We start from the raw sequence: 195,212 nt of genomic DNA, 5'->3' as shown, positions 1-195,212 counted from the left end.
CCTCGTGCTGGACGTCGCCCTCCGTCGTGCACACCAGGCACAGATGGCCGAGCCGGCGGGCCTCCCGCTCCACCCCGTGCGCCATGTGCGCGAACGACGGCCCGGTGATGTCCTCCAGCACGAACGCCAGCGTCGGTGTGCCGACCCCGGCGACCGCCTTGGCACGCGCGTCGGCGACGTAGTCCAGGTCACGGACCGCCCGCATCACGCGCGTCCGCGTCGCCGAACTCACCGGATACACCCCGCCGAGCACGCGCGAGACGGTCGACGCGGACACCCCCGCGCGGGCCGCCACATCCCGGATCGTGCTGCGTCCCGCGTCCTCGCTCTTCCTGGTCATCCCTGCCTCGTCCCTCTCCCGGGCACCCTCGCCCACCCCCTGGGGAACCCACCCGGCAACACGATGGCAACCGGTTCCCGACCCGGAGGCTAGCAGCGGGTGAAGGGCGGGGACGAGTCCTGTGCGAGCGGCTCTCCGGCAGGTGTCCCACCGCGCGACGTGCCGCGACGACCTGATCCGTGATCCGGGAACCCGGCAACTCGCTCAACTATGGTGCAGGCATGGTTCTTTGTAATCCGACTCATGCCCTGTCACTGCTGACACGAGGGCATCGGCCAGTCGACCGTGTCTCCCGGGCGGCGGGACGAATACCGGTCGCCGGAGGTACGGCCGCGTGAACAAGCCACTGAGACGCATAGCCATCTTCTGCGGGATCCTGATGCTTGCGCTGCTGATTCGGGCCAACTGGCTCCAGTACCTGGAGGCGGACGAGCTCGCCACCGACGACAACAATCGACGCGTACTGATCAACCAGTACTCGGTACCGCGCGGCGACATCATCGTGGGCGCGAGATCGATCACGGGCTCGGTGGAGGTCGAGGGGTCGGACCTGAAGTTCGAGCGCACGTACAAGAACGGGCCCATGTACGCGCCGGTCACCGGATACGCCTCCCAGGCCATGGGCATGACCTTCCTGGAGAGCACGTACGACAGCGTGCTCAGCGGCCAGGACGACCGGCTGGCGTTCGAGCGCTTCACGGACGTCGTCACCGGAAAGGAACGGCGCGGCGGGGACGTCATCACGACGATCGACCCCAAGGCGCAGGAGGCCGGGTACAAGGGCCTGACGGACCTCGACGCCCGCGGCTCGGTGGTGGCCCTGGACCCGAGGACGGGGAAGGTGCTCGCCCTCGTCTCGACACCGTCCTACGACCCCGCGTCGTTCACCGGCAACTCCCTCAAGGAGAGCGACAGGTTCCGGGCGCTCGGCGCCGAGAAGGCCAAGCCGCTGGCCAATCGCGCGCTGCGCGAGACGTTCCCGCCCGGTTCGACCTTCAAGATCCTCACCGCCGCCGCGGCGCTCGAGCACGGCGTGGTGACGGACGTCGACGCCGCCTCGGACGCGGCCTCGCCGTACCTCCTGCCGCAGTCGACCAACAGGATCGGCAGCCAGGCCGGCGACGCCGTCTGCAACAAGGCATCGATGAAGACCGCCATGCAGTACTCCTGCAACAACGTCTTCCTCGACGCGGCCGTGAAGGTGGGCTCGGACAAGATGCGCGAGACAGCGGAGAAGTTCGGGTTCAACGAAGACGTCTACGCGGCCGATTTCGGCGACCTGCGGGCCACCAAGAGCCTCTACCCCGAGGACCTGGACAAGCCCGGCACCGCACTGACCGGCATGGGCCAGGGCAGCCTCACCAGCACCCCGATGCAGATGGCCATGGTGACGGCGGCGCTGGTCAACGACGGCAAGGTGATGCAGCCCTACGTCGTCGACGAGTTGCGCTCCCCCGATCTGAACCCCCTGGAGAAGAGCGAGCCCCAGGTCATGAGCCAGGCCGTCTCCGAATCCACGGCCGAGAAGGTCCGGGAGATGATGGAGCACACCGCCAAGGAGGGAAGCGCCAAGAGGGCCCTCATCGACGGCATCACGGTGGGCGGCAAGACCGGAACGGCCCAGCGCGGTGTGAACGTACGCGACCAGGTTCCCTACGGCTGGTTCGTCTCGTACGGCATGAAGCCCGACGGCGAGTCCGTCGCGGTGGCCGTCTTCATCGACCCGACCGACATGGACATCTCGCGTGAGGACATCTCCGGCGGCAGCCTGGCCGGACCCATCGCGCGGGACGTGATGGAGGCCGTCCTGCTGAAGTGAGCAGCCGGTGCCCGATGCCACGACGGCCCCTGCCCGCGAGGGGAAAGGGAGCCGTCACCACCCCCCTTCGGGCACCGGCCGTGCCGGCCGCGGCAGGGTACGCCTCGGTTCTCGAAAGCAGGTACCACCGCATGACCCCAGAGCACTCCGGCCCGTCCCGCCGTGCCCTCCTCACCGCGGCGGTCCTGCTGAACGCAAGCATGACGCCCGGCTCGGCGTGTACGCCCTGCATACCGGTACGGGCACGACGGTCGCCCACCGGGCGGACGAACGCTTCGCGTTCTGCTCCACGTTCAAGGCCCTCGCCGTCGCCGCCGTCCTCGACGGCAACCCGCTCAGCCACCTGGACACGCGCGTCACCTACGGCTGGAACGACATCAACTCCATCTCGCCCGTCACCCGGAAGAACGTCGACCGGGGCATGACGATCCGTCAGCTGTGCGACGCCGCCGTCCGGCACAGCGACGGAACGGCCGCCAACCTGCTGCTGCGCGACCTCGGCGGCCCGCGGCGGCTGACCGCCTACCTGCGCGAACTCGGCGACACCGTCAGCCGCCTCGACCACTACGAGCCCGAACTCCACCGGGCTCGCCCCGGGGACCCGAACGACACCACCACGCCCCGCGCGATCGCCGCCGACTACCGCGGAATCGTTCTCGGCGACGCGCTCGCCACCGACAGGCGCGCCCTGCTCACCGACCTTCTCGTCCGCAACACCACCGGCGGCAACCGCATCCGGGCCGGCCTGCCCAAGGGCTGGCGGGTCGCCGACAAGACCGGAACCGGCACCTACGGCCGGGCCAACGACACCGCCGTCGTGTGGCCGCCCCGCTCCGCGCCCCTCGTGCTGGCCTTCATGTCCGAGCGCTCGGAACGTGAGGCCCCGCCTAGTGAGGCCGTGATCGCCGAGGCCACGGAACATGTCGCCGCCGCGCTGACTTGACTGCGGGCGGCCGGGGCGGCCGGGTCTGCGGGGCCGCGGGTGCCGTGGGCTCCGCCGGTTCCGAGGGTCCCGCCGGTTCCGTAGGTCCCGCCGGTTCCGCCGTGGGCGCATCCGTCCCCGCGGAACCGGCGTCCGACGGCACCCGCTCCGCTCACCCGAGGCGAGTCAGCTTCGCCCCGACAGACGGCTCCTGAAGCTCCGACCGCAGCGCCACGGGCACGCGTTGTGCCCCCGCACCGCCGCCCACCGCCAGCTCGCCGACCACGGTCCCGGCCTTCGTCCCGCCGGTGAGGTCCTTGCCCCCGTCGCGGAGGGTGAGCGTCAGCTTCTGCCCCGGTGTCCCGACCACCTTCAGGTCCTTCGTGGCCACCAACGGCGTACGGCCTCCGAGACCGTCGTCGACATACCCGACGACCTGGCCCTTCTTCACCGCCGTCGCCGAGGTGAGCGCCTCCCGGACCGCCTTGATGATCTTCTCGCTGTTGTCCTGCACCAACTTCAGGCTGGTCGTACCGCTGGGGTCCGGCGGCGGGGCGTGCTGGTCCATCAACGAGCCCAGGATCAGCCGGTCCTCGCCGTCCACGGTCCGGTACGCCGCCCAGGACAGCGTGCCGCCCGCTGCGGTGTTGGAGCCGGTCTTGATGCCCCTGACGCTCAGCCCGGACATGAGCAGGTCGTTGTTGTTGTAGATGCGCCCGACCTCGGGGATGTCGGCGTTGGGCATCGCGACGACCGCGCGGAAGGACTCGAACCTCATGACCGCCTCGGCCAGCTTGAGCTGGTCGACGGCCGTGCTGACGGTGCCCTTGTCCAGGCCGCTGGGGTCGGTGTACGTCGTGTTCGTCATGCCGAGCGACTTGGCCGCGGCGTTCATCTTCCGGACGAACGCGGTCTCGTCCTCGCTCTCCGTGTTCCACCGGGCCAGCAGCCGGGCCACGTTGTTGCCCGACGGGATCATCAGCATCTTCAGCATGTCCTGGAGGCTGTACGTCCGGCCGGCCCGCAGCCCCTCGATGCGCGACTCGTCCTTCGACTTGCCCTCCTCCACGGTCCGGGCGTCGACGGTGACGTCCGGACCGGGCTCGTCCTTCTTGAGGGGGTGCTCGCGCAGCAGCACGTACGCCGTCATGATCTTGGCGACACTCGCCGTCGGGACGGGCTTCTGCTCCCCGAACGTCCCGATGGTGCCCGACCCCACGACCATGACCGCTGCCTGCCCCTCCTCGGGCCACGGCATGGTGAACGCGTCCCCGCCGATGGTGAAGGAGGAGGCGCTCCGGTCGAGGGCGAGGGTCGGGTCGGGGAGCGGGCGCAGCAGCTGGACGACGAGGAAGACCAGCGCGAGCAGCGCCACGAGAGGCGACCAGATCTTGACCCTGCGGAGGGTCGTGCGCAGGGGAGTGGCCGGGGGCGGCGGGGTGTTGGTGAGCTGCGCGAGCAGGTCGATCGGGGTGGGGGCGGGCTGCGGCTGCGCGTCCTGCGGCTCGGCGCTCGGCAGGTCGGCGACGCTGATCGCCATCGTCCTGTCGACTTCGGCCGCGGAGGCCTCCGGGGGCCGCAACGCCAGGGTGCGGGTGCTCTCGGAGCCCTCGGGGACGGCGGGTTCCTCGGGCGACTTCGCTCCCGGGGCTTCCTCGGGCTCCGCCGCGTCGGAGGCTTCCTCGGGTTCGTCCTCGGTGGGTGCGTCGGTGTTCGGGGCCGGTGCGGTGTCGTCGCCCTCGCCGGTCACGTCGATCGTCGCGTCGGCGCCCGTGTCGGAGGCCGTGTCCGATGCGTCGCCGTCGTCCCCGGCAGCCGCGTCGGTGCCCTCGTCCGGTGCGGTGTCGTCGTCCGCGGTCGTCGCGTCGGCGGGCGTCTCGGTGTTCTCGTCCGATGCCGTGCCGTCGTCCTCGGCGTCCGAGGCCTCCTCGGGGAGGGACCCGGCGTCCTGAGCCGGGACGTCGGCGGGCGCGTCGCCCTCATCGGCTTCCTCAGCCGGTTCGGCGACGGCGTCCTTCGGTTCGGCCGGTTCCTGTCCTGATGTGTCGGCGGTGTCCTTGGGCTCGGCGGGTTCCTCTGCCGGTGCGTCAGCAGCGTCCTCCGGCTGGTCCGGCTTCTGCGTCCCCTCGGGCGTCTCCAGCCCCTCTGCGCCCTCCGATCCCTCCAACGCCTTGGGCGCGTTGGGCTCTTCCGGCGTGTCGGCGATGTCCTCGGCCTCGGCCGGTTCCTCTGCCGGTGCGTCGGTGGCGTCCTCCGGTTCATCCGGCTTCCGCGCCTCGTCCGGCGTCTCCGTCTCTCCCGGAGTCTCCGTCTCCTCCACCGCCGTCGGCGTCTCCGGCCCCTCCACCGCCGTCGGCGTTTCGGGCTCCGCCTCCGACCCCGGCTCCTCTACCGGTTCCGTCGATTTCGCCGCTTCCGCCGACCCCGGTGCCGCCGTCTCCTCCCCGGACGGCCGCACGTTGTCCTGCTCGGCCGAATCCGGGCCCGAACCGTGATCGTCGCCGGAGCGTTCCGCCGACGGGTCGTCCTGGTCAAGGACGTCGGTGTCGGGTGTTCGGTCCCCCATCGCTGTCTCCTTCGTGCGCTCGCGACACATGCGTCCTACGAGACGGGCGGACGGGCACGTCGCGTTGCCTGAGGCAGGTGCCGGTGATTCTCGCCGGGCGATCCGGGGCCCAGGGGCCGGCCGGTGATCGCCTCGCGGCGGCGCGGCCAGCGTAACCGATCACTGTTCGAGGACGGCGGCGACGGCGGCCCGCGGTGACCGGAAACCGACGTGGCTCGGGCGGTTCTCGCCGACGCCCGGCAGGTCGTGCACGACGGGGATACCGAGCGCCTCGGCCTTGGGGCCGATGTTGGAGGGCAGCAGCGGGCGGGGCGAGTCGACGGCGCCCGCACGCAGGACGACCTCGCGCCGGGCGCGGACCAGGATTTCGGCGCCGTCCTTGGTGCCCACGCACGCCCTCGGCGTGCGGGCCGACGGCGAGCGGCGCGTGCCCCGCCGGGCTACCGCGCCTCCGCCAACGTACGCGCGATGGAACCGATCGCCTCCGGCCCCACCCGGCAGCACCCCCCGATCAGCCGTGCCCCGGACTCCCGCCACCCCCGCACCTGCTCGGCGGCGAAGCTGGAGCGTCCGTCCCAGGCGCGGGCCTCGGCGTTCCAGGCCTCGCCGCTGTTGGGGTAGACGACGACCGGCTTGCCCGTGACGCGGGCGGCGGTCTCGACGGCGGCCTCGACGTCCTCGGGCGCGCAGCAGTTCACGCCGACCGCGATCACCTCGTCGGCCTCGGCGGCCAGGGCGAAGGCCTCCTCCAACGGCTGCCCGGCGCGGGTACGGTCACCGGCGACGGAGTACGACAGCCAGGCCGGGACGCCCAGCCCGCGCACCGCCCGCAGCAGCGCCCGGGCCTCGTCGGCGTCGGGGACCGTCTCCAGCGCCAGCACGTCGGGACGGGCGCCGGCGAGCACCTCCAGGCGGGGCCGGTGGAAGCGCTCCAGCTCGTCCACGCTCAGCCCGTACCGCCCCCGGTACTCGGAGCCGTCCGCCAGCATCGCCCCGTACGGCCCGACCGACGCGGCCACCCACAGCGGCCGCGTGACGCCCCCGGCCTGTGCCTGCCGCACTGCCTCACGCGCCAACTCCACGCTCAGCACGAGCAGTTCGGCCGCCCGCTCGGCCTCGATGCCCCGCTTCGCGAACCCCTCGAACGTGGCCTGGTAGCTGGACGTGATCGCCACGTCCGCCCCTGCCTCGAAGTACGCGAGATGCGCCTGCGTGATCGCCTCGGGCCGCTCCGCGAGCAGCCGCGCCGACCACAGCTCGTCGCTCAGGTCGTGCCCGGCGGACTCGAGCTGGTTGGACATCCCGCCGTCGAGCACGACGGTCCCGGCGGCGAGGGCTTCGGTGAGGGTGATGGTGCTGGTCATGTCGTTGACGGTAGCCCCTCCGGAGCCGGAAGCCACGCGGATTGTGTCCACTCCATGAACAGGCCGACCACTATGTGGGACACCGGGATACGATCACGCTCTCCCCAGCTCACCCCCATCCCCCGGGAACCGCCATGACCGCCCCCAGCACGCCCGAGGCGACCGAGCCCGACGCGAACCCGGCCGCCCCACGCCGCCGTTCCTTCGGCCTGGCCGCCGCCACCGCCCTCGTCATGGGCAACATCATCGGCGGCGGCATCTTCGCCCTGCCCGCCGCCGTCGCCCCGTACGGCACGGTCAGCCTGCTCGCCTTCGTCATCCTGTCCATGGCCGCCGTACTGCTCGCGCTGCTCTTCGGCCGGCTGGCCCGGCGCAGCCCGGTCACCGGCGGCCTGTACGTGTACCCGCGCGACGCGTTCGGTGAGTTCGCGGGCTTCCTGTCGGCCTGGTCGTACTGGACGATGTGCTGGGTCAGCATCGCCGCCCTCGCCACCGCCGTCGTGGGGTACGTCGACGTCCTGATCCCCCTGCACGACAGTCACGCCCTCCAGGCGGCCGTCGCCCTCGCCGCGCTGTGGCTGCCGGCCGTCGCGAACTTCGCCGGGACCCGCTGGGTCGGCACGGTCCAAGTGGTCTCCACCGTCCTGAAGTTCGTCCCCCTCCTCCTGGTCGCCACCATCGGCCTGTTCTTCGTCGACGCCGACAACTTCGGCCCGTTCAACGCCTCCGGCGACAGCACGACCGGTGCGGTCGCCGCCGCGGCCGCCCTGCTCCTCTACAGCTTCCTCGGCGTCGAGTCGGCCGCGGTCAGCGCGGGCGAGGTCGAGAACCCCGAGCGCAACGTCGGCCGCGCGAGCGTGCTCGGCACCCTCGCCTCCGCCCTCGTCTACATCCTCGGCACGGTCGCCGTCTTCGGCCTCGTCCCGCACGACAGGCTGGTCGACTCCGGCGCTCCCTTCGCCGACGCCGTGAACGCGATCACGGGCGGCACCTGGGGCGGCACCGCCATCGCCCTGGTCGCCGTCGCCTCGATCACCGGCTGCCTCAACGGCTGGATCCTGCTGGCCGCGCAGATGCCGTACGCCGCCGCCCGCGACGGCCTCTTCCCGGCGCCGTTCGCGAAGGTCGGCAAGGGCGGGGTGCCCGGCTTCGGCGTCTGGGCGGTGGCCGTCCTCGGCACGATCCTCATCGCCCTCAACTACACGGCGGGCCCGGACACCACCTTCCGTGTCCTCGTCCTCATCACGACGTTCACCGGCTGCGTCCCGTACCTCCTGTCGGCCGCCGCCCAGCTGTACTGGCTGGCCCGGGGCACCCGTGAACGCGTCCGCCCGGCCGGCCTCGTCCGCGACCTGATCGTCGCCGCCCTCTCCTTCGCCTTCTCCTTCTGGCTGATCGCGGGCGCCGGTTACGCGGCCGTCTACCAGGGCGTGCTGTTCCTCTTCGCCGGCATCCCGGTGTACGTGTGGCTGCGCGGACGGCGGGAGACGGCCGAGGCGCCCGTCGAGACGTCCGTCAAGCCGTCCGTGTAGGAGGGCACGGGGTCGGGCCGCCGGGCCGGGCGAGGCGCCGGTGTCACGTCGGCGGCGCGACCCCATCGGCAGCCCCGCGCGCCCCGCGCGTCCGGTGTGCCCGGCGGCGGGCGTCACGGATGTGCAGCGCGCACGCGCCGAGGACGAGCGCAGCTCCGACGAGCACACAGGCGCCGCCGACGAGCCACGTCCCGCTGCCCGGCGGCTCGGAGAGCGCCGGGATCCCGAAGGCGACCACCGGCACCCCGATGCCGACGGCCGCACGACGCGCCTCGCTGCCCGGTCTCCTGCCCATGACCCCGTCTCCCCGCTGCCGAAGAGGTCCTGCCCAGGGCCGACCCTATGCCGAGTGCCGCCCAGCCCGGCGTCGCCCGCGCCCCCGCCCGAGCCGCGTCGCCGGCACCGCGAGCCCGACGAGCAGCCCAGAGGCCAGGACGTACGGCCACCAGCCGAGGCCGCCGCTCGCGGCGCTCGCGGTGGGGGCGCCCGGGGAGGCGACCGGGTCGGCCGCCGAGCGGAGGCTGTCGGAGCTGGGGGAGGGGGTCGCGGTGACGGCGGTGAGGACGACGTCGTTGCCGTCGCCGCCCCGGTAGCTGATCCGGTAGGCGGTGTCGCCCAACTCCAGCTTCTTGCCCTCCTTGAGGCCGGTGAAGGCGCCGGTGGTCCTCGCCCGCCCCTGATGGTCGAGGACGGTGATCCGCCGGGCGGGCTCGGTCGCCGTGGCCGCGGACGCGAGGTCCAGGTCGCCGGCCAGCCGGACCGCGCCCGTCACCTTCAACGGCCCGTCACGCAGGACCAGTTCACCCTTCGCGGACTGCGTGTAGCCGCCGGAGACGGTGAGGCCGGTCGCGACCACACCCTCGTTGGTCACCGCTCCCTTGACCGTGCCCTTGCCGCTCAGCGACTTCCCCGCGCCCACGCGCAGCCCCGAAGCGCCCACGTCCAGCCGCGACTTCGCCGACGTGAGCCGGATCGCCCGGCTGCGGGCGAGCGTCGCGCCGTCGCGCAGCGCGAGGGTGCCCTTCTTGACCGTCGTCGGTCCGGTGTACGTCATGGCGCCGCCCGTCAGGGTCGTCGTCGCGGCCCCCGACTGGGTGAGCGACCCGCTGCCGCCGATCCGGGACAGGGACAGGGCCTTGCGCGTGTTGTTCAGCACCAGGGAGCCGTTGTTGACGACCTTGTAGAGGCCGCCCCCGGTGTAGAGGCCGCCGTCGCCGCCCGACCTGCCGCTGCCCAGCCGCAGCACGGCGCCCTTCTCGACGGTCGTCGAGCCGTCGTAGTACTGGACGGCGGCGAAGGTGACGTCGTTGCCCTTCGTGCCCTTGATGACGATGTCCCCGGCGCCGGGCGCGGAGAGCGTGTCGTGGAACCGGCCGCCGCCGATGGGGGCACCCAGGGTCACCGGCCCGTTGTAGTCGAAGGTCAGCAGCGAACGGGAGCGGGCCGCCAACAGGTTGATGTAGACGGTCTCGGCGGTCCCGGGCATGAAGATCTTGTTCGTCGTCCCGTCGCCCCACTGGACGTTCGCGCCCTTGATGTTGGTGCCGCGCTTGTTGACGTTCTTGCGCGCGGGCGTCCAGTTCAGGGAAGGGTCGCTGAGCGAGGGGTCGGTGTCGCCGCCCTGGTTCGACCAGCTGTACTGCCCGGTGAGGATCACCTTGCTGCCGGGCCGGGACTGGACGTTGATGTCGCTGCCGTACTCGCGCTGGTAGAAGTCCATGCCCATGGTGACGGTCTGCCCCAGCGGGGTGTCCACGGTGTACGTGCCCTGGTTGAGGATCTTGCGCATGTTCGGCAGCGACGTCGCGAACTCCGGGCGTCCGGCGTTCACCTGCGTGCCGTTGTCGATCACCCCGGAGAAGGAGTGGGTGCCCGACAGGTCCCAGGTGCCCCAGAGGAACCGCGGCTGGGTGATCAGCCCGGAGCCGCTGATGGTGCCCAGGTTGTAGTCGACGTTCCTCAGGGACAGACGCAGGGTGCCGTCGACCTTGATGTTGTCCTGGTTGAGCCGGAACGCCGGGGTGTTGTACGGGAAGCGGCCGATCAGCCCGGTACTGCCGCCGTTGCCGTACTGCAGGGTCGCCCCGCGCTCGACCGTGATCGCCGGGGGATCGGGGTCGGTCGTGGTGACGTACGGGTGGTTGCCGCCCTGGATCCGAACGTTCTGCCGCTGCCGGGACCTCGGCAGCGCGAAGTCGCTGTCCTTGGTCAGGATCAGGGTCCCGGTGCCGCGCACGGTGAGTGTGCCCTCGCCGCGGAAGACACCGTCGTACGTCGTCGTCCCCGATGGCACTGTGATCACCGTGTCGCCGCTGAGCGTCACGTCCCGGCCCGCGAGCACGTCGGCGGTGACCTCTCGCGGGCCGGCGGCCACCGCGGGGGGAGCGGTGACGGTGAGGGCGGCGACCGCCGCGAGGGCGCCGGCGACGGCTGCTGTCGTGTGGGTGAGGCTGCGCACATCATCGGGGACGGGCGGAGGGGGCAGCCGATAACAGAAATTTTCCGTTCCACTCTGTCTCGCCCGACCCGTTGACCTCCTGGTAACTCACCCTTACCTTTCAGCCGTTCGTAATGTCAGATCTTGTTCGTCATCCCGAACAATCTCGAACATTCCCACACCTCGGACCCTCGCACCTCGCACCCCCACACCCCACACCCCGAGAGGCAGGCCGCATGAGCCGCGATCACGATCTGCCCGAAGTCCCCGGTCGCAGACTGCTGTTGAAAGGCGCGGTAGCCGCCGGCGCCCTGACCGCCGCCTCGGCCGTCCCCGGCGTCGCCCACGCCGCTGCCCCCGCCGCGCCCAGGAAGGCGGCCGCCTACGTGAACCCCCTCGTCCAGCAGCGCGCCGACCCGCACATCCACCGGCACACCGACGGCTTCTACTACTTCACGGCCACCGCCCCCGAGTACGACCGCATCATCCTGCGCCGCTCCCGCACCCTGAACGGCCTGTCCACGGCCGACGAGTCGGTCATCTGGCGGGCGCACGCGACCGGCGACATGGGCGCGCACATCTGGGCTCCGGAGCTCCACCGCATCGGCGGCAAGTGGTACATCTACTTCGCCGCCGCGCCCGCCGAGGACGTCTGGCGAATCCGCATCTGGGTGCTGGAGAACTCCCACCCCAACCCCTTCAAGGGCACCTGGGTGGAGAAGGGCCAGGTCAAGACGGCCTGGGAGACCTTCTCCCTCGACGCCACCACCTTCACCCACCGCGGCACCCGCTACCTGTGCTGGGCGCAGCACGAGCCGGGGATGGACAACAACACCGGACTGTTCCTGTCCGAGATGGCGAACCCGTGGACGCTGGCCGGGCCTCAAGTGCGCCTGTCCACACCGGAGTACGACTGGGAGTGCATCGGCTACAAGGTCAACGAGGGCCCCTACGTCCTCAAGCGCAACGGCCGGATCTTCCTCACGTACTCGGCCTCCGCGACCGACCACCACTACTGCGTCGGCATGCTCACCGCCGACGCCGACAGCGACCTCATGGACCCGGCCGCCTGGTCCAAGTCCCCGACCCCGGTCTTCACCACCAACGACACCACCAAGCAGTACGGCCCCGGCCACAACTGCTTCACCGTCGCCGAGGACGGCCGCACCGACGTCCTCGTCTACCACGCCCGCCAGTACAAGGACATCGTCGGCGACCCCCTGAACGACCCCAACCGCCACACCCGGATCCAGAAGCTGGGCTGGAACCCGGACGGCACCCCGAACCTCGGCATACCCGTGGCGGACACGGCGGCGACCACGAACGCCGCGACCGTGAAGGAGAGTGCGTGAGATGAGACGTGCGTACGCGGTTCTGCTCGCCCTCTGTCTGGCCCTGGCCGCCGCCCTGGCCACCGCAGGCCCCGCCCAGGCGGCACCCCAGACCGTCACCACCGGCACGCAGTTCACCGACACCTCGGGCAACCCGGTGCACGCCCACGGCGGCGGTGTCCTCAAGGTCGGTTCCTACTACTACTGGTTCGGCGAGAACCGCAACGCCGACAACACCTTCCGGTACGTGGACGCCTACCGCTCCACCGACCTGAAGAACTGGGAGTTCCGGAACCACGTCCTGACCCAGTCGAGCGCCGCTGAGCTCGCCACCGCCAACATCGAGCGCCCGAAGGTCATGTACAACGCCTCCACCGGCAAGTTCGTCATGTGGATGCACAAGGAGAACGGCACCGACTACAGCGAGGCCCGCGCCGCCGTCGCCGTCTCCGACACGGTCGACGGCAACTACACCTGGCAGGGCAGCTTCCGCCCGCTCGGCCAGCACATGTCCCGGGACATCACGGTCTTCGTCGACACCGACGGCACCGGCTACATGATCTCCGCCGCCCGCGAGAACTACGACCTCCAGATCTACCGCCTGACCAGCGACTACACCGGCATCGCCGCCCTGGTCGCGGACCCCTGGCACGGCGGCCACCGGGAAGCCCCGGCGTTGTTCAAGCGCAACGGCGTGTACTTCATGCTGACGTCGGGCGCCACCGGCTGGAGCCCCAACCAGCAGCAGTACGCCACCGCCACCAACATCGCCGGCCCGTGGACCGCGATGACGAACGTCGGCGACTCCACGACCTACGGCTCGCAGACCGCGTACGTCCTCCCCGTGCAGGGCACGTCGACCACCTCGTACCTCTACCTGGGCGACCGCTGGGGCAACTCCTTCGGCGGCACCGTCAACGACTCCCGCTACGTCTGGCTGCCGCTGACCTTCCCCTCCTCGACCTCGATGTCCATGTCCTGGTCCCCGGAGGTCACCATCGACACGGCGTCCGGATCGATCAGCGGGACGAGCGCCACGTACAACACGCTCGTCGCGCGGCACAGCGGCAGGTGCGCCGACGTCACCGGCCAGTCGCAGTTCGCGGGCGCCCAGATCAAGCAGTACGACTGCAACAGCGGCACCAACCAGAAGTACTGGTTCAAGTCCGTCGGCAGCGGCTACTACCAGTTGAAGACCCGGCACAGCTCCCTGTGCGTCCAGGAGAACGCCAGCACGGTCACCCAGGAGAACTGCAACGCCTCCTCGACCAGCCAGCAGTGGTCGCTCACCACCACCGGCTCCTACGTGAACGTCGTCTCCCGCGCCACCGGCGAGTGTCTGGACGTGAACGGCGCGTCCACCGCCAACTCCGCCGCGATCATCACCTACACCTGCAACGGAGGAACCAACCAGCAGTGGACGCGCGGAACCTGAGGCTACGTCAGCCGCTGGCTCAGGCGAGCAGGTCGATCGCGTCGATCGCCGTGCCCGCGCTGAGATAGCCGGTCGACCCCGAACCGCTCACCACGTTGATCTTCAGCACGTTGTACTGACTGGTGTCCGTGCGCCAAGCACTCGCCGGGACGCTGTAGGTGAACGTGTGGTTGTTGCCCCGGTAGGACCCGTTGGTCAGGGACCGGGTGCTCGGCTGGGTGGGCGGGGAGGGGATCGCCGACGTCCAGGTGTCGTTGACGACGACCTGCGGCCGGCCGTTGGCGTAGGCCGTCGTCACGCCGATGCGCAGGGTGTGCGCGGCGGCGGCCTGGGCGGCTGTCAGCCTGAAGTACACCAGCAGACCGCTGTTGACGTCCTTCCATATGTAGCAGGGGAAGGCCGAGGTCTCGCTGCCGCTGCCGATCACCACGTTGCCGGTCCAGGCGGCGGCCCGGACGTCCGACGGGTGGGCGTACGTCATCAGGTCGGCGTTCTTGAAGCCGCTCGGCGTGCCCGTCCAGTCGTTGATCCGCCAGATCGCGCTCGCGCCCGACGGGTCGTTCGTGGACGGGATCGCGATCGAGTTGAGGGTCGTCGTGCCACCCGCGGTGACGGTCACCGAGGTGGTGTACACGGCGAGTTCGCTCTTGAAGACGGTGAGCGTGTACGTCCCCGGCAGAATCCCCGTGATGGAGAAGTAGCCGTCCGAGGAGCGGGCCGAACCCCAGTACTGCGCCGCCGAGTTGGCGAGCCCGACGGTGTACGGGTACGCCGTGTTCCGCCCGGTGATGCCGACGCCCGCGACCCGGCCCCGGCCGCTCGCCGGGACGTAGCCCGCGATGCCGAGCGAGTCCGCCCAGGAGGTGGTGAGCGTCCCCGGGAACAGCGACGAGGAGGGGGCGCCGCCGTCCGTGAGGGCGATGACGTAGGGGCCCTGGAGTCCGAAGCGCTCGTTCTCGGTCTGGTTCTGCGCGTAGTGCAGGATCTCGTACAGACCGCCGCCGTCCGCGCTCTGGTGGCGCAGCAGCGAGCGGTAGAAGGGGCCGCCGGAGGCCTTCTCGTGGTTGGAGCGGACGATCCACAGGCCGACGCCGCTCGCGCTCCAGCCGACGTAGTTGTAGTCGCTGACCCGCAGCTTCGAGTAGTGCTTGGAGCGGGTCTGGCCGTCGGACTTCGCGAACACGTCCGAGGCCTCGACGGTGGTGGGCGCGTAGGTGTAGGAGTCGGGCTCGTCGTTGAGGAACAGGCCCGCCTTGACGCGCAGGATGAAGCGGGTCGACGCGACCGACGTGTCGGCCCGGTTGGTCCACAGGTAGATGTTGTTCTCGCCGCTGCGGGCCGCGTAGTAGTGCCGCAGCGTGCCGTACGCGACCGAGACCAGGATCGTCGAGCCCGACTGGCTGATCCTCACGGTCGAGGTTCCGAGACCGGACTCGATGTGCGAGTTCTTGCCGCCGTAGCCCTGGTACTCCGTGCCGCGGTAGACCAGCGAGGTCAGGTCGCCGTTGGTCTTGCTGACCTTGAAGACGAGGTTGGCGCCGGTGTCGACGACGTAGTTCGAGCCGTCGTCGCTCCAGCCGAAGGCCGCGGCGGACGCGGAGCCGGCGAGGGGTCCGGCCACGGCTGCCGCCCCGGCGGCGGCCGCGGTGCCGAGCACGAAGGTGCGGCGTCGGACCGGTCTGTTCGCGGATCCGGACATGGGGGTGCCTCCTTCGAGAGGTGTGGGGGTGGTGCGGGTGAGAGTGAGGGTGACAGTTGAATCGATTTCGCGAAAGGGCTTTCGGTGGCAGGGGGTTGGCAATCTTGTGAAATGAGTCCGGGCCCTAGAAAGCGCTTGCACTTCGCGGTACGGTCCACCGCCAGGCCTTGTTCGTCCGTGGAGGAATCGACGCATGAGACGCATGAGACGCATGAGACGTTTCAATCTCGCCGTCCTGACGGCGGTGACAGTGAGCACCGGCCTGCCGGTCCTGTCGGCCGTACCGGCCCACGCGTACGGCGGACAGCGCCCCCTCGGCATCGACAACTGCACCGCCACCGCCTGCCACTTCGACGTCCCGCCCGGCACCTACGACGTGCGGGTCCTCCTCGGCGGCGAGACCGCGTCGAGTACGAGCGTCACCGGCGAGACCCGCCGCGCCCTGCTCCCCGAGACGGCCGCCCCGGCAGGTGAGCGCGTCGCCCGCAGCTTCACCGTGAACGTCCGCACCCCCGAGGGCGAACCCACCGGCCCCGACGGCACCCCCGGCCTGGACCTCCAGCTCGGCGGCGCGGCCCCCGCCCTGGCCGACATCTCGGTCACCCCGGCCCGGCACGCCCGCCAGATCTTCCTCGTCGGCGACTCCACGGTCTGCGACCAGCCTGGCGACCCGTACTCCGGCTGGGGCCAGCAGCTCCCGCAGTACCTCCGCAAGGGCGTGTCCGTCGCCAACTACGCGGATTCCGGGGAGAGTACGGTCACCTATCTGGGGAACCCGCGACTGTGGGCCACCGTGCAGCCGCAGATCCGCCCCGGCGATCTGGTCCTGATCCAACTTGCCCACAACGACAAGACGACCGACGAGGCGACGTACCGGGCGAACCTCGAAACGCTGGTGGCCGGCGTCCGGGAGAAGGGCGGCCGGCCGGTCCTCGTCACCCCGATCGTGCGCCGCTGGTTCAACGCCGACGGCACGCTGAACAACGACACGGCCCTGCTCGTGAACGGCCTGGGCGTGAACCACCCCGCGGTGATCCGCTCCGTCGCCGCAGCCCAGGACGTCCCCCTGATCGACCTCACGGCGAAGACGAAGGCGCTGGTGGAGTCCCTGGGCGTCGAGGCCTCCAAGGCGCTGTACCTCTACAACGAGAAACGGGACAACACCCACACCTCGGTGCACGGCGCCACGGTGTACGCGGGCCTCGTCCGCGACGAACTCGCCGCGCGGCATCTGGTGCCGCGGGGCTTGGTGCGGGTGGGATGAACCGTTCCTAGGGACTGAGCGGAAGTGAATCCTGTTGCCAGAACCCATGCTCGGCCGAACGCCCCGAACGGTGTTGGGCGTTCTGGTTGCCCGCGTTCGCTCCGCGTCCGGGCCGGACGGATCGTGTCCGCGGTCCGGGGATGCGGGGGCGGGTTTCCTCACGCTCGGGAACACGCTGATCGGCCTGGACGGTCCGATGCCCCACAGCATCACTCCGGTGCTGTGGGGGCGGTGTCGTCCGTCGCCGGATCGAGTGTCCGTGGGCGCGCCTTCCGATCGCCACGGCGGCTGCGTCGTGGCGAGTGATCTTACGAGTCGTGGTGGTGAGGGGTTTCTGCCAGTGCTGGGCACCCCACTTCGACGTGTAGGCCGGGTCGACGGCGATGACCACGATGCCCATGGCGTCGGCCATCGAGGCCAGCCGGGCGCGGAGCTTCCCGGTGGGCATGCCGGAGATCAGCTGCCTGAAGCGCTTCCTGCGACCGTGTTTCTCCCGGGTCTTCTCGGCGGTGAAGTCCAGGTCCTCGACCGCGATCGCCTTGACGCCGCACGTGTGGGCCCAGTGCAGCAGGCGGGTCAGGGCGTGGCGGATCTGGGCGTCGCGGTGCTGCGCGGTGCCGGTCAGGTCGTAGAAGAAGCGGCGCGGGCTGCCGGTGGGGTTGCCGTGGGCGTCCAGGCGCCAGGCGGAGAGGTGGTCGGCGTTCATGTCGACACCGAGCACGCCGTGGGCGAGCGCGGCCTCGATGGGGAGGGAGGGGGTGGGCGGGGTCTGCCAGGACGCGGTCAGATACCAGCGGTCCCGGCCGGTATCCAGGTGGATGCGGTACGCGATCGCCCGGTTGGCTGCGACGCGGTCGGCCCACTCGGTGCCCCGGTGCGCGAACGTGACCCGACAGGCCAAGACGTACCGTCCGTGCGAGGTGTTGGCCAGGTGCGCGAGCGGTCTGGGGAGTTTGATGCTGACCTTGCCGTCCGGGCTGATGCGGATCGTTTCGTTGCCGTACCGCTTGCTGGACTCCCCGTCCGCCTGGCAGAACCAGCGCTCGGCCTCCCAGCCCCGGCGCCACTCCGACTCCGTGAGCCCGGCCTCGGCCAGGTGGTGCCGGGTGCGGGCCAGTTGCTTGCCGCCGCGCACGACGTGTGTGAGTCCGGCCTCGCGGTCGGCCTGTGCGGTGGCCAGCCGGTCCTGAAGCACCCGCAGTCGCCGGGACTTCGCATGCCACTCCCGCCGCGACCGGTAACCGCCCGGCGCCTGCTTGGTTCCCTTCTGCCCGACCGGCTGGGACAGCCGGTGCTCGATGGTGCGGATGCCCGCTTCAAGGTTCTGGATCTGGGTCAGCTGGCAGCGGCGGGCCAGCGCCCACTGGTCGTGCGACGCCTTGGTGATCGCCCCGGCCCAGCGCGACGACGAGAGCGGCGTCAGCTCCCGCTTGCGTCCCGCCCACGTCTCAGTGGAGTGCTCCAGGCCATCCCGGCAGCGCGCCCTGAGATCCTTCGAGGCCAGCGACCCCAGATGGGCGCCGACCAGACGCAGTACCTTCTCATCGTCCGGTGCCAGGTGCTTGAGGCGGGTACGGATGGCCACACCACTCGGACCGGACGCGACGAACGACGCCGCCATACTCCTCAGCCCACCCACACCGTCACCCCGCCCCCACCCGAAGAACCCGTCACCGCACCCAACGAGCAGTTCCCGCTGAAGGTCACACATTCGATGTGGGTACGTCAGTTCCCCACTGAAAGCCGACACCACGGCCGAGGCGCGCGATACGACACCGACCACCGGCACTCACTCCCGCTCGCCAGGAGACCCTTGAAGGCACTCCAGCGGCAGCAGCTCCAAACTCCTGGGGCGTCCCGACCGGAACCGGGGCGCCTCAGGCCTGACCTTCACAGAGCAGAGCAGGAAGAGAACCCATGCAGTTGCCTCCCGCCGACCGCACCCTGAGCCCGCACACCGGCAACACCCGCGCCCACTGGGAGACGGCGGCCGACGCCCTGCTCGCGGCGGTGGAGCCGTACGCGACGGAGGACCGCGCCCTCTACCACTTCCCGGGCGACCACCAGAGCTGGTCGGGCCGCCTCTCCGACGGCCTGGAGGGCTACGCCCGTACGCTCCTCCTGGCCGCCTTCCGCCGGGACGAGACGGCGTTGGAGCGGTACGCGGACGGCCTGGCGGCCGGCGTCACCGGCGTCTGGCCCCGCATCGAGGACCGCGGCCAGCCCCTGGTCGAGGCGGCGTCGATCGCGCTCGCGCTGCGACTGACCCGGCCCCTGCTGTGGGACCGGCTGGACGACGGGGTACGGCAGCGCGCGGCGGCCTGGCTCGGCGACGCGCTGACCGCCGAGGCCTGGCCCTGCAACTGGGAGCTGTTCCCGGTGACGGTGGGCGGCTTCCTCCAGGAGATCGGGTACGAGGCGGAGGAGTCCCGCAAGGCGATCGACCGGGGCCTGGAGCGCATCGAGGACTGGTACGTCGGCGGCGGCTGGTACACGGACGGCGACGGCCGGAAGTACGACTACTACAACGGCTGGGCGATGCACCTCTACCCGGTGCTGCACGCCTGGCTGGCACAGGACGAACGCCTCCTCGACCTGTACGGCGGCCGACTCTCCCGCCACCTGGAGGACTACGCCCGCCTGTTCGGCGGCGACGGCGCCCCCATGCATCAGGGCCGCTCCCTGACCTACCGTTTCGCGACGACGGCCCCCTTGTGGCTGGGCGCCCTGACGGGCCGTACGCCGCTCACGCCGGGGGAGACGAGGCGGCTGGCCTCCGGCGCCCTGAAGTACTTCCTGGAGCGGGGCGCGGTGGACGCGAACGGCCTGCTCACCCTCGGCTGGCACGGCCCCGACGAGACGGTCCTGCAAGGCTATTCGGGCCCGGCGTCCCCGTACTGGGCCAGCAAGGGCTTCCTCGGCCTGCTCCTCCCGGCGGAGCACGAGGTCTGGACGGCGGTGGAGGAGTCGGGACCGGCCGAGCGGGCCGACGCCCTCACGCCGATCACCGCCCCCAACTGGCTTTTGCAGTCCACGAGTTCGGACGGCCTGGTGCGCCTCCACAACCACGGCAGCGAGGACGTCCGCTACGACCCGTACTACACACGCCTCGCCTACTCGACGCTGACGCGGCCTTCACCGTCGTACGACAACAGCGTGATCGTCGGCCACGACCCGAGCCGTACGGACATCGTGCCGCTGGGCGTGGGGGAGGGCTGGGTGGCGTCCCGGCATTCGGCGGGCGGGGGAGCCCGGGTGACCAGCCTCGTGCTGGCACAGGGGGCCGTGGAGGTGCGGGCCCATCTGGTGGCCGGGGTGGAGGCGGGGACGCCGGTGCGGGTCACAGGCTGGGCCTGCCGGGACGGCGTGCGTGCGGAGATCCGACCGGTCGCCGGTCTGGGCAACGACCTCTCCGGCGCCACCGGCGAGGGAGACACGCTGTTTGTCGCCCTCGCCCGGCTCACCGCCGAACGGGACCCCGCACCGCTGGACGAACTGGTGACCGTACGCGTGGACGACGAAGGCACGATCCACGTCCGCTGGAGCGACGGGCGGGAGATCCGGGCACGCCTGGCGGACGGCGACGACGTCAGCGTGCGAGCCTGAGCAGCCGCGGGAGTCCGCTGCCGATCCGGCGCTGCCCGTCGAGGTCGTGCGCCGGATGGTCGAGCGGATCAGCGTTCCCGCGACGGAAGGCGGGTGATCGCGGTGAAGGTCGCCAGGGCCGCCAGGGTCCAGGCCACGTAGACGCCGTACTCGCCCCACAGCGAGTCGGAGGCGGCGGGTACGACGGCGTAGGCGAGCCGGTCGACGACCCAGCCGACCGCCAGCGCCGCCGCGAAGGCCGGCCAGCGATGCCGTACGCCCTTGATGACGTCGTCGAGCATGGCGTACACCGTCCCCAACCACATGACGAAGGTGCCCTCCCACTCCAGGCCGAGGGCGGCCCCACCGGCTCCCAGAGCCAGCAGGGCAAGCCAGACGCGGAGCAGGGGCACCGGCTGTGCCGGGTGACGTGGCGTCCCCCGGGGCAGCCAGAAGAACCGCCGCACGCTCTGCGCGCCGTCGTGCAGCCGCCTGCCTTTGCCGGACATCGCACCGACCTCCCCCGTCCGCGCGTATTTCGCACCTGTGAGACGCGTCGGACGGGGTCGGTGGTTGTACGTCCGGTCCGGCCTCAGGGCTTCAGGCGGGCGATCTTCAGGGTCGTCGTGCTCGGGGACGCGCCGCTGAGCGGGCTCGCGTACGACGGGGTGACGGGCACGGACGCCCAGGTCAGGGTGCCGTCCTTCTGGACCGCGATGTCGCCGGTGATCCGCGTGCTGACGACCTTCGTGGCGCTCTGGAACTTGCCGTTCCAGTCGATGAGCCGGAAGTTCGTGCCCGTGAAGGTGCCGGTGCAGGTGCCGTCCTTGCACTTGGCGTTCTTCAGCGACTCCCAGGACAGGAGCAGCCGGTCCTTGCCGTACGGGGCCAGGCGGACGTTGACGTGCTCGACGCCGTTGTTGTTCGAGAGGTGAATCGCCTTGCCGGGGCCGGAGTTGCGGTTCTTCAGGAAGGCGACGGCCACCTGGTGGGTGCTGGTCTTCGGGGTGACCGTCCAGCCGCGGCCGCTGGAGTCCTCGGGGTTCTTCTTCGCGGACGCGGCACCGCGGGAGGCGAAGGCGGTGGCGTAACGGCCGGTGGAGGACTTCACGAGATCGCCGGTACGGCTGGGATACGTGCCCCCGCAGTAGCCCGCCCAGCACTGCTCGCGCTGCACGACCGGAGCGTTGTCGGGCGCGCCGATCCCCGTCGACACGAACAGGCCCGAGCGCCAGTCGTCGAAGCAGAGGGAGGTGAAGGCGCCGGTCTTCTCGGCGTGCAGGGCGATGCCCTCGTTGTGGCTGCAGCCCCAGCCCCAACCGCCGCTGAGCTTGGCGCCCTTGGCGCCGACGTACGACAGCTTGTCGCCGAAGTGCCCGTCGGCGAAGCCGCCCGCGCCGTGCACGACGAAGTAGGCGCCGTACTTGGTGCCGTTCCAGGTGAGCCGGCCGTCGAGGGTCGGGGACGTGTCGTTCGAGGCGGTGCCGGTGAGCTTGGTGCGGAAGGTCTGCTTGCCGTTGGTGTAGCGGACGATCGCGGCAGCCGTCTCCTTCCACTTGTTCGTGTCGGCCACCCGGGTCAGCAGCGCGAAGCCGTCGTTGTGCGCCACGAGGCCGCCGACCTCCTTCGTGCCCTTGACGACGGTGTCCGCGCCCGAGCGCTTGCCGGCGGAGGTCAGCGGCGTGACATGGATGCCGTCCGAGGCGGGCCACGCCACCCGGAGGGTGCCGTTCGGGGCCGCGGCCGTCGCCGTGCGCGTCCACTCACGGGTGTTGTTGTAACCGGCGGACAAGTAGGGGAACTTGGCCGGCAGGGTCACCGTGGTGGTCGTCGGGGTGAGGTTCGGCGCGGTGGACGTGGCCGCGCCCGCGGAGGCGTACCAGGCCCCGACCAGGGCGGCGGTGGCGGCGAGGCCGGCGATGACGGGCTTGCGAGCGACACGGGCCCGGCGGTGACCGGTGGTGGGTCTTGCGGATGTCATGCTCCCCGGTCGCCGCCGACGGCCCGGAGGTTGCCCCGTTTTCCAGGTGGTGACCGGCATCACATCAAGAACTCTTTCGTCCCTGATGCCCCTCCCCTACCGACCTTTTCCAAAAGGCTTGTTGGCCCAATATCAAGGGAGCACACTGCTGCCCATCGAATTCCGGGCAGCGGCTGGTCGGGCGTGACAGTCGCTGTTCAGTGAACGGGGGAACATCATGCTGCCCAACAACCACGCCGTCGCGCGCATGGGAATGTGAGTGCGACATGGCGAAGGAGCGGGTCGGCCACATAGTCATCAGCAAGAGAGTCGTCCAGATCGGACACGAGGTCTATCCGCTGGCCAATATCTCCCGGGTGCAGACGCTGCAGGTCTATTGGGGCGGCAAGTACGCCACGCTCTATCCGCTGCGGCAGATCGCCGCCATCGTGCTCGTCGTCGGGGCTGTCGTCGGTGCGGCCGTGCTGGTTCCGCCACGGCTCCCGCCGAGCGTCGATTCGGATATCGGGCAAATGGCGCGTCAGTTCGCCGCAGTCCTTTCCGCTGTGGCGGGAGTGGTGGTGGCCTACTGGCTCGTCATACTCCTCTACCGGATTTTCTTCAGGCGACGCCGCTACGCCCTCGTCATCGAGACGGCGGGCACGCAATACACCGCGTTGTCCGGCACGGATTACCCGGAGATCCACCGGATCCGAAACGTCATCGTCGGAGCCATCGAGAACCCACCCGCCCAGGCGACCTCCGTACAAGTGCACGGGGACGTCGTGATGGGCGACAAGGTCGGCCGGGACCAGCACAAGCAGACCGGAAGCGGAAATCGTATGTACACCTGACACGGCCGGGAGGTTGCTGCAATGTCGGATTTCGTATACGGGGACAAGGTCGGCGGGAACCAGTACAAGCAGGTCGGCGACCACAACCAGCAGACGGTGACGCACTCGAACGGGCCGACCCGTGCCGAGCTGGACGCCGCCGTCGCCGAACTGCGCTCTTTCGTGGCCGAGTTGGCGCGCGACGGCATGGTCGCCTCGGACGGCACTGTGACCGACCCGGGCGCGGTCGTGGCCGCCGTCAACTCCCAGCCGGGTCGCTTCCAGGCGCTCACCAGGGCCCTCGCCGGCGGCGCCAGGGACGCCGTTCTGTCCGCGGTGCAGGGCGGAGTCGCCGCCCTGGTCACGGCCCTGGTCCGGCCGATGTGACCGATGTGCTGATCCGGCCGTTCGGGCCGATGTGACCGAGTCGCGCACTTCGGCGAGCACCGAAGAGACCCGGCTCTAGCGTGCCGGTATGACCGACAACCCCTTCACCTCCCTGCATCGCACAGGCCGACCCCTCCTCCTCCCCACCGCCTGGGACCACGCCTCCGCGACCGCCCTCGCCGCCCAGGGCTTCCCGGCGATCGGCACGACGAGCCTCGGCGTCGCCGCGGCCGCCGGTCTGCCCGACGGGACGTCGGCCACCCGTGACGAGACGCTCCGCCTGGCCCTCACCCTCGGCTCGGAGCCGTACCTGCTCTCCGTCGACGCCGAGGACGGGTACAGCGAGGATCCCGCCGAAGTGAGGGAGTTCGCCCGGGAGCTCGCGGCTGTCGGCGCCGTCGGCATCAATCTCGAGGACCGGATGGGTTCCGCCGCCCTGCACGCCGCGAAGATCGCGGCCGTCAAGTCGGCCGTACCGGACCTCTTCGTCAACGCCCGCACCGACACCTACTGGCTGGGCGACGGCGACCGTGCGCAGACCACGGCCCGGCTCGACGCCTACCGACGGGCCGGGGCCGACGGAGTGTTCGTCCCCGGACTGACCGACCCCGGGGACATCGCCGCCCTGGTCAAGAGCCTCGACGTGCCCCTCAACGTCCTCTACTCGCCGGCCGGCCCCACCGTCCCCCACCTCGCCGACCTCGGCGTGCGCCGCGTCAGCCTCGGATCGCTGCCGTACCGGCGGGCACTCGGCGCGGCCCTGGAAGCGGTCGCGGAGATCCGGGCGGGCCGCACACCGCGCGGCGCCACACCGTCGTACCAGGAGGTCGACGCGCTCAGCCGCCGGGGGACCGCCGACGGCGCGACCTGACTCACAGCGGCGGATCGCGCGTTCCTGTTACCGTTGACACTTTCCCGGGTATCAGACCCTTTGGACTCATCACCGGCGAGGGACCGAGGAACCATGACCATGGACATCCCCGGCGACAGGCGCCTGGCGGCCGCCGTCGTGATGGACGACGAGCAGCGGGTGCTTCTGGTCCGCCGCAGTGAGAAGGAGCGGTTCCTGCCGCGGGTGTGGGGCGTTCCCTGCGGGAAGCTGGAGCCCGATGAGAGTCCCGAGGACGGCGCGCTGCGGGAGTTGAAGGAAGAGACCGGGCTGCTCGGCGAGGTCGTCCGCAAGGTCGGCGAGTCCTCCTTCCTCAGTGACTACCGAGGGCACGAGATCAAGAACTGGCAGGAGAACTTCCTGGTCCGGCCCTTGTCCACGGCGATCACCCTGCCCGAGCCCGACCAGGACTCCGTCTGGCTGGCCCCGGCCGAGCTGACCACGGTCGACATCGACGACTACAACCTCGACATCGTCCGGCAGGCCTTCACCCAGCCCTGAGCCGCTCCGCCAGTTCACGCAACGCGTCGAGATAGTCCGGCACCTCCAGCGGGACCTTCGCCACCGCACCCGGATGCGGTCCCGCCGCCGTGAACACATCGGTGTGCGGCCGCCGTTCGGCGCCGGTCTCCAGGAAGAGCGTGACCGTCGGCGCGTCCGTGTCGCACCAGGCCCGGTGCAGGGTGTGCGCGGGCAGCGCGTACGAACTTCCCGCCGCGTACTGCCCCACATGCGTCAGCCGCAGCCGCGCCCCACCGGCCGGCCTCAGCACCCAGTCCGCGGACCGCTCCGCCAGCGACTCCTCGTAGCGGGCCGCCGCGATACCGCCGGCCTCGTCGCCGACCTCGTACAACTCCATCGCCAGCCGGCCCTGGACGACGTAGGACGCCAGCGGTGAACGGTGGTTGTGGATGTCCTCCTCGCCGATCGCGCCCGTGCCCGGATGCCACACGTGCGCGCGCAGCATGTGGCGCGGGCCGCCGTCGATCAGCAGCAGCTTGTCGAAGCCGAGGACATGACGGTACGACAGCCGCGCGCAGCCCTCCGGATCGCCCTCACCGGACGCGAGTTCGGCGACCAGTTCCCGCAGCCGGTCGGGGGAGCCGAGTTCGGTGACGACCGAGCGTGCGGCGGCCGCCAGCTCGTGCTCGGGCAGTTCAGCGTCCAGCACCCCGGCCAGCCGCCGTCGCGCCGCCAGGACCTGCCGACCGCCCATGCACTCATCCTCCAACAGCCGCTCTTCACCCGTGAGTTCAGCCACCCGGCTGATACATCCATACGGCATGCGCGCGCAGCGCCGACAGCCCCTGGTAGGTCATCCACATGGGCCGCCGCAGCTCGATGCCGGCGCCCGGCCCCCAGTACCAGATGCCGTCCGACTGCCCCGCCCACACCGCGGCGAGGGCTCCGTCCAGCCGTACCCGCCACTCGTCCTCCAGCCCGTCGGTGCGGGCGATCTCCAGGGCGCCTGGGGAGAGCAGGGCGCGGACCAGCCAGGAGGCGGTGAAGTGCCGTACGTTCAGCACCTCGTGGCGGGAGGGGTCGTCGGTGCGGGGCCGGCGTACCTCCTCGTGCAGGTTCTCCAGGTCCGGGCAGGTGTCGTGCGGTGCGTCCGGGCAGGACAGCAGCCAGCGGACGCCGTCCTCGCGGGCGGTCCGGGCGCGCGCGGCGCGGGCGTCGCCGTCCTCGCCCAGGACCCGGGCGGCCCGGTCGAGGGCGACGACGGCCTGCGCGGTGTGCAGCGGGGACGGTCTGCCGTACGGCGGCTGCAGCCGGTAGCCCCAGCAGCGCAGGTGCTCGCGGCGCGGGTCGCTGATCGAGCCGTCCGCGAGGGCCTCGCGCAGCAGGGGCAGGGCGTCGGAGCGGGGCGCGGCGCGCAGCAGACCGCGCAGCACCGTCGTCACCACATGGGTCGACTCCATTCCGGCGCGGTCGAGTTGGCGCGTGAAGCCGCCCGTGCAGCGGTCCACCTCCGCGGCCAGCCGCTCGGCGGACGTGCCCGCCCGGGCCAGCGCGCCCAGCACCAGAGCGGTGACCTCCGGACGCGCCTCGGAACCTTGCGACCGCGCCGACCAGCCACCGTCCGGGAGCCGCAGCCGCCACAGCGTGTCCACGAGGTCGCCGGTGCTCAGCCGTCCGTCCGGCACACCCAGGTCGAGCATGATGTGCAGGCCGTACGCGGTGCCGACGGGGGTGGGTCGGGAGGGCGAGTCCTCACCGAGGGAGTGCGGCCAGCCGGTGAGCCGCCCGTGCTCGGGGTCGTCGACCACGGACACCTGGTCGACGAGGGTTTCGTAGGCGGAGGCGAAGACCTTCGGGAGCGGGCCCGGTGCCCCCGGTGCCATCGCGGCGGTCCCCACGGCGGTGGCCCGCGCGGGATCGGCCGCTGCTGACGTCCTGGCCCGCAGCAGCGCCGCCGCCAGCCACGCCGCGACGGAGGTGCCGAGTCCGCTGATCCCGGCGATCACATACCGGGCGGCCGAACCCTCGATGGAGCCGGGCAGCACACTGAACAGGAACTGGAACACGCCGTACCCGGCGGCCAGACAGCCGAGGCCGCCGAGCCATCCCACGAAACGCGCCGGGGGCGAGTCGTCCGCGGGTTCCTCGTCGGGAGCGGGAGGGGTGGGACCGGGCTGACGGGACCTCAAGGGGCCGCGTCCGAGCTGCTGTTGGGACAAGACACGCTCCCTCCCCCGTGGCGGCGGCGTGTGACCTCCGCGAAGCCTCCAGTCTAAGTGGTCAGGGTGACAACTGGGGCGGTCACCGGTCGTGCCCGTACCGCGGCCAGTTCACAAGTGCCACGTGCAGGGCGTCGACCGCGCGGTCCCAGGACTCCCGTACGTCCCGTGGCGCGCCGAAGGCGCCGGTGGACTCCAGGGCGCAGTAGCCGTGGAAGGTGCTGCGCAGCAGGCGGACGGCGTCGGTCAGGTCGGGTTCCTCCAGGTCGTAGGCGCGGAGCATGCCGTAGGTGATCTCGGCGGTGCGGCGCATCGCGGGGGAGTCGGCGACCAGGGCCTGGTCGACCCGGATCTGGGTCGCCGCGTAGCGGCCCGGGTGTCGCAGGGCGTACTCCCGGTACGCGTCCGCGAAGGCGGCGAGCGCGTCCTTGCCGGCGCGTCCGGCGACGGCGGCGGCGATCCGGTCGATCATCTCGCCACCGGCCAGCAGGGCGACCCGTGTCCGCAGGTCCTGCAGATTCCTGACGTGCGAGTACAGGCTCGCGTCCTTCACCCCGAAGTGCCGGGCCAGCGCGGACAGGCTGACGTTCTCGAACCCCACCTCGTCGGCGAGCTCGGCGGCGGCCGTGGTGAGACGGTCGGCGGTGAGTCCTGCGCGGGCCATGGGGTTGGCTGACCTCCGGATACGAACGTGGCCTAAGAGCTCTAGGGATCATCCTAGGTAGGTCAGCAGCCCGCGCGGAACGTCTCAATTGGCCGGACTGGTCGACTGGTCGAACAGCCGGTAGTCGGTCGGTCGGCCGACTACCGTAGCCCCGCATGACCCACACCGAGATCGAGATCACCGCGGAGCTGGTCCGTGGCCTGCTGCACGACCAGCACCCCGACCTCGCCGAACGCCCCGTCCAACTCGGCGCGCGGGGCTGGGACAACCAGTTGTGGCGGCTCGGCGACGACCTCGCCGTCCGGATGCCCTGGGCGACGCAGAGCGCCGACGAGCTATTGCGCAAGGAACACGCATGGCTGCCCGGCCTCGCCCCGAACCTGCCGTTGCCGGTCCCGGTCCCGCAGCGCCTCGGCGAGCCCTCCGAGCTGTTTCCGCGGCCCTGGATCGTCACCACCTGGGTACCGGGCTCGCCCGCCGACCGCGACCCCGTCACGCGCGGCGCCGAGGCGGCCGACACCCTGGCCGCCTTCCTGACGGCTCTGCACCGGCCCGCCCCGGACGGAGCGCCCGCAGGCCGCGACCGCGGCGGGGCCCTGGCCGACCGCACCGAGGGGTTCGCCAGGCAGCTCGCCTCGGCCGTCGAGATGGGGCTGGTCCCCGACCCGGATGCCGTCCGCGCGGTCTGGGAGGACGCCGTCGCCGCGCCCCGCTGGTCGGGCCCGCCCGTATGGCTCCACGCCGACCTGCACCCTGCCAACGTCCTCACCGCGGAGGGCACCATCTGCGGGGTGATCGACTTCGGCGACCTGTGCGCGGGTGATCCCGCCTGCGATCTCGCCGCCGCCTGGATCCTGCTGCCGGACGGCGCCGAGGACCGCTTCCACGCCGCCTACCGGCCGACCCCCGACGCCGCGACGCTGCGCCGCGCCCGCGGCTGGGCGGTGGGGCGCGCTCTCAGCGGCCTGCTCATCGGAGAGGCGGGTGTCCGGGGCCGCCCCGGAGGCAAGCCCAGCTGGGGCCCGCCGGCCCGGGAGTCGCTGCGGCGCCTCACCGGAGCGTCCCGCTAGGAGGTCGGCTGCACGTAGGTGATGCGGGTCAGCTTCACCTCGGCCGCCGGCTGCTGCCGCCCGTCCGTCAACCGCCAGCCGAACTCACTCGCGCGCTCTGCCACATAGCCCGCGCCCACGGCACGGTACCCGCGCAGGGGGATCTCCGTATGCGGGTACTTCCAGTTGTCCGACCACCGGGCAAGCTTCGCCTCGACGCGTGCCTGGTAGAAGGCGACGTCTCCTTCGTGGCGGAGTTCGGGCAGCGACACGAACCAGCGGGGCCACCACGGGAGGATCCTGCCGTACACCAGGTCGGCCAGCTTCATGTATCCCGACTCGACGCCAGGTATCCAGCTGATCAATTCGAGCACGTAGCCGAAGGCCAGGTACACGAGCGTGAACGCGGTGCACAGCACCCAGTGCACCGGCGCGTACACCGTGGTGAGCAGGAACTGGCACGTCAGCTGAGCTGTGCCACGAACGGGCAGGGGATCCCAGGACGAGTCGCGATGCATGAGCTTCTCTCGGGCGTGGGGGGAGGACAGGGGGACACGGGCCTTGTGGATCACGGCGGCCGGTCACATTGTGCAATGCGCCGCGGACCGGACCGCACTCAGCAGTGCCTGCCCTCCGCCTGCACCAGCGCCACGTCCTCCGCCCGTACGCGCAGGGCGTGGCGGGTGGTGTCCTCGCCGCGGGAGGGGGCCGGGTCCCAGAGCCATACGGTGTCGCCGCTCGCCTGGAAGGAGAGCACCGGATGCCCGGTCGGGACGGGGCCGTTGATGACAGGTGTCCTGTCGCCCACGGGCTCCACGCAGACGAGTTCGGGCCGGATGCCGAAGTAGGCCGGGGGACGCCGGCCCTCGGCGGCCGCGTTCATCGCCCGGTCGGCGGCCTTGTCCAGGTCGTCCAACGAGATCTGCACGACCGTCAGGACCGCGACGATCCCCGCCAGCACCAGCATCAGCCGGAAGAACCCGCTGACGGGCGCCTGCACATTGAAGTGCCGCGCCCAGCCGGCCAGCGCCACGAGCACCAGGACGAACGCCACGGCCACGGCCAGCGGCCGGAACGCCACGGCGTACTGCCAGTAGAAGCCCACGTGCACGGCACCGGCCGGAATCCCGAACAGCTCCTCCAGGTACACGGCGTGCAGGAACGCCCCGACCCACGGCATGACGAACGGCAGCGGCGCGGCCAGCACGGGCAGGAACCACTGCACGTTGCGGCTGAACCAGGAGGCGCTCAGCGCGTACCACAGCCCGAACAGCGTCAGCCCGATGCCCAGGACCATGCCCAGCCCGGTCAGCAACCCGGACAGGTCCGTGTCCGCGGAGCGCCCCCACATCCAGCCGACGAACGTCATGGCGCCCGTCAGGATCACGCCGCAGCCCAGCCGGACGAGCTTCGGAGGCGGCGCGTTCGAGGTCATCCACGCGCCCACCGGCCAGCAGATGGCGGTGGGGATCAGCGCTGCGGCCAGCCGCCACGGGGAGGTGAGGGCGCCGAGGACGACGCCGCTCGCGACGCAGACCAGGACGGTCGCGCAGACCACCGCGATCAACCCCGCATCGCGATGCGGTGCGGCCGACCCGGTCCCGGTCCGGGGCCCCATCGCCCGGCGTATGTCGTGCGTGTCGGGGTCGAACGGCGGCCCGCCGATGTTGCGTGTCGCCAACTCCGCGAGCGCCCGGTCCCGTTGCTCGTCGGAGTGCTCCCCGCGCAGATGCAGGGTGTGCCGTACGTCCAGCCCGCCGATGGCGATCCAGTGCTCGGCCAGCCGCCGCAGGACCGGGCCCGCGTCCTGCGGCGCCTTGCGGTGCACGTGGTAAGTGGTCTGCCACTCGGTCGGCTTGGGCGGGATGAGCTTGCTCTCGCGCACCCACAGGTCGAGCTTGCGCCGCCCGGCGAGCGACGTGAGCCGTTCGACGGCCGTCGGCCGCGCGGTCCAGCGGGAGCCGTGCACGGGGATCTCGACGACGAGCGCGGCGTACCCGTCTTCGGTGGTCACCGAGTCACCGCTGCGTGCGGGCCGTACACCCCACCCCTGGGCGGCGAACACTCCGGTGGCCAGTTCCAGTTCGTCCTGGTCGTCACGGACCTCGACGACCAGGCGCACCCTGCGGTTGTACGGTCCCTGTGGCTCCGGTGTCACCGGGGAAGTCTCGCACCGTCAGCCGATCGGCGCGTACAGCACCCCCAGCTTGTCGATCTCGTCGCCCGACCGCCCCGTGAAGCCGACGATCTGCCAACCGGACGGCGCCGTGAAGGTCTTCGTGTTCGACGTCGCCGTGCCGGAGGACAGCGTTCGGCCCTTGTCTGTCGTGAACGACGCCGAGAAGATCCGCGTGCGGCCGTCCTTCTGGCCCTGTGTCAGTTTTACGGCGGTGAGGTGCTCGCCGGAGGCCAGGGTCAGGGAAGCGGCCGTGCCGCCCGTGCCGCCGTGGGTGAGGGCGGTGCCGCCGTCGTGGGTCAGCGAGACCGCGTCCAGGCGGGAGCCGCCGCGCAGGGTCAGGGTGCGGGGGGCGGGTGTGGCCGGCAGGTCGTCGGCGTCGTTGAAGGCGGTGCCGTGCGGGCCGCCGAAGAAGTCGCTCGCCCGCAGGGACGAGTCGAGGGTGTAGGAGAAGTCGACCGTGTGCGGGAAGTGGTCGGAGAGGTGCTTGCCGTCCTCGCGGAGGAACTTGGCCCAGTCGTTGTTGTACCGGGTGGCGTTGAGGGAGACCAGGTCGCTGCCGCGGTACAGGACCTTGTCCACGACCTCGCAGTCGTTGGTCGGGGCCGCCGCGTCGCAGAGCAGCGCGTCGCTGCCCGCCGCCGGGGGCGTACCGCCCTTGACCAGCTGTACCCAGGCGTCCGTCAGGCCGTTCTCGGCGACCAGCGTGCGGATGTTGTCGCCGGTGCGCGTGTAGCGGGTGTTGGTGTCGCCCATGACGATCACCGCGTTGCCGGCCGAGTTGGCCTGGATGAAGTCCGACAGCTGCTCGACGTTGGCGCGGCGGGCGGCGAGCGCGGCGTCGTCGGAGTCGGCGTTGGTGTGGACGTTGTACAGGTCCACGAACACGCCCTCGGCGAGGCGCACCCGGGCGAGCGTGAAGCCCTTCGGGGTCAGGCAGTTGGTGCCGGTGCAGTTGTTCCACTTCACCCGCTCGAAGTCCTCGAAGGAGCGGTCCGAGAGGGTGTTGAGGCCGTCGCCGATGCCCGCTCCGCCGCTGGTCGCCGTGCGGTACGGGTGGGTGTCGTTGGCGTACAGCGACGCGTGGTAGTTGAAGTCCTCCTGGACGTTCACGATGTCGTACGGGGCCAGGCGCTGCCCGATGAGCGGCGTGTTCGTCTCGGGGTCGCTGTCGCCGAGCCCGAGGGGGAGGCCGGCGACGTTGTACGTCAGGACGTCGAAGGTGCCGGAGGTGGCGGCCGTCGCGGGCGTGGCCGCGGTGGTGGTGAGGCCGGTGAGGGCCAGTGCGGCTGCCGCGAGGGTGCCTGTCAGTCTTCTCATGGTGGGGGTGTCTCCGGTGGGGTGGGGAACGGCAAGAAGGTGAGCGCTGCTCAGGTTCGGTGTCAACCAGGGTGACGTACAAGGGCGGTTGGGGAAACAGTGAGGGACGCGGCGTTCCGCCGTGTCCGGGGCGCCGGGCGGTCACCCGCCGCTCGTTCAACGTTCATGTTTCGCCTTGATCCTCCACAGGTGGCGCAGAAGCGCCGGGGGAGGCGGCTGCGGACGGCAGTCGAAGAAGGCAGCGGCATGGGGAGGCGTTCATGGGGCACGGGCACGCGCACGGTCATCACCACCACGGACACGGGCACGGACACGGACACCACGATTCGCACGACGGGGCAGCGTCGTCCGACGCCCTGCCCGCCGCCTTCGACACCTCCGTCCCCGACGAGGCCCTGACCCCCGAACAGCAGTCGCGCCGCGGGCTGCTGCGCCGGGCGGGTCTGCTGGGCGCCGGGCTGGCCGCCGGCAGCGTCGTCACCCCGACCGCGGCCGCCGCCGCCCCGTCCGACGCGTTGCCCGCGTCCCCCGCATCGGGCGGCCGCAGGACGAACGGCTTCCTGTGGCTGGCCGGTGACCACCACATCCACACCCAGTACAGCAGCGACGGCAAGTACCGCGTCGTCGACCAGGTCCGCCAGGGTGCCAGGCACGGCATGGACTGGCTGGTCATCACCGACCACGGCAGCACGACCCACGCCAGGATCGGCGTCGAGAAGGTCAACCCGGACATCCGGGCCGCCCGGGACGCCTACGAGGACACGCTCGTCTTCCAGGGCCTGGAGTGGAACATCCCGGCCGCCGAGCACGGCACCGTCTTCGTGCATCCCGGCAAGAACGAGGTTTCCGTCCTCAAGCAGTTCGAGACCGACTACGACGGCAGCGTCAAGGGCGCCGGTGACTCGACGCCCGCGAACGAGGCGCTCGCCGTCGCGGGGCTGAACTTCCTCGCCGAGCAGGTGCGGCGGCGCAAGGTCAAGGACGCGCTGATGCTCGCCAACCACCCGGCGCGGCGCGGTGTCGACTCCCCGCACGAGATCCGCGGCTGGCGCGACGCGAGCCCGACGCGGCAGATCGCCGTCGGCTTCGAGGGCGCCCCGGGCCACCAGGCGGCCGGCCTGCCCGCGCCCCTCGGCATGGCCCGCGCCCGTGGCATCTACGACAACAACCCCAGCGCCAACTCCTTCGCCGGCTACCCGCTGGAGAGCTACCGCACCTGGGGCGGCTTCGACTGGATGACCGCCACCGTCGGCGGCCTGTGGGACAGCCTCCTCGCCGAGGGCAAGCCGTGGTGGATCACCGCCAACTCCGACTCCCACCAGGTCTACGCCGACACGGCCGTGCGCGGCACCGGCGGCGACTTCAACACCGACGGCCGCCACCCCGACCCGGTCTACGGCGGCCAGATCGACATCACCCAGGGCGACTACTGGCCCGGCCAGTACAGCCGTACGCACGTCGGTGCCGACGGCTTCTCCTACGCCGCCGTCATGGACGGCATTCGCGCGGGCCGCGTCTGGGTGGACCACGGCCGGCTCATCAGCGGCCTCGACGTCCGCGTGACCGGTGGCCGCCGGTGGGCCACGCTGGGCGGCGCCCTGCACGTCCGCAAGGGCACGAACGTCACGCTGACGGTGGACGTGGAGATGGCCGGAGGGCCCAACTGGGCCGGTTTCATACCGAAGTTGGCGCGCGTGGACGTCATCCAGGGTGATGTGACCGGCCCGGTCGCCGACAAGGACACGTTCACCGCGCCGACGGCGAAGGTGGTCAAGTCGTACGAGGTGAACAAATCGACCGGCACGGTCCGCCTCACGTACGACCTCGGCAAGGTCGACCACCCCGTCTACGTACGTCTGCGCGGCACGGACGGCAACCGGAGCGCCCCCGGCCCGATGGGCGCCGCCGTCGACCCGGCAGGCCCGGCCATCGACGTCGTCGGCGACGCCGACCCGTGGCGCGACCTGTGGTTCTACTCCAACCCGGTGTGGGTCCTGCCCTCGTGACGCCGCACGTCCTGACGGTGGACACGGAGGCCCGGGACCTCCGTACGGCCGACCACCTGCTCCACACCCTGACGGCCGAACTCGCCCTCCCCGAGGGCACGTTCGGCTGCACCCACCTGGTGCGCGGAGAGCGCCCGCGCGTGGCCCTCTCCCTCACCCTCCCGTCCGAGCCGCTCCTGCGTACCGCCCAGGAGCGGCTCACCGCCCAGGGCCACGAGGTGTCCCCAGGCTCGCCGGACACGGTGGGCCGGGCGGTGATCTACCCGGGCGTCTCGTCACTGACCGGCACCCTGACGATCGCCGACGTGCTCACCCACTCGGCGATCGACCGCGTCACGGTCCTGGGCACCCCCGTCCGACCGGACCCGGACACCCGACTGACGACCGGCAATCACGTACGCCCGCAATGGCAGACGGGCGAACTCGTCCTGACCGCCATGCCCGCCGTCGGCGGCACACTCGTACCGTTCGAGGTGCCGGATCCTACGCCGTGTTGTGGGGATCACTGAGGCCCCGCTCAGGCCGCCGGATTGAGCCCGTTCGACAACCCGGTGTAGGCACCCACGAGTACTTGTCGGTCAGGCCCCAGACGGTGACGCCCGCGCACCGGGGCACGCCCAGGCAGTTCTCGCTCGCCGTCTTGTAGTCGGTGGACTGCTGGGCGAGTTCGGCGGAGGAGGCGGGCAGGGGGATGCGGACGTCGAGTTCGGTGACCGAGACCTCCAGGCCGAGGTCGGAGAAGCGCTTGAGGTTCGCCTTCATGGAGGACGGCAGCCGGCCGACGACGAAGTGAGACTGGAAGCCGATGCCGTGCAACGGGACGCCCTGGGCGAGGAGTTGCTTGGCCAGGTTGTACAGGGCATCGCTCTTGGCGTTGTCCGCCTCGATGTTGTAGTCGTTGATGTAGAGCTTCGCGCTCGGGTCCGCCGCATGGGCCCAGCGCAGGGCGTTCGCGATGTGGCCGGTGCCGAGTCTGTCCTGCCACAGCGAGCTGCGCATCGAGCCGTCCTCGTTGAACGCCTCGTTGACGACGTCCCAGGCGTAAATCTTCCCCTTGTAGCGGCCGACGGTCGTGTCGATGTGCTTCTTCAGCAGCGTGTTCAGCTCGGACGCCGAGAAATTGCCGTTCTTCAGCCAGGACGGCAACTGCGCGTACCAGACGAGCGTGTGCCCGCGCACCCCCTGGTTGTGCGCGGCGGCATGGCTGACCAGCCGGTCGGCGGCCGCCCAGTTGTAGCTGTTCCGGCTCGGCTCCAGCGCGTCCCACTTCATCGCGTTCTCCGCCGTCACCGAGTTGAACTCCCGGTCCAGGACCGCGGTGTACGCCGACTCGCTCTGCGACGGCCCGTCGGCGACCGCCGCGCCGATCCGCACGCCGCGCCCGTCGGCGTACCCGCGCAGGGTCGTCGCGGCCGAGGCGTCCGGGGTGAACTGGGGGACCGCGACGGCAGCGGTGGCGATGAGGGCGCCCACGGCGGCGAGGGGGAGGGGGCGGCGGAAGAGGTGCCGGCGGCGGTCGGGTGCGAGGGGTGGGGGACACGGCCACTCCTGGGAGGTGGGGATGCGGGGTGCGTTCTCCTTCGGTTGCCGCCAACGCCCTTGAGGTTGCCGGGGATCCGCGTCGAGTTCGTGGTCTCGAATCGACGGGGCGATGGAATACGTACGAGGCGCACTGGGGGAGGGCTACGGCAGGAACGCCCTCCGAGGAGCCGCCGACCAGCCCCGGCCGTCGGCCGGGCCCGGGACGTACCCGTCGTCGCGGTGCTGCGCGCGCACGGCCGAGCAGCACGGTGAGCGGGACGATCGCCACCGGATCGCCCCGCCGTCGAACTGCTCAGCGGCCCCACTCGGCCGTGTCCACCCGTCAGCCGTTCACCCCCGTGTAATGCCGCAACGCCCACCGCCACACCAGCCGCGACGCCAGGTACAGGGCGACGCCGAGCAGCGGAGAGGCCGCCGCCAGCCAGTAGGGCACGCCGATGTCGTGGTCGTGGCCGGTCAGTACGGCGCTGGGGAGGTAGGCGACGAAGGCGAGCGGGAGGGCGTACGTCAGGAAACCGCCCACCGCCCGGGGGAGGACGTTCAGCGGGTAGCTGCCGAACGTGCCGAGCAGTTCCTCCAGCCAGCGGCTCCAGTAGTCGGCGGCCGGGAAGCGCAGGCAGGCTCCGGCCACCGCGGTGAACAGGGCCGCCTCCAGCAGCATCCCGCCGATGATCGCGGCGATCAGATACGAGACCCGGCCCGCCGTCCATTCCAGCTGACTGCGGCTGAGCGCGCCCACCATCAGGCCGGCCGCGACCGTGAGGTCGCCGATCGCGTTGGTCGGGAAGTAGGCGAGCTGGACCTGGCGGTGCACCGGCATGGGGCGCAGGAGATAGACGTCGATGCTGCCCTCCTGGACCTGCCGGCCGATGAAGTGCATCCGGCCCAGGAAGAGCACGAACAGCCCGTGCGCGAGCATCCGGATCGCCGGGATGAGCAGCACGTCCGAGCTGTCCCAGCCGCCCATCCCGGTGAACCGCGCCAGCAGCACCGTCGCGAACACGATCACCGACACCTGCCAGATCGCGCCGATCGCGATGTTCAGCAGGAACTCCGTGCGGTACTCCATCGCGGCCCGGATGTTGAGCAGCGAGACGCGCCACACGATGCGCAGGGACTTCACGGTCTTCACCGACATCTCAGCCTCCCTGCGAGATCACTCGCCGCGCGGCCCGCCGCCACACCCACCGGGTGAACAGCGCCAGCACGACGACCCACGCGGCCTGAATCGCCAACTGGGCGCCCGCGTCGGACAGTTCGATGCGGCCGACGTAGATCGACAACGGCACGCTGAGCGTCGCCTGGAACGGCAGGAAGCCGCTCAGTGTGATGAACCAGTCCGGGAAGAACCACAGCGGCGCGTACACCCCGGACAGCAGGTTCTGCGCGAAGATCAGGATCAGCATCGCGGAGTTGTTGCGGAGGGTGAAGAAGCACAGCTGGTCGAGGGTGAGCATGACGTAGTACAGGACCCACTGGCCGAGCAGCATGCTCAGCACGAACACCCCGGCCATGGCAGCCGACTCGGGGGGCTCCACGACTCCGGCCGCGAGGCACACGGCGTATCCGCCGAGCGCCCACGCCAGCCCGTACAGCTGCTCGCCGAGGGCGCGCAGGGCGTAGTAGCGCTGGGGCGGCAGCGGGCGCAGATACCAGTAGACGATCGTGCCGAAGTGCATGTGCTGAAGGACCGTGTCCCGCCCGGCGTACTGGTCCAACTCCCGTAGCCGGGAGGCGAGTACGGCCATGACGGCGTACGTGACCGCCTGGTCGCGGCTGAGTCCGGCGGTGGTGCCCGTCTGGGCGTACAGGCCGCGCCACAGCGACGCCACCAGGACCACCTGGACGGTCAGCCGCAGCAGGACGGCCGTCATGCGGGGCGGCGTGTGCAGCTCGCCGAGCGGCGTGACGCGGGCGGCGCGCCAGCCGTGCAGTACGGCGGCCATCTCAGGCACCCTCCGGCGCCGGCCCGGCCTGCACGTACGCGGCGCGCATCACGTCCTCCAGGTCCGCCTCGTCGAGGGCGAGGTCCGTCACCTCGTACCGCTCGATGACCTGCTTGAGCGCCTGGTGCACGGTCGGCGCGTCGGGACCGTCCGGCCCGAAGACCGCCTGCGGGCCCTCGCGCCGCAGCAGCGCGATGCCCGGCAGGGCGCCGACCTCGGTGTGCGGGTCGGCGAGCGTCACCCGCACCTGCCAGGTCGAGCCGAACTTGCGGCGGATCTCGTCGAGGGTGCCGTCCAGGACGAGCCGCCCGTGGTTGATCAGCACGACCCGCTCGGCGAGGCGCTCGACCTCCGTCATGTCGTGGGTGGTGAGCAGGACCGTACGGCCGCGCTCTTCCACCTGGTGCCGCAGGAACTCCCGCACCTGCTCCTTCACCACCACGTCCATGCCGATGGTCGGCTCGTCGAGGAAGACGACCGGCGGGTCGTGCAGCAGGGCGGCGGCCAGATCGGAGCGGACGCGCTGACCGAGGGAGAGGTGACGGACCCGGGTGTCCCAGAAGGAGGAGAGGTCGAGGAGGTCGTCGAACTCCTTCAGCCGCGTGGCGTGTTCGGGCTTCGGCACCTCGTAGATGTCGCGCAGGATCGCGAACGACTCGCGCACCGGGAGGTCCCACCACAGCTGGGTGCGCTGTCCGAACACCGTGCCGATGTTGCGGGCGTTGCGCTCGCGCTCCTCGTACGGCACCACACCCGCGACCCGGGCCTCGCCGGACGTGGGGGTGAGGATGCCCGTCAGCATCTTGATGGTGGTGGACTTGCCGGCGCCGTTCGGGCCGAGCAGGGCGAGGAGTTCGCCCGGGGCGACGGAGAAGGTCACGTCGGAGACGGCGTGCTTGGCGACGCGCTCCGGGTTGACGAGTGAGCGGAGTGCTCCCGCGAAGCCGGGGCGGCGGGTCGTGGTGTGGAAGGTTCGGGACAGACCGCGAACCTCGATACTGCCAATCAAGTGACATCAACTCCCTTGTGCAGAACGCAAGTTGCGGCCGGTCGGCAGGAGTGCCGACCGGCCGCTGGTGGCCTTCCGACGGTGTCGGAAAGTCGATCAATCGGTCAATCGATTTACAGCTTCCACACGGAGGTTTCTCACTCGTGGTTCGAGAACACGAACGAGAACTCCGCAGGCTTGGCCTTCAGGAAGTACTGCGGCAGCGGGCCAGGGCCGCACGACTGCGAACCGATGCCGTGCTGGCCGTGGTCGAGGTTGATCCAGAGGGTGTCCCCCGGCGTGAGATCGGTCAGGTGTCGGGCGGCGTCCAGTTGCTCGTTGGTCCAGGGCCGGGCGCTGAACCAGAACTCCGGGACGCCCTCGATCCGCAGGCCGCCGAGCTCCGCCCAGCGGACGTCGGCGACGGCGCCGTTCTCCTGCGGGCGGACGTACGGGGTCTGCATGGTGTCGATGTCCGGCATCCACTGGCCGAGCCTGGAGGCGGCTCGGGTGTCCGGGTACGCCTCGCCACTGCCGCCGAAGTACAGGACTTCCCGCGCGGAGTCGGCCGCGATCCCGAAGCGGATGCCGAGCCGCGGCAGCGGCACCGTCCAGTCGCCCTCGGGCGTCACGGACACGGTCAGCTTCAGCAGGGTGCCGTCGGACGTCCAGCGGTACTCCGTGCGCAGGCCCACCTCGGCGGCGGCGGGCGCCACCCGGGTACGCACGGTCAACCCGTCGTCGCCAAGCTCCACGGCGTCCAGCCGGTGCTGCATACGGTGCAGGCCGAGCTTGCGCCACAGCACGCCGTAGCGCGTGTCGTCCTGCCAGGACGCGCCCTCGTCGTTGTCCGTCGTCGCCCGCCACACGTCCAGGCGCAGCCCGGTCACGTCGAGGCCGCAGATCGTCCTCGGCGCACCCGAGCGGGCGTCGAAGGTCGCCGGGCCGAGCGTGATCAGCCGCTCGTCGCGCGCGGGCCGCTGCGAGGCGGTGACGGTCACCGGTGTGCGGGGAGCGACGGTGCCCTGGCCCCACGCCACCTCATGCCCCTTGGGCCCCCAGGATGTGTCCGCGGCGAGCAGCGCGCGGACCGTCCACAGGACCTCCTCGCCCTGGCCGTCCGGTGCCGCCGTCGGCAGCTTGACCTCCGCCGACTCACCCGGCGCGAGCGGCGGCACGGCGAGCGTGTGAGCGCCCGTGGGGAAGCCGTCCACCGAGTAGAAGAACTCGTACTCCAGGTGCGAGAGATCGCCGAAGTCGTACGCGTTGGTCACCCGTACGGCGCCGCCCGTGCCGTCTCCCTCGATCCGGACCGGCTCGATCACCTTCTTGTACTCGACGAGCCCCGGCGACGGCGTCCGGTCCGGGAAGATCAGCCCGTCGCAGACGAAGTTGCCGTCGTGCAGCTCCTCGCCGAAGTCGCCGCCGTAGGCGTAGCCCAGCTCGGGGTGCTTGATGCCGTGGTCGATCCACTCCCAGATGAAGCCGCCCTGGAGCCGCTCGTACCGCTCGAAGATCTGCTGGTAGTCCGCGATGCCGCCCGGGCCGTTGCCCATCGCGTGCCCGTACTCGCACTGGATGAAGGGCAACCCACGCCTCTTGTGCGTGCCGCCGTCCAGGTGCTGCCCGATGCGCTCGACCTCCTCGTGGGAGGCGTACATCCGCGAGTACACGTCGGTGTCCCGGCAGTCCCAGTCGCCCTCGTAGTGCACGAGCCGCGAGGAGTCCCGGCCGTGGATCCACTCGGCCATCGCGGTCAGCCCGCGTCCGGTGCCGGCCTCGTTGCCGAGGGACCAGAAGACGACCGACGGGTGGTTCTTGTCGCGCTCGACCATGCGGGCCGCGCGGTCCAGCAGGGCGGGGGTCCAGCGGTCGTCGTCGACAGGGTTGTCGCGCCAGGCCTGCTCGGTGAAGCCGTGGGTCTCCAGGTCGCACTCGTCGATGACCCACAGGCCGTACTCGTCGCACAGGTCGAGGAAGGCCGGGTGCGGCGGGTAGTGCGAGGTGCGCACCGCGTTCAGGTTGTGCCGCTTCATCAGCAGCACGTCCTCGCGCATCGTCTCCAGGTCCAGCGCGCGGCCCTTCTCGGGGTGCCACTCGTGCCGGTTGACGCCCTTGAAGAGGACCGCCTTGCCGTTGACCTTGATCAGGCCGTCCTCCAGGACGACCGTACGGAAGCCGATGCGCAGCGGCACGCGCTCGCCGGCCGTGACCAGCTCGCCGTCGTACAGCTTCGGCGTCTCCGCCGACCACGGCTCGACCGCGACGGTCACCGGCTCGCCGGTCGCGACATCGATGTCGAGGGCGGGCACGGACACCCGCCCGTCGACGTCGGAGTCGACGCGCAGGGTGCCCTCGCCCGTGGTGTGGTCGTAGGAAGCGTGCACGAAGAAGTCGCCCGCGCCGCCCGTCGGGCGGTGCAGCAGGGTGACGTCACGGAAGATGCCGGGCAGCCACCACTGGTCCTGGTCCTCCAGGTAGGAGCCCGCCGACCACTGGTGCACGCGGACGGCGAGCACATTGCCGGCCGGCTTCAGCAGCTGCCCGACCGCGAACTCGTGCGGCAGCCGCGAGCCCTTGAACTCGCCGATGTCCGTGCCGTTCAGCCAGACACGGGCGCAGGACTCGACGCCGTCGAAGCGGATGACCGCCCCGCCGTCCGCCGGCCAGTCCGCCGGCAGGTCGAAGACCCGCACATGGTCGCCGGTCGGGTTCTCGGTCGGGACGTGCGGCGGATCGACCGGGAAGGGGTAGAGGTGGTTGGTGTAGATGGGCGAACCGAACGCGCCGTCGCCCTGCAGGACCCAGTGGCCGGGGACCGTGACCTCGGCCCAGCCCTCGGCGTCGTATCCCTGCTCGGCGAAGGAGTCGTCCTCGGCGTCGGCCGTGGCCGACAGACGGAAGCGCCAGCTGCCGTTCAGGGACAGGGACTTCGCGTCCGAGGAGGCGTACCAGGCGCGGGGCGGGAGGGCTCCGCGGCCCGGGGAGACGTCCTCTACGTAGTCGACGGAGGGGGTGGTGCGGAAAGACATCGGTCTCCAGCTCTTGAGAAGAGGGCGTCAGCCCTTGATACCGGTCTGCGCGATCCCCTGCACCAGCCAGCGCTGGAGGAAGAGGAACACGAACACCAGGGGCAGGATGGAAACGGCCGTGGCCATGAAGATCAGATGGAAGACCACGGTCTGGTTGGTCATGTAGCTGGAGAGAGCGACCTGGACGGTCCACGAGCTCGGGTCCTGCCCGATGACCAGCGGCCACAGGAAGGCGTTCCAGCCGTTGATGAAGGTGATGGTCGCCATCGCCGCGAAGAAGTTCAGCGAGTTGGGTACGACGACCCGCCAGTACGCGCCCCAGTAGCCCAGGCCGTCCATGCGTGCCGCCTCCTCCAGTTCCTTGGGGAACCCCAGGAAGTACTGCCGAAAGAGGAAGCAGGTGAAACCACTGAACAGGCCCGGGATGATGAGACCCCGGTAGGTGTCCACCCAGCCGAGCGAGGAGACCAGCACGAAGCTCGGCACGAAGGTGACCGCGGTCGGGACCATCAGGGTTCCCAGGACGGCGTAGAACACCTTGTTGGCGTGCTTGTACGGGATGCGGGCCAGACCGTAGCCCACGAGGGAGCACACCAGCAGGACGCCGACGGTGTGCAGGGTGGCCACGACCGCCGAGTTCCACAGGGACTGGGCGAAGGGGACCGTCTCGTCGGTGAAGAGCTCGCCGATGTTGCCCCACTGGATGTCCGTGGGGAAGATCTTCCAGTTCTCTCCGGTGATCTCGGCGTCGGTGGAGAGGGCGTTGCGGACGAGGATGTAGAACGGGATCAGGAAGAGGAAGGCGGCGACGCCCGTGGCGACGTAGAGGCCGGTGGAGCTCATCACGCCGCCACCGCGCCTGACCCGGCTGGGTGTGTCCGACGTCGGCGCGGACTTCCGCATCTTGTCCATGGTGGTGGTCACTTGGACTCGTCCCCCCTTCCGAAGCCCATGATCTTGCCCTGGAGCAGGGTCACGGCACAGATCAGCACGGTCAGGATGAGTGCGCCCGCGCTGCCGGCGCCGTAGTCCTGGCTCTCGCCCAGGGCCTTGTAGTACAGCTCGACGAGGGGCGGGCGGCCCCAGGTGGTCTTCGACAGCAGGTTGAAGAACTCGTCGAAGGCCTGGTAGGCGGCGATGAGCAGCAGCAGGATCACCGCGGTGGACGTGGCGCGCAGCTGGGGCAGGGTGATGTACCGGAAGGTCTGCCAGCCCGACTTGGCGCCGTCGATGGCGGCGGCCTCGTACAGCTCGTCCGGGATGTTCTGCAGGGCCGCGATGAACAGGATCATGTAGAAGCCGGACTGCAGCCAGAGCCGGGCGGTCACGATGACCAGCCAGTACCAGGGCGGGTTGGGGTCGATCAGCCAGGCGATGTTCTCGACCCCGAACCAGCTGAGGACCGTGTTCATCAGGCCGAAGCGGACCCCGCTGAAGATGGACATCTTCCAGATGAGCGCCGCGGCGACATAGCTGACCGCGGTCGGCAGGAAGAAGACCGAGCGGAAGAACGCCCGCATGAACCGGAGCCGGTTCACCAGCAGGGCGAGGCCCAGTGACAGTGCCCAGGTGGTGGGCACGATGAACGCGGCGAAGACGGTGAAGGTGCCGAGCGAGCCGACGAAGTCCTCGTTCGTCAGCATGTACGTGTAGTTGTCGAAGCCGATGAACTTGTCCGGCGTGACGGTGAAGCGGGCCTCGAAGAAGCTGAGCCAGAGGCTCCAGAGGATCGGCGTGTAGACGAAGATCGCCAGACCGATCAGGAACGGCCCGGTGAAGAGCCAGAAGGCGAGGGTGGGGCTGCCCCGCAGACCCCGCCGCGGCTTGGCCGAGGAGGCCTTCGCCGGGGCGGGGCTCGCGAGGTCGAGCTTGGTGGTCGTCGACATGTCGTGGTCCGTCCCGCGGCCTATCCGAACAGCTTCTTGAGCTCGCGGTTGACGGCCGTGTCGGCCTTGTCGAGCGCCTTCTCCGGGTCCATGTCCTTGCGGACGGAGTTGGCGAAGACGTCTTCCAGGGCGGTGATCATCGCCTGGGTCCAGCCGATGTTGTCGAAGTGACCGAATTCGTTGAAGAGCCTGACGCCCTCAGCGGCGTTGCCCGTCTTGAGCTTGTCGGCCTCCTTGGCGAGCGACGTGCGCGGCGGGATGTGGAAGCCGTAGGAGGTGGCCCAGTCCTCCTGGTACTCCTTCTGGTCGATCCACAGCCACTTCACGAACTCCTTGGCCGCGTCGACGTTCTTGCTCTTGGCGTTGACGAACATCGACCAGCCGCCGTTGTAGACCGACTGCTTGCCGGAGTCGACGGTCTTCGGGAAGGGGAAGACACCCCAGTCGTCGCCGAGCGCGTCCTGGATCTGCGGCATCGCCCACATGCCGCAGAACTGGATGGCACACAGGCCCTGGTTGAGCGAGGAGGGGTCCCAGGACTCGGTCGGGGCGCCGAGGAGAAGGTCGCCGCTGGTGAACAGCCGGCGCATCTTCTTGATGCCCTCGATGACGCCGTCCGTGTGGTAGGCGATCTCGTTCTTCTCGTCGAGGGTGTCGGCGCCCGCGGACCAGATCATCGGGTTGATGACGTTGTGCAGGTCGTTGCCCAGGTACAGGCCCTTGACCTTGCTGGTGGTCAGCTTGGCGGCGGCCTCCATCAGCTCGTCGAGTGTGGTCGGCACCTCGACCTTGGCCTTCTCCAGCATCGACTTGCGGTAGAAGAAGAACTGCGGGTCGTCGATCATCCGGACGCCGTATATCTTCCCGTCGACCGTGTGCGACTTGATGTCGGCCGGGTTGAAGTCGTCCTTGACCGGCTCGACGATGTCGGTCAGGTCCGCCACCTGACCGCTCCTGACCATCTGGATCTGCGGGTGGAACTCGAAGAGGTCCGGCGCGTTGTCGGTGAGCAGGGCCGAGAAGAGCTTGCTCTCGAAGTCCGAGCTGGTGATCCACTGCGTGGTCACGTTGGCGTCCTTGTACGCCTTCGCGTACCGCTTGATGGCCTGCTCGGTGCCCGCCTCGCCGTACGCGTGGAACATCTGCACGAGGTTCGTGCCCGAACCGGACCCGCCACCGCGGCCGTTGTTGCTGCCGCACGCGGCCAGTCCGCCGGCGGCGGCCAGACCCAGCGCGGCCCGCAGTGCGGTGCGGCGGTCGAAGTTCCTGTTGCTCAATGCCGACATGCTGACGTCCTTGTCTCGAGTACGGCTTGCGGCTCTGCGCCCGTGCCTGTGGCTGGAGCGGCTCAGCGCCAGGTGGCTCAAATGGGGTTGCGGTGCGGGACGTTAACCTTCGACTAAGGCTTCGGCAAGGGGTTGGACGAAGTCTGTTCGAAGCGTTGCGTCGCGTTCGGAATGCCGGACGTGGTGGGGTGTGGGCCGCCGCAATCCTTCGTTACGAAAGGGGTGCGGTACGGCTCTTCGCGGGGGTGGTGCGTTTCGTCGCGGTCCTCTGCCCCGCAGACTGCAGCGCCCCCTCCAGCGCGAACGTCGCCGCGCCCAGGCACACCGGGTCGGTGGGGATGGGGGAGAGGACGATCCGGGTGGCGGCCAGGGGCCGCCTGAGCGCGTGCCGGGCGACGGCCTCGCGCACCTCGTGCAGCAGCGGTTCGCCGAGGGTGGCGGCGACCCAGCTGCTGAGCACGACGACCTCCGGGTTGAACAGGTTCACCAGGTCGGCGATGCCGGCGCCCAGGTACCGGGCGGTGTCCCGGACCACCTTGGCCGCCACCGGATCGTGCGCGGCGACCCCACGGGCCAGCGCGTCGATCGTGGCCGTCTGGTCCTCGGGGTGCAGCAGGGTGCTGTCGGCGGCCAGCTCCCGCAGGTTCACCATGATCCCGGGCGCGCCGACATACGTCTCCACGCAGCCGTGGTTGCCGCAGTGGCACAGCCGCCCGTCCAGCACGAGCGTCGTATGACCCCACTCACCGGCGCTGTTGCTCACGCCCCGGTGCAGCCCGCCGCCGAGCACTAGCCCGGCGCCCACGCCGGTGCCGAGGTTGACCACCACGGCGTCCCCGCTGCCGCGCGCGGCACCGAACCACAGCTCGGCGACCGCGCAGGCGCGCAGCGGATTGTCCATGTACAGGGGGTAGGCGATGTGCTCGGCGAGCAGGTCGAGCAGCGGCACGTCGTGCCAGTCCCAGTTGGGCGCGTACTCGGAGACGCCGGTGTCCCGGTCCACCTGCCCCGGCACGCTCACCCCGACGCCGAGCACCCGGGCGCCCTCCACGCCGGCCTGCGCGACCACCGCTCCGACGGCGGCGGCGACATGGCCGACGACCTGCTCGGGGCGGTTCTCGCCGGGGCGCATGTCCTCGTCGGCGCGGGCCAGGACGTTCAGGGCGAGATCGAAGAGCTCGACCCGGACGTACGTCTCCGCGATGTCGACGCCGATCAGCGCGCCGCCGGACGCGTTGACGGCCACCAGCCCCCGGGGGCGGCCGCCGGCCGAGTCCTCGAACCCGACCTCGGTGATCATCCGGAGGTCGAGCAGCTCGCCCACGAGGGTGGCGACCGTGGCGAGGCTGAGACCGGTGGCGGCCGCCAGCTCCTGCCGGGAGGTGGGCGACGAGGCGATGATCTGGCGCAGCACCTCGTAGCGGTTCGCGGTGCGGATGTCGCGTGATGTGCCGCGCTTCATCGAACTCCCCTCACTGACAAGCGCCGTCGCTGTCGGATCGGCCGGGGGTCCGGGGGTTGTCCCCCGGGAAAGCACAGCACCGGGCGTGCCCCCGTCCCTTCACGTCGTGCCGGGTCGTCCTCGGCACCGGCGCGGCGCAAGGCTATGGCGTGCGCCGACTTTCGACAAGGGGTTAGGAAAGGGGCTGTAGAAAGTCTTTCCGCTGGAAGCGCCCGGTGCGGCGGTACTGGCGAGTATCAGCCGTCGAGTACGTCCCGCACAAATACGTTGGCGAACTTACCCGCCGGGTCCAGCTCCCGCGCCAGTGCCCGGAAGTCCGCCAGCCTCGGATACCGCTCGCGTACGGCCCGGGCCGGCACCGTGAACACCTTCCCCCAGTGCGGCCGCGGCTCGAAGGCGTCCAGCGCGTCCTCCAGCCGCCGCACCACCGGCAGGACGGCCGCCGTGTCCGCGATCCAGGTGAAGTGCAGGGCCACGGTGTCCCGGCCGTAGGAGGGGCTGAGCCACTGCTCGTCGGCGGCGACCGTGCGCACCTCGCAGGTCTGGAGTACGGGGGCGACCGTCTCCCGTATCCCGTCGACGGCCCGCAGCGCGTCGACGGCGTACCGGCGCGGCAACAGATACTCCGACTGCAGCTCGGCCCCGCTGCTCGGGGTGAACTCCGCCCGGAAGTGCGGCAGCCGCTGGTGCCACGGCCCCGGCACCCCGAACTGCTCCGTGCAGTTGACCGCGGGCATCCCCGGCACCGGGTGCAGCTTCTCGGTGGCGGGCAGGGCCCACGGGAAGTCCGCCGGCGGCTGGTCGGTGCGCCGCTTGAGCCACACCTGCCGGAAGCCGGGCTCGCGCCAGTCGGTGAACAGGCTGACGCTGTACGCGGCCGCCATCACCGTCTCGAACTCCGTCAGGTCCAGCCCGTCCAGCGGCAGTTCGGTGAAGAGGTGCTGCTCGACCTCGAAGGACGGCTCCAGGTCGAGGGTGAGCGCTGTGACGACACCCAGGGCGCCCAGCGAGGTGACGGCACCGCCGAACCGCTGCTCGTCGCGCCCGACGGTCACCACCGAACCGTCCGCCGTCACCAGCTCCACCTCCCGCACGGACGTGGCCAGCGAACCGTTGCCGACGCCCGATCCATGAGTGCCGGTGGCGACCGAGCCGGCCACCGAAATGTGCGGCAGGGAAGCCATGTTGGGCAGCGCGAGGCCGTGCGCGTACACCGCGCGGGCGAGTTCGGCGTACCGTACGCCGCCCGAGACCCGTACCGTACGGGCCGCACGGTCCACGTCGATCGCCGGCGGCAGACCGGCGATCGACAGCAGGACGCCCTCGGGGCCCGGCTCGGCGATCTCGTTGAAGGAGTGCCCGCTGCCCAGCACCCGCACCCGCTCGCTCCCGGCGACCAGGGCGCTGATCGCGTCGAGCGAGTACGGCCGGTGCAACTCCTTGGCGGAGAAGGTGATGTTGCCCGCCCAGTTGGTGATCGTCTCGGTCATCCTTGCCGTCCTTCAAGGTGAGTGCCTGCGCGTTGACCCTCTCATCCGCGCCTGCTTACGGTAGAGAACGCTTTCCAACAGCGCTGCACCGCACCGCGGCGCTCCTCGCCGCACCCCACCTCACCCTGCCGAGCCGGAGGCCACGCCTTGACCCAGCGGGCGCACGCCATGTTCGCCATGTCCTCCCAGAACCTGCCGCTGGTCTTCCCGCCGCAGGTGCTGGCGCGGCTGCGGGAGTCGGTCGACATCGACCCCGGCCTGGTGGCCGAGGACTTCACGGACCCCCGCCTCGCGGACGCCCTCGCCCGCACCGAGATCCTCGTCACCGGCTGGGGATGCCCCCGCCTCGACGCGGCGGCCCTCGACGCCGCACCGAAACTGCGCGCGGTGCTGCACTCGGCCGGCTCGGTCAAGAGCCTCGCCACGCCCGAGCTGTGGCGGCGCGGCATCGCGGTGAGTTCGGCCGCCGTCGCCAACGCCGTGCCGGTCGCCGAGTACACGCTCGCCATGATCCTGCTCGCCGGGAAGGACCTCTTCGCCGCCCGCGACCGCCTGCGCGGCGAGCGGGCCTTCCCCGGCTGGGGACTCGTCCCCGGCATCGGCAACCACGGCCGTCGGGTCGGAGTCATCGGCGCCTCCCGCATCGGCCGCAAGGTGCTGGAACTCCTGCGCCCCTTCGACCTGGTCCCCAGCCTGACCGACCCGTACGTCGACGAGGCGGGCGCCGCCGCGCTCGGCGTCCCCCTCCTCCGGCTCGACGACCTCCTGCGCACCTCGGAGATCGTGACGATCCACGCCCCCGAGACCCCGCAGACCCGCCGTCTCATCGGCGCCCGCGAGCTGGCCCTGATGCCCGACGGGGCGGTTCTGATCAACACCGCGCGGGGCGGCCTGCTCGACCACGATGCCCTGATCGCCGAGCTCCGCACCGGCCGCCTCTCCGCGATCCTCGATGTCACCGACCCCGAGCCCCTGCCCGCCGACTCCCCCCTGTACGACCTGCCGGGCGCCTTCATCACCCCGCACCTCGCGGGCTCCCAGGGCAACGAGGCGGCCCGCCTGGGGCTCGCGGTCGTGCGGGAGGCGGAACGGCTCGCGGCGGGTGGGGAGGTGGCGTACGCGGTCGACCCGGCGGTGCTGGGGCGGGAGGCATGAGCCACGGCGGGCACCGGCGTCGGCGCGCCGCGCGCTGACGGGCGGCCGCGGTGCGCGGCGCCCGTCAGCGGGCGGCCGCGGTGCGCGGCGCCGCGAGGCTCGCGATCCGGGTGTGCGGTGCTGGGTGCTGCAACAGGCTCGCGCGAGGACGCCTCACCCACGTTCCGGCTGCGCGCCCTGCCCGGGCCGGTGCAGGACGCCGTGCCGGCCGGCACGCCCGCCTGCCCATGCGGGCCTGTCACGCGCGGGAACGCGGTCGGCAGCGACCCGGGGGACACAGGCCGAAGCGTCCCCGCGGCCACCTGGTACTCCCCCCATCGCCTCGCCGAGACCGCCCCGAGGGGGCCCCGGCGCCGCTCACGCCCGGCCGGGGGCATACCGTGAGGAGTCGTACGCCAGAGAGCCTGTGTCATGTCCCCGGCCGGGCGCGCGACCGGCCGGGGACATGACACAGGCTCTGAGCCGGGAGGAGATTACGGATGGGCAGCCGCACCGCACTGGTCGAGGATCTGATGGAGCGATTCCCGCACGTACCGCGGGAAGCCGTTTTCAAGGAGGATCTGCTCCGGGGCGGGGTGGCCTTCGATCCATCTGCCCTCAGCGACAACGAGGACGGCGAGGTCAAGCCGAAGTCGTACTTCATCTTCTCCTTCGACCACGGCACCCTGCCCGAGCTGGGCGAGGCCGCGCTGCGGCGGCCGCCGGAGGAGATCATCCTGACCGGCGGGCCGTACGACCTGCGGCGCACCGTCGTCTCGGTGCGTGTGAACCCGTCGTCGCCCTATCGCGTCGCCGCCGATGACGACGGCGTCCTCGGCCTCTACCTCGACGGCAAGCGGATCGCCGACGTCGGTGTGCCGCCGATGCCGGAGTACTACCGGCACACCCTCGCCAACGGGAAGTCGGTGATGGAGGTCGCCCCGACCATCCAGTGGGGCTACCTGATCTACCTCACCGTCTTCCGGGTCTGCCAGTACTTCGGCGCCAAGGAGGAGTGCCAGTACTGCGACATCAACCACAACTGGCGCCAGCACAAGGCGGCCGGGCGCCCGTACACCGGGGTGAAGGACGTCGAGGAGGTCCTGGAGGCCCTGGAGATCATCGACCGGTACGACACGGCGAAGGCCTCCACCGCCTACACCCTCACCGGCGGTGCCATCACCAAGACGGTCTCCGGGCGCGACGAGGCCGACTTCTACGGCCACTACGCCAAGGCCATCGAGGAGCGCTTCCCGGGCCGCTGGATCGGCAAGGTCGTCGCCCAGGCGCTGCCGCGCGACGACGTGCAGCGCTTCAAGGACTACGGCGTCCAGATCTACCACCCCAACTACGAGGTGTGGGACGAGTACCTCTTCAAGATGTACTGCCCGGGCAAGGAGCGCTACGTCGGCCGCGACGAGTGGCACAAGCGCATCCTCGACTCGGCCGAGGTCTTCGGCGCGCGCAACGTCATCCCCAACTTCGTGGCCGGCGTGGAGATGGCGGAGCCCTTCGGCTTCACGACCGTCGACGAGGCCATCGCGTCCACCACCGAGGGCCTGCGCTTCTTCATGTCCCACGGCATCACGCCCCGTTTCACCACCTGGTGCCCCGAGCCGACGACCCCGCTCGGCAAGGCCAACCCGCAGGGCGCGCCGCTGGAGTACCACATCCGCCTGCTCGAGGCCTACCGCGCCACGATGGACGAATTCGGCCTGTCCTCGCCTCCCGGCTACGGCGAGCCCGGCCCCGGCCGCGCGGTGTTCTCGGTGAGCTCCTTCATGGACAGCCTTCCCGCGGGGGAGTCCACGGCGGTATAGGTGAGTTGGCGGTACCGGTGAGACACACGGGGCTCGCATCCGTATGAGTGGCTGGAGTTGCGGGGGCGCGACGGTCTGTCATGACATCTGAACACAGCGCTTGTCAGTTGTGTTGAATACGTGAAAGGCTCATGCCCTGCCGCGAGGTTCCCCCCAACTCCATTGCCAATATGGCGAGTTGACCTCGCATGTGGATGCAGGAGACTCATGCCCGACCTGCCGACTCCCCAGGACGCCACCGAGGCCGCGCTGTTCTCCGAGTGCTGGGACGCCGTGCTGTCGTACGCCGACCTGTGCACGGCCGGCTCCTCGGCGGCCAACCAACTGGCCGCGGAGGCGTTCTCGACCGGCATACGCGAGGCCCGCGAGGCCGAGGCCGGGAGCTTCAGAAGCGCGGGCCGCCGCTCGGCCCGCCTGCCCCGGATCCCCCTCCTCCTGACCGCCGTACGCTCCACGGCGGCCGCCTGGGAGGAGACCGGCCAGGGCCACAAGCTCGACCCCGACCTGCGCCTGTGGCTCAACTCCGACAAGGCCGCCCGCTACACCGGACCCCCGCTGCAGCGCCCGATCGCGCTGCGCGGACTGCGCGACATGCAGGAACCGGACGCCGCGCTGCTGTGGCTGGCCGAGGTGGAGGCGCTGCCGCTGCCCGCCGTGGCCCGCCGGCTCGGCCTCGACCCGGACACCGTCTCCGAGGAACTCACCCAGGTCCGGGGCCTGTTCAGGGACCGCTGCCAGCGCAACCACCTCGACACGCCGATGGACGCGCACTGCCGCAGCTACGCCCGCCTCCTCGACGCCGTCACCCGCTCGGCCGGCTCCGACACCCCGGACGACCTCTCCCGCCACCTCGCCACCTGTGTGCAGTGCGCCGAGGCCGCCGCCTGTCTGCGGCTGCACGGCGGCGGGCTGCCCGGGGCCCTCGCCGGCGGTGTGATCGGCTGGGGCGGCCTTGCCTACCTGGAGCGCCGCCGCCGGGCCGCAGAGGTGCGCCTCGGCGCCCGACGTCCCGACCCGGCGGACGCGGACGGCCCGCCGAACCCCGGCGCGCACAAGGCGCGCGTCGTGCGCAACGGCCTCCTCGTCGCCGCCGTCCTCGTCTCGGCGCTCGCCCTCGCGGTGTCGGTGATGCCCGCCGGCTCCACCGGCGACGGCACCACGGCGGGCGGCGACCCCTCCGACCGCCAGCCGGTCGCCGGCCCCGGCTTCTCCGCGCCGGTGACGTCCGCCACGCAGTCCGCGTCGGACTCGCCGGAACCGTCGCGGACCACCCCGCGCGCCGACTCGCCCGAGCCGAAGAACCCCGACCCGGAGCCCCAGGGCACCACGTCGTCCGCGGCCGACGAGGACGACCCGGACCCTTCCCCGTCCACGAGCGAACCGGCGACCTGCGGCGTCGAGTACGACCTCGTCAACGAATGGCCCGACGGCTTCCAGGCCACCGTCACCGTCACCACCGAACACGCCCTCGACGACTGGCGCGTCGCCTGGTCCTTCCGCGACGGTCAGGAGGTCGGCCAGATGTGGGACGCGAGCTTCGCCCAGAACGGCTCCCGGGTCACGGCCAAGGCCGCCGACTACAACCGGACGGTCCCCGCGGACGGCGCGCTCTCCTTCGGGTTCATCGCCTCCTGGGAGGGCGAGAACTCGGCGGCGTACGACTTCTCGTTGAACGGGCACGACTGCGCGAAAACCAGTTGACGGGTGTTCGTGGGGCCGGGCTACAGTGACGGCGGTTCAGAGCGGTGGCCGGTGGCCGCCGCCGTCGAGCGGACGTATCTGACGTAGGTGAGGAGGTGTCGACCGATGGCTGTCATTGCGATGGGCGCTGCCCGCATCCAGTTCATCAAGTCCACCTCCGTGGCCGCCGGCTGAACTCACCCAATCCCTCCGCGTCATGCGTACGCGGCTGCCGGGGCCGCCCTTTGTGAAGGGTCACCCGTTGACTTCCACCTCTGTTTTCTCCGCGTTGGCTCCCTACGGCTGGGACTCGGCCTGGGCCGACGCGTTCACCCCGTACGCCGCCGAGGGGCTGCTGCCCGGGCGGGTCGTGCGGGTCGACCGCGGGCAGTGCGACGTCGTCACCGCCGACGGGGTCGTACGGGCCGACACGGCCTTCGTCACCCCGCACGATCCGATGCGGGTCGTGTGCACGGGCGACTGGGTCGTCGTCGAACCCGCCGGGAGCCCGCAGTACGTACGCGCATATCTGCCGCGCCGTACCGCCTTCGTGCGCTCCACCTCCTCCAAGCGGTCCGAGGGGCAGATCCTCGCGGCCAACGTCGACCACGCGATCGTCGCCGTGTCGCTGGCCGTCGAACTCGACCTCGGGCGGATCGAGCGGTTCCTCGCGCTGGCCTGGGAGTCGGGCGCGCAGCCCGTCATGGCCCTCACCAAGGCCGACCTCGTGCCGGACGCGGTGACGCTGTCGCATCTCGTCCAGGACGTCGAGACGACGGCTCCCGGGGTGCCCGTGCTGCCCGTCAGCGCCGTGGACGGGGACGGGCTCGACGTGCTCGTCGCGCTCGTCTCCGGCGGTACGTCCGTGCTGCTCGGCCAGTCCGGCGCGGGCAAGTCCACGCTGGCGAACGCGCTGCTCGGCGAGGACGTCATGGAGGTCCAGGCCGCACGCGAGGTCGACGGCAAGGGGCGTCATACGACGACCACACGGAACCTGCTCGCCCTGCCGGGCGGCGGGGTCCTGATCGACACCCCGGGGCTGCGCGGCGTCGGGCTCTGGGATGCCGAGACCGGCGTCGGCCAGGTCTTCTCGGAGATCGAGAAGCTGGGCGAGCGGTGCCGTTTCCACGACTGCGCGCACGAGGCCGAGCCGGGGTGCGCCGTGCTGGCCGCGATCGAGGCCGGTGAGCTGCCCGAGCGGCGGCTGGAGAGCTACCGGAAGCTGATGCGGGAGAACCAGCGGATCGTGGCCAAGACCGACGCGCGGCTTCGGGCCGAGATCAGGCGGGACTGGAAGCGGAAGGGGGCGGAGGGGCGCGCGGCGATGGAGGCGAAGCGGGGGCGTTGGCGCTGACGGTTCCGGTGTCTGCGCGGCCGTGTCTGAGGGCTGCCGCCCCCAGACCCCCGCTTCGGCCCTGAACGGGCCTCGTCCTCAAACGCCGGACGGGCGGAAGTGTGGCTGAGCTGATGGGTCAGCTTCATGTCCGATTTCCGCTAGCCCAGGCCTCGGCCACGGTCGAGACTGGATGGCGTGATGGACGAAGAAACCAGGTACGAGGCGGTCCGCGGCCGGGACGCCCGTTTCGACGGCGAGTTCTTCTTCGCCGTCGAAACGACCGGCATCTACTGCCGCCCCAGCTGCCCGGCCGTCACGCCGAAGCGGCATAACGTGCGGTTCTTCGCGACGGCCGCCGCCGCGCAGGGCTCGGGTTTCCGGGCCTGCCGGCGGTGTCGGCCGGACGCCGTGCCGGGGTCCGCCGAGTGGAATGTGCGGGCCGACGCCGTGGGGCGCGCGATGCGGCTGATCGGCGACGGGGTCGTCGACCGGGAAGGGGTCGCCGGGCTCGCCGCGCGGCTCGGCTACAGCGCCCGGCAGGTGCAGCGGCAGCTCACCGCCGAGCTCGGCGCCGGGCCGGTGGCGCTCGCGCGGGCCCAGCGGGCGCACACCGCGCGTGTGCTCCTGCAGACCACCGAGCTGCCGATCACCGAGATCGCGTTCGCCGCCGGGTTCGCCAGCGTGCGGCAGTTCAACGACACGATCCGGGAGGTGTACGCGTCGACGCCGAGCGACCTGCGGGCCGCCGCAGCGCCGAGCGGGGGACGTGGCGCCCGGAGTGCCGGCACACCGTCGGCGGGGATACCGCTGCGGCTGGCGTACCGGGGTCCGTACCGGAGCGGTGCCGTCTTCGATCTGCTGGAGCGCGAGACCGTGCCCGGCGTCGAGGTCGTGACCGGGCCGCCCGGGCGTCGGACGTACCGGCGCACGCTCCGCCTTCCCCACGGCACCGGAATCGTCGCCGTCGACGAGCGGACCGGTGCCTCCAGGGGGCGGGGCGGCGCCCACCCGGGGGGCTGGCTCGACGCCCGTCTCCACCTCACCGACCCCCGCGACCTGACCACCGCCGTCCACCGGCTGCGGCGGCTGTTCGACCTCGACGCCGATCCGTACGCCGTCGACGAGCGGCTCGGCGCCGACCCCCGGCTCGGGCCGATGGTCGCCGCCCGGCCGGGGCTGCGCTCGCCCGGTGCCGCCGACGCGGAGGAGCTGGCGGTCAGGTCACTGGTCGGTCCGGCGGAGGCCGAGCGGCTGGTGGCGCGGTACGGCAAGGCGCTCGACTCGCCCTGCGGCAGCCTCACCCATCTGTTCCCCGAGGCGGCGGTCCTCGCCGAGGCCGAGCCCGACGGTCCCCTGGGCGCGCTCACCGCCGCCCTCGCCGACGGTGCCGTACGGCTGGACCCCGGCGCCGACCGGGACGAGGCGCAGCGTGCGCTGCTCGGTCTGCCCGGCCTGGACGCCCGTACCGTCGCCGTCATCCATGCCCGTGCCCTCGGCGACCCGGACGTCGCACCGCCCGGCGTCGACGTCCCCGACAGCTGGCGCCCCTGGCGCACCTATGCCTGGCAACACCTGCGCGCAGCAGGGGAGTTGGAGTAAGCATGACCGCCCTGAACGCCATCCACTGGACCGAGCTCGACAGCCCGCTCGGCCGCATCCTCCTCACCGCCGACCCGACGACCGGCGTCCTGACCTCGCTCTCCGTGCCCGGGCAGAAAGGCGGCCGCACCGTCCAGGAGGGGTGGCGGCACGATCCCGCGCTCTTCCGTACGGCCGAGGAACAGCTCGCCGCCTACTTCGCCGGTGAACTCAAGGAGTTCCAGCTGGAGTTGCGCAGCGAGGGGAGCGAGTTCCGGGAGCGGGTCTGGGCCGCCCTCGGCACCGTTCCGTACGGGGCCACGACCACGTACGGCGAGATCGCCGCCCGGATCGGTGCGTCCCGCGCCGCGGTTCGGGCCGTCGGTGGCGCGATCGGCGCCAACCCGCTGCTGATCCTCCGCCCGTGCCACCGCGTGATCGGCGCCGACGGGTCACTGACCGGGTACGCGGGCGGCCTCGACCGCAAGGTCCGGCTGCTGACGCTGGAGGGCGCGATCCAGGGAACCGCGTGACGGACCACCGCATCGGTTCCTCGGCTTACCGCCGTCGGCCTACTCAGTGCGCGGCAGTCCCCACCGCGGCGCCTCCTCGTTCGGCCGCACCGGTGCGATCGTCAGGTCCGGGCGATGGCCCCGTGCCGTGATCAGGGCCGACCCACCCTTCGGCAGGGCGATGCGGATCGTCCCCTCCCCGGCGTCGGAGTACCGCAGCGGCCTGCCGCGTTCGTCCCGCACCTCGACCGGCTCCGCGATGCCGTGCCGTACGACGCAGGGGGCGCCCGCCTCGCTGGTCAGCCGTACCCAGCGGGTGGCCCCGCCCGCGCGGACCGCCGACAGCAGGAAGGCGCCCTGCGTGCGGAAGTCGTGCAGCGTCAGGTCGGCCCAGGCGGCAGGGAGGGCCGGGAAGACGCGGATCGCACCGCCCCAGGACTGGCAGACTTGTCGTGCAGGGACTGGGCCGCCGACAGCGGGGTCTCGATGACCGGGCCCGACTCCTTGTACATGGTGTTGGGCCGGACGAAGCGGGACATCAGCTCGCCGAGGTACTTCAGCGCGTCCTCGCCCTTGCCGAGCAGCGCGGACATCGACGCCGCGCCGGTGAAGGTGTAGCCCTGCAGGGCGCCCTCGAAGCCCACCCAGTGGGCCAACGAGCGTTCGATCAGGGCGCGTTCCTCGGGCGTGCGGCCGGTCAGCTCGTACAGCGGGTACACCGCGAGCAGGTGCGAGTAGTGGCGGTGCGACTTCGCGAAGGGGATGTCCGCACCGATCATGAAGCCGTTCTCGTCGGTCGGGTACGGCGCTCGCCGGGCCAGCACCTCGCGCCGGCGCGGCGCCGACTCGTCGTCGATGCCCAGGAGTTCGGCCGATTCGAGGAGCGTGCGGCAGCCCCAGGTCAGCAGCATCAGGTCGTAGGCGCAGTCCCGTGAGTTGCCGCCGTACTCCGGGGAGAACGTGGCCGGCAGGTGCAGCCGGCCGTCCGGGCCGGGCTCCAGGAAGTGCAGGTAGTAGGCGATGGCCTTGCGGAGCAGCGGGAAGAGGACGTCCCTGAGGATCGACTCGTCCATCGTGTGGCGGTAGCTGAGCCAGACGTTGTGCAGTGCCCAGGTGAGGTTGCCGACCTCGGGGGTCGGCGGGTCCTGGCCGGGGATGCCGACGCCGTAGCCGGTGAGGGTGCCGGCGGCGCCGTTGACCAGGTGGGGGTCCGTGGTGCGCGGGATGCCGAGGGAGTCGGCGCGGTACGGGGCCGCCGTCTCCTTGGCCAGGTTGTCCCGGAACTCGCTCAACGACCATGTGATCGCGTCGAGTTCGAGGTGGTTGGAGCCGTGGATCAGCCAGTACTCCAGCTGGGCGTTGAGGTTCCACCAGGTGTTGGGCCAGGGCGTGGACTCCAGCCAGGGGCCGCACGTCGCCATCACGGGTGCGTCGCGGCGGGCGGCGGAGGCGGTCTTGTAGAGCTGGATCCAGTAGAAGCGCTGGAGGCGGGCGTCGGGGAGGGAGAGGAAGCTCTTGCGGTAGTAGGCGTGCCACCAGGCGCGGTGCGTCAGTGCCAGGGCGGAGTAGGCGAGCGGGCTCGCGGCGCGTACGGCCCTGAGCGCGCGGTCCAGCGCCGTCGTCCCCGGGTACGAGTGCGCGACATGGACGTACAGCGTCCGTGCCGCGCCCCTGCGGCGCTCCCGCCACGCCGTCACGTGCCGCCCACCCGCGAGCAGGGGCTGTACGGCGGCGAGGACGCCGTCGTGCTCGGCGACCTCGGCGGGCGGGTTGCCCCGGTAGCCGTCGGGGAGGGGGCGGAAGGCCGCCCGGGGACTGATCGCGTCCGCCGGGTGGAAGACCCACCTGAAGTCGCGCTCACCCGCGCTCGGGGTGACCTCGACGGCCAGGACCGAGCGGTCGTTGTGGACCAGGGCGCGCAGGGCGAGCGTGCCCCGGTCCGTGGTGAGCGTGCCGGTGAGTTCGGCGTCGCGCAGGCCCAGCCGCCAGTCCACGCCGGTGATCGTGCCCACCGGCTCCAGCGTGAAGTGGCCGATCGGGAGGCGGGCCAGCCCGAAGAGCGAGCCGAACTCGGGACGGTGGTCCTGCACCTCGGAGTGCTGCACGTTGAAGCGGACGGCGCTCGTCCCGGCGCCCGGCTCGGCGTAGATCCCCGAACCCAGGAAGCCGTTGCCGAGGAACGGGCCCTCGTGCCAGGTCGCCGGCATGCGCTGCCAGACGAGGTCGGCGTCCGCGAGGACGGTGCGCCAGGGGTCGGGGCGGGCCTCCCCGTCGGCGGCGCTCGCCTGTGCGGGCAGCCCGCCGGCGAGGAGGGTCCCGCCGAGAGCGGATCCGGTGGCGAGCACGGTACGTCTGGACGGGCTGGGCATCGCGCCTCCATCTGCACGGCCTGCACGGCAATTCATCGGAGCTATCCCGCGATGCAACGTAGAGAAGGGGTGTCGATTGGTCAATACGGCGGGAGAGACCCGATGTATCAGCCCCAGATCACCGCTCCCAGCCACGCCCCCGCGATCAGCTCGCAGGTGAACAGCTCCGTCAGCACACTCGACCCGCCGGACCGCATCGCCGTCCGCAGCGCGGCCACCGCCTCGCCATGGCGGCCGAGCCGGAGGCGTTCCTCGATGTAGATGCCGGCCACGAAGCCGGGGATGGCGCCCAGTACGGGAATCAGGAAGAAGCCGAAAAAGGATCCCGCTCCGGCGTATGCCGCCATACGGCGGCTCGCCCAGCTCGGGCGCAGTCGGCGGGGCGGCAGCGCCCAGCGCACCACCTGCGAGAGGAACAGCGCGACGGTGGCCCCCACGAGCACCCACCACGCGACCGGCTGGGGGTCCTTCAGCGCCCACCACATGACCGCGGCCCACACCAGCCAGGACCCCGGCACCCCGGGGACCAGCACTCCGCACAGTCCGAGCAGAAGGACCAGGCCGACCAGCACGAGGTCCCACATTCCCATCTGTCCAGAGTGCCGGAGCCCGTGAGAACCCGCAGATCAGCCGTGTCGGCTCGGGGGTGTCCGGGCACCCCTACCGGCCCCGCGCCACCCACCCCCGCTCATACGCGTGCCACCCCAGCTGCAGCCGCGTCGTCACCCCGGTCAGCTCCATCAGCCGCTTCACCCGGCGCTGCACGGTCCTCAGGCCCAGGTCCAGCTGCTTGGCCACGCTCGCGTCGGTCAGTCCGGCCAGCAGCAGCGAGAGCACCTCGAGGTCGGTCTCGTCGGGCCCGTCCGGCTGCTGCTCGGTGATGCCGGCCGTGCCGAGGCGTATCGGCAGCGCCTCCCGCCACACCGACTCGAACAGCCCGGAGAGCAGCTCCAGGAGGCCACTCGCGTGGACGACCAGGGCGGCCGGCTCCGAGGTGTGCGAGGTGAGCGGTACGAGGGCGAGCGTGCGGTCGGCGATCACCAGCTTGGTCGGGACCCGGTCCACGACCCGCACCTGCTCCTCGCGGCCGAGCGCGGCGGACAGCTCGGTGATGCCGTGCGGCTGGTCGAGGACCGAGCGCTCCAGGACCACCCGGTAGCGGACGCCGCGATCGGCGGCCTGCTCCTCCGCGTCGTTCTCCATGCCGGTGACGGCGACAGGGCTGCCGGTGACCAGCGCGCACACCTCCTCGCTCGCCCCGAGCTGGAGCTGCAGGAAGCGCTGCGACACCGCGGCCGCCCCGATCACCACCTCGACCAGATCGTGCACGGCGGGCTCGGCGGCCGCCGCCCGGTACTCCTCGGCGAGCATCGCGGCCGCCAGTTCCGCCCGCTCCAGCTCGTGCCGCTGCTGGGTGAGCAGCGCGCCCAGCGCCACCCCGGGCGGTGCGGCGACCCAGCGGCCGGGGCGGGCCGAGGACTGGGCCGCGAGACCGTGCCGCTCCAGACGGCGCAGGGCGCGTTCGGTGTCGTACTCGCCGAGGGTCAGCCGTCGCGCGAGATCCGGTACGTCGGCGGCGCCCACGGACACCAGGGCCCGGTACGCCGACTCGTGCGTCTCGTCGAGACCAATCGCTCCCAGCATCGGGCCGCGCCCCTCCCCAAGTCGAACACCGGTGTCCGGTCCGTGGCGGAAAACGGCCACGGCGTAAAACCGCCTCCGCACATCATCGCCGCACCACCTGTGACTCTGCCAAGGTGTCGCCACCGCAGCATCAACCACCGCCCGCTTTGCCCAACTTGGGTCATCTTGGCCTGCGCTTTCGCGCCCGTGGGCAGGCGGCAGCACGGGAAGAGGCGATCTTGGGGAGAGCGATACCGCGTACGGCCCTGGGCGCGGCGACCGCCGTGATCCTGGCCGTGACGACAGCCGTACCCACGCACGCGGCCGACGCCGCACCGACGTATGCGGCAACCGCCGTACCCGCACCCGCGGCCACCGACGTACCCACCGACGGGCCGGGATCGCTGACCGGCGCCGGCTCCCGGGGCACCCCCGGCACCGGCGGCGGCTCCGTCGTCACCCTCGTCACCGGCGACCGCGTACTCGTCACCCGGGACGGGGCCGTCGCCCTGCCCCGCGCGGACGGCGCGACCCCCTTCACCCAGACCCGCCGGTCCGGCGACGACCTGTACGTCTACCCCGAGGGCGCGATCACGGCGATCGCCGACGGCCGTGTCGACGAGGAGCTCTTCAACGTCACCGGCCTGGTCCGCCAGGGCTACGACGACGCGCACCGCGCGACGCTCCCGCTGATCGCCACGTACGACCGCCCCGTCGCCCGATCCGTCCCGCCCGCCCCGCGCGGCGCCGAACGCGGCCTCGTCCTCGACCCGATCGACGGTGTCGCCCTGGAGGCCGACAAGAAGAAGGCCGCCGACTTCTGGGCCGACGTCACCAACCCCCGCTCCCGCGCCTCCGGTGACCTGACGAAGCTGTGGCTCGACGCCAAGGTCGAGGCCACCCTCGACCGCTCGACCCGTCAGGTGCACGCCCCCGAGGCCTGGGCCGCCGGCTACGACGGCAAGGGCACCGAGGTCGCCGTGCTCGACACCGGCGTCGACGCCGACCACCCCGACCTCAAGGGCCGTATCACCGCGTCGAAGAACTTCACCGACTCGTCGGACGCCGACGACCACGACGGCCACGGCACCCACACCACCTCCACCGTCGGCGGCACGGGCGCCGCGAGCGACGGCAGGAAGAAGGGCGTCGCCCCGGCCGCCGACCTCCTCAACGGCAAGGTCCTCAACGACAACGGCTACGGCGAGACCTCGTGGATCATCGCCGGCATGCAGTGGGCCGTCGACCAGGGCGCCGACGTCGTCTCGATGAGCCTCGGCAACCCGGCCCGCACGGACTGCACCGACCCGATGGCCCAGGCCACGGAGGAGCTGGCCCGTTCGAACGAGGACACCCTCTTCGTCGTCGCCGCGGGCAACACCGGACCCGGCAACAACACGGTCTCGTCGCCGGGTTGCGCCCCGAGTGTCCTCACCGTCGGCGCCGTCGACCGCGACGACTCCACGGCCTCCTTCTCCAGCCGCGGCCCGGCGTACGGCTCGCACACCCTCAAGCCGGAGATCGCCGCACCGGGCGTCGGCATCTCCGCCGCACAGGCGGGCGGACGCGGCGTGTACGCCTACCGGTCCATGAGCGGTACGTCGATGGCGACTCCGCATGTCGCGGGCGCGGCGGCCATCGTCAAGCAACGCCACCCCGACTGGAGCGCCCGGCGGATCAAGGCGGCCCTCGTCTCCTCCGCCGACCCGGACATCCGCGGCGACGCGCGCGAGACGGGCGCCGGACGCCTCGACGTGCGCGCCGCGATCGACCAGAAGGTGCTGGGCGCACCCGCGCTCCAGGCCGGCACCTTCACCTGGCCCCAGGACGCGAGCGACCGGACGACGATCGCCGTGCCCTACACCAACAGCACGGACAGGGCAGTGGAGTTGAGGCTGACGGTGCCCGCCGTCACCGGCAACGACGGCTCCACCGTCCGCTCGACCGTCGCCCGGCTCGGCACCCGCTCGGTCACCGTCCCGGCGGGGGCGACGGTCGAGGTCCCGCTGCGCATCGACCCGACGGCCACGCTCCGGCGGGCCCAGTACGGCGACCTCACCGGACGCGTCCTCGCCACGGCCGTCGGCGGCGTCACCGTCTCCACGCCCTTCGCGCTGTACATCCAGCCGGAAACCGTCACCCTCCGCGTGAAGCTGATCGACCGCCTCGGCCGTCCCGCCGGCGGCGCCTCCTCCGTCGACCTGATCGGCACCGACGACGCGACCGGCGAGCGCCGCTTCAACGAGGGCGCCACGGACCAGACGTACGCGGTCCGCCCCGGCGCCTACTTCCTCTCCAGCTTCGTCACGACCCCCGAGGCCGAGGGCACGCTCCTCGACTCCCTCACCTACCTCGGCCGCCCGCAGCTGGAGGTCCGCGACGACACGACCGTCGTCCTCGACGCCCGCGAGGCCCACCGCCTGACCATCGACACGGACCGTCCGGCCGAACTCCGGGGCGCCACCCTCGGGTTCGTCCGCAGCTGGGACGACACCTGGCTGCACGCGGGCACCGCGGCCGGCGGTCGCGAACTGCGCGGCCACTACGCCTCCGTCACCGGCAGGGCGACCGACGGGGACTTCGAGTTCGACAGCTTCTGGCGCGCGGCGGCCCCGCAGATCACCGAACTCGCCGTGGCCGGCGGCCGCTCACTGCACCCGACCACGGCGTCCTTCAGCTCGGCCAACCTCGACGGCACGGGACGGGCGCCGCTCTTCGACGCCAAGTCCGGTACGCAGGAGGAACTATCGGGGGCGGCCGGAAAGATCGCGCTCGTCGGGATCCCGGACGGCGGGAGCGCGTACGAGGTCGCGAACCGTGCGAAGGCCGCAGGCGCCGTGGCGGTCCTCGTCCACCGCGACGCCCCGGGCCGCTGGTACCCCTCGGCCGGCTTCACCGGCGGCCCGCTGCCGGTCCTCGCCGTCCCGGCGGACGAGGCGGCGGCGCTGCTCGCGGCGGGGGACGTGACCCTGCGCTGGAAGGCCACCGCCAAGAGCCCGTACGTCTACAACCTCGCCTTCCCGGAGAAGGGCCCGATCGGCGGCGACCGCACCTACCGCGTCCGGGACCGGGACCTGGCGGCGACGACGGCCACGTACCACTCGATGGCGTCCGCCGCCACCGACCACATCGATCTGACGGCCATGACCCGCCCGAACGGACTGACCGGCTACTTCAGCACGCTGGAGACGGTCCCCGCGCCCTTCCGGCGCACCGAGTACCACTCGCCGGGCAGCACCGGCTGGGAGCACGAGGTGTCCAGCAGCTTCCCGTGGGGCGAGTTCATGATCGACCCGAGGCGGACGTACGCGAAGGGGGAGCGGCGGACCGAGGAGTGGTACGGCGGCGTCCTCGCGCCGACGACCCCGCTCGACGACAGCGGCCGGCCGGCCCTCGCCGCCGAACGCCAGGGCGACCTGATCGGCGTGGCGCCCGGCTTCTGGGGCGACGGCCAACACCGGGGCGTGCAGGGGAGCTTCGGCGACATCGGCGGCATGACGCTGCGCCGGGCCGGCGAGACGATCGGCGAAAGCCCTTACCCCTTCGGCGTGTTCACGGTGCCTGCCGAGGAGTCGACGTACGAACTCACCCTGGACACCGCGAAGATCGGCCCTCCGGCCCGGGCGTGGAAGCGCTCGACGAGCACGAGGACGACCTGGTCCTTCCGCTCGGCACTGGACGAGAACGTGTACTCGCAAGGCATACCGATGCTGTTCCCGAGGTACACGCTGCCCGAGGACGGCCTCAAGACACTCCCCGCCGAGGACGGTCAGGCGATCACCCTCACGGCGACGGGCCACGCGGGCTACGAGCCCGGGGAGCTGACCGAGGTCGCGCTCGCCTACTCGTACGACGACGGCGGGACCTGGACCGACGCACGGACAGAACGGCAGGACGACGGGAGCTGGAAGGCGCTGGTGAACCACAGCGGAACGACAGGGAAGCCGGTCACACTCAGGGCCGTCCTGACCGACGCGAACGGCACCTCGGTCACCCAGATCGTGACCCGGGCCTACGACGTGCGCTGACGCGCGCGAAGGGGATCCGGGCCCGGGTCACCCAACAGTCGCCGGGCGGCTCTCCCGTGGGGGGTGGGGCTGCCCGGCGACCTGTGTCGCCCCTTGGGGTCGGATTTTCCGGATGCCCCGTTTTCATCCGGCCCGTGCGGTGGACAATTGGGGGCATGAGCCAGCAGGGGGGAAGGCCCACCGGTCACGAGGACGACTGGTGGGGGCAGCTGTACGGCGACTCCGCCGAGGACACGGGCGCCACGGCCGCGCCGGACTCGCTCGACGACCGGTTCGCCTCGGCTGCGGGGGTGTCGGGCAAGGGCGCTGCGGTTCCGGCGCCACGGGCGGGCGCGGATGCAGTGGACGTTCCGTCGACCTTCCCGCCCGGTCTGCCGAAGCCGCCGGGATTCGAGGTGGAGGCGCCGCTCCCGGAGCGCGCGACGCCGCCGCGTGAGGACGACGAGCCCCGCACGGCGACCCACGTGGACGTCCCCACCCTCCCACCGGCCCCCCTCGACTACGTGGGCAGCGGCCCACCCACCTACGCCCCCGAACCCACCGCTCTCCCGCCCGCGGACCCCGACGACCTCGACGACCTGGTCGCCGACACCGTCCTGGACGGCGCGCACTACGGCGCCTGCACCCTGCGAGCCGTCTCCCTGCGCGGAGACTCCGCCCGCTACCGGGGCGAACCCCGCCGCGACTCCCTGCTCACCGCCCGCTTCGGCACCGGCGAACACGCCCTGATCCTCGTGGCGATGGCGACCGGCGCCCGGGCCACCCCGAACGCGCACCGCGCCGCCGCCGAGGCCTGTCACTGGATCGGCCGGGCCGTCGGCCGCAGCCATCCGCAGCTCGCGGAGGACATAAGGGCCGCCCGGCGCGGCGACCTGAAGTCCGGCCTGCACCGCCTCACCGACCGCAGCCTCGGCAAACTCCGCGCCAGCGCCGCGGAACAGGGCATCGAACCGGAGGAGTACGCGGCGACCCTGCGGTGCCTGCTCCTTCCCGCCGACCCCGACTGCCGTACACGCGTCTTCTTCGGCGTCGGAGCGGGCGGACTGTTCCGCCTGCGGGACGGCGAGTGGCAGGACATCGAGCCCCGCGTCACAGACGCCACCGGCGAACCCGTCGTCGGCTTCGGCTCGTTGCCCCCCGAGACCCCCGAGGGCGACCGCCTCACCATGGACCTCGGCATCACCACACCCCCGAGCCCCTACGACCCGGCCCCCGAGCCGCCCCGCGAACCCTTCCGCTTCCGCGCCTCCGTCGCCCGCCCCGGCGACACCCTCCTGATGTGCACCGGCGGCCTCGCCGACCCCCTGCGCGGCGAACCCGAACTCGCCGCCCACCTGACCGGACGCTGGTCCAGCCCCGAACCGCCAGGGCTCGCCGAGTTCCTCGCCGACACCCAGGTCAGGGTGAAGGGGTACGCCGACGACCGTACGGCCGCCGGCGTGTGGGAGGCGTGAGGCGCGGACGCGCCCGGGACGGTACGGCTCAGCCGTACGTCACCCACTTGCGCGCCGAGGTGTCGTACTCGTATGCCGGCAGTCCTTCGGTGCTCGTCGTGCGGAACGGGCGGCCGTGGTCGTCGATGCGGACCGTGCCGGTGCGGCCCTGGGAGGACCAGTCCAGTTCGAGGTACCAGCTGCAGTCGCAGCCGTCCGTCCGCGCGTCGATCAGCAGCACCTCCGGGTCCTCCGCGGACACGCGGTACGGCAGCCGCATCGCCGGGATCGTCACGCCGGTGTCGTTGCCGTCGACCGGGCGGGCGATGGGCCGGTCCTTGTCGAGGTCGACGTCGAAGTAGCGGGGCGTCAGCGCTCCGCCGCAGCCGTTGTTCATGGCGTACGCGTTGCCCTCGGCGGGTGCCGAGCGGCCCACGACGCGTACCCGGAGCGCCTTCAGGACGACGGCCGTCGACGTCCGCCCCTGCACCCCGATCTCCACCAACGTCTGCCGTCCGTGCACCGCGCTCTGCGTGGCCGCCCACGCCGCGGCGTCCTGCGGGGCCGGCGGCGGGGGTACCTGCTGCGGGGACTTGGTGATGACGTAGTTGTGGCCGCAGCCCGCCTGCCAGACATGGGAGTCGACGCTCCAGGTGAGGGGGACACCGGTCGGGGGCGGCTCCTGGCCGGCTTCCTTCGAGGGCTTGCCGGAGCTCTCGGTGGGCTTCGCCGAGGGCTCCTTCGACGTGCCGACCGAGGGCGAGGGGCTGGTGGGGGAGGGGCTGGGGGACTTGGCCGACTTCGGGCGGGTGGTGGCCGCCTCCGTCGTACGGGGCGGATCGGTCGCCTGGACGGAATCGCTCGCCCGGGGGCGGTCGTCGTCCGGCAGGGCGGAGAGGCTGCCGAGCGTGGCGAGAAGGGCCGTCGCCACTGCTGCGGAGACCAGGAGGCGTCGGCGCCGGTACCAGGGGCGGCGGGGTGGCTCGGTCGATGCCGGTTCGTCGGGCATCGCGGAGGGGGAGGCGTCCGCGGATGAAAGGGCGTTGTCCGAGGGGGCGTTGTCCGCGGTAGGAGAGGCGGGCGCCGCCGCGGGAGGGCTCGCCGTCCGTGCCCGTTGGCGCGCCGCCACCGCCAGGATCCACAGCCGGTGCAGCTCCAGCCGCTCCTCCGGTGTCGCCTGGCACAGCGCGGCGAAGCGTTCCACGGGTGCGAAGTCGAGGGGGACCGCGTCACCGGCGCAGTAGCGGTGCAGCGTGGAGGTGTTCATGTTCAGGCGGCGGGCCAACTGGCCGTAGCTGCGGTCGGTGCGTTCCTTCAGGCGTCTGAGTAACGCCGCGAACTCCTGGACGTCGTCGTCCTGTACTTCCGACACAGTTCCCCCGTGTCCTCCCCGTCCCGGGACGGCATCCCAGGCACTCCATATACCTGCACGTCAGAAGGGCTGGGATGGTTCCACCGTCGCGGATCCGGCGGCAGAGCTTGCGGCCGCCCGCTGTGACGGCTGATGCTCTTGGTGTCGCACCGACCGGGCCGACGAGGCCTGGCGGGCCGGACGGACCATCCGGCGCCGGTGACGACCCTCTTTCCGATCTTTCACGCTCTCATCTCACTCACGGGGGACATCCATGCCCAAGCGCACCCGAGCCGGCATGCTCGCCGCACTCGCCGTCGCGGGCCTCGCCGCAGGCGCCGCACTCTCCGCCGCACCGGCCGGCGCCGCTACCAAGGCGCCCGCGCCGAAGTTCCTGTCGGCGTCCCAACTCCCGCCGCACCCCTCCTCCGCCTGGACCGCCGGGAAGGTCACCGACGGCGTCCCGGAGGAGATGCAGTACTGCTTCGGCGACGCGCTGCTCGCCTACGACTCCCGCCACCGCACCTTCCGCACCGACCTCGAGACCAATGCCCAGCAGCTCAACGTCGTCGTCGGCGACAACGCCAAGGCCAAGGCCCTCGCCACGCGCCTCAACAAGGAGATCCGGTCCTGCGCCGAACGCAGCGACGCCGACCCGGAGATCGAGGCCGAGTACCGGAGCTACGGCAGCCTGCCGGTCGAGGAGGGCGCCCGCGTCCACGGCGTGCACACCCGCGCCTCCTGGGGCGCCATGGACATCGCCCTCCTCTCCGTCGGCCGGGACGGCGGCACCGTCACCGTCGTGCAGTGGGGGCAGATGGGCGACTTCACGAGCGCGCCGGTGAAGGCCTTCAAGAAGACGACCACCACCGCGGTCAACAAGCTCTACTGACCACCACACCAGCGGGGCCGCCTCCCGGACGGGGGTCGGGCGGGCGGCCCCGCACCATCGAACAACCGATTTCCGGCCAGATTCGCCGCCCTCGGGCTCCCGCGCCGAGAGCGCCTCGGCGTCGAGCCCCAACCGCCACACCTCCGCGTCGGGTACGGCGATGGCGGCAGGCCGGAATCGGCGAACGGACCGATCCTCCCCCGCCAGGACCACTCCAGGCCCGTCGGCATCTGACCGTGCGTGACTGCCCTGGTCGGCCGCCCCTCCACAAGCAGATGAACCGCCTCGCCTCCCTTCGCCGGAATCCCGCCCCCGGCCCGGCGGCAGCGTGCGTCGCCGGTGGCCGACACGGTTCGGTCATCGCGTACGGCGACTCCCGGACGTCCGGTGGGTGACGTTCCAGGATTCATCCACCGGGCCCGGACTGCCGCAACCGTGGCCGAACACCCGGTCGTTGACGATTCGACATGACTGTCGGGGGTCCGACTGGGAAATGGTTCCCGTGAACGTGTTCGAGCAGGAGGGGAACCGACATCGGCACGCGGGCGGGGGTCATGAAAAGGCAGGCACGGGGAGGCGGTCCCATAGCGTTCGGGGCCTCTTCGGTGGAGACGGTGGAGGACAGGGCCGCGAGCGCCGGGGAACACACGCAGACGCCTCAACTCAGGCGCAGACTCGGGCGGGCGGACCTGCGGGCCGTACCGGAGGCACGCAGGGCACTGCGCGAACTGTTACGGACCTGGGGGAGGCCCGGACGATCGGACATCGCCGAACTGCTCACCAGCGAGCTCGTCACCAACGCGATCGTGCACACCGACCGTGAAGCGGTCCTGACGGCCACCGTCGGACCGGGCGGACTCCGGGTGGAGGTGCGGGACTTCGTGGCCCGCCGGCCCAGACTGCGCGTACCGAACGCCGACGACGGTACGAACGGCAGAGGCCTGTTCCTGGTCCAGTCCCTCGCGGACGCCTGGGGTGTGCAGCCGCACGGCGTGGGGAAGGCGGTGTGGTTCGAGCTCGACGCGGGTGCGGCGTGACACGGACGCGGGTTCGGCGTGGCGACGTAACGACAACGGGAAGGGGCGCGACCCAGATCTCGGGTCGCGCCCCTTCCCGTCGACGAGAGGCGTGCGGCGTTCTCAGCCGAACTGCTGCTCGAGATCCTTGAGCTTGCGCTCCAGGGAGTCGAGTCGCGGCAGCGCCATTGTGTCGTCCTCCGCGGTGAGATCGACGGTCACCGGATCAGAACCGGTGCGTACGGGCTGCAGTGAGGGACGTGACCGTACGGGCAACTGTTCCGGCGTGGATATGGCAGGCTCCGCGGAGACTTGGGCCGAGGCGCGCTCCAGGGCCGCCTGCGGCTCGACGTGCCGTCCGCCGCCGCGGCCGACGAAGCCGCGGTGGCCCCGGCTGATGGCCTTCAGCTGGGCACGCTCCATGCGCTGCTGCTCGCGCCGGCGCAGGCGGGCCGTCTCCTTCTGCCGCATGTCCTCGCGGACCTCGTCGACCGCCTCGTCCAGGCTGCGCACGTTCTCCAGCAGCATCAGCGACCAGGCCTTGTAGGTCTCGCGGGGCGCCCGCAGCCAGCGGACGATCCGGATCTGCGGGAGGGGCCTCGGCACCAGACCCTGCTCGCGCAGGGCGGCCCGGCGGGTCTGCTTGAGCGCCCGGTCGAACAGCACCGCCGCGGACAGGGACATGCCGGCGAAGAAGTGCGGGGCGCCGTCGTGGCCGATGCCCCTGGGTGCGTGCACCCAGTTGAACCAGGCCGCGGCGAACGCGAACGTCCACACGAGTATGCGGGAGCCGAGTGCCGCGTCACCGTGGCTGGCCTCCCGGACGGCGAGTACGGAGCAGAACATGGCCGCGCCGTCGAGGCCGAAGGGCACGAGGTACTGCCAGCCACCGGTGAGGCCGAGGTTCTGCTCACCGAAGCCGACCAGGCCGTGGAAGGAGAGCGCCGCGGCAACGGCCGCACAGCAGAACAGCAGGACGTAGGAGACGGTGCCGTACAGGGCTTCCTTGCGCCGACGGCGCTCCTCGCTGCGCTCCCACGAGTCGTCCGCGCTCGTGTCCTTCCCCGCGGCCTTCCCGCGCCGGAGCACCGCTATCGCCGCCAGCAGGCCCAGGAGCAGGACGGCGCCCGGAAGCAGCCAGTTCAGCGATATGTCGGTCAATCTCATCTGGGGTCCCTTGCATTGGGATAGGGCGTAACGCCCGCCATATTGGCCCAATCCCACCGGCCCTCAGAGGGTTTCGGGGCAAGAGGCCGCCAAGGAAGTGCAAGGGGATGCCCAGGGCGGCGTTCTGCTCGAACTGCCGCTTGAGGGGCGGGAGTTGAGTTCGAGCAACACTACCCGTACGGGTGGTTCCAGGAAAAGTTCCTGCGCGGAGTGAGGAATTTGTGAAACGCCTGTAACCGTAACGGGTGTCGCGCTCTCGGGTGATCTTACGGCACGGCGGGTTACGGCCATGCCTGAGGGGGGCTCAGCAGATAGTGACGGGGCCTCAACCGGCAGCGGCCAGAAGCTTGGTGACCCGGTCCGCGTCGCAGGTGCGCGGGCAGGTGGCGCAGGTGTCCTCGGGGCGCACCGTGTAGAACATGCAGCAGCTCGCCCGGTCCCGGGTGGGCAGTGACTCGCCGTTGGGGCCGGTGAGTTCGCGGAAGGCGGCCGAACCGACGTACGGTTTCGTCGCGCCCGGCAGCAGCAGCTCCAGCTCGCGCCGTGCGCGGTCCTGCTCGCCGTCGCCGAACAGGTGGGCGACGTACCACAGGCCCTCCACGACCTCGTCGGTCGCCATGCCCCACAGGGCGCGTCCGCGTCGCCGCATGCGGGGTCCGAAGCCGCCGAGAACGGGTTCGAGGTGCTCGGCGATGGCCGTACGCACCTCCGCGCGCAGCGCCTCCTCGTCCGGTACGACCCTGGCGCCGGGCAGCGTCGCCGCCGGGTCGCCGGGGAGGCAGGCGAAGGTGGTGGGGCGGGCGGCGAGGCGGCCTATGGGGAGGCCGGGGGCCGTGCGGTCGTAGGAGACCTGCGTCACGGGGAAGCGGGGGACGCGGCGGAGCAGGAACCAGGGCACGGTGATCAGCAGGCAGGCGGGCCAGGCGTAGCGGTGCAGGCCGAAGCTGGCGACGACGTCCGGGCGTGCGGGCTGTCCGTAGTCGCGCAGTACCTGCGCGTCGTCCCAGGCCAGGAACGCGTCGAGGCCGGTGCCGCCCTCCGCGAGGGCTGTGGCGGGGATCCAGCCGCCGTGTTCGGGGAGGTGCTCGTCGCCGGTCGGCTGAGTGATGTCGAGCCCCGGGAAGGCCTCGGTGAGACGGGTGTACGCGTCCGCGAGGGCTATGGGGGGCACGGGCATGGGGCCGCCGATTCGCTCGACTTTAAAGGTAAGGCTTACCTTACCCAAGATCGCTGCGGTTTGAACTGTCGAGTTCTGCGCCTAAGGTGCTTGACGGGTGAGTAACAACCCGCCGTAATGACCTCAAGTACCGACACGTCCGGAGGAGGACCCGTGAAGCAGGGCGCGCAGGGCTCCGCGGAAACGGGGAATCCACAGCTCTCGCAGAGCCCGCGTGTTTCGCGGGTCTCGGATGCCTCGGGGGCGTCGGCTGCCGTGGAGGCGTCGGGTGTGCCGAGGGTGCCGCCGCAGGGTGGGGCCGGGGGCGTGGACCGGGGGCTGGGGTCGGGCCCGGGTTCGGGCGCGGGGCTGGGGTCGGGTCCTGCTTTGGGTTCGGTGTCGGCTCCTGTCCCGGGGCAGACACGGTCCCGGGGAACCTCGGGGACGTCGGGGGCGCCGACGGCTCGTGGTGAGCACACCCACAGTGAGCAGCCCATTCCGCGGCCGCGGCCGGTCCTTCAGCGGGCCTCGGTGCGGGGGCAGATCCTCGACGCGCTGCGCACGGCGCTCGTCACCGGTGACCTGGCTCCCGGGGAGGTCTACTCGGCTCCCGCGCTCGGCGAACGCTTCGGGGTCTCCGCGACGCCGGTTCGCGAGGCCATGCAGCAGCTCGCGCTGGAGGGGGCCGTGGAGGTCGTTCCCAACCGAGGGTTCCGGGTGGTCGAACGCGGGGCGCGGGAGCTGGCCGAGCTGGCCGAGGTCCGTGCGCTGATCGAGGTCCCGGTGATGCTCCGGCTTGCGCGCACCGTCCCCGCCGAACGCTGGGCGGAACTGCGGCCGTTGGCCGAGGCGACGGTTCGTGCGGCGTCGACGGGGTGCCGGGCGACGTACGCGGAGTCGGACCGCACCTTCCATCGCGCCGTGCTCTCCCTCTGCGGCAACGACCAACTCGTCCAGATCGCCGACGACCTCCACCGCCGCGCCCAGTGGCCCCTGGTGAGCCCCGCCCGCCCGACCGGCCGCGGCCACGCCGATCTCATCGCCGACGCGGCGGAACACACGGCGCTGCTGGACGCGTTGGTGGCCGGGGAGTTGGAGGTTGTGCGGGCGTTGGTGGGGGAGCACTTCGCGGGGGCGGGCTGAGGTTGTCGCGTGCCTTTCGGTGGGTGCGCGTCTGTGCCTGCGGCGCCTGTGCGGCCTTGGTGGGGGTGTGCGTAGCGCCTGCGGGTGGGTTGTGGGTCGGGGCCGTGCCGGGGGGGGTGTCCGTCCTCGGACCGGCGGTCACCTTAGGCCGGGAGGTGCTGCGTGTTGACGCCGGCCACTGCGGGCGGACACCCCCCGGCACGTCCCCTTGCCGCCGTACGCGGGTGCCGCGCCGTGGGGGTACGCGGCCGCCTCTCGACGCCGGCCCAGGCATTTCAGCCCGTCCGGCGTTCGAGGACAAGGGATCGCCGTCCCGATCCCCCACCCACCCCAGCGAGCCGTCACCTCTGGACGCCGCCCCAGGCAATTTCAGCCCGTCCGGCGTTTGAGGACGAGGCCCTTCGGGCCGAAGCGGGGGGCTGGGGGCGGCAGCCCCCAGGGACGGGACGGGTAGGGGCGGCGGGGGCGAGGAAGGGGCCTGGTCGGCTCACGCCGTCGCTGCCGCCCCCGGCGCCGGCGGAGCCAGCTGGTGGGCCAGCCATGTGGGGACGCCGCCCAGGAGGCGGAACAGGCGGCGGGCCTCCTCGCGCAGGCGCGACGCCTCGGGTTCGGCCTCCGCGTCGGCGAGGGAGGCCAGGGCGGGCGCCGTGCCCACCAAATAGCCCAGCTCCTCGCGGATGCGGAGGGACTCGGCGAAGCCGTGGCGGGCCTCCGCCAACTCGCCGTCCCGCAGGGCGAGTCCGGCCAGGTGACGCCAGGTGAAGGAGAGGAGGAGCGGGTCGGCGTGGGCCGTCGCGCCCGCGTGGGCCCGGCGATATGCCGCACGGGCCGCCTGGGGGGAACGCGCGAGGTTCTCCGCCAGCAGCCCCCGCCGGAAGTCCAGCACCGCCCGCCCCGCCGCCCCCGGAGGGATCAGCGCCGCCGCCCGCCCCAGCGCCGCCCGCGCCTCGTCGGCCCGGTCGCGCACTGAGTGCAGGGTCGCCGCGTAGGCAAGTTGCCCGCGTTCACAAGCGGCCGCCCCCCGCTCGTCGTCGCTGTGGGCCAGCGCCTCGGCCGTGCGCAGCGCGTCCTCGGCCTCCTCCCAGCCCTGCTCGGTGTAGAGACACCGCTCCACCAGCAGCGCGGCCCGCTGCAGCGCGGCCTGGGCGGTGACCGGCTGGAGCAGGGCCGCCGCGTCCGCCCAGCAGGCGCGTGAGCGCAGCCGCCATACCGCGGTCTGGAGTGGATCGTCACCGGCGGTCGTTCCGTTACCAGACATGGCGGTATGCGCCACCTCGCCCTCCCCAAGCTTCTGTCCTGCGGATCAGCTCGGGGTCGCGGGGCGCGGCACGCACAGCCGTGGCGGCGGCGTCGTCGGTTCGCCGCGGTAACGGCTGGTCGACACGGCTCCTCCGCCTCGCAACTGCACGCACCACGCCCTGCTCACCGGCGTCGCCGGGCACTGTCCCTCCAGCGCGCCATCGAGCTGTTGAGTGGTGGCGGCATCTCAGCACGAATCTCCGGGCCCGGCCAAGAGGGTGGGTGAAGGATTTCACAAAGTCGTGGGACAGGGACGGCACTTGGTGCCATCCCTGTGCCGTCCGTGCGAGGGGTTCCGCGAGGTCAACTCATCCGCAATGCCAAGAAGAAATCCAGCTTGTCCTCCAGGCGCGAGAGGTCCCGGCTCGTCAACTGCTCGATCCTCCCCACTCGGTAGCGCAACGTGTTGACGTGCAGGTGAAGGCGGGTCGCGCAGCGGGTCCAGGAGCCGTCGCACTCCAGGAACGCCTCCAGGGTGGGGATCAGTTCGGCGCGGTGGCGGCGGTCGTAGTCCCGGAGCGGGTCGAGCAGTCGTGCCGTGAAGGCCCGGCGGACGTCGTCCGGTACGAACGGCAGGAGCAGGACGTGCGAGGCGAGTTCCTGGTGGCCTGCCGCGCAGACCCGGCCCGTGCGGGCCGCCGCCACCCGGCGGGCGTGGCGGGCCTCCTCCAGGGCGCCGCGCAGGCCCTCCGCCGAGTGCACCGCCGCGCTGACGCCCAGGGTGACCCGGCCGTCGTCGTCCAGGCCCGCCGACAGCGGGTCCCGGATCGAGTCGAGGAGCGCGTCGGCGAGGATCCCGGCCTCCGAGCCGTCGTGCTCGGTGGAGACGGCCGGCAGGGGGACCAGCGCGATGGCCTCGTCGCCCATGTGGGCCACGGCGATGCGGTCGGAGGGTTCCGGGCCGGTTGCCAGGGGGTCCACCAGGATTTCCTCCAGGAGGGACTGGGCGATCGGGCCCGCCTCGATCTCGCCGCCGTCCCATTCGACGCGGGCCACGACCACCTGCCAGTGCGGGGCCGCGCCGAGGCCCGGCAGCAGCACCGGGGCCGCCACCCGCAGGCGCGCGGCGATCTCCGCGGGGGCCGCGCCCGTCTGGACCAGTTCCAGGACCTCCTGTGCGAGGCGGCGGCGGACCGTGCGCGCCGCGTCCCTGCGGTCCCGCTCCACCGAGATCAGCTGCGTGACGCCCTGGAGGAGGTCGAGCCGCTCCTCGGGCCAGTCGCTCGCGTCCGCCTCCACGGCCAGCAGCCAGTCCGACAGCACCGTCTCGCGCACGTCCCGTGCGGCCTGCGGGGAGCGGCCGCTGCTGCGGATCGGGAACAGGGAGTACGTCGTCGTGCCGAGGGTCATCCGGTGCGGGCCGCGGCGGCCCGTGCGGGCGGCCGACAGATGCTCCGCCGCCAGCCTCGCGCACACCTCGGCGGGCAGCGCCGGGGCCGCGACCTTCGGGTCCGCGATCAGCCGTCCGGTCGGCGACAGCACCCACGCCCGCAGGTCCAGGTCCGAGCCGAGGAGGTCGAGGACGACGTCCGGGCCGCCGCCCGCCGGGCCCGACGTCATCATCCGGCGGTGCCGGTCGACGACGGCCGCGAGGTCCCCGGCCCGCTCGCCGCTCACCTGCCGTACGACGTGCTCGGTGATCGTCGCGAACGCCACCGACTCGTGCACGGCGAACAGGGGGAGCCGGTGGCGGGCGCAGGCCAGGACCAGGTCGTCGGGTACGTCCCCGAGCTCGGCCTCGCCGGCCGCCAGCGCCACCACGCCGTTCTGCACCAGGAGGCGCACGAAAGGGTCGGAGTCCGCGGCGTTCCGCCGCCAGGCCAGCCCCGTGAGCACCAGCTCACCGCCCGAGAGATAGCGGCTGGGGTCCCTGAGGTCGGTGGTCATCACACCGCGCACGGTGCGGTCCAGCTCGTCCTCGCCGCCGAGCAGCTTGAGGCCCAGCGCGTCGGTGTCCAGCAGTGCGCGCAGCCGCATTCTCGTCGCCGCCGTTCTTTGTCTCGAAATCTACGATGGATCTATGAGGGTCGTGATGTGAGCGGCCCGTTCGAGGACCTGTGGGTGGTGACCGGCGTCTGCCGGGCTGTGTTCCGGCTGTGTCCCTGGTCACAAGGGCTGTGACGCACGTTTCCACGGAAAAACGAGGAGGTTACTGGTGGCCTCTGTTCATACGAATCTACAAGATGCCCGCCCTGGCCAGCCAACTCCTTCATGGTTTCCGTGACTGACCGGGTCGGAGTACGGCGCTGTGTACTGACGTCAGTCCTCGTTAACAACACATGAACGAGCCGGGCCCGGCGCACCTGATCTGGCTCAAACCGTACGACCCTCGAGACGAAGGAGAGAGTCGGTCATGGACTTCCTTCGCCCCGCCAGCTGGGGGGAGGCGCTCGCCGCCAAGGCCGAGCACCCCACCGCTGTGCCGATTGCGGGTGGCACCGATGTGATGGTCGAGATCAACTTCGACCACCGCCGGCCCGAGTACCTCCTCGACCTGAACCGCATCGGCGACCTCGAGGAGTGGGAGGTCGGCGAGGACAGTGTGCGGCTCGGGGCCTCGGTCCCCTACACGAGGATCATGGAGAACCTGCGCGGCGAACTGCCGGGTCTCGCTCTCGCCTCGCACACGGTCGCCTCCCCGCAGATCCGCAACCGCGGCGGCGTCGGCGGCAACCTCGGCACCGCCTCCCCGGCCGGCGACGCCCACCCCGCCCTGCTGGCGGCCGGGGCCGAGGTCGAGGTCGAGTCGGCCGAGCGTGGCACCCGGCTGATCCCGATCGACGCGTTCTACACCGGCGTGAAGCGCAACGCGCTCGCCGCCGACGAGCTCATCCGGGCCGTGCACATCAAGAAGGCCGACGGGCCGCAGCAGTTCTCCAAGGTGGGGACCAGGAACGCCATGGTCATCGCCGTGTGCGCCTTCGGTCTCGCGCTGCACCCCGAGACGCGCACCGTACGGACCGGGATCGGCTCGGCCGCGCCCACCCCCGTGCGGGCCAAGGCCGCCGAGGAGTTCCTGAACGCGGCGCTCGAAGAGGGCGGCTTCTGGGACAACGGCAAGATCATCACCCCGTCGGTCGCCAAGCAGTTCGCGGACCTGTGCTCCGCCGCCTGCAACCCGATCGACGACGTCCGGGGCACGGCGAGCTACCGCCGCCACGCGGTCGGCATCATGGCCCGCCGCACGCTGACCTGGACCTGGGAGTCGTACCGCGGCACCGCCGCTCACACGGAGGGGGTCGCCTGATGCGCGTCAACTTCACTGTCAACGGACGTCCGCAGGAAGCCGACGACGTCTGGGAGGGCGAGTCCCTGCTGTACGTGCTCCGCGAGCGGATGGGGCTTCCGGGCTCGAAGAACGCCTGTGAGCAGGGCGAGTGCGGGTCCTGCACGGTCCGCCTCGACGGCGTGCCGGTGTGTTCCTGCCTGGTCGCCGCCGGTCAGGTCGAGGGCCGTGAGGTCGTCACCGTCGAGGGGCTCGCGGACTACGCCAAGCAGCGTGCCGAGGGCGGCTGCGCGACCGGTGCGTGCGGTACGTCGCTTCAGGCCGCCCAGCAATGGGCGGCCGAGGGGCAGGACTCGCAGACCGGCGAGGGCACCGAACTCTCCACGATCCAGCAGGCGTTCATCGACGCCGGTGCCGTCCAGTGCGGCTTCTGCACCCCGGGTCTGCTGGTCGCCGCCGACGAGATGCTGGAGCGCAACCCCAGCCCGAGCGACGCGGACATCCGCGAGGCCCTCTCGGGCAACCTGTGCCGCTGCACCGGCTACGAGAAGATCATGGACGCGGTCCGCCTCGCGGCTGCCCGGCAGGGAGAGGCGGTCTGAGCCACATGCCCACCAACGGCGCTCCCACCAAGATCACCCAGGGGTCCAGGACCAAGGGCGGCATCGGTGAGTCGACCCTCCGCCCGGACGGCACCCTCAAGGTCACCGGCGAGTTCGCGTACTCGTCCGACATGTGGCACGAGGACATGCTCTGGGGCCAGATCCTCCGGTCGCCCGTCGCGCACGCCGAGATCGTGTCCATCGACACCAGCGAGGCCCTCGCCACGGCGGGCGTCTACGCCGTCATGACGTACGACGACCTGCCGACCGACGTGCGGAACTACGGCCTGGAGATCCGGGACACCCCGGTCCTCGCGCACGGCAAGGTACGCCACCACGGCGAGCCGGTCGCCATCGTCGCCGCCGACCACCCGGAGACGGCCCGCCGGGCCGCCGCCAAGATCAAGGTCGAGTACCGCGAGCTGCCTGTCATCACCGACGAGGCCTCCGCGACCGCCCCGGACGCGATCCTGGTCCACGAGGGCCGCGACGACCACCACGCCGGCCATGTCCCGCACCCGAACATCGTGCACCGCCAGCCGATCTTCCGCGGCGACGCGGCGGAGGCCGCGAAGCGGGCCGACTTCGTCGTCAAGGGCGAGTACACCTTCGGCATGCAGGACCAGGCCTTCCTCGGCCCGGAGTCCGGCCTCGCCGTGCCGGACGAGGACGGCGGCGTCCACCTCTACATCGCCACCCAGTGGCTGCACAGCGACCTGCGCCAGATCGCGCCCGTCCTCGGCCTGCCCGAGAGCAAGGTCCGGATGACGCTGTCCGGCGTCGGCGGAGCCTTCGGCGGCCGCGAGGACCTGTCGATGCAGATCCACGCCTGCCTGCTGGCGATGCGCACGGGCAAGCCCGTCAAGATCGTCTACAACCGGTTCGAGTCCTTCTTCGGGCATGTCCACCGCCACCCGGCCAAGCTCTCCTACGAGCACGGCGCCACGAAGGACGGCAAGCTCACCCACGTCAAGTGCCGGATCGTGCTGGACGGCGGCGCGTACGCCTCCGCCTCCCCGGCGGTCGTCGGCAACGCCTCCTCGCTCAGCATCGGCCCGTACGCGGTCGACGACGTCGACATCGAGGCCCTCGCCCTCTACACCAACAACCCGCCCTGCGGTGCCATGCGCGGCTTCGGCGCGGTCCAGGCGTGCTTCGCCTACGAGGCGCAGATGGACAAGCTGGCCGACGCCGTGGGCATGGACCGGGTGGAGTTCCGGCAGCTCAACGCCATGGAGCAGGGGACCGTCATGCCGACCGGGCAGCCGGTCGACTCCCCGGCCCCGGTCGCCGAACTCCTGCGCCGCGTCAAGGCGATGCCGCTCCCGCCGGAGCGCCAGTGGGAGAGCAGCGAGGGCGCGGACGTACGGCAGCTGCCCGGCGGCCTCTCCAACACCACGCACGGCGAAGGTGTCGTACGCGGCGTCGGCTACGCGGTCGGCATCAAGAACGTCGGCTTCTCCGAGGGCTTCGACGACTACTCCACCGCCAAGGTGCGCATGGAGGTCGTCGGCGGTGAGCCCGTCGCCACCGTCCACACCGCGATGGCGGAGGTCGGCCAGGGGGGTGTCACCGTCCACGCGCAGATCGCCCGCACCGAGCTGGGCGTCGCCCAGGTGACGATCCACCCGGCGGACACGCAGGTGGGCTCGGCGGGTTCGACCTCGGCCTCCCGGCAGACGTACGTCACCGGTGGCGCGGTCAAGAACTCCTGCGAGCTGGTCCGGGAGAAGGTCCTGGAGATCGGCCGCCGCAAGTTCGGCTCCTACCACCCCGCCTGGGCCACCGCCGAGCTGCTCCTGGAGGGCGGCAAGGTCGTCACCGACGGCGGCGAGGTCCTCGCCGACCTGGTCGACGTACTCGAAGGCGAGGCGGTCGAGATCGAGGCCGAATGGCGGCACCGTCCGACCGAGGCCTTCGACCTGCGCACCGGCCAGGGCTTCGGCCACGTCCAGTACTCCTTCGCCGCGCACCGCGCCGTCGTCGAGGTCGACACCGAGCTCGGCCTGGTGAAGGTGATCGAGCTGGCCTGCGCCCAGGACGTCGGCAAGGCCCTCAACCCGCAGTCCGTCGTCGGCCAGATCCAGGGCGGTACGACCCAGGGTCTCGGCGTGGCGGTCATGGAGGAGATCGTCGTCGACCCCAAGACGGCGAAGGTGAAGAACCCCTCCTTCACGGACTACCTCATCCCCACGATCCTCGACACGCCGACCATCCCCGTCGACGTGCTCGAACTCGCCGACGACCACGCCCCGTACGGGCTGCGGGGCGTCGGCGAGGCCCCCACCCTGTCGTCGACCCCGGCCGTCCTCGCGGCGATCCGGAGCGCGACCGGGCTGGAGCTAGACCGGACGCCCGTACGACCGGAACACCTCACCGGCACGGCGTAAGGAAACCCAGCAGGAACTCTCCGGGCGGCGCCGGGAACGTCACACTTCGCCGCGCCGCCCGGAGTACCCAGTTCGTTCGTCTCGGGCCGTCCCCCGGGTCGTGCGGCCGCAGCACCTTCCCAAATCCCGCAATCTTCCACGCAACACGCGGGTGCCCCTTTGAACCTTGGGAGTAGGCCCACATGACCCAGCAGTCACTTGAGCCGGCGACCACAGCCGAAGACGCGGGAGAAGGCACCCGCGTCCCGGCCGGCAGGTCCTGGCTCGACCGGTACTTTCACATAACGAAGAGAGAATCCACGGTCGCGCGCGAGGTGCGCGGCGGCGTCACCACCTTCATGGCGATGGCGTACATCCTCCTGCTCAACCCCCTCATCCTGTCCGGCAAGGACGCGGCGGGGGACACCCTCGCGCAGAAGGCCCTGATCACCGCGACCGCGTTCGCGGCGGCCTTCACCACGCTGCTGATGGGCTTCTTCGGCAAGGTGCCGCTCGCCCTCGCCGCCGGCCTCTCCGTCTCCGGCGTGCTCGCCTCGCAGGTCGCCCCGCAGATGACATGGCCGCAGGCCATGGGCATGTGCGTGATGTACGGCGTGGTCATCATGCTGCTGGTCGTCACCGGCCTGCGCGAGATGATCATGAACGCGATCCCGCTCGCGCTCAAGCACGCGATCACCATGGGCATCGGCCTGTTCGTCGCGCTGATCGGCCTGGTGAAGGCCGGCTTCGTACACCAGGGCGAGGCGGCCCTGCTGAGCCTCGGCCCGGCCGGTGAACTGGCCGGCTGGCCGGTCCTGCTCTTCGCGGTCACCCTGCTCGCGATCTTCATGCTCCAGGCGCGCGGCATCCCCGGCGCGATCCTGATCGGCATCGTCGGCGGCACCGTGCTCGCCGTCATCCTCAACGCACTCGACGTCATCGACCCCAAGCAGTGGGCCAGCGGCGCTCCCGAACTGCACGGCAGCGCGGTGTCCATGCCGGACTTCTCGATCTTCGGCAACGTCGAGTTCGGCGGCTGGGGCGAGGTCGGCGCCATGACGGTCGGCATGATCGTGTTCACGCTCGTGCTGGCCGGGTTCTTCGACGCGATGGCGACGATCATCGGCGTCGGCACCGAGGCCAAGCTCGCCGACGACAAGGGCCGGATGCCGGGCCTGTCCAAGGCGCTGTTCATCGACGGCGCGGGCGGTGCGATCGGCGGCGTGTCCGGGGCCTCCGGCCAGACGGTGTTCGTCGAGTCGGCGACCGGCGTGGGCGAGGGCGCCCGTACGGGGCTCTCCTCGGTGGTCACCGGCCTGTTCTTCGCGGCCTGTCTGTTCTTCACCCCGCTCACGGCGATCGTGCCGGGCGAGGTCGCCGCGGCGGCCCTGGTGGTGATCGGCGCCATGATGATGATGAACGCACGGCACGTGGACTGGGCCGACCGGGCCACCGCGATCCCGGTGTTCCTCACGGTCGTGATCATGCCGTTCACGTACTCGATCACCGCGGGCGTCGCGGCCGGCGTCATCTCCTACGTCGCCATCAAGATCGCTCAGGGCAAGGCACGGGAGATCGGGGCATTCATGTGGGCCCTGACAGGCATCTTCCTGGTCTTCTTTGCCCTCAATCCCATTGAGAGTTGGATGGGGGTGCACTAGCCGTGCGCCGGTCGGTGTGAACCGCCCTCCGCACAACCGCTGTTAAGGAGACCGACAGATGCTGGACATCGCCGAAGAGCTGCACCGGTGGGTCGAGCAGGGACGTGACTTCGCCGTGGCCACCGTGGTGGCGGTCGGCGGCAGCGCACCCCGCCGGCCCGGCGCCGCGCTCGCGGTGGACGCCGACGGCACGGCGATCGGCTCGGTCTCCGGCGGCTGTGTGGAGGGCGCGGTCTACGACCTGTGCCGACAGGCGCTGCAGGACGGCGAGACCGTCCTGCAGCGCTTCGGGTACAGCGACGAGGACGCCTTCGCGGTCGGCCTGACGTGCGGCGGCGTCATCGACATCCTCGTCACGCCGGTACGGGCCGCCGATCCGGCCCGCCCGGTGCTCGCGGCCGCGCTGCGGGCGGCCGCGGGCGGGGAGGCGGCGGCGCTGGCACGGATCGTGTCCGGGCCGCAGGACCTGATGGGCCTCGCCCTTCTGGTCGGCCCCGACGGCTCCTACGAGGGCGGCTTCGGCGCCCACCCCGAACTGGACCGCACGGTCGCGGCGGAGACGGCCGCGTTCCTGGACGCCGGCCGCACCGGCACCCTGGAGATCGGCGAACAGGGCTCGCGCTGCGGAGCCCCGCTCACCGTGCTCGTCGAGTCCTCGGTCCCGCCGCCCCGGATGATCGTCTTCGGCGCGATCGACTTCGCGTCGGCGCTGGTGCGGATCGGGAAGTTCCTGAACTACCACGTGACGGTGTGCGACGCCCGCCCCGTCTTCGCGACGAAGGCCCGCTTCCCGGAGGCCGACGACATCGTCGTCGAGTGGCCGCACAAGTACCTGGAGCGGACGTCCGTCGACGCCCGGACGGTCCTGTGCGTGCTCACCCACGACGCCAAGTTCGACGTACCCCTGCTTCAGCTCGCCCTGCGCCTCCCGGTGGCGTACGTGGGCGCGATGGGCTCGCGCCGCACCCACCTCGACCGGAACGAGAGACTGCGCGAAGTCGGCGTCACCGAACTGGAGTTGGCCCGCCTCCGCTCCCCGATCGGCCTGGACCTCGGCGCCCGTACGCCCGAGGAGACGGCCCTGTCGATCGCCTCCGAGATCGTCGCCAACCGGCGCGGCGGGAGCGGCGTCTCACTGACCGGCGCGCACACGCCGATCCATCACGACGCCGCGTCCACGTCGTCGTCGCCGGCGGGGCGGATCGGGTCGGTGGCCTGAGCCCGCGGCACCGGCTGGTCGGGCCAGGAGAAGGCGTACGCCGCGTCACCGCCCCGGCCGATCCTGACGTACCGCAGGAGCTCACGGACGATCCCCGCGTTGCCCATGGCCCACCCGGTCTCCGGTTCCAGGTCGCTCGGGGTGGCACGGAACTCGACGTTGGACCAGCGGGCGCCGTCGGCGTCCCGGGTGGCGTGGGCGGCGATGTCCGCGACGAGGACGTCCGCGAACCCGGGGGAGTCCCCCTGCTCGGCGATCCGGTCGCAGGCTAGGGCGAGCACGCCCGCGGTGCCGCAGCAGCGGCCGTTGTTGTCCCAGAAGCCGGGGCGCAACCGGCCGGGCAGACCCGAGTGAGTGACGGTGTGCCAGCAGCGGTCGGCGAGGGCCGACCAGGTGGGGTCGGCGGTGACGTCCCGCAGCAGCCGGAAGACGTGCGCGTCGCCGGCCGGGCCGTGGCACCAGCCGTAGCTGTGGCGGTCGATCAGGTCAGGGGCGCGCTGCGGGTCGGAATGCGGCACCAAGAACCCCTCGGGGCCGCCCTCGTCGCGGGCCACGACATCCGCGACCCCGGCCAGCCCCAGCTCGGCGAGATCCGCACGGCCGGTCGCCGACCCGACGGCGGCCAACGCGTACGCGATCCCGAGCGTGCCGTGCGACATGTGGTGCAGCCGCGACTCGACACCCCGCCGGAACTCCCATGTGACGCCCGCACTCGTCGTGTCGGCCGTCCGCGCGTACGGCTCCAGCGCCAGTACGGCCAGCTCGGCGTCGCCCGCCGCCAACGCGCCCAGCCCGATGCCCGCGTTGCCGCCCATCAGCTCGAACAGCTCGCCCCAGCGCGTCCCGTCGAACCGTGACCGCACCCGGTCGAGCGCACGAGCGGCGGCCACGTCGGCGTCCGGTAAGCCGAGTTCACGGTGGACGGTCCGCAGGACGAGCGCGATGCCGGTGAGACCGAAGTACAGCGAGTCGTCCGGGTACTCGTCGACCACGTCCACGAGGGAACGCGCGGCGCGCAGCGCGAGGTCGGCATACGCGTCGTCACCGTAGTGCCGCCACGCCTCCAGCAGCACCGGCACGACCCCGGCCGTACCGTTGTAGAACATCGGGTCGACCTCGGCGTCCGAGCCCCGGACGGGCCAGCCGAGCCCACCGTCCCCCGTCTCCCGCGCACCCGAGAGCATCCACCGCAGCCCGTCCACGGCCAGCGCCTCGACCTCGTCCGGCCTCATGCCCGTTGCCTCAGCCTCCGTCATGGCGCCCACTCTGGCACGGCGGCTTCCGGGGCCTCACGCCCGCAGCACGAAACACCGCACCCCGCCCCCTTCGAGGTCGTACCACTCACCACGCCCCCACCCCTGCGTCACGACCGCCACGTCCTCGGCCGTCACCCCGATGTACCGACGCCCCTGAGGGAGCCGTTCGGCCAGAGGCGTCGTCACCACCCACACCCCGCCGGGTGCCAGCAGCTCCCGCACCCGCTCCCCGACCGCCCGCTTGTCCGCCATGAAGGCGAGGACGAGCCGCATCGCCACGAGGTCGAAACCGGCGCGCGGCAGCCTGGCCCGCACCTCGGCCGCGTCCTCGAAGTCCAGGTGGCTCACACGCAGTCGGGGCTCCAGATCCGCGTACCGGTCACGGGTCGCCGCCACCGCGGCGTCCGACCAGTCGACGGCGAGCGTGTCGTAGCCGAGACCGGCGAGTGCGGCGGCGTAAGTGCCCAGCCCGCAGCCGATGTCCAGGGCTCGGGCGCCCGCGCGGGGCGGCACCGCCTCGCCGAGCAGCCGCAGTTCCCGCTCACGGACGCCCCGAAAGCCTCGCCCCCGCGCGAAGTGGTCGTCCCAGCCGGCTCGTTCGACGGCCGTCACGCCCGCCTCAGCAACCGGTTCATCGCCCGCCCGAACACATACCTGGCCGCCCGCTCCACCACACCGTCCAAGACCCCCGGCACGAACCGCACCCGCAGCTCCTCCCGCCACACCACCCGCGCACGTCCGCCCGGCCCGGGCCGCACCTCGATCTCGGCCCAGCCCGTGATCACGCGGCCGCGCTTCTCCAGCCGGCACCGGCCCGGGGTGTCGTCACCCGGGGGCTGCCACACCGTGACCTCCATCGGGTCCTCGAAGGAGAGCGGGCCGAGGCCGGAGCGGGCCACGAAGCGTGTGCCCTCGTGGGTCGGTTCGGGGGTCGTGACGCGGACGCGGGTCAGGGGGACGACATCGGCATGGCGGGGCCACTCCGTCAGGCGGCGCCACGCCTCCGGGAGGGGGAGCGGAACCGTGCGTTCGAGGAGGAAGTTCGCCACGCGGGCGATCTTACGGAACGGTCCTGTGGAATCCGGGCTGGTCACGGCGCGGTCGTATACGGGTCGTGCAGGCGGTCCAGCCGGATGTCGGCGGGCAGGCGTACGTGAGGTGAACTCGGCTTCGGACACCGTGCCCAGCCCCTACGCTTCCCCCCAAGGGTGGGCATTCCGCCCACCTTCAGGGGGAGTTGATCGTCATGCCACTGAAGACCTACGGCGTACTGATCGCACGGGCCGTCGACACCCGGCGCGAGGGCGCCGACGACACACCGCACTACCAGATCCACCTCACCGACGACGGCGGCACGGACTACCGCGCCGCCGTCAACGTCCTCTCCCAGCAGCAGCCCTCCGAGCTGCTCTACTTCGTCAGCGAGGACTTCCGGCACCCGATCACGGACCGGCTGGCGGGGCTGGGCAGCGGCTGGCACACCCTGCCGTCCGGACCCGGCGGCCCGAACCTCGACTACGTGCGCGGCAACCTCTTCGACCCGGCCCTGATGCGGAAGCTGCCCCCTGACCTCGAAGGCCCCGACAACGACCTCGCCGATCTCCTCGACCACTCCGTCCGCCGCGCGGTCGCCGACCCGGAGGCCCGGCTGTACCTGTTCGGGGAGCGCTGGGGGCCCGAGGCCAGGGTCAAGGACAAGGTCTTCGGCTTCCAGCCCGGCAACGGCGTCCACGACATCCACATGAACCAGGGCAACAGCCGCCGCTTCCGCGACGACGACGGCGTCTGGCAGGACGGCGGGATGCTCATCCACTTCCCGGCGCGGTCCCGCTGGGTCGGCATCTTCCTCGCCTTCCAGAGCCAGTCCTGGAGGACGGACGACGTCACCGGCCATGCCGTCGAGGACGTCGACGGCTCACGTCCGGTGCCCGGCACCCGGCCCGTCCGGATCGTCGCGGCCCTGGTCAACCCGCGCGGCCCGGCCCCCGAGGCCGAGACGGTGACCCTTCTCAACGCCTCGCCCGACGCCGTCGACCTGACCGGCTGGCACCTCCAGGACCGGCTCGGCCAGCGGTCCGCCGTCCCGCCCGGCCCGCTCGCCGCCGGTGCCTGCCTCACCGTCCGCCTGAGCGGGGGCGCCCAACTCGGTAACCACGGCGGGGAGATCAGCCTCCTCGACGCCAGGAGGAGCAAGATCGACGGTGTCTCCTACACCGCCGAGCAGGCCGGGCGGGAGGGCTGGTCCGTCGTCTTCTGACGGAGCGCGCGGCCCAGGGGCGGCCGTCGGTACGCCGTCTACCGCACCCGTACACCCGTACGGCACGATGAGCGCGACCCGCACCACCGTCGGGGAGGGCGTCTCGTGGACGATCAACTGCACGGCGTACGCGACGAGTTGCAGCGCGATCCCTACCCGCACTACGACCGCGCCCGCCGTGCGCCGGGACTGACCCGTGTCCCCGAGCTCGATGCCTGGCTGGTCGCCCGGGACGCCGACGTACGCGAAGTGCTGCGCAGGCCGGAGGACTTCTCGTCGGCGAACAGTCTCCTGCCCGACGTGCTGCCCTCGCCCGCCGCGCTCGCCGTCCTCGGCGGCGGATTCGGCGGGCGGCCCGTCGTCGTCACCTCCGACGGTGCCCGGCACCAGCAGTTGCGCGCCCCCATCGTCCGCGGGCTGTCCCCGTCCCGGGTCGCCGCCGTCCTGCCCTACGCCGCCGAGCGCGCCGCGGCTCTGGTCGACGCCTTCGCCCCGGACCCGAAGAACGGCCGGGTAGAGCTGATGTCGGCCTACGCCCGGCGTCTCCCCGGCGACGTCGTCGGCAGGATCGTCGGCCTCGACCCCTCCGACGTGCCGGCCGTCGTGCACGGCGGTCATCGCGCCGAGGAACTGCTGTTCCGTCCGCTGGGGGAGGACGAGCAGATCGCCGCCGCCGAGGACGTCGTGGCGATGCAGCACATCCTCGACCGGTACGTCCGCGAGCGGGCCGCGCGTCCCCGGGAGGACCTGGCCACGGAGATCGTGGCGTCGGTCACCGAGGGCACCGAGGGCACCGAGGGCGAACTCACCCTGGAGCAGCGGCACGAAGCCGTCGCCCACCTACAGAACCTGCTCATCGCGGGCCACCTGACGACCACCGCCCTGATCGGCACGACCGTCCTGCACCTCCTGCGGCATCCCCGTCAGTGGGAGCTGCTGTGCGCCGAGCCCGACAGGATCCCGGCGGCGGTCGAGGAGGCCGCCCGCTACGACACCGCCCTCCAGGGCTTCCGCCGGATCACCACCCGGCCGCTCACCCTGGCCGGCACCGAACTCCCCGCCGGGGCAACGGTGTTCGTGGCCTTCGGCGGGGCCAACCGCGACCCCGTCCGGCATCCGCAACCCGACGAGTTCGACATCACCCGCACCCCGGAGCGCCACCTCGCCTTCGGGTTCGGGGCGCACGGCTGCCCCGGCGCACAGCTCGCCCGCGAACAACTGCGCCTGACACTGGGCGAGTTGACCAGACGACTGCCGGGGCTGGGGCTGGCGGCGGACCACCGGGTCACCATGCGACCGACGATGATCCACCGCTCCCCGTACCGTCTGCACCTCACCTGGTGAGACGCCTCACCGGGTCACTGCCCTGAACGCCTCACTGGGCGTAGAACGTGGCGTCGGCGCGGTCCGTCGCCGTGCTCGGTGACTGCAGCTGCAGCAGGTAGTTGTAGTGCCGGACGTAACGCCCGGCGTTGTTGTACGACTCGTACGACACCCCCGCCGAGTCGGACAGCCCGGCCCGCTTGTAGAAGCTCGCGTCGGCCGCGAACTGCGTGGTGCCGTCGTTCTTCTCCAGCCACACCTCGAAGTTCTTGTGCCGCAGGTAGTAGCCGGGGAAGTTGGCCGACTCCAGCGACACCGTGCCGCTGCCGGTCAGGCCGGTCACGACGCGGAACTGTGAGTCCGCCAGCGGGGAGACGTTGGCCTCGATACGGGCCCGGTACTCCCAGTGCCGGATGAACCGGTCCGCGAAGTTGTACGACGAGAAGCGTTGCGGCGTGACCCCGTCGGCCACCGGGATGCCGAAGTCGGGGGTGCCGTCGGCCTTCCAGTACAGCTTCTGGACGCGGGTGCGGCGGTTGGGGTCGTTGAGCGGGTCGCCGCTGATGTTCTTGTAGTCGCGGTCGTGGTAGACGAGGATGTCCGACTTGCCGTCCTCGGACGTGGTGAAGCTGTTGTGGCCCGGACCGAACTGGCTGGTGGCGTCGTTGCTCTTGAAGACCGGCTCGGGGTTCTTGGTCCAGGACGCCGGGTTCATCAGGTCGGCGGTGGCGTCGGCGGTCAGCAGGCCGAGGCAGTAGTTGGCGTCGGTGGCGCTGGCGGAGAAGGTCATGAAGACCTTGCTGCCGTGCTGGATGAAGGCGGGGCCCTCGTTGACGGTCGCTCCGACCTTCTCCCAGGCGTGGGTGGGCCGGGCGATCATCACCGGACTGCCGCTGATGGTCCAGGGGTTGGACATCCGGGCCAGGTAGATGTTGGTGCCGGCGCCGACTGCGGGGTCGTTCTGGGCCCAGCTGAGGTAGCGGGTGCCGTTGTGCACGAACGTCGTGGCGTCGAGCGAGAAGGTGTCCAGCGGCAGGGAGATGCGGCCCTTCTCGGTCCAGGTGCCGGTGAGCGGGTTGGCGGAGCTGGTCTCCAGGACGTACGGCCGGATTCTCCACTTGTCGTTGGACCAGCCGGCGGTGAAGTAGACGTACCACTTGCCGTCGATGAAGTGGATCTCCGGGGCCCAGATGTGGGCGCCCATCTCACCGCTGGCGTGCTTGGTCCAGATCGTGGTCTCCGGGGCGGTGGAGAGCCCCTGAAGAGTGGTGGCCCGGCGCATGACGATCCTGTCGTACGCCGGAACGGTCGCCGTGAAGTAGTAGAAGCCGTCGGTGTGCTTGAAGATGTGCGGATCGGCGCGCTGCAGCGCGATCGGGTTGGTGAAGGTCACGGCGGGGGAGGCGGGCACGGCCGCCTCGGCGGCGGGACCGGGCCCGGCGAGGCAGGCCGCGAGGGCCATCAGGACGGCCGTGAGCAGCCGTATGGCGTTGCGTCTCAAGGTGCTTCTCCAGTGCGGGAGTTGGAAGGAAGGGATCAGGTCGTGGGCACGAGGCGCCACTGCTGGCAGTTGTTGTTCAGCCACGTCCACTGCCGTACGTCGGTGCCGTTCGTGGTGCCGCAGTCGGCGACGTCGGCGACCTTGCCGGTGGACTCGTTGACGATCCGGACGTAGTCGCCGGAGGCCGTGAACACCAGGCGGTAGCGCTGGCACTTGTTGTTGAGCCACGACCACTGCCGGATGTCGGCGCCGTCGGAGGCGGAGCAGTCGGCGACGTCCATCACCTTGCCGGTGGCGACGTTGACCAGGCGGTTGGTGTCGTCGCCGAGGTCCTCGACCTTCCACTTCTGGTTGGTCCCGCCGGTGCAGGTCCACTGGAAGATGTTCGTGCCGTCGGCGCTGTTGCCGCCGTTCACGTCCAGGCACTTGCCGCTGTTGCGGTTGACGAGGGTGTACGCCGTGGGGGTCGTCGCCGTCTCGCCGGACGGGCCGGGAAGGGTGGTGCCGAGGGCGACCGGCGTACCGAAGTTCGGGGTGCCGTCGGCGTTCCAGGTGAACTTCTGGGCGCGGGTGGTGCGACCGTTGCCGCAGCCGCCGTTCGACGCGGAGTTGGCGTGGTAGACGATCCAGTTCTCGGTTCCGTCGGGCGAGGTGAAGAAGCCGTTGTGGCCGGGGCCGTACACGCTGCCCGCGTCACTGCGCTGGAAGACCGGCGTCTGCTTCTTGGTCCACGAGGCGGGGCTGAGCGGATCGGAGCCGGTCAGCTCCAGCTGGCCGAGCTTGTAGTCGGCGGTCTGGCAGGAGCTCGCGGAGTACGTCAGGAAGGTGCGGCCGCCCCGGTACAGCGGCTCGGGGCCCTCGTTGACGGGGTTGCCGGAGCGTTCCCAGTCCAGGGTCGGGCTGGAGATGATGGTGAAGGTGTTGCTCGCGAGGGTGTACGGGTTGCTCATCGGCGCGATGACCAGGCTCTGTGTACTGCCGTTGATGAACCCGCTGCCGACCAGGTACAGCTTGTTGTTCGCCTGCAGCACGCTCGCGTCGATCAGCCAGCCGCCCGGCGTGAGGTTCGACCCGGTGAGCGAACCCTTGTAGGTGTACGGCCCCATCGGGTCGGTTCCGGCGCTCTCCAGCACATGCGTGCGCTGCGAGTCGCAGCAGGCGACGCCGCTCTGGCCGGCCGAGTAGTACACGTACCAGCGGCCGTTGAGGAGGTGCATCTCCGGCGCCCAGAAGTTGGTGTTGCGCGTGGACGTGGTGTCCGCATACACCTGCACGTTGGGCGCGGTGGCGAGACCCGCGAGCGTCGGCGACTTGCGGATGCCGAGGACGCCGGTGAACGTCGTGGTGATCAGGTAGTAGTTGCCGTCGTGGTACTGCAGCCACGGGTCGGCGCCCTTGAACGACTTCAGCGGATTCGTGTACAGGCGGCCCTCCGCCGCGGACGCCGGCTGCGTGGTCGCCACCAGGGCCAGCAGCGCGGTGAGCACGCAGAGGATCAGTGATCTGCGGCGTTTCCTGAGCGACGGGTGAGACATCCGGGGCATACGAGACCGTCCCTGTCCGCAATTCTGTCCGAGATTTCGAACGGAGTTCGTGATTCCGATCGTGACTGGGTCAGAAGATAAAAGTGGGACATGTCTCCGTCAATGGTTTCGTCATACGTGCTTTACAAACCCGCGTGCGGACGCACGCCCGGCGCGGGTGTGCGATGGTGCGCTTGCCCGTTCAGGTGATCAACCGACGGATGGCTCCCGGAGTCCCAACTGCCCCCGTATCCAGGGCATATGGAAAATCACCGCGCGTCTGACGGCCCGACTTCCCTCTCCCGGCGGAAATTCGCGACCGCGTCCGCCACGACGGCCGCGGCCCTCGCCGCGTTAACTCCCGTGCCGGCGGTTGCCGCACCCGCGGCGCCCGCCGCCCCCCACCGACCGAAGTCCACCGCAGACTGGGACACCTGCCTGGCCGTCGCCCGTGCCCTGCTGGTGGTCGACGAGCACGACCGGCCCCTCGTGCCGCAGTACCGCAAGATCCTCGACTCCGGGCTGCCGCGCACGGCGACGAGGACCGCGAGAAAGATCCTCGTCGTCGGCGCCGGACCGGCCGGCCTGGTCGCCGCCTGGCTGCTGAAGCGGGCCGGGCACCACGTCACTCTCGTCGAGGCCAACGGCAACCGCGTCGGCGGCCGTATCAAGACCTTCCGCACCGGCGGGCACGAGCACGCCGCGCAGGCGTTCGCCGACCCCGCGCAGTACGCGGAGGCCGGCGCCATGCGCATCCCCGGCAGCCATCCGCTGGTGATGCGGCTGGTCGACCAACTCGGCGTGAAACGCCGCCGGTTCCACCTCGTCGACGTCGACGGCGAGGGCAAGCCCGTCAACAACGCCTGGCTGCACGTCAACGGCGTCCGCGTGCGCCGCTCCGAGTACGCGAAGGCACCCCGCAGGATCAACCGCTCCTTCGGCGTCCCGCGCGAGCACTGGGACACACCCTCCGGCACCATCCTGCGCCGCGCCCTCGACCCGGTACGCGACGAGTTCAGCACCGTCGGCCCGGACGGCAAACGCGTCGACAAGCCGATGCCCGAGCGGGTCAAGGGGTGGGCGCGGGTCGTGCAGAAGTACGGCGACTGGTCGATGTACCGCTTCCTGACCGAGGAGGCGGGCTTCGACGAGCGGACCGTCGACCTGATCGGCACCCTGGAGAACCTCACCTCACGGCTGCCGCTCTCCTTCATCCACAGCTTCATCAGCCAGTCGCTGATCAGCCCGGACACCGAGTTCTGGGAGCTGGTCGGCGGCACGGCGACCCTCCCGGACGCGCTGCTGAAGGAGGTCGCCGACGTCCTGCGCCTCGACCGGCGGGCCACGCACATCGAGTACTGGGCCCCCGGCCGGCCCGGTGCCGACGACACCTCCCACGTCGGCGCCAAGGGCCCGCACGTATGGATCGACACCGTCTCCGAGGGCCGCGACGGCAAGGTCGTGCGCGAGGAGTTCACCGGCGACCTCGCGATCGTCACGGTGCCGTTCTCGGGACTCAGGCAGGTGCAGGTCAGCCCGCTGATGTCGTACAGGAAGCGGCGTGCGGTGGCCGAGCTGCACTACGACAGCGCGACCAAGGTGCTGCTCGAATTCGGCCTGCGCTGGTGGGAGTTCACCGAGGCCGACTGGAAGCGCGAACTCGACGCCGTACGTCCCGGCCTCTACGACGACTACCGCAAGGGCAAGGCGCCCGCCGACGGCAGCCTCCTCGGCGCCCACCCGTCCGTCCCGGACGGCCACATCAGCGACGCCCAGCGCGTGCACTACGCCGCCAACCGTTGGGGCACCCGCGACCAGCCCGAGGCGGCGCACATCATCGGCGGCGGCTCGGTCTCCGACAACTCCAACCGGTTCATGATCAACCCCTCGCACCCGATCGAGGGCAGCAAGGGCGGCGTCGTCCTCGCCTCCTACAGCTGGGCCGACGACGCCTCCCGCTGGGACTCCCTCGACGAGGACGCCCGTTACCCGCACGCGCTGCGGGGCCTGCAACAGGTCTACGGCCAGCGCGTCGAGGTGTTCTACACCGGGGCCGGGCGCACCCAGAGCTGGCTGCGCGACCCGTACGCGTACGGGGAGGCGTCCGTGCTTCTCCCCGGCCAGCACACGGAACTGCTCGAAGCGATCCGCACCCCCGAGGGCCCGCTGTACTTCGCCGGGGACCACACGTCGGTGAAGCCGTCGTGGATCGAGGGTGCGCTCGAGTCGGGCGTGCGGGCGGCGCTGGAGGCGCACGGGGACTGAGCCCCCGTGCAGCTGGGCGGCGTCCGCCTCCGCCCTGGCCCGTACCGCGTCGGCCGGATCCCATCCCCGGCGCGGTACGGAGGCCGGCAGCAGGCGGGTGTGCGGGTCCTGGGGCGCGCCCGGCACCTGGTCCGTCGGGCCCTGCTCGACCACCGTGCCGCGCCAATCACAGCGCGGCCGGTCCGCTCTCCGCGCTCCCCGCCAGCGGCTGTTCCGTCCAGATCACCTTGCCGTGCGCCGAGTACCGCGTGCCCCAGCGCTCGGCGAACTGGGCCACCAGGAACAGCCCCCGGCCGCCCTCGTCGGTCGTCGCCGCGCTGCGCAGATGCGGAGCGGTGCTGCTGCCGTCGGAGACCTCGCAGATCAGGGCGCGATCGCGGATCAGGCGGACGCGGATGGGGCCGGTGGCGTGGCGCAGGGCGTTGGTGACCAGCTCGCTGAGGATCAGCTCGGTCGTGAACGCCTCCTCCGCCAGCCCCCACTCGTCCAGCGTCCGCGTGGCCGCCGCCCGGACCCGGGCCACCGCGGCGTGGTCGTCCGGGACGTCCCAGGCCGCCGTGCGGTCGGGGCTGAGCATCCGCGTCCGGGAGACGACGAGGGCGACGTCGTCGCGCGGGCGCTCCGGCAGCAGGGCCTCCAGGACCGCCTTGCAGGTCTCCTCCGGTGTGCGGCCGTGCGTCGGCGGCGCCGCGGCCAGTGCCCCGCGCAGCAGCTCCAGCCCCTCGTCGATGTCCCGCGCCTGGTGCTCGACCAGCCCGTCCGTGTACAGGACCAGCCCGCTGCCCTCGGCGAGCCGCAGCTCGGTCGCCTCGAAGGGCAGGCTGCCGCTCAGGCCCAGCGGCGGCCCGCCCGGGACGCTGGGGAACTCGACCACGCCGTCGGGGTGGACGAGGGCCGGTTCGAGGTGGCCGGCGCGGGAGAGGGTGCACAGCCCGGTGGACGGGTCGTACACGGCGTACAGGCACGTCGCTCCGGTGACCGGCGCGATCTCTCCGTCGCCGCCCTCGTCCTGGTCGATGCGGGCGACCAACTCGTCCAGATGGCCGAGGAGTTCGTCGGGCGGGAGGTCCAGGGTGGAGAAGTTGTGGACCGCCGTACGCAGCCGCCCCATCGTGGCCGCCGCGTGCAGGCCGTGCCCCACGACGTCCCCCACGACCAGCGCCACCCGCGCCCCCGGCAGCGGGATGACGTCGAACCAGTCCCCGCCGACGCCGCCCTGGGCCGCGTGCGCGGGCAGATAGCGGTAGGCGACGTCGAGGGCGCTCTGCTCCGGCAGGGCCCGGGGCAGCAGGCTGCGCTGGAGGGTGTCCGCCAGGGTGTGCTCGCGGGTGTAGCGGCGGGCGTTGTCGATGCTGACGGCGGCGCGCGCCACCAGTTCCTCGGCGAGGGAGACGTCGTCCGGCTCGAAGGGCTCGGGGCGGTCGGCGCGCCAGAAGGTGGCCATGCCCATGATGACGCCGCGGGCGCGCAGCGGGACCGTGAGCATCGTGTGGATCCCGAAGTCGACGATCCTGCGGGCGTTGTCGGGATCCAGGTCCTGCCAGCCGGAGAAGGCGGGCATGTCCGCCTCCAGCACGGTCCTGCCCGTGCCGAAGCCGAAGGCCTGGGGTGTGGCCGGGGCGAAGTGGATCAGCTCCCCGATCGGGAAGAGCGGGCTGCCCTCCCGCACACCGCGGAAAGCGACCCGGCGCATGTCGGTGCGGCCCTGCTTCGGCTCCCCGCCGCGCAGCACCGGATCCGCGAGATCGACGGAGACGAAGTCGGCGAACCGCGGCACCGCGAAGTCGGCCAGCTCCTGCGAGGTGCGCGTGACGTCGAGGGTGGTGCCGATCTCCAGCCCCGCGTCGTACAGCAGCTTCAGCCGCTCCTGTGCCACGTCCGCCCTGCCGGTCATGGTCCGCAGCTCGGTGGTGTCCCGCAGCGTCGCCACACTGCCGGGCGGTCCGCCGTCCCGGTCGGTCGAGCGCTGGCTGACGGCGAGCAGCCGGCCCTGCGTGAGGTGCACCTCGTCGGTGGCGTCCCGGCCGGAGGCGAACAGCCGGGCGAGGTCGCTGCCGATGCCCAGGGCAAGACAGGGCCGCCCCTCCGCGTCCGGGGTCAGCCCGAGCAGCCGGCGCGCCTCGTCGTTCGCGAGCGCCAGGCGCCGCTTGCCGTCCAGGATCAGCACGCCCTCCCGTACGGCGTGCAGAACGGCGTCGTGATGCTCGTACATCCGGGTCATCTCGGCGGGCCCCAGCCCGTGCGTCTGCCGCAGCAGCCGTCGGCTGACCAGCGCGGTCCCGGCGGTGGCGAGGACGAGCGCGACGGCCGCCGCGCCGAGCAGCATCGGCAGCTGGTTGTCCACGACGCCGCCCACGCTGGCCAGCGTCACCCCGGCGGCCACCAGGCCTACGACGCTGCCGTCGCCGTCGGTCACGGGGACCACGGCCCGCACGGACGGCCCCAGGGTTCCGGTGTACGTCTCCCGTACGATCCCGCCCGCCGCGGCCGGGGCGATGGTGCCGACGAAGTGCTGGCCGATCCGGTCGGGGTTGGGGTGGGTGTAGCGGATCCCGCCCTTGGTCATCACGACGATGAAGTCCACCTCGGTCGCCCTGCGGGCCGCCTCCGCACGCGGCTGGAGCAGTGCGGTCGGGTCCGGGTCCGCCAGGGCCTCGACGACACCGGGCGCGTTCGCGAACGCCTCGGCCACGGCGAGGGAGCGGTTGCGGGCCTCCCGCTCGGTATCGGTGCGGACCTGCAGCACCAGGGCCACCACCGCGGCGACGACGAGGAGCGCGACGATCGCCGCCTGCAGCACGAAGACCTGCCGGGCGACGGTACGCGCGCTCAACAGCGAGCGCAGGCGGCCGAGGAATCCGGCCATGCCTCTTTTTTAACACCGTTGGGTGGGGGTGGGCAGGGTTACGGGGGCAGGTTCGGATCGGGCGGTCAGCCGATCTGGGGTGAGTACGAGTCCATGTGGTGGGACTCGGTCGGTGCGTGGGGGACGGGGGCTTCGGGGGCGGTCGGCTTGTGGAGGAGGAGCAGGGCCGCGTCGTCGTGGAGGCGGCCGCCCACGTGGGCCAGCAGTTCGTCGTGGAGGGCGGTGACGGTGTGGGACGGCTCGTCGGAGGTGTGCCGGGCCAGGCCGTCGGCGAGCGGGTAGAACTCGCGGGCGTGGTTGCGGGCCTCGGTGACGCCGTCGGTGTACAGCAGCAGCTGGTCGCCGTCGGCGAAGGGCAGCACCTGCAGCGTGGGCGTCTCGCCCGAGAGCGTGCGCAGCCCGAGGGGCGGCGCCGGACGGTCCGGGTCGACCGGGACGACGGCGGAGTCGCGCACCAGCAGCGGCGGCGCGTGGCCGCAGTTGACCACCTCCAGTTGCCCTTCCCGCGGGTACCCGGCGACCACGGCGGTGACGAAGTCGTCGCTGCCCAGGTTGCGCGCCAGGCTCCGCTCGATCCGCGCGACGACGGCGAGGAGGTCGGGTTCGTCGTAGGCGGCCTCACGGAAGACCCCGACCACGAGGGCGGCCGTCCCCACGGCGGGCAGCCCCTTGCCGCGCACGTCGCCGACGATCATCCGCACCCCGTACGGCGTCGACACGAGCGCGTAGAGGTCGCCGCCGATCCGGGCCTCCGCCGCGGCGGCGCTGTAGCGCACGGCCACCCGGAACGGCCCGACCGTCGCCGGTATGGGCTGCAGCAGCGCGTGCTGGGCGGCCTCGGCGACGGAGCGGACCGCCGCCAGCACCCGCTCGCGCCGCCCGCGCAGCGCGCTGGCCAGGCATCCCGCCAGGGTGACGGCCAGCAGCGCGGCCAGGACGACCGCCAGCTGGTCGTCAGGAGCGTCGTCACGGATGCCGAGGACCGCGCCCACGGCCGCGCCCAGCAGCCCCACACACAGGACCCCGCGCGGCCCGTTGGTCGTCGCGGCGAGCGCCGGTCCCGTGGCGAGCAGCGGCAGCCAGGTCATCCCGGAGCCGCCGAGGAGGTCCACGAGCACGACGGCGGAGACCATCACGATGGGCAGAAGGGGCAGAGCGGCGACCAATCGCCTCGGCCAGTGATCGTGACCATGGTGCGGGGCCTGACTCATGTCTCGTCCGCTGTCCTCACCTGTGCGGGGGATCCTGCACCCGGGGTGGGGGTGCATGAACCCATGAAATGTCCGTTTCGTCTAGGAAACGGGTTCGACCCCGGACGGGACAAGGCGCGGGATTTCAGATAGTGAGCGACAGCCCTCTGGTCACACGGCTCGCGGTCGGGATCAGCCGCGCCCTGACCTCCTCCAGCCGGGAGAGCCGGTCCTTGCGCAGCGAGACGCCGAGCGAGCCGAGCGTGGTGCCGCTGTAGACGGGCACCGCGACACAGACCGTGCCGAGGGAGTACTCCTCCATGTCCGTGACGGCCGGCGCCATGGGCGAGGAGTCGATCCGCCGGATCAGCTCCGGAGCATCGGTGATCGTCCTGGGCGTGAGGTCGGAGAGGGAGTGCCGGGACAGGTACTCCTTGCGCGCCTCGGTGTCCAGCTCGCGCAGCACCGACTTGCCGAGCGCCGTGGCGTGCCCGGCGTCCTCGAACCCCACCCAGAGATCGACCCGGGGAGCGCGCGGCCCGTCGACGATCTCGGCGACCCGGATCTCCCCCTCCTCGTAGAAGGTGAGATAGGCCGCGGTCCCCAGCTCGTCCCGCAGCGCGGCGAGCGTGGGCCGGATCCGGCTGAGCAGCGCCTGCGTACGGCCCGCCGTGTGCAGCGTCTGGAGCCGCTCGCCCAGGATGAACCCGCCGTCGGCGAGCTTGCGCACGTATCCGTCGTGGACCAGCGTGCGCAGCAAGTGGTACGCCGTGGCCAGGGGCAGGCCCGTCTCCCGGGCCAGCTGCTTGGCCGGCGCGCCGTTCTCGTGCGCACTCACCGCCTCCAGCAGGCGGAACGCGCGCTGGACGGAGCTGATGAGCGTAGGGCCAGGGCCGCTGTCAGCACCCATAGGAACAGGGTGCTCCGGGCGCGGCGAGGGAGCAACCGCCGGGCGTGGTGAGTGTGCGACTCGGGTGGGGAGTATGCGCCTAGAGAACCCGCGCGACGAGCAGCGCGACGTCGTCGTGGTCGTCGGGATGGCGCAGGCCGTACAGCAGGAGGTCGCAGATCTCCTCCAGGGGGCGGCTGGGTTCGTCGAGGAAGCCGAGGAGGACGTTCAGACGGTCGTCGATGGGGTGGAGGCGGGTCTCGACGAGGCCGTCGGTGTAGAGGACCAGCAGATCCCCGGGGCCGAGGGCGACGGTGGTGCTCCCGAAGGGGATGCCGCCGACGCCGAGCGGGGCTCCGGCGGGCAGCTCGAGCAGCTCGGGCGGGTGGCCGGGGCGGGACAGCGCGGGCGGCATGTGTCCGGCGTTGGCGATCTGGCACCGCCTGGTGCGGGGGTCGTACGCGGCGTAGAGGCAGGTGACGATGTAGTGCTCCAGATCGCAGGTGATCTTGTCGAGGTGCTGGAGCACGGCGCCGGGTTCGAGGTCGAGGTCCGCGTAGGCGCAGGTGGCCGTGCGCAGCCGCCCCATGGTGGCGGCGGCGTCGATGCCGTTGCCCATGACGTCGCCGACGACCAGGGCGGTCCTGTCGTCGGCCAGCGGGAGGACGTCGTACCAGTCACCGCCGACCTCACTGGTGGCCTGGGCGGGCTGATAGCGGGAGGCGAGCTCCAGGCCGGTGTGGTGCGGGGCGTGGTCGGGCAGCAGGCTGCGCTGCAGGGTGAGGGCGGTGTTGCGCACGCTCTGGAACCAGCGGGCGTTGTCGATGGCCACGGCGGCACGGCTGGCCAGCTCGCTCGCCAGGACCACGTCGTCCTGGTCGAACGGCACCGGGTTGCGGGTCCGCTTCAGATCCAGGGCGCCGAGCACCTCGCCGTGGGCGATCAACGGCACCGCGAGATACGAGTGGACGCCGGCCCGCGCCAGCAGGGAGGTGGCCTCGTCGTCCCGGGCGATGCGCCGCAGATCGTGCTCGCCGACATGACGCACCAGCACCGGCCGGGCGGTGTGCACGCACAGGGTCACCAGGCGGTCGCCGTCGTAGGCGGCGAGGTCACCGGGCGGGTCGGCGGCGCGCAGGGCCACGCTGGGGTAGGCCGCCTTCAGGGCGAGGGCGCGGAACAGCTCCGGGCCGTTGTCCGGCCTGCGCATACGGCGGCAGGCCAGGGCGGAGTCCAGGACGTCCACGGCGACCACGTCGGCCAGCTCGGGGGCGGCGATCTCGGCCAGCTCGCGGGCGGTCTGCTCCACCTCCAGCGTGGTGCCGACGCGGGTGGAGGCGTCGGCGACGAGGGCGAGCCGTCGCCGGGCCCGGTCGGCCTCGGCGGCCGCGCGGTGCCGCTCGGTGACGTCGACGAACGAGATGGCCGCGCCCAGGACCCGCCCGCCGGAGTCGTCCAGCCGGTAGAACGACAGCGACCAGGCGTGCTCGTGGTCGGGGTCGGCCGGCGGTCGGCCCACGTGGTACTGGTCCAGCAGCGGGGTGCCGGTGGTGAGCACCTGGCGCAGGGCGGACTCGATGGTGTCGATGTCGGGCAGCGGCAGGGTCTCCCGCAGCCGACGGCCGATGTGCTCCTCGGCCGGGGTGGCGTCGATGCGCTCCAGTGCCGGGTTGACCAGCAGATAGTGCAGGTCGGGATCGAGGAGGGCGATACCGATCGGGGACTGGTTGATCAGCCGCTCGCACAGCGCCAGGTCGGTCTCGACCCGCTGGAGCAGGGAGTGGTCGGCCGCGATGCCCAGCGCGTAGACGTCGCCGAGATCGTCCAGCAGCCGCATGTTGCGGAACTCCGTCAGCCGGGTGCTGCCGTCCTTGTGCCGCACCGGGAAGGCGCCGGCCCAGCTGCGGCCGGTCTCCAGCACCTCGGCGAACAGCTTCGCCACGGCCGGCAGGTGCTCGGGCTGGATGAACAGCCGCGCCGCGTACGTGCCGAGCGCCTCCTCGGAGGTGTAACCGAAGAGGTCCTCGGCCTGCGGCGTCCAGAACACGATGCGCCCGGCGGCGTCGACGACCACCGCGGCCACGCTCAGCACGTCCAGGAGGCCGGTCGGACGGGGCGGCGGGCCGTACCCGCCACCGTCGGGTTCGTAGGACTCGGATTCGGATTCGGATTCGGCTGTCATCCCAGCTCCTCCGCCACAGACCGGCACACCCTGCCGCCCCGCCCACACCCGGGTACCACGACAACGCCGACCGGGCACCTCCATGCTCCCTCCGCTACTGCGCCTTGCCCAGTCAGGGTGGGGCGGGGGCTTGGGGGCGGGGGCGGAGCCGTCAGTCGGCGCTGCTCAGGGGCGGGGCGCCCCGTTTGCGGAAGGTTGGTCTCGACGCGTTCGGCGTGATCCCCGGCGTCGGTGGCGTCGCCATGGGGCCGAGGACTGTGTGTAGACCACGGCTGCCTCCACCCGCGCGCAGACCGGAGCCCCCCGCCCCCACCCCTCGCCCAGCCCACGCGCGCAGCCCCGTCCTCCGGGCGGGACAGTGGTCGTCGGCCCGTGCACATCGGGCGGACTAGCAGGAACATGGTCGTGTACGGGACGGGACCCATGGACGCTGCGTGAGGACCCATGGATGCACCGCGAGAAGAACCGGACGCGCTCACGTCCGAAGGACCGCGCGCGCTCTTCGACGCGTCCTCCGACGCGGCGGCGGTGGTGTCCGGTCACGGCGTGGTGCTCGGCTGGACCAAGGCCGCCGAGGAACTGCTCGGCCACCCCGCGTCGGAGATCGTCGGCGGTCCGGCCGCGCGCCTGCTGGCGATGCCCGGCGATCCGGTGCGGGTGGCCGGTGTCGCGGAGCGCTGCCGTGCCGGCATGGGGTGGAGCGGCCTCATCCCCCTACGGCACCGCGGCGGCCGCCGTATCGAGGCGGACCTGCGCGTCTCCGCGTCCTTCCGGATCGGCGCGGACGAGTGCTTCCTGATCTCCGCACGCGAGCAGCGCCAGCACTGGACGGTGGACCAGTCCGTCCTCGACGGCTTCCTGACCCGCTCGCCGGTAGGCATGGCCATGATGGACACGCAGCTGCGCTACGTCTGGCTGAACGACACCCTGGAGCGCTTCGGCGGAGTGCCCCGCGAGCAGCGCCTCGGCCGGCGGCTGAGCGAGCTGCTGCCCGGGCTGCAGGCGGAGACCATCGAGGGCCTGATGCGCAAGGTCATCGACACCGGAGTCCCGGTCACCGACTACGAGTACGTCGGCTGGAGCTGGGCCGATCCGCACCGCCAGCACGCCTACTCCACGTCCTTCTTCCCGCTGGTGGACCCCGACAACTCGATCACCGGCGTCTGCTACATGGTCCTGGACGTCACCGAGCGGTGGAACGCCCGCCAGCTGCTCGCGCTGGTCAACGAGGCCGGCACCCGGATCGGCACGACGCTGGACGTGCTGCGCACCGCCCAGGAGCTCGCCGACTTCGCCGTCCCACGCTTCGCGGACTTCGTCGTCGTGGACCTGCTGGAGCCCGTTCTCAGCACCGAGGGGCACGGAGCGTGGCTCACCGACGCGGGACCCGCCCCCGTCAAGCCGGTGATGCGCCGGGCCGGCCTGAGCTCGGTGCGCGAGGGCGCCCCCGAGGCCGTGGCGCAGGTCGGGGACCGGGTGGACTTCGTGCCCCCGCCGCACGACGCGCATCTGCTCATCGACGGCGAGCCGATCCTCATCCCGGTCCTCGACCCGTCCGACGAGCTGTGGGCCACCGAACAGCCCGAGCGGGCGGCCAGCATGCGCGAGTTCGGCCTGCACTCCCTGATCTCCGTGCCGATGCGGGCCCGGAACACCGTCCTCGGCCTCACCACATTCGTACGGTCGCTCAACCCCGTGTCGTTCCAGCCCGACGACGTCCTGGTCGCGCGCGAGCTGGTGGCCCGAGCGGCGCTGTGCGTCGACAACGCCCGCCGCTACACCCGGGAACACACGGCGGCGGTCACCCTGCAGCGCAGTCTGCTGCCCCAGGCCCTGACGGGCGGTACGGCGCTGGAGGTGGCCTCCTCCTATCTCCCGGCGGACGCGACGGGCGGGGTCGGCGGCGACTGGTTCGACGTGATCCCGCTGTCCGGCGCCCGGGTGGGCCTCGTCGTCGGCGACGTCGTCGGCCACGGCATCACGGCGGCCGCGACCATGGGCCGGTTGCGCACCGCCGTGCAGACCCTCGCCGACATGGAGATGCCGCCCGACGAACTGCTGGCGCACCTCGACGACCTGGTGCTCCGCCTCAGCGAGGAACAGCCCGACGAAGCGGTGACCGGGACGGCCGACGAAGCGGTGGCCGGGGCGGCCGAGGCGGCCCACCGGAGCACGACCGCCTTCCTCGGCGCGACCTGTCTGTACGCCGTCTACGACCCGGTGACCCGGCGCTGCACGATGGCCCGCGCCGGACACCCGCCCCCGGTCGTCATCACCCCCGACGGGCAGGTCTCCTTCCCCGAGCCCCCTGCCGGGCCGCCGCTCGGCCTGGGCGGGATGGCGTTCGAGGCCGCCGAGATCGAGCTCGCCGAGAACAGCCTGTTCGGCCTCTACACCAACGGCCTCGTGGAGGCGGCCGACGGCGACGTGGAACGGGGCATGTCCCGGCTCGGCGATCTGCTCTCCCGCCCCGAACTCGACCTCGGCGCACTGTGCTCGTCCGCGGTCGGGCAGCTGGTGCCCGTGCCGCAGCCCGACGACATCGCCCTGCTCCTGACGCGCACCCGCGCCCTGGGCGCCGAGCACGTCGCCTCGTGGGAGGTGCCCGTGGACCCGGCCGCCGTCGCCGACGTCCGGGCCCGGGCGACCCGCCAGGTGGAGGCCTGGGGCTTCGAGGAACTGGCCATGACGACGGAGCTGATCGTGAGCGAGCTGGTCACCAACGCGATCCGCTACGCCGAACCCCCCATTCGCCTACGGCTGCTCCGCGACTCCCGGCTGACCTGCGAGGTCGCCGACGGCAGCAGCACCGCGCCACGGCTGCGCCACGCCCGCAGCATGGACGAGGGCGGCCGCGGCCTGTTCCTGGTGGCGCAGCTCGCCCATCGCTGGGGCGCCCGCTACACGGCCGACGGAAAGATCATCTGGGCCGAGCAGGAGATCCCGTAGGGATTTGACGACAGCACGGCGACAACGGGCAGCGGCAACGGGGCAGCGGCAACCTGGCGGCGACGACAGGGCAGCCCGGACCCGTCAGTGCCCGCCCGCCTCGGGAGCACGCCGTACCCCCATCGCGGCCACCAAGGCCCCGACCACGCACAACACCCCGGCGACCAGCACGCTGGTGTGCACGCCGTTCATGAAGGCCTCGTGGCTTCCCTCGACCACGGCTGACCTGAGCCGGTCGGGCATGTCACCGGAGACGGGGGCCACCCCCATGGCCACCGCGTCCTTCGCCTCGCCGAGACCCTGCGCGGCCGGTGCGGGCACCCCGGCGGAGGTCAGTTCGCCGGTCAGGGTGGAGCCGACCCGGCTGCTGATGAGGGACACCAGCACGGAGGTGCCGAGCGCGCCGCCGATCTGCAGCGCGGTCGCCTGCAGACCGCCCGCCACACCGCCGTCCTTGACCGGCGCGTTGCCGACGACGGCGTCCGACGAGGACGCCATCACCATGCCCACACCCAGACCGAGCGCGATGAACGGCGGCCACATGGTGGTGTACGAGGAGTCCGCGCTCCAGCTGAGCATCGTGAAGCAGGCGACGGCCTGGAGCGCCATGCCGAGCGGCATCGTGAACCGCGGCCCGAACCGGTCGGTGAGCGCCGCGCCCAGCGGGGAGGCCACCACCGACGCGAGGCTCAGCGGCAGGGTGCGCACACCGGCCTCGACGGGACTGAAGCCGCGCACGTTCTGGAGGTAGAGCATGACGAAGAAGATCACGCCGAGCAGCACGAAGAAGTTCAGCGCCGTGATGACCGTGCCGATGGTCAGCGCCGGGTTGCGGAACAGGCGCATGGGCAGCAGGGGCGAGGCGACCCGGGTCTCGTAGACCCCGAAGACGACCAGCAGCACCACTCCGGCGGCGATGGCCCCCAGCGTGCCACCCGAAGTCCAGCCCCATGTCTCGCCCTTGACGACGCCGAACACGACGGCGAGCAGCCCCAGCGCCAGCAGCACGACGCCGACCATGTCGAACTTCTCGTCCGCGGCGTCGGTGTTCCTGCTCTGTGGCAGGACGACGCCGCTGAAGACGAGCGCGATGACACCGATGGGGGCGTTGATGTAGAAGACCGACTCCCAGTTGACGTGCTGCACGAGCAGGCCACCGACGATGGGGCCGAGCGCGGTCGAGACCGAGGAGACCATGGCCCAGATGCCGACCGCCATGCCGAACTTCCGCGGCGGGAAGACGGCCCGCAGCATGCCGAGCGTGTTGGGCATCAACAGGGCGCCGAAGAAGCCCTGCACCGCGCGGAACGCGATGACGCCCTCGATGGACCCGGCGAGGCCGATGGCGACGGACGCGACGGTGAAGCCGGCGACACCGACCAGGTAGAAGGTACGGCGGCCGAACCGGTCGCCGAGCTTGCCGCCGAGGATCAGGGCGGCGGCGAGGGCCAGCAGGTAGGAGTTGGTGACCCACTGGAGGTCGGCGGTGGAGGCGCCCAGGTCCCGGCCGATCTCGGGGTTGGCGATCGAGACGACCGAGCCGTCGAGGCCGACCATGAACAGGCCGAAGGCGACGGCGATGAGGGTCAGCCAGGGGTTGGCCCGCGGACCGCGGGGCTGGTCTGAGGGCGGCGCGGGGGTGGGCGGGGCGGCGGAGTCGGTGGTCGCGGAGGGCATGACTGTGCCTGTCCTTCGTGAGTACTGGAAGAAGAGCGCGGATCAGCGCATGGGGCGGTGAAGGTGCTCGGTGAGCGCGTTGAGCGCGCCCAACGCGGAACCGAGGGCGTCCAGTTCGCCGTCGGTCAGGGCGCGCAGCGCCTGCGCGAGATGGGCACTCATCAGGCCCGAGACCTCGGCGAGCCGCTGCCGTGAGATCGCGGTGAGGTGCAGGTGCGCGACCCGCTTGTCGGCGGGGTCCTGCCGGCGTTCCAGCATCCCCTGCTCGGTCATCTGCGTGACCAGCGCGCTGACGTTGTTGGGCTTCATCAGCAATGCCTCGGCCGCTTCCCGCACGGTGACCCCGGCATGGGCCTCGACATGCCGCAGCAGCGCGAGCTGGGCCTCGGGGGGCTTGGGGTGCGGGAAATCCTGACCGACCTGCCGGTCGAGGGCCCGGTGCAGCGCGGGCAGGCACGCCACGAGGACCTCGGCCACGTGGTCGAGGTCCTGGGCGGACGCGCTGTGCTGGGGCATGCCGTCATTTTAGGTATGCAGAGATACCTATGTCAAAAGACTTATCGGCAGGCCGAAGTGGCCGAGTCCAGCAGGAGCGGGGCACCCGTACGCGCCGCGACGTCGTCCACGGTGACTCCGGGGGCGGTCTCGACGAGGGCGAGGCCGCCCGGCGTGACATCGAGAACCCCGAGGTCGGTGATGATCCGGTGGACGCAGCGCTCGCCGGTGAGCGGCAGGGTGCAGTCCTCGACGAGCTTGGGCGAGCCGTCCTTGGCGGTGTGCTCCATCAGCACGATGACGCGACGGGCACCGTGGACCAGGTCCATCGCCCCGCCCATGCCCTTGACCATCTTGCCGGGGATCATCCAGTTCGCCAGGTCACCGCGGTGCGACACCTGCATGGCGCCCAGGACGGCCGTGTCGATGTGCCCGCCGCGGATCATGCCGAAGGACAGCGCCGAGTCGAAGAAGGACGCCCCCGGCAGCACGGTGACCGTCTCCTTGCCGGCGTTGATCAGGTCCGGGTCGACCTGGTCGGCGGTCGGGTAGGGGCCGGTGCCGAGGATGCCGTTCTCGGAGTGCAGGACGACGTGCACGCCGGGCGGGAGGTGGTCCGGGATGAGGGTGGGCAGGCCGATGCCGAGGTTGACGTAGGAGCCGTCGGTGAGTTCGGCGGCGGCGCGGGCGGCCATCTGGTCGCGGGTCCAGGCCATCAGGAACGTACCGTCACCTTCTCTATGTGCTTGTCGGCTGCTTCTTCGGGCGTCAGTCGCACGATCCGCTGGACGAAGATCCCGGGCAGGTGAATCTCGCCGGGGCCCAACTCGCCGGGTTCCACGAGCTCTTCCACCTCGGCCACGGTGACGCGTCCGGCCATGGCGGCAAGCGGGTTGAAGTTGGCCGACGCGTTGCGGAAGACCAGGTTGCCGTGCCGGTCGCCCCGCCAGGCGCGCACGAGGGCGAAGTCCGCGGTGATGGCGTGCTCCAGGACGTGCGGCCGGCCGCCGAAGACCCGGATCTCCTTCGCCGGGGACGCCACGGCCACCGAGCCGTCGGACGCGTACCGCCACGGCAGGCCCCCGTCCGCGACCTGCGTGCCCACCCCGGCCGGCGTGAAGAACGCGGGGATGCCCGCGCCGCCCGCCCGTAGCCGCTCGGCCAGCGTGCCCTGCGGCACCAGCTCCACCTCCAGCTCGCCGGACAGGTACTGGCGGGCGAACTCCTTGTTCTCGCCCACGTAGGAGCCGGTGACCCGGGCGATCCGGCCCGCCGCCAGCAGCACGCCCAGACCCCGCCCGTCCACGCCGCAGTTGTTCGACACGACCTTCAGGCCGGTCGCGCCCTGGGCGTGCAGCGCCTCGACGAGGACGGCCGGGATGCCGCTGAGACCGAACCCGCCGACGGCCAGCGAAGCGCCGTCGGGAATGTCGGCGACCGCCTCGACGGCGCTCGCGCAGACCTTGTTCACAAGGAGGCCTTTCTGGAAGGACGGGAGACGGCGACCGCTCACGAACGCAGCGCGTCCGAGACGGACTTGACGCCGCCGTGCGCGGTGAGGCCCCCGTCCACGGGGATCTCGGCGCCGGTGATGAAGGACGCTCCGTCGGAGAGCAGGAACACCACGAGCGGGGTGATCTCGTCCACGGTCCCGGTGCGGCCGAGCGGGGTCTCGCGGATGTTCGCCTCGCGGAAGGCGGGGGCCGCGGAGGCGGTCATCTCGGTCTCGATGTAGCCGGGGTGGATGATGTTGACGCGGATGCCGCGCGGGCCGAGCTCCAGGGCGGCCGCCTTCGACAGGCCCCGCAGCGCCCACTTGCCGGCCGTGTAGGCGACCGGGTAGTGGCCGGTGAGCGCGGCCGTCGAGCCGACGTTGACGATGGACGACCCCGGCGGCATCAGCGGGGCGAGGCGCTGGATGCCGAGCAGCGGGCCGGTGACGTTGACCGCGTGGACACGGTCGAAGTCCTCCGGACGTACCTCACCGAGCCGGGCCCGCCAGGTGACGCCCGCGTTGTTGACCAGGCCGTGGACCTGGCCGTACGACTCCCTGAGCTCGGCGGCGAGTTCGGCCCACTCCTCGTCGCTGGTGACGTCGAGGCGGCGGCAGCCGGGGGCGTCCGTGACGTCGGTGGCGATCACCCGGGCGCCCTCGCGGGTCAGCGCCTCGGCCTCGGCGGCGCCCTGGCCGCGGGCCGCGCCCGTGACGACCACGACCTTGCCGAGGAGCCGCTTCGGGAGCAGGTCGGTCACGGCCGCTCCCTGGGGCGACGTCGAGCCACCGGAACCGGCACCGGATCGGCGCCGGCCACCACGGTGTTGGACACCGAACCGATGCCCTCCACGGTGAGGGTGACGGTGTCGCCGGGCTTCAGCGGCGGCCGGTCCTGTCTGCCGCGCACGCCCCACAGCTCGGCCAGACAGCCGCCGTTGCCGCAGGTCCCGGAGCCGAGCACGTCCCCGGGCCGCACCCACGTCCCGCGCGAGGCGTACGCGACCATCTCCTCGAAGGTCCAGCTCATGTTGGACAGCAGGTCCTCGCCGACCACCTCGCCGTTGACCTCGGCGGTCAGCGCCAGCCGCAGGAAACCGTCGGCGTCGCGGTACGGCTCCAGCTCGTCGGCGGTGACGAGGTACGGCCCCAGCGTCGTGGCCGTGTCCTTGCCCTTGCACGGGCCCAGCCCCACCTGCATCTCCGCCGACTGAAGGTCGCGGGCCGACCAGTCGTTGAAGACGGTGTAGCCGATGATGTGCTCGCGGGCCTGTTCCGGGGTGAGGTCACGGCCCTCGCGGCCGATCACGGCGGCGACCTCCAGCTCGAAGTCGAGCACGGCCGACCCCGGCGGCATCGGGATGTCGTCGTGCGGGCCGTACACGGCGTAGGGGTTGGTGAAGTAGAAGGTCGGCGCCGCGTACCAGCGCTCCGGCACCCCGGCGGCCCCGTCCACCGAACGCCGTACACCCTCCACGTGCTCCTCGAAGGTGACGAAGTCCCGCACGGTGGGCGGCTGGAGGGGCGCCAGCAGGCGTACGTCCGACAGCGGGACGGCCTCGCCCACGGGGCGGACGTCGATGGCGTCGAGGGGGGAGGTGCCGTCCGGCAGAGCCCGTACGACGGTGCCCTCCACGACCCCGCACTGACGGCGCCCCTCGTACTCGTAAGTGGCGATGCGCACGTGTCGGCGCCCCTTACACCGGCGGGGCGACGAACACGCCGCGGTCGACGTCGTTGAACGACTCCTTGGCGACCAGCTCGTTCATCGGGTTCGCCGTGCCCCACTGGTCGGTGACCTCGGGCTGGGAGAAGTCGTAGACGTGCGGGTGCCAGGTGTCCTCGTCCAACTCCTCCAGCTCGGTGGTGTACTCGACGGTGTTGCCGTGCGGGTCGAGGAAGTACGTGAACGTGTTGTCCCCGGCCATGTGCCGCCCGGGACCCCAGATCTTGCGGACCCCGGAGCGCATCACCCGGCCGGAGCCGCGCATGTACTCGTCCAGGCCGCGCATCTCGAAGGAGATGTGGTGCAGGGAGGTGTGCGGGCACTGGGCGATGGCCATCGAGTGGTGCTGGTTGCTGATCCGCATGAAGTGCATGACCTCGCCCATGTGCGGCGAGCTGAGGGTGTCGGAGAGGCGGAAGCCGAGGTGGGTCTCGTACCACTCACGGGTCCTGTTCAGGTCCGGGGAGTTGAGCACCACGTGCGACAGCCGGACCGGGATCGCCTCCTTCTCCTCGATACGGCGGTGCTGTCGCGCCTCGACGTCGGCGGAGACCTCGATGGTGCGGCCGTCGCCGTCGAAGAAGCGGAAGCCGTACCCGCCGCCGGGGGTGTCGACCTTCCCCGGCCGGGAGACCAACTGCACACCCTGGGAGAGGAGTTGTTCGGCGAGCGTGTCCACGTCGGCCGGGCTGCCCGCCCCGTAGGAGACGAGGTCGAGGCGCTTCTCGTCGGCCTTGCGAAGCCGTACGACGTACTGCTCGGGGCTGCCCTCGGCGGCCAGGAAGGAGATGCCGGAGTCCTCGGCGACCTTGGTCAGGCCCCAGACGCCGGCGTAGAAGTCGAGTTGCTTGTCGTAGTCGGGTACGGCGAGGTCGACGTGCCGCAGATGGGTGAGCAGACGCATGGTGTCAGTCCTTCCGGAGGAGAGCGGCGGCGTTGCCGCCTCGTACGGCGTTGAAGTCGGCATCGGACAGCCGCGCGGCGCGCAGCGCGCCGACGGGGTCCTCGGTGCCCATGTCGAAGGGGAAGTCGGAGCCGAGCAGGACCCGGTCGGCGCCCGCCACCCTGATCAACTCCCGCAGGACGTACGGGTCGTGGACGAGGGAGTCGAAGTACAGGCGCTTCAGATAGCTGCTGGGCAGGTGGGCGCAGCCCGCGCCCGCGTCGGAGCGGGCGGACCAGGCGTGGTCGGAGCGGCCGAGGTGCGTCGGCAGGTAGCCGCCGCCGTGCGCCGCGATCAGCTTGAGTCCCGGATGGCGGTCCAGGACGCCCGAGAAGATGAGATGGGACAGCGCGACGGCGTTCTCCGTCGGCTGCCCGACCGTGTTGGACAGGTACCACCGGTCCAGGCGCTCGTCGAGCGTGCAGCCGAAGGGGTGCAGGAAGAGGATCGCGCCCGTCTCCTCGGCCCGCGTCCAGAAGGGTTCGTACGCCGGGTCCGACAACTCGCGGCTGGGCCCCTCCTGCCCGATGGCGGGCAAGGAGGGAGCGTGCGAGGAGATCTCGACACCCAGCAGGCCCAGGCCCATGGCGTGTTCCAGGGCGCGCACCGCCAACTCCGGGTGCTGGAGGGGAGCGAGACCGAGGCCGTGGAGCCGGCCGGGCGCCTGGGCGCAGTGCGCGGCCGTCGCCTCGCCCGCCAGCAGGCAGAGCTTCTCGGCCGTCTCCTCGTCCGCCCAGTAGTGGTAGTGCGACGGGGAGGGGCTGACGAGCTGCACGTCCACGCCCTGCGCGTCCATCGCGGCGAGGCGTACGGAGACGTCGGTCAGGGCCGGGACGCGCTCGCGCACCATGGGGCCGTTGACGGCGAGCGCGGCCGGGCCGTTGCGGCGGGCGTCCAGCGCCCTGGCCTCGGCGAGTCCGGGTCGGCCGGCCACCAGGGCTTCGACCTCGGGGAGCAGGACGTGCGCGTGCACGTCGATGGTGGGCGCCGTCACGGCAGCTCCTTCAGGACGGTCATCGTGCGGCCGATCAGCCCGGCCATGTCCGCGTCGCGCACGCCGTCCAGCTGCCACTGGCCGATCTGCACCGACGCCTCGACGACGGTGCGCACCCGCGGGATACGGCGGTCGTAGTAGGCCTGGAACAGCGCCTCGCCCCACTCCCGACCGCTGGTCAGCAGCTCGGCGAGCACGGAGGCGTCCTCCAGCGACATGGCCGCGCCCTGCGCGATGGTGGGCGGGCAGCAGTGGGCGGCGTCGCCGACCAACACGACCCGGCCCCGGTGCCAGGAGCCCTCGACGAGCAGCCGGTCGAACCAGGTGTAGTTGACCTTCTTCGGGTCGGTGATGTGCTCGGTGATCTCCGGCCAGGCCCCGCCGTACGCCTGCGCCAGGCCGCGCATCTCGTCGGCGTAGGCGGCGGGGTCGATGGCGGCGCGGTCGCGGCACGCCTCGACGACATAGGCGTAGATGGTGTTCTCGCTGGTGGGGCAGTAGCCGGCGATGTAGGCGGGGCCGCCGTAGGCGAGGTCGGTGCGCGTCACGCTCGCGGGCCGTGGGGCGGCGATGCGCCAGATGGCCATGCCGGTGGGCTCGGGTTTCTCGGTGATGCCGATCGCGGCGCGGGTGGCGGAGTTGAGCCCGTCGGCGGCGATCACCAGGTCGTAGCGGCCCTCGCTGCCGTCGCTGAAGCGCACCGAGACACCGTCGGCGTCCTGTTCCAGGGACTCGGCGGTGGTGCCGAGCCGAACCCGAGCGCCGGACTCACGGACCGCGTCGATGAGGATCTGCTGGAGCTGCGGGCGCTGCATGCCGAGGGTGGCGGGCAGGTCCTCCCCGCCGGTCTGGATGTCCTCGGCGACGAAGAGAACGGTGCCGTCGGGGGCGGTCACGCCCAGCGAGCCGTAGGGGTATCCGGAGGCGGCTGTGCGCTCCCACACGCCCAGTTCGCGCAGGACCCGCAGGGCGTTGCCCTGGAGGGTGATGCCGGAGCCGGTGGTGGCGTTCCAGTCGGGCCTGGCCTCGATCAGGTCGACGGTGATACCGGCGCGGCTGAGCAGGATGGTGACGGCATTGCCGGAAGCGCCACCGCCGATGACAAGGACGGTGGGGGTGCCCCCAGCGGGAGGCTGGCAGAGGGTGCGGCTGTCGGTCATGTCGGGGAGTCCCTCCCGAGGTCGGGCCGCGCGGCATCGGGCGGCCGGGGTGCGGTGCGGCTCGCGCGCTCCGAGTGCGGGCCGGACGATTCCGGCGGATAGTGAGTGGCGGTGGTGTGAGCGGCCACCCGTCAGTGAGCGGACTGACGGGTGGCCAGGGGCCGGATGGGCCGCCGTGGCGGCGACGGAGGACGCACCCGGCAGGCGTGCGGGCGCTACTTGACGGCGATGGGATTGACGGGGGAGCCCACGGCCCCGGTGATGGGCAGCGGAGCGGCGGTGAGCCAGAACTCGTACACGCCGTCCGTCGCGCAGTCCCCGGCGAGCGCCTCCAGGTCCCACATCTCGCCGATCAGCAGTCCCAGGTTGGGGATGACGACCTGGTGCAGCGGCTGGAAGGCGTTCTCGAACTCGTTCGGCCGTACCTCGAACCCCCACGTGTCGGTGGCGATCGCGGCGATCTCGCTACGGTGCAGCCAGCCGGCCGTGGTGAACGACAGCCCCGGCGCGGGCCCGCCCGCGTAGTCGCCCCAGCCGTCACGGCGCACCCGGGCCAGCTGCCCGGTCCGTACGACGACGATGTCGCCGCGGCCCACGCTCACCCCGTGCGCCCGAGCGGTCGCGGTCAGGTGCTCCTCGGTGACGGCGAACCCGTCGGGCAGCTCACCGTCCTCCGCGACCACGCGGCCCACGTCCAGCAGCACCCCACGCCCGGCGACGTACGGCGCCATGTGCTCGATGCCGGTGACCAGGTCGCCGTCGGAGGTGACGACCTTCTCCGCCGCCCGCCCGTTCCAGGCGTTGCCGTGGTCGAAGATGTGCCCGAGCCCGTCCCACTGGGTGGAGCACTGCAGTGGCATCGCGATCACGTCGTCGGCGCCGCCGATGCCGTGCGGGAAGCCCTGGTTGCCCAGCGCCGCGTCGGTGCCGGTGTCGAGCATCGTGTGCACGGGGTTGGTGCGCCGGCGCCAGCCCTTCTGCGGCCCGTTCATGTCGAACCGCTGCGACAGCGAGAAGCTCACGCCCCGCCGTACCAGCGCGGCGCCCTCCCGGCGCTTGGCCTCGTCGAGGAAGTTCAGGGTGCCGAGCACGTCGTCCGCGCCCCAGCGCCCCCAGTTGGAGTAAGCCTTGGCGGCTTCGGCGATCGCGCCCTCGGGGTCGGTCCGGTCCAGGCTCACGACGCCTCCTCCACACACCGCGTCCGCTGTACGCCCAGCCCGGTGATCGACCCCTCCATGACGTCGCCGTCCCGCAGCAGCCGTCCCCAGTGCAGGCCGTTGCCGGCCGGGCTGCCGGTCAGCACCAGGTCACCCGGAAGGAGCCGGGAGGTCTGCGAGATGTACGACACCAGCCGCGCGACGCCGAAGAGCATGTCCTTGGTGGACTCGTCCTGCATGGTGTCGCCGTTGAGCTTGAGGGTGACCCGCAGATCACCAGGGTCGGCGATCGACTCGGCCGGTACGAGCCACGGCCCGAGCGGGGTGAAGCCCGGGGCGTTCTTGCAGCGCAGCCAGTCGGTGCCGATGGCCTTCATGTCCCGCCGGAACACGGTCGCACGATCGGTGAGGTCGTTGGCGATCGTGTACCCGGCGACGTGTTCCAGGGCCTCCTCGACCGAAACCCGGTAAGCGGGCTTGCCGATCACGGCCGCCAACTCCAGCTCCCAGTCCGGCTGTTCGGCCCACGCGGGCAGGACGACGTCGTCGTACGGGCCGGTAACGGTGCTCGGCAGACCGATGAACACGTACGGCAGATCCTCGGCGGCCCGCCGGTCCATGACCGCGGCGATCTCGGCCCGCGCCTCCTCGACCGTGCGCGGGTCGTCGGGGGAGCGGTGCGCGACCTCCAGGTCGATCACGTGCTGCCGGTAGTTGGCGCCGGACTGGAAGATCTGCCGGGGCTCGACGGGGGCGTGCACGCGCAGGTCCTCCAGCGGCTGCCAGTCCCGGGCGGCGTCGTCGGCCAGGGCGCGCAGCAGGGGGCGCGTGTCCGCCCACCGTTCCAGTACGGCACGGATGTCGGACGGCGCCGAGTCCAGGGCCCGGCTCAGGTCGAGCACCCGCCCCCCGGCCAGGAGACCGGGGAACGGGTCGCCGTCCGGGGCGGAGAACGTGCCGAGCGCGAACGGGCCGGCAGGTTGCACGAGCGTTGCCATCAGATTTCCTCCTGCTGGGTTGCGGTCTACTCTGACCTCGATGGGCGGATCACGGAAATCAATCCTGTGGATGCGCTGAATCCATGACATGGATGGCTTTCGCTTGCTAGGTGGTGCCCGGTGAACCTGTCCCGACTCGACCTCAACCTGGTCGTAGCCCTGCGCGCGCTGCTGGAGGAACGCAACGTCACGCGGGCCGGCGAGCGCATCGGACTGAGCCAGCCGGCGATGAGCGCGGCCCTGTCCCGGCTACGCCGCCATTTCGACGACGAACTGCTCGCCCGGACCGGTAACGCCTACGAACTGACGCCGCTCGGCGTCGCGTTGCGGGACCGCAGCGCCACCGCCTGCGACCTGCTGGAACGCGTCTTCGCCAGCCAGGCCGACTTCGACCCGGCCGCCGAGTCACGCGAGTTCACACTCCTCGCCTCCGACTACAGCGCGTCCGTGTTCGGCTCCGCGCTCGCCCGCGCCGTGCACCACGAGGCCCCCGGCATCCGGCTCGTCTTCCAGCACCCGGCGCCGTCGGTGGAGGAGAACACGGCTGCCCTGCTGAGCACGGTCGACGGACTGCTGATGCCGCACGGCGTCATCGACGGCTTCCCCGCCATCGACCTCTTCCAGGACCGCTGGCTGTGCATGATCGCCGACGACCACCCCGAGGTCGGCGACGCCCTCACCCTCGACCACCTGGCCCGGCTGCCCTGGGCCGTCTACCAGCGCCCCTACGACGCCCCGGCGGCCCGCCAGCTCAGCATGCTCGGCATCAGCCCCCACGTGGAGGTCTCCGTCCAGACGTTCCAGCTGCTGCCGTACATGGTCGAGGGCACCCGCCGGGTCGCGATGATCCAGGAGCGACTGGCGCGCAGGGCGGTGTGCTCGGCGGGCGTGCGTGTGCTGCCCTGCCCGTTCGACGCGGTGCCGGTGCAGGTGGCGTTGTGGTGGCATCCGGTGCATGCGCAGGATGCGGCGCACATCTGGCTGCGGGAGAAGGCGGCGGAGGTGGGGGCGGGGCTGATGGCTGAAGGCTGAGATGACCACTGTGAGGGCCACGACGGTCGTCGTCCGGCCGCGGGCCCGTCGTGGCTGGTCGCGCCCGCGCGCCGGAGCGGCATGTAGACCCCGCGGGCCGGAGACGCATGTAGACCCCGTGGGCCGGAGCCGCATGTAGATCCCGCGCGCCGGAGCCGCATGGAGATACAGCCCCGCGCCCCATGGGGCGTTGCAGGGCCGTCAGGCCAATTGCTCCGGCAACGGCCGCGGATCGACGGCCCCCGTCCGACGCCGGGCGGCCGCCCACAACCCCGCCGCAACCAGCGCCGCAGCCACGCCCAGCACACCCACTGCCCCCGCGAGCGAGCCCACCCCCGACTCCACGGCGAGCAGCACGAGCGGGCACACGAACTCCCCGCCGAAGAAGGCCGCCATCCACAGCCCCGTCCCCCGGCCACGGTCCTCGAACGCCAGCCGGGACATGGCGCTCGTCAGCAAGGCGGGCAACAACATGCCCGTGCCCAGGCAGTTGATCACCGCTCCGACGACCAGCAGTGGCGCGCTGCCCGCCAGAAACATCACCCCGAAGCCGGCCGCGCACAGCGCGAACACGGCGGGCAGCATCGGATCGGGGGAGCGCTTGAGCCGGGCGAAGACGACGGCCCCGCCCACGGTGGCGGCACTGGCGATCGCGGTGGCCAGGCCGATGACGCCGGAGTCCTCCACGCCGAGGTCGTCGAGCAGATACGCCATCTCCACGGGGACGGTGTAGAAGACCATCGCCCCGAAGAAGGTGAGGGCACAGATGCCCGCCAACAGCCGCCAGGGGAAGGGGCGTCGGGGCGCCGACGTGACGGCGGCCTCGTCGGTGGCCGCCCGGGCCGCCGGGTTGGGCAGGGCGGAGGCCATCAGCGGAGCGAGGGCGAGGCTCACGGCGTAGACCCAGAAGGGCACCTTCCAGCCCGCCGCGCCCACGGCGCCGCCGAGCACGAAGAAGACGGTGGCCGACGCGGAGGCGCACATCGTCTGCAGCGCCAGGTACTTCACCCGACGGTGACCGGTGTAGTAGTCGCCGATGAGGGTGGTGCAGCAGGTCATGATGGCGGCCTCGGCGACACCGACCAGGGCCCGGCTCGCGATGATCGCGCCGAGCGAGTCCAGCCAGAGCGGTGCCGTGCCGAACACGGCGTACAGGACGGTCGTGACGACCAGCAGCCGCTTGCGGCCCAGCCGGTCGACGATCACCCCGGCGAACGGGGCCAGCAGCGCCAGCGACAGCGCCGGAACGGTCAGTGCGAGGGGCACGAGCGCCTTGGCGCCCGGTGTCGAGGCGAAGTGGTCCTGCATCTTCGGCAGCACCGGGGCGATCAGCACGGCCCCCAGGATCGGCAGACAACTGCCCGCCATCAGCAGCGTCACGCGCAGCAGATGGGCGGGGCCCGACGCGGCGACGGGCGACGGAGCGACGTCGTCGACCGTGGCGGAAGGCGGGGTCGGGGACACGGAACCGGGCATGGCGACTCCAGGGGACGGCGTACGGGAGCGGGCATGCCTTTCACGGGCGCCGACGGCGCACGGCATGCTGTGGATGCCCACACGGCGGATGCGGTGGACGACCGCGCGCCGGCGGCTGGTCCGGACAGCGGCGTGCGGGTAGGGACGACTATGAACCGCCCGGCTCCCCGCCGCCATCCTCCGGGCGATCCGAATCCCGGATCCGGCTCATCCATGCCGTGGATGACCTCCGGAACGCCGACTTCGAACCGGACAGCCCGCGCCGGCCACCCGAGGCGCCTGCGGGTCTGCGCATCCGGCCCGGAACAGCGCAGTGCCGGGCCCGGATACCCGGGCCCGGCATTACGGCCGAACCTGCGCCGTCCCCTGAGTGACAGCGGATCAGCTTCTCCTTGCGCTGGTCACCAGCCCTGCTTCTCGGAGTGCTTGGAATGGTCGGACTTCTTGGGGTGGTCGGGCTTGGAGGGCTTCTCCGGGAGCGAGGGCTTGGAGGGAAGTGAAGGCTTGGAGGGGATTGAGGGCTTCGCCGGGATGGCGGGCTTGGCCGGAAGCGAAGGCTTCTGCGGGATGGTGGGCTTGGAGGGGATTGAGGGCTTCGCCGGGATGGCGGGCTTGGAGGGGATTGAGGGCTTCGCCGGGATGGTGGGCTTGGAGGGGATTGAGGGCTTCGCCGGGATCGCGGGCTTGGACGGAAGCGAAGGCTTCTGCGGAATCGCCGGCTTGGACGGAAGCGAAGGCTTCTGCGGGATGGCGGGCTTGGAGGGGATTGAGGGCTTCGCCGGGATGGCGGGCTTGGACGGGATTGAAGGCTTCGCCGGGATCGCGGGCTTGGCCGGAAGCGAAGGCTTCTGCGGAATCGCCGGCTTGGCGGGAAGTGCGGGCTTCGCGGGCAGGGCAGGCTTTGCCGGCAGCTCAGGCTTGGCCGGGAGTGCGGGCTTCGCGGGCAGTACCGGCTTGGCGGGGAGTGCGGGCTTGGCCGGTAGCTCTGGCTTGGCGGGGAGCGCAGGCTTTGCCGGCAGCTCAGGCTTGGCCGGGAGCGCGGGCTTGGCCGGGAGTGCGGGCTTCGCGGGCAGTACCGGCTTGGCGGGGAGTGCGGGCTTGGCCGGTAGCTCTGGCTTGGCGGGGAGTGCCGGCTTGGCCGGGAGTGCCGGCTTGGCCGGGAGTGCGGGCTTCGCGGGCAGCTCCGGCTTTGCCGGCAGCACGGGCTTGGCCGGCAGTTCAGGCTTGGCGGGGAGCGCGGGCTTGACCGGCAGCGCAGGCTTCTCAGGCAGCGCAGGCTTGACAGGGTGCACGGGCTTGGCCGGGAGCGCGGGCTTGACCGGGTAGGCCGGCTTCACTGGGTGTACCGGCTTGACGGGGTGGTCGGGCTTGACCGGGTAGGCCGGCTTCACTGGGTGTACCGGCTTGACGGGGTGGTCGGGCTTGACCGGGTAGGCCGGCTTTACCGGGTGTACCGGCTTGACGGGGTGATCCGGCTTGACCGGGTAGGCCGGCTTCACTGGGTGTACCGGCTTGACGGGGTGATCCGGCTTGATCGGGTAGGCCGGCTTGATCGGGTGATCCGGCTTGATCGGGTACGCCGGCTTGATCGGGTACGCCGGCTTCACCGGGTGATGCGGCTTGACCGGGTGACCCGGCTTCACCGGATGAACCGGCTTCTCCGCGTGCGGAGGGTGGGCGGGCTTCGCCGGGTAAGGCGGGTGCGGGGTGGTGTGGTCCTGTGCGTTGGCGGGGCTCGCGCTCCCCAGCGCGGCTGCGGCGAGCGCGGCAGCCATTGCGGCCGGCGCCAGAACAGATCGCCATTTCGGCGATGACGTCATTGTCTCCACTCTCCTCGACTTGGTTCAGGGCCTCGTGACGGCTGGTCAGCACCAAGAGCCGGACAGTGGAATGAATAGGAAATAGGCTGATATGAATAACGCTGCGACGGTCATAAGCCACCGGATGGTGTAGTACTCGGGGTCACCGATTGGCCCGGGTGGTCGCAGCACGGAACGGCCGTTGCACCACACGTGTCGGCCCCACATGTGTCCGCACCACACACTCCGCACCACACGCATCCGACGGGCCGTCATATCGCTTGCAGACCGGTAGCATCAGCAGTTCAGCGCGTCGATGAGCACCTTGGTGACGTCGTCGGTCGTGCCAGGCGAGGCGCCGAGGCCAATGGGCATGTCGGAGTCGAGATGCGAGGCGACGACGGCCGACGACACCGTGCGCCGGACCCGCGGCCGGGCCGCAAGGTCGAAGGCAAGCGCAAGATCCGCTCGCAGCCACCCCTGGTGAACAGGGCCGACGGGACGGCGACTTAACCGCCCGGTCCGCGGCCACGGAGGTTGCGGGACGCCGAGGCCCTCGTACATACCCGCAGGGGTGGCGGGCGTCGGGGGTGGCGCCCCCCTGGTGGCGGCTCGCGCCCCCCGCACCGCACCACGACCCGGTCCATCTCGATGCAGTCCGACCCACCGCCGTTCCCTGGGTTGCCCGGACTGGCCCTCGGCCCCCCGTGCTCTCAGCCGGCGTGAAGGACCCGAAAGCGATCGGGTGCCGCCGGATCCCGGTCGACGACTTGGACCGGCGGCCAGACCCATTGCCAAACGCCGATGCCCGGCGTGCGGGAGAACTGGATCCGCCCGCGGGTGCCTTCGAGTGCGACACGCGGCCAGGATTCGGCGGTGCGCGCCCGGTCCGTGCCGTGAGAACGCAGCAGATCGGCGAGGACGGCGACCGTGTCGTAGCCCTCGTAGGCGACGAAGGAGGGCGCTTCGCCCAGCCGCTCGCGGAGGACCTTCTCGACTCGTGCACCGAGTGGGCTGAGACGCTCGGGCAGGTAGCGCAGGAACGGGACCCCGGCGCCGTCGTCGCCCAGCGACGTCGCCCATTCGGCGAACTCCGGTTGTCCGGCCGGAGCGCCGATCAAGATCTCGGCGAGGCGCTGGTCACGGCGGACGGACTCGACGATCGGCACCGCCGGATCCGGGTGGCCGACCAGAAGAAGGAGAGCTGTCGCGCGATGGTCGACGAGTTCGTCGCACACGGCCGCGGGGGTGAGCGCGCTCATGTCGAGTTCGACGACGGTGGCGCCGCGTGGCGCGAGGCAGTCCCGCAGAATGCGGGTCCCAGCCGCCCAGTAGACACTCGGCTGCGCTGCTACGGCGATTCGGCGGTGGCCCGCGCCGAGCAGGAAGTCCGCGTAGATCTGCCAGCCCCGGGACTGCGGCGGGGACAGGCGCGCGACCCATTCCGTCGGCTGCTCGGTGAGCGTGTCGAGAACCGCCGACGAGCACAGGTACGGCAGGCCGAGGGCGTCGGCCCGGGTGGCAGCGGCGCGGGCGACGACGCTGTGATACTCGCCCGCCAGGGCGGCCACGCCCAGGCCGGCCAATTCCTCCACGGCCGCCGCGGCCCTCTGTGGATCAGCCGCGGTGTCCCGGACCACCAGCTCTAGCGGTCTCCCGACGATCCCGCCGGCCTCATTGACTTCGCGAACGGCCAGCTCGAGGCCGGCGAGCAAGTGCCGACCTGCCTCGACCCAGCCGGGCCGAGTCAGCGGAACGAGAGCGCCGATCCGGACGGACGATCCGTCAGCCCGCCCCGCTCCAGGCGGCGATGGTGGCGTACTCATGCGTTGACGTCCCCTTCGTGGCGATTCGGCGTGGCAGGCGCGCCTGGGTGATCACGCCGGACATTGCATCCACACCCGTCGCCGACAGACAACCGAATATTCTCGCTACGACGACAGCCGCCGCACCGACTGCCGGATGACCGACTGCGTGCCGAGCAGCACACGGTCCTGACGGCCGTGCACACCTGCACGGTGGAGCGGACCGTGCCCGTCATCCGTGCGTGACGTTGCCCTCGTTGAGGCCGTGGACCTTGCCGAGGTAGAGCTCGACCTGGGAGCGGAAGCGTTCGACGGCGTCGCGGTTCGCCATGAACCGCGCGAAGGCCTTGGGGTCGGTGTTCTCGTACGACGCCAGGGGCTCGAGGCCGGCCGGGGGAGCGACGTCCTTGCGGACGGACCAGGTCCAGGTGGCGATGGCGTGCTCCTGGGTGGACTGGGAGTTCAGCCAGCTCATGAAGAGCTTGGCGCCGGCCTTGTGCGGGGCCTGCTTGAAGATGGCGCCGCGCTGGGCCCAGGAGTTGAAGCGCTCGGAGTCCGAGAAGACCTGGGTGCCGTTCGGGCGGGCGTCGCCGCCGACGGCGATGGAGGCGAGGTAGTCGCCGCTCGCCACGCCGGCCGAGGAACCGGGGACGCCACGGATCAGCTTGGGGTTCTGCGCGGCCAGCTCGGCCAGGTAGTCCCAGCCGTACTCGACGACGATCTGCTTGTAGCCGAAGAGCACGGCGTCGTCGTCGTTCGGGTAGGTCAGGATCAGCTTGTTCTTGTACTCGGCCTTGAGCAGGTCCGTAGGCTGCAGGCGCTCTACCGGGCGGCTCGCGACCCTCACCGATCAGGGACAGGAACTGCTGGAGCGCACGGCCCCCGGCCATGTCGAGGCCGTACGCCGGGCGGTGTTCGACGTACTGACCCCCGAGCAGGTCCGCCAGCTCACCGAGATCGGCGAGGCGGTCGGCGCGGCACTGCAGCGCGCCGATGACGGCACCGAGGCGGAACCGGAGGCGCTGCCCTGGCGTCGGCGGTAGCGCGCCCGGCAGCGCCCTCAGCGGCTGCGGCGTTCGGCGCCCAGACGGGCGTAGTACTCGATGAGCTCCGGCGCGTCCATCGCCGCGGGGTTGACGACCTGCTCGACGGGGGCGCCCTGGAGGAGGCGCTTGACCGGGACCTCGAGCTTCTTGCCGGTGCGGGTGTGCGGGATGGCCGGCACTTCGAGGATCTCGTCGGGCACGTGGCGCGGTGAGGCGCCGGTACGGACGGCCTCGCGGATCCGGTCGCGCAGGGCGTCGTTCAGCTCAGCCCCGGCCGCGAGGACCACGAACAGCGGCATCCAGTAGCCGCCGTCCGGCTCCTCCGCGCCGATGACCAGGGCCTCGGCGATCTCGGGGAGGCGTTCGACGACCTCGTGGATGTCGGCGCTGCCCAGCCGTACGCCGTTGCGGTTGAGGGTGGAGTCCGAGCGGCCGTGCACGACCACCGAGCCATGGCCCGTGACCGTGATCCAGTCGCCGTGCCGCCACACGTCCGGGTACGCCGAGAAGTAGGCCTCGCGATAGCGGCTGCCCTCCGGGTCGTTCCAGAAGTACAGCGGCATGGACGGCATCGGGCGGGTGACGACCAGCTCGCCGACCTGGTCGACGACCGGGGACCCCTCGGCGTCGTAGGCGGCCAGGGCCACGCCCAGGTGCGGCGCGGACAACTCCCCGGCCCAGACGGGAGTCGTGGGCGCGCTGCCGGCGAAGCCGGAGACGATGTCCGTGCCGCCGCTGATGGAGGCGAGCAGGACGCCGTCGCCGACGTGGTCGCGGACCCAGGGGTAGGCGGAGGCGGGCAGTGCGGAGCCGGTGCAGCCGACGACACGGATCGACGACAGGTCGTGCACGGACGGGTCGATGCCGAACTTGGCCATGCCCAGCAGGTACTGGGGGCTGGTGCCGAAGACCGTGACGCGGTGCCGGGCGGCCAGTTCCCACAGCACGTCGGGGTGGCTGAGCGGGGCGGGGCTGCCGTCGTACGTGCAGGTCGTGGCGCCGGTCAGAAGGGTCGAGGCGACCAGGTTCCACATCATCCAGTGCGTGGTGGTGTACCACAGGAGACGGTCGCCGGGGCCGAGGTCGGAGTGCAGGACCAGGGTTTTGAGGTGCTCCAGCAGGACACCGCCGTGGCCGTGCACGATGCCCTTGGGCAGGCCGGTGGTGCCGGAGGAGAAGACGACCCAGAGCGGGTGGTCGAACGGTACGGGGGTACAGGCGAGTTCCTCGGAGCGGGTGGACGCGTCCTCCCACGGGACGACCAGCGAGGGGTACGTGCTCGACGGCCATGGCAGGCCCGCGTGGTCCACCAGCACGGTCGCCTTCAACGTCGGCAGCGCGTGGGCCAGTTCGAGGGTGGCGTCGCGGCGGTCGTGGGTGGTGCCGTTGAAGAGGTAGCCGTCGGCGGCGATCAGGACGGTGGGTTCGAGCTGGGCGAAGCGGTCGGCGGCGGCTTGGGGAGCGTAGTCCTGGCCGCACACCGACCACACCGCGCCCAGGCTCGCGGCGGCGAGGAACGCGACGATCGCGTGCGGGGTGTTGGGCAGGTAGCCGACGACCCGGTCTCCCGGACCCACGCCCAGATCACGCAGGGTGGCGGCGACGGAGGCGACCTGTGCGCGCAGCCGCTTCCCGGTCACCTCGTACCCGGCGCCCGTCTCGTCGAGGGCGACGATCGCCGCCTCGTCGTCCGCGAGGTTGCGCAGCGCGTGGTGGGTGTAGTTGAGGGCGGCGCCGGGGAACCAGCGGGCGCCGGGCATCTTCTCCTCGACCAGCACCTGCTCGTACGGTGTCTCGGCCTCGACGTCGAAGTACTCCCACACCGCACCCCAGAAGCCCTCCAGGTCGGTGACCGACCAGTGGTGCAGGGCGGCGTAGTCGGCACCGGCCGCCACGCCTCGGTGTCGGGCCGCCCAGCGGGCGAAGTCCACGATGCGGCTGGCGGCCGCCGCCTGCGGATCAGGCGTGAAGAAGGGGGCCGGGTTCGGGGTGTTCATCGCGTCGTGCTCCTCAACAGGCTTTTGTCGACGGTCCGCTGGGAAGGGAGGGGGCTTCGTGTGGTGTGCAGCAGGGACGCCCAGCCGGCCGTGCCCGTGAACTCGCCGCCGCCGGCCGGGACGACGTCCATCACGATCCGGTCCGGGCGCAGCAACGCGGCGTCCGCCCGCCCCTCGCGCAGCCAGTCGGCGAGGCGGCCGTCGTCACCGAGGTCGGCCACGGGGAGGATCGGGGCCCCGAGGCCGTCGGCGACCGCTCGCAGGGAGGGGGAGGGCGGTACGGCGGTCAGGACGGCGAAGGAGTCCCCGAGCAGGTCGTCGAGGCGGGCGCGTCGCCCGTCGGCGCTCACCCACGGCTGCGGGCAGAAGCCGCCCACGAGACCGCTGCCGCCTCTCCCGATACGGCGGCGCACGAGCGGCCCGGCGGTCAGTCCCGGACTGAGATCGCGGGCGACCGCCGTACTCAGCCCGGGCACCCGGACGGCCGCGCCCAGGAGACCCCGGCGGACGGCGGCGGCACCGTCCTGGCCGCCGGTCATGGCCCAGCCCATGGCGACCGCCAGCCGGATCACATGGCGGGCGTGGGGCCTGCGCTCGCTCTCGTAGGTCTCCAACAGCCGCTCCTCGGCGCCCTGTTGGAGGACTCGGGCGAGCTTCCAGGTGAGGTTGTAGGCGTCCCGCAGCCCCGCGCACAGGCCCTGCCCGATGAACGGCGGGGTGAGGTGGGCCGCGTCGCCGAGGAGGAAGACGCGGCCCCGCTGCCAACGGTCGGCGATCCGGGCCCGGAAGGTGTACTGCGCCTTGCGCAGCACCTCGAAGTCGGCGCCGTAGGTGAGGTCCACCCAGGGAGCGACCAGCTCCCGCAGCCGTTCGAGGCCCGGCTCCGCGTCGTCGGGCAGGCGGAACTCCCAGCGGTAGCGGTCCTCGCCGATCCGCATGAAGGTGGCGGGACGCCGCGGATCACAGATCTGCTCGACGCCTTCCCAACAGCGGACCGGGAGGGTGGTGCGCACGTCGATGACCGTCCAGCGCTCCTCGAAGCGCAGGTCCTCCCAGGTGGCCCCGATGGCGTCCCGGGTGAGGCTGTTGGCGCCGTCGCAGCCGAGGACGGCGTCGGCCCGCAGCAGGTGCTCGCCCCCGTCGTCGCGGCAGGTCACCCGGACCGGTCCGGCGCCGTCCTGCTCGACGCCGACGACCTCCACCCCGCCGCGCAGCTCGCACTGCGGGGTGCGGGCCAGGGCGTCGCGCAGCACCCGCTCCAGCTCGGGCTGGTCGAACATGCTGGTCTGCGGAAAGCCGTGCGCCCCCTGCGCGGCGCGCGGGAACTCGGCCATCACCCGGTGCCGGGCGTCCAGCAGCCGCAGTCCCCGCGCGGGGCGGGCGATCGCGGCGAACTCCTCCTGGACTCCCGCCGCCTGGAGGACGCGGCGGACCTCGTCGTCGGTGGCGACGGCGCGGGGGAGGGGGTAGACGTCGTGGTGGCGTTCGAGGACGACGGTCCTCACCCCGCGCCGGGCGAGCAGGAGGGCGGCGGTCACGCCCACGGGCCCGGCTCCGACGATCACCACGGGTACGTCTGTCGAGGTGTGCTCGACGGTCATGTGCGGCTCGTTTCAGGTCTCAGTTCGCGTCGGTGACGGGGTTGCGCTGCTCGCCGAGGTCGATGCGCCCGTCCGGCGTGGCGATCGTCGCGGCCACCACATCGCCCGGCCGCAGGTAGTGCGGGTTCCTTGCCTGGCTCTTGAAGAACGCCTTCCACTTCACGGCGGGCGGCAGCAGGGCGCCGATCTTCTCGACGGCCTTCGGCGGGGCCTTGAGGGCCGTGCCGCCGGGGGTGCCGGTGAGCAGCAGGTCGCCGGGGTCGAGGGTCTGGAAGCGGGCCAGCAGGGTCAGCGCCTGTGCGGGGCGCACGATCATGTCGGCGAGGGTGCGGTCCTGACGCAGGTCGCCGTTGACGCTCAACCTCAGCCGCAGGTCGAGGAGATGGGCGAAGTCCTCCGGCTCCAGCAGGGCCAGGAAGGGCCCGGTGGGCGTGAAGGTGGGGTACGACTTGCTCTCGTAGAACTGCGTCTTGGTCAGTTGCACGTCGCGGGCGCTGATGTCGTTGGTGATGACGAGCCCGGCCACGTACGAGGGCAGGTCCCGCTCCTCGACGACGGTGCCGATGGGCAGCGGCGCGCCCATGACCAGGCCGAGTTCGATCTCGTAGTCGAGGAACTTCACGTGCGAGGGCCGGACGACGGCCTCGCCCGGACCGCTGACCGAGCCGGACGCCTTGCGGAAGAAGGCGGGCGGGATGTCGCCGGTGAAGCCCGAATCGCGGGCGTGGCTGCGGTAGTTGACCATCTGGGCGACCACCCGGCAGGGCGTGGTCACCGGGGAGAGCGCGACCAGGTCGGCGACCGGTGTGCCCGCCTCACCCGAGAGGGCCGCCTCTCGTACGGCGGCGCGGTCGGCGAGCAGGTCGGCGGTGGTGGCGGCCTTGGTGTCGACGGGGACGGCGCGGTCGCCGAGGACCACCCACCAGCCGTCGGCGGTGCGCAGGACGTTCGTACTCATCTCAGTGCCTCTTGTCAGGGGGTCGGGGCGGGTGGGGGTCAGGAGTTGGCGGCCTTGAGCAGGCCGAGGAGGCGCGCCGGGTCCATCTCGTTGTCGCCGCGCAGGGCCTCGATGACGTCGCGGACCCGCTGCGGGGAGGGGCTCGCACCGAGGAAGTCGCGGGTGGCGGGCGGCCCCCACTGGGCGAGGCCGCTGGTCGACATGGGGGCCCAGCCGGGCTCGAGGTCGCAGGAGAACAGGTCGCCGTCGGCGAAGTGCTCCAGCATGAAGTGGTCCGGGTCGCGCCAGTAGTCGAAGAGCTGGCTGCCCTGGATGTGCCGGCCGATGCCCCAACTGCGCTTGTAGCCACGCTCGCCCAGGTACTCGCCGCCGGCCGCGATCGCGTCCAGGTCGGTGACCTGGTAGGCGGAGTGGACATAGCCGTTGCCCGGCCCCAGGTGCATGGCCAGCGTGTGGTGGTCCACCGCGAGGCCGCCCTGGTCGCAGCGGATGAACGCCATCGTCGGGCCCCGGCCGCGCTGGCCGTCCAGGAACAGGAAGTCGGACACGATCATGCCGAGGGTGTCCAGGTACCAGTCCAGGGCCCGGCCGAACACCCGGGTCTCCAGCACCACATGGCCCAGGCGCTGGATGCGGGACGGCTCGCGGGGCGGGCGCTGCGTGGTGTTCGTACGGCGGTGCTCGGTGCCGAAGTTGAGCAGCAGCGGCCGCTGCTCCGGCAGGGCGGGCAGCTCCTCGGCGCAGTGCACGACCCGGACCGGGAAGCCCGACGGGTCGAGGAGGTTCACGGCCTTGCCGCCGCCGGGCACGTCCGCGTCCCGCACGTCCGTCCCCGTCGCCCGCGCGAGCCGGTCCAGGTCGGCCCGTTCGGTCGCGCGGAACGCCGGGCCGATGAAACGGGACGTACGACCGCGCCGGATCACCATGCACGGCGAGCCGGCGAAGGTGCCCCGCAGCCACAGCTCCCGCTCGGTGCGCGCGGCGATCTGGAAGCCGAAGTCCCGGGCGAAGACCTCGGCCCGGTCCAGGTCGGGCTTCTCGAACTCCAGCCAGGCCAGGTCGGCCACCTTGATCACGGGGTTCCGGGAGCGTCCGGGATGCTCGCCGCGCAGGGCCCCCTGCTCACTGTGGAGGTCCTGGTGAGCCGTTCTGGACATGGTGTCCTCCAAGCAACATTGCCGTAATGAGGAAATCATCAGCTTTGACTCTTCGATCGTCAATAGTCGAAGCGAATGTAAGTGATGGAATCATCAGAACTGTGGGGTCGAGCGGCCCGTTGCTAGACTCCCGCATATGTCGACGTCAGCCCCGCCCCGCAACCGATTCGAACGGCGCCGCGCCGAGACCCGGCAGGCACTCGTCCGTGCCGCGCGGCAGATCCTCGCCGAGACCGGGGACACCAGCGCCAGCATCCAGGCGATCGCCGAGCGCGCGGACGTCGGCTTCGGCTCCTTCTACAACCACTTCGAGTCGAAGGCGGAGCTGTTCGACGCGGCGGTGAAGGACGCCCTCGAAGAGCTCGGCCAGACCTTCGACGAGCATCTGGAGGGCATCGACGACCCCGCGGAACTCGTCGCGGCGGGCTTCCGGCTCAGCGCCCGTATGGCGGACTCACGCCCGGAGCTGATGCAGGTGCTGCGCCACCGCGGACTCGGTCACGTCCACTCCGACTCGGGCCTGGCGCCGCGCGCCCTGCGCGACCTGGAGGTCGGCGTCGCCTCCGGCCGCTTCACCGTCGTCGACCCGATGGCGGCGCTGACCGCCGTGGGCGGCTCGCTGCTGGCCCTGCTGGAACTGCGGTTCGCCCGGCCGGAACTCGACGGGGACGAGGCCGCGTCCAACCTGGCCGAGATGCTGCTGCGCATGCTGGGCGTCCCGCCGGAGGACGCCCGCGACGTCGCCCGGCGCCCGCTGCCCGACCTCGGCTGACCCGCGCGCGAGGGGTCACGCGGACGTCGAACTCGGGCGGAAGGTCACCGACTTGCCGGTGAAGCGGGCGTCGACCCCGCTCTCCGTGGTGGTGACCGACCGCAGGTGCAGCCCCTCCGGGATGTTGTGCAGGGGGACGGGTGCTTCCAGCGCCTTTTCGAGCAACGCCTTGGCGGGCGGGATCAGTTCGCCCTCGGCGACCCGGACGTCCCTGAAGGCGATGCGGTTGCCGGTGACCGCCGAGGCGGCCGTGCTCACCGTCACGACACCGGCGAGCGGCAGACTGACCGTCACGTTCGCCCGGCCGGGCGCGTCGCCCTGCGAGACGTCCAGGCCCAGCGCGTCCGACAGGTCCTCGTACGACAGGAAGGCGGTCGCCTCGACGTTGCGCGCACGGGCCTCCTCGGCGCTTCCCGACGTCTTCAGGTCGTCGAGGCCGATGGTCAGTTTCGTCACCGGCAGCGGCCGGGTCGACTCGCGGGCGGGTATGTCGTGGGCGGTGATGTCGACATGCCGCAGGCTGCCGTCCGCCAGCTGCGTCAGCACGGGAAAGCCGCTGACGTGCACCGAAGGCCGCTCGGGAGTCCCCATGCCCTGCTGGAACGCCTCGGCCGTACGGCTCTCCGCGCGGGCCGCGGCGACCCGGTCCACGGCTACGGCGCCGAGGAGCAGGGCCGTCAGGGACGCGATGGCGATGATCTTGAGGCGTCGCCTCGGGGTGGGGGAGCCCACGTAGGTGGCTGTGCCGCTGTAGTGGGCGTCGCCGTAGTGCGTGTCGCCGTAGTAGTACGGCTCACCCGCGGTCTCCTCGTTGTACGGGGACTGGTGCATGGCGTTCCTCTCGAACTGATGGTGCTGGTGGTGCTGTTCGGGCTGTGGTCTCCGGCCGCGCGCGAGTCGCCGGAGTCGGATCGGGCGCGCCGTGGGCTCAGCGGACGCAGACGAGTGCGGGGCGACCGAGCCCGCGGACCCGTGCCGCGGCGAGGTCGGCGTCCACGCCCAACGCGATCAGTGCGGCCGTCGCGCTGCCGCTGCCGTCGTCGCTCCAGGTGCCGGCGTTCACGCACTCCAGGAGCGCCAGGATCAGCCGTTCCAGTGCCCTGCCGAGCGGCTCGGGCGGAACGCTGGTGTGGAAGACGCCCTGCCGCTGCCCCCGCGTGATGATCGCCGTCGCGGTGGCACGGGCGGGGCCGAGGATCTCGTTGACGCGTTCCACCCCCAGATCCTGGGGCGCGAGCCGCAGCAGCGTGCGATAGCGGTCGCCGACGGGCCAGAGGGCCAGCACGAAGCCCGCCATCGCGTCGATGGCCTCGGGGCCGGGGTCCGGTACGTCCGCCAGGGCCCGACGCAGAGCCACTGCGGCGTCCTCGACGAGCCCCTCGACCAGGGCGGACCGGCCGGCGAAGTGGTCGTAGACGGTACGGCGCACCACACCGGCGGCCTCGGCGATGTCACTGAGGCTGCTCTCCGGGGCGCGCCCGAGTTGCTGCCGTGCCGCTTCGAGGATGCGGGCCCGGGTGAGCTGGGCCTGGCGGCGTCCACCGCCTGTGACGTGCGGGTTGGGCATGTGGGAACTCCGGTCGACGGGCGGGCCATCCCAATACTTGCACGTCGACGAGCAATTAACTAGTCTGCACGTCATTGAGTAATTAGCTGATCCGTCAGTACCGTGGCCGTGCCCGCACTGCACCCGCCGATCCGTCGATCCGGCGTATCAGCCCGCCCGAGGGGCCCTGTCACGGGGTGCCGATGCGCAGGTCGCGGATGTACCAGTGGAGGCGTGTCCCGTCCTCGCTCCGCGTGCGTTTGCCGGGGGCGAACCCTGCCCGCTGGGCGACCGCGACGGATGCGGCGTTGTCCGGCTCCACCCGGATCACCGCCTCCTGCCCGCCTTCGCTCGCGGCGTATCGGGAGACCAGGAGGACCGCGCGGGTGGCCAGGCCGCGCCCCCTCCAGGACGAGTAGAGGCCGTAGGCGACGTTCACCTGGCCGGGAGCCAGGCCCTCCGCTGTGAACCGTAGGTCGATCGTCCCCGCGAGCACCTCGTCGGCACCTGCCCGGATACCGAAGGCGCGCAGTGGCCCGGCCGTGGCCCACTGGTCCGCGCAGTGCCGGATATAGGCCTCGACGCCCTCGCGTGTGCCGGGACCGCCGTTGAGCCGGCGAACCAGCTCCTCGTCCTCCCCGGCGAGGTGCGCCTCCGCGTCGTCGAGGCGCAGCGGGGACAGGGTGACGATCCCGTCGGACAGCTTCACTTCAGGCACCCGGCGATTCTTGATGCCGAAAGCCGCATCCCGCCAGCGGATTCCGCGCGACATGGCGCAGCTGTGTGCAACTCCCAGTGGGCATGGGGCAGATCACTCGGAGCAAGGCGCAGCTTGTCAGGACCCACCCGCTCCAGCGTCGCACGGACACCGCAGCCTCGCACCACGCAAAGCATGTTGGGCCAGTGCTCTGGCTACGAAAACGACCAATTCCAGGAAATTTTTGGATGTGGGGATCCGTCCGCCTTCCGGCGTCGAATCAAGTGCATGGGTGGTTTTGGCCCCGGCCCGCGTCATTCGCACTCGGTAGCAGTGCGAAACCGGTGTGCAACGCAAGCCGGTCGTGTGGCTCCCGTACTTCCTCGGCACCTTCGTAGGAGCTGACATGGTGGAAAAGCCAGTGGAAACGTTGCCCTCCGCTCGGGAGGAATCCACGGCCCACCTGGATGGGTGCGGTGAACCGGCCGCAATCGAGACCACCCTCGCCGCGGTGCTGGCCGCGGTGGTGCGAACCGAACGGGTGCCGGTCGACGGTCATTTCTTCGATGACCTGGGCGCCGACTCGCTGGTGATGGCGCACTTCTGCGCGCGCGTCAGGAAGCGTGCGGATCTGCCGTCGGTGTCGATGAAGGACGTCTATCGGCACCCGACGATCAGGAGCCTGGCGACGGCGCTCGCGGACGCCCCGCCCGTTCACCGAGCGGAGCCGGCGGTCGGGGCCCCGGCCGCGGAGGCGTTCCCGCCCTCACCCCCGGCCCCGGTGGCGGCCCAGTCCCCGGCGGGCATGCGCCGGTACGTCCTGTGCGGCGCGCTGCAGTGTGTGGCCTTCCTCGGGTACGTCTACCTCCTCGCCTTCGGCACCGCCCGAGGCTACGGGTGGATCTCCGCCGGATCGGGTGTGCTCGACGTGTACCTGCGCTCGGCCCTGTTCGGGGGTGCGGCCTTTCTGGTCCTGTGTGTCCTTCCCGTCCTCGCGAAGTGGACGCTCGTCGGCCGGTGGAAGCCCCAGCACATTCCCGTCTGGAGCCTTGCGTACGTTCGCTTCTGGATCGTCAAGACGCTGGTTCGGTCGGATCCGATGGTGCTGTTCAGCGGCTCGCCGCTCTACCTGCTCTACCTCAGGGCACTGGGCGCGAAGGTCGGGCGGGGCGCCGTGGTCCTGTCCCGGACCGTGCCCGTGTGCACCGACCTGCTCACCATCGGTGACGGCACGGTCATCCGCAAGGACTCGTCCTTCGCCTGCTACCGGGCCCACGCCGGACTGATCCAGACGGGCCGGGTCACCCTCGGCAGGAACGTGCTGGTCAGCGAGGCCACGGTGCTCGACATCGACACATCGCTGGGCGACGGGGCCCAGCTCGGGCACGCCTCCTCGCTGCACCGCGGGCAGGCGGTGCCCGACGGCGAGCACTGGCACGGGTCCCCGGCACAGCGGACCGACGTGGACTACCAGGCGGTGGGGCAGGCCCGCTGCGGTGCCGTGCGCAGGGCGACCCACAGCGTGGTGCAGCTGCTGCTCGCGCTGGTCGTGTACGTACCCCTGGCGGTCGGCGGCGTGGCCGCGCTGCTCGTCGCCGTCCCGCAGCTCAGCACGGCTCTGGAGCCGGGACCCGCGGTCTTCACCGACGGGACGTTCTATCTCGAAGCCCTGGTGACGGCCTTCGTGCTCGTCTTCGGCGCCGTGCCCGCCGGTCTCCTCGTCCTGACCGTCCTTCCCCGTCTGCTCAGCCTCACCATCACGCCGGGCAGGACCTACCGTCTGTACGGCTTCCACTTCGAGGTGCACCGGACGATCGCGCTCCTGACCAACTGGAGGTTCCTGAAGCGCCTGTTCGGTGACAGCTCCGCCATCGTCCACTACCTGCGGGGCCTCGGGTACGACCTCTCCCGCGTCGAGCAGACCGGGTCGAACTTCGGCACGGAGATGAAGCACGAGACGCCGTACCTGAGTTCCGTCGGGCGCGGGACGATGGTCGCGGACGGTCTGTCGATCATGAATGCCGACTTCTCCAGTACCGCGTTCCGCGTGTCCCGGGTGTCGATCGGGCCGCGCAACTTCCTCGGGAACAGGATCGCGTACCCCACGCGAGGCAGGACCGGCGACAACTGCCTCCTCGCGACGAAGGTGATGGTGCCGGTCGACGGGGAGGTCCGCGAAGGCGTCGGGCTGCTGGGCTCGCCCAGCTTCGAGATTCCCCGTTCGGTCCTGCGGGACAGCACGTTCGACGGGCTCAAGGGCCGTGCGGAGCTACGGCGCGGCCTTGCCGCCAAGAACAGGCACAACGTCGCCACCATGGCGTGGTACCTGCTGACGCGGTGGATCTATGTCTTCACTCTCGCCCTGCTCGTCACCGGAGCCGCGGAGCTGTACGGGCCGCTCGGCGTGACGGGGATCGTGCTGGCCGACCTCCTTGCCGTGCTGTTCACCACCGCGTACTTCGTCCTGGTCGAACGCGTCGTCACCGCGCTCCGTCCCTTGAAGCCGGTGTTCTGCTCGATCTACACCCCGGACTTCTGGCAGCGCGAGCGCTACTGGAAGGTGCCGTCGGAGACGTACCTGAAGGTCTTCAACGGCACCCCGTTCAAGAACCTGATCTGGCGGTTGCTGGGAGTGCGGCTCGGCCGCATGGTCTTCGACGACGGCTGCTATCTGACGGAACGGGCCATGGCCGCCATCGGAGACGGCTGCACGCTCAACTCGGGAAGCGTGCTCCAGTGCCACTCGCAGGAGGACGGCGCCTTCAAGTCCGACCGGAGCACGATCGGCTCCGGATGCACCCTCGGGGTCGGCGCGTTCGTCCACTACGGCGTGACCGTGGGCGACGGTGCGGTGCTCGGCCCCGACTCCTTCCTGATGAAGGGAGAGGCGGTCCCGCAGGAGGCGTGGTGGGGCGGGAATCCGGCCAGACCGTTCCGCTCGCACGGCGAGGACGACTCACCCAGCGGGGGCGACTCACCCAGCGAGGACGGCTCACACAGCGAGGACGGCTCACACAGCGATGACGAGGCGAGGTCGGCCCCATGGCAGCCATGACGACGTCCGCGGAGACGGCCCGGGAGTTCTGGCGGGGCGTGCTCGCCGCCGGCGGGGTCACCACGGTCCCCCGGTGGACCCTCGACCCGGTGACCCGCGTCGCCGAGCACGAGGCGACGCTTCCCGAGGACCTGATGGGCGAGTTGAGCCGCCTGGCGGACGAACTGGCGGTCCCCCTCCGCTCGGTGCTGCTGGCCGCGCACGCCAAGGTGCTGGCCGCTCTGTCCGGCGAGCAGGAGGTCACGACCGGTTACGTCGCCGTGCCGACCGGGCGGCCGCTGCCCTGCCGACTGACCGTCGAACCCGGCTTGTGGCGGACGCTGGTGCTCCACGCCCACCGGGCGGAGTCGGAACTGCTGCTGCACAAGGACTTCCCCGTCGACGGTCTCCGGCGTGAGCTGGGCCTGCCCCGACCGTCCAGCGAGGCCGAGTTCGATCCGGTCGGCGACGGCGGCGAACTCGCCGAGCATGCCGTGCTGAGGCTGGAGATCCCGCGACTCGGCGATCGGCGCACGCTGCGGCTGCGGTACCGGGCCGACGCCTTCGACGCGGACTGCGCCGCGAGGATCGTGGGCTACCACCTCACGGCGCTCACGCTGATCGCCGCCGATCCGGACGCCGAGCACGCCCGGCAGAGCCTGCTCTCCGCCGAGGAGCGCCGCTTCCAGCTCGAAGGACTCGCCGGACCCCGCCGGGAGTTGCCCGACCGCCGCTTCCACGAGCTGTTCGAACAACGCGTCAGGGCGCACCCGGACGCCGTAGCGGCCGTATGCGGCGACCAGCGGTGGACGTACGGGGAACTCAACGCGCGGGCCAACCGGCTGGCACGGGCCCTGCTGGCGCGGGGGCTTGGCCGGGAAGGCGTCGTCGCGGTGGTGACGGAGCGGAACCTGGACTGGGTGGCGGCCGTCCTCGCGGTCTTCAAGAGCGGTGGGGTGTACCTGCCCGTCGAGCCGCACTTCCCGGCCGAGCGCATCGCGACCATGCTCACGCGTGCCGGGTGCCGGCTCGTGCTGACCGAGCCGGGCAGCACCACGATGCTCGACCGGGCCCTCGACACGCTGCCCGCGGTCCGGGCGCTCTCGGTCGACGCGGCCTACGCGGAGGGCCACCCGGACTCCGACCCCGGCGTCGGCGTCGAGCCGGACCAACTCGCCTACATCTACTTCACGTCCGGCTCCACCGGCGAGCCCAAGGGAGCCATGTGCGAGCACGCGGGCATGCTCAACCACCTCTACGCCAAGATCGACGACCTGGGGATCGGCGAGGGGCAGGTGGTCGCCCAGACCGCGCCCCAGTGCTTCGACATCTCGCTGTGGCAGCTGGCCTGCGCCCTTCTGACCGGCGGGCGGACCCTGCTCGTGGAACAGGACGCGATCCTGGACGTCCCGCGGTTCGTCGACACGATCGCCCGCGGCGGGGTCAACGTGCTCCAGGTCGTGCCGTCGTACCTCGACGCCGTCGTGTCCTACCTGGAGCGGCACCCGCGCGCGCTGCCGGAACTGCGGTGCGTGTCGGTCACCGGCGAGGCGCTGAAAGGGGAACTCGTGCAGCGCTGGTTCGCGGCCCGGCCCGGCGTCAGACTGGTCAACGCGTATGGCCTGACCGAGACATCGGACGACACCAACCACGAGGTGATGGACCGGGCGCCGGACGACGGACGGATCTCGCTCGGCCCGCCCATCGGCAACGTGCACGTCTACGTCGTGGACGAACACCTGTCACCGGTGCCGCTCGGCGCCCCCGGCGCGATCGTCTTCTCCGGAATCTGCGTCGGCCGCGGCTACGTCAACGACCCCGAGCGCACCCGGCAGGCCTTCATGGCGGACCCGCACCACGCGGGCCGACGGCTCTACCGGGGCGGCGACTACGGCCGCTGGACGCCAGGGGGCAGGCTGGAGTTCCTCGGCCGCCAGGACCACCAGGTCAAGATCCGCGGATTCCGGATCGAGATCGGCGAGGTCGAGAGCGCCATGCTGCGGGCACCCGGGGTCCGTGACGGCGCGGTGGTGGCCGTCGACGGGGCCGGCCAGGGCGGGCGTCTGGTGGCCTTCTACTCCGGTCAGGACCCGCTGGAGGACAGCGCCCTCAGGGACCGGCTGGGCCGCTCGCTGCCCGTGTACATGGTCCCCTCGGAGTTCCACTGGCAGGAGAGCCTGCCCGTGACCGCCAACGGCAAGGTCGACCGCAAAGCGCTGACCGCGCTCGCCGCCCGGCTCGCCGCACAGCTCGGCACCGTGGCACCGGACGTCGGATCCGCCGGCCCCGAGCTCGACACGGCCGAGGAGGACCGCGACACGCCCCGCACGCCGACCGAGCGGCGGATGGCCGCCCTGTGGGCCCAGGAGCTCGACATACCGGAGTGCACGATCCGCCGGCACGACCACTTCTTCGACCGTGGCGGCACCTCTCTCGCGGCGGTGCGGCTCGCGATCGCCCTGGACCGTGCGGTGGACATCAAGGACCTCACACGCCACCCGGTCCTGGCCGACCTGGCCCGCGTCGTCGACGGCAGGTCCCGAGCCGCCGCCCGCCCGGCCTCCGCGGCCACCGTCGGGCCCGGACCGCCGGCTTCCTCCTGAACCGCGACCGAAAGGAGACCGAGATGCCGTCCTTGCTCCCTGTGTCGATGCTCGGCGTCGACCTGCAGCCCGGCAAACCCCCGATCGTGCGCGCAAACTCCACCGGCGACGCGGCGAGTTGGGCTGCCGAGCACCGGGACGCGGTGCGGGCCCTCGTCGCCGAGCACGGTTCGGTCCTGGTCCGTGGCCTCGGGCTCGGCGACCAGGCCGAGACCGCGGCCGTCTTCCGGCGGCTGGCGTCCGGTCTGATGACCGAGAAGGAGGCGTTCGCGTCCCGGCGGACCTACTCCGACGGCGTGTACTCCTCGTCGAAGTGGCCGCCCCACCAGCCGATGTGCATGCACCACGAACTCAGCTACACCCTGGAGTTCCCCGGCCTCATGCTGTTCGCCTGCCTCGGTGCCCCCGCCGTCGGCGGGGCGACCGCGCTGGCCGACGCACCGACCGTGCTGGGCGCGCTGCCCACCGATCTCGTCGAACGGTTCCTCAGAGAGGGCTGGCTGCTCACCCGCACCTACAACGAGGAGATCGGGGCGTCCTTGGCCGATGCCTTCGGCACGGAGGACCGCGGTGCGGTCGAGAGCTACTGCCGAGCGAGCGCGATCGAGTTCGAGTGGCAACCCGACGGCGGACTGCGCACCTGGCAGCGTCGCAGCGCCGTGGTGCGGCACCCGATCACCGGACGGCGCTGCTGGTTCAACCAGATCGCCTTCCTCAACGAGTGGACGCTCGCCCCCGAGATACGTGAGTACCTGGTGGACGTCTACGGCGCCGACGGGCTGCCGTTCAACACCCGCTACGGGGACGGCGCGCCGATCGGCGAGGACACCGTCCAGTTGCTGAACGAGGTCTACCAGTCCCACACCGTGCGCGAGCCATGGCAGGCCGGCGACCTGATGCTCGTCGACAACGTGCGCACCGCCCACAGCAGGGAGCCGTACGAGGGGCCGCGCGAGGTGCTCGTCGCGATGACGGACGCGGTGCGCCTGGCCGACTGCTCGCCGACCGTGGAAGTGATCACCGAATGACCACCCCCCGACCCACCGGTATGTCCGCCACCCCATCCACCACCTGGGAGGCCGCGCCGCCCGGGCCGGTCACCGTGCCGCCGTTCGCGGTCGTGTCCGGCGGCCAGGTCCAGCAAGCGCTGCAGGGGCGCGAGAAGCAGATCGTGGAGGTGGTCGAGGACACCTACCGGCTGCACAGCGCCGGCGACTCGGTGAACCCGCCGTCGCACTTCCTGCGCTTCCCCGACCGCCCCACGTCCCGGATCATCGCCCTGCCCGCCTCGATCGGCGGGGATGCCGGGGTGGACGGCCTGAAATGGATCTCCAGCTTCCCGCAGAACGTGGCGGCCGGTATCCCGAGGGCCTCGGCGGTACTCATCCTCAACGACCGCCACACCGGCTATCCGTTCGCCTGCATGGAAGCCTCGATCATCAGCGCCACGAGGACGGCCGCCTCGGCGGCACTGGCGGCGGACACGCTCAGCCGCGGCCGACGGCGCCCGACACGCGTCGGGTTCGTCGGGACGGGCCTGATCGCCCGCTACATCCACACCTTCCTGGCCGGTACCGGCTGGTCCTTCGACTCCATCGGCGTACACGACGTGTCCGCCGACAGCGCGGCCGGTTTCCGCTGCTACCTGGAGCAGTCCGGCGCCACCGGCTCGATCGTCGTGCACGACGGCCCCGAGCAGCTGATCCGGCGGAGCGACCTGGTCGTCTTCGCCACGGTCGCCGCCCGGCCGCACATCAGCGATCCGTCGTGGTTCGCGCACCATCCGCTCGTGCTGCACGTGTCACTGCGCGACCTGGCCCCGGAGGTCGTGCTCGCCTCGGACAACTTCGTCGACGACGTCGACCACTGTCTGAGGGCGGAGACCTCGGTCCACCTGACCGAACGGCTCACGGGCAACCGCGACTTCCTGACGGGCACGCTGGCGGACGTGATGGCCGCACGCGTGACGCCGTCCACGGACCGGACGGTGGTGTTCTCGCCCTTCGGCCTCGGGGTGCTCGACCTGGCAGTCGGCAAGTACGTCTACGACGAGGTGGCGGGCTCCGGAGAGCTGCACGTCGTCGACGGCTTCTTCCATGAGCTGCGCCGGTACGGATGAACACCGCCGGCCCGGCCGCTTTCGATCCGCGGAGGCCATCGTGTCAGTCATATCCGCTCCCTACACCTTCAACGAGGAGGATCTCTACGTCGACCTCCAGTCGATACTGGGGCGCAGGCTCTTCCTGAAATGCGAGGGCTTCAACTTCGCCGGCTCGATCAAGCTGAAGCCCGCGACCGAGATGGTGGAGGCCGCCGAGCAGCTGGGCGTCCTGACACCGCAGTCGGTCCTGCTGGAGTCCTCGTCGGGAAACATGGGCGTGGCACTCAGCATGATCGCGGCGAGCAAGGGCTACCGGTTCCTGTGCGTGACGGACTCCCGCTGCAACCTGTCCACGAGGCTGGTGATGGAGGCCTTGGGCGCCCAGGTGCACGTGATCACCGAGCCGAGCGCCCACGGCGGCTTCCTCCGTGCGCGGCTCGACTACGTCCGCGCGCTGTCCGCCCTCGACAACCGGTACGTGTGGCTCAGCCAGTACACCAACCCGGGCAACTGGAGAGCGCACTACCGCAGGACGGCACCGGCGATCGCCCGCTCGTTCCCAGGACTGGACGTGTTGTTCGTCGGGGCCGGCACCACCGGGACCCTGATGGGATGCGCCCGCTACTTCCGGCAGTGGCACCGGCCGGTGCGCATCGTGGCGGTGGACAGCGTCGGCTCGGTGACCTTCGGCGGCACCCCCGGGCGCCGCATGCTTCCCGGCCTGGGTATGAGCGTCAGCCCTCCACTGCTCGACGACTCCTACGTCGACGAGGCGGTGCACGTCGAGGAGGCGGAAACCATCCGCGCCTGCCACCACCTGGCCCGACGCGGCTTCCTCTTCGGCGGCTCCACCGGCACCGTCGTCAGCGGCGCGATGCGCTGGCTCGCCGCGCACGACTCGGCCGGCCTCACCTCGGTGGCCATCGCCCCGGACCTGGGCGAGCGCTACCTCGAAACCGTTTACCAGGCCAACTGGGTCCAGGCCCTCTACGGCGCCGACGCGCTCCGCCCCTACGACGCGGTCGCCGTCGGCGCCCCGGCGGCCACGGTGCGCCACCGGCGCCAGGAGGACGAAGGCTGGGTCGGCGACCCCGCGACCGCAGGCCCGGGCCGGCCGTCACCGGGCTCCTGGGAAACCGAACCCGCGCGACTGCGAGATGCGGACGGCGGCCGGGCCTCGGACACTGGGGGAGGGCGGGTGAACCCAACATGATGGATCGGGGTAGACGCACAGGCAGGAGGGGGTGTGGCGAAACGGCAGGCCCCCGGGGCCCGGCATATCGGTACATCCGAGACGGATCGACTCTTGGTGTCCGTCGCTGCCGGCAGTCAGGACGCCTTCGCCCGGCTGTACGACGCGGCCGCCGGCCCGATCTACGGAATCGCGTGCCGGGTGCTGCAGGACCCGGCACGCGCCGAGGAGGTCACCCAGGAGGTCATGCTCGAGGTCTGGCAGAGCGCCCCCCGGTATCGGCCCGAGAGCGGGCACGCCATGACCTGGATGATGACGATCGCCCACCATCGCGCCGTGGACAGCGTCCGCACTCTGCGCAGGTCGGCTGAACGCGAGCGCGCCGTCTCCCAGCACGAGTCGACTCTCGCCTTCGACGACGTCGTGGAGACGGTGGAGGCGCTCGGGGAACGCGAACAGGTCCGCTCGTGCCTGAAGGATCTCACCGCCGAGCTGCGGCAACCGGTAGTGCTCGCCTACTACCAGGGCCTGACCCATACCGAGATCGCCGCGGCGCTGTCCCTGCCGCTCGGCACCGTCAAGAGCCGCCTGCGCAGGGCGCTGACCCGCCTGCGGCATTGTCTGGGAGCTCCGCCGTGATCACCGCCGACCCTCACGACCTCGCGGGTGCCTACGCGGCGGACGCCCTCACCGGGGAGGAGCGGGAGACGTTCCTGCGGCACGCCGCCGACTGCCCCGACTGCGCCCACGAGACCGCCCTGCAGCAGGAGGCCGCGGCCTGGCTCGCCCTGGCGGCGGCCCGCACTCCACCGCCGGGTCTGAGAGAACGGGTCCTCGCCGAGGTGGCCCGGACCCCCCAGCTCCCCCCGACGCTCCCCGCTCAGGCGGACGAGCGCCGCAGGCGACGATCCACGCCACGTCTGCTGCATCTCGCGCTGGCCGCCAGCCTCGCCGCGGCCGCCGCGCTCGGCGGTCTGGCGGCCTGGCAGCACCAGGAGGCGCGGCAGACCCGCCAGGAGGCCGCGAGCCAGGCCGCCGACTTCGCCCGGCTGCTCGCGGCCCCCGACGCCACTTTCGTCAAGAAGGACCTGTCCTACGGCGGCTCCGGCACCGTGGCGGTCTCACGCCGGCTGAACCAGGCCGCCTACTTCTGCCAGGACCTGACTCCGCTGCCCCCCAACAAGAGCTACCAGCTGTGGTACGTCGCCCCCGGGAACAAGGTCCGCTCCGCCGGCCTCCTCCGCGCCAAATCCGCCCTCCAGGCCGTGTCCCTTCCCCCGCCCGGCACCGCCGCCGCCCTTGCCATCACCGTCGAACCGAGCACGGGCTCCGCCAAGCCCACCACCGATCCCCTCACCACCTGGCTCCTCCCCACCGCCTGACCGCCGACAACTCGATCGCGGCGCACCGGCACTTGGGCGGCCCGTGCGGCTTCGGTGACACTCCGTGGCTCCGGCACGGAAAAGCGATCCAGAACAAAAGTCGCTGAGTTGTTGGCTAGGGTGGCAAGCAGAGACTGATTCCGATGCCCGGCAGAAGCCGAAGGCCACGTCGACCACCATCAGTCCGTACATCTGACGATCCCAGCTGAGTCGGCGGGCGGCAGCGAGCAGTCTTCAAGAGGGCCTGGAGCAGGGGAAAGGGAGCCGCTGATTCATGGCTGTCCACCGGTCGGATGAAGGATCGCGCCCTCACCCCGCCTCAAGAAGTCAAGATCCGGAACACCGTCCGCCGATCACGGCAGAGCACGGCAGGCGGCGGCCGGCGCCCGTAGTGCTGCCCCCATCGCTGCGCGTGGGGCTCGGATTGACGGCGGCCCTTGCCGCGCTGGTGGTCGTCGTGCTCGGGGTCCTGTACGCCGGCCACGACGAGCCCGGCGTGGTGGACAGGTGGATCATCCAGCCGACGGCGGACAGTGTGCGGCCGCCGTGGCGGAACGCAGCTCTCGCCACGGACTTCCTGGGGGAGCCCGCCGGAGCGGCGACGCTGGTCGTGGCCGCCGTGACGGGCTGCCTGCTGCTTCGGCGTCCTCGCGCAGCCGTGCTCGTCGTTGTCGGCGCCGGCATGACCGTGGGGACGACGACGCTGCTCAAGTCCCTGGTGGGACGCACCATCCACGGCGACGACAACCTGTCCTACCCGAGCGGGCACACCGCCTTCCTCACCGCGCTCGCCCTCGTGGTGGCGCTGCTCGCGACCGGCCGGCTCGGCCTCGGCAGGACGGCCGGCACGTCACTCGTGCTCGCCGCGGCGCTGGCCGCCGGCGCCGCCATGGGCTGGGCGCAGGTCGCCCTGGGCGCGCACTACCCGACCGACGTCCTCGGCGGCTGGTGCACCGCGCTGGCGGTGGTACCGGCGACCGCGTGGCTGGTGGACCGGCTGGCTGACCGGCTGGCCGATCAGATGCCCGATCGGATGGCCGACGCCGGTCGACGGGAGCGTCGCTGACGTCACGTCACGTCACCTCACGCCAAGCGGCGGAACACGGGCTTCACCGGTCGCCCGGCCAGCCACGGCGTGGGGTCGGCGGCGTCAAGTGCCTTCCGGTACACCGCACATGCCTCGGCCACCACATCGACGGTGTGATCGATGTCGGCGTCCTCGAGCGCGCTGCTCACCACGAACGACGGGGCCAGCACCCCGCCCGCCAGGAGCCGGCGCAGGAACAGGGTGCGGTACTGCTGCGACGCCTGCCCGTTCTCGTCGAGGGTGGCGAAGACCAGGTTGCTGGCCCGGCCCCGGACGACGATGTGGTCGCCGACGCCCATGCCGGCCGCGGCCTCGCGGACACCGGCGGCCAACCGCTCGCCGAGCGCGTGCAGTCGGGCGGTGATGCCCTCCTCGACGTACGTGGTCTGCACGGCCATCGCGGCTGCCAGGGAATGCGTTTCCGCACCGTGCGTGGTGGACAACAGGAACACCCGGTCGCCGGAGTGACGCAGCCCGCCCCGCTCCATCAGGTCGCGGCGCCCGGCCAGCGCGGACACGGCGAACCCGTTGCCCAGCGCCTTGCCGAACGTGGAGAGGTCGGGGACGACGCCGTACAGGCCCTGGGCGCCCGCCTCGGACCAGCGGAAGCCGGTGATCATCTCGTCGAAGATCAGTACGCAGCCGTGCCGGTCGGCCAGTTCGCGCAGGCCGGCGAGATACCCGGGCGGCGGTTCGGTGTGGGTGGCGGGTTCGAGGATCAGGCAGGCGACCTCGTCCCGGTACCGGGTGAGCAGCTCCTCCGTGGCGGCCAGGTCCCCGTACGGGAACGCCACGGTGAAGTCGGTGGTCGCCGCCGGAATGCCGGCGGACATCGGCGTCGTACCGATGAACCAGTCGTCGACGGAGAAGAACGGATGGTCGGCGCAGATGGCCACCCGCGGGCGCCCGGTGGCGGCGCGCGCGAGGCGCACCGCGGCGGTGGTGGCGTCGGAGCCGTTCTTGGCGAACTTCACCATCTCGGCGGTCGGCACCGTGGCCAGGAAGCGTTCCGCGGCCTCGACCTCCACGATGGACGGCCGGACGAAGTTGCTGCCGCGGTCGAGTTCCCGTCGTACCGCCTCGATCACGCGAGGGTGCGCGTGGCCCAGGCTGACCGAACGCAGGCCCGATCCGTACTCGATGTAGCGGTTGCCGTCGACGTCCCACACATGGGCACCGCTGCCGTGGCTGATGACCGGGGCCAGGTTCTCGGGGTACTGGTCGTCGCCCTTGGCGTAGGTGTGCGCACCGCCGGGGATCACGGCGTGCAGCCGCTCGTTCGCCGCATGCGACCGGGGCAGGAAGAACTCCTCAGTGTCCACGCTGACTTCAGCTCTCTCTCTGCTTCAGGACCTCGGCGAGGCTCGGCGCCTCCCGGTCGCGCTGGGACATCGATGTGACCGGCAGCGGCCAGGGGATGGCGAGCTCCGGGTCGTCGAAGGCGATCGTCACGTCCTCGGCCGGGTCGTGCGGGCGGTCGATCCGGTACGAGGTGTCGGCGGTCTCGGTCAGCGCCTGGAAGCCGTGCGCGCACCCCGCCGGGATGTACAGGGTCACCTGCGTCTCGCCGGACAACTCGAAGGAGGCCACGTTGCGGTAGGTCGGCGAGTCCGGGCGCAGGTCCACGACGACGTCGAAGATCCTCCCGTACGAGCACCGCACCAGCTTGGCCTCGCCCGCGCCGGAGCGCAGGTGCAGGCCGCGCAGCACGCCCCGGACCGAGCGGGACACGCTGTCCTGGATGAAGGCGTCCGGGGCGAGGCCCACCGAGCGGACCACGTCGGCGTCGAAGGTGCGGCAGAAGAAGCCGCGTTCGTCCGCGTACGGGGTCGGTTCGAAGAGGTACGCGCCCGCGATCGCCGGGACTTCGGTCGCCTTCATGGAGTCTCCTGCCGGGTGCGGTCCTGCGTGTGGTCGGTTGCCGGGAACAGGGCGGCGGTCAAGGCGGTGAACTGGTCCTCGAGTTGCCGGGCGGCGACCATGTTCCGCTCGGCGAGAGTCCGCCGCAGCTCCGCCGATCGCTTCTCCAGCGCCCGGAACTGCTCCAGCAGCCGGTCGGCGTCCACCTCGCGAGCCGGGTGGCGGTACGCGCTCAGCCCCATCCGGTCCATGAGCGCGTCGCTCTTCGCCGCATAGCTGAGTGCGAGCGTCGGCGTGCCGACCTTCAGCGCGCAGATCAGGTTGTGGTACCGGGTCGCCACCACGGCGTCGGCAGCCGCCGTCTCCTTCATCAGGTCGGCCAGCGAGGCCGCCTCGGCAGCGGTGACCAGCGGCGAGTCCACCGCGTCGAGGATCGCGGCGACCACCGGCGCGTCGCACTCGTCGCCGGTGAGCAGCCGCACCGGCCTGCCGTCCTCGACCAGCGCGCGGACGAACCGGGTCGTCCCGTCGAGGTAGCGCCGATGGATCTCCTCGGCCCGGGCGCGGTCGTCGTTGCCGCCGTGGAAGTCCATGACGCCGACGCAGACCGGGCCCGGCGGGCCTGAGTGTGCGCCGCCCCGCGGTGTTGGCAGGGCGAACGCGAGATCCGGGTAGACCTCGTCGCGCGCGGTGTCCACGCCCATCTCCCGTATCGCGTCGCGGGATTGAACGTCCCGGTACGAGCGGTAGGTGGCCAGCCGCGCCGACCAGCGCACCAGCGCCCGGGTCGGCCGGTTGCCGATCGGGGCGGCGCCGACGCCGACCAGCGCGACCCGGGTGCCGAACAGTCGCCCGGTCGCGCAGAGCAGGAACAGCGAGTACGGGAAGCCCCACGGCCGCAGCGGCAGCGTGGCCTCCAGGACGCCCATGCCCGGCACGATCACCACGTCGTGCCGCCGCACCCAGGCGGCGGTGCGGACGACGTCGACGAGTTTGCCCAGCCCCTTGCCCGCGATCGCGCCCGCACGGGACGCGGTCCGGTACTCCCCGCGGTACCAGTGCAGCCGCGTCGCGGGGATCCCGTACCGTGCCGTGACGACCTCGGGTCCGCCGCACAGCGCGTCCACGGCCGCCTCCGGATGCTCGGCGCGGAGGTACCCGAGCACGGCCTCCAGCGATCCGTCGTTGCCGAGGTTGCCGGAGCCGAGCAGGCCGAACACCCCGACGCGTACGGGGGTTCTCATGTCTGCCGCCCCTCGCGTCCTGCGACGAGGTCGTCGACCGAGACGGTGAGCCCGGCCGGGTCGACCGGGGCGCGGTCCTCGACCCGCTCGCCGGCACCCGGCCGGACCCTGCTCGTCATCCACTCGCCGAGGTGGCGGTAGCACGCGCGCCGGTCGGCCGCGGACAGCGGCGCTCGCCGGATCGCCGAGACGAAGCCCAGGACGTACTCGGCGAGCAGCCGAGGCGTCGGGTGCAGCGGGCCTGCCCGGCGCGGGTCCAGGTTGACGCACCGGGAACGCTTGCTCGGGTTCGCCCGCTCGGCGCGGGTGGGGTGGTCGCGGCGGAAGTACAGCAGCTCCGGCACCTGGTGGAAGGGCCCCTGGAGGACGATCTGCGCGACGAACGTGCGGTCCGCGTGGTGGTAGCTGTCGTGCGGCTTCACCCGGCGCAGCATGTCGGCACGCATCACCCCGTAGAAGTCGTCGCCACCGGGCTCGAACAGGAAGCTGCGGAAGCGCTCCGGCGCGTGCGGCGAGGCGGTGGCGAGCCCGTACTCGTACGGGACCTTCACCTGTCCCTGGCCGTCGATGACCGCCTGGTCGGAGTGCGCGAGGACGACGTCCGGCCGCTCGTCCAGCGCCTCGACGCACCGGCGCAGCAGGTCACGGGCGTAGAGGTCGTCGTGCGAGGCCCACTTGAACAACTCGCCGCGGCACTGGGTGAACACGTAGTTGTGGTTCGGCGCGGCGCCGATGTTCCGGGTCAGCCGGAGATACCGGATGCGTGAGTCCTGCGCGACGTACTTGCGGCAGATGTCCTCGGTCCCGTCGGTCGAGGCGTTGTCGGAGATGACCAGCTCGAAGTCCTCGTAGGTCTGGCCGAGGAGGGCGTCGAGCGATTCGGCGAGGTACTCCTCGCCGTTGTACACGGGCAGGCCGATGCTCAGCCTGGGTCGGGCGGTCATGGCGTCCTCACTTCGGGGATGGAGTCCTGGTGGTGCTCGCGCAGGGCGGAGCGCAGCTGAAGCCACCACACGGCGGAGGCGGCGAGGGTCGCGGCGGCGACGCCCCAGGCCGAGCCGACCGTGCCGGCCAGGGCCGCTCCGCCGAGCCCGCCCGCCACGTAGCAGGCGGAGGCGAACAGTTGGCAGCGCAGGCTGCGCCGGGCCGCGGCGAGGGCGCGCAGCCCGGCCGCCGCGCCGGTGCCGAGACCGGCGCCCGCGACGCCGAGGGTGACCGGCACGATGAGCTGTGCGGCGGAGTGCCAGACATCGCCGAGCACGAGCTCGCCGAGCCGGTCCGGCATCAGGAGCAGCGCCCCGCCCCAGAGAAGCGCGGCGACGGCCTGCCCGCCTCCGAGTAACAGACAGAACTTGCCGAGGCGGTGCGGGGCCCGCCGCAGTACCCGCGCCGCCTCCGCGACGGTGACCAGCGAGAGACCCATCAGCACGGCGAGGAACGGCCCGAGCAGGAGCTCGGCGCCCCTGACCGCACCCACCGCGCCGAGCCCGACGATCGCGCCGAGCCCGTACGCACGCAGCTGGCTCGCGCCGCTGAGGCTGACGTTCTCGACCAGGTACCGGTAGCCGAGGTCGCGTTGCTCGCTGAGCCACGCGCGTGCCTGGGCCGTGCGGGGCAGGATGCCGGACTGGACGTAGCCGTACCCCGCCGCCACCGTGGCGGACGCGCCCCAGGCGAGCACGAAGGCGGCCACGCTGCCCACGCGGGCCGCAACCACCATCGCCGGGATGAGCGCCACGCCCCACACGACGTCGTTGACGAACGCCTTCCGCCCCGCGCCGGCCGCGAAGAACGCGTACCGCCAGGCGTCCTGGAGCAGCAGCCCCGGCAGCATGACGCCGAGACAGGCGAACGCGGGCCCCACCTGGCCGCCGAGAGCGAGGCCGACCACCAGACACGCCGCACCGATGGCCGCGCCGACGCCGAGCGCGGTACCCGACGACCGGGCCACCGCCCCGCGCCAGGCCGTGTCCGACACGCCGCTGAAGCGCACCACGAGCGGGTCGGTGGCAAGGCCCCGGGAGACGTTGAGCACCACGCCGTAGGTCACCCAGGCGAGGCTGAACACGCCGAACGCGGTCACCCCCAGCGAGCGGGCCACGTAGATCCCCACCGCGAAGTTGCTGATGCTGGAGGCCGCCTGGTCGGCCAGTCCCCAGGACAGCCGGCCGGCGAAGGCACGCCGGGTGGAGCCGGTCGGTGCCGTCGCCTTCTCCTCCTCGGTGGTCATCCGCGTCATGCCTTGATCAGACCGGCGCCGTGCAGGGCGTCGGCCGCGGTGGCGACGGTGTCGAACGGCAGCCCGGACCGCTCGGTGACATCCAGCAGACTGTGCTCGCCGTCGGAGAGGCTGAGCACCCAGAGCATGGCCATCTGGGCCTGCTTGGTGTCGCTGCGCCCGCCGAGTGCGTCGTACAACCCGCGTCGGCCCAGCTGTGGTTCGCCGTACGGGCTGAGGTTGACGTACCGCCGGTTGCGGTCCAGGACGGCGAACGCCTCGCGGCAGACTGCCAGGGTGTCCGCCATCGCCTCCGGGGTGACGAAGTCCGGGTTGTCCGCCGAGGTGTGGTACTCGGGATAGCCGGCGTACGGGGTACGGCTGAGCGAGCCCACGGCGAGGTTGAACCCGGGCGAGCAGAACTGCCGCTCGTCGTAGCCGTACGGAGTGAACTCGGTGATGCGGTGCGGGCGTTCGGAGGCGGCCAGCACATGCCGCAACACCCGGTCGATCTCGGCGTCGCCGCGCCTGCTCTGCTTGTACGTCAGTTGGCCCGGGTCGCCGGCGCAGGCCAGCACCAGGCCGTGCTTGACGCGCTCCACCCGCTCCGCATTGCGGGCCAGCCAGGTGATCGCCCCGATGGTGCCGGGCGCGAACAGGAACCGGTAGGTGTAGTACGGCATCTCCTGCGCCAGCGCCCGGGCCAGGTACGTCGCCACCGCGATGCCGGCCAGGTTGTCGTTGGCCAGCGACGGGTGGCAGACGTGGCAGGAGACGATCACCTCGTCGGGGACCTGCCCGGGGACCACGTACTCGGCGTAGGTGAGGTGGCCGTCGGCGAGGGTGGAGTCGATACGCACCTCGTACTCGCCGTCCGGCAGCGCGTCCAGGGTCTCCTGGGCCAGGCAGAACCCCCATTCCGGCTTGTAGTAGCTGGTGCGGTACGGCACCCAGGTCGGGTGGTCCGGCAGCGTGTGCAGGTGCGCGCGCAGCTCGGACAGCGGCATGGTCGCCGACACCGGCACGCTGTAGCCGAGCACATGCAGGCTGGACGCGGCGAAGTCGACGACCCGGTGGCCGGTGGCGTCGGCGACGTACGCGTCCCGGATGTTCCACTCCTGCGGCACCGTCCAGTCGAGTACCTGCGTCCCGGTCGGCACCTCGTGCGTCTGGAGCGGGATGTACTCGCCGACGATGTCCAGGGTGGCGCGCACACCGTCGCCGGTGATGCTCCGGCACAGCGGGTACAGCCGCTCCACCAGCGCGTGCATCTCTTCGCCGGCGTCGGTCATCGGCGCCACCGCAGGGTGTCGTCGACGGCGCCGGCGTCGGAGGCCTCGCGCAGCACGGCGAGGCGGGTGAAGCGCTGCTCGAAGTCCTCCTGGGTCAGCCCGAACTCCCGGTAGGCGTCGGCGAGTTCGAGTGCTCCCCGCTTCACCGTCCACTCGCAGTCGAAGCCGGGGATCGCGGCGCGGAACCGGGAGAAGTCCACCCGGTACGACCGAGGATCGGCGCCGTTCTCCCCGGTGATCACCACCTTCGAGCCGGACACCGCCTCGGCGACCTGCTCGGCGATCTCGGCGACCATGACGTTGTTGATCTCGCTGCCGATGTTGAACGCCCGGTCGTGCACCGCTTCCCGCGGCGCGGTCAGCGCGGCCGTGAAGGCCCGTGCGATGTCGGCGGCGTGCACCAGCGGACGCCAGGGGGTGCCGTCGGAGAGCACAAGGACCTCGCCGGACAGGAGCGCGTGGCCCACCAGGTTGTTCAGCACGATGTCGGCGCGCAGCCTGGGGGAGTAGCCGAAGGCGGTGGCGTTGCGCATGTACACCGGGCTGAAGTCGCCGTCGGCCAGCGCGTGCAGGTCGTCCTCCACCCGCACCTTGGACTCCGCGTACGGCGTCACCGGGCGCAGCGGGGCGTCCTCGGCCACCAGGTCGTCGCCGCCGGCGGCGCCGTAGACCGAGCAGGTCGACGCGTACAGGAAACGCCGCACTCCGGCGTCGCGGGCCAGCCGGGCCAGCCGTACGGACGCGTGGTGGTTGATGTCGTAGGTGAGTTCCGGCGCCAGCGATCCCAGCGGGTCGTTGGACAGGGCGGCCAGGTGGATCACGGCGTCCACCCCGGCCACGTGGTCGGCCGTGACGTCGCGCAGGTCCACCCGGTGCCCGGACGGGTCCGCGGGCGGCTCGCCCAGCACGCAGTCGGCGAACAGGCCGGCGTCGAGGCCGACGACCTCGTGCCCGGCGGCCGCGAGGACCGGGGCCATCACGGTGCCCAGGTAGCCCTGGTGTCCGGTCAGCAGTACGCGCAAGGTTCAGTCCCCCAGGTTGGAAGTGCCCAGATCGAGCGTGAGTTTGGTGACGGCGAACGCCTCGGCGTAGCGCGCGTGGCATTCGATGCCGCGGATCCGCGCGAGGCCGAGGAAGGCCTCCCGGTCGTACCAGGGCCGGTGCCGCTGCGAGGGGTAGTGCTCCTGCAGCAGCCGCACCTTCTGTTCGGCGGTCTCCGGCGACAGCGGCTGGTACGCCGACGGACGGCCGAGATCGCCGTCCCACTTGACGATCTCGTAGCCGAGGACCATGTGGTCGCGGAACGCGGTGGGGATCAGCTGCGCCAGGCCGCGGTGATCCTGGTGCGCGTCATCGGTACGCGGGGCCAGGACGAGATCCGGCTCGGTCCGCCCGCGCAGCTCCTCGACCGCGGCCTTGGCCTCGTCCCAGTGCACGGGCATCCGGCCGTCCGGCAGCTTGAGCACGGTCAGCCGCAGGTCGGCGCCCGGACAGAAGGCGGCGAGTGCGGCCCGCTCCTCCTGCTCCCGTTCGCTGCCGCCGCCGGAGAGCACGAGCGCATCGACGCGGATACCCGGCCGCGCGAGGCACAGCGTCAGCAGCGTGCCGCCGGCGCCGATGGCGATGTCGTCGCAGTGCGCGCCCACCGCGACGATCCCGCCCAGTGGACCGGCGTTGAGCTGGATCATGCGGTCCTCACTCCGGCACTCGCGGTCGCGCCGTCCCGTTCCCACACGGCCCACGGGCGGTCGCCCCGGGCGTAGGCGTCGTCGAGCGCGGCCCGCTCCTTCACGGTGTCGGTCGGCTTCCAGAAGCCGCGGTGCTGGTGCGCCACCAGCCGTCCGTGCTTGGCCAGTTGGGCGCATCCGTCGGCGACCAGGTCCCCGTTCTCCGGTATGTGGTCGAAGACCTCCTGGCGGAGCACGAAGTAGCCGCCGTTCTCCCACAGCGGCATGTCGCTCACCGCGGTGATGCCCCCCACCAGGCCGTCCTCACCCAGGTCCACGCAGTGGAACGAGGACTGCGGCGGCACCACCATCATCGACGCACCGGCGTCGCGCCGGGCGAACCGGTCGATCATCTCCGGCAACGGGGCGTCGGTGAGCACGTCGGCGTAGTTGGCGAGGAACATCTCGTCGCCGTCCAGGTGGTGCCGCACCCGGCGCAGCCGCTCCCCGATCGGTGACTCGATGCCGGTCTGCGCGAACGTGATCGTCCAGTCGGCTATGTCGGTGGACAGCAACTCGGTGCGCCCGCCGCGCAGCACGAAGTCGTTGGACGTCGTCTCCTCGTAGTTGAGGAAGAACTCCTTGATGTGGTGCGCCCCGTACCCGAGGCACAGGATGAACTCCGTGTGCCCGAAGTGCGCGTAGTAGCGCATGACATGCCAGATCAGCGGCCGGGGCCCGACCATCGCCATCGGCTTGGGCACGTCGTCTGCGGCACCGCTCCGCATACGCATCCCGTAACCGCCGCAGAACAGGACGACCTTCATCGCTTCACCTCGACAATGCTCAGTTCCGGGATGGGAAAGACCAGCCGGCCGCCCCAGTCGCCCACGAAGGACAGTTGCTCTACCAGCTCGGCCCGCAGGTTCCACGGGAGGATCAGGACGTAGTCCGGCCGGTCGGCGGCAATCTGCTCGGGCGGCAGGATCGGGATGCGGGTGCCCGGGGTGAACCTGCCGTGCTTGTAGGGGTTGCGGTCGACCGTGTACGCGAGCAGGTCGGGCCGGATGCCGCAGTGGTTGAGCAGGGTGTTGCCCTTGCCCGGGGCGCCGTAGCCGACGACCGTCTCGCCGCGCTCGGCCGCCTCGATGAGGAACCGCAGCAGGTCCCGGCGCACCTTGGCCACCCGCGCGGCGAACTCGGAGTACCCGGACAACTCCTGGAGCCCGGCGGCCTTCTCCCGGGCCAGTACGTCGGCCACCCGCCGGGTCGGCTCGCCGGCCACCTCGGCCGGCCGGGCCCACAGCCGGATGGAGCCGCCGTGCGTGGGCAGCAACTCGACGTCCACGAGCGCCAGTCCGCCGCTCGCAAGGGCTCGGATCGCGGAGGCGACCGTGTAGTACTGGAAATGCTCGTGGTAGATCGTGTCGTACTGGTTCTCCTCGATCAGGGTCAGCAGGTGCTGCACCTCGATGGAGACCCAGCCGTCGTCGGAGACCAGGGCGCGCAGTCCCTGGGTGAACCCGACCACGTCGGGGATGTGCGCGTACACGTTGTTGGCCACGACCAGGTCCGCCGGGCCGTGCTCGGCGCGGACGGCCGAGCCGGTGTCCGGGCTCAGGAACTCCGTGAGCGTGGGCACACCCGCGTCCCGTGCCGCGGCGCCGACGTTCACCGACGGCTCGATGCCGAGGCAGCGGATCCCCCGGTCCACCACGTGCCTGAGCAGGTACCCGTCGTTGCTCGCGACCTCGACCACAAAGGCGTCCGGGCCGAGAGCAAGACGCTCCACGGCGTCGGCGACGAACGTGCGCGCGTGCTCCACCCAGGAGGTCGAGTACGAGGAGAAGTACGCGTACTCCTTGAACGTCTCCTCCGGCGTGATCAGCGGAGGGATCTGCGCCAGCCAGCAGTCCGTGCAGACCCGCAGGTGCAGCGGGTACGCCGGTTCCGGCTGGTCCAGTTGGTCCGCGGCGAGAAAGCTCTCGCACGGTGGCGTCGCCCCCAGATCGACGACGCTCGCCAGCGTCGCCGAGCCGCAGAGTCGGCATCGTGTCATTTACTGCCCCCCATTGATTCGGTCCCCCATTGATTCCGTCCGTCCCGCGATCGCGGTGCGGTACCCCTCCACCAGGCGCTCAAGGCCGACGGCCGGGCTGAACCCCTGCTCGTAACGGCGCCGGGCCGCCTGGCCCATCTCCTGGTTGCGGGCCGGCTCGGCCGTGATCCGGCGTATGCAGTCCGCGAGCGAGGCCGACTCACCCGGCTGGTGCAGCAGCCCGGTCTTCCCGTCCTCGACGAGTTCGACGAAGGCGCCGTGACCGGCGGCGACGGCCGGGGCCCCCGCTGCCATCGCCTCCACGACCACCAGGCCGAACGCCTCCAGCCATGTCGAGGGAGCCACCACGGCGACCGACCGCGCGAGGGCCTTCCGGCACTCCGCCGTGTCGTACAGGCCGACGTACCGCACGTCGTCCCGGCCCGCCGCCCAGTCGGTCACCTCCCGCTCCAGCGGCCCCGTGCCGGCGATCACGAGCGGCACGCCCACACCGCCGCCGGCGGCGAGTTCGTCCCACGCGGCCATGAGCAGCCGGACGCCCTTGGCCTCCGCGAGCCGGCCGAGATAGAGCAGATGCTCGCCGGCGCCCTCCCGGCAATTGCCCGGCTCCGGCACGAAGTTGTGCTTCACCGCAAGGCGCTCGGCCGGCATGCCGGCCCCCACCAGGACGTCTCGCTGCGCCGCGGAGATGCAGAAGAACCGCTCCACGCCGGACCACCACCGCCGCCGGTTGACCGACAGGCTGACCGCGAGCGGCACCGTGGCAAGGCGCGAGTTGCGGTAGCAGCCGTGCCGGACGGCGGGAAGCGGCGTCGACCCGACGCACTCGGTGCACGGCCGGCCGTCCCGCTGGAGCGTGCCGGGCGGGCAGACCTGGGTGTAGTTGTGCAGCGTGGCGACGGCGGGTACGCCGGCGTCGGCGCAGGCGGCCAGCACCGCGGGCGACAGGAGCGGGAAGACGTTGTGGATGTGCACCACGTCCGGCCGCTCGCCGCGCAGCCGGGCGGCGAGCTCCGTGCGCACCGCCGGGTTCCACGGTACGAGGAGCGGCACCGCGGCCTTGGCCAGGAGGGACCGGTCGGCGATGGTGTCGCTGCGCCGCTCGAACACCTCGACCCGGTGGCCGGCCTCGCGCAACAGCGCCACCTCCTGGTCGACGACCTTGTTCTCCCCGCTCGGCTGCGCCGAGGCGTAGCGGTTGTGCACCACGAGGACGTGCATGCTCAGGTCACCTCCGATTTCCGGGCCCATCGGGGTATGCGTCGTCCAGCGACCTCGGGCGTCGAGATTCGAAGGACCTCGGGCGTCGAGCGTCGAGGGACTTCGGGCGTCGACAGGGGAGTGGCCGCGGCAGGTGCCGCCAACAGCGAGGCGGCCACAGCCAGATGCAGCAGATACGGCGAGGCGTCGCCAAGACCGGCCTCGGTGTACGACGCGATCGCGCAGTAGCTGATCAGGAAGATCGCGCAGGCCCTCTGCAGCGACGGTGGCCGCAGCAACGCGACGCCGCCCAGCACGATGATGATCGCCGCGACGATGGTGACGCCGATCAGACCCTGCTCGTTGTAGACGGCCAGCCAGCTGTTGTCGATCGGCAGCCCGCCGAACGACTTGTCGCCCAGACCCGCGCCGAACAGTTGCTCCGAGGTCGACCGGGGTGCAGCCAGCAGGGCGTCCCAGACCTTGGCCCGACCGGTGAGGTTGGAGAAGTTCTCCTGGCTCTGTCCGCGCAGGAACCAAGCCTGCAGCGCGGAGCTGAACGCCACCGCGGCCACCGTGGCGCACAGCACCGCCCAGGCGAAGAACCGGCGGGCGGCGGCGCTGGTCAGGACGAGCGAGCCGATCGCCAACATCAGCCCGATGAGCAGGCCGAGAGTGGCCGTCCGGGTGTGGGTCAGCGCGAGCAGGACGAGTGACGGCACGATGACCACCGCCGCGCTGGTCCTGTCGGTCCGGCGGCCCAGAACGAGCAGCACGGTGAGCCCGATGATCACCGCGGCGTACTGTCCGATCTGCGGCGGGGTGAGCGGCCACAGCGCGCCGACCAGCCGCCCGCCGTAGAGCTCGGGCAGGGCCGCGCCCGGTGAGATGACCAGGCCGGCGGCCACCGACCCGAGCACCGCGAAGTACATCCGTATGTGGTGCCGGACGAACGTCAGGCCGCCGTCCCACCAGCGGCTGAGCAGCCACAGCGTGCCGACGAAGAGAGCCAGCCGGGCGCAGCGGAACACCGCGCCGAACCCGGACTCCAGGTTGGCGCTGGAGATCACGCTCGGCACCAGCAGCAGGGTGAGCAGGAACACGAAGGCACTGGCTCGGATGCGCAGCCGGAGATTGACCGCGAGCGCCAGCGTGAACGCGGCGACCAGTGCGCCCATGGTGGCCATCTGGATGAGGGAGCGGGGCAGCGGCACGATGGTCTTGGCCCCGGCGGAGCCGAGCGTGTTGAGGATCAGCAGTCCCCAGGCCGTCCCGACGATCTTCGACGTGTGGTCCGCGGTCTTCGGCGTGTGGTCCGCGATCTTCGGCGTGTGGTCCGCGGCCATCTCAACCACCGTCCCGCGCGCGGAGGGTGCTGCCCGCGTCCTGCTGGTACGGCGTGCCCTGCCACTGCCCGAAGTCGAGCACCCGGCTCGGGTCGTGTGCGACGAACTTCCATGGTCCGACGTAGACGTTGTCACGCCAGCGGTTGTGCTGCTTGCGGGTGATCGCCTCGGCCACCCGCTCGCCCTTGTACGGCGACCAGCGCGGATAGGTGCCGTAGTTGGCCAGCACCGCCATTCGGTCGCACTTCGCCGTGCAGTCGACGACGGACTTGTCCAGCACGAAGCGGTTGTCGTGGATGTCCACCCGCTGGGTCTTCCACCGGCAGTCGGCGTACAGCGGTGCGGTGGCGATCGCCGGCTGTGCGCAGCGGTCGGTGTTCTTCACCAGCAACGTGCAGTCACCGGACGACGTGTTGGCCGGGCTGTTGCAGAACCGGTCGGCGTTCTCCCACAGGGTGATCCCGGACCAGTTGTTCTCCAGCACGTTCCGGTAGATCTCGATCTTGTCCGTGCGGGCGCGGACCCGTGGTTCGCCGCCGGACTCGGACAGGTAGACGGTCGCGAACGGGAAGTTGTCGCCGCCGTCGGCGGCCCTGCGGCCCTCGACCCAGTTGTTCCGCCGGATCGTGTTCTTCCGGATGACCGCGTTGTAGCTGGTCTCGTAGATCAGCGCGGCGCCGTCGTTGGCCTCGATCACGTTGTTCTCGATGCGGAAGTCGTTGTTGTTGGTGTCCGCCCACAACCCGGTTCCGCGGTTGTCGTGCACCCAGTTGCCGCGTACGTCGGCGCCGTTCACGGCCCAGAACTTGATGCCTCCGGTGCAGCCGCAGCCCTCCCGCTTCCGCTCCCAGTCGTCGGTGTTGTTGCCCACGATCTCGTTGCCCTCGACCACCAGGTCGCGGATGGTGTCGCCGGCCTTGTACGCGTTCAAGCCGTACTGTCCGTTGCCGCGCAGGCAGCTGGCGCGGACCTGCTGGCGGGCACCGGCCATCAGTCCGGCGCCGGAGTTGTTCTGGATCGTCGCGTGCTCGATCACCCACCCGTCGGCCGAGTCATGGTTGACCACGCCCTCGTTGTGCGGCGGGATGAAACCCTGCACGGTCAGGTGGCGGATGGTGACGTTGCCGGCGGTACCGCCGAACGCGTACTGGTTCTTCTTCCGGCCGTCGAGCACCGCGCCCGGCGCGCCGAGGTAGCGGTTCCCCTTCTTGGGGATGACCTGGGCGTAGCGGTCCGGGTCGAGCCGGTGCTTGCCCGGTCGAAGCCAGAACGTGGTGTTCGGGGGGCTGCTCTTGGTCTTCGCGGCCAGGTCACCGACCACCGCGGGGTCGACCGTCACCGCGCCCGCCGGCGCCTTCGTGGGCCCGGCCGCGGGCTTGGCGCACACCCGGGCCACGGACGTGGACGTCGCCCCGGACGTGGAGGGCGCACCGGTCGGCTCCGCCCGGGCATCCGCCGTGCTCGTACAGCCGGTCGCCGCCAGCAGGGCCAGCGTCAGCGGTGCCGCCGCCAACGCCCAGTTCCGCCTCTGGATCCCCACGCGCCCCCCTAGCCGCGGAACCTGAGCACGGTGGTGAACCCCTCCGTGCCGTCGGCGAAGCCGGTGCCGACCAGCGTGGTGGCGGGTTCCTTGCGCCCGAAGCCGGGGGAGTACCAACCCAGCGGCGGGTCGGTCTCGCCACGATGGGCCCGCCAGCTCAGCTGCCCGGGCAGGTCGAGCACCGCGGAGCGGTCCTCGCCGTCCCGGGTCCAGGTGAGCACGGCCCGGTTCCCCACCAGGTCCGCGGTGATCGCCGGGCCGAGGTGGAACGCCAGGCGCGCGGCCCGGCGCGGCCCGCGCACCTCGTCGACCACCCTCAACTCCCGGCTCGCAGCCGTCAGTTCCACCCGGCGGCGGTGCACGGATCCCTGGTAGCCGTCGTGCTCGGCGCTCCAGCGGGCCGTCCCCCTTTCGGAGCCGCCGGATGTGTCCGCGACCAGGACGCGGCTGCGGGCCTGCCGGGTCCACAGGAACGGGCCGCCGGAGACGGACTGGTCAGCGCCGTCCAGTTGCAGGGTGTTGTGGCCGAGGGTCGACCGGAAGTACTGCCGCCACTGGGGCTGCCCGTGGTAGCAGTACGTCCCCGGGTCGGCGAGCACGTCGATGCCGTCGTGCCGGACCTCCACGGACAGCGCGTCCGCGTGGGCATGCGCGGCGATGGACAGGAAGCCGTGCGGACCGCCGTCGCAGCGGCACCAGATCTCTCCCGCCCCTTCCGGTCCGCGCAGGATGGTCATGCCCGCGTCGGCGAAATGGGCCGGTCGGCCTGCCGGGCGGGTCACGGCCGGTGCGGTTTCGTTCTTCGAGTACGGCCGGATGAGCGCGGCCAGCAGTGGGGTGCGCACATCGGTGCCGGTCACCGTCGGCCACCAGGCGAGCCGGCCGAACACGGCGTCCCCGGTGGCCAGCAGCGAGGCCCAGCGGTCGGTGCCCGCGCCGTCCACGACCAGACCGTGCCCGTCGTCCGCGTCGCCCTGGCGGGGCGGCCGTAACCGGCCGTCCACGATGGCCGCGAGCGCATCGGTCATCCGCAGCAGCACGAGCCGGACAGCCGGGGGGACCGGCACGGCCGCGGCATCCGCCTCGGCCACCGCGGCCAGGCCGAGCTCCAGCACCAGTCCGTGATACTCGGTGGCCAGCTCGCGGTTGAGGCCGGAGCCGAAGGTGTTGCCGCGCAGATGCCGCTCCAGCGACCGCAGCGCGTCGGCCTGCCAACGCGCTGATGAGGGGAACCACCCGAACGCGCAGGCCGCTGCGAACTGCCCGGCGGCCTCGGCGATGACGTGGTTGTTCGCCGAGGACCCCCGGCTGGGGAAGGCGGCCAGCCAGCGCTGGTGGTGCCAGATCTGTTTCAGCGCCACCGGGTTGCCCTCGAACAGCCCGGCCGCGCCCGGCCAGCCGTCGAGCAGCCGGCGGATCCACACCCAGGACAGCAGCCGGATGCCCAGCTCGATGCCGCTGATCCAGTGCACACCGCGCAGCGGCGGGTTGGCCGCCCACCACGACCGCAGGTGCTCGGCCACCCTCTCGGCGTACCGCTCGTTCCCGGTGATCGCGTAGGCGGCGGCGAGCACGGTGAGGTACTGATGCCGGGACAGCTCCCAGATCTGCTTGATGTCCCCGACCGCGTCCTCGTTCCGGTACGGCACGTCGAAGGCGTAGCCCCACGGAGCCCGGCGCCCGGTCTTCGGGTCGCTCCACCAGTCCGGGTCGGTCAGGTCGTCGCGGACCACCCCGAAATACTCGGCGTGCCCGTACATCAGCCGGTCCGCCTCGGCGATGAGACGCTTCGCGGCGTCCGGAGGTATGGCGGCGATCGTCCCGGCGGGCAGTACTGCGGTGAACCGGGCGCCGGTAACCGTCGGGCAGTTGGGCCGCGCCGACCGCCACCGCCGCCTGCGTACCGCGTCGCTCACCCGGCCCGCGACCTCCTGCGGTCCCATCCGGGACAGCCGCCGCAGGTACCAGCCCGCGCTCATGGTCATCGTGCCCGCTCCAACGTCACCGGCGCGCCCCCGGCCAGCCCGGCCTGCACGGCGAGGGTGGCCGCCGTGGTGGCGACCAGCGACTCCAGCGGCACGGGCATCGGCCCGCCGGTCCGCACGGCCTTGATGAACGCGGCCAGTTCGGCGTTCTGCCCCTTGTCCCGGGCTTTGGGCAGCCGCGAACTGACCCACTTCTTGGGGCCGACCCCTCCGTCCGCAAACAGCGAGGCCCGGACGAAGTCGTCGAGCCGCAGTACCTTGCCGTCCGCGACGAGGTCCAGCGTCTCCTTGGGGAAGCCGGGCGCGCCGGTGGTGACGTAGCTGATGGTGGCGGTGGACCCGTCCGGGTAGCGCAGCACGACCTGAAGGTCCTCGTTGCCGGACGCGGCGACCGCGTACACCGAGACCGGATCGGCCCCGAGCAGCCAGCTCGCCGTGTCGATGAAGTGCCCGCCCTCACCGGCGAACCGCGAGCCCTCGGTGCCCTGTTGGAGGTACCAGCTGCCGTGCTGCAGCCGGCCCGCGTTGACCAGGTAGCGCAGGCTCGCCGGACCGGTCCGGGCGCCGAACCGCTTCTTGGCCTCGGTCAGCAGCGGCGCGAACCGGCGGTTGAAGCCGACCTGCAGCCGGTCGTTGCCGGACTCCTCGACCGTCGCGAGTACGCCGGCCAGCTCGTCCTCGGTGAGGGCCAGGGGCTTCTCCACGAACACAGACTTGCCTGCCAGCAGTGCTCTTCGGGTCAGTTCGGCGTGCGAGCTGTGCCGGGTGACCACGAACACCGCGTCGATGGACTTGTCGCCGAGTACGGCGTCGAGATCGGTCGTCGCCTCGGCGAAGCCGAACTTCCGCTTGGCGTTGGCCGCGGACAGCGCCGTCGTGGTGACGACGGTCGACAACTCGACGCCGTCGCGCTGTGCCAGGTGCGGCAGCAGCATCGACGTCGCGTAGTTTCCCGCGCCGACGAACGCGAGGCGCACCGGCGTCCTGGCGGCCCGGGCCGGCGTGGACACTCCGCCGCCGGGTCGCTTCACCGCGGGCACGGCCACCGCCGGGGCCCCCGCTTCCTCCGCCTGCCCCGCGTGTTCGGGGTACCGGAACAGCACGGCCACGGCCTTCAACTCGCCGTCTTTCAGGCGCTGGTACGTTTCCACGGCGTCGTCGAAGTCGGCGATGTGGGAGACCAAGGGCTCCACGTCGACGCTGCCGCGGGCGACGAGATCGAGGAAGCACGCCAGGTTGCGGCGCTCGGTCCAGCGCACGTAGCCGATCGGGTAGTCCCGTCCCTCCAGCTCGTACTCCGGGTCGTAGCGCCCGGGGCCGTAACTGCGGGAGAATCGGACGTCGAGTTCCTTCTCGTAGTACGCGTTCCACGGCAGGTCCAGGCGGCACTTGCCGATGTCGACGACCCGGCCGCGGTCCCGGCAGAGCCGGGCGGCCAGCTCGACGGGCTGGTTGCTGCCGCCGCCGGCGGCCAGGTACACCTGGTCCACGCCGTGACCGCCGGTGAGTTCGGCGACGGAGTTCTCCACGGCCGAGGAGGCGGGATCGCCGCAGGCCGCCGCGCCCAGGCGCTCGGCGAGCTCGCAGCGCACCGGGTCGGGGTCGGCCCCGACGACGCGGACTCCGGAGGCGGCGAGAAGCTGCACCACCAGCTGCCCGATCAGGCCGAGGCCGATGACCAGCGCCACCTCGCCGAGCTGTGGCTCACCTTGGCGGACGCCCTGCATCGCGATCGACCCGACGGTGCCGAAGGCGGCGTGCCGCGGCGCGAGGCCGTCCGGCACCGGGACGTAGAGGTTCTTCGGCACCCAGTTCAGCTCGGCGTGCAGCGCGTGCTCGTTGCCGGCGCAGGCCACGAGGTCGCCGACCTTCACGTCGTCGATGCCGGTGCCGACCTGCTCGACCACCCCGCACAGCGAGTAGCCCAGCGGCGTGTAGGAGTCCAGCTTGCCCATCACCTTGCGGTAGGTGGCGGGCACCCCGTTGGTGGCCACGCTCTGCATGACCTTGGCCACCTGGTCCGGCCGTGAGCGGGCCTTGCCCAGCATCGACATGCCGGCCTCGGACACCTTCATGAGCTCGGTCCCGGTGGATATCAGCGAGTAGGCGCTGCGGACCAGCACACCGCCCGGCTTGCACCCCGGCACCGGCACGTCGAGCACCGCCAGCTCGCCGCTCTTGTAGTTCTGTACAACCTGCTTCACCCAAACTCCTCTGAGATTCCTAAGCGGTTAACCGAGTGCTCTGACCGGACCCAGAGGTCGCGTCGCGATACCAGTACTCGAGGGTCAGCACATGCCACAGATGCTTGGAGAAGTCCCGCTGCCCGGCGGCGTCCTCGGCGACCATGCGGGACAGCGCGTCGCGGCGCAGAAGCCCGGAGTTGACGAGCACCCCGTCGTTGACCACCTCGCGCACCAGCGGTGCCAGATCCCGGCTCATCCAGGCCCGCAGCGGGGCGCTGAACAGGCCCTTGGGCCGGTAGACGATCTCCCGGGGCAGGATCGAGGTGGCCGCCTCCTTGAGGACGGCCTTGCCCTGCCGTCCGACGATCTTGCGATCGCCGGGTACGGCGAACGCCGCCCTGACCACCTCGACGTCCACGTACGGCACCCGCACCTCGGTGGAGGCGGCCATGCTCGACCGGTCCGTGTACGTGAGGTTCAGACCCGGCAGGAACATCCGGGCGTCGCCCAGGCACATGCGGTTGACGAAGTCGTCGAGGTCGTTGTCCTGGTAGATGTCCGCGTGCTCGGTCAGCACGTCCTCGACCGTCCCGGCCAGGTCCGGATCGACCAGGGCGAGCAGCTCGTCCTGGTCGTACATGGTGTAGCTGCGCCGGAACGCGGTCTCCTCCGGCAGATCGGCGAAGGAGAGGAACCGCTTCGCGAACCGCACCGACCGGTACCCGCGGCGGGCCGTTGCGACCGGCAGCCGGTCCACGGCCCTGGACAGGCCGCGCCGCAGGGGCCGCGGGACGCGCTGGTAGCGCAGCGCGATCAGGTTGGCCAGGTGCTTGCGGTACCCGGCGAACAGTTCGTCGGCACCCATCCCCGAGAGCATCACCTTGACCCCGGCCTCCCGGGCGGCCGAGCAGATCAGGAACGTGTTGATCGCGGCGGGGTCGCCGATCGGCTCGTCCAGGTGGTACGTCATCTGCGGCAGCAGGTCGAGCACGTTCGGGGCGATCTCGATCTCGTGCAGGTCGACGCCGAAACGCTCGGCCACCTGCCGGGCGTAGCGCAGGTCGTCCGGCATCGCCTCGAACCTGGCGTCCTCGGCGCGGAACCCGATCGTGTAGGCGGAGATCCCGGGTTGGTGGCGGGCCGCCAGGGCGGTCAGCCAGCTGGAGTCGAGACCGCCGGAGAGGAAGGTCGCGACGGGTACGTCGGAGAGCAGGTGCTGCCGCGTCGACTCCTCGACGATGGCGGCCAGGTCCGGCCGCTCGCCACTGCGGGCCCGCTCCTGGCCCTCGGCGGCGACGTCCCTCAGGTCCCAGAAACGGCCGCGCTCCACCCGGCCGTCGGGCCGGCATCTCAGCCAGGTCCCCGGCGGCAGCTTCTCCGCCTCGCGGAACGCGCACCGCGAGTCCGGCACCCAGTAGTAGAGGAGCGAGGCCACCAGCGCCGCATGGTCCACCTCCAGGGACCCGCCGGTGGCGGTGGCGAGCGCCTTGAGCTCGGAGGCGAACACCAGGCCCTCGCCGCGCCGGAGCAGGAACAGCGGCTTGATGCCCAACTGGTCGCGGGCCAGCACCAGTTCACCGGTTCGCTCGTCGAAGATCCCGAACGCGAACATGCCGCGCAACCGGGGCAGACAGTCCGTGCCCCAGCGCCGCCAGGCCTCGAGGAGCACCTCGGTGTCGGAGGTACCGCGGAAGCGCACCCCGGCGGCTGCCAACTCGGCACGCAACTCGGGCGCGTTGTACAGCTCGCCGTTGTACGTCAGGACGAGGCCGCCCGAGACCATCGGCTGGGCTCCGGTCTCGGACAGGTCGATGATGGACAGCCGACGGTGCCCGAGGTGCACTTCGCCGTCACCGGCGGGGTGGCTGTAGCGGCCCGCCCCGTCCGGACCGCGGTGGGCGAGGGTATCGGTGAGCCGGTCGGTCACGACCTTCCCGTCCGGCCATCGGTAAGTACCTGCGATGCCACACATGTCCTACCGCGCCTCCTGGTCGCTGTCCGGGATTCGTACGGCCCATGACGGCTGCTCCGCCCGCGGCAGGCCCTCCCCCACTGCCTGAACGGCGTGGGAGGTACCCCCACCGTTCTGCCGGGCCGGCCGCTCGCTCCGGCCGCGCAGCGCGGTGTGCAGCCCGTCCCACAGCGTGCCGTCGGTCCGGTCACGCGGATCGGGATCGATCAGCACCACACCGATCACCGGAATGCGCTGGTCCGCGAGCTGCCGCGCCACGGTGTGCAGCCATGCGGCGCTGCCGTGCCCGGCACGCACGACGAGCACGGTCCGGGTGCCGAGGTACTGGAGGTCGGTCCACGCCGTGCCGGGTGCCACCGAGCCGACGCCGATCCGGCGCTCCTGATGCGACACGTCCGCGGCACGCTCGCCGCTGACCACGGTCGGGTCTCCTGGCTTCGGGCGGCGGCCGGCGAGCCGCGGACGGGGCAGACCGTCGATGATGACCACCGGCCCGTCCGCCGCCAGTGCCCGGGCGAGGTCCAGGGCGATCACACTCGCGCTGCGCGCGCAGCCCAGTTCCAGCAGCGACAGCGGTTCCGCGGCGCCGCGCACGGTGCGGGCCAGGGACGTGGTGAGCCGTTCGCGTGCCGCCCGGGTCCGTCGGCGCTGCCACAGCCCGGCCGGCCGGCGGGGCGTGCGGCGCAGCTCCGCGATGACCGAGGCGCCCAGGTTCGCCGCGATCTCCCGGCGCAGCACGGGGCGGTCCGCCACCACCGTGCCGACCGCGGCCAGCGCGAGCCCGAGGACGAGCCCGAGGACGAGTCCGATCGCGGCGTTGGTGGCAGCGGCCTTGGGTAGGGAGTGCCGCACCGCGCGCGGGGCGTCCACGATCTGTGTGCCGGCGACGACCCGGGGCGTGCCGGTGCGCGCCTCTGCGGCACGCTGGTCGAAATCGCTTATCCGCGAGGTGAGTTCGGCCCGGCGGGCGAAGAGCGACTCGAGGTTCGCCGAGCTCTCCGGGCCGCTCTGCGGCGATCCGTCCTCGATCGCCTTGTTGACCTCGGCGAGTTCGTCCCGCATGCGGTCACGCTGGTCGAGCAGGGTCTTGGCCTCGGCGTCCGCGGCTTCCCGTATCCGCCGCACATGGTCCGCGACGAACGCATCGGCCAGCGCCTTGGCGCGGGCCACCGCTTCCGCGTCGCTGTCACCTGTCGCATTGATCTGCAGCAGGTTGTTGGTCAAGCCGGTACCCGCGTACTCCTCCATGAAGTCCTCCGGTTTTTCCGGCGACTTGAGGGCCTGCAGGGCCTTGTCGGCGATCCGCGTGGTCTGCAGCAGCGCGACGTCGGTGCGGATCAGCGTTCCGGGGTCGTTCGGCTGGTCCTCCTGATGCGCCACCAGCACCTTGGTCACCGCGGTGGGCGGCGGCGGCATCAGGACCGCCAGCGCCGCGCCGACGAGCAGCCCCAGCAGCGCCATGGAACACCAGAGGCGGCGGCGCCTGCGCACCGCGACCACCAGTGCCTGCAGGTCAATCAGCGGAGCGGCGGCCGACGACTCCGTAGTAGTACGCGTCGTCATCCTGAACCTCCCCTCGCGTCGACGCCGACCGCGATCGGCGGCGCGGCGCCGTCCGGAGGGTGGCCGGCAGACCGCGTCGGACGGGCCCGGACCGAGCCGGCGACGACAGCGCCGACGACCTCATGCCCCGCGTCCGCACATGCCTCGGCGATGCCGGCGAGTTCCTCCGCGGTCCAGCTGCCCGCGCTGAGCACGATCAGGGCACCGGACTCGTTGTCTCGGTCCGGCACCATCGGCTGGGACACCGACACCCCCACGACCCGCAGCAGCGGATCTCTCTCGGCCTCGGCGACGAGCTGCCCGGCGGCCCGGCCGGCGATCTCGTCGCCGTCGGGGACGACGACCAGCAGCCGCCGAGGGGCAGGCAACTGGTCCCGGAGGCGGGCGCACACCCGCCGGTAGCGGATCTGCCTGCCGGCCTCGTCGCCGGAGGACTGCGGGGTCGGTAGGTCCCACCGGATGTCGATGCCCAGCAGCCGGCGGATCCGGGCCCGCGGGTCACGGTCTTCCGGCCGGTGTGCGGGCCGTTCATCGGGTACGTCGACGGTACCCAGCAGCGCCGAGCCCAGTGCCGCGGCGATCTCCGGTTCGGTGCGCAGTCGGCGGCTCACCCGCGCGGCGGCGAGATGACCGATGACCGCGAGCAGGAAGAACAGCAGCGCCCCGGCGACGATGAGCTGCATCCTCGTCGGCGGTGCCTCGCCGGTCGGCCGGGCCGCCGGCCCCATGACGACCATGTTGGCCTCGTTGGTCGCCGGGTCGGCCTGCTCCAGCTTGTCCATGGCCTCCTGCAGTGTGGTGCGCAGCTTCGCGAGCTCGGCGCGGCCCTGCACGCTCTCCACGGTCTGCCCCGGATCGGCCGCCTCGGCCAGGTCGGTGATACGGCGGCTGGTCTCCTCCACCGTCTTCCGCAGCGCCTCGGGCCCCGCCGCCTCGGGGTCGGTGTTGTCACCTGCGATCCGTGCGGCGAATGCGACGAACTGCTGGGCCACTTGGTCGGAGAGTTGCTGTGCACGCTTCGGGGTCTCGGCGGTGCCCGAGATCTTGATGATGTTCCCGTCGGCGGCCTCGGCGCTCACCCGGTCCCGCAGCTCGCTGTCACTGACCCCGCTCCAGCCGAGCGTGGCGGCCGCGCGGTCGACCACCACCGAACTGGTCGCGATCTCCGCCTGCGTCAGCAGCTCGCGTTCCTCCCACGCCCCTGGCAGCAGTACCGATGCCGACGTCGTGTAACGCGGGGGGAACAGCACAGAGGTGCCGTAGCCGACGAGCGCACCCACCAGGGCGAGGATGGTGAGAACCCGTCGGCGCCGACGGATAATCCGGCCGATCGTGACCAGCCGTATCGTGTCATCGCTCAACGACGCGGCCTCTTCCCTTTCCCTGCCCGGTCCGGGTCGCCCGGCGACACCGGAGCGTGGTCACGGCAGGCAGCGGCGTAGGCGGCGAGCAGCGACACTTGCGAGTTCCGCCAGGAGAGCGGCCCGCTGATCCGCTCCTGGCCGATCTTGCCCATCCGGGCCCGCTCCTCCGGATCGTCCAGCAACAGCGCGACGAGCCCGGCGAATTCGGCCTCGTCGTTGGCGGGCGCGTAGACGGCGGCGTCCCCGGCGGAGACCCGCGCCTCCCGGAGGTCGAAGGAGACGATCGGCCGGCCCATCACCATGTACTCCAGGACCTTGTTCATGGTCGACACGTCGTTGAGCGGATTGCGCGGGTCGGGGGAGAGACACACGTCCGCGGTGGACAGGTAGCGCACCAGGTCGGCGTCCGGAATGCGCCCGGTGAACTGCACCTGCTCCGAGAGCCCGAGCCGCCGGGACAACTCCACCATCGCGTCGAAGGCGTCGCCGGCGCCGACGAACACCGCATGCCAGTCGGTCCGCCCGAGCTCGTCGCGCAGCTTCGCGAGGGCCCGCAAGGCGTAGTCGACGCCGTCCTGCGGGCCCATGACGCCGAGGTAGCACAGCAGATGAGGCTTGCCGCGCTTCAACTCCGGCTCGGGCGGCACCGGATGGAAGCGGTCGATGTCGGGCGCGCTGCGCACCACGAAGACGTCCTCCGGCCGAAGACCGCCACGGCGCAGTGCGACGTCCCGGTAGCTCTCGTTCGTGGCGAGCACGACGTCCGCGGCCCGGTAGGTCCGCCGTTCCAGCGCGCACACGGCGCGGTAGAGTAGATCCTTGCCCCGGTCGAACCGGGAGAGGTACAGCTCGGGCACCAGGTCGTGCTGGTCGAAGACGAACCGCGCGCCACGCCGCTTCATCCACAGCGCGGGCAGGAACAGCAGGTCGGGCGGGTTGCAGGCGTGGACCACGTCGACCGGGCCGACCTTCCGGGCCAGCCGGACCGTGTGCCACAACGCCGATCCGTACTCCCGCAGGTAGCCGGCCGGCCCTCCGGTGGCCGCGCGCAACGGGTAGCGGTGGATCCGCACCCCGTCGATCACCGCTTCCGGCTCCGTGTCCCGCTTCTCCCCCCGGGGGCAGATGACGTGCACCTCCCATCCCGCGTCGCGCAGCGTCGTGCACTCCTGCCACACCCGCCGGTCGAACGGCACCGACAGGTTCTCCACCAGAATCAGCGCGCGACGGGCCTGCCCGTCGCCGCCGGCTATCTCACCAAGCAAGGCCCACGTACCCCGGTTCGGTCCGGCGCGCATCGGCGTCGGGAAGGTGGATGAGGTCGACAATCACCGGGCCGTCGCCATGGGGCAGCGCCGACAGGACGGCCGGATCCCTGGTCCCGACCAGGCAAACCTCGGAGTGCTCGAGCACCTCGTGGACGGAGTCCGCGAGCAGCTGCGCGAGGTGCGGCAGCCGGGTCTCGATGTACTCGCGGTTCGCGCCCATCAGCCGGGAGAGGCTCACGTTGGCGTCGTGGATCCGCAGGTCGTACCCCTTGCCGAAGAGCCTCTCCGCCAGCTCGACGAGCGGGCTCTCGCGGAGGTCGTCGGTGCCGGGTTTGAAGGACAGCCCGAACATTCCGATCCGGCGCTTGCCGGTGCGCTCGACCAGCTCCACCGCGCGCTGCAGATGGTCGGAGTTGGAGGGCAGCACGTGAGACAGGATGGGCACCGAGACGTCGGCCCGCTGCGCCGCGTGGACCAGGCTGCGCAGGTCCTTGGGCAGGCAGGAGCCACCGAAGGCGAAGCCGGGCCGCAGATAGGCGGGGCTGATGTTCAGCTTGCGGTCGGCCAGGAACACGTCGATCACCTGGTGCGAGTCCACCCCGAGCGCCTGGCACACCGCGCCCAGCTCGTTCGCGAAGCCGATCTTGAGGCCGTGGAACGCGTTGTCCGCGTACTTGATCGCCTCGGCCGTCGGGACCGGCACCCGGAACACCTCGCCGGGCAAGCCGTCGTACAGCGCCGCCACCACATCGCCGCTTGCCGCGTCGAGTTCGCCGATGACGGTCTTGGGCGGGTCGAAGAAGTCCCGCACGCTCGTGCCCTCGCGCAGGAACTCCGGATTCACCGCGACCCCGATGTCCACCCCGGCCGTGCCGCCGACGGACTTCTCCAGGATCGGTACCAGCAGGTTCAGGCAGGTGCCCGGGAGCATGGTGCTGCGGAACACGACGGTGTGCCGGCCCCCCTGCTCGGCCCCCTCGGCCAGCGCGGCGCCGATCTGCTCGGTGACCCGCTCCAAGTACGTGGTACACAGGCTGCCGTTGGGCTCCGACGGCGTGCCCACGCATATCAGCGACACCTCGCTGCCCATGACCGCCTCGCGGACGTCGCCGGTGGCGCGTAACGCTCCGGTCCGTACGACGTCGGCGATGAGCTCGCCGATCCGCTCCTCGACCACCGGGGCCTTGCCGTCGTTGACCAGGTCGACCTTCACCTGGTTCACGTCCACCCCGATGACCTCGTGACCCAGGCTCGCCAGGCACGCGGCCGACACGCAGCCCACGTAGCCGAGCCCGAAAACGCTGACTCTCATTGCCCGTTCCTCCCCCCAGGCAGGCCCCTTTGGCCTGCGATCCGCGCGCCGACCCGACGGCGCCCCCCGCGCATCAGTAGGCCCCCTGCCCGTAGAGCACCGCACGCAGCGTCTTCCACAAGATCACTGTGTCCAGGGCGAGCGACCAGTCCTCCACGTACCGCAGGTCCAGCCGGACCGCCTCCTCCCACGACAGGTCGCTGCGTCCGCTGATCTGCCACAGGCCGGTGAGTCCTGGCTTGACCAGCAGACGCCGCCGGATGTCCGGGCCGTACGCGGCCGACTCCTCCGGCAACGGAGGCCGTGGACCGACGAGCGACATCGATCCGGTAAGTACGTTGAAAAGCTGCGGGAGTTCGTCGATCGAGTACCGGCGCAGCACCGCTCCCACCCGGGTCACCCGCGGGTCCCGGCGGAGCTTGAACAGCAGGCCGGCGCCCTCGTTGCGGTCGGCCAGCTCGGCACGTGCCCCGTGAGCCCCGGCGACCATGGTGCGGAACTTGAGAATGGTGAACTCGCGGCCGCCTTTGCCGACCCTGCGCTGGCGGTAGAACACCCCGCCCCGACTGTCCATCAGCACGAGCAGCCCGACGAGCACCATCAGCGGCGCGAACAGCATCAGCAGGATCGCCGCGCCCATCCGGTCGACGACCGCTTTGACCGCCCGGCGGCCCCCGGTGAAGGTCGGCATGCTGACCCGCAGCAGCGGGATCCCGAGCACCGCGTCGATGTGCAGCCGCGGGCCGGCCACCTCCATCAGTACGGGGGCCACGACCATCTCGGTGTCGCTGCCTTCGAGGTTCCAGGCCAGCCGCTGCAGCCGGTCCGGCGACCAGTGCGCGTCCGGTGTGACCGCGACGACACGGTAGCCGTCGTGGCGGACGTGCTTGGCGACGTCCGTCAGTCGGCCGACGACCGGCACTCCGTCCAGTTGATCACCGTCGAGCCCGCGACCGTCCGCCGTGCACACCGCGTCCACCCGCCAGCCGAGGTGCGGGAACTTGCGGGTCCGGTTGATCAGGTCGCGCACGGTGGCCGGGCTCCCGGCAGCGAGCACCGGTCTGAGGCACCGCCCTTCCTTCCGCTGTTTGTGCAGCCAGAGGCGGAGCAGATACCGCTCGGTCATGGTGACGAGCGCGATCGCGGGGATCGCCACGAAGATCCAGAGCTTGATGTTGCGCGAGGTGAGGGCGATCCCGCCGAGAGCCAGTACGACGGTCGCCGCGAACAGCGAGCGTCCGAGCCGGCGGAATTCCTCGGCGCCCTGGCCGAGCACGGCCGGAGCCCACGCCCGGCCCACCGCGAGAGCCCCCAGCACCAGCAGCTCGGTGCAGAAGGCGAGAATCACCCACTTCTCATGCCAGTTGGCCGCGTCCCGGGCCCCGAAGAAGTTGCCGATCGCCGCCACCACCGAGGCGGTGGCCACGGTGTCGCTGATGATCACGGTACGGCGGTACCGCTGCTCCCAGTCGATCGCGGGCCGGCTGATTGCCCCGTTCGTCAGACGCCCGCGCTCCGACGGAAACGGGCTGACTAATCCCCCTTGCCGCACAGAACCCCCCAGGTCCCCAGTGGCTCAACGTGTTCGCCCAACACGGTTCCTCCCCCCGGAGGCCCCCGCCCCCGCACTGTTCCTCCCCGCGGGAGGCCCCCGCCCCCGCGCCGCGCTGTTCCTCTCCGCCGGAGGCCCTTGCCCCCGCGCGCATGACATCCCGGCTATTTCAGGGCTACTTGAACAACCCGCCCTGGCGGCAGCAGACCCGTATGTCCTGTCAGACTCTCGAGGTGCGCGGGAACCCGTCGAAACCTCGGATGCTCCCCGCACCCAAGGCCCCTCTCGGGCCAAGAATTGATCACCCCCACGTCTGGCGCCGGGGATGCGACTGCTGGCTTTCCGTAGCGCCGGACCTATAGATCATTAAAGGTCGCCTCGTGATCGAACAGCTGAAGCACGGTCAATCTAGACCATCGGGGCCAGTGTGTAGAGAGGGTGTGTGTAATTTGTGCTCAACCTTTGAGACTTGATCCACCGACCGGTCACCGCCCATGGGCGCAATGACGCCACCGCCCCGCTCCAACAGCTCGCCCGGCCCCCAGGCGCGGCTTGGGCCCAGCCGCTTGAACGGCGTGTACGACAGCCGTGCCGGCTCCCCGAGGTCGTGACGGATGCGCTCGTCGGGTGGCTACTCAGAACCGGTCACCCCGCTTGAAGGTGACATACAAACTGGTGCAGACGGTCACGATCACGCGTAGCTCCACGGGGTGCCGGCCGTCGCGGCCGGCCACGGGACGGTATACGAACCACCCCGCGCCCTCGTGTCCAGGGACGCCTGGCCGCGGTCCACGGTGAGCCGGCCGGTGGTGGGATCGAGGCTGATGGCCGAGACCCGACGCGGCCCCCAAAGTCCCACCGCCCGCTGGGACTTCGACGAGCGCGGCGGCACGGTCACCCGCGAGGCGGCCACGGGTTCCGCCGACCCCATCGACTACGCGCGGCCGGGCGCCGGCTCCCGCTCGGCCTGCGCCGCTTCGGGCAGATCGTCTGCCAACTCGGCCTCGGTACCGACCTGATCGAGGCCAAGGGAGCTCAGGACCAGCCGCCCACCAAGGAGCGACGGACCCACATCGCCGCCACCTACGACCCGGACGCACACCAGCTGCGCCTCTACCGCGACGGCCGCCTCATCGGCACCGCCACGGAACTCGGGCTCGGGCGCGGGGGAGGGCCCGGCTTCAACCGGTCGCCCCCGCGCCGTCGCCGCTTGCGGGGACCCCGCCCGGACGGAGCATCTGGCTCGCGGCCAGCTCGCGATAGAGGGCGCTGCCGGCCAGCAGCTCCTCGTGGCGTCCGCCGGCGGTGGTGCGGCCGTCGTGCAGCACGACGATGTGGTCGGCGTGCTGCACGGTCGACAGGCGGTGCGCGATGACCAGCAGGGCGCACTCCTGGGCGACGTCCTTCATGACGCTGATGAGTGCCGATTCATTGATCGCGTCGAGGTGGGAGGTGGGCTCGTCCAGCAGGAGCAGCGAGGGGCGCGCCAGCAACGCGCGGGCGACGGCGACACGTTGGCGTTCGCCACCGGAGAGGGTGCTGCCGTGTTCGCCGACGACGGTGTCCAGACCGCCGGGCAACCGGGCGACGACCTCTTCGAGCCGGGCCAGTTCCATGACGCGCCGGATCTCCGCTTCCGTGGCGTCGGGCACGGCGTAGGCGATGTTGTCGCGCAGGGTGCCATGGACGACGTGGGCGTTCTGGTCGACGACGGCGATGCGTCGGCGGCAGGCGTCACGTGTGAGTTCGGTGGCGGGCCGCCCGTCGAAGAGCACGGTGCCGGCGTCCGGCTCGTAGAACCTCGCCACCAGGGCGAACACCGTGCTCTTGCCGGCTCCCGACCGGCCCACCAGTGCCACGTGCTGACGGTGCGCCACGGTGAACGAAACGCCGCGGAGGACCGGCCGTTCGGGGTCGTAGCCGAAGCGGACGTCGTGCAGGGCGAGGGCGGGCTGTTCGGGGGTGGGCTGTGCGCGGGTGGCGGACGGCCTTGCCGGCCGTGGCGTGTGCGCGTGAACTCCCGGCACCAGCGGTGCACTCGGCTCCACCGGCAGTCCGAGCGCCTCTTCGATGCGCTGGTAGGCGCCCATCCCGCGTTGGATGAGGCCCACGGCACGGAACACGGAGGAAAGAGGCAGGACGAGGTACGAGGCGTACAGCAGGAAGGCGACCAGGTCGCCGAGGGAGCCGGCATGGCCGTTGACGCGCAGACCGCCCACCACCAGGACGATGAGGAAGGAGCCCTGTACGGCGAGTTCGACCGCGGGGCTCATGACCGAGGCGAGCTTCGCGGTGCGTACCCCCGCGCCGTAGGCCGCCTCGACACGTGCGCCGATACCCGCCGCCTCGCGCTCCTCGGCACGATGCACGCGGACCATCGGCAGCGCATCGAGGGCGCGTGCGAGGTCGGCTGCGATGGCACCGACCGAGTCCTGCATACGTTCGGAAGCGCATCGGATACCCGTGAGCAGCGAGGCGACGACCAGGGCCGCCGCGGCCACGGTGCCGGCGACCAGGAGCAGCAGCAGAGGGTCGAGCCACGCCATGAGGACGATCGCCCCGGCGGCGACAAGGCTTCCCGTCACCAGATCGACGAGGGCCTGCGACACGACCTCCCGGAGCACGGTGGTGTCGGTGGTCACCCGGGAGATGAGGTCGCCGCCCCGGTGACGGCCGTATTCCCTCATCTCCAGCCGGAGCAGCCGCCCCACCAGCCCGTGCCGGAGCTGTCGTACGACGCCTTCGCCCATCCGCTCCAGAAGGAAGCGCCCCACGGATCCTGTCGCCGCTTCGGCGACGAACAGCGCGCCGAGCAGTGCCAGCAGCGGCCAGATGACCTGCCCGCGGCCGCTCGCGTCCACGACGTGCTTGGCCACGAGCGGCTGGGCCAGTCCCAGGGCGGAGGCCACGAGGGTCAGCACGGTGGCGAGGGCGATGGCACCCCGATGCCCGGCGGTGAGCCGGTACAGCGTGGCCACCGCCGCCCGGGTGGACTTGTCACCGTCGGCGAGCGAGGCTCGACCGCTGTTCGGATCGGTCGTGCAGTTCGGATCGGTCGTGCCGTTCGTGCCGGTCATCGGTCCGACGGTCGCGGCAGCGGGCCGACGGTCACCAGCGGGGTGAAGTAGCCCTCCGGCACACCCTCGCCGACGGGACGGCCTTCCGCCTCGATCCAGGCGTGCGCGGTGAAGGGCGGTACGACGCGTACGCCGGTGCACCAGGTCGGCCACGTCCCGCCGATCCGGCACAGCAGCGCGGCCCCCAGGGAGCGCGGCAGGCACCCCTTCGGTCCGGCGCAGCGCAGGCTGGCCGCGCACATGGCGTCGCGTGCGCCCTGGGCCCGCGCGGTGGTGGCGGGTGCGGCACCGCGCCGCAGGATGCCGAGTACGGTGCGGATGTGGCGGGGCGGCAGCAGGGCGAGGACGACGGCGGGGAACAGGACGAGGTGGGCGGCCAGGCGCCGGGCCAGGGGAACACCGGTGGGCCGCTCCAGCGCACTGGGTGTCGTCATGAGGCGAGCCCCGAGCTGCGCAGCTGCCCAACGAGCGTCTCGACGTCCTGCAACGCCTGCGCCCGGTCGATGTCGAACTCCCGGACCAGGGCGGCGGCCGCCTCCGACTCCTCGCCGCCGGCGAGCAGCGTCCGCACCACCAAGGTGGCGGTCGGATTCAACTCCCAGTATTCACCGGCGCGTTCGTCCAGCAGCACCGTGCCGTAGTCGGTCTCGGCCGTGGAGACGTTGTCACCGAACCGCAGGGGCATGTGAGGGCCTTTCTGACGTGCCTGACGTGTCTGACTTTTCTGACGAAGGGACGCGGTCAGGGCTGTGGGACTCGGGCGTGGCCGCGGGCCATCCCCCGCAGCCACACCTCGGCGGCGATCGTGGAGTACAGGATGGCGTCGGACAGCCCCTTGGAGGCGGGCCGCCGGGCCAGACGACGCAACTCGGCTCCGTCCACCAGGCCCAGCGCCGCCAGCCGCGAGTCCTCCCACAGGGCCAGCAGGTCGGCGCGGTGTTCGCGCAGTCCGTTGGAGGCGTCCATGGAGGCCGCGGCCTTGTTGGTCCGCCGCAGGCAGGCATCGGGCACGATCCCGCGCATCGCGGCGCCCAGGACGGGCTTGTACCGCCAGGGCGTGACGCGCTCGCTCGGCCGTACCGCGAGACACGCCTCGATGACGCGATCGTCGAGGAAAGGAGAGGCCATGGGCAGGCCGACGCGGGCGGCCATCCGATCCCACTGCCGGATGATGCGGGTGCACGAGCGGATCTGCTCCAGGTCGCTGTGCAGGCCACGGTCCGGATGCAGTGGGGAGGCCGTCGCCGCGGCGTCGAGCAGGGCGCGGCGGGCCAGCCGTTCGGCCTCGGGGGTCACCCAGTCGAACAGGCGTGGGGCCATACCCCAGCCGAGCCCCGTCGCGACGGTCGGCGGCGACGGGCACCGCAGGTGGTCGGCGGAGTCGGCGAGCCACTTCCGGTACGGCCGGGAGTCGGAGAGCGCGCGGACCGTGCCGCCGAGCGGCCACTGCCACAGCGCCCGGAATCCCCGCAACTGGCGCAGGGCGAACAGCGGACGGGTGCGCAGCAGTCGGTGGTAGTACGCCTCGGAGCACCAGGCCACGTGGTCTCCGCCAATGCCGGTCAGGTGCAGCCGGCTGCCGCGCTCGGCGAGACCGGGTAGATGGTGCAGGACCCGGGAGCGGTCCATGACGCCGATGGTGGGCTCGTCGAGGAGGTCGCCGATGTCGAGCAGATCCTCGTAGACCAGCGGCGAGTCGTCGGCGTTCCAGACCACGTGCTCGACCTCGGGGAGGTGCCCGATCGCTCGCTCGGCCCAGTGCAGGTCGGTGTCCGCCGGATCGCGTCCTGGCCACGTACTGGCTACCACGCGGGCGGGGGAGCGGTCGGCGAGGAAACAGACGGAGGTCGAGTCCAGGCCGCCGGACAGGTCGCAGCTCACGACGCCGCCCTGCCGGGTACGCGCGTCGACGGCCTCCTGAAGCGCCGTCCGGATCAGGGGCGCAGCCTCGGCGAGCGGCCGGACCGGCTCCGGCGGTGTCCACCACCGGGTGTGCCGTACGGTGCGCCCGTCAGCGGCCACGACCAGGGCGTCCTGCGGAGGAACGGCTGTGACCGCACGCCACAGGGACGTCTCGAACAGCGGATACGGTGCGGGCCACAGGAGCCTTACGGCCAACTCCTCGACGTCGGGATCGAGTCCCAGGGTGGCGGCGAGCGTGTCGGCACGGGTGGCGGCCACCCGTACGCCGTCGATCTCCGCATGGAAGACCAGTCGCAGTCCGGATGCCGTGCCCTGGACCCTGATCTGTCCGTCGAGAGCGCCGACGAGATGGAAACTGCCGGGCAGGGTCCGGGCCAGAGCGTCGAGCTCCGCGAGATCACGCAACCGTGCCGCCCGGCGCCGTAGTTCGTCGGCGTCGACGGGACAGCACCCGACGACGGCAAGGGCCGCGGTGCCGGCGTTCGCCGTGACGACCTCGTCGTCGTGCCAGCGGCCGATCAGCCAGGGCCGGCCCGACGCATGCGTGAGGGTCCGGCTTCCGGGGCGGGCGAAGGAGCGGGCCACGGCGGCCGCGTCCGCACGGTCGGTGAAGACCGTGAAGTGCGCGTCGCCGGGGCCCGTCCCCGCACTTTCGTGCAGTTCAGTCATGACGTCGGGTCAAGACCGCCGGCCGTCAGTTCTTGCTCAGGATCAGCCGGTCGTTGCCGTGGCGCCCGAGGAGCCCCGTCTCCTTCCGGAACGTACCGAGCCGGACGAGCGTCGGCGCCTCATATGCCTTCTTCATGACCACTCCTCACATGCGGGTTCCCGACCACCTCCCTGGCGGCCCAGGGTTCATCGGGAACCCCGGCCAGGAAGTGGGCGTGGCATTCAGCTAGCTGCAGAACGTGAGCCCATGGCAAGAGCGTTTACGAAGCTCAGATAATATGGAAACTTCCATTCCGTGGGGTTGTGCGCCCCCTCCTTGTGGTTGCTTTCAGCGGTGCCGTTTGTTCTACGCCCGTGTATCTGCTCATTGAAAGAAACGTTTTGATGTGTGCCGTAGCATCTGCCTGCCCGCATATCCCGGGCGTACTTGGCGACGGCCACAGGCGGCGCCGCCGGGCGTACTCCCAGCCCGTGGACATGCGCCGCTTTCTGTAGGAGGTCACGGTCCTGCCTGGTCGCGGGAACTGGTTCCTGACCGGGCGCCAGAGTTCCTGGCGGGGTGACCGGCGTCCGGGCCGTCCGCTCTTTCGACCTCACCGTGGTCCTGCCCCCGACCCCACTGGGACGAGCAGTCGTCTGATCACGACGCATCCCTGCCATGCCTTCCCCGGATGCTCCCGCGAGAGCAAAGCGCGAAGAAGAGCGGAGCGGGGTCCGAGGGGTCCAGAGCCAGTCCCGTCGTTTGAAGATGACGTACAAACTGATGCACACCAACCCCATCAAGCCGACGGCGAAGGGGTATCCGAAGCTCCAACTCAACTCAGGCATGTACTTGAAGTTCATGCCATAGGCAGTTCTGACGAGTGTGGGAGCAAACAGGATCGCCGCCCAGCTCGAAATCTTCTTGAAGAAGGACGCACCGACGTTCGTGTGCGAGCCGTCTACATGCTGGTGGGGAAGTTCATTGAGGCCAGCTGCGGTGTCGGGATGTAGTGGTGGGCGAGGTTGGCGTGGCGGTTGTGGGGCCCGTGGCGATGGGCCTCCGGGTCGCCGTACTCGATGACATCCTGGCGCCCGGAAACGACGTCCCGAACGCGCATCACGACTCGCCCGAGCAGGGCCTTCATCAGTGTTCCCCCTGGTGTACGTGGTCTTGTCGAGAAGGATGCACCCGGCGGCCGGGGCGGATTCCAGCGAGTTGAGCCGATCTTGAGCCTCGGCCGGTCCTCCAACGGATGGTGCGCAGTGCGCCTTCATCAATCGCCAGCCTCGTCCACTCATCGAGGCGTGCAGGTGGAGACTGGCGAGGTAGCTGTCGGGAGTCTTGTCGTATCGGGTGTCTCACCGTCCCAGTTCCGGCCTCCTGGTACGTCACGCTCTGGGGCGGGTGAGGCACGTGGAGCCGACGTGAGCCGACCGGTGCACTGATGTCCGGGCGGGGACTCATGGGACATGGCCCGGCACCCGGCTCAGGTTCCGGGGAGGATACGGCGCGTTTCGTAGGCCCACATCGCGATCTCGACCCGGTTGCGGGCGTTGAGTTTGGCCATCAGGCTGGCCAGATGCGTCTTCACCGTGCTGAGGCTGATGTGCAGCGCATCGGCGATCTCGGTGTTGGTCAGCCCGCGGGCGACGGCGACGAGCACCTGCTCCTCGCGGGCGGTGACGGGGGAGACCGGCTGGGCCACGGGCCGGCCGGCGGGCAGGTCCGCGAATGCCTGGAGCAGACGGACGGTGACGCTGGGGGCAATGAGCGCCTCACCGTCGGACGCCGACCGTACGGCCTGCGCCAGAAGGTCCGGTCCCGTGTCCTTGAGGAGGAATCCGCGGGCGCCGGCACGCAGCGCGCCGTAGATGTACTCGTCGAGGTCGAACGTGGTGATGACGACCACGGCCAGCGGGTCGGCGACGCCCGGGCCGGCGATCAGCCGGGTGGCCTCGAGCCCGTCGAGTGCGGGCATGCGGATGTCGAACAGGCAGACGTCGGGGCGCAGTTCGCGGGCCAGACGTACCGCTTCCTGTCCGTCGGCGGCCTCGCCGACCACCTCGATGCCGGGCTGGGCGTTCAGCATGATCCGCAACCCGGTGCGGATGATCGTCTGGTCGTCAGCGACGAGGACGCGAATGGACACCGCTCTCGCTCCTCGCTCTCGGCAGTTCGGCGTCGACATGCCAGCCCCGGTCGGTACCCGGGCCGGCTCGTAGTGTGCCGCCGAGCAGCGTCGCGCGCTCGCGCAGTCCGGTAAGTCCGTATCCGTCACGACCCCGGCCGGTGCGCCGGCCGTTGTCGCGCACGCTCACCCGTACCGTGTGCCGTTCCGCGGCGACCCGAACGACGAGCTCGGTCGCGTCGATCGCATGGCGCAGCGCGTTGGTCACCGACTCCTGCACGATCCGGTAGACGGCCGCGTCCACGGCCGGGGGCAGCGCGTCCAGCTCGCCGTCGAGCCCCAGGTCGACCCTGAGGCGGCCACCCGGGGTGCGCACCAGGCGCTCCAGATCCGCGACTCCGGCAGGGGGCGCCAGCTCGGCGCCGACCCCGCGGTCGCGCAGCGCGGCGACCATGGCGCGCATTTCCTCCAGCGTGCGCGCCCCTTCCTCCTCGACCCCCTCCAGCGCCTTGACGGCGGCGGACGGGTCGGCGCCCGCGAGCACCCCGCCCGCCTGGGCGATGATCACCATGGCCGACACGTGGTGGGCCACCGTGTCGTGCAGTTCCCGGGCGAGCTGCTCGCGCTCGCGGGAGCGCACCTGCTCCAGCTGCCGCTCGCGAGCGGTCACCCAGAACCGCACGGCAGCCCCGAACACGCCGGGCAGCAGCAGGAAGACGAACCCCACGACGTTCTCAACGACCGGCGTCTCGTCCGTGACGGAACACAGCACGCCGGCCGTGAGGATCACCGCGCCGCCCAGCACGATCTCGCTTCCCGATCCCCACCGGGGCAGCGCGTACACCAGCACGAGCACGACCGCGCCGGTGTACAGGCCGACGGGCTCGCGCGGAGCGGCGACCAGCGAGGCCACCTGAAGCAGGATCACCGAGCCGAACGCCAGCGTGACCATCGCCAAGGGGCGGGTCCGGCGCCACAGGGGCAGCAGGCACAGCCATGCGGCGAACACCACCGCCACCGGCCGCCACACGACGTTCTCGCGCAGGGTGGCCTCCAGCACCACACCGGCAAGGCCCGCGGTGAGCAGCACCCAGTCCCGCCACACCCGGGCGGGCGCGTCGGGCGGACGGGGTTCGGTCCACAGGGTTCGCAGGTCTTCTCGCAGCACGGTTCTCAGCCTAGGGACCGCGGCGTGCCGCGCATCGGCCGAAAGGACGGTTCGTCACTCCGCCCCGGGGCCGACGGATCCGCGGCCCGCGGGCCGATGCCGCGGAGCGCCGTGGCGACGAGCCTCGGCATCGGCGGCCGTACAAGGACGGCCGACGACGTGGTTGGAGGACCCGATGCTCTCGAAAGACCTGTTGCGCCTGGGCGCAAGCGCCGCCCGCCATCCCTGGCGGGTGATCGCGGCATGGCTGATCGCCGCCACGCTCGCCGTCCTCGCCGCCGTCGCCTTCGGCGGGCGGAATGCGGATTCGATGACCGCTCCGGGACTGGACTCCCAGCGGGCCGCGGAACTGATCGAGAGGGCCGGCACCGGCCAGGAGGGGATGACCGCCCAAGTGGTCGTCACCCCCCTCGACGGCGCTGCGACGTTCTTCGACCACGGCAGCGCGCGCACCGCTCTCACGCGGCTGCAGACCGAGGTGCGGCGGCTGCCGCACGTGCTCGGCACGAGCGACCCGGCGGGGGCACTCGACGCACGCGTGGACACCGCCGTGCGCGGCGGCCTTGTCTCGGCCGACGGGCGGATCGCAGTCGTCCGGGTGCAGTACCCCGACCAGAGCCGGCTGTCGGCCGAAGACCTCGACGCCCTCGTCGATCTCGGCGACCGGCTGCGCGCCGAACTGCCCCTGCGCATCGAGATGGGCGGGAACCTCTTCTACGCCTTCTCCGACCCCGACGGCGGCGCGAGCGAGCTGATCGGCCTCCTCGCCGCGGCCGCGATCCTGTTCCTGGCGTTCGGTTCGCTCGTCGCCGCCGCGCTGCCGATCGGCATGGCGGTCTTCGGGCTGACCGTCGGGGTCGCCACGATGACGGTACTGGCGGGGGTCACGGACGTCCCCACCTTCGCGCCGGTCCTGGGCAGCATGGTCGGGCTCGGAGTGGGCATCGACTACGCGCTGTTCGTGCTCGCCAGGCACCGGGAGTACCTCGCCCGCGGGCTCGATCCGCACGAGGCTGCGGGGCGAGCGGTGGCCACGGCGGGGCGGCCGGTGGTCTTCGCCGGCGGCACCGTCGTCGTGTCGATCCTCGGTCTGGCGGTCGCGAACGTGCCGTTCATGACGGTGGGCGGGTTCGCCGTCTCGATCGTCGTCCTGATCATGGTGTTCGCGTCGGTGACGCTGCTGCCGGCCTTCCTCGGAGCGGCCGGCCCGCGTCTGGGCCGGGCCGGTCGGATCGGCCGGGCTCTTCGGGCCGGGCGGCTCTTCCGACGGCAGGGCGCGGCGCCGGACGCCGTCCCCGCCGCCGGATGGCGACGCTGGATCGGGCACGTCAGCCGGCACCCGGTGCCGTACGCGGTCGGCGCGGCGGGACTGCTGCTGACCGCGACGCTGCCCGTGCTCGGCCTGCGCGTCGGCCTGCCCGACGACGGCTCACTGCCCCACAGCCGTACCGAGCGCCGGGCCTACGACCTCGTCGCCGGGGGGTTCGGCCCGGGCACCAACGGTCCCCTCGTCATCGCCGCGGACCCCACCGGTGATCCGGGAGTGCTGGACCGACTCGTCGGGGCGGTCGCGGCGGATCCGGGCATCGCATCCGTCGCGCCGACGCACATCGATCCGGCCACCGGCATCGCGACCCTCGTGGTGTTCCCGACCACCAGCCCTCAGGACAAGGCCACGGCCGACACCATCGCCCGGCTGCGCACCGACGTGCTGCCCACGGCGATCGGGCACGGCCCGGCCAGGGCTCACGTCGGCGGCGCCGCCGCGAGCCTGTCCGATGTGGGCCAACGCACCAGCCAACGCCTGCCGGTGTTCGTCGCCGCCGTGCTGGCGATGTCGTTCCTGCTGCTGATGCTGGTCTTCCGCTCGATACTCGTACCGCTCAAGGCGGTACTGCTGAATCTGCTGAGCATCGGCGCGGCCTACGGCGTCATGGTCGCGGTCTTCCAGTGGGGCTGGGGAGGCGCACTCATCGGGCTGGAGGCGACGGTTCCGATCGTGTCGTTCATCCCGATGTTCCTCTTCGCCATCCTGTTCGGCCTGTCGATGGACTACGAGGTGTTCCTCCTCTCCCGCGTACGCGAGGAGTACCTGCGCACCGGCGACAACGGCACGGCGATCGTTGAGGGCGTCTCGCGCACCGCCCGGATCATCACCTCGGCCGCCCTCATCATGGTGGCGGTCTTCCTGTCCTTCGCCGTCGCCGAGGACCCCTCCACCAAAATGTTCGGGCTCGGCCTGGCCACCGCGATCTTCATCGACGCCACGGTCGTACGCATGGTGCTGGTACCGGCGACCATGACACTCCTCGGCCGGACCAACTGGTGGCTGCCGAAGTGGCTGGACCGGATGCTTCCCCGCGGCCCGGTCGGCACCGACGACACCGACGCGGAATCCACGGGTGAGGCCCCGCGTCCACGGCTGGTCGACCGTTGACTCACCTCCTGCCCGCCCTTGGCGTCCGGCACCTCAGCGCGTCACCCAGGGGCATATCGAGTCGTGATCATCGGGTGGTCCTGGTGAGGTCCTTGATCCAGATCATCGAGGCGCGCAGGTGGAGACCGGCGAGGTAGCTGTCGGGAGTCTTGTCGTATCGGGTGAGGCGCGGTTTCCGCGGACGAGTACGCCTTGTCCCCGGCGGCCGCGTCCGGCCGGATGCGGGGTCGGCCGACGGGCCTGCGTACCCGTACCTTCTTCAGGACGGGGATGAACTGCGGGCTGTCCGCTGCCTGGCCTGTGGTCAGGATGAACGCCAGCGGGCGGCACTTGCGGTCGGCGGCGAGGTGGACCTTGCTGGTCTGCCCGCCTCTGGAACGTCCGAGGAGGGCGGCCTTCAGCCGGAGTTTCCGCCGACGCCGGATGCGTCGTCGTTCTTCCAGCGCGGGATAACTTTCGGTCTCTTGCCCGTTTTGCTCTGCGAGGCCGCCCCCTTTGAGCTGGCCTTCTCCTCCTCGGCCGCGGCCTTCTCCAGGGCGGTGTCGACGTCCTCGTCGAGGTGCATCCCAGCCGCGTCGTGGTGGGCTCGGGCGGTGGTGGAGTCGATGCTGACCAGGGACAGGTCCACCTCACCCCGCTTCGCGGCTTCCGTGATCAGGTCCTCCAGCAGGGCCTCGAAGACGCCGGCGTCACGCCACTGCCGGAAGCGGTTGTGGACGGTCGACCAGGCGCCGAACTCCGTCGGCATCTCCCGCCACTGCCCGCCCGTCTTGAACCGCCAGATCACGCCCTCGAACTGCTGCCGCAGTCGCTCGGGGTACGGGCCGTACTCGCCGATCGGCAGGTACGGCTCGATGAACTCCCAATCCGGATCGGTCAGTTGCACTCGCGTCACGTAAGACCGTCTATCGGGCCGGACCGTGCCACGAAGGCACATCCCGCAAATTGCGGTGGAGCACGACGTGCTGCGGCTGGGGATGGACGCTCGGCGGCCACCGATGGGCACGTTCGAGGGACTCGACAGCCATGTCGGGCCGCTTGCGCCCTCGGGGCCTCGTAGAGAGCCTCGTAGTCGTGGCGGACGGCTCCTACCGGCGCACCTACGTACTCTCACCGGTGATGGTGAGTTGACCGCGTCGAGTGGCACCACAAGGCACCCACCGCTGAACGGATCGCCGCCGCCTTCCAGGAGCGAAGGGGCCCGGAGCCGCGCCGACGGCATTCACCCGGAACACGTGTGTAACCGGACGGCGCGGTCATCGCTGGGGGAGACGCTCTGAATCGTCCGGCAGTCGGGTTGGAGCCGGCTGCGCCACGCCGATGATCCCGTGGGCGGAGAGCGGTCGCGGCTCAGCGCCGCCACGCTGCCCGCCGAGGGCTGGGGCGAGCTGCTCGTCCACACCGCCGAGCCCGAGGTCGGCAGCCAGTTGGACCGACGACGGCCGCGTCCACGAGACCCGCGACCTCAAGGGCCGCGCCGAGGGCGACGCCTGGAGGGACGGCCTCCAGCCGGGCGACCTTTTCTTCCCTGGCGAGAAGGGTGGGCTGCTGGCCGGATCGGTCTTCCGCCGAGCCTGGAGCAAGGCCGGCAAGGCGGTCCTGCCGGAGTACGAGTACGAGTACGAGTACGAGTCACCCGTGGGCAAGCGCCTTTGCGACCTGCGCCACACCTGCCTGGCCACCTGGCTCAACCACGGCATCCCACCCGTCCAGGTCGCCGAGTGGGCCGGCAACAGCGTTTCCGTCCTGCTCGCCACCTACGCCCGCTGCATCACGGCCCAGCTCGCCGAGCTTCAGCAGTGCATCGAAGGCCCCCGGCGACTGCCCGCCGGGCCGTCACCAAGAATGCCGGTTCCCACGCGTGGATCCACGCTCGCACCGCGTCGCCGGGCCTGACCCAGATCCAGGGGGGACGCACGGGCCTCCCTCTCCGGCACTGGTGTTCAGTCGGCGATGTCGACGCCGTATCCGCGTGCGAGGGCGTCGAGGCCGTGGTCGTAGCCCTGGCCGACGGCGCGTAGGCGCCAGACTGGGCCCCTGCGGTAGATCTCCGCGAGCAGCATGGTGCGTTCGGTGGTGGCGGCGTCCAGGGTGGCCCGGGCGAGCGGTGCGCCGCTGCTGCCCGGGGCCGTACCGATCTGGATCGCACCGACGGTCCCGAAGGTGGCGGCGCCGTCGATGGCCGCGGCGACGACGACCTTGCGCGTCGCGGGTGGCAGAGAGGCCAGGTTGAGGGCGATGGTCTGTTCGGCGGGGCCGCCGGTGAGCAGTCGCACGGTTCCGGCGGGGCTCTCCGGAGCGCCGTAGAAGATGAAGTCCTCGTCGAAGGTGACCTGTTCGTCCTCGTCGAGGAGGAAGGCGACGACGTCGATCTCGTAGTCGGTCTGCGGGGCCCAGCCGGCGGTGACGTACCACTCCGGCGCGGGTCTGCCGTGCGGCATGGGCAGGTCGATGACGCCGCCTCTCGGCATCACGTGCGGTTCCTGAGGCCGGAGTGTAGTCGCGGCCGGGGTGGTGGCGGTCGGAGCGGTGAGCCAGCGGAGGTCGTGCACGGGGAGTTCGAGGGCGGTGATGCGGCTCATGCGCCGGTCGCCCTGCCCTCCCTCCAGGAGTACGACGTCGGTGACACTGGCGGACAGGTTGACCGCCGCGGACCCGCCCAGCTCGACGACGCGGGTACGGGCCGCCGCGGCATCGGCATGGACACCACCGAGCACCAGCACGCGACGCCCGGCCAGAGGCTTGTCCAACGTGCCGATGGAGGGCACCGGTTGGCGCGGAGCGGGTACCGGCACACCCGCGGCGGCAGGGGGGAGGGCTGCGGCTTCGGGGACGGGTGCGGCAGAGGTTGTGGCGGGATGTGCGGCGGCGGCTGTGGCGGGCGCCAACTCCGCGGGTCCGACGACTGGTTCTGCTGCTACCGGCTCAGTCGCGGGGGTGACAGCGACGGCCGTCGCCTCATGTGCTGTCCCCGGTTGTACGTCGGCGAGCAGCTGCAGGAAGGTGTGCTCGTCGATGACCGGCACGCCTTCGGCGAGTGCGCGTCGGGCCTTTGCCGAACCGGACGCCGGTTCGTTGGTGACCAGCACGCTGGTGTGCCGGCTGACGGAGGTCATCATGTTCAGCCCGGCGGCAACCGCCCGCCCGACCAACTCCGCCCGGGCATGGGCGGTCTCACCGGTGATCGCGACCTTCATCCCCTGCTGGAGCGGCCCGTCGGGAGTCAGCCGTCCCGGATTGCGGTAGGCGCAGGGAGTCTTCGGCGGCTTCGGCGTGAACTGCGATTCCGCCCGGGGCGGGCAGGCCACCAGCGGCAAGGGCAGATCGAGCCGCGCTGCCTCGCGCAGTGACGCCCGCAGGATCCCGGCCAGCACCCGGGTGTCGTCCAGCGCATCGTGCGCACGCTGCTGGGGGACGCCGTAATGGGCGGCGAGGGTGCCGAGCTTCATGTCGTCCGTCGGCGGATCCACCTGGCGATTCAGGGCCAGGGTGCACAACCGCTGCGACACCGGCAACCACATCCGCGCACGGGCGAACTCGTAAGCCAGGAAGTCGTAGTCGAACTGAGCGTTGTGGGCGACCAGGACCCGGTCCTGAAGCATCGCCCCGATCCGCCCGGCGACCTGGTCGAAGGTCGGCGCACCCTGCAGCCGCTCGACGGTCAGCCCGTGCACCTCCACCGGCCCCGGATCGCAGCCCGGATTGAGGAGTGTCGAGAACTCCCCGGTCTGCTCGCCGCCCGGACCGATCGTGATCACCGCGACGGAGAGCACGCGATCTCGCCGGGCTATGAGTCCGGACGTCTCCACATCGACCAGGGCCCAGTCGTGTGCGTAGTCGCCCATGTTGGGCACATCGAAGGAGGTGGAGACGAGACTCATGACGGCAAGGATGATCTGATATCCAGCGCTCCTTCAACCTGTATGCCGATTTGCCCTCATCTATTCGGTTGTGGCGACCTGCTCGTCCTGCGGCGACTACAGAGATGTGACGGAGCACGGCAGTTTGCGAGTGGACCGTTGGTGACTCTCGGTACGGCGGCTCGGAGCAGCGGACCAAGCTGGATCCGCTGCTCCGTAGCTTCTCCTGAGGATGAGCATGTGACGTAGCGGGCAGGGGCCGCGACCAGCGAGGATGCTCGTCATGGTCACCGACGAGGAGCTCGCTCCCGTGCGTTCGACGCATTCCATGCGCTTGGTGTTCGGCGCGGGTGCGGCCGTCGGCGTTCTCGGCGGGATGATCGGTTTGGGTGGTGCGGAGTTCCGCCTGCCGTTGCTGATCAGTCTGTTCGGGTTCGCCGCGCTCTCGGCGGTCATCCTGAACAAGGCCATGAGCCTGGTCGTGGTTCTGGCCGCGTTGCCCGCTCGTCTGGCGGCGGTCCCGGCCTCCGAGGTTGCCGGGCACTGGCCTGTCGCGGTCAACCTGCTGGCCGGGAGCCTGCTGGGTGCCTGGGCTGGAGCGTCCTGGGCGGTGCGTATGCGCAGTTCCACGCTCTACAAGGTGCTGGCTGCGTTGATGGTGCTGATGGCCGCGGCTCTGCTGGTCACCCACACGACCACCGTGGGTACGGTCGCGCCGCCGCTGTGGGCTCAGGTGCCCTGCGGAGTCGTGGCCGGGTTCGGTATCGGCGGGGTCGCGGCGATCATGGGGGTGGCCGGCGGTGAGCTGCTGATCCCGACGTTCGTGCTGCTGTTCGCGGTGGATATCAAGACCGCTGGAAGCCTGTCCCTCCTGGTGTCACTACCGACCATGCTGGTCGCATTCGCCCGCTACAGCCGGGACGGCAGCTTCGCCGTGCTCGGCGCCAACCTCCGCTTCACCATGGTCCTGGCCGCGGGCTCGATCGCAGGAGCCCTGCTGGGCGGGCTGCTGCTCGGCGTGTTCTCGGAGTTGGTACTCATCCCGGTCCTGGCCGTGATCCTGCTCATCTCCGCGGCCAAGCTCGCCCGCCGCAACTGAGCCTGCAGGGTCGACTCAACTCAGGGGGCGTGTCAGCACCTCAGGTGCTTTGTCGTCACGTACGGCGACCAGCGCGGCCATCAGCTCGCAAACTAGCGTACTCCAAACTCGCAAGAAGCCGTGCACCGCCAGCCCCTGGACCTGCGTGAGCTGCGCGATCACTCGCAAACAACGGTGCTTCGTCACAAGAGAGACCGCACCGAAACTTCGGGAATCCTCCCGATGGGAGGGCGGAGAGTGGGCGCCCCCGGCAGGACTCGAATCTGCGGCCAAGCGCTTAGAAGGCGCCTGGTGGGTCGGGTGCCACTCTGCTGCTGACCTGCGTCTCTTCCGCCGCTGGGTGTCTCGCCGATCGACCTTCGACACGTATTCGACTTCGAGGGGTGGCAGGGGCAGGGCTAGGCAGTGTCTTCAAATGATCACCACTGGTGGACCATGGTGTCGTGATACGTCGCCATGAACTGTCGGATGCCGAGTGGCAGTTCCTCTGGCCACTGCTGCCCGCGTCGTTGCGGGGGCGGAAGCGGCTGACCGACCGCAGGGTCCTGAACGGAGGGACCCGTATGCGGCAAGGGGGCCAGCCCTGACGCCGAGGCGGTCAGCACCGAGTGGTGCTTCGGCCCGCAGGATCACCCGGGCCGCTGCACCTGGGAGGCGGAGCGCCAGAGTTCGGCATGATGTGCCGGTGGACGTGTGGAGGTACTTCGAGAAGAACCCCGAGATAGCCGCTGCCCTGGTGGCGGCCATCGCCGTCATCGCTGGCGTGGTCGGTGCGAAGATACAGGCGAATGGCGGTAGGGCTCAGGCGGCAGCAGCTCGTGAGGCGGCGGAGATCGCGGCGGAGGCTCAGCGTGTGGCGGCGCTGTGGACCGTCCGGCAGAAGCAGGTCGCGGAGCTGATGCGGAGCGCCAACAGCCTGTATCAGAAGTGCAGCCGCCTATGGAACGTTGAAAGCGAGGAGCTAGCGGATCAAATAGGTGAGACTTCCGAGGAGATGTCCTTGCTGTGGGCGGAGGTGCGTCTCATCGTCACGAAGGACGTCGCAAAGGCAGCGGGCGAGCTGACGCATGCTGCGACCAACTTCGAAGTTACGACTCACCATTACGCCCCCGTCCTGCATGCCAGGCAGGCACTGGCTCGGCTCACCATCGATGGTGACGACCGAGCAGCCGAGGTAGCCCGGATCCTTGGATGGGGTGAAGGAGACCCAAGCCGGTCGGAGGCGCTCAGTAATCTCGTGCCAGGGCTGTCTGACGAGCACGTCTATTATCTGGTTGCCAACCATGACGAGTCGGATGACCACATCCGGAACCTGCGGTCCAGTGACAAGCGGAAGTTCCACGCAGCTCTGAATACACTGGTTCACGAGGCTCGCACCATGCTGCGGTCCGAGGAAGACGTCACCCCGGTCCCCCCTCAGTGTCGCTGGTGGCGGCGAGCGGCGTAGTCCCGCCCGGAGCCTCGCGCGTTCGGCATGATGTGCCGTTACCGCCGCCCGCGAGATGCTGAGGTCCGAGGAGGACATCGCCCCGGCGGCTCCAGCGCCCCCGCAGCGCCACCGATGGCGGCTGGAGTGCTAGGGGCCTTCGTTTGGATCAGCGGGCAATGTTCTGTTCTGTTCCACGGCTCCCTTCGACGGGATCACTTGCTTCCTGCTTACGCGAGCCTGCGGGCCCGACCCCCGGGGGACGCCCAGGCCGGCCCATACGATGAGGCCATGAAGCGACATTCAGCAGGACACTGGCTCCAGATTGTCGGCGTCGGTCACGGTGCCATCGGCGCCGTGATCTACCGCGATGTGTTCGCCGACATGGTTCGCGGAAACCTTCTTAACTCCGTGCCCGACCGGGGCGATCGCGCCGCCGCCTTCTGGTTCATGGCCGCTGCGCCGGCCCTGTGGATGGGCGGCCGGCTGCTCCGGTCCGCGGAGGAGCACAAGGACATCCCGGCCCAGCGCACCGCGGGCGTCGTTCTGACCGCCGTCGGCGTGACGGGCACCGCGGCCATGCCAAAGAGCGGCTTCCCTACCCTGGTGGGGATCGGCGGCCTCCTGCTGCGCAGGTCGCTGCGCGGCTAAGCCGTTGTGTTTCAGATGCACCCACTGCGATCCAGTCTGAAACTTCCAGGCGATCGCATCGATCACCTCACGATGGTCACGCCACCGGCCACCCCGCTTCGGCATCCGGCCCGGCAATAACGGCTCGATCCGAGCCCACTGAGCATCAGTCAAAGGCACAACCAGCCCAACGATCAGATGATCCGAACGAGATGGCCTAGTGACGGTTGATCGGGATCTCGTAGACGATCTCGCAGTGAGCGGCGGGCACCACGATGTCCGCCGTTTCCACGGGCCGCCCGTCGTCGCTGTAGTACGTCCGCCGGATGTGCGTCACGAGCCCGGCCTTCTGGATGCCGAGAAGTGACGCCTCCTCGGCGGTCGCCTGCCTCGGCTCCGGCTGCTCCACGGCGTGGCTGACGCTGACGCCGATCGCGGCCATCCGATTCACGACGCCCGCCCCGGCATGCGGCCCTCCCTCGGGGAGGACGACGAGCGTGCCGACGGTGAGGTCGTACGGCTCCCAACTCGTCGACAGCTGCACCGGCCTGCCGTCGGCCAGAAACTCGTACGCCGTACGGACGCACAGGTCGCCCTCGGCGATGCCGAGCCGCGCCGCGATGTCCGCTGGAGCCGGCACCTTGGCCTCGGTCCGGCTCTCCCAATCCCCTTGCCTGCCCACGGCTTTCATGTCCGCCCGGAACGGCGACGCGTCGGGCCGCTCTCGCGCCGACGACCGGACGACCCGGACCCGTTGCCGAGGCTCGGCGACGTAAGTGCCCGATCCGGCGCGGCCCTCCAGTACGCCCTGGGAGATCAGCAGCTCCTGCGCCCGACGGACCACGTTCTCGCCCACGCCGCACTCCTGGCCGATCTGGGCGCGGGAAGGCAGGCGGTCCCCGGGTTCCCACACCTGCTCTGCGATCCGCCGCCGGAGTTCGTCAGCGATGCGGAGGTAGGGCGGCTGCTCAGGCATATGGAAAATCTAGTCCACTAGCTCTAATCTAGTTAACTAGCTTCACTCAAAGTGATCGCCGGTTAACGGAGGCTGCCCTGTGCCCGCTTCGGGAGTTAGCGCGGCGGCCATCGCTGCCCGGCTGTCCGACGTCGGGCTTCCCACGCGGGTGGAGGAGCACGACCGGTACACGTCGGTCCAAGCGGAAGTGCCGGAGTCGCTCTCCGCCGACTTATGGCGGGAGGTGCTGGAAGTGGTGGCCGAGGCCGATCGGTTCGGGCTCCTCGCCTCCCCAAGGGCAGGCACCGTCGTCCCTTACGGCCCTCCCGGCCGACGGCCGCCCTCCTTGTCCCTGCGCCCGCTGACGCGTTGACGGTCGTCCTGGGCCGGGCTCCCGATACCGTGAACCACCGTCACCCGCTCGCGGGGGAGGAAAACGCGCTCGTCCGCCCATACATGCTGGCTTGGGAGCGACGAGTACGGCCGCGCGCGGTGGTAGTCGCTCCTCACTTGCCTGCTGGGGCCTGGTCGTCCCTCGCGGGGGTCCGCTGATGCCTGCTCGCCAACAGCCCCACACCGTCGAGGTCTCGGCCGTTCCCTACTGGTCGACCGCCTGCCGTATCGGCACACACCCTGCTTGCGCGGAGTCCTCCCCGGTCCCCGCACCGGTCGACCTGCCGATTGTCTACGAGACGTGCACCTGCCCGTGTCACTCGGCGTCCCACCACTCCACGCCCACGGAGACAGAGCGGTGAGCGGCTGGACACCCGGCGGCGCGCTGGCATCCAACGTCGAGGTCACCGCGGCCACGGTGCAGCGTGGAGACATCATCCAACTCGGCGGCCAGGCGTGCCGAGTGAGCGACCTCTTCCAACTCGCCCAAGGCGGCAAGCAACTCCTCTTCGAGTCGGGAGAGCTGCTGACCATGCATGCGCGAACTCGGCTCGCTGCCGTTCGCATGCAGAGAAGGCGGTGATCCGGTCCGTGCCTTCACGACATCACGACATCGCCAACGATCTCCGGCACGAGATCACGGCAGGCCACATCAAGCCCGGCGAACGCCTGCTATCCGAGGCCGGCCTGGCTGGCCGGTACGGGGTCAGCACGGTGACCCTGCGGCGTGCCCTCGCCGTTCTTCAGGGCGAAGGCCTTGTCGAGAAGATCCACGGCAAGGGCAACTTCGTCCGCCTCCCACCGCGGAGGATCGTGTACGTCGGGGGATGGGGAACGCTGGACCCGTGGACCGCCGCTGAAACGGCCATGCGCGTCACGGTTCGCATCAACACGGTTCCGGCAGAAGGGCATCTGACGACCTTGCTGAAGGTGCCGACAGGCAGCCTTCTCGCTGAGTTCTTCTGCATCAGCCACGAGGGAGAGTCACCGCACGGGCTGGCCCGCATCTACATCCCACGGGACCTGGCACCGGCCGGGGGGTTGGACGACGAGTCCTCGTGGCGGGAGACGGCTACGCGATTTGCCGTCCTGAGCACGCCGCCGCCAACTGTCCGAGAGACGGTAAGTGCCCGCCCACCGACACCAGACGAAGCCTCGGCCCTCCGGCTCCGCAACGCCGTGGCAGTCCTCGCCGTCACACGCGTCGCGACCGACGCCACCGGGCGAGTCGTCGAGGCCGCGCTTCTGGTGTTCCCCGGGGGTCGCGTCGACGCGGTCTTCACCACCCACCACATGACCGATGAGAGGCAGACGCAAAGATGACGGCACCGAACACACTGCGACTCCTCCCATGGTCGGGGCCCGAGGGCAAGCCCTGCTATCTGAGCACCGATGACGGGGAGGGCTACATGTCCCGCCTGGCGGACAACATCGAGGCCGTGCAACTGGGAACGGCCGCCGAGCTGCTGGAGCAGGCCTTGGACAAGCTCGACGACCAGGGCACGGGCTCGGAGGACATGCGACGGCTGGCCAAGGACCTGACCGGGGCCTTGCGCGAGGTGCTCCGCGTTGCGACCAGTCGTGGTGACCTCCTAGCGGTGAGCGATCCTCATTGCCCCTGAAAGGAGACGGCTGCGTTTAGTGGCCGGCAATGACCTTCTGTTCCTTGCCGATGGGGAGAGGAACTCGGTTTCGCACCGGGTACCTCTCCCCGTTTCTCTGTGTTTACGCCGAGGCGCCTTCAGAACGCTCGAATGACGTAAGGCCGCTCGCCCCAGCACAGCGTTGATGGCTCTGAACGTGGTCCGTTGCTGCATAACAACGGCTCCGGAGGCCCTATGGCTACTGCGCAAGGGAGCAGGTCACGGCACGGCCCTGCACGTGGCAGATCCGACGGGACGGGGCCACGGATAGTCCTTGGGAGCTGACCATTGCTGACTCAGCTCCCGCGGACACGGTTCCGGTACGAGAGGACCTATCAAGCGCACGCACCAGCCGTCTTGGGCGCGGGGGAGGGGCTGACGATGCTGGGCACGACGTCTGAAGGCGAGCCGGCCGCTGGAGGCATAGACACTAAGGTCGACGGCCGCGGTGACGTGGTGCCCGGGACTGGCGGCGCGCTAGGAGGGTGGCAAGCACGGGTGCGCGGGAGGGGCGCGCGTACGACAGTGGAAAGTGGCGGCCGTCAGCGAACTGGACAACCGGGTCAGCCCTCGGGCGTTTCTGTCGGCTGGTCTAGCTGCTGCTGCCTTTTGCGCTGGTCATTCTTGAGAGTCTCAACCCGTTCGGTGAACTCCAGAAGGGCAGCTTCGTCGTCAGCGCTGCTCTTATAGCGGCCAAACTTCAGATTGACAGCGTCGTACTCCTCCTCGATGGAGTCGGCTGTCTGCTGGAGATAGAAGCTACGCTCGCGGAACTTGAAGTAGCCGGTGAAGCCTGCTGCGAGATCGACAGAGAAGCTGGTGCCAACGGTGATCCATTTATAAGGAGCCGGGGTTTCCGCAAGGCTTGCTGCCGTCGACGTCGCAAGCGATCCGACGATGATGACGCCTTGGAAGAAGTTGTGGACACGCCTGTAACGAAGCCCGTCGGAGCGGTACTGCTCGATGGCTACTGGGACGGTCTCTCGGTAGACGTGGCGACGGGTTTCTGTTGGTAGGTCGATAGATGCTGCGGAGAGACGCTTGCGCTCTAGGGCGAGCTCAAGGTCGATTTTCTTCCCCGCCGCGTGGCCCGCCTCCCATCTGTCTTTGAGGCGATTATCCCAGATGTCAATAGCAGTGCTGTTGGCGCGCACGATCACACACAAGATTAGGAGAGCGATGAGAATCGGGATGCAGGCCACGTTGACGCGGGAGAGGTCGATGTGGCCCCATGCGACGATGTTCCCGACGAACAGAATCAACATCAGCGTAGGTGCAGAAGAGTAGGTGGAAACCAGCAGAAAACGCTTAAGGCGGGCTTCACGAATTTCGCCTCGAAGAGCGAGAATCTTCCTATCGTGCAAAAGAAGTTCCTCAACTGCCCTTTCGGCCGCAGACGTTGACTGTGTCATGGCCCCCCACTGCTCTGCATGACGATCAAACCGTAATCCGATCATAGACACCCTTCTCGGATCACGATCTACATATGGAGTATTAGGCCGCGAAGGGAACCCGTGCCGGTTTGGGTGTTTGCAGCCGAAGTGCGAGCACGGTGTGGTGAGGCGGCGCCGTGCGGCCGGAAGGCCGGGTACTGCCCGCCCCGAGTTCAGGTGCGGTACGAGACGAAGAACACGAAGTCATGCGCCGGACGTCGCGCTGTGCTCCTTCCGGGTTGCCCACGGGTCGTGATGCGTGGCCCCCCCCCGCGGGGAGACGCAGGCCCGAGAGCGCGCAGCCGCCGGGAACCCATGGACGGAGTACGCCTACGTGTAGCCCGAACCCGGATTGCCACGACTGGAAGCGACGGCTGGAGGACACCGGCGTTCGAGACGGGCGACTGCACGCCGCCCAGCACGCTGCCGGCACCGTGCTGATGCTGCTCGGGTTCCCCGACCGGGTCATCGACTAGATCATCTGGGGACCCCGGGAAACCTCGCTGAGGACAACAAACCAGGACAACGAGGTGTAGGGACAACGCCGAAGAGCCCCTGATCCAGGGCGCCCTTCGGCCTCGTGCCCGGTGGGACGCTGGCGGAGATACAAGATGCGAACTCGTGAGGGGGCCCAACACGCTTTCCAACTGTGGTGGTGGGGTGGTGGGCTGTGTGCGTTGGCGTTCAGCTGGGTTCATGGACGGTTGGTCCGTGAGGCGAGCCCGGCGTGCGGTCCAGTCTGAACGACCGTGAACGGTGCTGAATGAGACGGAAACTGAGACGGCCGCAGCTCATCGCGGCATGTCAGCGCGTCCTGTCGCGGGGTCCGCGAAGATGCTGAAAGGTGGCACCGCCCCCGTTGGGAGGCCGGAACTTAAGGGGGCGGACGCGGCAAACGCACTTCGCAGAGCTCAGTTGGCTGCGCCGTCTCGCAACTCGCCGCCTCAGTCACGGAACGGTAACGAGTTACGCCGTTCGGGTGAATCGAGGAAAGCGGGTACGCATCTGCATCGAGCCGTATTTCCCCAGCTCACAGCCGTCAAGTAGGGATGCCGATCACCGTTGGCACCGCGCTAGCTTCTCCCCCCGAGCTTGCGCCAGCCTGGAAGGCATGCAGGAGAAACCACCCAGCCGACGGGTCCGGCTTGCTGAGGCAGCGGCAGCGGACCTCAGCAAGTGGCGTGTGCCAACGCATCTGGCCGGCCGTATCCCGTCCCCCGTATACCTGAGCACCGATCTGGTGGACGTCCGCGCTCACGAATACTCCGATATGTGCCCCGAGAGGGCGCAAGAGGCTGAGACCATCTACGAGACTTTTTGTGCCAATTCGAGCTTGGCGCCGTCTCAAGCAGGATGGGGATTCCTCCATTGCACAGTCCGTGATAGGCGCGGCCGAAGGCGTCGCCTAACCCTCACGACCAACGACCTTTCCTACCACCGTTTGGTCATTGATGCGATTCCATTCGGAATCAAAACGGAAATCAGCTGGGATAAATACGCCTACATGCGGGCCGGTTGGCCCGGGCGTGAAAAATGGCGCGGAAACTGGCACACGGGAGAAGTCTCGTTTCCCTGGCGCCCGACGCAGCGCGATGCGTGTCCCGAAGAAACTACGAGTCACGTACACAGCATCCTCTTCCAGGAAGAAGTCGAGCCCGAGGCCATGCGTGTCATATTCAGCAAGAGCCCCAGCGGACACTGCTGGACGATGCTGGATACAGAGGCGCCCAGCTCCCGGGCAATGGTAATGGCACCCGCATCGGAGAATGAATGGGCTTTCAGATTTGGCCTGAGGCCCGGAGTGGCAGTCGTCCCGGGGTGGCCGACCATAAAGACGCCTGAGCTGTGTGCGGACCCGGGGTGCGATCCCGTGTAATACCTGAATTGGGCTAGGTACTATAAATCGGCGTGCTGTCCAAATCGACTAGGTGACCCGTCGCAAGACAGGAAGTCGCTAAGAACGCCTAACACAATGAGTTGGATCGGCCCTGATGGCCGTGTCCGGGGCGGCAGTTGAGCGTTCGGCTCGGTGTGGGGACGTCGCCGTGGATCGTGTCGGATGAGCTGTGGGACCGCCTGGAGCCGTTGCTGCCGCAGCGAGAACGGCGCTTTCGCTACCCGGGCCGTAAGCCGTTACCGGACCGGGAGGTGCTGTGCGGGATCCTGTACGTACTGCACACCGGCATTCAGTGGGAGTACCTGCCCAAGGACCTCGGGTTCGGCTCGGGGATGACGTGCTGGCGCCGACTGCGGGACTGGAACGAGGCCGGCGTCTGGCAGCGATTGCACGAGGTCCTGCTCGCCGAGCTCAACGCGGCTTCGCGACTGGACTGGTCCCGCTGCGTGGTCGACTCCTCCCACGTCAGGGCCCTAACAGGGGGCAGCACACGGGCCCGTCGCCGGTCGACCGGGGCCGGGCCGGCTCGAAACACCACGTGATTACCGACGGGCATGGCACTCCGCTTGCGGTCCTGCTGACGGGCGGCAACCGCAACGACGTCACCCAGTTGTTGCCCCTGCTCGACGCGATCCCATCGGTCCGCGGCCGAGTCGGCCGTCCTCGCCGCAGACCAGACTCGCTGTTCGCCGATCATGGTTACGACCACGACATCTACCGCGATCAGGTACGCGTCCGCGGCATCGTGCCGGCCATCGCACGCCGAGGCACACAGCACGGCACCGGACTGGGCACATACCGATGGGTGGTCGAGCGCACCTTCGCCTGGATCCATGGCTTCCGCCGCCTGCGCATCCGCTGGGAACGACGGTCCGACATTCACGAAGCGTTCCTCAAACTGGCCTGCTGTCTCATCACCCACCGACAACTCTGCTCATTGTGTTAGCCGTTGTAAGCGCCATCAATCAAGGAAAGGGAAGTAGTCGCAATTGAAACTGAGCCAGGTAGGAACAATGGTCAAGAGTCTCGCTGGTCGGCCGGAGTGTCGTGTTGGCATATTCGGTGCCGCGGCCGGGGTTCTGGCCTATGTTTTTCCGGGCGTCGTTGTTCCACTAAGCGTAGCTGCTGGGGTGGCTACGGTGGCCGCGATGTTCACCCGCAGCAACTAGCGCCTAGTAAATGGGGGATGGCTCTCGCACTCTCGTCGTCCCCGAACCACCGGAAGCTGGGTCCTGGACGTCTGAGCCTCAGCTGGTGAACGTCAACCACGACGGCGGGTGCGTCGCGCGGTCAGGTGCGCCTGCGCCAGAGCAACTACGACCCGGCCTCAGCCATCCGGCTCTGCCGTCTCAAGGTCCTCAGCTTGGAAAGCTTGGGTCTTCTACAGGCGATTGCTGGGCTGACCAGTGGCGGAACTGCTAGCGGGGTCGGACCGGTCGGCAGCGTGCTCCCCGCCATTCCCCGCACGACCTGGCACGGCACTTCGTCCTCGGTCGTGGCCCTACAGGACCAAGCCCAGCGCAGTTGCGGCACATAGCAGACAGACGCCAGCCAGGATGAGGTTGATTCCGAGACGGAGCCGGCGGAACTTGATCGCGACTGCGCGGGAGAGGAATGTAACCCGCTCAGCGCGCAGATCCGCGCGCATGTGGTCGCGTAGCGACTCTGGTTCCAGAGTCGCCCAACGAGACCAGCCTTCAGCGGTCACAGTGTTGATGTGGACTGGTCGGACGGTGATGAGCAGAACCACGAAGGCGATCACGAGGCACATCGCGCCGGCCGCGCCAACGGCCAGTACGATCGCTCCCTGGTGCCTGGAGCCCTGTGCTGCAACGAAGCCTAAGGCCACGCCAGTCATCGCCAGCACGACGCTTGCCTTGGCGTCAGCCCGTGCGAGTTCGCTGGTGAGCGTCCTGAGCGCGTCATTTAAGTTGTCGGACGAATGGTCCGCGCCACTGTTCAATCCCTGTGCCATGAGGCCTCCGTCCCCTGAAACGGAGACGCCGACGGACGGCTACTGGTTCGTCTGCGCCGAGCAAGGACGAAGCGCCGTGGCCCACAGACCGCTTCGTCCCCAAGCAACTTGGGCAGGCGCCTGGCCTTGGGTCGCTGTGCTTGCGATGGTTCACAGGTGTGCACGGTTGTCCGTCGGCGTTGTCACACAGTTAGACACTGAGCTGTTTCAGAGTGGCCACTGATCGGGTGACGCGGGCAGTGTGCGCAACGCACG

The 195,212-nt window shown here is 71.0% G+C and carries 151 protein-coding genes and 8 pseudogenes; 57 read left to right on the top strand and 102 right to left on the bottom strand.

The genetic code is table 11. The features are described 5' to 3' along the window. On the bottom strand, window positions 1–340 hold a 340-nt coding region (locus ABD932_RS12535; RefSeq protein WP_345011792.1), incomplete at its 3' end, for a LacI family DNA-binding transcriptional regulator. A gap of 334 nt (window positions 341–674) precedes the next feature. Between ABD932_RS12535 and ABD932_RS12530 the strand changes: the two genes are divergently transcribed. Both ABD932_RS12530 and bla read left to right on the top strand, forming a co-directional pair. Next, a complete protein-coding gene (locus tag ABD932_RS12530) occupies window positions 675–2,159 on the top strand; it encodes a peptidoglycan D,D-transpeptidase FtsI family protein (RefSeq protein ID WP_345011790.1) in 1,485 nt (494 codons plus the stop codon). A 7-nt stretch (window positions 2,160–2,166) separates the two neighbouring features. Beyond that, a complete protein-coding gene (bla, locus tag ABD932_RS12525) occupies window positions 2,167–3,102 on the top strand; it encodes a class A beta-lactamase (RefSeq protein ID WP_345011788.1) in 936 nt (311 codons plus the stop codon). Window positions 3,103–3,253: 151 nt separating this feature from the next. On the opposite strand, the gene ABD932_RS12520 is transcribed toward bla, so the two are convergent. The 3 genes and pseudogenes from ABD932_RS12520 to mmuM form a co-directional block, all read right to left on the bottom strand. Further along, window positions 3,254–5,647, bottom strand: a complete 2,394-nt coding sequence (locus ABD932_RS12520) for a serine hydrolase (protein WP_345011786.1) — start codon at window positions 5,645–5,647, stop codon at window positions 3,254–3,256. A gap of 210 nt (window positions 5,648–5,857) precedes the next feature. Further along, window positions 5,858–6,059 (bottom strand): annotated as a pseudogene (locus tag ABD932_RS12515) (GMC family oxidoreductase N-terminal domain-containing protein); the annotation flags it as partial. Window positions 6,060–6,087: 28 nt separating this feature from the next. Continuing rightward, window positions 6,088–7,011, bottom strand: a complete 924-nt coding sequence (gene mmuM, locus ABD932_RS12510) for a homocysteine S-methyltransferase (RefSeq protein WP_345011784.1) — start codon at window positions 7,009–7,011, stop codon at window positions 6,088–6,090. A gap of 134 nt (window positions 7,012–7,145) precedes the next feature. Here mmuM and ABD932_RS12505 point away from each other — a divergent pair, with 134 nt between their 5' ends. Beyond that, window positions 7,146–8,543, top strand: coding sequence for an amino acid permease (locus ABD932_RS12505; protein ID WP_345011781.1), 1,398 nt, complete (start codon window positions 7,146–7,148; stop codon window positions 8,541–8,543). 43 nt (window positions 8,544–8,586) lie between these two features. Here ABD932_RS12505 and ABD932_RS12500 read toward each other — a convergent pair whose 3' ends face one another. After that, window positions 8,587–8,838, bottom strand: a complete 252-nt coding sequence (locus ABD932_RS12500; protein WP_345011779.1) for a hypothetical protein — start codon at window positions 8,836–8,838, stop codon at window positions 8,587–8,589. 45 nt (window positions 8,839–8,883) lie between these two features. Next, window positions 8,884–11,001, bottom strand: coding sequence for an autotransporter-associated beta strand repeat-containing protein (locus ABD932_RS12495; RefSeq protein WP_345011777.1), 2,118 nt, complete (start codon window positions 10,999–11,001; stop codon window positions 8,884–8,886). A 215-nt stretch (window positions 11,002–11,216) separates the two neighbouring features. Here ABD932_RS12495 and ABD932_RS12490 point away from each other — a divergent pair, with 215 nt between their 5' ends. Then, window positions 11,217–12,332, top strand: a complete 1,116-nt coding sequence (locus ABD932_RS12490; protein ID WP_345011775.1) for a glycoside hydrolase family 43 protein — start codon at window positions 11,217–11,219, stop codon at window positions 12,330–12,332. Window position 12,333: 1 nt separating this feature from the next. Then, entirely contained in the window at window positions 12,334–13,746 is a 1,413-nt protein-coding gene (locus ABD932_RS12485; RefSeq protein ID WP_345011773.1) for an RICIN domain-containing protein, read from the top strand. A gap of 19 nt (window positions 13,747–13,765) precedes the next feature. Here ABD932_RS12485 and ABD932_RS12480 read toward each other — a convergent pair whose 3' ends face one another. Next, entirely contained in the window at window positions 13,766–15,445 is a 1,680-nt protein-coding gene (locus ABD932_RS12480; RefSeq protein WP_345011771.1) for a rhamnogalacturonan lyase B N-terminal domain-containing protein, read from the bottom strand. 211 nt (window positions 15,446–15,656) lie between these two features. On the opposite strand from ABD932_RS12480, the gene ABD932_RS12475 reads away from it, so the two are divergent. Then, on the top strand, window positions 15,657–16,709 hold the full coding sequence (locus tag ABD932_RS12475; RefSeq protein ID WP_345011769.1) for a rhamnogalacturonan acetylesterase: 1,053 nt from the start codon (window positions 15,657–15,659) through the stop codon (window positions 16,707–16,709). 7 nt (window positions 16,710–16,716) lie between these two features. Here the strand turns inward: ABD932_RS12475 and ABD932_RS12470 are convergent, their stop codons facing one another. After that, on the bottom strand, window positions 16,717–18,330 hold the full coding sequence (locus ABD932_RS12470) for an IS200/IS605 family accessory protein TnpB-related protein (RefSeq protein ID WP_345011767.1): 1,614 nt from the start codon (window positions 18,328–18,330) through the stop codon (window positions 16,717–16,719). 296 nt (window positions 18,331–18,626) lie between these two features. On the opposite strand from ABD932_RS12470, the gene ABD932_RS12465 reads away from it, so the two are divergent. Next, the gene (locus ABD932_RS12465) at window positions 18,627–20,315 is read left to right on the top strand and encodes a DUF2264 domain-containing protein (protein WP_345011765.1); all 1,689 of its coding nucleotides are present in this window, start codon (window positions 18,627–18,629) and stop codon (window positions 20,313–20,315) included. A gap of 68 nt (window positions 20,316–20,383) precedes the next feature. Here the strand turns inward: ABD932_RS12465 and ABD932_RS12460 are convergent, their stop codons facing one another. Further along, window positions 20,384–20,803, bottom strand: a complete 420-nt coding sequence (locus tag ABD932_RS12460) for a hypothetical protein (RefSeq protein ID WP_345011763.1) — start codon at window positions 20,801–20,803, stop codon at window positions 20,384–20,386. Window positions 20,804–20,886: 83 nt separating this feature from the next. Next, the gene (locus ABD932_RS12455; protein ID WP_345011761.1) at window positions 20,887–22,275 is read right to left on the bottom strand and encodes a hypothetical protein; all 1,389 of its coding nucleotides are present in this window, start codon (window positions 22,273–22,275) and stop codon (window positions 20,887–20,889) included. Between the two features lie 266 nt (window positions 22,276–22,541). On the opposite strand from ABD932_RS12455, the gene ABD932_RS12450 reads away from it, so the two are divergent. The 4 genes from ABD932_RS12450 to ABD932_RS12435 all read left to right on the top strand — a co-directional run bounded on the left by ABD932_RS12450 (window position 22,542) and on the right by ABD932_RS12435 (window position 24,864). Beyond that, the gene (locus ABD932_RS12450) at window positions 22,542–23,108 is read left to right on the top strand and encodes a DUF6232 family protein (RefSeq protein ID WP_345011759.1); all 567 of its coding nucleotides are present in this window, start codon (window positions 22,542–22,544) and stop codon (window positions 23,106–23,108) included. Between the two features lie 21 nt (window positions 23,109–23,129). After that, window positions 23,130–23,474: a hypothetical protein gene (locus ABD932_RS12445; RefSeq protein WP_345011757.1), complete on the top strand. Its 345-nt coding sequence runs from the start codon at window positions 23,130–23,132 to the stop codon at window positions 23,472–23,474. Between the two features lie 88 nt (window positions 23,475–23,562). Then, entirely contained in the window at window positions 23,563–24,345 is a 783-nt protein-coding gene (locus ABD932_RS12440; protein WP_345011755.1) for an isocitrate lyase/PEP mutase family protein, read from the top strand. A gap of 99 nt (window positions 24,346–24,444) precedes the next feature. Next, window positions 24,445–24,864, top strand: coding sequence for an NUDIX hydrolase (locus tag ABD932_RS12435; RefSeq protein ID WP_345012000.1), 420 nt, complete (start codon window positions 24,445–24,447; stop codon window positions 24,862–24,864). Here ABD932_RS12435 and ABD932_RS12430 read toward each other — a convergent pair. The 3 genes from ABD932_RS12430 to ABD932_RS12420 all read right to left on the bottom strand — a co-directional run bounded on the left by ABD932_RS12430 (window position 24,851) and on the right by ABD932_RS12420 (window position 27,708). Beyond that, complete coding sequence (locus ABD932_RS12430) at window positions 24,851–25,579, bottom strand: hypothetical protein (RefSeq protein ID WP_345011753.1); 729 nt, start codon at window positions 25,577–25,579, stop codon at window positions 24,851–24,853. The two genes, ABD932_RS12435 and ABD932_RS12430, sit on opposite strands and share 14 nt — an antisense overlap. Before the next feature lie 37 nt (window positions 25,580–25,616). After that, entirely contained in the window at window positions 25,617–27,044 is a 1,428-nt protein-coding gene (locus ABD932_RS12425) for a prenyltransferase/squalene oxidase repeat-containing protein (protein ID WP_345011751.1), read from the bottom strand. Window positions 27,045–27,126: 82 nt separating this feature from the next. Beyond that, window positions 27,127–27,708 (bottom strand): TetR/AcrR family transcriptional regulator, encoded by a 582-nt coding sequence (locus tag ABD932_RS12420; RefSeq protein WP_345011749.1) that lies wholly within the window; start codon window positions 27,706–27,708, stop codon window positions 27,127–27,129. 155 nt (window positions 27,709–27,863) lie between these two features. Here ABD932_RS12420 and ABD932_RS12415 point away from each other — a divergent pair, with 155 nt between their 5' ends. Further along, window positions 27,864–28,778 (top strand): aminoglycoside phosphotransferase family protein, encoded by a 915-nt coding sequence (locus tag ABD932_RS12415; RefSeq protein ID WP_345011747.1) that lies wholly within the window; start codon window positions 27,864–27,866, stop codon window positions 28,776–28,778. On the opposite strand, the gene ABD932_RS12410 is transcribed toward ABD932_RS12415, so the two are convergent. The 3 genes from ABD932_RS12410 to ABD932_RS12400 form a co-directional block, all read right to left on the bottom strand. Continuing rightward, window positions 28,775–29,275 (bottom strand): hypothetical protein, encoded by a 501-nt coding sequence (locus ABD932_RS12410; protein ID WP_345011745.1) that lies wholly within the window; start codon window positions 29,273–29,275, stop codon window positions 28,775–28,777. The two genes, ABD932_RS12415 and ABD932_RS12410, sit on opposite strands and share 4 nt — an antisense overlap. A 98-nt stretch (window positions 29,276–29,373) precedes the next feature. Then, on the bottom strand, window positions 29,374–30,915 hold the full coding sequence (locus tag ABD932_RS12405; RefSeq protein WP_345011743.1) for a hypothetical protein: 1,542 nt from the start codon (window positions 30,913–30,915) through the stop codon (window positions 29,374–29,376). Between the two features lie 18 nt (window positions 30,916–30,933). Next, on the bottom strand, window positions 30,934–32,253 hold the full coding sequence (locus ABD932_RS12400) for a jacalin-like lectin (protein WP_345011741.1): 1,320 nt from the start codon (window positions 32,251–32,253) through the stop codon (window positions 30,934–30,936). Window positions 32,254–32,513: 260 nt separating this feature from the next. Here ABD932_RS12400 and ABD932_RS12395 point away from each other — a divergent pair, with 260 nt between their 5' ends. Together ABD932_RS12395 and ABD932_RS12390 are read left to right on the top strand one after the other, a co-directional pair. Then, entirely contained in the window at window positions 32,514–34,259 is a 1,746-nt protein-coding gene (locus ABD932_RS12395; RefSeq protein ID WP_345011739.1) for a PHP domain-containing protein, read from the top strand. After that, on the top strand, window positions 34,256–34,768 hold the full coding sequence (locus ABD932_RS12390; RefSeq protein ID WP_345011737.1) for a hypothetical protein: 513 nt from the start codon (window positions 34,256–34,258) through the stop codon (window positions 34,766–34,768). The genes ABD932_RS12395 and ABD932_RS12390 overlap by 4 nt, the downstream gene beginning before the upstream one ends. Here ABD932_RS12390 and ABD932_RS12385 read toward each other — a convergent pair. The 10 genes from ABD932_RS12385 to ABD932_RS12340 form a co-directional block, all read right to left on the bottom strand. Further along, complete coding sequence (locus tag ABD932_RS12385; protein ID WP_345011735.1) at window positions 34,743–35,732, bottom strand: glycoside hydrolase family 10 protein; 990 nt, start codon at window positions 35,730–35,732, stop codon at window positions 34,743–34,745. The two genes, ABD932_RS12390 and ABD932_RS12385, sit on opposite strands and share 26 nt — an antisense overlap. 391 nt (window positions 35,733–36,123) lie before the next feature. Beyond that, window positions 36,124–36,939 (bottom strand): ABC transporter permease, encoded by an 816-nt coding sequence (locus tag ABD932_RS12380; RefSeq protein ID WP_345011733.1) that lies wholly within the window; start codon window positions 36,937–36,939, stop codon window positions 36,124–36,126. 1 nt (window position 36,940) lies between these two features. Next, window positions 36,941–37,747 carry an ABC-2 family transporter protein gene (locus ABD932_RS12375; protein ID WP_345011731.1) on the bottom strand — a complete coding sequence of 269 codons (807 nt, stop codon included), beginning with the start codon at window positions 37,745–37,747 and terminating at the stop codon, window positions 36,941–36,943. A 1-nt stretch (window position 37,748) separates the two neighbouring features. Next, window positions 37,749–38,756: an ABC transporter ATP-binding protein gene (locus ABD932_RS12370; protein WP_345011729.1), complete on the bottom strand. Its 1,008-nt coding sequence runs from the start codon at window positions 38,754–38,756 to the stop codon at window positions 37,749–37,751. A gap of 137 nt (window positions 38,757–38,893) precedes the next feature. After that, window positions 38,894–41,767: a glycoside hydrolase family 2 TIM barrel-domain containing protein gene (locus ABD932_RS12365; RefSeq protein WP_345011727.1), complete on the bottom strand. Its 2,874-nt coding sequence runs from the start codon at window positions 41,765–41,767 to the stop codon at window positions 38,894–38,896. 27 nt (window positions 41,768–41,794) lie between these two features. Then, complete coding sequence (locus ABD932_RS12360; protein WP_345011999.1) at window positions 41,795–42,670, bottom strand: carbohydrate ABC transporter permease; 876 nt, start codon at window positions 42,668–42,670, stop codon at window positions 41,795–41,797. Between the two features lie 17 nt (window positions 42,671–42,687). Then, window positions 42,688–43,653 carry a carbohydrate ABC transporter permease gene (locus tag ABD932_RS12355; protein ID WP_345011725.1) on the bottom strand — a complete coding sequence of 322 codons (966 nt, stop codon included), beginning with the start codon at window positions 43,651–43,653 and terminating at the stop codon, window positions 42,688–42,690. 20 nt (window positions 43,654–43,673) lie between these two features. Then, complete coding sequence (locus ABD932_RS12350) at window positions 43,674–44,939, bottom strand: ABC transporter substrate-binding protein (protein WP_345011723.1); 1,266 nt, start codon at window positions 44,937–44,939, stop codon at window positions 43,674–43,676. A gap of 211 nt (window positions 44,940–45,150) precedes the next feature. Next, window positions 45,151–46,401, bottom strand: coding sequence for an ROK family protein (locus ABD932_RS12345; protein ID WP_345011721.1), 1,251 nt, complete (start codon window positions 46,399–46,401; stop codon window positions 45,151–45,153). 236 nt (window positions 46,402–46,637) lie between these two features. Then, on the bottom strand, window positions 46,638–47,891 hold the full coding sequence (locus ABD932_RS12340; protein ID WP_345011719.1) for a D-arabinono-1,4-lactone oxidase: 1,254 nt from the start codon (window positions 47,889–47,891) through the stop codon (window positions 46,638–46,640). Between the two features lie 177 nt (window positions 47,892–48,068). Here ABD932_RS12340 and ABD932_RS12335 point away from each other — a divergent pair, with 177 nt between their 5' ends. The 6 genes from ABD932_RS12335 to ABD932_RS12310 all read left to right on the top strand — a co-directional run bounded on the left by ABD932_RS12335 (window position 48,069) and on the right by ABD932_RS12310 (window position 55,972). Further along, window positions 48,069–49,046, top strand: a complete 978-nt coding sequence (locus ABD932_RS12335) for a hydroxyacid dehydrogenase (RefSeq protein WP_425587452.1) — start codon at window positions 48,069–48,071, stop codon at window positions 49,044–49,046. A gap of 479 nt (window positions 49,047–49,525) precedes the next feature. Next, on the top strand, window positions 49,526–50,845 hold the full coding sequence (locus ABD932_RS12330; RefSeq protein ID WP_345011715.1) for a radical SAM protein: 1,320 nt from the start codon (window positions 49,526–49,528) through the stop codon (window positions 50,843–50,845). A gap of 207 nt (window positions 50,846–51,052) precedes the next feature. Further along, window positions 51,053–52,546, top strand: coding sequence for a cellulose binding domain-containing protein (locus tag ABD932_RS12325; protein ID WP_345011713.1), 1,494 nt, complete (start codon window positions 51,053–51,055; stop codon window positions 52,544–52,546). Window positions 52,547–52,787: 241 nt separating this feature from the next. After that, the gene (gene rsgA / locus ABD932_RS12320) at window positions 52,788–53,879 is read left to right on the top strand and encodes a ribosome small subunit-dependent GTPase A (protein ID WP_345011711.1); all 1,092 of its coding nucleotides are present in this window, start codon (window positions 52,788–52,790) and stop codon (window positions 53,877–53,879) included. Window positions 53,880–54,059: 180 nt separating this feature from the next. Continuing rightward, entirely contained in the window at window positions 54,060–55,460 is a 1,401-nt protein-coding gene (locus ABD932_RS12315) for a DNA-3-methyladenine glycosylase 2 family protein (RefSeq protein WP_345011998.1), read from the top strand. Between the two features lie 2 nt (window positions 55,461–55,462). Then, the gene (locus tag ABD932_RS12310; RefSeq protein WP_345011709.1) at window positions 55,463–55,972 is read left to right on the top strand and encodes a methylated-DNA--[protein]-cysteine S-methyltransferase; all 510 of its coding nucleotides are present in this window, start codon (window positions 55,463–55,465) and stop codon (window positions 55,970–55,972) included. Between the two features lie 39 nt (window positions 55,973–56,011). Here ABD932_RS12310 and ABD932_RS12305 read toward each other — a convergent pair. From ABD932_RS12305 to ABD932_RS12295, 3 genes and pseudogenes are all read right to left on the bottom strand, one after another. Beyond that, window positions 56,012–58,320 (bottom strand): annotated as a pseudogene (locus ABD932_RS12305) (glycosyl hydrolase family 95 catalytic domain-containing protein). A 107-nt stretch (window positions 58,321–58,427) separates the two neighbouring features. Beyond that, window positions 58,428–58,910 (bottom strand): DUF456 domain-containing protein, encoded by a 483-nt coding sequence (locus tag ABD932_RS12300; protein ID WP_345011707.1) that lies wholly within the window; start codon window positions 58,908–58,910, stop codon window positions 58,428–58,430. 70 nt (window positions 58,911–58,980) lie between these two features. Further along, window positions 58,981–59,964, bottom strand: coding sequence for a helix-turn-helix transcriptional regulator (locus tag ABD932_RS12295; RefSeq protein WP_345011705.1), 984 nt, complete (start codon window positions 59,962–59,964; stop codon window positions 58,981–58,983). A 218-nt stretch (window positions 59,965–60,182) separates the two neighbouring features. On the opposite strand from ABD932_RS12295, the gene ABD932_RS12290 reads away from it, so the two are divergent. Together ABD932_RS12290 and ABD932_RS12285 are read left to right on the top strand one after the other, a co-directional pair. Further along, window positions 60,183–63,971: a S8 family serine peptidase gene (locus tag ABD932_RS12290; RefSeq protein ID WP_345011703.1), complete on the top strand. Its 3,789-nt coding sequence runs from the start codon at window positions 60,183–60,185 to the stop codon at window positions 63,969–63,971. A gap of 155 nt (window positions 63,972–64,126) precedes the next feature. Next, a complete protein-coding gene (locus ABD932_RS12285; protein WP_345011701.1) occupies window positions 64,127–65,425 on the top strand; it encodes a PP2C family serine/threonine-protein phosphatase in 1,299 nt (432 codons plus the stop codon). A 28-nt stretch (window positions 65,426–65,453) separates the two neighbouring features. On the opposite strand, the gene ABD932_RS12280 is transcribed toward ABD932_RS12285, so the two are convergent. Continuing rightward, window positions 65,454–66,776: a helix-turn-helix domain-containing protein gene (locus ABD932_RS12280; RefSeq protein ID WP_345011700.1), complete on the bottom strand. Its 1,323-nt coding sequence runs from the start codon at window positions 66,774–66,776 to the stop codon at window positions 65,454–65,456. Window positions 66,777–67,029: 253 nt separating this feature from the next. Between ABD932_RS12280 and ABD932_RS12275 the strand changes: the two genes are divergently transcribed. Both ABD932_RS12275 and ABD932_RS12270 read left to right on the top strand, forming a co-directional pair. Continuing rightward, window positions 67,030–67,647 carry a hypothetical protein gene (locus ABD932_RS12275; protein WP_345011698.1) on the top strand — a complete coding sequence of 206 codons (618 nt, stop codon included), beginning with the start codon at window positions 67,030–67,032 and terminating at the stop codon, window positions 67,645–67,647. Window positions 67,648–68,261: 614 nt separating this feature from the next. Beyond that, on the top strand, window positions 68,262–68,684 hold the full coding sequence (locus ABD932_RS12270) for an ATP-binding protein (protein WP_345011696.1): 423 nt from the start codon (window positions 68,262–68,264) through the stop codon (window positions 68,682–68,684). A gap of 102 nt (window positions 68,685–68,786) precedes the next feature. Here the strand turns inward: ABD932_RS12270 and ABD932_RS12265 are convergent, their stop codons facing one another. Continuing rightward, window positions 68,787–69,830: a DUF2637 domain-containing protein gene (locus tag ABD932_RS12265; RefSeq protein WP_345011694.1), complete on the bottom strand. Its 1,044-nt coding sequence runs from the start codon at window positions 69,828–69,830 to the stop codon at window positions 68,787–68,789. Between the two features lie 325 nt (window positions 69,831–70,155). Further along, window positions 70,156–71,007 carry a (2Fe-2S)-binding protein gene (locus tag ABD932_RS12260; RefSeq protein WP_345011692.1) on the bottom strand — a complete coding sequence of 284 codons (852 nt, stop codon included), beginning with the start codon at window positions 71,005–71,007 and terminating at the stop codon, window positions 70,156–70,158. A 153-nt stretch (window positions 71,008–71,160) separates the two neighbouring features. Here ABD932_RS12260 and ABD932_RS12255 point away from each other — a divergent pair, with 153 nt between their 5' ends. Beyond that, entirely contained in the window at window positions 71,161–72,129 is a 969-nt protein-coding gene (locus ABD932_RS12255) for a GntR family transcriptional regulator (RefSeq protein WP_345011690.1), read from the top strand. Between the two features lie 487 nt (window positions 72,130–72,616). Here ABD932_RS12255 and ABD932_RS12250 read toward each other — a convergent pair whose 3' ends face one another. Together ABD932_RS12250 and ABD932_RS12245 are read right to left on the bottom strand one after the other, a co-directional pair. After that, window positions 72,617–73,402: a hypothetical protein gene (locus tag ABD932_RS12250; protein ID WP_345011688.1), complete on the bottom strand. Its 786-nt coding sequence runs from the start codon at window positions 73,400–73,402 to the stop codon at window positions 72,617–72,619. A gap of 329 nt (window positions 73,403–73,731) precedes the next feature. Continuing rightward, window positions 73,732–75,405 (bottom strand): PucR family transcriptional regulator, encoded by a 1,674-nt coding sequence (locus ABD932_RS12245; RefSeq protein ID WP_345011685.1) that lies wholly within the window; start codon window positions 75,403–75,405, stop codon window positions 73,732–73,734. Window positions 75,406–75,781: 376 nt separating this feature from the next. Between ABD932_RS12245 and ABD932_RS12240 the strand changes: the two genes are divergently transcribed. From ABD932_RS12240 to ABD932_RS12220, 5 genes are all read left to right on the top strand, one after another. After that, entirely contained in the window at window positions 75,782–76,675 is an 894-nt protein-coding gene (locus tag ABD932_RS12240) for an FAD binding domain-containing protein (RefSeq protein ID WP_345011683.1), read from the top strand. Continuing rightward, window positions 76,675–77,256 carry a (2Fe-2S)-binding protein gene (locus ABD932_RS12235; protein WP_345011681.1) on the top strand — a complete coding sequence of 194 codons (582 nt, stop codon included), beginning with the start codon at window positions 76,675–76,677 and terminating at the stop codon, window positions 77,254–77,256. Before ABD932_RS12240 ends, ABD932_RS12235 begins: the two co-directional genes overlap by 1 nt. A gap of 5 nt (window positions 77,257–77,261) precedes the next feature. After that, window positions 77,262–79,646: a xanthine dehydrogenase family protein molybdopterin-binding subunit gene (locus ABD932_RS12230; RefSeq protein ID WP_345011679.1), complete on the top strand. Its 2,385-nt coding sequence runs from the start codon at window positions 77,262–77,264 to the stop codon at window positions 79,644–79,646. Between the two features lie 182 nt (window positions 79,647–79,828). Continuing rightward, window positions 79,829–81,286, top strand: a complete 1,458-nt coding sequence (locus tag ABD932_RS12225) for an NCS2 family permease (RefSeq protein ID WP_345011677.1) — start codon at window positions 79,829–79,831, stop codon at window positions 81,284–81,286. Window positions 81,287–81,344: 58 nt separating this feature from the next. Further along, window positions 81,345–82,505: an XdhC family protein gene (locus ABD932_RS12220; protein ID WP_345011675.1), complete on the top strand. Its 1,161-nt coding sequence runs from the start codon at window positions 81,345–81,347 to the stop codon at window positions 82,503–82,505. Here ABD932_RS12220 and ABD932_RS12215 read toward each other — a convergent pair. The 3 genes from ABD932_RS12215 to ABD932_RS12205 are packed head-to-tail and all read right to left on the bottom strand — an operon-like array spanning window position 82,448 to window position 84,810. Beyond that, a complete protein-coding gene (locus tag ABD932_RS12215) occupies window positions 82,448–83,761 on the bottom strand; it encodes a lanthionine synthetase LanC family protein (protein WP_345011673.1) in 1,314 nt (437 codons plus the stop codon). The two genes, ABD932_RS12220 and ABD932_RS12215, sit on opposite strands and share 58 nt — an antisense overlap. Before the next feature lie 33 nt (window positions 83,762–83,794). Continuing rightward, window positions 83,795–84,373 (bottom strand): class I SAM-dependent methyltransferase, encoded by a 579-nt coding sequence (locus ABD932_RS12210; protein ID WP_345011671.1) that lies wholly within the window; start codon window positions 84,371–84,373, stop codon window positions 83,795–83,797. Then, entirely contained in the window at window positions 84,370–84,810 is a 441-nt protein-coding gene (locus tag ABD932_RS12205; RefSeq protein ID WP_126396005.1) for an SRPBCC family protein, read from the bottom strand. The genes ABD932_RS12210 and ABD932_RS12205 overlap by 4 nt, the downstream gene beginning before the upstream one ends. Window positions 84,811–85,007: 197 nt before the next feature. Here ABD932_RS12205 and ABD932_RS12200 point away from each other — a divergent pair, with 197 nt between their 5' ends. Further along, window positions 85,008–86,018 (top strand): DUF2278 family protein, encoded by a 1,011-nt coding sequence (locus ABD932_RS12200; RefSeq protein WP_345011666.1) that lies wholly within the window; start codon window positions 85,008–85,010, stop codon window positions 86,016–86,018. A 105-nt stretch (window positions 86,019–86,123) separates the two neighbouring features. Next, window positions 86,124–87,362 carry a cytochrome P450 gene (locus tag ABD932_RS12195; RefSeq protein WP_345011664.1) on the top strand — a complete coding sequence of 413 codons (1,239 nt, stop codon included), beginning with the start codon at window positions 86,124–86,126 and terminating at the stop codon, window positions 87,360–87,362. Window positions 87,363–87,393: 31 nt separating this feature from the next. On the opposite strand, the gene ABD932_RS12190 is transcribed toward ABD932_RS12195, so the two are convergent. After that, window positions 87,394–88,803 carry a family 43 glycosylhydrolase gene (locus ABD932_RS12190; RefSeq protein ID WP_345011996.1) on the bottom strand — a complete coding sequence of 470 codons (1,410 nt, stop codon included), beginning with the start codon at window positions 88,801–88,803 and terminating at the stop codon, window positions 87,394–87,396. Window positions 88,804–88,877: 74 nt separating this feature from the next. Then, the gene (locus ABD932_RS12185; protein WP_425587451.1) at window positions 88,878–90,386 is read right to left on the bottom strand and encodes a family 43 glycosylhydrolase; all 1,509 of its coding nucleotides are present in this window, start codon (window positions 90,384–90,386) and stop codon (window positions 88,878–88,880) included. Between the two features lie 240 nt (window positions 90,387–90,626). Between ABD932_RS12185 and ABD932_RS12180 the strand changes: the two genes are divergently transcribed. Further along, entirely contained in the window at window positions 90,627–92,630 is a 2,004-nt protein-coding gene (locus tag ABD932_RS12180; RefSeq protein ID WP_345011662.1) for a flavin monoamine oxidase family protein, read from the top strand. A 166-nt stretch (window positions 92,631–92,796) separates the two neighbouring features. Here ABD932_RS12180 and ABD932_RS12170 read toward each other — a convergent pair whose 3' ends face one another. The 4 genes from ABD932_RS12170 to ABD932_RS12155 form a co-directional block, all read right to left on the bottom strand. Then, on the bottom strand, window positions 92,797–95,496 hold the full coding sequence (locus ABD932_RS12170; RefSeq protein WP_345011660.1) for a SpoIIE family protein phosphatase: 2,700 nt from the start codon (window positions 95,494–95,496) through the stop codon (window positions 92,797–92,799). A gap of 65 nt (window positions 95,497–95,561) precedes the next feature. Continuing rightward, a complete protein-coding gene (locus ABD932_RS12165) occupies window positions 95,562–96,707 on the bottom strand; it encodes a PP2C family protein-serine/threonine phosphatase (RefSeq protein WP_345011658.1) in 1,146 nt (381 codons plus the stop codon). Window positions 96,708–96,831: 124 nt separating this feature from the next. After that, a complete protein-coding gene (locus tag ABD932_RS12160) occupies window positions 96,832–97,596 on the bottom strand; it encodes an IclR family transcriptional regulator (protein ID WP_345011655.1) in 765 nt (254 codons plus the stop codon). Between the two features lie 79 nt (window positions 97,597–97,675). Continuing rightward, window positions 97,676–99,757, bottom strand: coding sequence for a SpoIIE family protein phosphatase (locus ABD932_RS12155; RefSeq protein ID WP_345011653.1), 2,082 nt, complete (start codon window positions 99,755–99,757; stop codon window positions 97,676–97,678). Window positions 99,758–100,201: 444 nt separating this feature from the next. Between ABD932_RS12155 and ABD932_RS12150 the strand changes: the two genes are divergently transcribed. Continuing rightward, a complete protein-coding gene (locus ABD932_RS12150) occupies window positions 100,202–102,706 on the top strand; it encodes a SpoIIE family protein phosphatase (protein ID WP_345011651.1) in 2,505 nt (834 codons plus the stop codon). 84 nt (window positions 102,707–102,790) lie between these two features. Here the strand turns inward: ABD932_RS12150 and ABD932_RS12145 are convergent, their stop codons facing one another. The 11 genes from ABD932_RS12145 to ABD932_RS12095 form a co-directional block, all read right to left on the bottom strand. Beyond that, on the bottom strand, window positions 102,791–104,383 hold the full coding sequence (locus ABD932_RS12145) for an MFS transporter (protein ID WP_345011649.1): 1,593 nt from the start codon (window positions 104,381–104,383) through the stop codon (window positions 102,791–102,793). A gap of 42 nt (window positions 104,384–104,425) precedes the next feature. Beyond that, window positions 104,426–104,899: a MarR family winged helix-turn-helix transcriptional regulator gene (locus ABD932_RS12140; protein WP_345011647.1), complete on the bottom strand. Its 474-nt coding sequence runs from the start codon at window positions 104,897–104,899 to the stop codon at window positions 104,426–104,428. A 41-nt stretch (window positions 104,900–104,940) separates the two neighbouring features. Then, window positions 104,941–105,594, bottom strand: coding sequence for a CoA transferase subunit B (locus ABD932_RS12135; protein WP_345011646.1), 654 nt, complete (start codon window positions 105,592–105,594; stop codon window positions 104,941–104,943). Next, window positions 105,594–106,349, bottom strand: a complete 756-nt coding sequence (locus ABD932_RS12130; protein WP_345011992.1) for a CoA transferase subunit A — start codon at window positions 106,347–106,349, stop codon at window positions 105,594–105,596. Before ABD932_RS12130 ends, ABD932_RS12135 begins: the two co-directional genes overlap by 1 nt. Window positions 106,350–106,387: 38 nt before the next feature. After that, on the bottom strand, window positions 106,388–107,131 hold the full coding sequence (locus ABD932_RS12125; RefSeq protein WP_345011644.1) for an SDR family NAD(P)-dependent oxidoreductase: 744 nt from the start codon (window positions 107,129–107,131) through the stop codon (window positions 106,388–106,390). Beyond that, window positions 107,128–108,054 carry a fumarylacetoacetate hydrolase family protein gene (locus tag ABD932_RS12120; RefSeq protein WP_345011642.1) on the bottom strand — a complete coding sequence of 309 codons (927 nt, stop codon included), beginning with the start codon at window positions 108,052–108,054 and terminating at the stop codon, window positions 107,128–107,130. The genes ABD932_RS12125 and ABD932_RS12120 overlap by 4 nt, the downstream gene beginning before the upstream one ends. 13 nt (window positions 108,055–108,067) lie before the next feature. Further along, entirely contained in the window at window positions 108,068–109,000 is a 933-nt protein-coding gene (locus ABD932_RS12115) for a VOC family protein (RefSeq protein WP_345011640.1), read from the bottom strand. A 4-nt stretch (window positions 109,001–109,004) separates the two neighbouring features. Then, window positions 109,005–110,033 (bottom strand): amidohydrolase family protein, encoded by a 1,029-nt coding sequence (locus ABD932_RS12110; protein WP_345011638.1) that lies wholly within the window; start codon window positions 110,031–110,033, stop codon window positions 109,005–109,007. Continuing rightward, a complete protein-coding gene (locus ABD932_RS12105; protein WP_345011636.1) occupies window positions 110,030–111,193 on the bottom strand; it encodes an FAD-dependent oxidoreductase in 1,164 nt (387 codons plus the stop codon). Before ABD932_RS12105 ends, ABD932_RS12110 begins: the two co-directional genes overlap by 4 nt. A 215-nt stretch (window positions 111,194–111,408) precedes the next feature. Further along, a complete protein-coding gene (locus tag ABD932_RS12100; protein ID WP_345011634.1) occupies window positions 111,409–112,371 on the bottom strand; it encodes a cyclase family protein in 963 nt (320 codons plus the stop codon). Then, a complete protein-coding gene (locus tag ABD932_RS12095) occupies window positions 112,368–113,348 on the bottom strand; it encodes a fumarylacetoacetate hydrolase family protein (RefSeq protein WP_345011632.1) in 981 nt (326 codons plus the stop codon). Before ABD932_RS12095 ends, ABD932_RS12100 begins: the two co-directional genes overlap by 4 nt. Window positions 113,349–113,468: 120 nt before the next feature. On the opposite strand from ABD932_RS12095, the gene ABD932_RS12090 reads away from it, so the two are divergent. Beyond that, on the top strand, window positions 113,469–114,380 hold the full coding sequence (locus ABD932_RS12090) for a LysR family transcriptional regulator (protein WP_345011630.1): 912 nt from the start codon (window positions 113,469–113,471) through the stop codon (window positions 114,378–114,380). Between the two features lie 201 nt (window positions 114,381–114,581). On the opposite strand, the gene ABD932_RS12085 is transcribed toward ABD932_RS12090, so the two are convergent. The 5 genes from ABD932_RS12085 to ABD932_RS12065 all read right to left on the bottom strand — a co-directional run bounded on the left by ABD932_RS12085 (window position 114,582) and on the right by ABD932_RS12065 (window position 120,307). Then, a complete protein-coding gene (locus ABD932_RS12085; RefSeq protein ID WP_345011628.1) occupies window positions 114,582–115,856 on the bottom strand; it encodes an MFS transporter in 1,275 nt (424 codons plus the stop codon). A 401-nt stretch (window positions 115,857–116,257) separates the two neighbouring features. Continuing rightward, window positions 116,258–117,676 (bottom strand): hypothetical protein, encoded by a 1,419-nt coding sequence (locus ABD932_RS12080; RefSeq protein ID WP_345011626.1) that lies wholly within the window; start codon window positions 117,674–117,676, stop codon window positions 116,258–116,260. Between the two features lie 276 nt (window positions 117,677–117,952). Continuing rightward, window positions 117,953–118,219: a hypothetical protein gene (locus tag ABD932_RS12075; protein ID WP_345011624.1), complete on the bottom strand. Its 267-nt coding sequence runs from the start codon at window positions 118,217–118,219 to the stop codon at window positions 117,953–117,955. Between the two features lie 149 nt (window positions 118,220–118,368). Next, window positions 118,369–119,481: an ABC transporter substrate-binding protein gene (locus tag ABD932_RS12070; RefSeq protein ID WP_345011622.1), complete on the bottom strand. Its 1,113-nt coding sequence runs from the start codon at window positions 119,479–119,481 to the stop codon at window positions 118,369–118,371. A 211-nt stretch (window positions 119,482–119,692) separates the two neighbouring features. Beyond that, complete coding sequence (locus ABD932_RS12065; RefSeq protein ID WP_345011621.1) at window positions 119,693–120,307, bottom strand: hypothetical protein; 615 nt, start codon at window positions 120,305–120,307, stop codon at window positions 119,693–119,695. A gap of 64 nt (window positions 120,308–120,371) precedes the next feature. Here ABD932_RS12065 and ABD932_RS12060 point away from each other — a divergent pair, with 64 nt between their 5' ends. Then, window positions 120,372–120,503 carry a hypothetical protein gene (locus ABD932_RS12060; RefSeq protein ID WP_345011619.1) on the top strand — a complete coding sequence of 44 codons (132 nt, stop codon included), beginning with the start codon at window positions 120,372–120,374 and terminating at the stop codon, window positions 120,501–120,503. Between the two features lie 17 nt (window positions 120,504–120,520). Here the strand turns inward: ABD932_RS12060 and ABD932_RS12055 are convergent, their stop codons facing one another. The 4 genes from ABD932_RS12055 to ABD932_RS12040 are packed head-to-tail and all read right to left on the bottom strand — an operon-like array spanning window position 120,521 to window position 126,219. Continuing rightward, entirely contained in the window at window positions 120,521–122,503 is a 1,983-nt protein-coding gene (locus ABD932_RS12055) for an acetoacetate--CoA ligase (protein ID WP_345011616.1), read from the bottom strand. Further along, window positions 122,500–124,104, bottom strand: a complete 1,605-nt coding sequence (mhpA, locus tag ABD932_RS12050) for a bifunctional 3-(3-hydroxy-phenyl)propionate/3-hydroxycinnamic acid hydroxylase MhpA (protein ID WP_345011614.1) — start codon at window positions 124,102–124,104, stop codon at window positions 122,500–122,502. The genes ABD932_RS12055 and mhpA overlap by 4 nt, the downstream gene beginning before the upstream one ends. Before the next feature lie 19 nt (window positions 124,105–124,123). Continuing rightward, window positions 124,124–125,062: a fumarylacetoacetate hydrolase family protein gene (locus tag ABD932_RS12045; RefSeq protein ID WP_345011612.1), complete on the bottom strand. Its 939-nt coding sequence runs from the start codon at window positions 125,060–125,062 to the stop codon at window positions 124,124–124,126. Window positions 125,063–125,100: 38 nt separating this feature from the next. Beyond that, a complete protein-coding gene (locus tag ABD932_RS12040; RefSeq protein ID WP_345011610.1) occupies window positions 125,101–126,219 on the bottom strand; it encodes a VOC family protein in 1,119 nt (372 codons plus the stop codon). A 136-nt stretch (window positions 126,220–126,355) separates the two neighbouring features. On the opposite strand from ABD932_RS12040, the gene ABD932_RS12035 reads away from it, so the two are divergent. Beyond that, on the top strand, window positions 126,356–126,991 hold the full coding sequence (locus tag ABD932_RS12035; protein ID WP_345011608.1) for a TetR/AcrR family transcriptional regulator: 636 nt from the start codon (window positions 126,356–126,358) through the stop codon (window positions 126,989–126,991). Window positions 126,992–127,006: 15 nt separating this feature from the next. On the opposite strand, the gene ABD932_RS12030 is transcribed toward ABD932_RS12035, so the two are convergent. From ABD932_RS12030 to ABD932_RS12020, 3 genes are all read right to left on the bottom strand, one after another. Beyond that, window positions 127,007–127,822 (bottom strand): LmeA family phospholipid-binding protein, encoded by an 816-nt coding sequence (locus ABD932_RS12030; RefSeq protein ID WP_345011606.1) that lies wholly within the window; start codon window positions 127,820–127,822, stop codon window positions 127,007–127,009. 97 nt (window positions 127,823–127,919) lie between these two features. After that, the gene (locus ABD932_RS12025) at window positions 127,920–128,558 is read right to left on the bottom strand and encodes a TetR/AcrR family transcriptional regulator (RefSeq protein WP_345011604.1); all 639 of its coding nucleotides are present in this window, start codon (window positions 128,556–128,558) and stop codon (window positions 127,920–127,922) included. A gap of 169 nt (window positions 128,559–128,727) precedes the next feature. Further along, window positions 128,728–129,255 carry a GNAT family N-acetyltransferase gene (locus tag ABD932_RS12020; RefSeq protein WP_345011602.1) on the bottom strand — a complete coding sequence of 176 codons (528 nt, stop codon included), beginning with the start codon at window positions 129,253–129,255 and terminating at the stop codon, window positions 128,728–128,730. 385 nt (window positions 129,256–129,640) lie between these two features. Here ABD932_RS12020 and ABD932_RS12015 point away from each other — a divergent pair, with 385 nt between their 5' ends. The 8 genes from ABD932_RS12015 to ABD932_RS11980 all read left to right on the top strand — a co-directional run bounded on the left by ABD932_RS12015 (window position 129,641) and on the right by ABD932_RS11980 (window position 140,612). Next, window positions 129,641–132,289 carry a Pls/PosA family non-ribosomal peptide synthetase gene (locus ABD932_RS12015; RefSeq protein ID WP_345011600.1) on the top strand — a complete coding sequence of 883 codons (2,649 nt, stop codon included), beginning with the start codon at window positions 129,641–129,643 and terminating at the stop codon, window positions 132,287–132,289. Continuing rightward, on the top strand, window positions 132,286–134,871 hold the full coding sequence (locus ABD932_RS12010; RefSeq protein WP_425587454.1) for a non-ribosomal peptide synthetase: 2,586 nt from the start codon (window positions 132,286–132,288) through the stop codon (window positions 134,869–134,871). Before ABD932_RS12015 ends, ABD932_RS12010 begins: the two co-directional genes overlap by 4 nt. A gap of 23 nt (window positions 134,872–134,894) precedes the next feature. Further along, window positions 134,895–135,899, top strand: coding sequence for a TauD/TfdA family dioxygenase (locus tag ABD932_RS12005; RefSeq protein ID WP_345011596.1), 1,005 nt, complete (start codon window positions 134,895–134,897; stop codon window positions 135,897–135,899). Window positions 135,900–135,919: 20 nt separating this feature from the next. Further along, window positions 135,920–136,990, top strand: a complete 1,071-nt coding sequence (sbnB, locus tag ABD932_RS12000) for a 2,3-diaminopropionate biosynthesis protein SbnB (RefSeq protein WP_345011990.1) — start codon at window positions 135,920–135,922, stop codon at window positions 136,988–136,990. Between the two features lie 40 nt (window positions 136,991–137,030). Next, window positions 137,031–138,185: a 2,3-diaminopropionate biosynthesis protein SbnA gene (sbnA, locus tag ABD932_RS11995; RefSeq protein ID WP_345011593.1), complete on the top strand. Its 1,155-nt coding sequence runs from the start codon at window positions 137,031–137,033 to the stop codon at window positions 138,183–138,185. A gap of 33 nt (window positions 138,186–138,218) precedes the next feature. Beyond that, entirely contained in the window at window positions 138,219–138,803 is a 585-nt protein-coding gene (gene sigK / locus ABD932_RS11990) for an ECF RNA polymerase sigma factor SigK (RefSeq protein WP_345011591.1), read from the top strand. After that, on the top strand, window positions 138,800–139,546 hold the full coding sequence (locus ABD932_RS11985; protein ID WP_345011589.1) for an anti-sigma factor: 747 nt from the start codon (window positions 138,800–138,802) through the stop codon (window positions 139,544–139,546). The genes sigK and ABD932_RS11985 overlap by 4 nt, the downstream gene beginning before the upstream one ends. A gap of 412 nt (window positions 139,547–139,958) precedes the next feature. Next, a complete protein-coding gene (locus ABD932_RS11980) occupies window positions 139,959–140,612 on the top strand; it encodes a phosphatase PAP2 family protein (RefSeq protein ID WP_345011587.1) in 654 nt (217 codons plus the stop codon). Window positions 140,613–140,629: 17 nt separating this feature from the next. On the opposite strand, the gene ABD932_RS11975 is transcribed toward ABD932_RS11980, so the two are convergent. The 21 genes from ABD932_RS11975 to ABD932_RS11875 all read right to left on the bottom strand — a co-directional run bounded on the left by ABD932_RS11975 (window position 140,630) and on the right by ABD932_RS11875 (window position 168,261). Continuing rightward, window positions 140,630–141,955: a glutamate-1-semialdehyde 2,1-aminomutase gene (locus ABD932_RS11975; protein WP_345011585.1), complete on the bottom strand. Its 1,326-nt coding sequence runs from the start codon at window positions 141,953–141,955 to the stop codon at window positions 140,630–140,632. A 7-nt stretch (window positions 141,956–141,962) separates the two neighbouring features. Beyond that, window positions 141,963–142,514 (bottom strand): dTDP-4-dehydrorhamnose 3,5-epimerase, encoded by a 552-nt coding sequence (rfbC, locus tag ABD932_RS11970; protein WP_345011583.1) that lies wholly within the window; start codon window positions 142,512–142,514, stop codon window positions 141,963–141,965. After that, window positions 142,511–143,737: a polysaccharide pyruvyl transferase family protein gene (locus tag ABD932_RS11965; protein ID WP_345011581.1), complete on the bottom strand. Its 1,227-nt coding sequence runs from the start codon at window positions 143,735–143,737 to the stop codon at window positions 142,511–142,513. The genes rfbC and ABD932_RS11965 overlap by 4 nt, the downstream gene beginning before the upstream one ends. After that, complete coding sequence (locus ABD932_RS11960; protein WP_345011579.1) at window positions 143,734–144,681, bottom strand: glycosyltransferase family 2 protein; 948 nt, start codon at window positions 144,679–144,681, stop codon at window positions 143,734–143,736. Before ABD932_RS11960 ends, ABD932_RS11965 begins: the two co-directional genes overlap by 4 nt. Next, window positions 144,678–145,967, bottom strand: a complete 1,290-nt coding sequence (locus tag ABD932_RS11955; protein WP_345011988.1) for an MATE family efflux transporter — start codon at window positions 145,965–145,967, stop codon at window positions 144,678–144,680. The genes ABD932_RS11960 and ABD932_RS11955 overlap by 4 nt, the downstream gene beginning before the upstream one ends. A 5-nt stretch (window positions 145,968–145,972) precedes the next feature. Continuing rightward, the gene (locus tag ABD932_RS11950) at window positions 145,973–147,256 is read right to left on the bottom strand and encodes a DUF4910 domain-containing protein (RefSeq protein WP_345011576.1); all 1,284 of its coding nucleotides are present in this window, start codon (window positions 147,254–147,256) and stop codon (window positions 145,973–145,975) included. Further along, a complete protein-coding gene (locus tag ABD932_RS11945) occupies window positions 147,244–148,269 on the bottom strand; it encodes an NAD-dependent epimerase/dehydratase family protein (RefSeq protein ID WP_345011575.1) in 1,026 nt (341 codons plus the stop codon). The genes ABD932_RS11950 and ABD932_RS11945 overlap by 13 nt, the downstream gene beginning before the upstream one ends. A gap of 3 nt (window positions 148,270–148,272) precedes the next feature. Next, a complete protein-coding gene (locus ABD932_RS11940; RefSeq protein WP_345011573.1) occupies window positions 148,273–148,935 on the bottom strand; it encodes a PIG-L deacetylase family protein in 663 nt (220 codons plus the stop codon). Next, window positions 148,932–149,741, bottom strand: coding sequence for a glycosyltransferase family protein (locus tag ABD932_RS11935; protein ID WP_345011571.1), 810 nt, complete (start codon window positions 149,739–149,741; stop codon window positions 148,932–148,934). Before ABD932_RS11935 ends, ABD932_RS11940 begins: the two co-directional genes overlap by 4 nt. Further along, entirely contained in the window at window positions 149,738–150,973 is a 1,236-nt protein-coding gene (locus ABD932_RS11930; RefSeq protein ID WP_345011569.1) for a class I SAM-dependent methyltransferase, read from the bottom strand. The genes ABD932_RS11935 and ABD932_RS11930 overlap by 4 nt, the downstream gene beginning before the upstream one ends. Next, window positions 150,974–152,194 carry a glycosyltransferase gene (locus ABD932_RS11925; protein WP_345011567.1) on the bottom strand — a complete coding sequence of 407 codons (1,221 nt, stop codon included), beginning with the start codon at window positions 152,192–152,194 and terminating at the stop codon, window positions 150,974–150,976. Between the two features lie 2 nt (window positions 152,195–152,196). Continuing rightward, window positions 152,197–153,519, bottom strand: a complete 1,323-nt coding sequence (locus ABD932_RS11920; RefSeq protein WP_345011565.1) for an O-antigen ligase domain-containing protein — start codon at window positions 153,517–153,519, stop codon at window positions 152,197–152,199. 1 nt (window position 153,520) lies between these two features. After that, on the bottom strand, window positions 153,521–155,059 hold the full coding sequence (locus ABD932_RS11915; protein WP_345011563.1) for a right-handed parallel beta-helix repeat-containing protein: 1,539 nt from the start codon (window positions 155,057–155,059) through the stop codon (window positions 153,521–153,523). Window positions 155,060–155,067: 8 nt separating this feature from the next. Then, complete coding sequence (locus tag ABD932_RS11910; RefSeq protein WP_345011561.1) at window positions 155,068–157,044, bottom strand: heparinase II/III family protein; 1,977 nt, start codon at window positions 157,042–157,044, stop codon at window positions 155,068–155,070. Continuing rightward, window positions 157,041–159,248 (bottom strand): bi-domain-containing oxidoreductase, encoded by a 2,208-nt coding sequence (locus ABD932_RS11905; protein ID WP_345011559.1) that lies wholly within the window; start codon window positions 159,246–159,248, stop codon window positions 157,041–157,043. Before ABD932_RS11905 ends, ABD932_RS11910 begins: the two co-directional genes overlap by 4 nt. A 19-nt stretch (window positions 159,249–159,267) precedes the next feature. Further along, the gene (gene asnB, locus ABD932_RS11900; RefSeq protein ID WP_345011557.1) at window positions 159,268–161,202 is read right to left on the bottom strand and encodes an asparagine synthase (glutamine-hydrolyzing); all 1,935 of its coding nucleotides are present in this window, start codon (window positions 161,200–161,202) and stop codon (window positions 159,268–159,270) included. 3 nt (window positions 161,203–161,205) lie between these two features. Beyond that, window positions 161,206–162,765, bottom strand: coding sequence for a Wzz/FepE/Etk N-terminal domain-containing protein (locus ABD932_RS11895; RefSeq protein WP_345011555.1), 1,560 nt, complete (start codon window positions 162,763–162,765; stop codon window positions 161,206–161,208). Then, on the bottom strand, window positions 162,762–164,126 hold the full coding sequence (locus ABD932_RS11890; RefSeq protein ID WP_345011553.1) for a Wzz/FepE/Etk N-terminal domain-containing protein: 1,365 nt from the start codon (window positions 164,124–164,126) through the stop codon (window positions 162,762–162,764). Before ABD932_RS11890 ends, ABD932_RS11895 begins: the two co-directional genes overlap by 4 nt. Beyond that, window positions 164,123–165,427 (bottom strand): glycosyltransferase family 4 protein, encoded by a 1,305-nt coding sequence (locus ABD932_RS11885; protein ID WP_425587450.1) that lies wholly within the window; start codon window positions 165,425–165,427, stop codon window positions 164,123–164,125. The genes ABD932_RS11890 and ABD932_RS11885 overlap by 4 nt, the downstream gene beginning before the upstream one ends. After that, entirely contained in the window at window positions 165,384–166,709 is a 1,326-nt protein-coding gene (locus ABD932_RS11880) for a nucleotide sugar dehydrogenase (RefSeq protein ID WP_345011549.1), read from the bottom strand. Before ABD932_RS11880 ends, ABD932_RS11885 begins: the two co-directional genes overlap by 44 nt. A 73-nt stretch (window positions 166,710–166,782) precedes the next feature. Next, the gene (locus ABD932_RS11875) at window positions 166,783–168,261 is read right to left on the bottom strand and encodes a sugar transferase (protein WP_345011547.1); all 1,479 of its coding nucleotides are present in this window, start codon (window positions 168,259–168,261) and stop codon (window positions 166,783–166,785) included. 824 nt (window positions 168,262–169,085) lie between these two features. On the opposite strand from ABD932_RS11875, the gene ABD932_RS11870 reads away from it, so the two are divergent. Continuing rightward, window positions 169,086–169,280 carry a hypothetical protein gene (locus ABD932_RS11870; RefSeq protein WP_345011545.1) on the top strand — a complete coding sequence of 65 codons (195 nt, stop codon included), beginning with the start codon at window positions 169,086–169,088 and terminating at the stop codon, window positions 169,278–169,280. Window positions 169,281–169,442: 162 nt separating this feature from the next. Here ABD932_RS11870 and ABD932_RS11865 read toward each other — a convergent pair whose 3' ends face one another. From ABD932_RS11865 to ABD932_RS11825, 9 genes and pseudogenes are all read right to left on the bottom strand, one after another. Next, a complete protein-coding gene (locus ABD932_RS11865; protein WP_345011543.1) occupies window positions 169,443–171,338 on the bottom strand; it encodes an ABC transporter ATP-binding protein in 1,896 nt (631 codons plus the stop codon). Then, window positions 171,335–171,772 (bottom strand): lasso peptide biosynthesis B2 protein, encoded by a 438-nt coding sequence (locus ABD932_RS11860; protein ID WP_345011541.1) that lies wholly within the window; start codon window positions 171,770–171,772, stop codon window positions 171,335–171,337. The genes ABD932_RS11865 and ABD932_RS11860 overlap by 4 nt, the downstream gene beginning before the upstream one ends. Further along, window positions 171,769–172,023: a lasso peptide biosynthesis PqqD family chaperone gene (locus ABD932_RS11855; RefSeq protein ID WP_345011539.1), complete on the bottom strand. Its 255-nt coding sequence runs from the start codon at window positions 172,021–172,023 to the stop codon at window positions 171,769–171,771. The genes ABD932_RS11860 and ABD932_RS11855 overlap by 4 nt, the downstream gene beginning before the upstream one ends. Before the next feature lie 56 nt (window positions 172,024–172,079). Then, a complete protein-coding gene (locus tag ABD932_RS11850) occupies window positions 172,080–173,930 on the bottom strand; it encodes a lasso peptide isopeptide bond-forming cyclase (protein WP_345011537.1) in 1,851 nt (616 codons plus the stop codon). 25 nt (window positions 173,931–173,955) lie between these two features. After that, on the bottom strand, window positions 173,956–174,066 hold the full coding sequence (locus ABD932_RS11845; RefSeq protein WP_106434143.1) for a keywimysin-related RiPP: 111 nt from the start codon (window positions 174,064–174,066) through the stop codon (window positions 173,956–173,958). A 590-nt stretch (window positions 174,067–174,656) separates the two neighbouring features. Next, a pseudogene (locus tag ABD932_RS11840) lies at window positions 174,657–174,836 on the bottom strand (CorA family divalent cation transporter); the annotation flags it as partial. 35 nt (window positions 174,837–174,871) lie between these two features. Beyond that, on the bottom strand, window positions 174,872–175,057 hold the full coding sequence (locus ABD932_RS11835) for a hypothetical protein (protein ID WP_345012008.1): 186 nt from the start codon (window positions 175,055–175,057) through the stop codon (window positions 174,872–174,874). A gap of 342 nt (window positions 175,058–175,399) precedes the next feature. Then, window positions 175,400–176,062 (bottom strand): response regulator, encoded by a 663-nt coding sequence (locus tag ABD932_RS11830; RefSeq protein ID WP_345011532.1) that lies wholly within the window; start codon window positions 176,060–176,062, stop codon window positions 175,400–175,402. Then, window positions 176,037–177,209, bottom strand: a complete 1,173-nt coding sequence (locus ABD932_RS11825; protein ID WP_345011530.1) for a sensor histidine kinase — start codon at window positions 177,207–177,209, stop codon at window positions 176,037–176,039. The genes ABD932_RS11830 and ABD932_RS11825 overlap by 26 nt, the downstream gene beginning before the upstream one ends. A 175-nt stretch (window positions 177,210–177,384) precedes the next feature. Here ABD932_RS11825 and ABD932_RS11820 point away from each other — a divergent pair, with 175 nt between their 5' ends. Further along, complete coding sequence (locus ABD932_RS11820; RefSeq protein ID WP_345011528.1) at window positions 177,385–179,646, top strand: MMPL family transporter; 2,262 nt, start codon at window positions 177,385–177,387, stop codon at window positions 179,644–179,646. A gap of 67 nt (window positions 179,647–179,713) precedes the next feature. Here the strand turns inward: ABD932_RS11820 and ABD932_RS11815 are convergent. Beyond that, window positions 179,714–180,541, bottom strand: a pseudogene (locus ABD932_RS11815) (transposase). A gap of 425 nt (window positions 180,542–180,966) precedes the next feature. Here ABD932_RS11815 and ABD932_RS11810 point away from each other — a divergent pair. Continuing rightward, window positions 180,967–181,542 (top strand): hypothetical protein, encoded by a 576-nt coding sequence (locus tag ABD932_RS11810; RefSeq protein ID WP_345011526.1) that lies wholly within the window; start codon window positions 180,967–180,969, stop codon window positions 181,540–181,542. A gap of 47 nt (window positions 181,543–181,589) precedes the next feature. On the opposite strand, the gene ABD932_RS11805 is transcribed toward ABD932_RS11810, so the two are convergent. Beyond that, window positions 181,590–183,527, bottom strand: a complete 1,938-nt coding sequence (locus ABD932_RS11805) for a TerD family protein (protein ID WP_345011524.1) — start codon at window positions 183,525–183,527, stop codon at window positions 181,590–181,592. A 262-nt stretch (window positions 183,528–183,789) separates the two neighbouring features. Between ABD932_RS11805 and ABD932_RS11800 the strand changes: the two genes are divergently transcribed. The 3 genes from ABD932_RS11800 (at window position 183,790) to ABD932_RS11790 (ending at window position 186,682) form a co-directional block, all read left to right on the top strand. Then, entirely contained in the window at window positions 183,790–184,605 is an 816-nt protein-coding gene (locus tag ABD932_RS11800) for a sulfite exporter TauE/SafE family protein (RefSeq protein ID WP_345011522.1), read from the top strand. A 685-nt stretch (window positions 184,606–185,290) separates the two neighbouring features. Next, the gene (locus ABD932_RS11795) at window positions 185,291–186,052 is read left to right on the top strand and encodes a hypothetical protein (RefSeq protein ID WP_345011520.1); all 762 of its coding nucleotides are present in this window, start codon (window positions 185,291–185,293) and stop codon (window positions 186,050–186,052) included. A 270-nt stretch (window positions 186,053–186,322) separates the two neighbouring features. After that, window positions 186,323–186,682 carry a DUF6463 family protein gene (locus ABD932_RS11790; RefSeq protein ID WP_345011518.1) on the top strand — a complete coding sequence of 120 codons (360 nt, stop codon included), beginning with the start codon at window positions 186,323–186,325 and terminating at the stop codon, window positions 186,680–186,682. 18 nt (window positions 186,683–186,700) lie between these two features. Here the strand turns inward: ABD932_RS11790 and ABD932_RS11785 are convergent. Together ABD932_RS11785 and ABD932_RS11780 are read right to left on the bottom strand one after the other, a co-directional pair. Continuing rightward, a pseudogene (locus ABD932_RS11785) lies at window positions 186,701–186,847 on the bottom strand (transposase); the annotation flags it as partial. 31 nt (window positions 186,848–186,878) lie between these two features. Continuing rightward, entirely contained in the window at window positions 186,879–187,637 is a 759-nt protein-coding gene (locus tag ABD932_RS11780) for a GntR family transcriptional regulator (protein ID WP_345011516.1), read from the bottom strand. A gap of 79 nt (window positions 187,638–187,716) precedes the next feature. On the opposite strand from ABD932_RS11780, the pseudogene ABD932_RS11775 reads away from it, so the two are divergent. The 4 genes and pseudogenes from ABD932_RS11775 to ABD932_RS11760 all read left to right on the top strand — a co-directional run. Further along, window positions 187,717–187,920: pseudogene (locus tag ABD932_RS11775) on the top strand (hypothetical protein); the annotation flags it as partial. Window positions 187,921–188,367: 447 nt separating this feature from the next. Continuing rightward, window positions 188,368–188,592 (top strand): hypothetical protein, encoded by a 225-nt coding sequence (locus tag ABD932_RS11770; protein ID WP_345011514.1) that lies wholly within the window; start codon window positions 188,368–188,370, stop codon window positions 188,590–188,592. Further along, window positions 188,589–189,332 carry a GntR family transcriptional regulator gene (locus ABD932_RS11765; protein WP_345011512.1) on the top strand — a complete coding sequence of 248 codons (744 nt, stop codon included), beginning with the start codon at window positions 188,589–188,591 and terminating at the stop codon, window positions 189,330–189,332. The genes ABD932_RS11770 and ABD932_RS11765 overlap by 4 nt, the downstream gene beginning before the upstream one ends. Continuing rightward, complete coding sequence (locus ABD932_RS11760; protein WP_345011510.1) at window positions 189,329–189,631, top strand: hypothetical protein; 303 nt, start codon at window positions 189,329–189,331, stop codon at window positions 189,629–189,631. The genes ABD932_RS11765 and ABD932_RS11760 overlap by 4 nt, the downstream gene beginning before the upstream one ends. Before the next feature lie 584 nt (window positions 189,632–190,215). Here ABD932_RS11760 and ABD932_RS11755 read toward each other — a convergent pair. Beyond that, on the bottom strand, window positions 190,216–191,109 hold the full coding sequence (locus tag ABD932_RS11755) for an SLATT domain-containing protein (RefSeq protein WP_345011508.1): 894 nt from the start codon (window positions 191,107–191,109) through the stop codon (window positions 190,216–190,218). 10 nt (window positions 191,110–191,119) lie between these two features. Here ABD932_RS11755 and ABD932_RS11750 point away from each other — a divergent pair. Both ABD932_RS11750 and ABD932_RS11745 read left to right on the top strand, forming a co-directional pair. Next, window positions 191,120–191,558 (top strand): annotated as a pseudogene (locus tag ABD932_RS11750) (site-specific integrase); the annotation flags it as partial. Between the two features lie 1,558 nt (window positions 191,559–193,116). Then, a pseudogene (locus ABD932_RS11745) lies at window positions 193,117–193,928 on the top strand (IS5 family transposase). Window positions 193,929–194,483: 555 nt separating this feature from the next. Here the strand turns inward: ABD932_RS11745 and ABD932_RS11740 are convergent. After that, window positions 194,484–194,957, bottom strand: a complete 474-nt coding sequence (locus tag ABD932_RS11740) for a Pycsar system effector family protein (protein ID WP_345011506.1) — start codon at window positions 194,955–194,957, stop codon at window positions 194,484–194,486. Window positions 194,958–195,212 lie beyond the last annotated feature (255 nt).

This window comes from Streptomyces shaanxiensis (assembly GCF_039537145.1).
Taxonomy (GTDB): domain Bacteria; phylum Actinomycetota; class Actinomycetes; order Streptomycetales; family Streptomycetaceae; genus Streptomyces; species Streptomyces shaanxiensis.
This window is presented reverse-complemented; position numbering and strand designations above follow the sequence as displayed.

Bases quoted from the DNA above. Each gene is read 5' to 3' on its own strand.
- ABD932_RS11870 (WP_345011545.1), top strand. From the start codon at position 169,086: ATGGCCGAGACCCGACGCGGCCCCCAAAGTCCCACCGCCCGCTGGGAC.
- ABD932_RS12095 (WP_345011632.1), bottom strand. From the start codon at position 113,348: ATGGCAACGCTCGTGCAACCTGCCGGCCCGTTCGCGCTCGGCACGTTC.
- ABD932_RS12035 (WP_345011608.1), top strand. From the start codon at position 126,356: ATGTCGACGTCAGCCCCGCCCCGCAACCGATTCGAACGGCGCCGCGCC.
- ABD932_RS12300 (WP_345011707.1), bottom strand. From the start codon at position 58,910: ATGGGAATGTGGGACCTCGTGCTGGTCGGCCTGGTCCTTCTGCTCGGA.
- ABD932_RS12340 (WP_345011719.1), bottom strand. From the start codon at position 47,891: ATGACCGAGACGATCACCAACTGGGCGGGCAACATCACCTTCTCCGCC.
- ABD932_RS12505 (WP_345011781.1), top strand. From the start codon at position 7,146: ATGACCGCCCCCAGCACGCCCGAGGCGACCGAGCCCGACGCGAACCCG.
- ABD932_RS11805 (WP_345011524.1), bottom strand. From the start codon at position 183,527: ATGAGTCTCGTCTCCACCTCCTTCGATGTGCCCAACATGGGCGACTAC.
- ABD932_RS12445 (WP_345011757.1), top strand. From the start codon at position 23,130: ATGTCGGATTTCGTATACGGGGACAAGGTCGGCGGGAACCAGTACAAG.
- ABD932_RS12350 (WP_345011723.1), bottom strand. From the start codon at position 44,939: ATGTCGGCATTGAGCAACAGGAACTTCGACCGCCGCACCGCACTGCGG.
- ABD932_RS11810 (WP_345011526.1), top strand. From the start codon at position 180,967: ATGATCCCGTGGGCGGAGAGCGGTCGCGGCTCAGCGCCGCCACGCTGC.
- ABD932_RS11910 (WP_345011561.1), bottom strand. From the start codon at position 157,044: ATGACCATGAGCGCGGGCTGGTACCTGCGGCGGCTGTCCCGGATGGGA.
- ABD932_RS12230 (WP_345011679.1), top strand. From the start codon at position 77,262: ATGCCCACCAACGGCGCTCCCACCAAGATCACCCAGGGGTCCAGGACC.
- ABD932_RS11955 (WP_345011988.1), bottom strand. From the start codon at position 145,967: ATGACCACCGAGGAGGAGAAGGCGACGGCACCGACCGGCTCCACCCGG.
- ABD932_RS12455 (WP_345011761.1), bottom strand. From the start codon at position 22,275: ATGACATCCGCAAGACCCACCACCGGTCACCGCCGGGCCCGTGTCGCT.
- ABD932_RS12070 (WP_345011622.1), bottom strand. From the start codon at position 119,481: ATGAGTACGCCACCATCGCCGCCTGGAGCGGGGCGGGCTGACGGATCG.
- ABD932_RS12410 (WP_345011745.1), bottom strand. From the start codon at position 29,275: ATGCATCGCGACTCGTCCTGGGATCCCCTGCCCGTTCGTGGCACAGCT.
- ABD932_RS11895 (WP_345011555.1), bottom strand. From the start codon at position 162,765: ATGACGACGCGTACTACTACGGAGTCGTCGGCCGCCGCTCCGCTGATT.
- ABD932_RS12360 (WP_345011999.1), bottom strand. From the start codon at position 42,670: ATGCGGAAGTCCGCGCCGACGTCGGACACACCCAGCCGGGTCAGGCGC.
- ABD932_RS12365 (WP_345011727.1), bottom strand. From the start codon at position 41,767: ATGTCTTTCCGCACCACCCCCTCCGTCGACTACGTAGAGGACGTCTCC.
- ABD932_RS12420 (WP_345011749.1), bottom strand. From the start codon at position 27,708: ATGGCCCGCGCAGGACTCACCGCCGACCGTCTCACCACGGCCGCCGCC.
- ABD932_RS12240 (WP_345011683.1), top strand. From the start codon at position 75,782: ATGGACTTCCTTCGCCCCGCCAGCTGGGGGGAGGCGCTCGCCGCCAAG.
- ABD932_RS12335 (WP_425587452.1), top strand. From the start codon at position 48,069: ATGTCCTCCCAGAACCTGCCGCTGGTCTTCCCGCCGCAGGTGCTGGCG.
- ABD932_RS12180 (WP_345011662.1), top strand. From the start codon at position 90,627: ATGGAAAATCACCGCGCGTCTGACGGCCCGACTTCCCTCTCCCGGCGG.
- ABD932_RS12030 (WP_345011606.1), bottom strand. From the start codon at position 127,822: ATGCACCAGTCCCCGTACAACGAGGAGACCGCGGGTGAGCCGTACTAC.
- ABD932_RS12265 (WP_345011694.1), bottom strand. From the start codon at position 69,830: ATGAGATTGACCGACATATCGCTGAACTGGCTGCTTCCGGGCGCCGTC.
- ABD932_RS12105 (WP_345011636.1), bottom strand. From the start codon at position 111,193: ATGACCGACAGCCGCACCCTCTGCCAGCCTCCCGCTGGGGGCACCCCC.
- ABD932_RS11965 (WP_345011581.1), bottom strand. From the start codon at position 143,737: ATGAGAACCCCCGTACGCGTCGGGGTGTTCGGCCTGCTCGGCTCCGGC.
- ABD932_RS12235 (WP_345011681.1), top strand. From the start codon at position 76,675: ATGCGCGTCAACTTCACTGTCAACGGACGTCCGCAGGAAGCCGACGAC.
- ABD932_RS11865 (WP_345011543.1), bottom strand. From the start codon at position 171,338: ATGACCGGCACGAACGGCACGACCGATCCGAACTGCACGACCGATCCG.
- ABD932_RS12275 (WP_345011698.1), top strand. From the start codon at position 67,030: ATGCCCAAGCGCACCCGAGCCGGCATGCTCGCCGCACTCGCCGTCGCG.
- ABD932_RS11850 (WP_345011537.1), bottom strand. From the start codon at position 173,930: ATGACTGAACTGCACGAAAGTGCGGGGACGGGCCCCGGCGACGCGCAC.
- ABD932_RS12490 (WP_345011775.1), top strand. From the start codon at position 11,217: ATGAGCCGCGATCACGATCTGCCCGAAGTCCCCGGTCGCAGACTGCTG.
- mmuM (WP_345011784.1), bottom strand. From the start codon at position 7,011: ATGACCAGCACCATCACCCTCACCGAAGCCCTCGCCGCCGGGACCGTC.
- ABD932_RS12380 (WP_345011733.1), bottom strand. From the start codon at position 36,939: ATGTCGGTGAAGACCGTGAAGTCCCTGCGCATCGTGTGGCGCGTCTCG.
- ABD932_RS12160 (WP_345011655.1), bottom strand. From the start codon at position 97,596: ATGGGTGCTGACAGCGGCCCTGGCCCTACGCTCATCAGCTCCGTCCAG.
- ABD932_RS12285 (WP_345011701.1), top strand. From the start codon at position 64,127: ATGAGCCAGCAGGGGGGAAGGCCCACCGGTCACGAGGACGACTGGTGG.
- ABD932_RS12170 (WP_345011660.1), bottom strand. From the start codon at position 95,496: ATGGCCGGATTCCTCGGCCGCCTGCGCTCGCTGTTGAGCGCGCGTACC.
- ABD932_RS12415 (WP_345011747.1), top strand. From the start codon at position 27,864: ATGACCCACACCGAGATCGAGATCACCGCGGAGCTGGTCCGTGGCCTG.
- ABD932_RS12155 (WP_345011653.1), bottom strand. From the start codon at position 99,757: ATGACAGCCGAATCCGAATCCGAATCCGAGTCCTACGAACCCGACGGT.
- mhpA (WP_345011614.1), bottom strand. From the start codon at position 124,104: ATGACCGTCGAGCACACCTCGACAGACGTACCCGTGGTGATCGTCGGA.
- ABD932_RS11960 (WP_345011579.1), bottom strand. From the start codon at position 144,681: ATGACCGCCCGACCCAGGCTGAGCATCGGCCTGCCCGTGTACAACGGC.
- ABD932_RS12040 (WP_345011610.1), bottom strand. From the start codon at position 126,219: ATGTCCAGAACGGCTCACCAGGACCTCCACAGTGAGCAGGGGGCCCTG.
- ABD932_RS12295 (WP_345011705.1), bottom strand. From the start codon at position 59,964: ATGCTGGGAGCGATTGGTCTCGACGAGACGCACGAGTCGGCGTACCGG.
- ABD932_RS12485 (WP_345011773.1), top strand. From the start codon at position 12,334: ATGAGACGTGCGTACGCGGTTCTGCTCGCCCTCTGTCTGGCCCTGGCC.
- ABD932_RS11860 (WP_345011541.1), bottom strand. From the start codon at position 171,772: ATGACGACACCCAGTGCGCTGGAGCGGCCCACCGGTGTTCCCCTGGCC.
- ABD932_RS12315 (WP_345011998.1), top strand. From the start codon at position 54,060: ATGGACGAAGAAACCAGGTACGAGGCGGTCCGCGGCCGGGACGCCCGT.
- ABD932_RS12190 (WP_345011996.1), bottom strand. From the start codon at position 88,803: ATGGCCCTCGCGGCCTGCCTCGCCGGGCCCGGTCCCGCCGCCGAGGCG.
- ABD932_RS12015 (WP_345011600.1), top strand. From the start codon at position 129,641: ATGGTGGAAAAGCCAGTGGAAACGTTGCCCTCCGCTCGGGAGGAATCC.
- ABD932_RS12165 (WP_345011658.1), bottom strand. From the start codon at position 96,707: ATGAGTCAGGCCCCGCACCATGGTCACGATCACTGGCCGAGGCGATTG.
- ABD932_RS11925 (WP_345011567.1), bottom strand. From the start codon at position 152,194: ATGCACGTCCTCGTGGTGCACAACCGCTACGCCTCGGCGCAGCCGAGC.
- ABD932_RS12215 (WP_345011673.1), bottom strand. From the start codon at position 83,761: ATGACGGAGGCTGAGGCAACGGGCATGAGGCCGGACGAGGTCGAGGCG.
- ABD932_RS12220 (WP_345011675.1), top strand. From the start codon at position 81,345: ATGCTGGACATCGCCGAAGAGCTGCACCGGTGGGTCGAGCAGGGACGT.
- ABD932_RS12430 (WP_345011753.1), bottom strand. From the start codon at position 25,579: ATGGGCGGTCGGCAGGTCCTGGCGGCGCGACGGCGGCTGGCCGGGGTG.
- ABD932_RS12080 (WP_345011626.1), bottom strand. From the start codon at position 117,676: ATGACGTCATCGCCGAAATGGCGATCTGTTCTGGCGCCGGCCGCAATG.
- ABD932_RS12225 (WP_345011677.1), top strand. From the start codon at position 79,829: ATGACCCAGCAGTCACTTGAGCCGGCGACCACAGCCGAAGACGCGGGA.
- ABD932_RS12085 (WP_345011628.1), bottom strand. From the start codon at position 115,856: ATGCCCGGTTCCGTGTCCCCGACCCCGCCTTCCGCCACGGTCGACGAC.
- ABD932_RS12500 (WP_345011779.1), bottom strand. From the start codon at position 8,838: ATGGGCAGGAGACCGGGCAGCGAGGCGCGTCGTGCGGCCGTCGGCATC.
- ABD932_RS12245 (WP_345011685.1), bottom strand. From the start codon at position 75,405: ATGCGGCTGCGCGCACTGCTGGACACCGACGCGCTGGGCCTCAAGCTG.
- ABD932_RS12005 (WP_345011596.1), top strand. From the start codon at position 134,895: ATGCCGTCCTTGCTCCCTGTGTCGATGCTCGGCGTCGACCTGCAGCCC.
- sbnB (WP_345011990.1), top strand. From the start codon at position 135,920: ATGTCCGCCACCCCATCCACCACCTGGGAGGCCGCGCCGCCCGGGCCG.
- ABD932_RS12150 (WP_345011651.1), top strand. From the start codon at position 100,202: ATGGATGCACCGCGAGAAGAACCGGACGCGCTCACGTCCGAAGGACCG.
- ABD932_RS12135 (WP_345011646.1), bottom strand. From the start codon at position 105,594: ATGGCCTGGACCCGCGACCAGATGGCCGCCCGCGCCGCCGCCGAACTC.
- ABD932_RS12375 (WP_345011731.1), bottom strand. From the start codon at position 37,747: ATGGCCGCCGTACTGCACGGCTGGCGCGCCGCCCGCGTCACGCCGCTC.
- ABD932_RS12025 (WP_345011604.1), bottom strand. From the start codon at position 128,558: ATGCCCAACCCGCACGTCACAGGCGGTGGACGCCGCCAGGCCCAGCTC.
- ABD932_RS12465 (WP_345011765.1), top strand. From the start codon at position 18,627: ATGCAGTTGCCTCCCGCCGACCGCACCCTGAGCCCGCACACCGGCAAC.
- rfbC (WP_345011583.1), bottom strand. From the start codon at position 142,514: ATGAAGGCGACCGAAGTCCCGGCGATCGCGGGCGCGTACCTCTTCGAA.
- ABD932_RS11885 (WP_425587450.1), bottom strand. From the start codon at position 165,427: ATGCGCGCCGGACCGAACCGGGGTACGTGGGCCTTGCTTGGTGAGATA.
- ABD932_RS12140 (WP_345011647.1), bottom strand. From the start codon at position 104,899: ATGCCCCAGCACAGCGCGTCCGCCCAGGACCTCGACCACGTGGCCGAG.
- ABD932_RS11800 (WP_345011522.1), top strand. From the start codon at position 183,790: ATGGTCACCGACGAGGAGCTCGCTCCCGTGCGTTCGACGCATTCCATG.
- ABD932_RS12045 (WP_345011612.1), bottom strand. From the start codon at position 125,062: ATGAGTACGAACGTCCTGCGCACCGCCGACGGCTGGTGGGTGGTCCTC.
- ABD932_RS12200 (WP_345011666.1), top strand. From the start codon at position 85,008: ATGCCACTGAAGACCTACGGCGTACTGATCGCACGGGCCGTCGACACC.
- ABD932_RS12475 (WP_345011769.1), top strand. From the start codon at position 15,657: ATGAGACGTTTCAATCTCGCCGTCCTGACGGCGGTGACAGTGAGCACC.
- ABD932_RS12400 (WP_345011741.1), bottom strand. From the start codon at position 32,253: ATGAGAAGACTGACAGGCACCCTCGCGGCAGCCGCACTGGCCCTCACC.
- ABD932_RS11780 (WP_345011516.1), bottom strand. From the start codon at position 187,637: ATGCCTGAGCAGCCGCCCTACCTCCGCATCGCTGACGAACTCCGGCGG.
- ABD932_RS12310 (WP_345011709.1), top strand. From the start codon at position 55,463: ATGACCGCCCTGAACGCCATCCACTGGACCGAGCTCGACAGCCCGCTC.
- ABD932_RS12055 (WP_345011616.1), bottom strand. From the start codon at position 122,503: ATGAACACCCCGAACCCGGCCCCCTTCTTCACGCCTGATCCGCAGGCG.
- ABD932_RS11740 (WP_345011506.1), bottom strand. From the start codon at position 194,957: ATGGCACAGGGATTGAACAGTGGCGCGGACCATTCGTCCGACAACTTA.
- ABD932_RS11880 (WP_345011549.1), bottom strand. From the start codon at position 166,709: ATGAGAGTCAGCGTTTTCGGGCTCGGCTACGTGGGCTGCGTGTCGGCC.
- ABD932_RS12075 (WP_345011624.1), bottom strand. From the start codon at position 118,219: ATGTACGAGGGCCTCGGCGTCCCGCAACCTCCGTGGCCGCGGACCGGG.
- ABD932_RS12435 (WP_345012000.1), top strand. From the start codon at position 24,445: ATGGACATCCCCGGCGACAGGCGCCTGGCGGCCGCCGTCGTGATGGAC.
- ABD932_RS11930 (WP_345011569.1), bottom strand. From the start codon at position 150,973: ATGACACGATGCCGACTCTGCGGCTCGGCGACGCTGGCGAGCGTCGTC.
- ABD932_RS12460 (WP_345011763.1), bottom strand. From the start codon at position 20,803: ATGTCCGGCAAAGGCAGGCGGCTGCACGACGGCGCGCAGAGCGTGCGG.
- ABD932_RS11845 (WP_106434143.1), bottom strand. From the start codon at position 174,066: ATGAAGAAGGCATATGAGGCGCCGACGCTCGTCCGGCTCGGTACGTTC.
- ABD932_RS12185 (WP_425587451.1), bottom strand. From the start codon at position 90,386: ATGCCCCGGATGTCTCACCCGTCGCTCAGGAAACGCCGCAGATCACTG.
- ABD932_RS11835 (WP_345012008.1), bottom strand. From the start codon at position 175,057: ATGAAGGCCCTGCTCGGGCGAGTCGTGATGCGCGTTCGGGACGTCGTT.
- ABD932_RS12145 (WP_345011649.1), bottom strand. From the start codon at position 104,383: ATGCCCTCCGCGACCACCGACTCCGCCGCCCCGCCCACCCCCGCGCCG.
- ABD932_RS12330 (WP_345011715.1), top strand. From the start codon at position 49,526: ATGGGCAGCCGCACCGCACTGGTCGAGGATCTGATGGAGCGATTCCCG.
- ABD932_RS11855 (WP_345011539.1), bottom strand. From the start codon at position 172,023: ATGCCCCTGCGGTTCGGTGACAACGTCTCCACGGCCGAGACCGACTAC.
- ABD932_RS11820 (WP_345011528.1), top strand. From the start codon at position 177,385: ATGCTCTCGAAAGACCTGTTGCGCCTGGGCGCAAGCGCCGCCCGCCAT.
- ABD932_RS11920 (WP_345011565.1), bottom strand. From the start codon at position 153,519: ATGGCCGCGGACCACACGCCGAAGATCGCGGACCACACGCCGAAGACC.
- ABD932_RS12470 (WP_345011767.1), bottom strand. From the start codon at position 18,330: ATGGCGGCGTCGTTCGTCGCGTCCGGTCCGAGTGGTGTGGCCATCCGT.
- ABD932_RS12450 (WP_345011759.1), top strand. From the start codon at position 22,542: ATGGCGAAGGAGCGGGTCGGCCACATAGTCATCAGCAAGAGAGTCGTC.
- ABD932_RS12355 (WP_345011725.1), bottom strand. From the start codon at position 43,653: ATGTCGACGACCACCAAGCTCGACCTCGCGAGCCCCGCCCCGGCGAAG.
- ABD932_RS12480 (WP_345011771.1), bottom strand. From the start codon at position 15,445: ATGTCCGGATCCGCGAACAGACCGGTCCGACGCCGCACCTTCGTGCTC.
- ABD932_RS11790 (WP_345011518.1), top strand. From the start codon at position 186,323: ATGAAGCGACATTCAGCAGGACACTGGCTCCAGATTGTCGGCGTCGGT.
- asnB (WP_345011557.1), bottom strand. From the start codon at position 161,202: ATGTGTGGCATCGCAGGTACTTACCGATGGCCGGACGGGAAGGTCGTG.
- ABD932_RS12115 (WP_345011640.1), bottom strand. From the start codon at position 109,000: ATGCGTCTGCTCACCCATCTGCGGCACGTCGACCTCGCCGTACCCGAC.
- ABD932_RS12440 (WP_345011755.1), top strand. From the start codon at position 23,563: ATGACCGACAACCCCTTCACCTCCCTGCATCGCACAGGCCGACCCCTC.
- ABD932_RS12260 (WP_345011692.1), bottom strand. From the start codon at position 71,007: ATGCCCGTGCCCCCCATAGCCCTCGCGGACGCGTACACCCGTCTCACC.
- ABD932_RS11940 (WP_345011573.1), bottom strand. From the start codon at position 148,935: ATGATCCAGCTCAACGCCGGTCCACTGGGCGGGATCGTCGCGGTGGGC.
- ABD932_RS12395 (WP_345011739.1), top strand. From the start codon at position 32,514: ATGGGGCACGGGCACGCGCACGGTCATCACCACCACGGACACGGGCAC.
- ABD932_RS11760 (WP_345011510.1), top strand. From the start codon at position 189,329: ATGACGGCACCGAACACACTGCGACTCCTCCCATGGTCGGGGCCCGAG.
- ABD932_RS12325 (WP_345011713.1), top strand. From the start codon at position 51,053: ATGCCCGACCTGCCGACTCCCCAGGACGCCACCGAGGCCGCGCTGTTC.
- ABD932_RS12345 (WP_345011721.1), bottom strand. From the start codon at position 46,401: ATGAAGCGCGGCACATCACGCGACATCCGCACCGCGAACCGCTACGAG.
- ABD932_RS11935 (WP_345011571.1), bottom strand. From the start codon at position 149,741: ATGAAGGTCGTCCTGTTCTGCGGCGGTTACGGGATGCGTATGCGGAGC.
- ABD932_RS12010 (WP_425587454.1), top strand. From the start codon at position 132,286: ATGACGACGTCCGCGGAGACGGCCCGGGAGTTCTGGCGGGGCGTGCTC.
- ABD932_RS12520 (WP_345011786.1), bottom strand. From the start codon at position 5,647: ATGGGGGACCGAACACCCGACACCGACGTCCTTGACCAGGACGACCCG.
- ABD932_RS11755 (WP_345011508.1), bottom strand. From the start codon at position 191,109: ATGATCGGATTACGGTTTGATCGTCATGCAGAGCAGTGGGGGGCCATG.